Source organism: Sporacetigenium sp. TC11, assembly GCF_058146105.1.
Window position 1 is genome coordinate 1 of sequence record NZ_JBYVNY010000005.1, and the last position, 211,880, is coordinate 211,880.

Here is a 211,880-nt window from a genome sequence, read left to right on the forward strand (position 1 = left end):
CCAGAAAGACTATCTGGTTGATAGGTTCAAGGTGTAAGTTCAGTAATGGATTTAGCTTATGAATACTAATAGGTCGAGGACTTGACCATTAATATGCTGTTTAGTTTTGAAATTGCTAGCAATTTCATATAATGTGGTTACAATAGCAAAGAGGATACACCTGTTCCCATTCCGAACACAGAAGTTAAGCTCCTTAGCGCCGATGGTACTTGGTGGGAAGCTGCCTGGGAGAGTAGGACGTAGCCATTTAAAAAAGAAGCGTATATACGCTTCTTTTTTATTTTGCTTAAATTAATAAAAAAATTTAAAAATATATGTATATAAAAATAAAAATGGACAATAATATTATTAGAAAAACAAAATTAAATAATTTACTCAATCTCCCCCATTTAAAAAGACTTCTATCCCCCATAGAAGTCTTTTTACTTTTTTGAAATAATTATATATGTTTTTAAAAAACATAAAATGTGTATATTAAATATGATATAATATTTTTATACAGGAACTTATGTTCGCAAAGAGGTGAGGTTATGGATTTTAAAATAGAGTCAGAATATAGACCAACAGGAGATCAACCTGAGGCAATAGATACAATAGTAAATGCTATAAACAAACAAGAAAAATATATGACATTACTTGGAGTAACTGGATCAGGCAAAACCTTTACTATGGCTAATATAATAGAAAAGGTTAAAAAACCAACATTAATAATAGCACATAATAAAACTTTGGCTGCTCAACTATACAGTGAATTTAAGGAGTTTTTTCCTAATAATTCAGTTGAATATTTTGTAAGTTATTATGACTATTTCCAACCTGAAGCATATGTTGTCCAAACTGATACGTATATAGAAAAGGATGCTTCTATAAACGAAGAAATAGATAAATTAAGACACTCCGCTACAGCTGCAATACTTGAAGGCAGAGATACAATAATAATATCATCTGTATCATGTATATATGGTTTAGGGGATCCAAAGGACTACAAAGAACTTATGTTGTCTTTAAGACCAGGCATGATAAAAGATAGAGATGATATTATAAAACGATTAGTAGACATGCAGTATGAAAGAAATGATGTGAATTTTGTACGTGGTACATTTAGAGTTAGAGGCGATATATTAGAGGTATTTCCAGCGAACACAGATGAGAAAGCAATAAGAATGGAGTTCTTTGGTGATGAAATAGATAGAATAACAGAGATAAACTATGTAACAGGACAAATAGTAGGGACAAGAAATCATGTAGCAATATTTCCCGCGTCTCACTATGTAACTACAAAGGATAGAATAGAATCAGCTATAGAGAATATAGAAGTTGAGTTGCAAGAAAGAATGCAGTACTTTAAAGATGAAGATAAATTATTAGAAGCGCAAAGAATAGATCAAAGAACAAAGTATGATATAGAGATGTTAAAAGAAATAGGATTTTGTCAAGGAATAGAAAATTATTCAAGACATATAACTGGTAGAGAAGAAGGAGAAAAGCCATATACATTGATGGATTTCTTTCCAGATGATTTTCTAATAATAGTAGATGAATCCCATGTTACTATTCCCCAGATAAGAGGTATGTATGCAGGAGATAGATCAAGAAAGGGATCGCTTATAGAAAATGGATTTAGATTGCCTTCTGCATATGATAATAGACCATTAAATTTCGGAGAATTTGAAAGTAATATAAATCAAATACTATTTGTAACTGCAACTCCAGGACCTTACGAAATAGAAAAATCAACTTCTATTGCACAACAAATAATACGACCTACTGGTCTTATAGATCCTGTAGTTGAAGTAAGACCTATATTAAATCAAATAGATGATTTATTAAATGAAATAAATATTAGGACTCAAAAAAATGAAAGGGTCTTAATAACTACTTTAACGAAAAAAATGTCAGAGGATTTAACTGATTATCTAAAGGATGCAGGTGTAAAAGTTAATTATCTACACTCAGATATAAAGACTTTAGAGAGAGTAGAAATAATAAGGGATCTAAGGCTTGGAAAATTTGATGTTTTAGTTGGTATAAACTTGCTTAGAGAAGGACTTGATATACCTGAGGTTTCGTTGGTAGCAATATTAGATGCAGACAAAGAAGGTTTTTTACGTTCAGAAACATCTCTCATACAAACTACAGGTAGAGCTGCTAGAAATGAAAATGGAAAAGTTATAATGTATGCAGATAAAATAACTAATTCTATGAAAAGAGCAATAGATGAAACTAATAGAAGAAGAGAAATACAAATGCGCTACAATGAAGAGCATGGAATAACACCTAAAACTATTAAGAAGACTATAAGAGATGCAATAGAAGCAACTAAAGTTGCCGATGAAGAAACTCAATACGGAATAAAAGATAAAGATAGTATGAATATAGAAGAAATAAAACAATCCATAGTAAATCTAAGTGCAGAAATGATAGAATGTGCTCAGAATCTTCAATTTGAAAGAGCAGCACAGCTTAGAGACAAGATAAGAGAATTAGAAGAAAGGATTGAGGAATAATGGATGAAAAAATAATAATAAGAGGGGCTAAAGAGCATAATTTAAAAAATGTTAGCTTAGAACTTCCTAGAAATAAGTTTATAGTATTTACTGGATTATCTGGTTCAGGAAAGTCATCTCTTGCATTTGACACTATATATGCGGAAGGACAAAGAAGATATGTAGAAAGTTTATCTTCATATGCAAGACAATTTTTAGGCCAGATGGAAAAACCTAATGTTGAATATATAGAAGGATTATCTCCTGCTATATCTATAGATCAAAAAACTACATCAAAAAATCCTAGATCTACTGTTGGAACGGTTACAGAAATATACGATTACTTAAGATTATTATTTGCTAGAGTAGGAGAGGTACATTGCTCTGTATGTGGGAATAAAATAAGTCAAATGATGGTACAAGAAATAGTAGATAAAATAATGGAACTTCCTGATAGAACTAAGCTTCAAATATTATCTCCAATAGTTAGGGGACAAAAAGGAACTCATAAAAAAACTATAGAACATATAAAAAAGGAAGGGTTTGTAAGATTAAGAGTAGATGGAGAAGATTTTGAAGTTACAGATGAAATAGATTTAAATAAAAATCAAAAACATAATATAGAAGTTGTAGTAGATAGAATAATAGTAAAGGAAGGAATAGAAGGAAGATTATCGGATTCAATAGAAACCGCTATTAAGCTATCAGATGGACTTGTAATAGGCAAAATAATAGATGGTGAAGAACTATTATACTCAACTAAGTTCGCTTGTCCTGAACATGGAATAGGAATAGAAGAGTTATCGCCAAGGATGTTCTCGTTTAATAACCCTTTTGGTGCATGTCCTACTTGTAATGGACTTGGAGATAGTAAAGAGGTAGATTCATCACTGATTATACCTAATCCGGAATTATCCATAAGACAAGGGGCAATAGCACCTTGGTCATCGGTAGGTTCGTCAGGTAGTGAAGAAACTTATTATTATAAGATGGTAGAAAATCTTGCCAACAAGTTTGGAGCATCCCTAGATGTACCATTTAAAGATTTACCAAAGGATTTTGTAGATGAACTGCTATATGGAAGAAATAATACAATTTTAGAATTTGTATTTGATTCTAGATATGGAGGACATAGACAATACAAAGCGCCATATGAAGGGGTAATACCTAATTTGGAAAGGCGATATAAAGAAACTAATTCAGAGCAAATGAGGGGCAAAATAGAAGAGTTTATGGCTGAAAACCCGTGTCATGAGTGCAAAGGGGCTAGACTTAAAAAGGAGGTTCTTTCAGTATTAGTTTCTAATAAAAATATAATGGAAATTACTGATTTGTCTATAAGTGATCTTATAGATTTTCTTGATAATATAAATTTAACCGAAAAGCAGAGATTTATTGCAAATGAAATATTAAAAGAAATAAAGTCTAGATCTTCTTTTTTGAGAGATGTGGGGCTAAATTACTTGAATTTATCTAGAAAAGCTGGAACTTTATCTGGTGGAGAAGCTCAGCGTATAAGACTTGCTACACAAATAGGTTCAGCATTAGTAGGAGTTTTATATGTTTTAGATGAGCCAAGCATAGGACTTCATCAAAAGGATAATGAAAGGCTTATAAAATCACTTAGACATTTAACAGAGATTGGGAATACACTAATAGTTGTTGAGCATGACGAAGATACTATGTTTGCATGTGATCAGATAGTGGATATAGGACCAGGACCTGGTATTTATGGGGGGAACATAGTAGCACAAGGAACTGTAGATGAAATAATGGAAAATCCAAATTCTATAACAGGTAAATATTTAAGTGGAGTTAATAAAATAGAAATACCTGAGAAGACTAGAGAAGGAAATGGAAATTATTTAGAAATAATAGGAGCCAATGAAAATAACTTAAAAAATATAGATGTAAAAATACCTTTAGGAGTATTTACATCTATAACTGGAGTATCAGGATCTGGAAAAAGCACATTAATAAATGATATATTATACAAAGGTATATCTACAAAAATAAATAGGTTAAGAGATAAACCAGGAAAGCACAAAGAAATAAATGGAATAGAAAATATAGATAAAATTATTAATATAGATCAATCCCCTATAGGAAGAACTCCCCGTTCAAACCCAGCTACTTACACAGGTGTATTTGATTTAATTAGAGATTTATTTGCATCTACTAATGAATCGAAAGCTAGAGGATATAGTAAAGGAAGATTTAGTTTTAATGTAAAGGGTGGAAGATGTGAAGCTTGTAAAGGTGATGGAATACTTAAAATAGAAATGCACTTCTTACCTGATGTATATGTACCTTGCGAAGTATGTAAAGGAGAGAGATATAATAGAGAAACTCTTCAAGTTAAATACAAAGGAAAAACTATATCAGATGTTTTAAATATGAATGTTGAAGAAGCATTGGAGTTTTTTGAAAATATACCATCTATAAAAAGAAAGTTAGAAACACTTATGGATGTAGGGTTGTCTTATATAACATTAGGTCAACCGTCGACACAGTTATCTGGAGGAGAAGCTCAAAGAATAAAACTTGCAACTGAATTAAGTAAAAGACCTACAGGGAAAACATTATATATATTAGATGAACCTACTACAGGGCTTCATATGGCAGATGTAGATAAGCTTATAGAGGTATTGCAAAGACTTGCTGATTCTGGAAATAGTATAGTAGTTATAGAACACAACTTAGATGTTTTAAAAACTTGTGATCATATAATAGACTTAGGACCAGATGGTGGAGATAAAGGCGGAACTATAGTAGCTACTGGAACACCTAGAGAGGTTTCTAAAGTAGAAAATTCTCATACTGGAAGTTTCTTAAAAAAATATTTCGAATAAAAAAAGGGTACTGAAATCAGTACCCTTTTTACTATATAGTTGATGAACTAGATAATTGTTTTTCATACCCTTCTAATTCTGAATCAGAGCCATATATAAAGTGGCCAGGTCTTATTTCTAACCACTTAGGTTTTTCTGTTTCATAGTTATGTATAGATGGATCGTATTTAATACGTTTTCTATGTCTTTCATGCTCAGGATCAGGAAGTGGTATAGCTGATAGTAATGATTTAGTATATGGATGTAGTGGGTTAGAGTATAATTCCTCAGAAGTAGTTAATTCAACTAACTTACCGTGATGCATAACACCTATACGATCACTTATATACTTAACCATTGATAAATCATGTGCTATAAATAAATATGTTAGACCCTTTTCTCTTTGAAGTTTTCTTAATAAATTAACAACTTGTGCTTGTATAGAAACATCTAGAGCTGATATAGGCTCATCTGCTATTATAAACTCTGGCTCTATAGCTAGTGCTCTTGCTATACCTATACGTTGTCTTTGGCCACCTGAAAATTCATGGGGATATCTACTAGCATGTTGTTCATTAAGGCCAACAGTTTGAAGTAACTCATATACCTTTTGCATTCTATCTTGCTTTGAAGAAGATAAACCGTGAATATCTAAGCCTTCAGCTATTATATCAGCAACGGTCATACGAGGGTTTAAAGAAGCATATGGATCTTGAAAAATCATTTGCATATTTTTATTTAGGAACTTCCTATCTTCTCTAGATAATTTTTTAGATATACATTTACCTCTATAATTAATTTCTCCTTCAGTAGGATCGTATAGACGTATTATAGTTCTTCCAGTAGTTGATTTACCAGAACCTGATTCACCAACTAATCCAAATGTTTCACCAGCATATATATCAAAAGTTACACCATCAACTGCTTTAACAGTAGTTTTTTTATCTACTTCAAAGTATTGTTTTAAGTTTTTAACTTCTAAAACTTTCTCTCTATTCATTATTAGCCACCTTCTTTCTACCAACATTAATAGGTCTTTCCAATTTTGGTGCCATTGGATGTAATAACCAAGTAGCAGCATAATGAGTGTCACTTACTTTAAACATTGGCGGCTCAGCTAGAAAATCTATTTTTAGAGCTTGTAAGTTACGAAGTGAAAATGCATCACCCTGTGGAGGGTGCATTAAATCTGGTGGAGTACCAGGTATATTATATAAGTCATTTTCGCCTATATCTAAGCTAGGCATAGATCCAAGTAAACCCCAAGTATATGGGTGTTTAGGATTATAAAATATATCATCAGAGGTACCTATTTCTATTACTTTACCAGCATACATAACTGCAACTCTATCAGCCATATTTGCAACAACGCCCAAATCATGTGTTATAAATATAACTGAAACTCCAGTTTTAGTCTGAATATCCTTTATAAGTTCTAATATTTGAGCTTGTATAGTAACATCAAGAGCAGTAGTTGGTTCATCAGCTATTAATATCTTAGGGTTACAAGCAAGAGCTATAGCTATAACTATACGTTGGCGCATACCACCTGAGAATTGATGTGGATACTGTTTGAATCTTTGTTCGGGAAATTCAATACCAACAAGGTCTATAAGTTCAATAGCTTTTTTCTTAGCTTCCTCTTTGCTAGTGCCTTGATGTTTTATTATACCTTCCATTATTTGTTTACCTATATTCATAGTTGGATTTAAAGAAGTCATAGGATCTTGGAATATCATTGCTATATCCCTTCCTCTAACTCGTTGCATATCCCCCTCAGGCAATTTGGTAAGGTCTTTTCCATCAAATAGTATTTCTCCATCTTTTATATATCCATTAGAAGCAAGTATTCCCATTATAGTTTTAGATGCAACAGATTTACCAGAACCAGATTCACCTACTATAGCTAATGTTTCACCTTTATATAAATCAAAAGTAACTCCTCTTACAGCTTGAACCTCACCGCCGTGAGTTTTGAAGTTAACACATAAGTTTTTTACTTGTAGTAATTTTTCCAATATTTTCATCCCCCTTCTCACTATTGATTACGCATTTTAGGGTCAACAGCATCTCTTAATCCATCTGCTACTAAGTTAAAACTTAACATTAACAAACACACGATAGATGAAGGTATGAACATCATATAAGGATTAGTTTGTAATGTTTTAAATCCATCGCTTATTAATGAACCAAGTGAAGCATATGGAGGTTGTAAACCTAACCCTATAAAACTTAAGAATGCCTCATAGAATATAGCGGTTGGTAAAGTAAACATCATCATAACTACAACAGGTGCAACAACGTTAGGAACTAAGTGTTTTCTAATAAGTTGAGAATCTGAAGCACCTAGTGTTCTAGAAGCTAATACAAATTCTTGGTTTTTCAACTTTAGAATTTGACCACGAACGACCCTTGACATTCCTATCCAGCCTGTTACAACCATAGCTAGTGATAATGATAGTATACCAGGTTTGAAAACCATTATAAACAATGTAACAACAACTAGACTTGGGATACCAACTAAAACTTCTACGATACGTTGCATTATAATATCTACTTTTCCACCGTAGTATGCTGATATACCACCATAAGTAACCCCAACTAAAACATCACACACTGCTGCTAATACAGCTATGTATAATGAAATTCTAGCACCGGTCCATACACGTGTCCATAAATCACGGCCTAGTTCATCTGTACCAAACCAATAAGCAGTATCAACACCTTTTTCTTTATATACATCAACGCCATCTGAGTTTTTACCATCAAATATACCAAGAGGAGCAAGTAATGTCATTTTAGGCGGCATTTTTGCATGATACAAATTTTGCTGATCGTATTTGTATGGTGAGAACATAGGAGCAAATATTGTGAAAACAACTAACAAACATACTATAGATAAACCGACTATTGCTCCTTTATTCTTAAATAATCTTATTCTAGCGTCTTGCCAAAATGTTAAACTCGGCCTAGTTATTATTTCATGTTGAGCTGCATCTGCAGGATCTAATAAAAATAAATCGTCATTTAGTTCAATTTCTTTATCATCTATAATTATTTTATCAACCGCCATTATGCTTTCCCTCCTGCTAAACGTATTCTTGGATCGATTAATCCGTAAAGTATGTCAACAATTAATATAACACCTATGTAGAAAGCACTATAGAATATAGCAACTCCAGATATAACAAATAAGTCATTAGTTGTTATAGCAGTTACCAATAAGTCCCCTAATCCTGGAACAGCAAAGACTTTTTCAACAACTAGAGAACCTGTAAGTAAACCAACTACTAAAGGACCTAATACAGTAATAACAGGTATCAATGCATTTCTAAGTCCATGTTTTATTATAATACTTCTTCTGTTTAAGCCTTTAGCTCTTGCAGTAATTATATAATCTGAGCCCATAACTTCTATAAGTTCTGTTCTTGTAAAACGAGCAACTGTAGCTAATGTGAAAAGTGATAAAGCTATAGTTGGAAGTACAGTCCATATATATCTAAAGTCAGAACCAAATGGAACGCCCCAAGTAACAGGAAATAAACCGGTGCCTCTAGCCACAAATAATTGCAAAATGGCGGCAAATACGAATGCAGGAACAGATACTCCTATTACTGATAAAACTGTAGCACAATAATCCCAAATTGTATTACGGTTAAGAGCAGCTACTATACCGAGTATAAGACCTAAAAATGTACCTAAACATATTGCTTGAACACCTAGCATTGATGATGGAGCTATACGAGTTGCTATTATGTCTTCAACTTTTTTATTATCCCATTTAAAAGATGTTCCTAAATCTCCACTGAATACCCCTATTAAATACTTACCGTATTGGACTGGAAGAGGAGCATCTAGTCCATATTGCTTTTCAATAAGTTCAATTTGAGTAGGACTTAGCTTTTCATCATTAAATGGAGATCCCGGTAAAAGCCTTACTAGAAAAAAAGTAAACGAGATGACAACTATTAAGGTCAAAAACATGTAAATAAGACGATTTAATATATAGCGAGTCATCGCTACACCCCCTTGAATAATTTTTTGTTTTAAATATTTACATATTTATAAAAATTCTGAATATTAAATTCAGAATAGTCTAAACACTTATATATATGCATGTACACATATAAAAAATACAATTTTATATCTAAATTTTTTAATATGTATAAACATAAAAAGGTATCTAAATTTTTATATAGTATTATTATATATAATTATACTTATTATAAATGTAACACTAGATATACAAATACCTGATGACAATAAAGATTTTGTATTAGAAAACTCAATTTTTTTATTTAAATAATCTTCTAGCTTAATATCGCCTTCTCCTTCTAATAATATTTTGTTTTTGTGTGAATTTTGAAATGATTTATTAAAAGAGTATAGCGTTAAGTTAAAAAAACCCTTTTCACCAACGTATAATAAAATTCCAACTCCTAGATACAGCATACCGATAGTAAATGAAGAATTAATAAATGCAAATTTTTCAAAACCGTTCACTGCATAGTATAAAAAACTAATTATTAAATTGAATAATATAAAACCTAACGATTTTTTCAACATATTCACTCCTTAGTAATCATATATTTATTTTAAGTTTAGAAATATAATATCATATATTCCGAACTTTATAAATATTTGAAATATAAAAAAATGTTAAAATATTGAAAAAATGTAATGCTTTTTCTAATTTAATCTAGTATAATTACTTTAAACAAAATTAAATTTAATTTTTAGGGGGGTAAACACATGGTTTTAAGAAAGAAATTAGCAATGATATTAGCAGCTTCAGCAATAAGTGCTACTGCACTAGTGGGATGTACTAGTACAGGAGGAACTACTGGAGGTGGAGAAGGAGATCCATATGCAGTATTAGCAAACCAAAATGCTAGAAAAGCTATAGCTATGGCTATAGACAAAACACAATTAGTTGATGTTATACTAAATGATGGTTCTGTTCCAGTTAATTATTTCACTCCATCAAAGTTAGCTATTAATGATGAAGGAAAAGACTACAGAGATGTAGCAGGGGACATGGGAATAGCCTACAATGCAGACGAAGCTAAAAAAGCTTGGGAAGCAGCTAAAAAAGAAGTTGGATTTGATACAGTTAAAATAGAATTCCTATCTTATGATACAGAAACAAGTAAGAAAACAAGCGAATACATACAATCTCAATTAGAAACTAATTTACCTGGAATAGATGTTGAAATAAAACAACAACCATTTAAACAAAAACTAGACTTAGAAACTAAAGGTCAATTTAATATGTCATATGCTGGATGGGGTGCTGACTATCCAGACCCATTAACATTCTTAGAGACATTTGTAACAGATGCACAATATGCTGCTAAAGTTGATTATAGTAATGCTGATTTTGATAAATTAGTAAAAGAAGCTAAAGAAGCTGCAACTGTTGATGCAAGTTGGGCTAAGTATGCAGAAGCTGAAAAGATGTTCTTGGATGAGGCATTCTTAATTCCAATATTCCAAAGAGGGGATTCTGTAGTTCAAAGAGATTATGTTCATGATATAGTAGAACACTCTTATGGAGCTGATTTTAGTTATAAGTGGGCTTACTTAGATGGCAAAAAAGAATTAAACATAACTGATACTTCTGATATACCATCAATGGACGTAAGTAAGTCTACAGATGCAGTTTCATTTAACGTTATAAACAACACTATGGAAGGTTTAACTAGAATTCAAAAGGATGGAACATTAGGGCAAGGTATGGCTGAAAAATGGGAAGCTTCTAAAGATGGTAAGACATGGACGTTCCATATAAGAGATGGTGCTAAATGGTCTAATGGAGATACTGTAAGTGCTAAAGACTTTGAATATTCATGGAAGAGAACTCTAGACCCAGCTACAACTTCTGAGTATGCTTATGTAATGTATGATATAGTAGGCGCTAGTGATTATAATACAGGAAAAACTAAAGATGCTAGTGCTGTAGGAGTTAAAGCACTAGATGATAATACATTACAAGTAACTTTAAATAGACCTGTTAACTATTTTGATAAATTAATGGCGTTCCAAGTATTCTATCCTCAAAATGAAAAAGTTGTTAAAGCACAAGGAGACAAATACGGTACTACAATAGATTCAGTAGTATACAATGGGCCATTCACTTTAACAAGTTGGAAGTTAGAAGACAGCAACACTATGACTAAAAATCCAAATTATTGGGATGCAAGTGCTGTTAAGTTAGAAAAAATAAACACTAAGATAGTTAAAGATGTAAATGCTGTAGTAAACTTATATGAATCTAAAGAAATAGATAGAATAAATAGATTATCTTCTGAACACGTAGATAAGTATAAAGATTCTAAAGAGTTCCATACTAAGGGAATGGCATCAACATATTTCTTATTAGTAAAAAATGGAGAAAAGAAATAATTTAAATATAAAAGCTGATGAGGAAACTCATCAGCTTTTTTAGCTTGTTATAGATAAAAACAATGTAGATATAAAATAAATTGTAAATAGCAATCCTAGACAAGCAGAAATATTTTTCAACTTCTCCGAGACGACCGGACTGTCACCATTGGACATGGCAAAAATCACACTCCTTAAAATTATTAATTAATATAATTATACCACATATTCACCTATTATTTTTAAAAGAATATACAAAACATATATAAAGATGGGTATAATTTATTATATAGTTTAATTATAGAGGTGAAAAATGTTTGATATACAAGAACAACTAAAAAAGCTTCCAGATAATCCTGGAGTTTATTTGATGAAAGATAAATATAATAATATTATATATGTTGGTAAGGCTGTATCGTTAAAAAATAGGGTTAGACAGTATTTTCAATCTTCTAAGAACCATTCTTCTAAAGTAAAATCTATGGTAAAAAATATATATAGTTTTGAATATATAATGACAGATTCTGAAATAGAAGCCCTTATATTAGAATGCAACCTTATAAAACAATATAAACCAAAGTACAATGTACTGCTAAGAGATGATAAAACATATCCATATATAAAGGTAAGTGTTAATGAGGAATTTCCAAGAGTACTAAAAGTTAGAAGAATACAAAAGGATAAAGCTAAGTATTTTGGACCGTACACAAATATAACAGCAGTTAATGACACTTTAGAAATAATAAGAAATACATATCCTATAAGAAGTTGTGGTATAGATATAAGTAAAGCTATAGAAAAAAATCAAAGGCCTTGTTTAAACTACCATATAAAGAAGTGTGTTGGACCTTGTACTGGAAATGTATCTAAAGAAGAGTATAATAAAATGATAGATGAAATACTTTTATTTTTATCAGGAAAAGAAGAAAAACTCATGGAGTATTTAAAGGAAAAGATGGCTGAATCATCAAAACAATTTAATTTTGAAGATGCAGCTCAGTATAGAGATAAGATAAAAAGTTTAGAAGATATGATAGAAAAACAAAAAGTTGTATCAACTACTAGTGATTTAGACCAAGATGTTATAGCTATGGCAAGGGCACATGATGAGGCTTGTGTTCAAGTATTTTTTATAAGAGGTGGAAAGATAGTAGGAAGAGAAAATTACATACTAGAAGGTGTAATGGATATTGAAAGATCATCTATATTTGCATCATTTATAAAACAATTTTATTCAGCACAAGATTTTATACCTAAAGAATTATTAATAGAAGATGAAGTAGAGGACCAAATTGTAATAGAGAAATGGTTAGAATCTAAAAAAGGTCAGAAGGTAAGCATAAAAATACCTCAAAAAGGTGATAAAAAAGAATTAATAGAGATGGTTAGAAAAAATGCCATTGAGTATTTAGAGAAGTTTTCTCATATAAACAAAGTAAAATATGAAAAAACTACTGGGGTACTTAATGAACTGAAAGATTTATTGAATCTTAATGAGGCTCCAAAAAGAATAGAGGCTTATGATATATCCAATATACAAGGGGTTGATTCAATTGGGTCTATGGTTATATTTACTAATGGAAAGAAAGATAAAAAAGAATATAGGCGATTTAAGATAAAAACGGTTATAGGACCTAATGATTATGCATCTATGGCAGAAATAGTTGAAAGAAGACTAAAGTATGGAAATCTACCGGATATTATTTTATTAGACGGTGGGATTGGGCAAGTTGGTGCCGTAGAAAAAGTACTTAGTAGTTATAGTGTCGATATACCTCTATGGGGAATGTATAAAGACGACAAACATCGAACCAAAGGACTTATTTCCCGGGAAAAAGAGATAGAACTCGATAAAAGTTCTAATATATATAAATTTGTCGCAAGTGTTCAAGAAGAAGTTCATAATTTTGCTATAACTTATCATAGAAGTTTAAGGACAAAACATATAACTAAATCAGCATTAGATGATATACAAGGTATAGGTGAAAAAAGAAAAAAAGCATTGCTAAGTTATTTTAAAAGTATAGAAAACATAAAGAAAGCAGATATAGAGGAATTAAAAAATGTAGAAGGAATGAATAAGGCATCAGCAGAAAGTGTATACAATTTCTTTAGAAAGGAAATATAAGTATGTTAGAACATGGAAAAAGAGTATCTATTAAAGATATTGTAAGAGATTTGAAATTAGATGTTATATATATGCCAGAAGATAAAGAATATTATGTATATTCTCAGGATATAAATAGGCCAGGCCTTCAATATGCAGGGTATTTTGAGTATTTTGCTTATGATAGAATTCAGATAGTTGGTAAAAGTGAATACACTTATTTTCAGTATATAGATGATAAAACTAGAGAAGAAAGATTAGATAAGGTATTTTCCTATGAAATACCTGCGGTGATAGTTACACGAGGGTTAGAAGCCAATGAAGATGCTATAAAAATGGCAAAAAAACATAAAAGAGTTATATTATCTACAAAAAGTAATACAACAAGATTTATAAATAGATTATCAAACTATCTTGATGCATTTTTGGCACCAGCCATAACTGTTCATGGTGTTTTAGTAGATATATATGGAATAGGTGTTTTAATTAAAGGTGAAAGTAGTATAGGTAAATCAGAGACTGCACTGGAACTTGTGCAAAGAGGTCATAGATTGGTAGCTGATGATGCTGTAGAAATAAAAAAAATTGATGATACTGTAGTAGTTGGACAAGCACCTGAACTTATAAGACACTTTATGGAAATAAGGGGCATAGGTATAATTGATATAAGAAGTTTGTATGGTGTTGGAGCAATAAAAAATACTAAGAAAATAGATATGATAGTATATCTTGAAAGCTGGGATGAAGGTAATTATTACGATAGATTAGGATTAGATAAAGAATATGAAGAAATAATGGGTATACCTATTGAAAAGTTAGTTGTACCAGTTAAGCCAGGAAGAAATACAGCTATGATACTAGAAGTTGCATCTATGAACTTTAGGCAACGTGGGATGGGATATGATGCTGCTTTAGAATTTACAGAAAAGCTTGCAAAACGTATAGAAAGTCAAAAGAAATAAGGTACTCTCAAATGAGAGTACCTTATTTTTATATTTTAACTTTTTCTCTTTTAAAGTAATGAGTATGAAGAAGTTCGTGTGACTTTTCTCCATATGGTTCTCCTAAGAATTCTTCGTATATCTTCTTAATATCTGGATTCTCATGTGATTTACGTATTTCTTTGCCAGCATCTATTTTATATAATGCAGCAGCACGTTCTTTTACTATATCATAATTCCCGTTATGATAAGGTTGACCTCCACCAGCTATACATCCGCCAGGACAAGCCATTATCTCTATTACATGATATTTAGATTTCCCGTTTTGAACATCTTCAAGAATTTTTCTAGCATTTCCTAAGCTACTAGCAACAGCTACATTTACATCCATGCCGTTGATATTTATACTAGCTTCTTTTATACCATCTATACCTCTTAAATCTTCAAAGTCAACTTTTTCTAGAGTTTCTCCAGTTAACCATTCGTAAGCTGTACGAAGAGCAGCTTCTAAAACTCCTCCAGTAGCCCCAAATATAGTACCAGCACCAGTAGATTGACCTAGTGGATGATCAAAATCGTCTTCTTCTAGATTCGATAAATCAATACCGGCTTCTTTTAACATTTTAGCAAGCTCTCTTGTAGTTAAAACAACATCAACATCACTTACACCCTCATTAGAAAGTTCAGGTCTAGCAGCTTCATATTTTTTAGCAACACATGGCATTATAGATACCACTGTCATATCTTTTGGCTCTAATCCCATTTTAGGAGCTAAATAAGCTTTGGCTACAGCACCAAACATTTCTTGTGGCGACTTACAAGTAGAAGGTATATCTAATAAATCTGGGAATTGATGTTCAAAGAACTTAACCCATGCAGGACAACAACTTGTAAGTATAGGTAAAGATTCATTTTCCTTTATTCTGTGAATAAGTTCTGAAGCTTCTTCCATAATAGTTAAATCTGCAGCAAAGTTAGTATCAAATACCATATTAAATCCAAGTTTTCTTAAAGCTGTTACCATTTTACCAGTAGCTATAGAACCAGGCTCCATGCCAAATTCTTCACCAAGAGCAACTCTAACGGCTGGTGCAACTTGAACTACAACTGTCTTATTTTTGTTATCTAAAAGATCCCAAACTTTAGATATATTATTAACTTCTGTTAATGCACCAGTAGGGCATACAGCTATACATTGTCCACAGAATGTACAGTATGTTTCATGCATAGGAAGATTGAAGAATGTACCTACAACAGTATTAAATCCACGGTCAACACCAGATAGAGCTCCTACTGTTTGAACATCATTACACATAGTTTCACATCTTCTACATAATATACATTTATCCATATCTTTTATTATTGATTTACTTGATTTATCTAATCCAAAGTTAGTTCTTTCACCTTTGTATCTTATTTGTCTTATACCTAAATCAGCAGATATACTTTGAAGTTCACATCCACCATTTTTATCACATACTAGGCAATCTTGAGGATGGTTAGATAATAATAATTCAACTACAGTTCTACGAGCTTTTATAGCTTTTAAAGAATCTGTTTTTACGTCCATACCTTCTGATACATAAGTAGCACAAGCAGGAACTAAACCTCTTTTAGTTTCAACCATACATACACGGCATGAAGCACATTGATTTACCATTTTTATATCACATAAATCAAAATGACATAGTGTAGGTACTTTTATATTTAAAGATTTAGCTATATCAAGTATAGTTTGACCTTTTTCTCCTTGAACTTGTTGCCCATTTATTGTTAGATTAACTAAACTCATTGTCATGACCTCCTGATTAAATTATTTCTTTATTATAGCGCCAAACTTACAACTATCTATACAAGCGCCACACTTTAAGCATTTATCTATATCTACTTCATGTTGTTCTTTAACTTTTCCGTTGATAGCGCTTGCTGGACATATTCTAGAACACTTAGTACATCCTATGCACTTATCAGTTATATAGAAGTTTAGTAGTGCTTGACATTTACCAGATGGACATGTCTTATCTATAACGTGAGCTTTATATTCATCCATAAAATACTCAAGAGTACTTAATACTGGGTTAGGAGCACATTTACCTAATCCACATAAAGAAGTAGTTTTTATAGTTGAGGCTAAATTATATAAATCATCTAAATCCTTTTCAGTTCCTTTTCCTTCTGTTATCTTAGTTAACATTTCATGTAGACGTTTATTTCCTATACGGCAAGGAGTACATTTACCACAAGATTCTTCAACTGTAAATTCTAAGAAGAATTTAGCTATATCAACCATACAATCAGAGTCATCAAGAACTAGCATACCACCAGAACCCATCATAGAACCTATAGAACTTAATGAATCAAAGTCAATAGCTATATCTAAGTGCTTAGAAGGTATACATCCACCTGATGGACCTCCAGTTTGAACGGCTTTAAACTTTCTATTATCAGGTATTCCTCCACCTATTTCATAAACTATCTCTCTTAATGTAGTACCCATAGGAACTTCAACAAGACCTACGTTATTTATCTTTCCGCCAAGTGCGAAAACCTTAGTTCCTGATGATTTTTCTGTACCCATTTCTTTGTACCATTGGCCACCATTATTTATTATTATAGGTATATTAGCAAGTGTTTCTACGTTATTTAAGCAAGTTGGTTTTTCCCATAATCCCTTTTTAGAAGAAGAATGCATCTTCATTCTAGGCTCTCCACGTTTTCCTTCTATAGAGTGCATTAAAGCAGTACCTTCTCCACATACGAATGCTCCAGCACCATATTTAAGCTCTATATCAAAATTAAAGTCTGTTCCTAATATATTTTTTCCTAATAAACCTAATTCTCTAGCTTGGTTTATTGCAACTTCTAATCTATGGATTGCAAGTGGATATTCTGCACGAATATATATATATCCAGTATCTGCTCCTATTGAATATCCGCATATAGCCATAGCTTCTAATACACTGTGTGGATCACCTTCAAGGATAGATCTATCCATAAACGCACCTGGGTCACCTTCATCAGCGTTACATATTACATATTTTTCATCGTTTTGAGCTACTTTTGTAGATTCCCATTTAATACCTGTTGGGAAACCTGCGCCACCTCTACCTCTTAAGCCAGATAATTTCATTTCGCTTATTACATCATCTTCACTTAATGAAGATAGACATTTTCCTAAAGCTATATATCCTTCATTTGCTATATATTCATTTATATCTTCAGGGTTTATATAACCACAGTTTCTTAAAGCTATACGACTTTGTTTTTTGTAAAATGACATATCGTGATGTCTATGAACTTTTTGTTTTATAGAAGGTTCTTCAAATAATAATCTATCTATATGATTTCCATTAATTATATGTTCTTTAACTATTTCTTCTGCATCATTTGGAGAAACCTTTACATAAAAGACATCATCGGGATGAATTTTAACTATAGGTCCTTCAGCGCAGAATCCAAAACATCCTGTCAATGATACGAAAACGTTATCCTCAAGGCCAGCATTTTTTATATGAGTATTTAAATTTTCTATTAATTTTTCACTTTGAGATGATTGACATCCTGTACCACCACATACTAGTATGCTTCTTTTTGTTATTTCGCCGCTAAAAGACTCATTTCTTAGGTCTAACATAGGCTTTACTATATCTCTTAAAGATAATAATTCACTTATTGATTGTATTTTAGCCATACTTAATGTCCCCCTTAAGTTATTTTTAAGCTTCTGCAGAAGCAGCTTCTAATTCCGCTGGAATCTGTTTGTATTCTTCTAATATACCTGCAACATCTTCAGGTTTTACATGACCATAAACTTTTTCATTTATTACAACAACTGGTGCTAGACCGCATGCACCTACACATCTTAAACCATCTAAACTAAATCCAAGATCTTTTGTTGTCTGCCCTGATTTTATACCTAAGTGTTTTTCAAACTCAGCTAATATTTTATCAGCACCCTTTACAAAGCATACTGTACCTAAACAAACATTAATTTTATATTTTCCTTTTGGCTCCGTTGTGAAGTATGAGTAGAAACTAACAACACCATAAACATGAGCTGGAGATATATTCAACTTCTCTGATACATATAGTTGAACTTCTTTTGGAAGATATCCAAATATCCCTTGGGCCTTATGAAGAACTTGTATTAAAGCACCTTCCTTAGTAGAAAGAGAGCTTATAAATTCTCCTAAATCGTTAAATTTTTGACTATTTTTTGCATAAAAGTTGCACATTTAATTTGTCCTCCTCGTTTAACAAAAGTCTTATGCAAAGCATATTATTTCAGAATATGGTTATAAATTAACAATTATGTTAACATATTATTAAAACAATTCTAAAAACTTTGCAAATCTTTCCTTACAAAAACATTATAATATAATTATCAAATTAATAAAAGACTTTTTAGTAGTTAAAATTGCAAAAAAACTTTAAATTCTTAATTAAGCGACAAAAAAATACTAAAAATGAAAAGAGAATTGGTAAGACCACTTTAAAAAATATGTCAAACTATTGACAAGCTCGTAGAAAACGATAAAGCATTATGAAAAATTGTAATATAATTAACGAAAACAAAATAGTTTATTTATTAAATAAAGGTAAAGAGAAAAGTTCAAACAAGAGGTTATAAAAATATTTATATTTCTAAAAAGCTATAAAATATAATATCAAAACCTTTAATAGGGGAGTAGATATAATAGTGATTGTATTTACTCCCGCTAAATATGTTTAAATTATTTTTTTACTATAGCTCCAAACTTACAATTGTCCATACAAGCACCACATTTTAAACATTTATCAATATCTACTTCATGTTTTTCCTTTACTTTTCCGTTTATAGCATTAGCAGGACATACTCTAGAACATTTAGTACATCCTATACACTTATCCGTTATATAGAAGTTTAGAAGTGCTTGACATTTACCAGTTGGGCATTTTTTATCTATAACATGAGCCCTATATTCATCCATAAAATACTCAAGTGTACTTAATACTGGGTTAGGAGCGCATTTGCCTAGCCCACATAAAGAAGTATCTTTTATAGTTTGTGCTAAATTGTGTAAATCATCTAAATCTTTTTCAGTGCCTTGACCTTCTGTTATTTTAGTTAATATTTCATGTAAACGTTTATTTCCTATACGGCAAGGAGTACATTTACCACAAGATTCTTCAACTGTAAATTCTAAAAAGAATTTAGAAATATTAACCATACAATCAGAATCATCAAGAACTAACATACCACCAGAACCCATCATAGAACCTATAGCACTTAATGATCCAAAATCAATAGGAGTATCTAAGTGCTTAGTAGGAATACATCCACCAGATGGACCGCCAGTTTGTACAGCTTTAAAATTTCTATTATTAGGTATTCCTCCACCTATTTCATATACTATTTCTCTTAATGTAGTACCCATAGGAACTTCGACAAGACCTACGTTGTGCACCTTGCCACCAAGGGCAAAAACTTTAGTACCTGATGAATTTTCTGTACCCATCTCTTTATACCATTGGCCACCATTATTTATTATTATTGGGATGCTGGCGAAAGTCTCCACATTATTTAAACAAGTCGGTTTTTCCCATAATCCTCTTTCAGTAGGGAAGACTATGTTCATTTTAGGTTCTCCACGTTTTCCTTCAATAGAATGAACTAAAGCAGTACCTTCTCCACATACAAATGCTCCAGCACCATATTTAAGTTCTATGTCAAAATTAAAATCTGTTCCTAATATATTTTTTCCTAACAAACCTAATTCCCTAGCTTGGTTTATTGCAACTTCTAATCTATGTATTGCAAGTGGATATTCTGCACGTATGTATATATATCCAGTATCTGCTCCTATTGAATATCCACATATAGCCATGGCTTCTAGTACGCTATGAGGATCTCCCTCAAGTATAGATCTATCCATAAATGCCCCTGGATCACCTTCATCAGCATTACATATTACATATTTTTGATTATTTTTGGATATCTTTGCAGCTTCCCATTTAACACCTGTAGGGAAACCTGCTCCACCTCTGCCTCTTAATGCAGATAGTTTTATTTCATTAATAACATCGTCTTCGTTTAACGAAGTTAGACATTTTCCTAGAGCTAAATATCCTTCACTTGCTATATATTCATTTATATCTTCAGGATTTATATGACCACAATTCCTTAAAGCTATACGATTTTGTTTTTTATAAAATGACATATCGTGATGTCTATGTACTTTTTGTTTTATAGAAGGCTCTTCAAAAAGTAATCTATCTATATGATTTCCGTTGATTATATGTTCTTTAATTATTTCTTCTGTATCATCTATAGAAACCCTTACATAAAATACATCATCAGGATGAACTTTAACTATAGGTCCTTCAGCACAGAACCCAAAGCATCCTGTTAATGATACACGAACATCGTCTTCGAGACCTGCATTTTTTATATGAGCATTTAAATTTTCTATTATTTTTTCACTTTGAGATGATTGGCAACCCGTACCCCCACATACTAATATATCCCTTTTTCTTGTTTCACCGCTAAAACATTCTTTTCTTAATTCTAATGAAGGCTTTACTTTATCTCTTAAAGATAATAACTCATTTATTGAATTTATTTTAGTCATACTGATATCCCCCCTCTCTAAATAATTTTTAAGCTTCTACAATAGCAGCTTCTAATTCTGCTTGAACTTTTTTATATTCTTCTAATATTCCTACAACCTCTTCAGGCTTTACATGTCCATAAACTTTATCATTTATGACAACAACTGGAGCTAAACCGCATGCACCTACACACCTTAATCCATCTAAACTAAATTTAAAATCTTTTGTTGTCTGACCAGATTTTATGCCCAATTGTTTTTCAAACTCAGCTAATATTTTATCAGAACCTTTTACGAAACATACCGTACCTAAACAAACATTAATTTTATACTCGCCTTTTGGTTCCGTTGTGAAATATGAGTAGAAACTAACAACCCCATAAACCTTAGCGGGAGATAAATTTAACTTCTCTGATACATATAATTGAACTTCTTTTGGTAAATATCCAAATATCCCTTGAGCCTTATGAAGAACTTGTATCAAAGCTCCTTCTTTGTTAGCAATAGAGTTTATAAATCCCTCTAACTCACTAAACTTTTGATTGTTTCTCTCGTGAAAGCTACACATTTATTTATTCCCCCTTATTTAAAAATAAATAATTTCCAAAACTCCTAAATACCTTAGTTAATATATTATAATATAATTAATAGATTATTAGAATAATTTTTAATAATCAGAATTAGTTAAATATTAGTCAATTTATAATACATTAATAAAAATAAAATATTAATAAGTTGTAGTATTTAGAATTTATTGTCGGATTATTAACAAAGTTGTATAATGAAAAAGAGACTCATATCGATAGGAGGAAACATAATGAAAAACTATCTAATATTAACAGGTTCAACTAGTCATATGTTAAAAGGGGATAAGATTTTAAAAGATAATGATATAAATACATCTTTAGTTCCAGCACCTTCAGAGTATGGAACTGTATGTGCAATAGCTATAAAAGTAAATGAAGATAATTTAGAAAAGACAAAGAAGCTTTTACTAGATAACAATATAGTAATATCTGGAATTTATGAAGATAAAACAGAAAAGATAAGCGGTTTAGTAGAAAGATTAAAAAATAAAGTTATAAGGGAAGAGTTTTTAAATATACTTCAAAAAATTGAAGTTGGAGAAGAACTTAATTATGAAGATATAGTAATGTTGTTAAAAACAGATAGAGAAGCAGAGGTACAAGCGCTCTATAAAGCAGCTAATGAGATGACAAAAAAGATAATAGGAGATGTAGTAGATATAAGAGCAGCAATAGAATTCTCTAATCACTGTATAAAAAATTGTAAGTATTGTGGTGTTAGAAGGGAACTCCCAGAACTTGAAAGATATAGAATGGATGAAGAGGAAATAATGAAAGTAGTTCATGAATTAAAAGCTATGGGGCATCATACAGTAATACTTCAATCTGGAGAAGACACATGGTGGACAAAAGAGAAAATGGGAGATATTATAACTAGAATAAAAAGTGAAACAGGAATGAAAATAACTTTAAGCCTAGGAGAAAGAACAAAGGATGAATATGAATATTTTAAAAAATTAGGAGCAAATAATTATTTACTAAAAATAGAAACTACTAATAGAGAAATATTTAAACATGTACATCCAGATGATGACTATGATCATAGAGTTGAATGCTCTAAAATTTTAAAAGAATTAGGATATCTAAATGGGTCTGGGTGTATTATAGGCCTTCCTGGACAAAGAGAAGAGGATATAGCAAGGGATATACTTTACTTTAAAGAAATGGGTATAAATATGATAGGAATAGGACCATTCTTGCCGGCAAAGGGGACACCACTTGAAAAGTATCCAGCCGGAAGTCCAGAGCTTACATTAAAGGCTGTTGCTGTTACTAGACTTGTTTGTAAGAGGGTATTTATACCAGCTACAACTGCCCTTGCAAGTGTGGATCTTAAATATCAAGCAAAGGCTTTAATGTCTGGAGCAAATACTTTAATGCTTGTAAACACTCCAGCTAAATATAGAGAAAACTACCAAATATACAGTGATAAAAATATGATAGATTTAAAAGCGGCATATGATTCTATAATTGAAGCTAATAAGAAGTTTCCTTCTTTTTTAAAAATTGACTGGGAGGTATTTAAAGATGATAGAAACGCCTAAAGGTAATAGACTTCACATAGGAATATTTGGAAGAAGAAATGCAGGTAAGTCAAGCTTAATAAATGCATTGACTAATCAAGATATAGCTCTAGTATCAAATGTAGCAGGTACAACAACTGATCCTGTTTATAAAGCAATGGAAATTTTGCCAATAGGGCCAGTAATGATAGTTGACACAGCAGGATTAGACGATGAAGGAGATTTAGGAGAACTTAGAATAAAAAAGACATTACAAGTACTAAACAAAATAGATGTAGCTTTAATAGTAATAGATTCAAATGAAGGAATTAGTGAAGCTGATATAGAAATATTAAACAATATAAAAAGCAAAAATATTCCCACAATCGGAGTGCTAAATAAAACAGATATATCTGGTATTGACGAAAATGTATTTAATCATATAAAAAAAGAGCTTGGCATAGAAATTATAAAGGTAAGTTCTAAAACTAGAAATGGTATAGATGAATTAAAAGAAGCTATTATAAAAAATACACCACAAAACTATGAAAAAAAATATATAGTAGGAGATTTGATAAATAAGTACGATTATGTAGTTTTAGTAACGCCAATAGACAAAGCGGCTCCAAAAGGAAGGCTTATACTTCCACAACAACAAACTGTAAGAGATATTATAGATAATGGAGCAATATCTATAGTAACTAGAGAGACTGAGCTTAAAGAAACTCTAGAAAACTTAGGTAAAAAGCCATCTTTAGTAATAACAGATTCTCAAGCATTTAAAGTTGTAGACAAAATAGTTCCAGATGATATACCTTTAACATCTTTTTCTATATTGTTTGCTAGATACAAAGCTGATTTAAAAGAACTAGTACTTGGAATCAATAAAATAGAACATTTAAAAGATAATGATAGGGTACTTATATGTGAGGGATGTACTCATCATAGACAAGAAGGGGATATAGGTAAAGACAAAATACCTAAGTGGATAGAGGAAATAGCAAATGCTAAATTAGATTTTGAGTGGTCTTCTGGAGTAGCATATCCATCAATTGATGAGATAGATAAATATAGCCTTATAGTGCATTGTGGAGGCTGCATGTTAAACCCTAAGGAAATGCAATTTAGGGTTGAACAGGCTAAACAAAATAATATTCCTATAGTAAATTATGGAGTACTTATAGGCCATGTAACAGGGGTGTTAGACAGAGCCTTACAGCCATTTCCAGATATAAGAAAATCATATAGGAATATAAAATAACAAAATCGGGGGGATGCCTAGTGGTAACCATTAGGGTTAATGGGGAAGAATATAGTGTACCTAAAAACTACACTATTTTAGAGGCTTGTAAAAGTATAGGAGTAGATATACCTAACTTTTGCCATGATGAAAGATTAGTTCCACATGGGTCATGTAGGATATGTGTAGTGGAGATAAAGGGAAAAAAATCTCTAGAAACTGCATGTGGAACAAAAGTAAGAGATGGTATGGAAGTATATACAGCGAGCAGAAAAGTAAGAATGGCAAGAAGAGAAATATTAGAACTTATAATAGCAGATCATGCACTTGAATGTACAACTTGTGGTAAAACAGGGTCGTGTAAATTACAGGATTATTCTCAAGAATATTTATATTCTATAGACAAGAATAAATATAGAAATAATAATAAAAGCCTTCCAATAGACGAGAGTAATCCTTTTTATATATACGATCCTAACAAGTGTATAATGTGCAAAAAGTGTGTAAGGGTATGTGAAGAACTTCAACAAACATATGCTATAGACTGTGTTAATAGGGGATATGAAACTATAGTAAGACCTTTCTTTGAAGAACCACTAAATGAATCAAGATGTGTATCTTGCGGTAATTGTGTATCAGTATGTCCAGTAGGCGCTTTGGTTCCAAAAAATGAAATGTTTTGGGAAACAGAAAAAGTAAGAACTACTTGTTCATATTGTGGAGTGGGTTGCCAATTAGATTTAAGGGTGAAAAATAATAAAGTAGTTGGTGCAGAACCAGCTAATGGAGCATCAAATAATAGTTTGCTTTGCGTAAAGGGTAAATTTGGTTATAAATTTATAAACCATAAAGATAGATTAAAGAGCCCACTGATAAAGAAAAATGGTGTATTTGAGGAAGTAAGTTGGGATGAAGCATACGAATACATAGTAGAAAATTATAAAAGAATAAATAACGAATTTGGATCAAATTCATTTGCAGGATTAACATCTGCTAGATGTACTAACGAAGAAAATTATTTATTTCAAAAAATGATGAGAGCAGTGATGAAAACTAATAATGTAGATCATTGTGCTCGACTCTGACACTCATCTACAGTTGCAGGGCTTGCAACTACACTAGGTAGTGGTGCTATGACTAATAGTATAGAAGAAATAGAGAATATGAATACAATATTTGTAACAGGATCAAATACAACAGAAAATCATCCTATAATAGGAGCTAGAATAAAACAGGCAGTAAGTAAGGGTGCAAAACTTATAGTAGCAGACCCAAGGAGAATAGAACTTGCTAAGTATGCAGATGTGTTCTTACAAATAAAACCTGGATCAAATATAGCTTTACTTAATGCTATGATGAATGTAATAATAAGTGAAAATCTTCAAGATATAAATTATATAAAAGAAAGAACTGAGAATTACGAAGGATTAGTAGAAATAGTTAAGGATTATACTCCAGAAAAATGTTCAGGAATTTGTGGCGTAGATGCAGAGGATATAAGAAAAGCAGCTAGATTATATGCTAAAGCTGATAATGCAGGTATATTTTATGCCATGGGTATAACTCAACATAGAACTGGTACACAAGGAGTTATGAGTGTATCAAACTTAGCTCTACTTTGCGGTAATATAGGAAAGGAAAGCTCTGGCGTTAATCCACTAAGGGGTCAAAATAATGTCCAAGGGGCATGTGACATGGGTGGACTTCCTAATGTTTTAACTGGATACCAAAATGTAACTGATGAAAATGTCATAGAAAAGTTTGAAAAAGCTTGGAAATCTGAACTTTCAAGGGATGCTGGTCTTACCTTACCTGAAATTATGAACTCTATAGAAGAAGATAAAGTTAAATTCTTATATATAATGGGGGAAAACCCTATGATATCAGACCCAGATTTAAATCATATAGAAAAAGCTTTAAAACATTTAGACTTCTTAGTTGTTCAGGATATATTCTTAACAGAAACGGCAGAATATGCAAACGTAGTATTGCCTGCATCTTCTTTTGCTGAAAAAGACGGTACATTTACAAATACTGAAAGAAGAGTTCAAAGAGTTAGAAAGGCAATAAAGCCAGTAGGAAATTCAAAACCGGACTGGATAATAATTATGGAACTTATGAACAAATTAGGATATGAGAAAAATTATTCTAATCCAAGAGAAATAATGGAGGAAATAGCATCACTTACTCCTCAATATGGAGGGATAAACTATGATAGGCTAGAAGAAGGTAGTCTACAATGGCCATGCCCAACATCAGATCATTTAGGAACTAAGTATTTACACAAAGACAATTTTGCAAAGGGAAAAGCTACATTTGTTCCATCTGATTATATAAGAAGTTATGAAGAAACAAATGAAGAGTACCCATATGTATTAATAAATGGTAGAATACTATACCACTATCATTCAAGAACTATGACAGGAAAAGTAGATGGATTAAATGAAAAAGCTCCTAGCTCTTATATAGAAATTAATCCTATTACAGCAAAAAAACTAGGAATATTAGATAATGAAAAATTAAAGATATCTTCTAGAAGAGGGGAAATAATTACCACTGCTAAAATAACGGATATAATAGAAGAAGACATATTCTTTATGCCATTCCATTTTGCAGATGGAGCTGCAAACTATTTAACTAATACTGCTTTAGATAGTATAAGTAAAATACCAGATTTAAAGGTATGTGCAATAAATGTTCAAAAGGTTTCTGAAAGTGAAGAAGCTATACAAGAGGTAGCAATGGAAGGGATATAGCGAACCCAGGAGGAAATTATGTTTAGGGTAGGAATAATAACATCAAGTGACAAGGGATCTGTAGGAGAACGAGAAGATAAAAGCGGAGAGTTAATAAAAGATATAGTAACACATAACGGATATGAAGTTATTAGATATATAGTATTACCAGATGAAAAAGAAGAACTAGAAAAAGAAATGATTTATATGTCAGACGAACTTTGTGTAGATTTAATATTAACTACAGGTGGAACAGGATTTTCAAAAAGAGATGTAACACCTGAAGCTACACTAAACGTAGTTAATAGATTAGCGCCAGGTATATCTGAGGCTATGAGATACTATAGTCTTACTATAACTAAAAGAGCTATGTTATCTAGAGGAGTAAGTGGAATAAGAAATAATACACTTATAGTAAACATGCCAGGTAGTCCAAAAGCTGTAAAAGAATCACTAGAATATATAATAGATAGCTTGCATCATGGACTAGAAATACTAACTGGTAAAGCTAGTGACTGTGCTAGAAAGTAGATGATACTATGGAGTTATTTGGATCTGCAGTTATATTAGCAGGTGGAAAAAGTACAAGAATGAGATTTGATAAGCAGCTATTATGTATAGATGAAAAAAGAATAATATATAATATAGCTGATAAATTAAAATATGAATTTGAAGACATAATTATAGTAAGTAATAATCCAGAGTATTATAGAGAAAGTAATTACAAAGTTGTAAGTGATGAAATAAAACAATGTGGACCTCTTGGGGGAATCCACGTAGGATTAAAAAATAGTATTAGTAAGTATGTATATTTTATTGCATGTGATATGCCTAATGTAGATTTAAGCTACATTAGGCATATTAAAAATAAAATAAATAATTTAGAAATAGATGCTTGTTTAACTCATATAAATGAAAGAATAGAACCTTTTCACGGATTTTATAATAAAAATATGTATGATGATATAAAATTTCATATATATAAAAATAATAGAAAATCTATATTGGGGTTCTTGGAGCTAAATAATAAGAGGTTAGTTTATATTAATGATGATGAATTTTATAAAAATAGATTCGATGAATCTATTTTTATAAATTTAAACACTCCAAAGGATTTAGATAATTATATAAAGGAAATGAAAATAGTATGAACGTAACTAAAAAATACAATATAAATAAATACAGTGAAGATGAGTTAAATGAAAAAGAAGATTTAGTAATAGTAGAATATCCGTTTACTATATTTTTAAATGAAAGTGAATTTATAACTCTTTTATGCTCTCCAAAATCATTAGAACATTTAGCTGTGGGATTTCTGCATTCAGAAGGTATTTTAAAATCTGTAGATGATATAGAAAATATAAAAATAGACAAAGATAAAGGTCATGGATATATTGAAACTAAAAATAAAAACTTATTATCTCAGAAATTATATGGAAAAAGAACTATTACAACTGGGTGTGGAAAGGGAAGTATATTTTATAACATAATAGATGGAATAAAGTGTAACAAAGTAGAAACTAAAATAAATATAAATCATAGTGACATATTAAACTTAATGAAATCATTTAATAAAAAATCAGAATTATTTTTAGACACAGGTGGAGTTCATAGTGTAGGATTGTGTAATAATAATGAAATATTGTTTTTTGAAGAGGATATAGGAAGGCACAATGCACTAGATAAAATTATAGGAAAATGCCTTTATGAAAATATATCTATAAAAGATAAATTAATTATTACAAGTGGAAGAATAACGTCAGAAGTAATTTTAAAATGTGCCAAAATAGGTATTCCACATATAATATCTAGATCAGCTCCAACTAATTTAGCAATAGATATAGCGAAAGACCTTAATATAGGTTTAATAGGATTTGCTAGAGGAAATAAAATGAATATATATTTTTAAAGTCCTACATAAATGTAGGACTTTTGTATTTTTTGTAGAATACAAAATATAAAGTACATTGTATTAAGGGGTGTTTTGATGAAAAAATTAAATTTATTATCGCTTTTAGTTATTTTGATACTTTCTCTAGTCGGATGTACTAGTACTAACACTACAGAAGAATCGGAGGAAACAAAAGAATCTAAACCACAAAGTATTATATTATCTACTACTACAAGTACGCAAGACAGTGGTCTTTTGGATTATTTACTTCCTAAGTTTACAGAGGAAACTAGTATAGAAGTTAAAACAGTAGCGGTTGGAACTGGAAAAGCTATAGAAATGGGTGAAAATGGGGAAGCAGATGTGCTTTTAGTACATGATAGTAAATCTGAAGAAGAGTTTGTAAAGGAAGGATTTGCTAAAGAAAGACATGATGTTATGTATAACGATTTTGTCTTAGTAGGGCCAAAGGACGATAAATTAAAATTAAAAGAGGTATCAGGGGATGAAAAAATAAAACAAGGATTAAATTCTATATACGAAAATAAAGATATTTTTGTGTCTAGAGGAGATGACTCAGGTACTCACAAAAAAGAATTAAGATTATGGGAATCAGCAAGTTTAAAGCCAGAAGGGGATTGGTATATATCAGCAGGTTCTGGAATGGGAGAAGTACTTAAAATGGCAAGTGAAAAACAAGGATATACGTTATCTGATAGAGCAACATATTTAGCTATGAAAGATAGTTTAGATTTAGATATAGTTATTGAAAAAGATACAAACCTAAATAATCAATATGGAGTTATGGTTGTTAACCCAGAAAAATTTGAAAATTTAAATTCTGAAGGGGCTAAAAAGTTTGAAGAGTGGATACTAAGTGAAGAAATACAAAAGCTTATTGGTGAATTTGGTAAGGATAAATACGGAGAATCTCTATTTATACCAAATGCAAAATAATAGGAGGAAGTAATGAATTATATAATAGAAGGTATTAAGGAAAGCATAAATATGTTACTAAATTTTGATAAAGAATTATATTCAATAATATTTTTATCTTTAAAAGTATCATGTCTAGCTACATTTATATCTTCTGTTTTTTTTATTCCCATAGGAATATATTTAGGAATAACAGAATTTAAATTCAAAAAAATATTTTCAAGACTTTTATATACTTCTATGAGTATACCATCTGTAATAGTAGGATTAGTAATAGCCATAACTTTCACTAGAAATGGACCTTTGGGATTTTTGGATATTATGTATACATATGAAGCTATGATAATAGCACAATTTATATTAGTTTCTCCATTAATATTAGGACTTACATATAATTTAGCAAAATCAAGGGGAAGCGAAATAGAAAAACTAGGTATAACACTAGGTGCAAATAAATTACAAATTATAGTGCTTATTATAAAAGAATTAAAAAATGATATATTTATAAATATTATAACTGCATTTTCAAGGGCAATATCTGAAGTTGGAGCTGTTATGGTAGTTGGAGGAAACATAAAAGGATACACAAGGGTTATGACAACGTCAATTGCTATGTTTAATTCAATGGGGGACTATTCAATGGCTATAGCCTTAGGTATAGTATTACTTTTTATATCTTTTATAGTGAATATTATAACTTATACAAATTATGTGGAGGATTAAAGTGGATATTGAAATAAAAAATCTAAAAAAGTATTATAAAGATAAGCTTATTTTAGATATACCTAGCTTAAATATAGATTGTAATAAAATAACAGGAATAGTTGGAGAAAATGGAGCAGGAAAAACCACTTTATTAAATATAATAGCTGGAATTGATAAAGATTATGAAGGAGAAATTTTATATAGTGGTCAGGCTCTAAACAAGAATATACAAAAGGAAATAACTTTGATATTTCAAAAGCCTAGGCTTTTAAATAGATCAGTATATAAGACTATAGCTTACCCACTAGAAATAAGAAATATAAAGAGAAATGAACAAGAAAGTAAAATAAAAGATATTTTAAATAGATTAGATATATACAATTTAAAAGATATGAATGCAAGTAAGTTATCAGGTGGAGAACAACAAAAGGTATCTATTGCTAGGGCAATGGTGTTCAAACCAAAAATACTTATGCTGGATGAGCCAACTTCTAACATTGATTCTAACAGCATAAATATTATAGAAAGGGAACTATTAGATTATCGCAAAAGAGAAAAAGCTACAGTTATTATTATAACCCATAACAAAGAACAAGCTGAAAGCTTATGTGATAATATAATAACTCTTAATAAAATTTAATATCAGGGGGAATTTTTATGTTTGGGTATATGGGGAAAGTTTTAAGAATTAATTTAAGTACTAAAGAGTGTAAATTTGAGGCACTAAATGAAAAAAGTGCCTATGACTACATAGGATGCAGGGGATTAGGGGTAAAGACATATATTGATGAAGTAGACCCTAATGTAGAGCCTCTAAGTGAAGAAAATAAGGTAATAATTGCTACAGGGCCATTAACAGGAACTACTGCTCCAACTGGTGGAAGATATATGGTAGTAACTAAATCTCCACTTACAAATGCAATAGGCATAGCAAACTCAGGAGGGTTTTGGGGAACTCAATTAAAAAGAGCTGGCGTAGACATGATGATAGTTGAAGGAAAATCAGAAAGTCCAGTTTATATAGTTATTGAAGATGAAAAAGTAGAAATAAAAGACGCATCTCATATATGGGGAAATGTTGTATCTAAAGCTACTGAAACTTTAAAGGCTGAAACATCTGATAAACATAAAGTATTATGTATAGGACCAGCAGGAGAAAATTTATCTCCTATGGCTGCTGTAATGAATGATGTTGAAAGAGCGGCAGGAAGAGGAGGCCTTGGAGCAGTTTTAGGATCTAAAAATCTAAAGGCAATAGTTGCTCGTGGAACTAAAACTGTTGAAATAGCACATAAAGAAAAATTCAAAGAAGTAGTAAAGGAAAAATCAAATAAACTTAGAAATGACCCCGTTGGAGGAAGTGGACTTCCTACTTATGGAACAGCAGTACTTGTAAATATAATAAATGAAAATGGAATGCACCCAGTAAAGAATTTCCAAGGTTCATATACAGATCCAGATGTTATAGAACCAATAAGCGGTGAATCTCTTACAAAGGATCATTTAACTAGAAATACCCATTGTGCAGCATGTCCTATAGGTTGTGGGAGAGAAGTTAAGTTAAGAGATGGAAAAGTAGTAGGTGGCCCAGAGTATGAAACTATATGGTCATTTGGTGCTGATTGTAATATGTTTGATATGAATTATGTAAATGAAGCTAACATGCTTTGTAATGAATATGGACTTGATACAATATCAGCAGGAGCTACAATAGCTGCAGCAATGGAGTTATATGAAAAAGGATATATATCTAATGATGATATAAAAAATGATGATGCTACATTGAACTGGGGAGATGGTGAATCTATAGTAAAATGGGTAGAAAAAATGGGAAGAAAAGAAGGATTTGGAGATAAACTAGCAGAAGGTTCTCATAGATTATGTGAAAAGTACTCTTACCCAGAAGCATCTATGACAGTAAAAAAACAAGAAATAGCTGCTTATGACCCAAGGGGAGCTAAAGGGATAGGACTAAATTATGCTACTAATAACCGTGGAGGATGCCATATAAAAGGATATATGATAAATCCTGAAATACTAGGTTATCCAGAAAAATTAGATAGATTTTCAAGTGATTTAGAAAAGGTTAAAGCTACTATAGGCATACAAAACTTCACAGCGGTAATTGATGCCCTTGGACTATGTGTGTTCACGACATTTGGATTAAAAGATGTTCAAGATTATGTAGATTTATATAATTCATGTTGTGGAACTGACCATACAGAAGAAAGCATAATGAAAGCTGGAGACAGAATTTGGAATCTAGAAAAATTATATAATTTAAATTCTGGTTTTACTAAATCTGATGATAGTCTTCCAAAGAGATTATTAGAAGATCCGGTATCCGAAGGTCCATCAAAAGGAGAAGTGCATCCATTATCAGAAATGCTTGATGTATATTATAAAGAAAGAGGATGGAATGAAGATGGAGTTATTACATTAGAAAAATTAAAAGAGTTAGGGTTAGAAGAATATAGATTAGAAGAAATAACTTCTCAAGGCTAAAATAAAGAGGTATACAAATGAACAAAAAAATAGAGATAAGATTGTTCGCTACACTAAGAGAAGGTAGAATCCGTAGATCTTATATTGACGCTAAAGATATTAGAGAAATTTTAGATATACTAAATATAAAAGAGGAAGAAATAGCTATGTTGCTATTAAATGGAAGAGATGCAACATTAGATACTCAAATAAACGATGGAGATATTTTATCTATTTTTCCTCCTGTAGGAGGCGGTTAAATGGACTTTGAAAGATATTCTAAAAATATGAAAACTTTTTCCATTGAAGAATTAAAAAATTTATTTGAAAAGAAAGTTTGTGTTTTAGGATGTGGAGGATTAGGTGGATATGTAATCCAAATACTATCTAGATTTGGTATAGGATATTTAACTATTGTAGATGGAGATAGCTTTGCTATCTCCAATCTAAATAGGCAGGTATTTTCTGATGTTAATTCAATAGGAATTAATAAAGTAACAAAAACAAAAAATGATTTACAAATAATAAATCCAGAAATAAAAGTAAGCCCAATACATTCTATGTTAAACATAGATAATGCTTATGAAATACTGTGTGGTCATGATATAGTAATAGACTGTTTAGATAATATAGAAACGCGGATGTTAGTTCAAGAAGTATGTGAAAATTTAAATGTACCTTTTGTACATGGAGCGATAGCAAGTTTTTATGGACAAGTTACTACTGTTTTTCCAGGTGACAAAACATTAAATAAAATATATAAACATGGAAATGTAGGTGTAGAAAAAGAACTAGGAAACCCATCATTTATACCACCATGTATAGCTTCGATACAGGCTTGTGAAGCTATAAAACTTTTAAATAATAAGGGAGATTTACTGAGAAATAAGGTTTTGTACATAGATCTCTTAAATAATGAATTTGAGACAATAAGTTTTTAAAGGAGGATAGTAAATGAATTTTTTAAATGTATTATCCGTAGATGAAGTAAAAGAATTAATAAAAAAGAATTTTAGAAATATGAAAATAGAATCTGAAAAGATTAATATAATAGATTCTTTGGGTAAAGTATTGAGCTCAGATATAATATCAGAATGTAATGTACCTGATTTTGATAGATCAACTGTAGATGGATATGCAATAAGAAATAGTGATAGCCATGGTTGTAGTGATTCTATGCCTTCATTTTTGAACTTAGTAGGAGAAGTTGAGATGGGGTGTATAGCTAAAGAAAGTATATCATCTGGAAATGCTATTTATGTTCCTACAGGAGGTATGATGCCTGAAGGGGCTGATGCTGTTATAATGATAGAATATGTAGAAAAGCTAGACGAAAATACAATAGCTATACACAAGCCTGTATCCATAGGAGAAAACATTGTTTACAAAGGTGACGATATAAAAAATGGACAGATAGTATTAAATAAAGGGAAAAAAGTAGCTTACCAAGATATTGGAGTACTTGCAGCATTAGGTATTAAAGAGGTAGATGTTTATAAAGGCATAAAATTTTATATTATATCTACAGGAGATGAAATCATAGATATAGGTGAAGAATTAAAATTTGGGAAAATAAGGGATATAAATGGATATGCAATTCATGGACTTATAAGTAAGTTAGGTGGAACCGTCGTTAACAAAGTAATAGTTAAAGACGACTATAATTTATTGAGAGAAGAAGTGAAAAATGGTATAGAAGATAGTGATATAATATTAATTTCGGGGGGAAGTTCTGTAGGGGTTAGAGACTTTACTCATGATGTTATAAATTCCTTTGATGGACAAGGGATATTAGTACATGGAGTGGCACTAAAACCAGGTAAACCAACTATATTAGGAGAGTGTTGTAATAAACCAGTTTTTGGACTTCCAGGACATCCAGTTTCAGCTTTATTAGTTTTTAAAATATTTGTAGAATACCTTGTAAGTGAATTATTAAATATAAAAGATAATAATTATAGCATTAATGCTATTATAGATAGCAATCTGCATTCATCTCCAGGAAAACAAACATATCAAATGGTAAGTATAGAAGAAAGAGATGAAAAATACTATGCTATACCTAACTTTGGGAAATCATCTATGATAACGTTATTATCTAAGTCATGTGGATATGTAATTTTGGATGGAGATAATGAAGGACTATATAAAGGACAAGAGGTAAAAGTACATTTGTTTTAGGGGGAGAATAGATGAAAAAAGAAGATAGAAATATATATATATCAAACATAGATATAGATGAAGCTAAAGAACTTTATTTCTCTAAATTTAAATCTACCAAAATTGAATATGAAGAAATAAGCGTATATGACTCCTTAGATAGAGTTACATATAGCGCTGTATATGCAAATATATCATCTCCTCACTATAATAGTGCAGCAATGGACGGAATAGCGATTTTAGCACAAAATACATATGGAGCGAGCGAAATAAACCCAAAAGTTCTTACTAAAAATAAAGACTTTGTGTATGTAAACACAGGAAATGTTATAAAAGATATATATAATGCCGTTATAATGATAGAAGATGTTATAGAATTTGATGAGAATAGTATTAAAATATTATCTCCTGCATATCCATGGCAACATATAAGGCCTATAGGAGAGGATATAGTAGTTGGAGAGATGATAATACCATCTAGACATAAAGTTCGTCCTATGGATATAGGGGCATTAATTGCTGGTGGAATAAACAAAGTAATGGTATATAAAAAACCTAGTGTAGCTATTATACCTACAGGATCTGAAATAGTAGAGAGTGTGGAAGAACTAAAAGAAGGAAAAATAATAGATTCAAACTCAAGAGTTTTTGAAAACTTAGTTTTTAAATATGGAGGTATACCTAATAGATATTCTCCTCAAGAAGACAATTACCATAACTTAAAAAAACTTATAGAGGAAGCTTCTAAAAATAATGATATAGTAATAACAAATGCAGGTACATCAGCTGGAAGTGAAGATTATGTAGTTAAAATAATAAGAGAAATAGGCGAAGTAATAGTGCATGGAGTTGCATTAAAGCCAGGTAAACCAACTATACTAGGCATAATTAATGAAAAACCAATTATAGGTATACCAGGTTATCCTGTATCATCTTATATAGCATTTGAAGAGTTTGCTAAGCCTTTAATTTATAAGTATATTGGGTTAGAAAAAGAAAATGAAGAAATTTACGATGCTATATTATCAAAAAGATTAGTATCGTCACTTAAAAATAAAGAGATAGTAAGGGTAAACTTAGGTTATGTAAATAATAAGCTAATAGCAACTCCTTTAACTAGAGGGGCGGGGGTTACGATGAGTTTAGTTAAGGCAGATGGATTTTTAGAAATACCTAGGAAAAGTGAAGGTATAGATGCAGGAAGTAAAGTAGATGTTAGGATTATAAAATCTCTTGAAGAAATAAAAAGCTCATTAGTGTCAATAGGAAGTCATGATATAATAATGGATTTAATAGGGGATATGCTTAATTTGTCATCGGGACATGTTGGAAGTATGGGCGGAATAATGGCAATGAAGAGAAAAGAAGCTCATATAGCTCCAATACATTTATTAGACGAAAATACTGGAGAATACAATATAAGTTATATAAAAAAATATTTTAATAATGAAGATATGGCTTTAATAAAAGGTGTAAAGCGTCTTCAAGGATTTATAGTTCAAAGTGGAAATCCTAAGAATATAAATAATTTTGCAGATTTATCTAGAAAGGATTTATCGTATATAAACAGACAAAGAGGAGCTGGGACGAGAATTCTCCTAGATTATAATATAAAAAAATTAAACATAGATACAAATAGTGTAAATGGATATGAAAGAGAAATGAATACTCATATGGCTGTGGCTGTTAGTGTTAAAAGTGGATCTGCAGATACAGGATTAGGAGTTTTATCAGCTGCAAAAGCTATGGATTTAGATTTTGTACCAGTAGGATATGAAAGTTATGATTTTTTAGTATACAAAGAGAATTTAGAAGATGTTAAAATAAAAAAGTTCATATCTATATTAAAAAGTGATGAGTTTAAAGAAAAAATTAATGAACTTGGAGGATATGAACTAGACAACATAGGTGATGTTATTTATATAGGAGGATAAGATGGAATTAACTCATTTTAATGAACATGGAAAAGCTAAAATGGTAGATGTAAGTGAAAAAAATGATACTAAAAGAACTGCTATAGCTAAAGGAAGCATAGAGATGAATCCTGAAACTATAGAGGTAATAAAACAAGGAAAAATAAAAAAAGGGGATGTATTGTCTGTTGCTCAAGTAGGTGGAATAATGGGTGCAAAAAAAACATGGGATTTAATACCTATGTGCCACAATATATTTTTAAGCGGAGCAGATATAAATTTTAATGTACTAGAAGACGAAATAGAAATAGAAGCCACAGTTTCTACCATAGGAAAAACAGGAGTAGAAATGGAAGCGTTAACTGCTGTATCAATGGCTGCCCTTACTATATATGATATGTGTAAGGCTATAGATAAAGATATGGTTATAAATAATATAAGACTTGTAAAAAAAGTCGGGGGAAAAAGCGGAGAGTATGTAAGAAATGAATAAATTAGGAAAGGTATTATCAATAAATATAAGTGAAGAAAAAGGAATAAAAAAGTCCATAGAAAATGGCATTTTTAAACAAGATTATGGACTTCTAGGGGATAAACATTGCGGAAACCATAATAGGCAAGTTAGTTTATTAAGTATTGAAAGTATAAATAAAATAAAATCTCTCGGAGTAGAAGGATTATGTACTAGTAAATTTACAGAAAATATAACTACGCAAGATATTGTTTTATATGATTTGCATGTTGGATCTAAAATTAAAATAGGAGAAACTATTCAAGAGATTACTCAAATAGGTAAGGAATGTTACTCTCAATGTGAGATAAAAGCCAAATTAGATTGTGTTATGCCTAAAGAGGTAATATTCACAAAGGTAGTATTAGGTGGAAAAATAAGGTGTAATGACAAAATAGAAGTAATTGAATATATTAATGAATAAAGTGCTAGAAAGTTTCTAGCACTTTTTAATATCCAAAATATAAACTTGAGCAAGGTACTTGTATTTCAAGGTCATTGGCGACCTGAGTGTCGCGAATTTTACAATATAGGTGATAGTAATCTACCTATAGATTCTTTGATTTTTATAGATGTAGATCTTTCTGCATAAATTTGTTTTGTTAATTCCATAGAGTTTTTTATATCATTTTCAAATATATGTTTTTGTTTTAGTGCTATATCATTTGAATACATAAATGCATTTATCTCGAAATTTAGTGCAAAGCTACGTATATCCATATTTGCTGTTCCTATAGAACATAATAAGTCATCTATTACTATAGTTTTACAGTGTAGAAAAGAGTTCTTATCGTAAGTATAGACTTTGACTCCAAAATCTAAAAGTTCTCCTGCATAATAATAAGATGCCCAATAAACAAGAGGATGATCTGGCTTGCCTGGAATCATTATTCGTACATCTACTCCAGAAAGTGATGCTATTTTTAAAGAATCTAATAGGCTTGAATCTAAAATAAGATATGGAGATTGAATATATATATAATCTTTTGCCTTTTGTATCATTTTTAAATAGCCGTATTTTATTTCATCATATTCAAGTGAATCAGGTCCACTTGAAACTATTTGAATATCTACATCACCATTTTCACTATGGTCATTATATATATATTTTGTAAAGTCTATGTCCTCCTTAGAGGCATATCTCCAATCCATTATAAACCTAAGGTTTAGGCTATTTACAGCATTTCCTTGTATTTTTATGTGAGTATCTCTCCAATAGCCAAATTTAAGATTTTTTCCTAGGTATTCATCTCCTACATTAAATCCTCCAACAAAGCCAGTCTTTCCATCTATTACAACTGTTTTTCTATGATCTCTATAGTTTATGTTTAAGTTAAATATTTTTAAGAATGAAGGAAAAAATCCTTCGATTTTTCCTCCGTATCGTTTATATTTATTAAAGGATTTCATAGATAGTTTGCTACTTCCAACACTGTCATACAAAAGCCTAACTTCTACACCTTCTTTTAATTTATCAGTTAAGGCATTTATTATTTCTTTTCCTATAGTATCATCCTTAAATATATAAAATTGTATGTTTATAAACTTCTTCGCCTTTTTTATTTCTTGTAACAATTCATTAAAAAATTCACTTCCATCGGTATATATAGAAACTTTATTGTTTTTTGTATATAAAAATTTATTTAGTTTTAAAAACATAGATATAATGTCTTTATTAGTAGCTGTATGATTATCTAAATTGTAATCCTTATTTAACAAGATTTCTGTTTCAAATATGTATTTATCAAGTGCGTTATCTTCTTTGCTTTTTAATCTAAACATTTTATCTTTGCCTAAATATCTTCCAAATAAAAGATATAATATAAATCCTAAAGGAGGGAGAATTATTAAAACTAAAATCCAACCTAATGTTGAATACAAGCTTCTTCTTTCTCTGAAAACCAAATTAAGTACAACTAAAAAATTGATTATATATATAGTTGTTACTAAAATATTGTAGTTAGTTAGATATGACAATATAAATCCTCCTTGTTTAATATATCTTAATAATAAATAAATTAAATCATAATATAAAGTTTAGATAGAGTCAATATAAATAAAAAAAGTCCCTATTGGGACTTTTTATTATGCAGCGGTTTTATTTTCTACAATTGTTTCTGATTTTTCTATATACATAAAATAATATATAGCTCCAACGAATACTGCGCCACCTACTATGTTACCTAAAGTAACTGGTATTAAGTTATTAGCAAATATTGAAGATAGATTTAGGTTTGCTAAGTCAGCTGCCGTTTTATGAGAAGCTTCTATCCACGTATGATTAGACTTAGCAAAGAACCCCGCAAATAAATAACCCATATTTGCAATACTATGCTCAAATCCTAAAACTATGAATAAACATACTCCAGGAAAAATTGATGTTATTTTACCTGCCATATCTTTTGCACCGTAAGACATCCATACAGCGACACAAACTAACCAGTTACATAATATACCTGAAACGAAGGCAGGAATCCAAGCTAAGTGAACTTTACCTACAGCAGTTTTTATAACAACTCCACCATATACTCCATTACTCCAATCAAATACGCCAGTTAAACTTACCATCCAAGCAACTAATGCAGCACCTAATAAGTTACCAATCCAAACTAAAGCCCAGTTTTTAAAAGTTTTAGACCATGTAACTTTTTTGTTTAAAGCAGCCATTGCTATAAGAATATTTCCGGTGAATAAATCTGCACCAGCAACCAAAACAAGCATAAGACCTGCAGGGAATAAAAGGCCAGCTACAAGTTTACCAAGCCCATAAGTTTCAGGGTTTCCTAATAGATTGTGAGCAGCACCCATAGATCCTAAAGCTGCAAAAGCTATATAAGCCCCTGCTAAAAAGGCCGAAGCAAGTACTTTTTTTGTAGGGGTATTAGCTTTCTTTATACCTGCATCTATTGTGTACTGAGCTATTTCTGATGGAATAAGCATTTTTTTATCAGACATAAAAAACCTCCTTGAATTTACTAAGATGATATTGATAAATTTTTATAATTTCAAATCCTTAAATATTATACAATAAACTAATATTCTTGTATACAATGAACAAAAATTTAAATTAAAAAATATAACATAAAAAATTTTTTTTATATGTTTAGCTATGATAACTTTTTAACGTTTATGATATATTTAAATTAAGGGAATTTTTACCAAAAGGAGGGGTATTATGGAGAAGAGATTTTTAACACCTGTGGAGGTGGCAGAGGCTACTATAAGTAGTGGCGTTAAAAAAGCTAAATTAACCTCGCTGCATATGGTTTTATTAGGTATTTTAGCAGGTATGTTTATAGCTTTTGGAGGTTTTGGGAATGTACTAGTTACTCAAACACTATCTAACTTAGATGTAGGAGTAGCTAAGCTTTTAGGAGGTGCTGTATTTCCCATAGGATTAATGCTTGTCGTTGTTTGTGGGGCAGAATTATTTACAGGTAATAACCTTATGACATTAGCTTTATTAGATAAGAAAATAAATTTTTCACAAATGATGAAAAATTGGACATTAGTATATTTAGCTAACTTTATAGGATCTATGATAATAGTATTGTTAGTATATTATGGAGATATGCTAACTGGAACTGCAGCCCAAAAAGCTATAGCAGTTGCCAAATCTAAAGTAGAATTAAGTACCAGTGTTGCTTTTTTAAGGGGGATAATGTGCAATATAATTGTCGTATTAGCTGTATGGATGGCCACTGCATCTCAGGATATTGTATCCAAAATATTTGCATGCTGGTTTCCAATAATGTTATTTGTTTTATCGGGATTCGAGCATAGTGTTGCAAATATGTTCTTCTTACCTATAGCTATGTATATGGGGGCTGATATATCTTGGTATCAAGCGTGGTCCAACATCTTACCAGTCACAATAGGTAATATAGTAGGAGGAGGAATAATAGTTCCACTTATTTACTATGTATGTTATATATTCCCTAATAGACAACCAAAAGCTAAAGAAAAGTTAGCAGAAGTATTAAGAAAATAAATATTAAAAGGGCTTATATTAAGCCCTTTTAATATTTATTTTTATTTATAGAAATATAGGTATATACTTAAATATTGTTATTTTTTTTTGTATACATTATTATAATAGATATATACAATATTATAGTAGGCAAAATTAATTGTTATAAAGTAGGAGGAAATATAATGGATAAAAAATATATATATGAAAAGTTAATTCAGATATTAGATAAGGAAGATATATTAGTCGATGAACCTATGAAGAATCATACTTCTTTTAAAGTTGGAGGTTCTGCCGATATACTAGTTAAACCTAAAACAGAAGATCAAATAAAGAAAATAATATCTTTAGTTAAAGATGAGAAAGTTCCGTTCTTCTTGATGGGTAATGGTTCAAATTTACTTGTTAAAGATAATGGAATAAGAGGTATAGTAATAAAGATATCAGAAAATTTTAGCGAATTTAAAATAGAAGGAAATATAGTTGAGGCACAATCGGGAATACTATTATCAATAGTTGCTAAGAGTATACTTAGAAGTTCATTAGCTGGATTTGAATTTGCAAGTGGGATACCTGGAACTTTAGGTGGAGCATTAGCTATGAATGCAGGAGCCTATGGTGGAGAAATGAAGGATATAGTTAAATCTGTAAGAGTTATAGATATGGATGGAAATATATTTGAATTTGAAAATGAGGAAATGAAATTTGGATATAGAAGAAGTATAATTACGGACAAAAACTATATTGCGCTTTCTGCAAAATTAGAATTAAAACCAGGTAGTTATGAAGAAATAAGAGATAAAATGAATGAATTAACTCAAAAGAGAACAACAAAACAACCACTTAGTATGCCAAGTGCTGGAAGTACATTTAAAAGGCCAACAGGACACTTTGCTGGCAAGCTTATAGAAGATTGTGGTTTAAGAGGTCTTACTTTAAGAGGAGCTCAGGTATCTGAAAAGCATTGTGGATTTGTTGTAAGTTTAGGAGAAACTACTGCTAAAGATGTATTAAACTTAATATATGTTATAAAAAGCACTGTGTATGCTAAGTTTGGTGTGATGTTGGAGGAGGAAGTCAAAATCGTAGGAGAGGATTAATAATGAAAATTATAGCCGATTATCACACACATACAGTATATAGTCATGGAACTGGAACTATAGAGCAAAATATAGAAGTTGCTATGCTAAAGGGGTTAAAGACACTAGGTGTATCTGATCATAGTTATAGACATTTTTCTTATGGTGTAAAATATGAAAACATACCAAAAATGAGAGAAGAAATAGATAGGTTACAAGAAAAGTATAAGGAAATAAAAATACTTTTGGGTTTAGAAGCAAATATACTAGATAACAAAGGAAGTATAGATGTAGATGACAAAATATTAAAATTAGTAGATTATGTTATGGCCGGATATCACTTTGGATCTATTCCTAATAAAAAGGTAAAGGGTATATTTAATCACGCTTTTAATTTTGTAGGTTTAGATATGTTCACCAAAGATTACAATACAGAGGCTACTATTAATGCAATGAAAAATAATGATATATTTATAGTGACTCATCCAGGAGATAAAGGGGCTGTTTATATAGAAGAAGTAGCCAAAGCAGCAAAGAAGACTAATACTCACTTAGAGATAAACTCTCATCATGGGTATTTAACTAAAGAACAGCTAATTCTTATAAAGGATACTGGAGTTAAATTTATGATAGGTTCAGATGCTCATAGACCTGAAGATGTTGGGAGATTTGATGATGCAATAAAAAGAGTAAAAGATACAAAAGTAGACTTAAGATTGATAAGCAATGTAGAGGAATAACCGAAAGGGTGATAATAAATGAAATTTGTTATAGTAACGGGGTTATCTGGTTCGGGGAAAAGTGAGGCAATGAAGTCTTTAGAAGATATGGGATTTTATTGTGTAGATAATTTACCTCCAACTCTTATAACTAAATTTGCAGAGCTATGCTATCAATCTAATGGAACTGTAGATAAAGTAGCTTTAGGCATAGATATAAGAGGGAGAAAGTTTTTTGAAAAACTCCATGAAAGTTTGAGTTTTTTAAAAAAAGAAGGATATAGTTATGAAATATTATTTTTAGACTGTGCAGACCAAGTATTAGTTAAGAGATATAAAATGACGCGTAGAAGCCATCCTTTGTCACATAACATGGATATACTAGACGGAATAAAGCAAGAAAGAGAAATAATGAAACGATTAAAGAAAGATGCGGATTATATAATAGACACTACTAATATGAAGCCAAAAGATCTAAAGGATGAATTAAGTAATTTATATTTAGTAGGAGAAAATAACCCTAAGCTTACTATATCTGTATTATCATTTGGATTTAAACATGGAATACCTATAGATGCTGACTTAGTATTTGATGTTAGATTCTTACCTAATCCTTATTATATAGTAGAATTAAAAGAAAAGACAGGTGAGGACGAGGAAGTAAGGACCTATGTAATGAATTCTAAGGTGAGTATAGAGTTTTATAACAAATTAAAGGATATGGTAGATTTTTTAATACCTCAATATATAGAAGAAGGTAAAAACCATCTCGTTATATCTATAGGATGTACCGGAGGAAGGCATAGATCGGTTACTATAGCTAATTTATTATATGACTATCTTAAAGAAAGTGGATATAGAGTTCTAAAAAAACATAGAGATTACACATTAAAGTAAGATAGGTGGAGAAAATAATGCCAATTATTTTATATATAGCAGCTGTACTGGGGTGGGTTGCAATAATAATAGCTATATATTTATTATATAAAGTTAAAAAAGAAAGAGAAAATATAGAAGATATTAGTATAATGACAAAAGAACAAAAAGGACCTAAGGTAGTAGTTATAGGGGGCGGAACGGGCCAATCTATTTTTTTAAGAGGATTAAAACTATTTACTCAAAATATAACTGCTATTGTTACTGTTGCAGATGATGGAGGTGGTTCAGGTGTACTAAGAGAAGATCTTGGTATGCTTCCTCCTGGTGACATAAGAAACTGTTTACTTGCTTTAGCAAATATAGAACCCACTATGCAAGAGATTATGCAATATAGATTTACAGAAGGTAATTTAAAAGGTCAAAGCTTTGGAAACTTATTTTTAGCAGCTATGAACGGGATATATGGGAATTTTGAAACTGCAGTATATAAAATGTCTGAGATATTTGCAATAACCGGTAGAGTTTTACCAGTTACATTACAAAATGTGGATTTAATTGCAAAACTCAATAATGGAAATGTTATTAAGGGTGAATCAGCTATACCCATTCAATCTAAAAAACAACATAGCCCTATAGACAAAGTATATTTAGACCCTAAGGATGTAAAGCCTTTAGATGAGGTTATAAATGTGATACAAGATGCAGATATAATAGTTATAGGTCCGGGAAGTTTGTATACTAGTATAATGCCAAATTTATTAGTAAAAGGAGTTGTAGAAGCTATAAAAAACACAAATGCTCCAAAAGTTTATATAGCGAATATAATGACTCAACCTGGAGAAACTGATGAATACAATGTATATAAACATATAGAAGCTATAACAAAACACGTAGGGGAAAATATAATAGATATAATAATATCTAACAATGAAATATTAAGTGAAGATATACTTAAAAATTATAGACAGGACGGAGCAAGGCAAGTGCTTTTAGATGCCGAGCAAATGGAAAAGTTGTATGATATGGGAATTATGACAATAGAAACTAGCTTAGTTGAGGTAAAAAAGAATTATGTTAGACATGATGCTCAGCAGATCTCTAAGATAGTTATAGATTTGGCACTAAGTTATGCTTCTGATGATAATATAAAGTAAAAAAGGATTTTAGTACTTTTTGTAGAAATCCTTATTATTATGCTATGTTTTTAAGGAGTGAACATCTATGAGAGAAGAAGTTAGTGCCGGAGGAGTAGTACTGTTTGGTAATGCAATATTGTTACTCAAAAAGTATAATGGGGATTGGGTACTTCCAAAAGGAAAAGTAGAAGATGGCGAAGATAGACCAGATGCGGCCCTTAGGGAAGTTCTTGAGGAAACAGGAGTTAAAGCGGATATAATTAAATATCTAGGAGAAATTCATTATACCTTTAAAGAAAACTGGGATGAAAGTAGATCAGTTCATAAAACTGTCTATTGGTATTTAATGAAAGCAAGACATATGGATACTATTCCCCAAAAAGAAGAAGGATTTATAGATGCTAAATTTATACACCTAGATAGGGTAGTAGACTTAGCTAGATATGATGATGAAAAGGAAATTATAAAGGTAGCCCTTGAAGAAGTAAAAAGAAGAATTAAAAAGGGCCAATAATGTATAGGTGATATAAATGTCATTTTCAGCAAAAACAAAAAATGAGTTATCAAGATTGATATCTCCAAAAAAATGTTGTAATATAGCGGAGTTATCTGCCATTGTAAAATTAAGTGGAAGTTTACAACTTGCAGGAAATAAAAAAATAAATTTAAAGATAACAACCGAACACAACTCTATTGCTAGAAAAATATTTAAGCTATTAAAATTAAATTTTGGTATTAATACCAAAATATCTGTGAATAAGAATAAAACATTAAAGAAAAGTACTAGTTATGTACTCTTAGTAACTAGTGATATGGGGGCTATAAATTTATTAAAAGACTTAGGAATACTATGTAGTGAAGAAGATTTTTATACTATAAATACTGTTCCTGCTAATTTAATAAAAGATGAAAATTGTGCAAGGTCTTTTATAAGAGGAGCATTTTTGGGTGGAGGATCTATAAGTGATCCAGAAAAAAATTACCATTTAGAAATTGTAGCTAGTAATGAAGAATTTGCAGAATCCCTTAAAGAACTTATTAATTCGTTAGGGTTTAATTCTAAAATTGTAATTAGAAAAAACAACTATGTTGTTTATTTAAAAGAAAGTGAACAAATTTCAGATTTCCTGAGTATAATAGGTGCACACAATGCTCTTTTAAGTCTTCAAAATGTAAAAATAGTTAAAGAAATGAGAAACAATGTGAATAGAATTGTAAATTGTGAAACTGCTAATTTATCTAAAACAGTAAGTGCAGCAGTAAGACAAATAGACAATATAAAGTATATAAGAGATACAAAAGGGCTTGATTATATACCTAGAAATTTGAGGGAAATAGCTAACTTAAGAATAGAATATGAAGATTTGACTTTAAAAGAATTAGGAGAAATGTTAAATCCTCCTGTAGGAAAATCAGGTGTAAATCATAGACTTAGAAAAATAGAACAGATAGCAGAAGACCTAAGAGAAAAAAATGAATATAAATAAAATTAGGAGACTTGTATAGTCTCCTCTTTTAATATCCAACTTATAAACTTGAGCAAGTTTCCCACTTTTCAAGGTCGGTGGTGACATTAAGCACGAGAATTTTTCATTGTTCAGTTTTTGTGATAAAATATGTTTATATTTAAAATAAAAGGTAGGTGATAAGGATGAGTAAGAATTTTGTTCATCTGCATGTTCACACTGAGTACAGTTTATTGGATGGATTCTCCAGAATAGATAAGCTAGTCAAAAGAACTAAAGAACTTGGAATGAAATCAATAGCTATAACAGACCATGGTTGTATGTTTGGCGTTGTAGAATTTTATAAAAAGGCTAAGAAAGAAGGAATAAAGCCTATTATAGGATGTGAGGTATATACAGCTCCTAGGACACTAAAGGATAAAGATCCTAGTTTTGATAAATATCAAGGACATCTAGTATTATTGGCTAAAGACATTACTGGTTATCAAAATTTAATAAAGTTAGTTTCTACATCTTATGTAGAGGGGTTTTATTATAAACCTAGGGTAGATATAGAAGAGTTAAAAAAATATAGTGAAGGTATAATAGCGCTATCAGCTTGCTTAGCTGGTGATGTTCAACAGGCTATATTAAATAAAAATTATGAAAAGGCAAAAAAACTAGTATTAAATTATAGTGAAATATTTGGCCAAGATAATTTCTATCTTGAACTACAAGACCATAATATAAAAGAACAAAGAGAAGTAAATTCCGCATTATTAAAGCTATCTAAAGAGACTAATATACCATTAATTGCAACTAATGATATTCATTATGTTGATAAAAATGATGCAAAGATACATGATGTTCTTATGTGTATTCAAATGGGTAAAACAGTAGACGATCCAAATAGAATGAGATTTCAAAGTGAAGAATTTTATCTTAAGTCACCTGAAGAGATGTATGAACTGTTTCCTTATGCACAAGAGGCCCTAGAAAATACAGCTAAAATAGCAGATAGGTGCAATGTCGATTTTGACTTTGACACTATACATCTTCCAAAGTATGAAGTACCAAATGGGTACACACCAAATTCTTATTTAAGAGAATTATGCTATAGTGGATTAAAACAAAGATATAATAATTTATCAAAAGAGATAATTGAAAGACTAGATTATGAACTAGATATTATAGAGAAGATGGGATATATTGAGTATTTCCTTATAGTTTGGGATTTTATAAATTTTTCAAAAGAAAATAACATAATGGTAGGCCCTGGTAGAGGTAGTGCAGCAGGTTCTATAGTAGCATATACTCTTAATATAACAGATATAGATCCAATAAAATATTCATTGCTCTTTGAGCGTTTTTTAAATCCAGAGAGAGTATCAATGCCCGATATAGATATAGATTTTTGTTATGAGAGAAGAGAAGAAGTTATAGACTATGTAAAAAGAAAGTACGGAGATGACCATGTTGCACAAATAATAACATTTGGAACTATGGGAGCAAAGGCAGCTATAAGAGATGTAGGAAGAGTACTAGATATAAGCTATGCTCATGTAGATAAAATAGCTAAAGAAATACCTTTTGCAATAGGAATGACTATAGACAAGGCCCTTGAAATAAATAAAGATCTAAAGAAAATGTACGACGAAGATCCAGTAACTAAAGAAATAATAGACATATCTAGAGGCGTAGAAGGCATGCCAAGGCATGCATCAACTCACGCAGCGGGAGTAGTTATAGCAAAGGAGCCTGTAGACAGCTACGTCCCTTTATATAAGCATCAGGATGCTATAACAACGCAATTTACAATGACAACTCTTGAAGAATTAGGTCTGTTAAAAATGGACTTTTTAGGCCTTAGAACTCTTACAGTTGTAAGAGATGCCCTAGATTTAGTATATAAAAACCATGGAATTAAAATAGATTTTTCAAAAATGGAATATGATGACCCTAAGGTATATGAATTATTTAGTTCAGGAAATACCCTTGGAATATTTCAATTTGAAAGTGCTGGTATGAGAGCTTTTATGAAGCAATTAAAGCCTGATAGTTTTGAAGATATAGTAGCTGGCAATTCTTTATTTAGACCAGGTCCTATGGACTCTATACCTATGTATGTTAGGAATAAAAATAATCATGATGAAGTGACATATATTCATCCAAAACTAAAGCCTATACTAGAGGTCACCTATGGATGTTTAGTATACCAAGAACAGGTAATGCAAGTTGTGAGGGACTTAGGTGGCTACACTTATGGTAGAAGTGATTTAGTTAGACGTGCTATGGGTAAAAAGAAAATGGATGTAATGGAACAGGAAAGAAAGTATTTTATACATGGTAAGTTAGATGATAATGGAGATATAGAAATTCCAGGATGTATAAGAAATGGAATACCAGAAGATGCAGCAAATAAAATCTATGATGATATGATAGATTTCGCGAAATATGCTTTTAACAAATCACATTCTGCTGCATATGGTGTTTTAGCATATCAAACAGGGTACTTAAAAGCATATTATCCTGTAGAGTTTATGGCTGCTCTAATAACTAGTATAATGGGTAATAATGATAAAGTAGTAGAGTATATAAGAGAATGTAATTTACTAGGAATACAAGTATTAAAACCCGATATAAATAAAAGCTACTCCACATTTTCAGTTGAAAATGAAAATATAAGATTTGGACTATCTGCAATTAAAAACGTGGGAGTAAATGTAATAAATCATATAGCTGAAGAAAGAAAAGTCAACGGCGAATTTAAGGATTTCATAGACTTCTGCAAGAGAATAGAATCAAAGGATTTAAATAAACGTGTAATAGAAAGTTTGATAAAGTGTGGAGCATTTGATTCGATAAGTCCTAATAGAGCTCAACTTATAGCTGGGTATGAAAGTTTAATAGAAAGTATAATAAATGATAGAAAGAAAAATATACAAGGACAGGTATCTTTATTTGATACTATGGATATAGGGCTATCAAATGAAAGTACTATATATAGTTTGCCTAGGGTTTCTGAGTTTAATGAAAAAGAAAAGTTAAGTTTAGAAAAAGAAGTTCTAGGGTTATATGTAAGCGGTCATCCATTATCTCAATTTGAATATGAATTGAATTTAAATACAACAATAAGTAATAATATACTAAATGAATTAAAAGATGATAATGAAGAATATTTAAAACTAGATGAAAAAGAAATAATAATAGGTGGAATGATCGTAAATAAAACTATAAAAACAACAAGAAAAAACGATATAATGGCATTTATAGAATTAGAGGATCTATATGGGAGTATAGAAATAATGGTATTTCCTCAAATACTTCAAAAATATAATAATATATTGAAAGAAGATAATATAGTTTATGTAAAAGGAAAACTAAGTATAAAAGAAGAAGAAAATGCAAAAATTATAGCTAGACAATTTTCTGAAATAAAAAAAATAGATAACAAGTCTTTATATATAAGGATAGATAGTATGAGTAATAAGGATGCATTAAATAAGATAAAAGACTTGATGAACAGAAATATTGGAGATAGCGAGGTATATATTTTTGCACAAGATATAAAAAAGACATTTAAGTCTGAAGAATATATGGCAGAAATAAATGATGATCTAATATATCAACTAAAAAATATAATTGGAGAAGAAAATATAAAAGTTAAAATATAAAAAATTAAAAATCTATGATATAATAACAAAAAATGGAAAATATGTTGTTGTTTAATTTTTTTACAATTAATGGGATAAAAAAACAATATAGGGACTTAAGAGGTCCCTATATTGTAGTTATAAAGTAGATTAGGAGGTTATAACTATGAAGACAATAGCGATATTAACTAGTGGGGGAGATGCACCAGGTATGAATGCTGCCATAAGGGCAGTTGTAAGAACAGCTATATATTATGGTTGTAAGGTATACGGAATAAATAGAGGATACAAAGGACTTATAGAAGCTGATTTAAAAGAAATGAGTTTGTCTTCTGTAGGAGATATAATACATAGAGGTGGAACAATACTTAAATCTTCGAGATGTGAAGAATTTAAGACTGAAGAAGGAAGAAAAATAGCTGTAGAAGTTTTAAAAAAATATGATATAGATTGTCTTGTAGTAATAGGTGGAGATGGCTCATTTATGGGGGCCCAAGCACTAAGTAAAATGGGATTTCCAGCTATAGGATTACCTGGAACAATAGACAATGATCTAGCTTATACTGATTATACTATAGGTTTTGATACAGCTATAAATACTGTTTTAGATGCTATAGGAAAAATAAGAGATACGTCATCATCACATGAAAGAGTTAATATAGTTGAAGTTATGGGAAGACATTGTGGAGATATAGCTTTATACGCAGGACTTGCAGGTGGTGCAGAGACAGTTATAGTTCCTGAAGTCACATATAACATAGACGAATTGTGTGATAGATTAGACACAACTAAAAAAAGGGGAAAGAGACACAGCATAATAGTATTAGCTGAAGGGGTAGGAAGTGCTCAAGAACTTGGGAAAGAAATAATAAACAAAACAAAGGCTGATTTAAGAGTAACTGTATTAGGGCATGTTCAAAGGGGTGGAAGTCCATCTGCATTTGATAGAATATTAGCAAGTAAACTAGGAGCTAGAGCAGTGGAATTACTATTAGAAGGAAAGACTGCTAAAGTTGTAGGTATAAGGGATAATAAAATTATAGATATGGATATAAATGAAGCTTTATCAATGAAAAAAGATTTTGATGCTGATGTTTATAAACTAGTTAAAATCTTATCTATATAATAAATCACCTATGTATAGGAGGCGTAAATTATGATAAATAGTATGAAAAAAACGAAGATAGTATGCACACTGGGACCTGCAAGTGAAAATGAAGAGGTTCTAAGAGAACTTGTAAAAAATGGACTAAATGTATGTAGATTCAATTTTTCTCATGGAACCCATGAAGAACAAAAAAGTAGATTAGATATAGCTAAAAAGGTAAGGGAAGAACTAAATAAGCCAATAGCTTTATTATTAGATACAAAAGGCCCTGAAATAAGAACAGGAAACTTTGCAGATCCAGAAGTTTTATTAGAAGAGGGGCAAAAATTCATTATAACTATGAGAGATGTTGTAGGAACTAAGGAAATATGCACTGTAAGTTATAAAGGATTAGCTGGGGATGTTAAACCTGGAGATAGAATATTAATAGATGACGGTTTAGTTGGATTAAGAGTAGATGAAGTAAATACTGATGATATATCATGTACAGTTGAAAATTCGGGTATAGTCAAAAATCATAAAGGGGTAAACGTTCCTGGAGTAAAAATAAACTTACCTGCCTTAACTTCTAAGGATATAGGTGATATAGAATTCGGAATAAGAGAAGGCATGGATTATATAGCAGCTTCTTTCGTAAGAAAAGCAACAGATGTTTTGGCAATAAGAGAAGTTCTAGAAAAACATAATGCTACAGATATACAAATAATATCTAAAATAGAAAATCAAGAAGGTGTTGAAAATATAGATGAAATACTAAAAGTTTCTGACGGTATAATGGTTGCAAGAGGAGACTTAGGTGTTGAGATACCTACAGAAGAAATACCTATAGTTCAAAAGATGATAATAAAAAAATGTAATGAATTAGGAAAACCAGTTATAACAGCTACTCAAATGCTTGATTCTATGATAAGAAATCCAAGACCTACAAGAGCAGAAGTAACAGATGTTGCAAACTCTATATACGATGGAACAGATGCAATAATGTTATCAGGTGAAACTGCAGCAGGCAAATATCCAATAGAGGCTGTTAAGACTATGGCTAAAATAGCTAAAAGAACAGAAGAAACTTTAAATTATAATGAGTTGTTAAAGGATAAAAAAATAACAGAAATAACTGTTACTGATGCAATAAGCCATGCAACATGTACTACTGCAGTAGATTTAAGCGCAACTGCTATAGTGACAGCTACATCATCTGGACATACTGCAAGGATGGTATCTAAGTTTAGACCTAAATGCGCTATAATTGCTACTACAGATGATGAGAAAGTTATGAGAATACTTGCATTGTCTTGGGGAGTGTATCCAGTTAAATCAGCTCAAGCTGGGAATACAGATGAAGTTATAGATAACTCAATAAAGGCAGCTAAAGAAGCTGGATTCATAAAAAATGGAGAACTAGTTGTTATAACTGCAGGAGTTCCAGTTGGGGTAACAGGAACCACTAACTTAATAAAAGTACATGTAATAAGTGAAGAAATAACAAAAGGGATAGGTGTAGGAAATGGAACTGTAGAAGGAAGAGTCCATCTTATAACTAAACCAGGCACAACATTAGATTTCGAAGAAGGAGATATATTAGTAACTACAATGACTGATTCTGATATGAACCCATATATAGAAAAATCAGGAGCTATAATAACTGAAGAAGGTGGTATGACATCACATGCCGCAATAGTAGGCTTAAACATGAACAAACCGGTTATATTATCAGCTAAGAATATAACTAAATTGGTTAAAAATGGAGATGTTATAACAGTAGATGCTGCAAGAGGAGTAGTATATAAAGGCTCAACTAGAGTTTTATAAAAATATAATAATAAAAAGGGCAGGGCTTGTAAATGTTGATATTACAAGTCTTGTCCTTTTTTAGATTTTTGATTAAATATTAACAATTTACAGAAAAAAGAATTGAGAAAAATTAAACAATTCAAAAAAAATTAAAAAGAATGCATAAAAGGACATTAATGCTAGTATTATTAATTAAAATATAAAAAGGGGGGAACATTATATGTCTGAATCAAGAGAAAACTGGGGGTCCAAGATAGGCTTAATATTAGCTATGGCAGGTAATGCTGTAGGATTAGGTAACTTCTGGAGATTCCCGTACCAAGCCGCATCTAACGGCGGTGGAGCATTTATGATACCTTATTTCTTCGCACTTTTAGTAATAGGTATCCCAGTAATGTTAATAGAATGGAATATAGGTCGTTTTGGAGGAAAGTTTGGTCATGGAACAGTAGGACCTATGATCTATGTTCAAAGTAGAAACTCTATAGCTCCTAGGAAAGCATTAATGATTGGAGCATTATGTGGATCCATAGCTTTTGCAGTGTCATTATTAGTAAACTCATATTACAATCATATAATAGGATGGACATTGGGATATAGCTTCTTATCATTAACCGGAGGTTATATGGATAAGGCTGTTTCAACAACCGATATATTCTTAAAATATATACAAGATCCAACATCTTTAATATTCTGGTTTGTAGCTTTAGTTTCTTTAGGATTTGCAGTAACAAGAGGTATACAAAAAGGTATAGAAGCATGGGCTAAAATGATGATGCCTACATTATATGTATTTGGTATAGTATTAGCAATAAGAGCACTTACAATAGGATCTCCTGTAAACCCAGATTGGAGTTCTATAGGAGGACTTGGATATATATGGAATCCTGATTTTTCAGCATTAAACTGGAAAGCAGCACTTGCAGCAGCAGGTCAAATATTCTTTACATTATCTTTAGGTATGGGTATAGTATGTAACTATGCATCTTACTTAAAGCCAGATGAAGATATAATAGTATCTTCAATAGCTATGATATCATTAAATGAATTTGCTGAAGTTATACTTGGTGGTACAGCTGTTATACCTATAGCTTATGCATTCTTAGGTCAAGATGGTGTAGCTGGTGGAGTAGGTCTTTCATTTATGGCATTACCTAACGTATTTAGAACTATGGGTGGAGGACAAATATTTGGAGCTATGTGGTTCTTATTATTATTCTTCGCTGGATTTACATCTGCTATAGCAATGTATAACTACTTAGTTGCTATATTAGAAGAAGATATGGGAGTAAGCAGAAAGAAAGCATCTTTAATAGTATTTGCAGGATATATAGCAGTTGGTCTTCCTGTTGGTATAGAACCAATAGTAACACAAAGTGGTACTTTAGCATATTTCTCAGAAGTTGACTGGATGGTAGGAACATACTTGCTAATAGTTTTAGGTTTACTTGAAACTATAATAGTAGGATGGATAGTAGGCGGTAGTGCATTAGAAGAAATGAACAAAGGTGGATTGTGGAAAGTTCCAAAATGGTACTTTAAATTATTCCATCAATTCTTAACTCCTGTTACATTAATAGTGTTCCTTACATTCTCTACAATAGATTTTGCAAAAGCTGGATACTTTACACTAAGTCCTTCATATGTAGAAGCTCAATTTGTACCTTGGGTAAATGGAGCAAGGGCAGTAATATTAGCTGTGTTAATAATAGGATTTGTTCAAGCATATAAATCTATAAAACAAAAATATAGAAAAGAAATAGACGAAAATAAGGTTACAACAGTTTAATTCAAAGGGGGAATTAGCGTGACTGGTGCTGGATGGGTATTCTTAGGCGTAATTTGGACCGCTATAGTTATAACTATATTTGTAAGTTTGAAAAAGATAGTAGGAAATAAATAAAATAAAAAGCCCTCATCTTTAAGATGAGGGTTTTAATACATAAGATACAAGCATATAATGTATAAATGAAAACAATGGGGGGATAAAAATGAAGTGTAATACACTTATATCAAGTATAAAGCAAGTAAGAAATGAAATAAAGAATATATCATGTTTAAAAGAAAGTAAGAAAGAAAAATACATAGCTACTTTGGAAAACTTACAGGATAAATATGAAAAATTAGAAGTACCTGATAATCTTAAAGATGAATACAATGCTTTATATAATAAGGGTAATGAATTGTTAAAGGAGCTTAGAAATAACAATAATAAAAAAATAAGTGATAATATAGAAGCATATATAAGGTATTTGAAAGCTGCTATACATGATTTTGAAGGTACTTCTAATTATTTACGTAAGTATATCTCATCTTTTGTACTAGCATCAATGCTATTTTTAGCTTTAACACCTCAATACTATGGATATATGCTTCCAGTTTTATTTTTTCTTCCTATATATTTAGGATTAAAAGGTGTTAAAAACAGATCTATAACAGGATTTTATATGAGTATGTCTGTTGTTCCAGTGGCACTTATGACAGCTTTTATGTGGATAAATAATGGGATAAATGTCTTAAAAGATTATAATGGAGCATTAAGAGCCGTAACTGATGATGGAGTATCAGGCACATTAGCTCAAGTTTTGGTTTATGGAGCTCCTTTACTAGGAGTAGTTTTATTAATTTTCGCACTAGCACAACTATATAGAGGGTATAAATGTAAGGATTTATTTGTATAATAATAAAATATGGATAAAATATATTAAAAATGGGAGGTTTATACCTCTCATTTTTTTGACTAAAAAACTTTATTTTGATAAAATAATTTGATATGAATTAAATTAAATACAAAGGAGATTTCCCTATGTTAATAGATAATAAAGAGTATATAGTTGATATAGTAGATGTAGGACAAGGTGGAGTTGGAATAGGAAAGTACAATGGTTTTACTGTATTTGTAGAAGGTGGATTAATAGATGATAAACTTAAGGTTAGAATAATTAACTCTAAAAAGAAATATTCTGTTGGAGAAATAGTAGAAATAATTAATAAATCACCGTATAGAGTTGATAGAAATTGTGATGAATCTCTAAAAGAGTGCGGAGGTTGTCAAATACAAGAGCTAGATTATAAAAAACAATTGGATATAAAAACTAATGAAGTAAAACAAACTATATCTAGAATAGGTAAACTAGAAGATGTTGTTATACATGAAACAATTGGAATGGATGTTCCTTTTAGATATAGAAACAAGGCTCAATTTCCTATAGGAAAGAAAAATGGCGAAACTGTATTAGGATTTTATAAAAAGAAAAGTCATGAAATAATACCTTCTAACAAGTGTGTTATACAACATGATCTAAACGATAAAATACTTCAAATAGTAAAAACATACATAGATAATTATAAAATAAGTGTGTATGATGAAAGCAAACATACTGGACTTGTAAGACATCTAGTAACTAAAATAGGATTTAAAACAGGAGAGGTAATGGTTGTATTAGTTATAAATGGAAACCAACTACCTAATACACAAGAATTAGTACATGTATTAAAAGAAAGTGTTCCAGGATTTAAAACGCTGGTATTAAATATAAACAAAGAAAAAACTAATGCTATACTTGGAAAAACAAATAAGACTATATATGGAGATGGAAGAATAAATGACTATATAGGAGAATTATTATTTGAAATATCCCCTTTATCATTTTTTCAAGTCAATCCTATTCAAACAGAAATTTTATACAATAAGGCTTTAGAATATGCAAATCTAAAAGAAAATGATGTTGTATTTGATATATACTGCGGAATAGGTACAATATCTTTATTTTTAGCCCAAAAGGCAAATAAAGTATATGGAATAGAAATAGTTGAAGATGCTATAAAAGATGCTAAAAGAAATGCAGATTTAAATAATCTTCATAACACAGAATTTTATGCAGGAAAAGCAGAGGAAGTAGTTCCAAGATTGTATAAGAAAGGAAAGAAAGCCAATGTTGTAGTTGTAGACCCTCCAAGAAAAGGGTGCGATGAAAGAGTTTTAGACACAATAGTTTCTATGGAACCAGATAGAGTGGTATACGTTTCATGTAATCCATCTACATTGGCAAGGGATTTAAATTACTTAAATCAAAAGGGATATAAGTGTGTTGAAATACAACCAGTAGATATGTTCCCTCATACTATGCATGTTGAGTGTGTTGCGCTGATAGAGAAGAAATAGTTTGATTTTGGGATTTAAATGATTATATTAGCAAAAGTTAAATTTAGTGAAGAGGAATGATTTATAAAATATGAAATCCTTAATTATATATTGTTCTGACTATAAGAATAACACTGAAAAAATTGCACGGATATTTGCTGAGAAAATCGATTCTGACTTAATAAACATAAGGAATGTTAGTGATATTGACATAGAAAATTATAATTTGATTGGATTAGGTTCTGGAGTGTATAGGGAGAGCCTTTCACCAAAGCTGTTTAAACTGGTTGATAAATTGAATTTAAGTGGTAAAAATGTTTTTGTCTTTTCAACTAGTGGAGTTGGCATGAAGTTTTATAACAATAAGCTAATTAAGTTTTTGGTGTCAAAGGGAGCGATAAATAAGGGTAGTTTTGCATGTAAGGGTAGCTTTGTAGCACGAGAATTTAGTAACAATAAGATTTTTGATATTATGGGTAAATTATCACAGGGGCATCCAGATGATAAGGATTTTAAAGAAGCAAAAAGGTTTATTGGTAGGGTAGTGGATTCACTTTAAATTTATGGAGCTTATAGACAAAATAGGTTAAAATTTAGTTGTATTTTGTAATCCCTCAGACAATTGGTTGAGGGATTTTTATTTTTTATAAACTTTTATAATTTTAAAGATAATTGTCTTGAGTGTAAATATTATCACATAAGATTAAATATAGAATTATTTATTTAAGAATCATTAATATCTAAACTGATGAAATATTAATTCTAAATTTTGTTTTAAAAAATAGGGGTGGGTGCTATGAAAAATGAAACAGAAAATCAATTAGAAAAGCCTACGGAAGAACCTATAGAAGAATCCATGGAAAAACCTATTGAAGAGGTATTAGAAAAAACTATCGAAAAATATATAGAAACCCTACCAGAAGAAGTGGCAAAAGAATCTACAGAGGAGTTAGCTGAAGAATTTATAAACGATACAATAGATGAGCCCGTAGAAAGGCAGATAAAAAATTATAGGAAAATAGCTATAAGTGTAGGGATATCTATTTGCACCTTACTTATTATTTATTTTGGAATGGCTATGTATTTTATGAATCACTTTAATTTTAACACTAAAATTAATAATATTAGTGTATCAGGAAAATCTGTAGCGGATGCAAAAGAAGCAATGGCATATAACCTTCAGGACTATACATTAAATCTAAAAGAGCGAGGAGGTAAGATTGAACAAATAAAAGCTACTGATATAGGTTTAAAGTATAGCTTAGATGAAGAATTCGTTAAGGAATTTAAAGATAAACAAAATCCTTTTAACTGGATTTTAGAGTGTTTTAATAAAGAGAAATCTAAAATGACAGTAGGATTTTCATATAATGAAGAGCTATTAAAAAAACAAATAACTGATCTATCTTTTTTAGATGAGAATAATGTAATTGAACCTAAGAATCCTAGTTTTAAATATTCAGATAACATCTATACAATTGTAGACGAAGATCCTGGAAATAAGGTAGATAAAGACATTATATATTCACATATAGTAGAATCAATACTTAAGGGAAAAACTGAAATAGATCTAGAATTAGAAGGTTGCTACATAAAGCCTCAATATGATTCAAAGTCAAAAAAGACTATAGAAGTTAGGGATACCCTTAATAAATATGTATCTTCAAAAGTTACATATACTTTTGAAAATAGTAAAGAGATTTTAGATGGTTCTGTAATAAATAAGTGGCTAAAAGTAAATGAAAAATTTGAAGCTACAGTTGATGAAGAAAAGGTAGAAGATTATATGGATACACTCTCTAAAAATTATAGTACAGTTGGAAAGACAAGAGATTTTGTAACATCGTCAGGAAAAACCATAAAAATTAGTGGTGGAGATTATGGATGGAATATTGATAAAACTAAAGAAACACAAAATTTAATCTCAGCAATAAAAGAAGGAAAAAATATAACAAAAGAACCAGAATATAATCAAACAGCATTTTCTAGTGGTAAAAATGATATTGGAAATACCTACGTAGAAATAGATATAACGAACCAACATATATGGTTTTACAAAAAAGGATCTTTAATAGTACAAGGAGATATCGTTACAGGTAATGTGAAAAATAATAATGCAACACCTAAAGGAATTTATAGATTAAAATATAAAGCGAGCAATGTTGTACTTAGGGGCAGAGATTATGCTGCTCCGGTTACCTTTTGGATGCCATTTAATGGAGGTATAGGAATTCATGATGCTAGCTGGAGAAGTGTATTTGGAGGAGATATCTATAAGACAAATGGTTCTCATGGTTGTATAAATTCACCATACAATGTAGCAAAGGCAATATTTTATAATGTTGATGTGAATACTCCTGTAGTTTGTTATTAGAAAACAGTTGTAGAATAAATAACTTAGACTAGTTTTAAGAAATTGCTTAAAACTAGTTTTTTTATATTATGTAAAATCTAAATAAAGAAATAGGTTAAAAAATAAATACAATAGATCCATGTTAAAGATTAATGTAATAGTATATATGATAAAATTATAAATATATTATTTAGTTATAGAAATAGAAAAGTAAGGAGGTAATAGAGGACTTATGATTCAATTGCAACATTTAATATTCTTTGAAAAAATTGCTGAGAAAAGTAGTATGAATAAGGCAGCTGAAGAATTATATATTAGTCAACCTAACTTGAGTAAGGCGATTCAAAATCTGGAGAAAGAATTGAAAATTAAGATATTTGAACGAACGAACAAAGGGGTAAAGTTGACAGAAGATGGTTATAAATTATACAAATATACAAAAACAATCCGTAAACAGGTGGATATGATTCAAGGTATTGCGTTAAAAGAAATTCCTAATACAATAAGTGTATCTGCCTATCCATGTCCTATATTATATAAAGTTTTAGGTGAATTCTACAATATGAATAAGGATCACTATATAGAGGTGACGTTAAAGGAAGAAAGGATACAAAATATTATTGAAAGTGTGGCAAATCTTCAATCTGATATTGGAATAATAGAGATTAATAATGTTCAAAAAAAAGAAGTTAGGCATATATTAGAATCGAAAAATTTAGAATATCATGAGTTTGCAAATGATACTTGGTATGCACTCGTTGGAAAAAGTAGTCATTTTTATAATAAAGAAATAATAGAAATGTCTCAGCTTGTTGATTGTACTATTATGCGTTCTCCAGATGATTATTTTTCCAACTTATCTTATTTATTCGAAGTAGATGGGGTACACTTCACCGAATTTGAAAAAACAATGTTTGTAAATGACTATTTAACTAGATTAAGACTTCTGAACATGACAAATATGGTATGTATAGAAACTTCATGGGATAAAGAGCTTGAAAGAGAGTTTGGTGTTAGAGCTATACCTATTGCTAATTGCAATATACAAATAAGCATGGGTTGGATTAAACGAAAAAAGGAAAACCTTTCTGAGAAAGTGTTAGATTTTATTGAGATATTAGAGAAATTATTTCAATAAATATAGTAGTTATAATTAATAGTAATAACTGAAATATAAATATAATATCTTATTCAGACAAATAAAAAAGTGTTACTATTACCTTATCGATAAGAAAAAATTCAACAAAAAATGATAATATGTTGAAAAAATTATTAAGGGGGTAATAATAAATGGCTATAAAATATGTTCCAGAACCATTTAGAATCAAAATGGTAGAAACTATAAAGGTTCTTTCTAGAGAAGAAAGAGAAGAAGCACTTAAAAGAGCAAAGTACAATATGTTTTATTTAGCAGGAGAAGAATGTTATATTGACCTTTTAACAGATAGCGGGACTAATGCTATGAGCCAAGAACAATGGGCAGGGGTAATGAGAGGCGACGAAGCTTATGCAGGATCAAGTAGTTATTACAAACTGATTGACGCAGGTAAAGACATTTTTGGATATGAATATATTCAACCTGTACATCAAGGGCGTGCTGCTGAAAAGATACTTTTCCCGATTTTATTAAAGGAAGGGAAATATTCTATTTCTAATATGCATTTTGATACAACGAGAGCACATGTAGAATTATCAGGGGCTAGAGCAATAGATTGTACTATAGAGGAAGCATCAGACCCATCTTTAAGAGTACCTTTTAAAGGGAATATGGATATAGAAAAGTTAGAAAAGCTTATTCTTCAATATGGTGCTGAAAATATTGGTGTTATTGTTATTACAATTACGAATAACTCTGCTGGTGGACAACCTGTTTCTTTATCAAACGTAAGAGAAACGGCTGCTATCTGTAAAAAATATGGTATACACTTTAATATAGATGCTGCTAGATATGCAGAGAACGCTTTCTTTGTTAAACAACGTGAGGAAGAATGCAAGAATATGTCTATAAAAGAAATTATTAAGACTATGTTTAGTTACGCAGATACTTTTACAATGAGTGCTAAAAAAGATACAATTGTTAATATGGGTGGATTACTTGGTGTTAAAGCAAATACAGAGTTATTCCAACAAATTAAAGGTAGAACTATTTCATATGAAGGATTTATTTCATATGGTGGTTTATCAGGACGTGACCTTGAAGCTTTAGCAATTGGTTTGTATGAAGGTTTAGATGAGAATTATTTAAGATATAGAATAGGACAAATGGAATATCTTGCAGCACGTTTAGATGATGCGGGGATTTCATATCAAGCGCCTGTAGGTGGACATGGGGTGTTCGTAGATGCAAAGGCAATGTTCCCTCATATTCCATATTACGAATTCCCAGGACAAGCTCTAGCAATTGAACTGTATAGAGAAGCAGGAATACGTACATGTGATATAGGTTCTTATATGTTAGGAAACGATCCTGATACTAAGGAACAACTAAAGGCTGATTTTGAATTTACAAGACTTGCAATACCACGTCGTGTATATACTCAAGCACATATTGACCTTATGGCTGATGCTTTGATATCAATAAAAGAAAGAGCTACATCTGTTAAAGGTTACAAGATTACATGGGAGCCACCTATTCTTCGTCACTTCCAAGCATATCTAGAGCCAATTGAAGAGATATAAACTAATGAATATAGAAATACTTATTCTGCATTTTAAATAGGTAGTCCGTTTTGGGCTACCTATTTATTTCGCTTTTAGTAATTTATATAATTATCCATTTTCATGATATTCTATTATGCTTAAATGCTTTTTTCTTAGCAAGTAATTTTAGTTTTGATAAGTATTACTGTGAAACTTAGATATAGTGGTTTAAGTTGTTGAAGTTAGAAGAAAAATTTATCAGTTATATATTGTAAATTATAGTATTTAATAATTCTATTTTCACACATAATATATTTAATAACATACTAGAAGAGGTGAATACATAATGAAAGATTACTTTGATAACTTAGATGTTATTGAGAAAAATCTTAAATATTTAACTGAAAAACACGGTGAAATCTATGAGTCATATGAAAAGTTTGGGAAATTAGTACATGAAAAGGGCGGTCCACTAGATGAAAAAACACGCTGGCTTATTAAAATAGCATTATCTACAGATTGCCAGTATGAATATGCATTAAGAACTCATATTCTAAAGGCTTTAAAGGCTGGATGTACAAAAGAAGAAATAGAACATGTAATGCTTCTTGTAGCACCAACATGTGGATTCCCAAAGATGATGCAAGGACTACTTATACTAAGACATATTCTAGAACAGGAAATATAAATAGCTACAAACTAAATTCCCTCAATGAGGGAATTTTTGTTTTTGGAGTTAGAATAAATACCTAATATAATAATTTAAGTTTATTGAAATTACATACTTATATTGATAAAATAAAAGGAAACGTCAATATACAAAGGAGCAAATACAATGAACTTAAATTCAAATGAAAATATTTATAAAGATTTATTAAATATATTAGAAAATGGACAAAAAGCTGTTATGATTACAACTTCAATTTATAATACTGAAAAAAACGATTACTTGAGAAATGAAATATTACTCACGGAAGAAGAATTAACTAAAAATTCTAAAAGCCTAGAATCAGATTTACATAAAAAAGCTTTAGATGTTCTTGAAACAGGAAAACTACAATTTATAAATGACCAGGATAAAGGGACTATTATAATTGAACCTTATTTTCCAGAACCTAAATTAATTGTTTTAGGAGGAGGACATATTTCAAAACCTCTAGTGGAATTTGCATCAAAGGTTGGATTTTCTGTAACTGTTATAGATGACAGGCTTTCATTTGCAAACTCAAATAGATTTCCAGAGGCAGAAAAAGTAATTTGCGAAAGCTTTGAAAAGTGCTTTGAAATGCTTAACCTAAATAAGTCTTCTTTTGTTGTTATTGTAACTAGAGGTCATAGACATGATATGTTGTGTCTGAAACAAACACTTAAGTATGATACCGGTTATGTTGGTATGATAGGCTCAAAGAGACGTATTAAAATTACTAGAGAACAATTATTAAGCGAAGGATATTCAAAAGACCAATTAGACAATATTAATGCTCCTATAGGTTTGGATATTAATGCAGTTTCACCTGAAGAAATAGCTATATCAATATTAGCAGAGCTTATTAGCTATAAGAGAAGTAAAAAGGTGAATTATTTAGAATTTGAGAGTTCAATAATAGATGAATTATCAAAAGATATTAATGAGCCGAGAGCAATGGCCACTATAGTTTCAACTAAAGGATCAGTACCAAGAAGAGCAGGGGCAAAAATGATTGTTTACCCTGATGGTAGAATTATGGGAAGTATAGGCGGGGGATGTAGTGAAGGAGAGGTAATAAATACAGCTAGAGATATTATAAGAAATGGTGGATATAAAATCCAAAAAGTTGATATGACAGGTACTGTTGCGGAAGAAGAAGGGATGGTATGTGGAGGTATAATGGAGGTATTTATAGAAAAAATATAACAATATTTGGAAGAGTGGTTAAACCACTCTTATTTAACGAATATAAAGTCGAAATTCATTGATTAAAGTCGGAAAATTGTATATAATTTCTTTGTATAGAGATGGCCAAAGAACCATCTTAATTTAGAAATTATATATATAATGAAAGTGAGGATGTTCTCGTGAATCAAGGAAATCAAATTAAGGAGTGGTCTAACCCTACTCCAGCAGGATTAGTTGCCTTAGCAGTAGCATGTTTCTGTTTCTTTGCTTTATTATCAGGCAAAGTAACACATGATGCATTGCCGTTATTAGGTATTTGGTTATTAGGAGGATTTGTAGTACAACTTGTAGTTGCTCTAATTGACCTAAAGGGTGGAAATACAACAGGTGGGAATACATTTTTATTTTTCAGTGCCTTCTTTATGTTAGTAGGTGGTCTTGAAATGATTACGAAGTTCCTAATGGCTACAAATAATATTGCACTTGATGCTCGTATTGATGGATGGGCATGGTTAGTATTGACAATTGTAGTAATGTTATGGACACCAGCGTTTTTAAAAACACCGCTTGTATTAAGTTTAATAGTATTTGCATTAGATATATCACTTCCATTCATTACTTTAATGGATTTAGGTATCTTATCAAAGGATTTTGCAGTAATACCAGCTTGGGGGTTATTGATAGCAGGTATATTCGGAATATATTTATCTGCAGCTATGGTCGTTAACACAGCGTTTGGTAGAGAAGTATATCCTATGCCTGGCCCTATTATAAAGGATAAGAAACAAGCAGAAATGGCTAAAAATTCTGTAGCGTAATAACAGATTCACATAAAAATAAATAATTTAAATATAAAATACAGCAGGTGTATACCTGCTGTATTTTATATTTAAATTATTTATGAGTTATCTAGTCTAAAGATAAGCTTGTACCACATATAAAAAAGTATATTAGTGGAAACGGTATTAATGATATAATAAGTCACATAAGCAAATAAAGGCAGGGGTGAAATATGGTATATATAACATTAGATGACATATATAGTAATGCTTCAAAGGAAGTTACTATAAGCAAAGGCAGAAAGTACTGTAGTGAAGGAAGAGTCAAAATAAAAGATTTTGGTGAAAAAGCTAATATAGTCAAGGCTATTGTTTCAGGTAATTATGACTATGATGTAGAAATTGAGTTTGATAAAAATGGTAAGTTTGACTTTGCAGCCTGTGAGTGCCCTGCTTATAACGATAAAAGTGGTAATTGTAAACATATAGTAGCTACAATGTTTAAGATTTTTGAAATGGGGAGATCCCAAAAAGCTGAAAAATTAAAAGAAGAGCATATTGCTAAGAATATATTAGAATTTTTCACATACAAAAAAAGTGAAGATAAGGTATTGGTTAATGTTGAATATGATTATGAATATAATTACGGAAGTAATGGATTTTTAAGGGAAACCTATTTAAATTTAAAAGTAGGAGAACATAAATTATATACAGTTAAAAATACAAAAAAGTTTATAGAAAGTATTATAAATAATGAACAGCTATATTTTGGGAAAGATTTTACTTTTGATCCGAGTACACATTATTTTAGCGATGAAGATAAGAATATTATAGATTTATTACAAGAGGTCTATGATATTGAAAATTCCTTAGATGAAATGTCATTTTCTCTTAGAAATCCAAGCCTTTTCAAAGGGAAAAAGGTATATCTTTCTCAAGCAATAATAAAAAGATTTTTTGATTTAGCAAAAAGAACGAAAGTTAATATTGTAATTAATGAAAATAAATATAATGATATAGAAATAGTAGAAGAAGATATAGATATTAAGTTTATACTAGCTGAAGAAAATAGTGATTTTAAGTTAGAAATAAATACAGAAAATAAAATAATACCTCTTGTAGAAGATGGTGGTTATATTTTTTCAAATAATAAAATTCATAAAATATCATCTACTCAAAGCCAGAATCTAAAACCATTTATTGAATCAATAGGTATTAAAAATAATAATTCCATTAGAATACCTCAAAAACATAAAGAAAAATTTATTTCTTATGTTTATCCAGCAATCAAAAAAATAGGAAAAATAAGTCTTAACAAGGAAGTAGAAGACACTATATATGACCCTGGATTAAAAACAAATATATTTTTAGATAAAATAGATGAGGGAATTGCTGCTAATGTAGAGTTTGTATATGGAGATATAATAATAAATCCTTTCAAAAGGGAATATAAAAACGAAAGAAATGATAATAAAATAATTTTAAGAGATATAGAAAATGAAAATGAAATACTTTCACATTTTGAAATTTCTGAGTTTAAAGTAGGTAGTGAATATATATATTTAGACGATGATGATAATATATTTGATTTTATATACGATAAACTGGATTTATTAAACAATATTTGTAATATATTTTATTCCGATGATTTTAAAACATTAAAAATTAATAAAACATATTCAATTTCAGGAGGGGTTAGATTAAAACCTGATAATAATTTTTTAGAGTTTAAATTTTCAATAGAAGGGATAACTGATGAAGAATTAAAAAATGTATTTAAATCAATTAAGGAAAAGAAAAAATATTATAAGCTAAAGAATGGATCATTTTTTTCTATTGAAAATGATGAATTAAACAAATTACAAAAACTCGCTGATTACTTAGAAATAGATGATATGTCAAAGGAAGAAATTGCAATACCTAAATATAAAGCTTTATATATTGATGAGTATTTAAAAGAGAGTAATATTAAATCTATAAAGAGAGATCTTATGTTTAAGGAATTAGTTCAGAATATAAGAGAACCTGAAGATATTGAATATAATATTCCTGTAGATATAGATAAGATTTTGAGAAACTATCAAAAACTTGGTTTTAAGTGGTTGAAGACTCTTAATAACTATGGATTTGGGGGTATCTTGGCAGATGATATGGGGCTTGGTAAGACAATTCAAGTTTTATCATTCTTACTTTCAGAGAAAAACGAAAAGGGAAGACAGCCATCACTTATAATTACTCCAACATCACTTGTGTATAATTGGTTATCAGAAATTGAAAAGTTTACTCCAGACTTAAAGGCTCTCATTATTTCTGGGAATAAAGAAGAAAGAGAATCTTTAATAAATAATATAAGTGAATATGATATTGTGATTACATCGTATCCACTTATTAGAAGAGATATAAATTTATATAATTATTTTAATTTTAGATTTTGCATATTAGATGAAGCTCAGCATATAAAAAATCCATCATCTAATAACGCAAAGAGTGTTAAGGAAATAAAAGCAGAAAACTATTTTGCCCTTACTGGAACTCCTGTTGAAAATTCTTTAACAGAATTATGGTCAATTTTTGATTTCATAATGCCAGGATTACTTTCTTCTCATAGTAAATTTACTAAAAGATTTGAAAAACCAATAGTTAAAGATAAAGATAAAGAGTCGTTAGATGAATTAAGAAGGTATATAAAACCATTCATTCTTAGAAGATTGAAAAAGGATGTTTTAAATGAACTTCCAGAAAAAATAGAAAGTGAAATAATATCCCAACTTACTGATGAACAAAAGAAAATTTATTTAGCGTATTTAAACAAGATAAAAGGTGAAATCAAAGAAGAAATAAATACTAATGGAATTGAAAAAAGCCATATCAAAATCCTTGCAGGGCTAACTAGGCTAAGACAAATTTGCTGTCATCCATCTATGTTTATTGAAAATTATGAAGGGGAAAGTGGCAAGTTACTGTTATTAGAAGAACTTATAAAAGAGAATATAGATGGTGGGCATAGAATTTTAATATTTTCCCAGTTTACGTCTATGTTAAGTATTATAAAAGATATGTTATTAGAAAATAATATTGATTATAAATATTTGGATGGTTCAACTAATATTAGCGATAGGGGTCGTCTAGTTAAAGAATTTAACGAAGGTGAAGGAGCTGTATTTTTAATTTCTTTAAAGGCAGGGGGAACTGGTCTTAATTTAACAGGAGCTGATACTGTTATACATTTTGATCCTTGGTGGAATCCTGCTGTAGAAGAACAAGCTTCTGATAGGGCATATAGAATAGGACAAAAAAATACTGTTCATGTAATGAAATTAATAACCAAAGATACGATAGAAGAAAAGATTTATGCATTACAACAAAGAAAAAAGAAATTAATAGACTCTATAATTAAGCCAGGAGAAACTATAATTTCTAAACTAAGTGAAGAAGAAATAAAGTATATTTTTGATTTATAATAAAATTTAAAAAGGTTATATTCTTCAAATTTGAAGAATATAACCTTTTACATTAAGGAAATTATAATTTCCATCATATAAACTTGAGCAACGGATCTGTTCCTTAAGATCGTTGGCGAAATGAGCGCTGCGATTTTTAGTAATTTCTTTTTAACATTGTATTTATAATATCTAGAAGTATTTCTTTTGCTTCGCAATCTGGAAGCTTATTTAATTGGTTAAAAGCCTTTTGAGTATATAAGTTAGCTAAATTTCTAGATTTTTCTATTCCACCATGTTCCTTTGTAAGATCTAATATCCTGTGTATATCATTATCAGTAATATCATCTTTATATATCAAGTTTCTTAATTCTCCGCTTATATCTTTTTGAAGAGCATAAATTAAAGGAAGAGTATAAACACCTTCTTTTAAGTCACCTTTGATACTTTTTCCTAAAAGTTTTTCATCGCCAGTATAGTCTAGAATATCATCTATAATTTGAAATGCCATACCTACATTGTAGCCTATTTTACCTAGAGCTTTAGTTTGCTTTTCCGAACAGTTACTTTCACTAGCTCCTATATATAGACTCAATGCAAATAAAGCTGCTGTTTTACCAGAGATAACCTTTAGGTATCTTTTAATTGATATGCTTTGAGAACGTCTTAGATAGTATTGTCTAAGTTCACCAACACATATATGTGTAATAGCATTAGATATATTTTTCATATTTTCTGCTGTATATTCATTAGAGAGCATAGAAAAACACTTGCAAAATAAAAAGTCTCCCATAAATACTGCATAGTCCTTACCATACTTAGACTGAATAGTTTCATTTCCTCTTCTTAAAGGAGAGTCATCTACAATATCATCGTGAACTAATGTAGCCATATGAAGAAGTTCAATTACGGCAGCTAGTGGATATAGTTTATCCTTATCATACTGACCGAATCTTCCGCCTAATAAAAGAAAAGCAGGGCGAAGAAGCTTTCCTCCAGACTCAATTAGCTCTACAAGGGGCTTTTCAATATACTTTTCACTAGACCTCACATTTTCTTTCATTATTTTTTTTACATCTTCTAATTCTGTTTTGATTATTGGATACTTAGTCCAAAAGTTATTCATGAAATCACCCTTACTGTATGATTTTTAAAACAAAAGCCCTTTCGAAACAAAATAGCTTCGAAAGGACATATATTTCTAATCTACATATAAATATGTTTTCCTAGCAAAACCTGTTTTACTCCACCATTTTTTTATAAAAGGTAGAACATAATAGTCAAGTCCAAGTACACTTCCTGACCAACCTATTAAGGCAACAGCACTAAACATAAACCATAACATTTCAGTTGGAGCCATACCTGAAGACCAGATCATTATACCCATTAATATTGATACAATTGCAGCTAAAGGAGTAAATAATCCAGCTATTAATAAAAGACCTACTACTATTTCAGCACAAACCATACCAGTTTGGAAAACTTGAGCTAATCCAGTAAATCCTCCATCTGGTGTATAGAAGAACATATCCATAGACCATTTTACCATATTTGCTATAAAATCTGGAACTGGTAATGCTTGGACTGCAGCTACTGCAGTTTCTGCTGTAGATTCTGCTGCTGCAGATGCACCTGAAGTAGCTGCTGCAGGTGAAGCTGGTATTAAGAATATATTACTTGGATCTTCTAATATCTTTGGAAGTTTAGCTAACCCTTCTGTAAGCCACTTATATCCAACGAAAAGTCTAAGTGGAACAAGCCAGAAAACAGGAGCAGCTTTTGAGAAAAGACCGCCAACGCAACTTCTATTATCTTTAACATGGAAAAACTCAAGCATAATATAAGACCAACATTTATTAAATCCAGCTACTTGGAAGAAATAAACTAAGTTGATAAAGTGCTTAACAAACATAGCTAAGAATCCAGATAATTCGAAGAACTTACCAGGAGTTCCAAGATGAGCTACTCCGTATTTTCCACCTACACATACCATAGCTCCATGGAATGCGGGCTTATAAGATTTCTTTTGTCCGCCAGTAATGTCTGTAGCAAGGTTATGTGCAATTAATCCAGATGAATGTTCAGCATTTTCTACCATCTGAGGTACAGGTCTTTCTTCTCCCTCTGGAATATAGAATATATTATCTCCAACAACATATACATTTTCATAATCTAATGATTGCAATTTATCATTTGTAACAATTCTTTTTCTTCCTTCTTGTTTTAACTCAGTATTTCCAACTGTATCAGATCCTTCTACACCTGCTGCCCAAATTACTGTATGAGTAGGTATATTACGGCCACCCTTTAATATGGCATAATCTTTTCCTATTTCTGAAGTAGGAGAGCTTGTTATTATTTCAACACCTAATTTTTCTAACCTTTTAACTGTTTTGTTAATAAGATTGTCTGGGAAAATAGGTAAAATTTTAGGCGCTCCATCCACTGCATAAAGTTTTACTTCATTTTTATCAATGTGGAAATCTGCACATAAGCGATCCTTGTATTCGCCTAATTCTCCAACCATTTCTATTCCTGTAAAACCAGATCCAACTACTACAAATGTAAGTAGAGCTTTTCTTTTTTCTGCATCTGGCTCAACCATTGCTTTTCTAAACATATTAAGAATATGTTCTTTTAAATTAACTGCATCTTCATAAGACCATAATGGGAAACTATTTTCTTCAGCACCAGGAACTCCCCAGTAAGTAGGTTTTGAACCTGTTCCAATTACAAGATGATCATATTTATAAGAATTTTTCGCAGATTTTAAAACTTGATTCTTAAAGTCCATGTTAGTTATTTCATCTAATACAACGTTTACCTTTCTTCCAGCAAACACCTTTTTTAAGTCAATTCTAATAGAATCTTCTGATACTCTTCCCGCAGAAACCTCGTGAAGTTCTGTTAACATTGTATGATAAGAATTCTTATCAATAAGTGTAATTTCAACAGAGCTATCATTTTTGAATTTTTTAGCAAGCTTTTTAGCAGTTAAAATACCACCATATCCAGCTCCTAAGACAACAATTCTTTTCTTGTTATCCATTTATAAATCCCCCTTTCAATTAATAAGTAATAACTTAAAATTCAACGAATTTTTACTTATTTTTCATAAATACTTCATATTTCTACTTATAACATTTACTATTATATCATCAGAATCTAGATATATCAACACATTATAGGTTATACATTGACTAAATAAAAATTTATCAATGTATAAAATATATTAATATCTAAAAAGTGACATTTTTTCCGGGAAAAAATTATCAAAATGAAAATTTACTTAATAAAAAGTATTCACAATATGGTGTTTATATATGGTATATTGTTAAAAAAATATTATTATATTTCATTAGTTTAGTTATTTTAAACAAAATTTAGTAAATAATGCAAGTTTATGACAAGATATTTTTAATTGTTTTATTTGTAAAGTATGTTTAGAAATGTTATTTTAACTCGAAAAAAACGTTTTTTGTTTGTATATTGACGACTAAAATTACCTATGATATATTAATATATAGTAAAATTGGTAAAGAAATATTACTGTTTTTCAATAGTTTAACTATTTTGAAAATTGAATTAAAGGGAGGAAATTTTTATGAAAATGAAAAAATTATTATCTTTAGGAGCTGCATTTATGGTAGCTGGATCTTTAATGGTAGGATGTACTAGCACTAAGGAAGAGCCAAAGGAAGAAGCAACAGAAACAACTACTACAGAGCAAACAACAGAAGAGACTACAGAAGCTACAGAAGCTACATATAAAGCAGAAAGCGAAGCTGATGAGCGTGGATATAAAGGTGTAGTAGAAATAACTTATAAAGATGGAAAAATATCAGAAGTAGTATACAATGAAATAGGTAAAGATGGAAAGACTAAAAAAGAAGATGAAGCATACAATACTGAAATGGAAAAGGTATCTAAAATAAGTGCAAAAGATGCACAAATACAATTAGAAAAAGCTTTAGTAGAAACTCAAGATATTGAAAAAGTAGATACAGTTTCTGGTGCTACAGGTACTTCAGAATTATTCAAAACACTTGCTAAAGAAGCTATAGCACAAAAAAAATAAGTTAATATAAAAAGTAAATTTACATGGCTTTAGAGATCTTTCTCTAAAGCCATTATTACTTATATAAAGTAACAATAGATATATGGTATAATAATTCTGGTTATTTTATTTATAAAAATATCTTAGAAAAGTGAGGCAGAATTATGCAAAAGATTAGAAGACAATTGAGCATTTTGCTTGTTTTTATGTTAGTAATTTTGGGAATTTCTGGTTGTGCTAAAAAAGAAGAAGCATCAGGGCCATCAGAGCCTATTGCAAAAACAGATTATTTACTTGGGACTGTAGTTACTATTACAATTTATGACCCAGTTTCTGAAGAAGTATTAGATAAAGCATTTGATAGAATAAAAGAAATTGAAAATAAAATGAGTCTTAATATAGAAAATAGTGAAGTAAATAAGATTAATGAAAAAGCAGGAGAGGACTATGTTAAGGTTTCAGATGAAACTTTTAATGTTATAGAAAGAGGAAAGTATTACTCAAAGATTTCAGATGAAAATTTTGATATTACAGTTGGGCCTTTAGTTCAATTATGGGGTATTGGAAGTGACGATGCTAAACTTCCGTCTAAAGAAGAAATTGAATCAGCAAAATCTTTAATAAATCATGATAATATTTTATTAAATAAATCAGAAAAAAAGATAATGTTAAAAGAAAAGGGTATGAAAATTGATCTTGGAGGAATAGCGAAAGGTTATAGCGCAGATTCTGTTGCTGAAGTTCTAAAAGAAAACAATGTAGAACATGCTATTATAAACTTAGGTGGTAATATACTTACTATGGGAAGTAAGCCAACTGGAGAACAATGGAAAATAGGTATTCAAAATCCAGACGTTGAAAGAGGAGAATATATAGGCATCGTGGGAGTAGAAGATAAGACTGTTGTAACTTCTGGTATATATGAAAGGTTTTTTGAGCAAGATGGCAAAAAATATCATCACATTTTAAGTCCTTTTACAGGTTATCCTATTGAAAATTCTATATCAGGGGTTTCTATTATTACAACAAAATCTATAGATGCTGACGGTTTATCTACTTCTTTATTTGCACTTGGAGTTGAAGAAGGCTTAAAAAAGGCAGAGCAACTTGAAGATGTAGAAGTTGTTTTTGTTACTAAGGATGATAAAGTATATATAACTTCTGGACTAAAAGATAATTTTGTGTTAACAGATAATAACTTTACATTAGCAAATTAAAACTGAATTTTGCATATAATATTATTAATAAAAGCTTGGAGAAAATTTTCTTCAAGCTTTTATTTTAAGTAAGTATATATTAAGGGGTAAATATAACTATGAAAAAATTGTGGTGGAAAGAATGTGTTGTTTATGAAATATATCCAAGGAGCTTTATGGATTCAAATGGAGATGGAATTGGCGATTTAAAGGGGATTCTATCTAAGTTAGATTATTTAAAAGAATTAGGAATAGATGTTATATGGATTTGTCCAATATACAAATCTCCAAATGATGATAATGGATATGACATTAGCGATTACCAAGATATTATGAATGAATTTGGTACAATGGATGACTTTGATAATCTTCTAACAGAGATTCACAATCATAACATGAAGCTAATAATAGACCTAGTTATAAATCACACAAGTGATGACCATCCATGGTTCGTTGAATCTAGTTCCTCAAGAGATAATTCAAAAAGAGATTGGTATATATGGCGTGATGGAAAAGGTGGAGAAGAACCTAATAATTGGGAGAGTATTTTTGGAGGTTCAGCTTGGGAATATGACGAGAAAACGAATCAATATTTCTTACATTTATTTTCAAAGAAACAACCAGATTTAAACTGGGAAAATGGGGATATGCGTCATGCTATATACGAAATGATTAATTGGTGGCTAGACAAGGGTGTTGATGGATTTCGTGTTGATGCTATAAGTCATATAAATAAGGAAAAAGATTTAAAAGATATGCCAAATCCACAAGGATTAAAATATGTGCCTTCATTTGATAAGCATATGAATGTAAAAGGAATTCATAAGTACCTTAAAGATATAAAAGAAAATACCTTTTCTAAGTATGACATAATGACTGTCGGAGAAGCAAATGGAGTCAAAATAGAAGATATAGATCTTTGGGTTGGAGAAAAACAAGGCAAATTTAACATGGTATTTCAATTTGAGCATCTAAATTTATGGGATAAAAAAAGTGATAAAGAGCTAGAGCTTGTAGAGTTGAAAAAAATACTAACAAAATGGCAAAAAGGATTAGAAGATAAAGGTTGGAATGCATTATATATTGAAAATCATGATATTACACGTGCAGTATCTACTTTGGGGGATGATAAGAAATATTGGCGTGAAAGTGCAACATCTCTAGCTGTCATGTACTTTTTAATGCAAGGAACACCATTTATATATCAAGGGCAAGAACTGGGTATGACTAATGTTAAATTCAAAACTATTGAAGAGTATAACGATGTAAGAACTAGAAATATGTATGAAATCAAAAAAGAAAAAGGAATTTCAAATGAAGATATAATGAAAGAGGTATGGGAAACTTCTAGAGATAATTCTCGTACTCCTATGCAGTGGGATGAATCACAAAATTCAGGATTTACAACTGGTAAGCCGTGGATAGGAGTGAACCCGAACTATAAAAAAATAAATGTCTTAAATCAAAAAAAGGATTCAAATTCTATACTTAATTTTTATAAAAAGATGATTTCTATTAAAAAAGAAAATAATGTATTTACTTACGGAGTATACAATTTAATTCTAGAAGATGATAAACAAATTTATGCGTATATTCGTACACTAAATTACGAAAAAGTTATTATTATATGTAATTTAACAGATAAGGAAGCTAATTATAAATACGACGATATAGAATTATCATATGATAAGTTAATGTTATCAAACTATAATGTTGGGTTACATGATAACATAACTAATTTTGTGTTAAAACCATATGAAGCTAGAGTTTATAAATTTATATAAAAAGCTTATAGGCATAGCCTATAAGCTTTACTTTTTATCTTTGAAATTTATTTATATCTGCAAGAAAAGTATATATGAGTTAATGAGATTTAAAATAGGTTATTCGCTAGGGAACGATCTATTTGTTAGTATTATATTATTCTTTTTCGGAGTTTAATACACTATGGTTCCTACCATAAACTAGATAAATTACAAATCCTATAGCTATCCAAATAAGGAATGCTATTTTAGTAAATGCAGGTAATTGAGTCATTAAGAATAAACAAAATGCTACGCCAAGTAATGGTACTAATGGAACTAATGGAACTTTAAATGGTCTTTCAAGTTCTGGTCTTCTTTTTCTAAGAATTATAACAGAAATACAAACTATAACAAAAGCTGCAAGTGTTCCCATATTTACCAATTCAGCGACTTTGCCTATAGGGAAGAAACCAGCTACTAAAGAACAAGCTATCATGACTAATATTGTGCTTTTTACTGGAGTACCAGTTTTTGCACTAACATCACTAAATACTTTAGGTAATAATCCATCTCTTGATAAAGAGAAGAATAAACGAGTTGAGCCATAAGTCATAACTAATAATACTGAAGTTATACCTGCAACAGCACCTACAGAAACTAATGCAGAACCCCAATTTATACCTACTGAAGCAAGAGCATAAGCAACTGGAGCGGCATTATCTCTAAAGTCTAGATAAGGAACCATACCAGTTAATATAGCTGAAACGGCTATATATAAAACTGTACATATTAATAATGAACCAACTATACCTTTTGGAAGATCTTTTTGCGGATTTTTAACTTCTTCAGCTGCTGTAGCAACAGCATCAAATCCTATAAATGCAAAGAATACTATGGCAGCACCTGAAAATACACCGCCCCAGCCATACGGCATAAATGGAGTCCAGTTGTCAGGTTTAACGTGAGATACACCAAGAGCTATAAAAAGAAGAACAACTATTATCTTTACTGCAACTAGTATATTATTTAGTTTAGCGCTCTCCTTAGCACCAGCTAGAAGAAGGCATGATATTAAAATGATTATTAACATAGCAGGTAAATTAACTATACCCCCGCTTCCTGGAGCGGAAGCAAATGCTGCAGGTATATTAATACCTACTGCAGAAAGAAGATTAACTATATACCCTGACCATCCTATTGCAACTGCTGAAACAGCTATACAGTATTCAAGTATTAAGTCCCAACCTATCAACCATGCCCATATTTCTCCTAAACCAACATAACCAAATGTGTATGCACTTCCTGAAATAGGAATCATAGCTGAAAGTTCAGCATAACATAGAGCTGCAAATGTACATGCAAGACCTGAAAGTATGAACGAAAGAACAAGTGCTGGACCAGCATAGTCTGCAGCTGCAACTCCTGTAAGTACAAATATACCTGTACCTATGATAGCACCAACGCCAAGCATTGTAAGTTCAAGAGCTCCTAGAGTCTTTTTGAGACCTCTTTCGCCATTACGTTGAGCTAGAAGACGTTCGACAGGCATTTTTCTGAAAAAACTACTTTGCATTAAAACTCCTCCTTAAATTTTATTTATACAAAGTATATTTGCTGATTCATTAAAATAGAATGATTTATTGTTAATTATTTGTTAAAGATTTCGAATATTCAATCTTATGAATGATTAATAATAAGGATTTTAAATATTTAAATACTTATGTTAAATTATTGATATAGTAAAAAGAAGAAAGTATAATAATAACAAAAATTCATATATAGAAAGGTCAATTAATTTTATGAATTCTAAATTTAGAATATGGACACAAGAAGATATAAGATTAGAAATGTTAAAATTCTCTAAGATAGCAAACCTAAACTACAAAAATTGGAATATAGATATTATTCCTATTAGAATAAGCAAAAAAATGACTAGAGGTTTAGGTCTGTTTAAATTTTCTAAAAAACTTATAGACAATAAGATAGTATTTACTCCAGTGGAATTTGTATTTTCAGATAGATTGTTAAATGGTACATGCAAAGAGGATACTGTGAGAAATATTATAGGTCACGAATTTGCGCATTTTTATTGTACTATTATAGACCAAAAAAACAATGGTCATAACGATAGATTTAAAAGGGTGTGTTCTAACCTTGGCATATCCTCCAAGTTTTGGGGTGCATGTTCTGTTATAGATGAGTTAAGTAATTACGATAAAAAGGAGTATCATATACTTTGTAGGAACTGTGATAAATTAGTAGCAGTCGCACAAAGAAAAAGCAGAGTAGATAATTTGATTAAAAATAGTATAAGTGCTTGCTGTAAGTCAAAGTTAAAGTATAAAGATGGATATATAAGTACTAGATCAAAGTAATAAATTTCACAATGATATTATAAAAATATGTATGTATATCTATAAAATGTACAAACTTGTAATATATAAATCTTGTATGTTTGAGGGTGAAAATATGGATAAGACAGGATTAATATTACAAGGTGGAGGCATGAGAGGTATATACACATCTGGAGTAATAGATTATTTTATAGAAAAAGATTTATATTTTCCTTATGTAATAGGAGTGTCAGCAGGAGCCTGTAATGGAAGTGCATATATAGCTAGACAAAAGGAATATGGTAAAAACTCTATATTAAGCTTTGTAGACAGGCCTAATTTTTTAAGCTTCAGAAATTTAATTAAAACTAAAAATATATTTGATATGGATTTTATATTTGATGAAATGCCAAGAAAGCATAATGTGTTAGATGTAGATACGCTTATGAATGCTAATGAGAGGTTTATAGCAGTTGCTACAGATTGCTATACAGGGAAGCCTATATATTTAGAAAAACATAATTGTAGTGATATACAAAAAGTTCTTAGAGCATCTAGCAGCGTCCCTGTAGTATCTAACAAAGTAATAGTAAATGATATGCATTTACTCGATGGAGGAGTATCAGATCCAATACCAGTAAGAAAATCTATAGGAGATGGAAATGAAAAAAATATAGTAGTTATGACTGAGAATCTAAAATATATGAAAAAGGCGAAAGTAGATCGTATATTAAAATGGGTTGCTTCAAATATGTATAATGATCATAAAGAAATGCTTGATATATTGCTTAATTATCATGATTTTTACAACAAAATAATAGATGAAGTAAAGGATTTTAAAGATCAAGGAAAAGCATTTATAATAGAGCCATCTAAAGATATTAAAATAGATATGTTTGGGAAAAATAAAAATACGTTGAGAGCGTTATATGAAATAGGTTATGAAGATGCAAAAAGTAATTACGAAGATATGATAAGCTACATATATAAAAATTAGTGTATACTAGCCTGAATAATTTTAAAAAATTTAGGAGACTATATATACAAATGAATGTATAGATTATAAATCATTATATAAAAACTACATGTAGTATTAATCTATTTTACATTCATTTAAAATAGATTAAGTCCTCTAACTAAAATTAGAGGACTTTTGATTTTTTTGGGTAAATAAAATAATACAAATAAAAAATATATTGGAGATGGGATATATGAAAGTTTTATTTACCTATGATTATGGAAAAGAAAAAATGAATAAGATAAGGGATCTTGGTTATGAAGTTATATATCAAGATGAAAGAAGTATAAGTAATAACTTAGAAAATCAGGATATAGAGGTATTAGCTTGCTACAATCCGTTTAATACTTTAGATATAAATGAAATGAAAAATCTAAAGCTTATACAATTGTCTAGTATAGGAATTGATCAGGTGCCTATTAAATATGTGCAAGATAATGATATTATACTTTGTAACAACAAAGGTGGTTACAGTATACCTATAGGTGAATGGATAGTAATGAATATACTACAGATATATAAAAATAGCATAAACCTTTACAATAACCAAAAAAATAAAAAGTGGAAAGTAGATACATCTATATTAGAGATATATGGAAAGAACATAGGATTTATTGGAACAGGGACATTAGCTTCTGAAGCTGCTAAAAGACTCCAAGGATTTGAAACAAAAATATATGGAGTTAATACAAATGGAAGAGATACAAAATACTTTGATAAATGTTTTCCAATGGAAAAATTAGATGATATATTAAAGATTTGTGATGTAATTGTAATAACAATTCCATCTACGGAGTCTACTAAATATTTAATAAATGACGAAAAATTAAAACTTATGAAAAATGGATCTGCTTTAATAAATGTAGCAAGAGGTAATATATTGAATGAAATGGATCTTATAAACAATATAAGTAAGTTTAGAGGAGTTGCACTTGATGTGTTTGAGGAAGAACCTTTATCTGAAAATAGTCCTTTATGGGATTTAGATAACGTTATAATAACACCACATAATTCATGGATATCTGAATCTAGAAATGAAAGAAGATTTAACCTAATATATGAAAATTTAAGAAGATATATAAATAATGAAGCTTTAATAAATACTATAAATTTTAAAAAAGGATATTAATAAAGAGGTGCAAAATGCACCTCTTTATTATATTCAATGTAAATAAAATTATAAAAACTGCAAAATATAGACAAAGGCCCTTAATATGACTTAAAATTAAGTGTGAATAAATGGAAGATAGTATATAAGAGGTGATGATATGGATATAAAAAAAAGAATAGATGAATTAATAAATTTAATAAATTATCATAATCACAAGTATTATACAGAAGATAGTCCTGAAATATCAGACTATGAATATGATAAATTTATAAAAGAACTTATTAAATTAGAAGAAGAAAATCCCCAATATAAAAGTGTGGATTCTCCTTCACAAAGAGTTGGAGGCAAACCCCTTAGCAAATTTGATCAAGTAGTACATAAGATACCAATGCTTAGTTTATCAAATGCATACTCAGAAAATGATTTAAGAGAGTTTGATAGAAAAGTAAGAGAAATATCTAACGTTAATATAGAGTATGTAGTTGAATTTAAAATAGACGGATTGTCTGTAGGTCTTACATATGAAGATGGTAAGTTTGTACAAGGTGCGACTAGAGGGGATGGAGTTTTAGGAGAAGATGTGACTCAAAACCTAAAAACAATAAGAACTATACCATTAAAACTAAGTGAAAAAGATACACTAGGTGTTAGAGGTGAAGTTTATATACCTAGAAAAGAATTTGAAAAATTAAATGAAAAACAAGAAGAGCAGGGGCTATCTTTATTTGCAAATCCTAGAAATGCAGCAGCAGGATCTCTTAGACAGTTAGATTCTAAGATAACAGCACAAAGGCCTTTAAATATATTTATTTTTAATTTAGAGCATATAGAAAATAAAGAATTTAAAACTCATAGTGAAAGTTTAGAATATCTTACAAATTTAGGATTTACAGTAAGTCCAAATTATGAAGTTTGCAAATCTATTAATGAAGTTATAGACTATATAAAATATTGGTCAGAGAATAGACAAAACTTAGATTTTGATATAGATGGAATGGTTATAAAAGTAAACAATCTATATCAACGAGAAGAAATGGGATATACAGCAAAAAGTCCAAGATGGGCAATAGCTTATAAATTCCCAGCTGAGAGAAAAGAAACTAAGGTAAGAGATATAATAGTGGAAGTTGGGAGAACTGGAACTATAACACCTACAGCTATCCTCGATCCAGTAAGGCTTGCCGGTTCTACAGTAAGTAGGGCAACACTTCACAACGAAGATTATGTAAGAGAAAAGGATATAAAGATAGGAGATACTGTCATAGTTCAAAAAGCTGGAGATATAATACCTCAAGTTGTTGAAGTTGTATTTGAGAAACGTACAGGAGAGGAAAGTAAATTTAAAATGCCTGAAGTTTGTCCTGTATGCGGTGAACCTACTATGAGGGTAGAAGGAGAAGCAGCCCTCAAATGCATAAACATATTATGTCCTGCACAAATAAGAAGAGGTATAATTCATTTTGTTTCTAGAGATGCAATGAATATAGAAGGATTAGGTGAATCTATAGTTACTTTATTGTTAAATCAAAATATTATAAAAGATGTAGCAGATTTATATTACATTAAAAAGGATCAACTTATAGATCTTGAAAGAATGGGAGAAAAGTCTGCTCAGAATCTTATAAGTTCAATAGAAAAGTCTAAACAAAATGATCTTTCAAGACTTATAAATGGACTAGGGATTAAATTCATAGGATCAAAAGGAGCTAAGATACTAGCTAATAGTTTTAAAGATATAGATAATATATCGAAGGTTACTGTAGATGATTTAATTCATTTAGATGAATTTGGAAAAACCATGGCAGAGAGTGTAGTTGAATTCTTTAAGGAAGAAAAAAACTTAAATATAATACAAAAGCTTAAAGATGTAGGGGTAAATACCAAAAGCTTAAAAGTAGAAGATGATGATTTAATAAAAGTATTTGAAGGTATGAAAATAGTAATTACAGGAACACTCCCTACTCTTAAGAGAAATGATGCAAAAGATATAATTGAAAAGTTAGGGGCAAAGGCAACTTCAAGTGTGAGTAAATCAACAACATTTGTACTTGCAGGAGAAGATGCTGGTTCAAAACTGGAAAAAGCAAATGACTTAGGTATAAAATTAGTAGATGAAGAACAATTTATTGAACTTACTAAAATGAATTCTAAAAGTGAAATAGAAGAGGCATTGTCTAAAATGTAGTATGTACAATTTACTATTTATTACAAAAATTGTATAATCTTATTTATAATGTTTAATATTAAAGTTATGAATTAAATTGAAAGGAGTGAAATTATGATAGATAAAGAAACTATAAAGCATATAGCTTATCTTTCTAGATTAGAAGTTAAAGAAGATGAAATGGATACAATATCCAGAAAGATAGGAGATATATTAAGTTATGTAGACAAGTTACAAAGTGTAAATACTGAGAATATAGGTATAACATATAATACAATAAACCTAACTAATTCATTAAGAGATGATGAAATTAAAGATTCTCTAGACAGAGAAAAAGTTCTTCAAAATGCACCGGAAAAAGAAATGGGATGTTTTAAGGTTCCTAAGGTTTTAGAATAAGATTTTGAAAGGAGTGAAAATATGAACTTATATGATTTAACACTTAAAGAGATAAGTAATAAGTTATCTAAAAAAGAAATAACTTCAGTAGAGCTTACTAATGAGATATTAACTAGAATAAATGAGGTAGAGCCAAAAGTAGATTCTTTTTTAACTATAACATCAGAATTAGCACTAAAGCAGGCTAAAGCTATAGATGAAAAAAGAGCTAACGGAGAAAAACTATCTCCATTAGCAGGAGTTCCAATGGCTATTAAGGATAATATATGTACAGATGGATTTAAAACAACTTGTGCATCTAAAATGTTAGAAAACTTTGTGCCTCCATACAATGCAACTGTAGTGGATAAGTTATTTAATAACGGAGCTATTATGGTTGGAAAAACAAATATGGATGAATTTGCTATGGGTTCATCTACTGAATCATCTGCATTTAAGAAAACTAAGAATCCATGGGATATTGAGAGAATTCCAGGAGGGTCTTCAGGAGGATCTGCAGCAGCTGTAGCAGCAGGTCAAGCTTATTATTCATTAGGTTCAGATACAGGTGGATCTGTTAAGCAACCTGCAGCAATGTGTGGATTAGTAGGGCTTAGACCTACATACGGCAGAATATCTAGATATGGGCTTATAGCTTTTGGTTCATCACTAGATCAGGTAGGGATATTTAGTAAAAGTGCTATTGACTGTGCGTTAGTTTTAAATGAAATAGCTGGGAAAGATGAAATGGATGGAACAAGTGCTCACGTAGAAGTTAATAATTATGCTAAGAATTTAAATAAAAGTATAAAGAATTTAAGAATAGGTATCCCAAAGGAATACTTTGGAGAAGGTATAGATTCTGATGTTAAAAATGCAGTATTAAATGGAGTAGAAGTTTTAAAGTCTTTAGGTGCTAAGATTAAGGAAGTATCATTACCTCATACTGAATATGCAATAGCAACTTATTATGTTGTTGCACCTAGTGAAGCAAGTTCAAACTTATCTAGATTTGATAGTATAAGATATGGATATAGATCATCAGAGTATGATTCTTTAGAGGAGTTATACATAAAAAGTAGAAGTGAAGGATTTGGGGAAGAAGTTAAGAGAAGGATAATGTTAGGTACATATGCATTAAGTGCTGGTTATTATGATGCTTATTATAAAAAATCACTACAAGTAAGAACTTTAATAAAACACGATTTTGTTAAGGCATTTAATGAAGTTGATATTATAATAGCTCCAACTGCTCCTAATGTAGCGTTCAAACTAGGAGAAAAAACGGATGATCCAATGGCTATGTACATGGAAGATGCTTGTACTATACCTTCTTGTCTTGCAGGACTTCCAGGATTATCTATACCTTGTGGATTTAAAAATGGACTGCCAATAGGTATGCAGTTAATAGGAAATTATTTTGATGAAAATACATTATTAAATGTAGCTCATATATTTGAATCTGCTACAGATTTTAGTAAGAAAAGGGCTAGTTTATAGTTGGAGGTGAAGATATGAATAATAAAACTCTTATAGGTCTTGAAATACATGCAGAATTACTTACTAATACAAAGATATTTTGCGGATGTAAAAATGAATTTGGAGCTGATGTAAATACACATTGCTGTCCAATATGTTTAGGTCTTCCAGGATCTTTACCTGTACTAAATGAAAAGGTATTAGAGTACGGAATAAAAGCAGGACTAGCATTTAATTGTGAAATAGCTAAACATACAAAGATGGATAGAAAAAACTATTTTTATCCTGATTTAACTAAGGGATATCAAATATCTCAATACGATATACCATTATGCTCTGATGGTTATATAGAAATAGAAAAAGAAGATGGAAGTTCAAAAAAAATAAGAATAAGAAGAATACATATTGAAGAAGATACAGGTAAATCTCTACACGATACTACTGGAGATACATTACTTGATTTTAATAGAAGCGGAGTTCCGCTAATAGAAATAGTTTCAGAACCAGATATGAATTCTCCCGAAGAAGCATATTTATTCTTAGAAAAATTGAAGGAAACATTGTTATTTACAGAAATATCTGATGTTAAAATGGAACAAGGTTCTCTTAGATGTGATGTAAATATAAATATAGTAAGAGAAGATGGAGTTAAGTCTAATATAGTAGAACTTAAAAATCTGAACTCGTTCAGAGGTGCTCAAAAAGCTGCGGAGTTTGAAGAAATAAGACATAAGGAGCTTCTTGAAAAGGGAGAAAACTCTCTAAGAGAGACTAGAAGATGGGATGATATGAATAATAAAACTATATCTATGAGAAGTAAAGAATCTGTACAAGATTACAGATATTTTCCAGAGCCAGACGTTGTAGATATAGTTATAGACCAAGAATTTATAGATTATGTAAAAGAAAATATGCCAGAATTGCCACAACAAAAGAGAGAACGATTCATAAAAGCATATAACTTACCAAAATACGATGCAAATATATTAGTATCAAACAAAGAAATAGCAGATTATTTTGAAAATGTTGTTGACTTATTTAATGATCCTAAAATGATAAGTAACTGGATAATGACTGAGTTACTAAGAAGAATAAACGATGAAGGAATAACTATAGATGAAATTAAATTCTCTATAGATGACTTTGCAAATCTTCTAAAAACAATATCTGAAGGTAAGATAAATAATAATGCAGGTAAAAAAGTATTTAGGGAAATGTTCGAAACTGGCAAAAAACCAGAGGATATAATAAAAGAACAAGGCTTAGTCCAAATCCAAGATGAAGGAGCTATAAAATCTATAGTTGAAGAGGTTGTTAGAGGTAACATGCAATCTGTAGAAGATTATAGAAATGGCAAAGATAGAGCTATAGGTTTCTTAGTTGGACAGGTTATGAAAGCCAGTAAAGGTAAAGCTAATCCTCAAATGGCTAATAAATTAGTAATAGAATGTATAAATAATATGCAATAATTTTAAGTAAAATAAGACTGTTGATTATATCGACAGTCTTATTTGTATATAAAATGTGTAACTTGGAGGCAATTATGCAAGTAGGTAAATTAACAATAGATCAATTAAAAGAATTAGTATTTTCTAATATTAAAAATGAGAGAAAGGAAGTTATAGTAAATCCTGATGTTGGAGCTGATTGTGCTGTAATAGATTTTGATAACGAAATATGTGTTATGAGTACAGATCCTATAACGGGAACATCTGAAGAAATAGGAAAACTTGCTGTACATATAACTTGTAATGATATAGCTACAACAGGAGTAGAACCATTAGGCATAATGATAACAATAATGGCGCCAGAAGGAACTACAGAACAAGAAATAAGCAAAATTATGAAGGATATATCTAATGAAGCAAGAAAATTAAATGTAGATATAATAGGAGGACATACTGAAATAACTACAGCTGTAAATAGAATAATAATTTCTACAACAGGAATAGGTAAAGCTCCTAAAAATAAATTGAATAATATGGAAAAAGCACAACAGGGGGATTTAATAGTACTGACCAAGGGGGCAGGAATAGAAGGCACAGGGATAATATGTTTTGAAAAAGAAAATGAATTAAAAAATATATATGGAGAAGAATTAATAAAAGAGGGAAAAGCCTTATTAAATAATATAAGTGTAGTTAAAGAAGGGATAATAGCAGGAAAAGTAGGTACGACATTTATGCATGATGTAACTGAAGGCGGTATATTAGGGGCTATATGGGAAATATGCCATCTTAAAAATCTGGGATGTGAGATACACGCAGAAAAGATAAATATACATAATAGTACTGAAATTATATGTAATCACTACGATATAGATCCTTTAAGATTAATATCTAGCGGGTCCATGATTATAGGAGTTAAAAAGGAAAAACTAAGTATACTAGAAGAGTCATTTAGAAAAGAGAAAATTGAATACTCTGTAATAGGTGAGTTAACTAATGGTAATTCAAAAGTATTAATTAATAAATTTGGAACACATGAAATAGAGCCTCCTGAAAGTGATGAACTTTACAAAGTTATATAGTTAGTATAATATTACATATGGTATCATTTGGAATATATTTATATGAGAGGATTGATTGCATGACTAGAGTTGATGGAAGAAAAAGTAATCAAATAAGAGATATAAAAATAACTAGAAATTATACAAAATATGCAGAAGGTTCTGTTTTAATAGAAATGGGAGAAACTAAAGTTATATGTACAGCATCAATAGAAGAGAAGGTACCTCCATTTCTTAGAAATAGTGGAACAGGGTGGATAAGTGCGGAATATTCCATGCTTCCAAGGTCTACTCATCAAAGGAAGATAAGAGAGGCAGCTAGAGGAAAAATAGATGGAAGAACTCAAGAGATACAAAGACTTATAGGAAGAGCTATGAGATCTGTTATAGAGTTAAATAAATTAGGAGAAAGAACTATATGGGTAGACTGTGATGTTATACAAGCTGATGGAGGTACAAGAACGGCTTCTATAACAGGAGCATTTGTAGCCGTAGTAGATGCATTACATAAACTGTATGAATCAAAGAACATATCAATGATTCCTATAAGAAGTTTTGTATCGGCTATAAGTGTTGGTATAGTTAATGGAGAATATTTGTTAGATTTATGTTATGAGGAAGATTCAAAAGCTCAGGTAGATATGAATGTTATAATGACAGACAAAGGAGAATTCGTTGAACTTCAAGGAACTGGAGAAGAATTTCCTTTTACAAGAAATGATTTGAATAAATTATTAGAACTAGGTGAGCTAGGAAACAAAGAATTATTAAATTCCCAAAGAAAAGCATTAGGAGAAGTAGCGGATTTAATATTAGGACCTATTTCTACAAATCAAGTTGTTATAGCTACATCTAATAAACATAAGCTAGATGAAATATCAGATATACTTAAGGACTTTAAATATGAAATCCATTCCATGAAAGATGTAAATTTAGAAGGAATGGAAATAGTAGAAGATGGAAAAACATTTGAAGAAAATGCTCTTAAAAAAGCCAGAGAAGTATCAAAAGTTACAGGAATGATATCAATAGCAGATGATTCTGGGTTAGAAGTAGATTCAATAGGTAAAAAACCAGGGGTTTACTCAGCTAGATTTGCAGGTGAAAATGCAAGTGATGAAGACAATAGAAAAAAGTTATTAAAAATATTAGGAAATAAGCCTATGAGTCAAAGAACAGCTAGATTCGTATCAGCAATAGCAGTTGTAATGCCTAATGGAAATGAGTTTGTAGTTAGAGGAACTTGTGAAGGCAAAATAGGATTTGAAGAAAAGGGAAGTAATGGATTTGGATATGATTCTTTATTTATAGTAGATAAATACAATAAGACTTTTGGAGAATTGCCATCAAGTGTTAAAAATTCTATGAGCCATAGAGCAAATTCTCTCCAAAAAATGAAAGAAGAATTTGTAAAAAGGACTAGATAATAATGAAAATTGCAGTTTTAAGTGATACACATAAAAGTACTGAATATATAGATATGGCTATAGAACATTGTAGAGATTGCGATCTCATAATTCATGCGGGTGACAATTTTTTGGATTCAAAATATATACATAAAATGACTAAAGTTGGTGTAATAGGGGTAAAAGGAAATTGTGATCTTGAAAATGTAGAAGATGAAATTTTACTCGAATTAGAAGGATATAATATATTTGTATGTCATGGTCACAATTATAACGTAAACAATGGCTTAATGGATTTAGAAAATAAGGCTAAACACATAGGAGCAGATATAGTTATATTTGGACATACTCATGTTCCAACAAACCTAACAAAAGACGGTATATTATTTTTGAATCCAGGAAGCACCTCATTGCCAAGAGAAGTAGACTATAGAAGCTTTCTTATATTAATCATAGAAAAGAATAATATAAGTATAGAGGACATAAAATTATAGATTATTACACAGGAGAAGCATTTATGGAATACATATTGGGATACTTGTTTATATTTTTAGCTAAATGTGCGGATATAACATTGGCTACAATAAGAACTCTTTTTGTAGTAAGAGGTAAAAAAACACTTTCATTTTTTATTGGAATAGTAGAAATACTTATATATTTATTTGCAATAAATAAGGTATTAAGCAATATGGATAACTTTGGAAACGTATTATCTTATGCTTTAGGGTTTGCAACTGGTAATGTTTTGGGTATAATGGTTGAATCTAGAATTGCTATAGGTCTTCTAACGGCTCAAATATTTACAAGTAAAGATGTAGAGGATTTTTCAGATTATTTAAGGAAACACGAATTTGGAGTTACTGTTGTAGAAGGAAGAGGAAAAGAAGGCACAAAACATATACTTCAGGTAGTTTTAGACAGAAAAACTCTAAATAAATTTGAAAAATGTATAAATTCTTACGATCCTTTGTGCTTTGTAACCATATCGGATGTAAAAACTGTTAAAGGTGGATATTTCTTAAGAAATAAGATGAGATAGTAGTTACTTGTAAATAAAAAAAGTTATATGTTATAATAAGATAGTTAAATTTTAGAAATGTAAATAAATTTTATTACATAAAAAGAAAACTTAGGAGGAATAAATTAATGAAGGCAGAATTTATAAAAAGAGAAAATAATGATGTTACTTTGAAAATAGCTGTAGACAATGGTCAGTTTGAAGAAGCTGTTAATAAGGCTTATAACAAAGAAAAGGGAAAGTACAATATTCCTGGATTTAGAAAAGGTAAGGCTCCAAGAAAGATAATAGAAGCTCAATACGGTAAGGGAGTATTTTATAATGATGCTATAGATATGGTATTTCCAGAAGTATATCCAGCGGCATTAAAAGAGTTAAATATAGAGCCTGTAGATAGACCTGAGTTAGACATAGAAGAATTAAGCGAAGATAATGGATTAGTTATGGTTGTTAAAGTAGCTGTTAAACCAGAAGTTAAATTGGGTAACTATAAAGGTATAGAAGTATCAAAAGTTGAGTATAATGTAACTGATGAAGATATAAATGCAAAATTAGAAGAAATGATAAATAGAAACTCAAGATTAGTAACTGTTGAAGGAAGACCTGTTCAAGAAGGAGATACAGCTGTTATAGATTTCAAAGGATTTGTTGATGGTGAAGCTTTCGAAGGTGGAGAAGGAAATAACTACAGCTTATCAATAGGTTCAGGAACTTTTATACCTGGATTTGAAGAACAATTAGTAGGTGTTAACGTTGGTGATGAAGTAGACGTAAATGTTACATTCCCAGAAGAATATCATGCACCAAACTTAGCAGGAAAGTTAGCTGTATTTAAAGTAAATGTTAATGATATAAAAGTAAAAGAATTACCAGAATTAAATGATGAATTTGCTAAAGATGTAAGTGAATTTGAAACATTAGAAGAACTAAAGGCAGATGTTAAAAAGAATTTAGAAGAAAACAATTCTAAAAAGGCAGAAGGCGAATTAAGAAACAGAGTTGTTGATAAGGTAGCTGAAACTGTTGAAATAGATGTGCCAGAAGCAATGGTACAAACTCAAATAGATAATATGTTAATGGAACTTGATTATCAATTACAAATGCAAGGGTTAAACTTACAACAATTATTACAAATGAGTGGCAAAACTGTAGAAGAACTAAAAACTGAAAGAAGACCAGAAGCAGAAAAATTAGTTAAGAGCTCTTTAATATTAGAAGCTATAGCTAAAGCTGAAAATATTGAAGTATCAGATGAAGATTTAGAGAAAGAAATAGAAGAAATGGGTAAAATGTATAACATGGAAGTAGAACAATTAAAATCTTCTTTAAGAGATGCAGATATAGAAGATATCAAAGGACAATTAGCTATAAGAAAAACTATAGACTTAATAGTTAATAGTGCTAATATAGCTTAATTATATTACAGTAGCCTAATTAGGCTACTGTAAATTATATACAGAATAAATTTATACAATAAAGAGGGGGTATAATCCATGGCTTTAGTACCTGTAGTTGTAGAACAAACAGGAAGAGGAGAAAGATCATACGATATATATTCTAGATTATTAAAAGATAGAATAATATTTTTAGGTGATGAAGTTAATGATACTACTGCAGGATTAGTAGTAGCACAACTTTTATTCCTAGAAGCAGAAGATCCAGATAAAGATATATACTTATATATAAACTCACCAGGCGGAAGTATAACTGCTGGTATGGCTATATATGATACTATGCAATACATAAAACCTGATGTATCTACTATGTGTATAGGTATGGCTGCATCTATGGGAGCCTTTTTACTAGCTTCAGGAGCAAAAGGGAAGAGATTTGCACTTCCGAATAGTGAAATAATGATACACCAACCACTAGGTGGAACTAAAGGTCAAGCAACAGACATACAGATACATGCAAAGAGAATATTAAAAATGAAAGAAACATTAAATAAAATATTATCAGAGAGAACAGGTCAACCATTAGAAAAAATAGAAATGGATACAGAACGCGACAACTTTATGGGTTCATATGAAGCCAAAGAGTATGGGTTAATAGATGAAGTTATTACTAAAAGGCTTTAGCTAAGAGAGGTGTTAAGAGTGTCAAAAAATGATGATAAGAGACATTTAAAGTGTTCTTTCTGTGGTAAAAATCAAGATCAGGTTAGAAGATTAATTGCAGGTCCAAATGTTTACATATGTGATGAATGTGTTGAATTATGTGATGAAATAATACAAGAAGAAACTGAAGATAACTTTGAAGAAAATAGTGGATCACTTCCAACACCAGCCGAGATAGTGCAAACACTAGATGATTATGTCATAGGACAAGAAAGAGCAAAAAAATCTTTAGCTGTTGCTGTTTATAACCATTACAAAAGGATATATGGAAAAGCTAAAGGTAGTAGCAAAAACAAAGAAGTCGAAATACAAAAGAGCAATATATTACTAATGGGTCCTACAGGATCAGGTAAAACATTACTTGCTCAAACGTTAGCGAGAACATTAAATGTACCATTTGCTATGGCTGATGCTACATCTTTAACTGAAGCGGGATACGTTGGAGAAGATGTTGAAAATATATTACTTAAGCTTGTCCAAGCAGCAGATTTTGATATTGAAAAAGCTGAAAAGGGAATAATATACATAGATGAAATAGATAAAATATCTAGAAAATCTGAAAATCCTTCTATAACAAGAGATGTAAGTGGTGAAGGTGTTCAACAAGCATTATTAAAAATTCTAGAAGGTACAGTTGCTAATGTTCCTCCTCAAGGTGGAAGAAAACATCCTCATCAGGAATTCTTAAAAATAGATACTACTAATATATTATTTATAGTTGGTGGTGCCTTTGATGGTATCGACAAAATTGTAAAGAAAAGAACTGATGAAAAAACATTAGGATTTGGGGCTAAAATAGAAAGCAAAAAAGAAATGGATTTAGGAAAGATATATGCTAAGGTGCAACCTGAAGATCTACTAAAGTTCGGTATAATACCTGAATTTATAGGAAGAATACCTGTTATAGCTACCCTAGATTTATTAGATGAAAAAGCATTGGTTCAAATACTTAAAGAACCTAAAAATGCATTAGTTAAGCAATTCGAGAAGCTATTAGAGATGGATAGTGTAGAATTAGAGTTTGAAGAAGAAGCACTAAAATCTATAGCTAAACAGGCTATACAAAGAAGTACCGGCGCAAGGGGACTTAGAAGTATAGTTGAAAAGGTTATGCTAGAAGTAATGTATGAAGTTCCATCTAGAGAAGACATTAAGAAAGTAATAATAACCAAAGAATCTATCGAAAATGAAAAAGAACCAATACTTATTTTAAAAGATCAAGAAGAAAGTGCTTAATATAAATATAAAAAGGAGCTTTGAAAGCTCCTTTTTTAAATTGTATTTATAAGTATTCCTATTACCCCAAATACAAACACTATGGATATAGAATTTAGTTTTTTTGTATAGAGCAAGATAAATGATATTATAAGGGCTAATATAGAATATAAATCCCATGATATATCACCTAATGCCAAATATCCAGCACCCAGTATGAAGCCCAAAGTTATAGGTCTTAAAATCTTTAGTAGTTTGGTAACATAAGGATTATCCTTAAATTTCACTAATACGTTAGATATAAGAGACAAACCTACAAGAGAAAATATAACAACTCCTAGAGTTGCAACTGCAGAGCCTAATATTCCTCCTATCTTATAACCTACAAATGTAGCGCTATTTATAGCTATAGGACCTGGTGTAGATTGAGATAGTGCTAATAAATCTAAGAATTCATTAGTTGTTATCCAGTTATATTTATGGATAAACTCCTGTTGTATAAATGGAAGCATTGCATATCCGCCTCCAAAGCTAAACATACCTATTTTTAAAAATACCATAAATAAAATTAATATTTTATACATAAGCTTAAAATTCCTCCAGCCAATATTAAATATATTGGACTTAAACCTAATATTCCAACTAATAAAAATGATATTGATAAAAGAGTTATATTAAGTTTAGTTTTTTTCAAGTTTTTAAACATGTTAAAAAAGGTATATAATAAAAGAGATACAACAACAGGACGAACTCCATAAAAAAAGGAATCCAATATTTTTGATTTTTTATTATGAAAATACAAGTAAGATAGTATTAGGACTATTAAAAATGAGGGCAATATTGATCCAAGTAAACATATTATACTTCCTCGAAGCTTATAAAGTTTATAACCTAGGAGCACAGATATATTTACAGCCAAGGCACCTGGATAACTTTGAGCTATAGAAAGGAAATCTAGAAACTCATCTTGAGATATAAGTTCTTGTTTATGTACAAGCTCATCTTCGATAAGTGGAACCATGGCGTATCCTCCGCCAAATGTAAAGGTACCTATTTTTAAAAAAGTTAAAAATAAATTTAGCATAAAAACCACCTACAAACGTGAATTTAAAGTATACAAGTATTAATATTATACCATAATAACAAAGAAGATATGATATATAATGCGATACAGAAGAATTAATTGTTATTGAAAATTATGCTATGTAAATATATAATAGTAAAATATGTTAGTGTAATTTCCAAAACATGTAAAATATCTAGCATTTTTTTAAGGAGTGATATTAGTGGATAAAAACTATACTGTTATAGAACATGAATTACCACTTATACCTCTTAGAGGTTTAGCGGTGTTTCCATATATGATTTTGAATTTTGATGTAGGAAGAGAAATGTCTATAAAAGCTTTAGATGAAGCAATGCTTAATGAGCAAATAATATTTTTAACGTCTCAAAAAGAAGCAGAAATAGACGAGCCAACTACAGAAGACTTTTATCATGTGGGAACAATATGTAAAGTTAAGCAAATGGTTAAGCTACCGGGAGATACTGTAAGGGTATTAGTAGAAGGAATATCTAGAGCGAGAATAAAAACTATAATTCAAGAGGATCCTTATTTTAAAGCATCATTAGAAGAAATTGTTTATGATGAAGATATAAAGAAAGATCCAGAAGTAGAAGCTCTTATGAGGAATGTATTTGATTCATTCGAAGAATACATAAATATTGGGAATAGAGTATCTCCAGAGATATTAATATCTCTAGCTGATATAGAAGAACCAAATAGATTTGTAGATACTATTGCTTCGAATATGTTTTTAAAATCATCTCAAAAACAAGAATTATTAGAAGAATTCAATCCCAAAAATATATTAGAGACTGTTTATAAGATTCTTCTAGAGGAAATAGATATACTTAAAATAGAAAAAAAGATAACTCTAAGAGTTAAAAAACAGATGAACAAAATACAAAAAGAATATTATCTTAGAGAGCAATTAAAAGCCATTCAAAGGGAATTAGGCGAAGAAGAAGATGTAGGTTCAGAAGCTGAAGAATACAGAGAAAAACTAAAAAAACTCAAATTATCTAAAGAAGTTAAAGAAAAGATATCTAAAGAAATAGATAAGTTTTCTAAAATGTCTCCTATGTCTCCTGATTCATCTGTGAGTAGAAATTATTTAGATTCTATATTCTCATTGCCATGGAGCAAAGAAACTAAAGATAAAGTAGATATTAAAGAAGCAAAGAATATACTAGATGAAGACCATTATGGATTAGAAAAAGTAAAAGAGAGAATATTAGAATACTTGGCTATAAGACAACTTTCTAATTCAATGAAAGGTCCTATATTATGTTTAGTAGGTCCTCCAGGTGTTGGTAAAACATCTATAGCAAAATCTATATCTAGGGCACTAAATAAAAATTTTGTAAGAATATCATTAGGTGGAGTTAGAGATGAAGCTGAAATAAGAGGGCATAGAAGAACATATGTCGGAGCTATACCTGGAAGAATAATAAATGGTATAAAAGAAGCTAAATCAAAAAATCCGGTATTTTTATTAGACGAAATAGACAAAATGGCATCAGATTATAAAGGAGATCCAGCTTCAGCTATGCTTGAAGTATTGGACCCAGAACAAAACAAGGATTTTGTAGATCATTACTTAGAACTTCCTTTTGATTTATCTAAGGTACTATTTATTACTACAGCTAACAGTTTAAGTACTATACCTAGACCGTTACTTGATAGAATGGAAATTATAAATGTATCAGGCTATACAGAAGAAGAAAAGGTTAAAATAACTAAGAAATATTTACTTCCAAAACAAATAAAAGAACATTCATTAAAAGAAAATTTCTTAAAAATAAATGAGGAAACTATTAAACATGTAGTAACTCACTATACTAGAGAATCTGGAGTTAGAAACTTAGAAAGAACTATAGCTAAAGTATGTAGAAAAGTTGCTAAAAAGTTAGTTGAAAATCCAGAATTAAAACAAACAGTAATAACGAAGAAAAACTTAGAAAATTATATAGGTAAAATTAAGTTTAGATATCAATTAGCAGGCCAGAAACCAGAAATAGGTACTGTAACTGGACTTGCATGGACTTCTGTTGGAGGAGAAACATTGACTGTTGAAGTTAATGTACTAAAAGGTAAGGGTCAAATAGTATTAACAGGTAAACTTGGAGACGTTATGAAAGAATCAGCTCAAGCAGGTATATCTTATATAAGATCACGAGCAGATCAATTTAACATAAATCCTGATTTTTATAAAGAAATGGATATACACATACATCTCCCTGAAGGAGCTGTTCCAAAAGATGGGCCTTCGGCAGGTATATCTATGTCTACAGCTGTAATATCAGCTTTATCTAAGATGCCTGTATATAGTAATGTTGCTATGACTGGAGAAATAACATTAAGAGGAAGAGTTTTACCTGTTGGAGGAATAAAAGAAAAGGTATTAGCTGCTCATAGAGCTGGAATAACTAAGATATTATTACCAAAAGAAAATGAAGCTGACTTAGATGAGATACCTGTAAATGTTAAAAAACAAGTAAAATTTGTATTAGTTGAACACATGGATGAGGTTTTAGAACATGCATTAGTAAGGAACGGTGAAAAAAATGAAGATTAGAAGTTCAGAGATAGTAATGAGTGCAGTAAGTAGAAGTCAATATCCAGACGAGGATCTTCCAGAGGTAGCTTTTGTTGGAAGATCTAATGTTGGGAAATCATCTACTATAAATACACTATTAAATAGAAGAAATTTTGCTAGAGTAAGTGGAACACCAGGAAAGACCAGAACCATAAATTTTTATTTAATTAATGAAGAATTTTTCTTTGTCGATCTTCCTGGATATGGGTATGCCAAAATATCAAAAACTGAAAAGGCTAAATGGGGCGGAATAATGGAGGAATACCTAAAAGGTAGACCTGAATTATGTAGTATATTTTTATTAGTAGATATAAGACATGAGCCTTCAGATGAAGATAAAATGATGTATGACTGGATAAAACATTTTGGATGTGATTGTGTAGTAATTGCTACTAAATCTGATAAAATATCTAGAGGTCAATATCAAAAGCATTTTAGCATAATAAGAAAGAAGCTAGGCCTTAAAGATGAAAAAATATTACCGATATCAGCTCTTAAAAAAACCGGGGTAGAAGAAGTATGGGAAGAAATAATAAATAAATATCAACATAGGGGTTATGAAATTACTGTTGATTAAATTATAAAAATTACATAGATGGGGTGATTATTATGATGGATAACAGAGTAACGACACTTGCTAATAACTTAATAAATTATTCTGTTAGTTTAAAGCCAGGAGAAAAAATACTAATAGATGCATTTGGTTTAGAGTTACCTATAGTAACTGAACTTGTAAAAGAAGTTCACAAGGCAGGAGCAATACCATTTGTATCTATAAAAAATGATAGTGTTAGAAGAGCTTTACTCATGGGAGCTAGTGAAGAACAGATAAAGTTAATGGCTAAGTATGAGTTAGAAAGAATGAAAGACATGGATGCTTATATATCTGTAAGAGCTGGTGAAAACACTAATGAATTATCAGATGTCCCATCCGATAAAATGAAATTATTTATGGAAAAGTTTATGCAGCCAGTTCATTTCCAGGAAAGAGTAACTAATACTAAGTGGTGTGTTATGCGATGGCCAAATGCATCTATGGCACAACTGTCTGGAACTTCTATAGAAGCTTTTGAAGACTTCTATTTCAACGTTTGTAATTTAGATTATTCTAAAATGAGTAAAGCTATGGATAGCTTAATAAAATTAATGAATAAGACAGATAGAGTTAGAATAGTAGGTCAAGGAACTGATTTAAATTTTTCAATAAAAGATATACCGTCTGTTAAATGTGATGGACAAATGAATATACCAGACGGAGAAGTTTACACAGCTCCAGTTAAAAATTCTGTAAATGGAATATTATCATATAATGCTCCAAGTCCTTATAACGGATTTGTATTTGAAAATATAGTTTTAGAATTTAAAGATGGAAAGATAGTAAATGCTACTTCTAATGATAGTGAAAGAATAAATAAGATATTTGACACAGATGAAGGGGCTAGATTTATAGGTGAATTCGCTATAGGAGTTAATCCTTATATAGAAAAGCCAATGAAGGATACATTATTTGATGAGAAGATAAAAGGAAGTTTCCACTTTACTCCTGGAAATAGCTATTCAGATGCTGATAATGGAAATAGATCTTCTATACATTGGGATTTAGTATGTATACAAACCTCTGAATTTGGTGGAGGAGAAATATACTTTGATGATGTATTAATAAGAAAAGATGGTTTATTTGTTATACCAGAATTAGAGTGTTTAAATCCAGAAAATTTAAAGTAATATAGAGAATGAAGACCTTAGGGAAAAATCCTAAGGTCTTCATTTTTTGCTATATTTTAGATTTAATATTATGTTTATATAAGGAAATTTAAATATTCCGAAAAATTAAATCGCTATTGCAGATTATAAAATTACATGGTAAGATAAAAAATGTCGAAAAAAGGAAGATTTTTATAAAAACGTATTAGTAAATATGCCTTATACGTGCAATTATAATTGTAATAATAACTAGGAGGAAAACGGTAAATGAGCACAAAGACAAGTACACAAACTCAAGGGTTACAAAAAACATTAGGATTTGCTGCTGCTTTATCTACAGTTGTAGGTATGGTTATAGGTTCTGGAGTATTCTTCAAACCTTATGCTATGTACAATGCAACAGGAGGAGCACCAGGATTAGCAATATGGGCTTGGGTAATAGGTGGTATTATAACAATAGCTGGGGGTCTTACTGCAGCTGAAGTATCTGCAGCTATACCAAAAACTGGCGGTATGATGGTTTATTTAAAAGAAATATACGGAGAAAAGTGGGGATTCTTAACAGGTTGGATGCAAACAACTTTATACTTACCTGGGACAGCAGCTGCGTTAGCAGTTATATTTGGTACTCAAGCAGCTGTATTATTAGGATTTGGGGCAGATAATGTAGTAGCAAAAACAAGTATAGGTATAGCTACAATATTATTCTTATTCTTTGTAAACACAGTTAGTTCAAAAATGGGCGGTATAGTACAAACAGTAGCTACTGCAGGTAAATTAATACCTCTTGCATTAATAATAATATTTGGATTTATTAAAGGCGATGGTAACGCTATAATGTCTCCTATGATAGGGGAAAGCGTAACTATGGGAACAGCCTTAGGACAAGTTTTAATAGCTACACTATTTGCTTATGATGGATGGATAAGCGTTGGTGCTATAGCTGGCGAAATGAAAAACCCTGGTAAAGACTTACCAAGAGCTATAGTTGGTGGTTTATCATTAGTTATGGCAGTATACTTACTTATAAACTTAGCTTATTTATGGGTTATGCCAGCTAATGAGTTAATGATGACAGAAACTCCAGCTGCAGCTGTTGCTACAGTAATATTTGGACCAGTTGGTGGTAAATTAATAACTGTAGGTATATTAATATCAGTATTTGGTGCGTTAAATGGATATGGATTAACTGCATCGAGAATACCTTATGCCTTAGCTACTGAAGGAATGTTGCCAGGAAGCAATTGGTTATCGAAATTAAACAAAAACGGAACTCCAGCTAATGCTACTTGGTTAATAGCTATATTAGCTTCAATATATGCCTTATCAGGAAAATTTGACTTATTAGCGGATTTAACAATATTTGTAGTATGGGTATTCTACATAATGACTTTCGTTGGTGTTATGAAGTTAAGAAAAGACCAGCCAAACTTAGTAAGGCCATACAAAGTACCATTATATCCAATAGTTCCATTAATAGCTATAATAGGTGGATCATATGTAGTTATAAATACATTGATGACTCAACCTGTAAATGCTATAGCAGGATTAGTTATAACATTCTTAGGATTACCTATATATTCATATATGAAAAAGAAAAATGCTTAATATGTAAATTAAGAGCTTTGGTGCAAACCAAGGCTCTTTTTGTTTTTATATAATTAAAATAATAATCACAAAAAAAAAGCAGATTAATATTATATTATTAGGTAAAAACTTTGTATAGGCAGTATATAAATTTCAGAAGGGGTGTTTTTTATGGCAGGCAAAATTAAAAGGGTATTCCCAGGTGGAAATACTACAAAAGGATTTTATTCATTTTATGACTATATGATAGAATTGGATGCTAATAGAATCTTTGTTCTAAAAGGTGGACCGGGCGTGGGAAAATCTTCTATGATGAAAAGAATAGGTCATGCTTTAGTAAATATGGGTTATGATGTTGAATTTCATCATTGTTCATCAGACGAAAATTCAATAGATGGAATAGTAGTTCCGAAGTTAAAAATAGCTATGGTAGATGGTACAGCTCCTCATATAGTAGATCCTAAAAACCCTGGTGCTGTAGATGAAATAATAAATTTAGGTGAGTCTTGGGATATAGATAAAATGGAAGCAAATAGACAGAAAATATTAGATTGTAATAAAGAAGTTGGTAGATTATTTGCTAGAGCATATAAATATCTAACAGCTTGTGATCCTATAGTTATAAGTATAGAAGAAAAGTACAAGACTTCTATGGACTTTGGAAGTATTAATACTTTAACTATAAATTTAGCAGAAGAAATATTTAAGGATATAAAACCTTCAGGAAGTGTTTCTAAAGAAAGACACTTATTTGGAAGTGCATTAACTCCTGTTGGACATGTAGAACACACTGATACTATACTACAGGATATAAAGAATGTTTATTTTGTTGATGGTGAACTAGGGACAGGAAAAACAACATTAATGACAAAAATATATAATAAAGCATTAGAATTAGGATTAAATGTTGAGATATACCATACTCCATTCCTACCTCCAAATAAAATAGAGACTATAGTAATAGAAGAAATAGGAGTAGCTATAACGACTAGTAAATTATTTAAAGAAAAGAACTATAAAAGCATAGATTTAAATCAATATATATGTAAAGACAAAATAGAAAAGTATTTAGATGAAATAGAATATGATAAGAAAGTATTAGATGAATTGCTAAGTTACGGATTATTTAATATTAAAAGAGCTAAAGCACAACATGATATATTAGAAACATACTATGTACCAAATATGAATTTTGATAAAAATGAAAAAATAAAAAATACCATATTAAACAGAATATTAAGTTACGCAAATAAGTAATAATATTAAGGAACCTTAAAAAGGTTCCTTTTTTCTTTTAAGAAGTATAAAAATAATATATAATTTGAAGTAAATATGTTTTTATACTTAGTAATAAATCTTATAATACAAAAACGTAATATTGAGGAGAAATATTGTATGAAAAAAGGATACATGTTAATAATATCAATTAGCGCGGTTTTAGGGATAACAATGGGCATAATGAGTAAAAGCGCACATAAAAATAATAACTCATTAGTATATACAGATACTGTATTAAACAATGAGTTAGATTCTAAAGAGCAAGAAATTTCTAAGCTATCTAAACAAAAAGAAAAGCTAGAAAAGCAGCTAAAAAATCTTCAAGAAAAACATATAGATAAAAAAGATCAGCATCGTATAAACGATATTAAATCTACTTTATCTTATGGAGATACTACTGGAGAAGGAATAATAATAAATATAGATTCTTCAGCAGAAGAAGAGATAAATTTAGCTAACTTAATAGAATCGAAAAATATACTAGTAGATTTGGTAAATGAATTAAGAATAAATGGAGGTGAGGTAATATCTATAAATAATCAAACATTAAATCAGTATTCAGATATAGTATTAGCTGGAAATCATATAAATATAAATGCTACCCCTATAGCTCCTCCATATGAAATAAAGGTTATAGGAAATAAAGATATGTTATCTAAAAACATATCTAAAGATAATAGTTTTATAAAAAATTTAAATAAAGAATACAGACTATATATTAATATATCAGAAAGTTCATCTATCAACTTACCCAAAATACCAATAGAAAAGGAGTTTAAATATATAAAGAGTGAGTAATGTATATGAGTTTATATATGATGATAAAATTCCACTCTTAGTATCTGAGAATTTAGCTAAAAAGCACAATGCTATTCCAATAGATATAAAAGATGGAAGCTTAATTGTAGCAATTGAGTCTGAAAGTATATATGCTTTAGAAGATTTCAAATTGGCTACAAATATGAATATAAAATTCAAAAAGTATAATAAGGATATAATATCAGAAGCGATAGATTATTATTATAAAAATTACATTAAGCAAGATGATAATATTTCACACACAATTGAAATTTTAGATAATATTTTAAGACAAGCTATTATAGAAAAGGCTAGTGATGTACATATAGAGCCGCAAGAACAAAATGTAACCATAAGAATAAGAGTGGATGGTTATTTAAAAGAAATACTAACCTACTCACACGATATTTATAATCAATTAATAACTAGGATAAAGATATTGGGAAAAATGGATATAGCTGAAAAAAGACTACCTCAGGACGGACGAGTGGATATAGATATAGATGATAATATAGTGGATTTGAGAATATCTACTATACCTACTGTATTAGGTGAAAAACTAGTAATAAGGGTATTGGATAGAAGAAATTTTTTAAAAGATAAGATAGATCTAGGGTTTACAAAATATGATTTATCATTATTAGATAAGATAATAAAAAAGCCCAACGGAATAATTTTAGTTACAGGGCCTACTGGTAGTGGAAAAACTACTACACTATATTCCATTCTAAAGGATTTAAGTAATCTAGATAAAAATATCGTAACTATAGAAGATCCTGTTGAATATAAGTTAAAAGGCATAAACCAAATTCAAGTAAATACTAAAATAGGACTTACTTTTGCAGGTGGTCTAAGATCCATATTAAGACAGGATCCAGATATAATAATGATAGGAGAGATAAGAGACTCAGAAACTGCAAAAATAGCTATAAGAGCGGCTATAACAGGGCACCTAGTTATAAGTACTATGCATACTAATGATGCCATATCTGCAATAAATAGATTAATAGATATGGATATACCTCCATATCTATTAGGAGCGTCTTTAGTAGGGGTTATAGCTCAAAGATTGGTTAGAAAAGCATGTGCTATGTGTTGCGAGGAGTATGATATATCAAACGAAGAAAAAAAAATATTAGATATAAAAGAAGATATTAAACTTATAAGAACTAGAAAATGTAAAAGTTGTGATAATAAAGGTTATAGAGGAAGAACCGCTATATACGAAATGGTAAATATAAATGCTGAAATAAGGGATATGATACTAAAGTCAAGCAGTAGCAACGAAATTAAAAATGAATCTATTAAATATGGAATGATGACATTAAAGGAAAGTTGCAAAAATCTAGTTATTAATAAAAAAACTACAGTTGAAGAGTTTATGGCTATATCCTATATTGATGATTAAAGGAGGAGTAAATGCCAGTATATAAATATATCGCTTTTGATAATTGTGGTAAAAAGATAAAAGGAAGATATGAAGGCAAAGGACAAAATGATCTTTTAGATTTCGTATCTAATAATAATTACTATCTTCTAGATATAAAAGACAATACAAAGGATAAAGAATATTTATTTTCAAAGCCTAGAAGTAAAGACTTGCATATATTTTGCAAACAGCTAAGTATATTATTAAGTTCAGGATGCACACTATCTAATTCACTTCACATAATACAAAATCAAGTTAATAATAAACTGAAATGTGTCGTATCATCTATTCAAAAAGAACTCCAACAGGGCAATTCATTATCACAATCTATGCAAAAGCAAAATTTATTTTCAAACTTCTTAATAAATATGGTAGTAGCTGGAGAAGCTAGCGGAAATCTAGACTATATAATGGATAAGCTAAGTATTTATTATGAAAAAGAAAATAAGCTAAAAAGCAAGATAGGGACCTCTCTAGTTTATCCATTAATATTAAGTTTAGTTTCTTTAAATGTAACCTTATTTTTAATTGTATATGTAATACCTAATTTTATTACTATATTTAATCAAAATAATATAAAACCCCCATTTATAACAAAAATGCTACTGAACATGTCATATATTATAAAAGAACAATGGTATGTTATATGGATTTTACCTGTTCTTCTTACTATCTTATTGTATATTTATATAAATAAGAATCATAAGTGTAAGTATTTTATTGATAATTTAATTTTGAAAACTCCGTATATAAATAAACTAGTAAATCTTATTATAACTTGTAAGTTTAGTAGGTCGTTTTATATATTAATATCTAGCGGAGTACAGGTTGTAGATGCAATGGATATTTCAGCAAAAACAATAGAAAACAAAGTTATTCAGGACAGGCTATATAAATCTAAAGAGAATATAAAATTAGGAAATAGCTTATATCAATCACTGACCATGTGTAATGTATTTCCAAATATGTTTATATCTATGATAAACATAGGAGAAGAAAGCGGAAAATTAGATAACATATTAAGTAGTATTTCGGATTTTTATGAAATGGAGTTAGAAAGCAAGTTAAATAAAATAGTGAGTCTTGTAGAGCCTATAATAATACTTATTATGGGTCTAGTTATAGGAGGTATAGTTATATCTATAATGTTACCTATGTTTGAAGTTATGACTACATTTAAATAAAAGGAGAGTATAATATGAAAATTAAAAACAGAAAAGTAAAAAGAGGATTTACCTTAATAGAACTAGTTATGGTAGTGGGTATATTAGGAATTTTATCTAGTATAGCTTTAGTTAAATTCACTGATGTACAAGGCAATGCCAAAGTAAATGCCGATTATGTAGCGGCAAGCAATATAGCAAATGCGGCTAAATTGGCTAAAGAAGCAGGTGTTACAACTATAACTTTAGAAACGTTAAAAGATAAAGGTTATCTAGAGGGAATTGTAAAACCACAAAGCGTAACAGGAGAATCCTTCGTTTTGACAGTAGAGGGACAAACTATAACTGTAAAAGTAGGAACAACTCAATTTTATCCAAAACCAGTGAGTGAATAGGAGGATAAGGTGTTTACAAAAAGAGCCATAATTCTCGATATAGATGATGAGTATATAAGATTAACTACATCAAAAATAAAAAAAGGAAATATAGAAGTATTAAGCGCAGAAGACATAAAAATAAAAAATATAAAATCAATAGGAACTTCTATAAAAGAATACTTAAATTCAAACAAAATAAAAATTAAAAATATAGCTTGTACTACTCAAAATGAAAATATAATATTTAGAAACATAGAAATTCCATATATAAAAAAAGAAAGTGATATAATAGATGTTCTTAAATTTCAATTAGGTCAGTATATGCCAATAAATCTAGAAAAATATATACTTCAGTATAAAATACAAAGTATAACAGATTATGGTGCTGGCAAAAATATGAATTTAAATGTAGTATTATTTCCAAAGAATATATCATTATTTTATAAAACTCTAATAAAAGACATAGGGTTAAAGCCATGTCTTTTAGATACAGGATCAAATAGTATAAACAAGCTATATATAAGCAATTTCTTAAATATAATAAAGGGGCAATCGTTTATGACCCTAGAGATTAGAAATAATTATGTATGCTTAAATATATTTGTTGAAGATATATTGAAAATAAATACAATCCTAGTAAGAGATTATAATGTTGTAGAAAAAATAATAGAGATACATAAATATAGTAACTATGAAATTGAAAAAATATATACATATGGAGAAAATGATAATTTTATTAGGTCAGAATTAAGTAAAAGCTTTGAAATAGAAAATATAGAGCTTAACAATGTCGTATATAACAAAGAAATAAATATAAATAGATATATAAATAATATAGGATTGATGTTGAATATATGAAGAATTATAGAGAATTTAATTTTTTTAAAGAAAAAAGCTATAAAAAAAATACAGAAAATATAATACATATAAGTATAGTTATTATTGTTGTTATATACATAGGTGCTACTTATATAAACAACTATATTTTATATAATAAATATAAAACAATTGCGAGATCTCCTGAAGTTAATATGACGAATAATCTAAAATCTAAGATATCATATAATCAAATTAAAGAGATATACTATCAAAATAATCTTGTGAAAATAGATGAAGTATATTCAGATGAAAATTATATATATATAAAAGGTAATTCAAATAATTTAAATCTAATATCGCAATATTCTAAAAAACTAGAAAGCTCAAACTTATTTAAAATTGTTTTTATAGAGAATATAAAGGCAATACAGCCTCAAAACATAAATCAATTTGAATTGAAATGTACTTTAAAGGAAGAAACGATATGAATTTAAACAAAAGAGAAAAAATATTAATAAATATATTTATAAATCTTTTTATAATTTTTACCTATCATATCTATATGTATAATCCAAAAGTTAATGAGATAAAAAATTTAAAAAGTATAAAAGAACAAGAAGAATACAACAAATCAATAGAAACAACAAATCAAAATGAAAAAGCAATGTTAAAAAATTTAAATCAAGAAAGTATAATAAATATAATTTCAGATACATTTCCAAAATATACCAAAACCACCTCTGTAAAATTTAAAGAAGCAGAACATGCTGAAAAATATAAATTTGTAAATATAGAAATACAAGTAGTAGGTAGTATTAATGATATATTAAAAAGCATACAAAAAATAGATAATTCTAGAATTAGTATATATATAGAATCTATTATGTTAGACAGTACTAAAGAGTATGGAATATGTACCCTTAATTTAAGGATCTATAGTTTATAAAACTATAGAGGAATTCTCATTTGTGTATAGAAAGTAAATATTAAAGCATGATTTATTAGGGGTTGATATTGATGGAAGATGATAATGTTTTGGTATTAAACAATTTTATAACCGAAATGGAGTTAGATTATCTATATTGTGGAAATAAGAGATACATTAAATTTTGTAAAAAGCTATATTCTGTAGATATTGATAAATGGAGTAAGTATTTCTGGAAATTATATTTAACTGATGTTTTTGAAGAAAAGATAAAAGAACAACTATATAATATCGAAGATATAAATAATATATCTAAAGAAATAGTAGAAAATCTCCAAGAAGAAAGACAAAGGATAGTAACATATGGATACATACAAGGATACGTATTTGGATATACAAACTTTTGTTTAAATAGTGAATTTAGTAAAACCTGCGAGGCTGTACTAAAAGATAAAAATAAAAAGAAAATACATATAAGTGACATTATGAGAAGTAGGCATATAAAAGGATACCAAGTATATATGGATGAAGAGATAAATAATAAGAATCATCAAGAATATATAAAAGATGTAATAAAAGATTATTGTGATAAACAAATATATGCAGTATTAAATGATTTGTTAAGTAACAACTTGGATATAGTTTATAAAACTGTACAAGACATCTTAATAAAAGATTGCATACAAAAAAATAAAGATGGAATATGGGATGGTATAATATTTAAAGTTACTAGTAAAATATGGAAGAATAATGAAATAATTGTCTAAATATAGTATAATTATCCAATAAGTGATATAATTAATAGTTGCATTTTTAATTTAGTAATAAGGGAGTGAAAGTTACAATGACAGGGAGAAATGATTTATGTTCGTGTGGTAGTGGCAAAAAATATAAGAAATGCTGCTTAAATAAAGATATGATAGTTGAAAGAGCAAATAGAAAGATTGGGCTTTCACAACATGATTATGTTGATTTGTATTCGAAGCTATATGAATATTCAAGACAAAGCAAATTTCATAATGAATATTTAAAAGCTAAGGAAATGTTTTATATACTAGATGATGAACAATTAAACAAAAAATTTGATAAGTTTTTTAATACATATTATATTCAAGACCATATAATGGAAGATAATAGAGTTATAACTGCAGCTTTTTATGAAGAAAATAAACATAATTTGAATAAAATAGAAATAAATATACTAAAAAACTTATTTGAATCTTATGTTAGTTTGTATGAAATATCAGAAATACAAGATGGAAAGGTCTTTTTAAATGATATTTTATTAAAAGATAAGGTTTGCGTTGAAGATATTAGTTTATTACAAGATTTAAAACTAGGGGATATAGTAATAGCTAGAATAGTAAATGTAAATGGAGTAAGTATACTAATAGATACTACCGTAAGTATTTCACAAACAATAAAAAATGTTATATGTAATGATATAGAATATTTCTATAATCAATATATAGATGTTTATAAAAATATGAAAACATTCTTATTATATCATACGCACATTTTATACAAGTATATTCAACAATTATTAGAGCCTAAGGTTGGAGAATGTTTAAAAACAAAAAAATCAGAGGTTGCAGTTACACAAGAAGTGGATAGTCAAGATGTAGAAAATATATGCAAGATAAATGAATTATTACATAGTAATGTAGAAAAAGAATATTTAGAAGTAGCTATTAATACATGGAAAAAATTTAAGAACATAAATCAAAATATAAAAGGGTCTGAAGGCGGTTGGGCTTCTGCAGTTGAGTATTTTGTAAAGAAAGAAAAAGGAGAAAATATAACTCAAAGTCAAATAGCACAAAAATATAATATAAGTCCAGGCACACTAGGAAAAAGATATAAAGATTTAAAGTCTATAATTTAATGGTTTAATATATGAAGTAATGTACACAATAGTAAATGTATAAAAAATATAGAAAGAGGGATAGCAATGAATTTAAGCTTAGGAAAAGAAATAGCAGTTTCTACTACTTATATAAAATCAAATCCTGCAGTACCTATCTATAATGGTGTAGAATCACCAGAAAATTTATATGCAGTAATATACCACATAGAAATAGGATACAATGAAAAACAAGATGAAAAAATAAAACAATACATAATAATAGACTATAAAAATTATGAACTATCGGAAGTTGAAAAACAGAACTTAGTGGATGTAGCTAAAACGTATTGTGAATCTAAAAATATAGATATAGACAGAGATGGAGAAATAGTTTTACTTGATAATGAGGAAGCCGAAAGCTTTTTAGAAAAAGTATTCAATAATATGAAGGTAATAAGAGGACTTATAACTAAGAGAGACTAGGAGTTGAGATAATGAGGTTTATAGGTTTGGAAGAAATAAACCCGTATAATGACTTGTATGAGTACAAAATATTTAAATATGATGATAAAATAGAATTAGGGGACAAGGATAGCTTTGTTTGCGATCTTAGATTAATAGCTTTAAATATAGAAGAAGCATATATAGAAAAGAACATTTCTAATTCAAAAGCTATAGTAACTATAAGTAATTTAAATGAAGATATAGATATAAGTAAAGATGAACTGAATAATGGGCTAGTATATTTTATATTAGAAGAGCTACCATTGCTAGATATTAATCAAGACAATATAGATATAGAGTTTATTAAAAGCTAGGTTATTAAGCCTAGCTTTTGTTGTTAAATTATTATAAATGTAGAAAGGATGTTATTTGTGATAAGAATATCAAATATAAAATTAAGTATAGATCAAAATAAGTCATTACTTAAAAAAAGTATATTGACTAAACTAAGGATAAGTGAAAAAGAACTAATAGAATATCATATATACAAAGAATCAATAGATGCGCGAAAGAAAGGCAAGATAGACTTTGTTTATACTATAGATGTTGAGGTTATAAATGAAAAATCAATACTTAAAAAGCTAAAGGATAGAGATATATCAATAACTCCTGATTTTAAATACAAAGATGTTAATATGGGAGATAAAAAACTTAAAAATAGACCTGTAGTAATAGGTAGTGGACCAGCTGGGTTATTTGCATCATTGTTACTAGCTCAAAGGGGCTATAATCCATTAATGTTAGAAAGAGGCTTGGATGTAGAGACTAGAACTGAAGATATTAATGAGTTTTGGAATAATAGGGTTTTTAAAAAAAATTCAAATGTTCAATTTGGTGAAGGTGGGGCAGGAACATTTTCAGATGGAAAATTAACTACGAGAACAAAAGATTTGAGAGGTGGAAAAGTACTAGAAGAGTTTGTAAATTTTGGGGCACCAGATGAAATACTTTATTCACATAAACCACATGTGGGAACAGATATATTAAAAAACGTAGTTAAAAATATAAGAAATGAAATTATAAGACTTGGTGGAGAAGTAAGATTTAACTCTAAAGTTACAGATATTATTATAGAGAACAGTTCAGTAAAGGGTATTATTATAAATGAAAATGAAATAATAGAATCGGATACTGTAATACTAGCTATAGGCCATAGTGCTAGAGATACATATGAAATGTTGTATAGGAAGAATGTAAAGATTATACAAAAGCCTTTTGCTATAGGCGCTAGAATAGAGCATCCTCAAATACTTATAAACGAATCTCAATATAAAGAATTTTATAATCATCCAAGATTAGGCGCTGCAGATTATAGACTTATACATCAAGCATCTAATGAAAGAACAGCATATACATTCTGTATGTGTCCTGGAGGAAGTGTTATAGCCTCTGCTTCAGATGAATTTGAAGTAGTAACTAATGGAATGAGTGAACATGCAAGAGATAAAGAAAATGCTAATAGTGCATTTTTAGTAAATATATCACCAGAAGATTTTGAAAGTAATCACCCTCTTGCAGGAATTCATTTTCAACAAAAATATGAGAGACTTGCATTTGAATTAGGTGGAAAAAATTATAATGCACCAGTACAGTTAGTAGGAGATTTTTTAAAGAATAAAGTATCTAGTAGTATAGGAAGTGTAAACCCATCTTATAACCCAGGATATACACTTACAGACTTAAGAGAATGTCTACCAGAATTTGTTGTCCAAGCCATGAAAGAAGGATTGGTAAATTTAGATAAAAAACTTCAGGGATTTGCTTTACATGATGCTGTATTGACTGGAGTTGAAACAAGATCATCTGCACCAGTTAGAATAGTGAGAGATGAAAGCACTTTACAATCTATAAACATAAAAAATCTATATCCTAGTGGAGAAGGAGCAGGATATGCTGGAGGAATAGTTACTGCAGCAGTTGATGGTATAAAATGTGCAGAAAAAATAATAGAAAAATATAGTATATAAAATTAAATATGTATAAAAAATTAACCATTATTTAACTTAATTAACAAATTTAACATGGATTTAACAATTCCCATTTGGTTTTTTGATACAATAATCTTGACAACAAATTTAGACAAATTTCTAAGATTTAAAGGAGGGAATTATAAGTGGAAATAGCATTAGGTATAATAGGCGGATTGGGTCTTTTCTTATATGGTATGCATTTAATGGGAGAAGGTCTACAAAAATCTGCAGGATCAAGACTTAAGAGAATAATAGAGCTTTTAACTAGCAATCGTATAATGGGTGTTCTTGTAGGAACATTAGTTACGGCAGTTATACAAAGTAGTAGTGCAACTACAGTTATGGTAGTTGGATTCGTTAATGCTGGAATAATGAATTTATCTCAAGCTATAGGCGTTATAATGGGTGCGAACATAGGTACTACTATGACAGCTCAACTTGTGTCATTTGACTTAGTGGGGTTAGCACCTGCAGCCTTAGGTATTGGTATAGTTATGTTCTTATTTTCATCTAAGCAGAAAACAAAACATATAGCTGAAATATTTATAGGATTTGGTATATTGTTTACTGGTATGGAATTTATGAAAGATGCGGTAAAACCTTTAGCACAGTATCAAGGATTTACTGATGCTTTAGTAGGATTTGGACAAAATCCTGTATTAGGAGTATTAGTAGGGTTTGGTATGACAGCTATAATACAAAGTTCAAGTGCGTCAATGGGTATGTTAATAGCTTTAGCAGCAGAAGGATTAATACCATTATCATCAGCATTACCGATATTATATGGTGATAATATAGGTACTTGTGTTACATCTTTATTGTCAAGTATAGGAGCTAGTAAAAACGCTAAAAGAGCAGCTATAATGCACTTATCATTTAACGTTATAGGTACAATAATATTCATGTTATTCTTAAATGGACCGATATCAATTATAGTTACGAAGTTAGATCCTAATGATACAGCTAGACAATTAGCAAATGCACATACACTGTTTAATTTAATAAATGTTATAATACAACTTCCGTTTGCAGGATTATTAGTTAAATTAGCTATTAAAATTATGCCTGTAAAAGAAGAAGAAGGTGAGTATAAACCTACTAAATATTTAGATGAGAGAATGTTAGAAACGCCTGAAATAGCACTAGGAAATACAGTAAAAGAAGTTTTAAGAATGGGTAAAAAAGCAAAAGAATCACTAGAAACTTCTATGAATGGTTTATTTGAAAAATCAACGGATAAAGTTAATAAGACCTTTGAAATAGAGAAGTTAGTAAATCAATTACAAAAAGATCTATTAAATTACTTATTAAAACTATCTAAAACTCCTTTATCTGAGAATGCTAGAGAAATTGCTGATGAATTGTTTAATACAGTTAATGATATAGAAAGAATAGGAGATCATGCAGAAAATATAGCTGAATTAGCACAAGTAGCTATAGAAAAAGATATTAATTTATCTGAAGAAGGTATTGAAGAGCTTAAAGATCTTTATAATAAAGTTTTGTCAACATATAAATATTCTCTAGAATCTATGAAAAATGGAGATGTAGATTTAGCATATAGAGTTATAAAAATGGAAGAGCAAGTTGATTTAATGGAAAAATCATGTAGAACTAACCATATGTACAGATTAAATAATAATCTATGCAGTGTAGATAGTGGAGTTATATTCTTAGATTTAATAAGCAATTTAGAAAGAGTATCTGACCACGCAGTAAATATAGCTCAACAAGTTATAAAAGCTGGTACTTTAATAAAAAAATAATATTAATTGTAATAAAAGAGTTCTATATTATTAAGAATAATATAGAACTCTTTTTTATTATAAAGAAATTTATAAAACCTGTATTATATGGAGGATATTATATGAATAAATTAGATAGAGAATTTTATTTAGATGATATAGAAATAATTGCAAAAGACTTACTAGGAAAATATATAGTTAGAGAATACGATAACAAAAAAATAATATGCAAAATTGTAGAAACAGAAGCATATAAGGCACAAGGAGACAAAGCAGCCCATTGTAATAACAATAAACTAACAGAAAGAACAAAAATAATATTTGAAGAGGGAGGGCATGCATATATTTACTTAATATATGGAATGTATTATTGTTTTAATGTTGTAGGAGGACCAAAGGGAGGTGGTGGGGCTGTTTTGATAAGGGCAACAGAACCTATAGAAGGAATAGAATATATGATGTTTAATAGATTTAATGAAATAAATAATAAAAAAATGAAGGATTTAACTAATGGACCGGGAAAATTATGTATTGCAATGAATATAAATAAAAATCTATATGGAGAAGATTTATGTACTAGTGGTAGCATATATATAATAGAAGGAGACAATATAGAAGAAAAGGATATTGTTTATTCAAAGAGAATAAATATAGATTATGCAGAAGAAGCCAAAGATTTTTTATGGAGATATTATGTTAGGGGGAATAAGTATGTATCAAAAAAATAAATTTAAATTAGCATTATGTCAAACTTTAACTAAAGATAATAAAAAATATAATGTTGATAAAGCTATAGAATTTATTAAAAAGGCAAGCGAAAATAATTCAGATATAGTATGCCTAGGGGAGATGTTTAATACACCATATAGAACATCTTTATTTAATAAGAATGCTGAAGAAGAAGAAAATAGTTATACATTACAAAGAATATCAGAAGCTGCTAAGGAAAATAAAGTGTACATAGTTGCGGGGTCTATATGTGAAAAGAAAGATGATAAATATTATAATACATCTTATGTTTTTAATAGAGAAGGAAATATAATAGGAAAACATAAAAAAATTCATCTATATGATGTTGATATTAAAGATAAAATAAAAATAAAAGAATCAGATATAATATCACGTGGAAGTGATATAACAGTAATTGATACAGAATTTTGTAAAATAGGTCTTGCAATATGCTATGATATGAGATTTCCAGAGATATTTAGAATGATGGTAGACAAAGGAGCTAATTTAATAATAGTTCCTGCAGCATTTAACACAGTTACAGGAAGCTCTCACTGGAATACACTTATAAAATCAAGATCTATAGACAATCAAGTATATGTAGCTGCAGTAAGTCCAGCTAGAAATTACAACGAAGAATATATAATATATGGTCATAGTAAAGTTTGTGATCCGTATGGAAAGACATTAGGAGAGCTAGATGAAAAAGAAGGTATTATGTACTGCGATATTGATTTGGACTACTTAAATAAAATTAGAGATGAGCTTCCAATATTAAAACATAGAAGAGATGATATATATAGTGTAGTAAAATTAGTTAATAATTAAAACTATATTGAAGAAAGATTAATGAATTTGATATAATTCAAAGTATAAAAGGTAAATTTTACAAGTGGGGGAAGGTAAATAAATGAATAAAATAAATTTTGATTATTCTAAGGCTATAAAATTTTTTGGACAACATGAGGTAGATTATATGGAGCCGTTTGTTAAAGTTGCTCATGAAATGCTACACAAAAAAACAGGTCCAGGAAATGATTTTTTAGGTTGGCTTGAACTACCTTATAATTACGATAAAGAAGAGTTTGAAAGAATAAAACAATCGGCAAAAAAAATACAAAGTGATTCTGATGTTTTATTGGTAATAGGTATAGGAGGTTCTTACTTAGGATCAAGAGCTGCTATAGAAATGATGGGACATTCCCTAAGAAATAATCTATCTAAGGAAGATAGAAAGGGTCCTGAGGTATACTTTGTGGGTAATAATATAAGTTCAACCTATATAATGGATATAATGGACGTTATAAAAGATAAGGATATATCTATAAATGTTATATCTAAATCAGGTACTACTACAGAACCAGCTATAGCATTTAGAATATTTAAAGAATACATAGAAAAAAAATACGGAAAAGAAGAAGCAGGAAAGAGGATATACGCTACAACTGATTCCAGTAAAGGTGCCCTAAGAAAGCTAGCAGAGTCTGAAGAATATGAAACATTTGTTATATCCGATGATATTGGAGGCCGTTACTCAGTATTAACTGCGGTGGGTTTATTGCCTATAGCTGCCGCTGGATTTAACATAGATAAAATTATGAAAGGTGCTCAGGATGCACATGATGATTTTAAAATCGATAATTTAAAGGAGAATAACTGTTATCAATATGCAGTAGTTAGAAATATACTTCATAGAAAGGGAAGAAATATAGAATTACTAGTTAACTATGAGCCACATTTACACTTCATAGGTGAATGGTGGAAGCAACTATATGGAGAAAGCGATGGAAAGGATAATAAGGGGATATATCCAGCATCAGTAGATTTTTCAACAGATCTACATTCAATGGGACAATATATTCAAGAAGGTAGAAGGGACTTATTTGAAACAGTACTAAATGTTGAGGCTTCAAGAAAAAAAATAACCATACAAGAAGAAGATCAGGATTTGGATGGATTAAACTACTTAGTTGGTAAAACTGTAGATTTTGTAAATCAAAAGGCTTTCGAAGGAACATTACTTGCACATACTGACGGTAATGTACCTAATTTAATACTAAATATACCAAAACTTGATGAGTATAACTTTGGATATTTAGTATACTTCTTTGAAAAGGCATGCGCAATAGGAGGATATATTTTAGGAGTAAACCCATTTGATCAACCAGGTGTAGAAGCTTACAAAAAAAATATGTTTGCATTACTAGGTAAACCTGGGTATGAAAAAGAAAAGGAAGAATTAGAAAAAAGATTAAATGTATAATTAAATTTAGAGAGATATTTATATATCTCTCTTTTTGTATAACTTTCATATTAGCTACATATTATCTTCATATTGTAAAATTAAAATATAATTAAGATTACATAATTGAATAAGAAGGGAATGGGTAAAATTGTTTAGAGGTATAGCTAAAACACTTATAACAGCTATATTAGGAGCTTTAATAGGAAGTGCAATTACTTTATATGCTGCACCTATAGTAATAAATGATGAGGAAACTAATACAAACGAAAATCAACAAAAAATAGTAGTGCAGGGAGATGGAAAATCTGAAAATATATATCGTGCTGTAACAGAAAAATCTATGCCTTCGGTTGTGGGTATAACTACTGTAACGATAGATAGGAGTAATATATTTTCACTACCACAGGAATTACAAGGTGTCGGAACAGGAGTTATAGTTAATTCTGATGGATATATTCTTACTAATTCACATGTTGTATCAGATGGTGAAGCTGTAGATGTGGGAGTATTGTTTAACGATGGAAGTACTTTACAAGGAAAGGTACTGTGGAACGACCCTCAAATGGACTTGGCACTTGTAAAGGTAAATAAAACTGGCTTATCTGTAGCAGATTTAGGAGATAGTGATACAGTTCAAATTGGAGATATAGCAGTTGCCATAGGAAACCCTCTTGGGCTTGAATTTCAAAGAAGTGTTACTCAAGGTATAATAAGTGGATTAGATAGAAGTATACAAACTGAAAATGCATCTATGACTGGACTTATGCAAACTGATGCTAGTATAAATCCAGGTAATAGTGGAGGACCCCTGCTAAATTCAAATGGCGAGGTTATAGGTATAAATACAGCAAAAGCAGCTCAAGGAGAAGGTCTTGGATTTTCCATACCTATAAATACTGCTAAGCCTATAATAGATCAAATAATAAAAAATGGTGATTTTGAAAAGGTTATGTTGGGAATAAAAGGTGTAGATGTTCAAAACTATGAAGCTGCAACAGGAGAAAAACTGCAAAGTGATGAGGGTGTTTATGTAGTAGAAGTAGTAAGTAATAGTCCTGCTAATAAATCAGGAATTAAAGCTGGAGATATAATAAAAGAAATCGATGATGATAATATAAGTTCTATGAATGATTTAAATAAAGTATTATACAAATATTCACTTGGAGATAAGGTTAGAATTACTGTAAATAGAAGTGGAAATATAGAAACTTTAAATACCACATTTAATAAATAATAAAAAAGAGATAGCCTAGGCTATCTCTTTTTCTATGCTTCTTTTTTGTTTAATTCTTGTATATTCGTTTCTGGTTGTGTGCTGCAGCTATTTTCATGAGGACAACCAGAGCAACTTGAACAACCTGAAGATTTTGAGGAGAACTTTTTATATAGTATTGTAAATGCTATCGCTAGTATTCCAGCTGTAACAGCTAATTCTACAAATTTAGAAGCTTGAAATGATCCTGTAAATATACTTCCCATAGTATAGACAACGAATGATATTATCCACGCCAATACAAGTTGATATATAAATGATGTAAACATCATTTTATTTCCGTATTCTTTTTTCAAAGTAGCTAAAACAGAGATACATGGAGTGTATAATGAAACAAACACTATAAATGTATAAGCTGTTAATGCTGTAAATTGCTGAGGTAAAACTGTAGTTAAATCTCCGTAGATAACACCCATGCTACCAACAACAACTTCTTTAGCAACTAGACCTGTAAGTAAGGATACTGCTGCTTGCCATGTACCAAATCCAAGAGGTGCAAATATAGGTGCAATTACAGAGCCTATAATAGATAAGAAGCTATTGTTTATATCTGTTGTATATCCAGAGAAGTTAAAAAATGAAACTAACCATATAACAATAGACATAGCAAATATTACTGTACCTGCTTTTACTAAAAATCCTTTAGATTTTTCCCATGTATGTTTTATTATACTTTTAGGCTGAGGCATTTTATATTCTGGAAGTTCCAGTATAAATGGTTCTTCTTGTTTATTAAAGTAAGTGTTTTTTAGTACTAAACCAACTAATATAGCAATCACTATACCTAATACATATAGTGATAAAACTACCCAAGATTCTTTTCCAGGGAAGAATATTGAAGCAAATAATGCATAAACAGTTAAACGAGCATTACATGACATAAGTGGAGCTAAAAGAGCTGTAAGTTTTCTATCTTTTTCACTTTCTAAAGTTCTTGCAGCCATTATTGCTGGAGTAGAACAACCAAACCCCATTACAAGAGGGATGAAAGCTTTACCAGATAAGCCTATTTTTCTCATTACGCTATCCATTAAAAATGCCGATCTAGCCATGTATCCACTATCTTCCAATAAAGATATACCTAAGAATAATGCAAATACTAGAGGGAAGAATACTATAACAGATCCAACTCCACCTAATATACCATCAACTATTAACGATGTAAACCAAGGGCTAGATCCACTTAAAAGATTAGAAGCTGCTGGCATTAAAACATCTGCTACAAATACATCTAACATATCAGCTATTGGCTGACCGAACCATTTAAATGTAAATTCAAACACTAACCATAATAATCCTAAGAATATAGGGTAAGCAAGTAATGGATTTAAAACTATTTTATCTATTTTTTCGCTTATACTTTCTTTTTCACCAAAGTCTTGCTTAGTACATTTTGAAACCAGTTTTTCAAGATATTTATAAGTTTGTTCTTCGTTGTCAAAATCTTTTTTTACTGGAATTTTATTGAAGTTGTTTGACTTTATTGTATTTACTATATTATCTACACCTTCATTTTTTCTAGCAACCATAGGGATAACAGTTACCCCAAGTTCATTAGCTAACTTATTATAGTCTATATGTATACCTTTAGATTCAGCAACGTCAATCATATTAAGTACTAATATTACAGGCTTATTAAATTGAACTAATTGAGTTGTTAAATATAAATTTCTAACTAAATTTGATGCATCTACTATATCAACTATAACGTCTACATCTCCACTTTCTAAGAAATTTTTAGAAACCTTTTCTTCGTTAGAAAACGTATCCATTGCATATATACCAGGTAAATCAACTACCTTTATATCATTAGTTGCAAATCCTTCTTTTTTCTCTATTGTAACTCCTGGCCAGTTCCCAACATATTGTTTAGAACCAGTAAGAGCATTAAAAACTGTAGTTTTCCCTACGTTAGGATTACCAAGTAGTGCTACTGTAGTCATAGGACGTATCCTCCTTCTTTATTTTAAAAATATATTTTTGGCATCATTTTTTCTTATAGCTAAATCAAATCCTCTTAATCTTATTATTATAGGATCTCCAAATGGTGCAACTTTTGTTACTTGAACTTCTGTTTCTTCAACACATCCTAATGCAAGTAATCTTTTAGCTAATCTTTCATTACCTTTTATAGAATTAATAGTACCGCTTTGGCCTATTTTCAAATCGTAAACAGTCATCATTAATACCTCCTAATGAATTTCATTCTCAATTACAATATAACATTAATTACCTTTCAAGTCAATATTTAATATATAAAAAATGAATAAATATAAAAAGATGACAGAAAACATCCTATCATCTTTTTATATTTATTCATTTGGAAACGATCTCATAAGTACTTTTATAGATATGTATACGAGTCCTGTAACTGCGAATATTCCACTCATTCCATAAATCATTAATTTTAAACCTTCATATATAGCCATATAATCACATCCTTTGAAATAATTTAACCTAATAATGCTAAGATTAATCCGCCAGCTATAACTGAAGCTATTTGACCAGAAACATTAGCGCTTATAGAATACATAAGTATAAAATTTTGTGGATCTTCCTTTTGAGCAAGTTTCTGAATTGTTCTAGCCGACATAGGGAATGCTGATATACCTGCTGCTCCAACCATAGGATTTATTTTCTCTTTTCTAAACATATTTATAATTTTAACGAATAAAACTCCACCAATAGTATCAAATACAAAGGCTATAAGGCCCATACTTATTATTAAAAACGTACTAAGAGATATAAATTGTTCCGCTTTCATAGTAGATGCTATTGCTAGCCCTAGTAATATTGTAACTACGTTTACAAGTTCATTTTGAGCTGACTTTGATAATCTTTCTACAACTCCAGACTCTCTCATTAAGTTACCAAACATTAAAAATCCTATTAATGGTATAGATACAGGAGCTATAAGACCGGCAATTATAGTAACTACTACTGGAAAGAATATTTTGGTTTTTTTAGAGACTTTGTTAGCCTTATAAGGCATCTTTATCATTCTTTCTTGTTTAGTTGTAACTAATTTAATAGCAAATGGCTGTATAATAGGAACTAAAGCCATATAAGAATAGGCTGCAACAGATATAGGTCCTAAGAGTTTTGGAGCAAGTTGACTAGATACAAATATAGAAGTAGGCCCATCAGCGGCGCCAATTATTCCTATAGATGCAGCTTCATTTATACTAAAACCAAATATAAGAGCAATTATTATAGTAAAAAATATACCAAATTGAGCTGCAGCACCGAGAAATATCATAGACGGATTTTCGAGTAATGGCCCGAAATCTATCATTGCTCCTATGCCTATAAATATAAGTAAAGGAAATAATTCAGTGGCTATTCCACTGGCAAACAAGAAATCCAATATACCTTCCATTTCAGTACCGTTTATCATTTGATTTATAGCACCAGATAGGGGAAGGTTGACCATTATAGCACCAAATCCCATAGGGAGAAGAAGAGTAGGTTCAAAATCTTTGGCTATAGCTAAGTATACTAAAAGACCTCCTATAATTATCATAATTACCTGTTTAATAGTTATACTCATAATACCTTGAACCAAAATATCCATAAAAATACCTCCTTTGACAACTTGTATAGGTTATTATATTTATAAATAGTAGGAAAAATAACAAAAAAGAACTAAGATTATAGGATAAAATTAAAATACTACGTAAGATATTATTAATATGCCCACGAATTAAAATACTAATGAAATTAGTTTCATTAATGCAAAAAATGTATTATAATGTAGATATAATATATTTGAAAGGAGTAGGATTATGAGCACTAAAAAGTTAACTCATATGAGTTTGCTTATAGCATATAGTTTAGTTTTGTATATAATAGAAAGTTATATACCAAATCCTTTAATAGCTTTATTCCCAGGAGCTAAACTAGGCCTTACAAATATTATTACATTAGTATCACTATCTTTATTAGGATTTAAAGATACTTTTATAATAATCACTATTAGAGTTATATTGTCATCTATGTTTTCGGGACCTATATCAGCTTTATTATTTAGTATATCTGGCGCCTATTTAAGTTTATTAGGTATGAGCCTTTGTCTTAAAATAAAGAACTTTTCCGTTGTAGGAGTAAGTATTGTAGGAGCAGTATTCCATAATATAGGGCAACTTTTAGTGGCATCTTTAATAATTGAAAGTGGACTTATTTTTACTTACCTGCCTTATATGCTTATAGCATCTATACCAACTGGAATTTTCGTTGGAATGGTATCGAAATTTACTTTAAATAATTTATCTAAGATACAACAAAAGGTTTATTGACATATTATAATAGGGTTTGATAAAATATTATAGAATTAATTAAACAGTAATAAACTAAAACATTTAATGGTGGTTAACATGATAAAAGCTGATTTAGATAAAATAAAAGAGGAAATAGAATCGCTAAGAGAAGAAATCAATAGATATATACAATATCCAGATATATTTAAAGAAGAACTAGTTGAAACAAGCCAAAAAATAGATGTATTAATAAATGAATACTTACAATTTTCAAGAGAATAAAGCCTGCAAAGGCTTTTTTTTATTTTTAAACTGCATACTATTAAAACATATAGTCAATAATCTTGAGTAGCAATAAATATGTACTTAAAAGGTGAAGTGTATGTTACTATATAGTTTATTTAAATCAATAATAATAATTATTGGGGCTTACATCATATTAAGAGTTATAAGATATATAACTTCTGGAATATTTGACATAACTAAATTCGATAGACAGTATGAAAGGACATTGAGCAGTATAATAATATCCTTTTCTTACTATGTCATATTCATTGTAGCTGTTACCCTGATTTTAAAGGAATTTAAGATAGTAGATTTTAATAAATTTGAAACCTTGGTAACTGGAGCTGGTATAGTAGGGTTAATAGCAGGTTTGGCGGTTCAAAGTTTTCTAAAAGATATATTAAATGGTTTTTTTATTCTGTTTGAGAAACAGATGAAGGTTGGAGATTTTGTAACAATAAATGAAGAGTTTAGAGGAACGGTAGAAGAAATAGGACTAAGGAGTCTTAGTATAAGAGATTGGGATTCAAGAAGAATAACTATACCAAATGGAAATATAGCATCATTAAGAAATTACAGTAGAAAAAAAATGAGAGCAGTAGTTCATGTGAGGGTCTCTTATGAAGAAAATCCGCTTTATATTATAGAGATACTAGAAGAAGTATGTATGATATTAAATGAAAGTTACAAACAATTTTTAATTAAAAACATGATGAATGAACCATCAGAACCCTTTAGTGTATATGGGGTAACTGATATAGTTGATGTTCCCGTAGGAGTACAATATACTATAACTGGTTCAATAGAACCATTTAAGTATTTTGAAGCATTAAAAGATGCTAGACTACAAATATTATTAACTCTTAGAGAAAAAGGAATAAAAGTTGCATACCCAACAAATGTAAACATATTATACAATGGATATGGTGATTATGTACAAGAAAAGAGCTGTGATTAACAGCTCTTTTTACTCATTTCCATAGCTTTCTTGGTACATGATTGCATAGCTGAAATTATGCTAGCTCTGAAACTATTTTTTTCAAGTTCATATACCGCTTCAATAGTAGTTCCGCCTGGAGAACAGACTTTATCCTTTAGTGATCCTGGATGTTCTCCAGTTTCTAATACTGTTTTAGCTGCACCTAAAACAGCTTGAGATGCAAATTTATAAGCTTGACTTCTAGGCATACCTTGAAGAACGGCACCATCGGCTAAAGCTTCTATAAGTATATATACATAAGCTGGTGAAGAGCCGCTTATTGCAGGGATAATATCCATTAGGTTTTCATCTATAATTTCTGCTTTTCCAAAAGACTCGAATATGCTTAATATTATATTTTTTTCTTCATAATTCACATTGGAATTAAAGCTTATAGCTGACATTCCCTCTTTTACTAAACATGGGGTATTTGGCATAGTTCTAACTACTTTAATATCCCTTACCAAATGTTTTTCTATAAATTCTATAGTAATACCAGCAGCTATACTTACAATAACTACATCTTGTTTTACGTAATCTCTTATTTCAGATATTACATCTTTATATTTATTTGGTTTTACAGCTAAAAATAATATATCTGAAAAATTAGCTACATCTATGTTATTATTAGTTGTAAGAATATTGTATTGTTTTTTTACATGTTCAAGTTTATTGTTAGTTGGGTTACTTACCATTATATTTGTATTATCAACTAGATTAGATGATAAAATCCCGCCTATTATAGCTTGTGCCATATTTCCGCATCCTATGAAACCTATTTTTTTGTTCATATATATACCTCCTATTGTACTAACCTAATTATATTAATATAAATGATATACATATTCAATACAAAACTAATTAATATGCATTTTTTTATAGATACGCAAATATTATAAATAAAAGTGGATCAAGGAGGGATATTATGGATACAAAAGAAATGGCATTAAGACTGCTAGTTGCACTTTTAATAGGAGGCATGACTGGAATAGAAAGAGAAAGATCTCACCAATTTGCTGGATTTAGAACACATATATTAGTAGCTGTGGGATCTTGTATATCCTCTATAACATCTATACTACTATTTACTGAATTCAGTTATAAATATAATATAGATCCAGCTAGATTGTCTGCACAAGTGTTGTCAGGAATAGGATTTTTAGGAGCAGGGGCGATACTAAAAACATCTAACGGGATAAGAGGCCTTACAACGGCGGCTGGTATATGGACTACAGCTTGTATAGGTATAGCTGTAGGTTTTGGATATTACGAGTTAAGTATATTAGCATGGTTATTTGTAATGACAACTTTATATATACTAAAATATATAGATAGAAAATTATTTAAAAGAAAACTAACCACATTTACTGTAAAAGCCTATAGCAGTGCTATAGTACCTAAAATATTTGAAGTATTAGAGGAAAATAGTATAATAGTTAAAAATATGAATATAACTGAATGTGAAGATAATAGGCGAAGTATAAATTTTACAATATTACATGACAGGAGAATAGTATTAAATGAACTAATAAAAGAATTAGATGATGTAAAAAATATAATTAGTATAGACTATTTAGAGTAAAATATTATAAAATATTGAATTAACACGTTATTAAAAAATTAAGATTGAGGTGTATAAATTGAGCAAAAGAATAAGGTTAGTAACAGATAGTTCTTGTGATTTACCTAAGCACCTATTACAAGAAAATAATATACATGTAGTTCCACTAAACGTTTTGTTTGATGACGAAAGCTTTGTGTCTGGAGTTGAAATAGATAATCAAACTTTTTATTCAAAGATGAAAAATAGCACAGCTCTTCCTAAAACATCTAGTCCATCTCCAGATAGGTTTTTAGAAAAATTTGATTGTGAAGAAGAAGAAATTTTAGTAATATGCCTATCTTCAAAATTATCTAGTACGTATAATAATGCATTAATTGCTAAAAATATGTATTTAGAAGGCAATTCTTCTAAAAAGATAGAAATAATAGATACCTTAACTGGATCACTGGGAATAGGTATATCAGTTTTAAAGGCAGCAGAACTAATAAATGAAGGAAAAACCTTAGAAGAGATAGTAAGTATAATTGAAAAAGAAAAAGAAAATATAAGTGTATATGTAGCATTAGATACATTAGAAAATGCAGTAAAAGGTGGAAGAATCCATGCTTTTGCAGGGAAAATAATAAACGCCTTAAACTTAAAAATAATAGTTAAGGTAGAAGAAGGATTAGTAAAAACACATGATAAAGCTAGGGGAGAGGTTAAAAGCATAAAAAAGCTAGTGGAAATCATGGAGGAACATGTAACTGATATACCTAACAAAATAATAGGGATAGCTCATGGTAATTGTGAGGAAAAGGCTTTAAAACTTAAACGTATGATAGAAGACAAATATAATTTTAAAAGTATATTGATGAGTGAAATAGGTCCTATAATAGGAACTTATGCAGCTGAAGGGGCTCTTCTTATAAGTTTTGATTAACCCTATCAAAAGGAGACGATAATATGGGAATAGAGAGAAAAAATATAGAAGAAAAATATAAATGGAACATAGATAATATATATCCAAATAAAGAAAAGATAGATTCTGATATAAATAAAGTTAAAGAGATAATGAAAGAAATACAGAAATATAGAGGCAAGTTATCAGAGAGTAAAGATAATTTGTACAATGCACTAAATTTATCTGAGAAAGCCTCAAGAATAGTACAAAATCTATACGTATATACGCATATGAAACAACATGAAGATACTAGAATAAATGCAAACCAAGGAGTGGCTACCAAAACTGATATGTTAGCTACTGAGCTATCTACATCTGTATCTTATATGGTTCCAGAAATAATATCTATGGATGAAAATAAACTAAACGAATATCTAAAGGATGAAAAACTTAAATTTTACCAAAAGTCTATAGATGATATATTAAGAGAAAAGCCGCATACTTTATCTGAAAAAGAAGAAGAGTTATTAGCGGCAACTGGAGATATAGCATCTGTTCCAGATAAAGTATTTGAAATGTTTTCTTTTGCAGATATGAAGTTTCCAGAAATAAAAGACGAAAATGGAGATACTGTAAGAATTAGTCATCAAAATTTTACTAAAATGCTTCAAAGCAAAGATAGAAGAGTTAGAAAAGAAGCCTTTGAAAACGTATATGAAACTTATGAATCATTTAAAAACACCTTTGCATCTACATTGTATGGTGGTATAAAAAAAGAGATATTTTATTCCAAAGCTAGAAAATATGAGTCTGCACTTCAAGCATCTTTATTTAAAGACGACATAAGTATATCTGTATATACCAACTTAATAGATGCAGTATCTGAAAGTTTAGATACATTTAATAAATATCTAAACTTAAAAAAAGAGTTTCTTGGTTTAGATGAGTTTCATATGTATGATTTATACGTTCCTTTAGTTACGCAGTTAGATATGAAAATACCTTATGAAAAAGCTCAAGAGATAATACTAAATGCTCTGAAACCTTTAGGAGAAGATTATATAAATGTTTTAAAAAGGGCCTTTTCTGAACGTTGGATAGATGTATATGAAAATGAAGGTAAACAAGGTGGAGCTTATTCATGGGGAAGCTACGATTCAGTACCCTATATACTGATGAGTTATAAAGATGATTTAAATTCATTATTTACATTAGTTCATGAACTAGGTCATTCTCTTCATAGCTATTACTCAAAAAATAATCAGCCTTATTTATATTCAGGATATAAGATATTTGTTGCAGAAGTGGCTTCTACTTTAAATGAGTTGTTACTTATGAACTATATGCTTGAAAATTCAAAATCACAAGAAGAGCGATTTTATCTATTGAATTACTACTTAGAACAGTTTAGAACAACAGTGTATAGACAAACTATGTTTGCTGAATTTGAAAAAATAACTCATGAAAAAGCAGAAGGTGGAGAACCTTTAACATCAGATGAATTTTACGATATATATTATAATTTAAATAAAAAATACTATGGAGATAGTATGGAAGTAGATAAACAAATAGGTTTAGAATGGGCTAGAGTCCCTCATTTTTATAATAATTTTTATGTTTATAAATATGCTACGGGATTTTCAGCAGCTAGTGCTTTAAGCAGTCAGATACTAAATGAAGGAAAACCGGCAGTAGATAGATATATCGAGTTTTTAAAAAGTGGGGGGTCTGATTATCCACTTAATCAACTTAAAAAAGCTGGGGTAGATATGGAGAAAAAAGAATCCATAGAAAGTGCCCTAGAAGTATTTAAAAACCTAGTTAATGAATTAGAAAATGAAAAAAATTCAAAATCATAATTAATTATAAAATTAAACTCATGGATGTACTTCCATGAGTTTTTTATGTGCATTTTTTATATATAGTATTACCGTCTACAGATGATATAATTTCATATTGCCTTCCAGGTATAAATTGTTGATTAAAAGATTCTACATTACTAAGGATATATATAGTGTATATTCTACCTTGTTTTAGGGTAATTCTCGTACTGGGTGTAGGTCCTTCTGTCCCTGATGAAGAAGCTGTTACTCTATACTCTCCGGAAGGTATAGTGCTATATTCAGTAATTTGACCAGAAGATAATAATCTATTTATTGTGTTTCCATTTGAAGATACATTAACAGTTAATGCGTCCGAAGACAAATTAATAAGCCTAGCTTTGGTTTCGTCAGGAAATACTTTTTGATTAGCATCATCTATAATAGTTACTAATTTTATATTAGGCAAAGTTCCTATAACAGCTAAAGTTACAACCTGGCCTTCAGGTATTTCTGCTCCTATTAATGCTAGTGTAGGAACTTTTTTTTGTTGAGCTACATAAACCTTTACAGTATTTCTTCCTTTTGGAATAGTCATATAACCACCAAATTTTTCATAGGGTAAATCATCTGCTATTACTAAATTATTTATTAATACATCAATTGTAACAGCACTTGATAATGCATTAAGTGCTCTAACAACGGAAAAATTAGGAGTTAAACAAGGAACTCCTACTTCCTCTAGAACTGCATTTACTCTACTCGACACTGAGCTTCACCTCCACTAGTAAAACTAAGTTAAATAATCCTATCATATTATATGAATAAAGGAAATTCATTGTTAATGTATTATATTACATTTTTTTATGCTTATTTTTTACATTTTATTAACAATTTTTACATATACCTAACTTCACCTTAACCTGTCCTTAACATACAAGCTGTATTCTAATAGTGTAGCAAACAAGAAAACAAAATAAAAAATTAAGAATATATGGAGGGAAATTAATTATGTCTTTAAAGAAAAACATAAGTAAATTAGTTTCATTAGGTTTAGTTGGGGTTTTATCAGCAGGAATATTGGTAGGGTGTGGAAGTTCTAACCAAGGAGGAAATACTTCAGATTTAAAAGGAACAATAATGATAGATGGATCAAGTACAGTGTTCCCTATATCTGAAGGTGTTGCAGAAGAATTTGGAAAACAAAATCAAGGAGTTAACGTAACAGTAGGAACATCTGGTACTGGTGGAGGTTTTGAAAAGTTCTTAAAAGGGGAAATTGACATAGCTGATGCATCAAGAGGAATAAAAGATGAAGAAAAAGCGGAAGCTGAAAAAGCTGGAATAAAATATAAAGAAATAGAAGTTGCATATGATGGTATAACAATAGCTATAAATCCACAAAATACTTGGGCAAAAGATATAACTACAGATGAATTAAAGAAAATATGGGAGCCAAACAGTACAGTTAAAATGTGGAGTGATGTAAGACCTGAGTGGCCAAAGGAAGAAATAAAATTATATGGACCAGGTAGTGAATCAGGAACATTTGAGTATTTCACTGAGGAAATAAACGGTGAAAAAGCAGCTATAAGAACTGATTATACAGCAAGTGAAGACGATAACGTATTAGTTACAGGTGTTGCTGGTGATAAAAACGCTATGGGATTCTTTGGATATTCTTACTACTATGAAAACCAAGACAAGTTAGCTGCTGTATCAGTAAATGGAATTGCTCCATCTCACGATACTATACAAAATAAAACTTATGCTCCATTATCTAGACCATTATATATATATATAAGTGAAAAAGCATTATTAGAAAAACCAGAAGTTAAAGCTTATGTGGAGTTTTATTTAGGTGAAGTAGGAAAAGAAATAGCATCTCAAGTTGGATACGTTGCTTTACCAGATTCTGAATATGAAAATCAATTAAAAGAAATTCAAGAAATGAAATAATCCAAATAATATTTTAGAAAAGACTGCATATTAGCAGTCTTTTCATATAAGATAGGTGAAAAAATTATGGGTAATAATATACTTATAATTGAAGATGAAAACAATATAGTTGACATTTTAAAAACTAACTTACAAGATACTGGGTATATAGTTGAGGCTAGTAATGATGGGCTAGATGGTTTTATTAAGTTGAGAGAACTAAAACCTTCTTTAGTTATTTTAGATTGGAGCTTACCTAGTGTAGAAGGGATAAGTATACTAAAACAAGTTAAAAAAGATAAAGACTTTAAGACTATACCTATAATAATGTTAAGTGATAAAAATCTAGAAGAATATAAAATAGAAGCTTTAAATTGTGGAGCGGATGATTATATAACAAAACCTTTCAATATAAAAGAAGTTATTTCAAGGGTAAATTCTGTATTAAGAGGATATGCCAAAAAACAAATTAATAGCAAGTATTTAGATGAGTTCCAATTTAGTTTAGATGCTTATGAAATATATAAAAATGGGATAAGAATAGATGTAACAATAAAGCAATTTGAAATATTAAGATTATTACTAGAAAATAGAGGGAAAATTATATCTAGAAAATATTTGTTAGATAAAATATGGGGAAATGATAGTACTATAGAATCTAGGACGGTGGATGTCCATATAAGACATCTAAGAAAAAAGTTGAAAAATAATATTAGCTCAGCTAATTATATAAAAACAATAAGAGGTTCGGGATATAAAATAGAATAATATATTAAATTATTTAAAAACTGCCATTAGGCAGTTTTTTTAGTATCTAAATATATTACTATGTATAAATTATAGATTTACAGTGAAAAATAAATTGGAAATTATATAATAAGGAGATGGAATATACTATGCTAAAAAAACATATAAAAAAAGTATTAACTTTATCTTTAGTAACTGTTATGTCAGTAGGAATAATGACGGGGTGTGGCAATAGAAACGAGCAGGGTGTTCCAACAGAGTCTAAACTAAGTGGAAATGTAGTAATGGACGGATCAAGCACTGTATTTCCTATATCAGAAGCTGTAGGAGAGGAGTTTAACAAAATAAATCCTGGAGTCAATATAACAATAGGAACATCAGGAACAGGTGGAGGAATGGAAAAACTCTTAAGAGGTGAAATAGATATAGCTAATGCATCAAGAGCTATAAAAGATGAAGAAAAAGCGACAGCAGAAAAAAATGGTGTAAATTATAAAGAACTAACTATAGCCTATGATGGAATAACAGTTGTTGTCAATCCACAAAATGATTGGGCTAAAGATATAACTGTGGAAGAATTAAAGATGATATGGGAACCGAACAGTAAAGTTAAAAAATGGAGTGACGTAAGATCAGAATGGCCTAATAAAGAAATAAAACTATATGGCCCAGGTAGTGAATCGGGGACATTTGAATACTTTACAGAAACTATAGTTGGAGAAGCTGGAGATATAAGAACAGACTATACAGCAAGTGAAGATGATAACGTATTGGTACAAGGTGTAGCTGGAGACAAAAACTCCATGGGATTCTTTGGATATGCATATTACTTTGAAAATCAAGATAAACTAAAAGAAGTTTCTATAGATGGTGTAGTACCAACTCAAGAAACAATACAAGATGGAACTTATAAACCGTTATCAAGACCACTATTCTTATATGTAAATGAAAAATCTATGAATGATAAACCTGAAGTTAAATCTTTCATTGAATTTTACTTAGGAGAAGGAAGAGCTATAGTTCCAGAAGTAGGTTATGTAGCTATACCAGATGCTGACTATGACAATCAGTTAAAAGAAATACAAGATATAAAATAATAATATTTAAGTTAAGATGTTGATAAATTAATTATCAACATCTTTTTATATTGTGCGAAAAATATATTAAAATATAAAAATATATGGTATTATATGTTGGTAATTTATTCAATTATATTTAGAGAGGTGTGACAGAATATAGTATGAGGCTTAAGAAGAATATAACAAAATTATCAATAATATCTTTATTAATAATTTTATTAAGTGGCTTAACTGTTGGATGTTCAAGCAGTAATGATAAATCTATATTTATAGATGGATCAAGTACGGTATTTCCAATAACTGAAGCTATAGGAGAAGAATACTCAAAAGCAAATAGAGGAGTTAAAATAACTATAGGAGCTGGGGGTACAGGGGCAGGTATAGAAAAATTAATAAAAGGTGAAGTTGATATAGCCAATGCATCAAGGCATATAAAAGATGAAGAATTAGTAAAAGCCAATGAAGCTAAGATGAATATTAAAGAACTAATCATAGCTAATGATGGAATAACTATAGCTGTAAATAAACAAAATAACTGGTGTACTGATATAACTCCTGAAGAGTTAAAAATGATATGGGAACCAAATAGCAAAGTTAAAAATTGGAGTGATGTAAGACCTGAATGGCCAAAGGAAGAAATAAAATTATATGGACCAGGTAGCGAATCTGGAACATTTGAATATTTTACAGATGAAATAGTAGGAGAAGCTGGAGCTATAAGAACAGACTATACGGCAAGTGAAGATGATAATGTCTTGGTAACTGGTGTACAAGGAGATAAGTATTCAATAGGATTCTTCGGATTTGCTTATTACTACGAAAATACTGATAAGTTAAAATCTGTTAAAGTAAATGGCATAGAGCCTACCCAAGAAACTATACAAAATGGAGAATACACTCCTTTATCGAGGTCTCTATACTTATATGTTAATACAGACAATATGAATAATAAGCCTTTGATGAAAGGTTTTATTGAGTATTACTTAGATAAGGGTAGAAAGATAGTTCCAACCACAGGTTATGTTGCACTACCAGATGAAGAATATAATAAACAATTAAAAGAAATGCAATCTATAAAATAACAGAGGATACCTTGAGGTATCCTTTTTTATTTGTAAGGTTTTAAAGTTTATAGAGTATATTACAAAAGAAAAACGACAAACTAATTTATAGAGTGGATATAAGCAAGTTAACGTATACTTAACAAAATTAACATATATCTAACGCATACTTAACAAAGAATAAATATAGAAGTGTTAATCTAACAATGTAGAATAAATAAGAAAAACAATGGAAAAGATCAGGAGGAAATAGAATGAAAAAGACTAAAGAAAAAATAATTAAATATATTCTTGCAACTTTTGGAAGCATATCTATATTTGTTACGATAGGTATATTCTTAATCTTAATATATGAAAGTTTAGAGTTTTTTAAACAAGTTCCTATTACTGAATTTTTATTCTCTAAACAATGGACTCCATTATTAAATCCGAAACACTACGGTATAGCATCTTTACTTTCGGGTACATTTTTAATTGTAGTATTTTCATCGCTTATATCTATACCAATAGGTCTTTTAAGTTCAATATATTTAAGCGAATATGCAGATAAAAGAGTTAGAAAAGTTATAAAGCCTATATTAGAAATATTGGCAGGTATACCATCTATAGTATATGGGTTCTTTGCTTTAACAACTATAACTCCCATTTTACAAAATATATTCCCTCAAACTAGCATATACAATGCTTTAAGTGCTGCTATAGCAGTTGGAGTAATGACTCTCCCAATGGTGGCATCTTTAAGTGAAGATTCAATGCAAGCAGTTCCAAATAGTTTAAGAGAAGCTGCATATGCACTAGGACTTACTAAACAAGAGACTGTAAGAGGGGTAGTTCTACCTGCAGCTATATCAGGTATAATATCGTCATTTATATTAGCTATATCAAGAGCTATAGGTGAAACAATGATAGTTGCGTTAGCAGCTGGGTCTAATCCAAAACTTACTTTAAATCCTCTTGAAAGTATACAGACAATGACAGGATTTATAGCTCAAGTAAGTCAAGGTGATATAGCTCAAGGAAGCTTAGAATCTCAAACGTTATATGTAGTTGGACTAGTATTATTCTTGTTAACTCTATCTATGAATATATTGGCAAGATATATAACTAATAAAATGAGGGAGGAATATTAATAATGAACAATTCAAATATAAAAGTACGTAAGCGTAATGATAATATATTTCACGGCATATTAATACTCTCTATACTGTTTTCATTAAGTATATTAGTTGTATTGTTTGGTGAAGTTATCGTTGATGGAATTTCTTATTTAACGCCAGAATTTTTCTTTAATTATACATCGAGAATACCATCACAGGCAGGCGTTGCTGCAGCCTTTGCTGGATCTGTATGGGTTATATTAATTACAATAGCAATTGCATTCCCACTAGGAGTTGGAACGGCACTATATTTGGAAGAATATGCACCAAAAAATAAAATAACATCTTTAATTCAGGTAAATATAAACAATTTATCAGGTATACCTTCAGTTGTATATGGTATATTTGGATTAACATTATTCGTAAGATTACTTGGATTAGGAAGAAGCATAATGGCCGGGTCACTAACAATGGCACTTTTAATATTGCCTTTAATAATAGTATCTTCCCAAGAATCGCTAAAGACAGTTCCAAGGGAACTAAAAGAAGCTTCTTATGGACTAGGTGTTAGCAAATGGGATACTATAACTGGAGTTATAATTCCTTACTCTATGCCAGGAATACTTACAGGAACGATACTTGCTATATCAAGGGCATTAGGAGAAGCTGCACCATTATTACTTGTAGGTGGAGCTGCAGCTATATGGTTCTCACCTTCATCTCCACTTGACCAATTTACAACACTACCGTTGCAAATATATTCTTGGGCTGGAAAACCACAAGCGGAATTCCAAAATGTTGCTTCAGCAGGGATACTATTATTACTTGGGTTATTAATACTTACAAATTTAACAGCAATATTATTAAGAAATAAATACCAAGACAGAATAAAACGCTAAGGAGGACAAAATTATGTCTAATACTAAGATAAAAGTAGATAATCTGGATTTTTATTATGGAGATTTTAAGGCACTAAAAAACATAAATATAGATATAGAAAAAAATAAGGTAACTGCATTTATAGGTCCATCGGGATGTGGAAAGTCAACATTTATAAGAACATTAAATAGAATGAATGATTTAATAGAGGGAACTAAAGTAGATGGAGACATACTATTAGACGGAAAAAATATATATTCTCCTAATATTGAAGTAGAAGAATTAAGAAAAAGGGTAGGTATGGTATTTCAAAAACCAAATCCATTTCCAAAGTCTATATATGAAAATATAGTATATGCACCGAAAAGACATGGGATAAATGATAAAAAGGCACTAGATGAAATAGTAGAAAAGAGTTTAAAAGGAGCAGCACTTTGGGATGAAGTTAAAGACAGATTAGATAAGTCTGCATGGGCTTTATCAGGAGGTCAGCAACAAAGACTATGCATAGCTAGAACTATAGCAATGCAGCCAGAAGTAATACTAATGGATGAGCCTACATCAGCATTAGACCCAATAGCAACTGCGAAAATAGAAGAACTAGTAGAAAACTTGAAAAAGGATTTTACTATAGTTATTGTTACTCATTCAATGCAACAAGCAGCTAGAATATCAGATAATACAGCATTCTTCTTGATGGGAGAGATAATAGAGCTTGATGAAACTAAAAAAATATTTACTGCTCCAAAAGATAAGAGAACTGAAGATTATATAACAGGAAGATTCGGCTAAGATATAGAATAATAATAAAAACTATATGATAGGGGTGCAATTTAGTGGAACAAAAAAATATAGATTTAAATATAGAGACACTAAAAAACTATACAGTTAAAATGATGGAAAAATGTGAAGAATTAGTTATAAAGTCTGTAGAGGCTATGGTAGCTAAGGATTTAGATGCATCTAGAGAAGTTATAAACCAAGATGATGAAATAGATTCACTAAGAGATTATATAAGAGAAAGAAGTATAGAACTTATAGCTCTAAGACAGCCAATGGCTAGAGATCTAAGAACTGTATATGCTTTAGGGACAATAGCTTTAGAACTAGAGAGAATAGGAGATTATGCTGTAAATATAGCTATGGAAACTATAAAAATAGGAAACGAAGAACATGTTGAGCCACTTATAGATATTCCAAAGATGAGTAATATATGCGCGGATATGTTAAGAAGGCTTAAGGATGCATTAATACTAGGGGATGACAAATTAGCATACAAAATAGCTTTAGAAGATGACATAGTAGATAATTTATACAATGATGTTTATATAGATGCGTTAGCTGCTATGCACAGAGATAGTAGAAATATTAATCAAGGGGTTAAGTTATTATTTGCAGGAAGGTATTTAGAAAGGATTGGAGATCACATAACTAATATATGCGAAAGTATAATATATACTGTAAGTGGAGAAATGATAGAATTTGATTAAACTGGTAGAAATACCAGTTTTTTTTATTACTTATCGTTAATTAAGTATTTAAGTATTGTTAAATAATTGTTAAAAGGAAAACATTTTTCGCTATAAATATTGAAAAAAAATACATAAGGTGTATAATAAAGGTAAGAATTATTCCAAAACAAAACAAAATTTAAACGAGGGGGAATAAAACTATGTCAAATAATACACAAACAATTATGGAAAACGTTTTACAAACAGTTATAAAGAGAAATCCTGGGGAAGTTGAGTTTCACCAAGCTGTAGAAGAAGTTCTACATTCATTAAAGCCAGTTATGGAAATGCATCCTGAGTATGTTAATGCTGGTATATTAGAAAGAATAGTTGAACCAGAAAGACAAATAATGTTTAGAGTACCTTGGGTAGATGATCAAGGTAACATTCAAGTTAATAGAGGATTTAGAGTTCAATTTAACAGTGCTATAGGACCATACAAAGGTGGTTTAAGATTCCATCCATCTGTATACTTAGGTATAGTAAAGTTCTTAGGATTTGAACAAATATTCAAAAACTCATTAACAGGACTTCCTATAGGTGGAGGTAAAGGTGGATCTGACTTTAATCCAAAGGGAAAATCAGATGCTGAAATAATGAGATTCTGTCAAAGCTTTATGACTGAGTTATACAGACATATAGGTCAAGATATAGACGTTCCAGCTGGAGATATAGGTGTTGGTGGAAGAGAAATAGGATATATGTATGGTCAGTTCAAGAGAGTAAGAAATGCTTATGAAGCTGGAGTTTTAACAGGTAAAGGATTAACATATGGTGGTTCTTTAGCTAGAACAGAAGCTACAGGATTTGGTGTAGTTTACTTTGTAGATGAAATGTTAAAAGCTCATGGACATAACTTACAAGGAAAACAAATAGTTGTTTCTGGTTCAGGAAACGTTGCTATATATGCTACTAAAAAAGCTCAAGAATTAGGAGCAACAGTTATAGCTGTTTGTGATTCTGCTGGATATGTTATAGACAGAGATGGTATAGATGTAGATTTATTAAAGCAAATAAAAGAAGTTGAAAGAAAAAGAATATCTGAGTATGCTAACAGAAAACCAAATGCTGAATATCATGAAGGACAAAGAGGTATATGGACTGTTAAATGTGATATAGTATTACCATGTGCTACTCAAAATGATATAACTATAGAAGAAGCTAAGCAATTAGTTGAAATGGGAATAATAGCTGTTGGTGAAGGTGCTAACATGCCATGTACTAATGAAGCTGTACAATATTTCTTAGACAAGGGAATATTAGTAGCTCCAGCTAAAGCTGCTAATGCTGGTGGAGTTGCTACTTCAGCACTTGAAATGTCTCAAAATAGTATGAGATTATCTTGGACATTTGAAGAAGTTGACGCTAAGTTACATAATATAATGATTAATATATTCAAAAACTCTAAAGATGCTGCTGATAAATACGGTGTTCCAGGAAACTATGTTGCTGGTGCTAACATAGCTGGATTCCTAAAAGTAGCTGATGCTATGATGGCTCAAGGAATAGTATAAGATAAGTTTAAAGTCAGGTTTTATAACCTGGCTTTTTTATTTTTTGTTAACAATTAACATATAGATATCATAATATGTATTAGATATAATTTGTACAATTTATATCTAATATATTATTGACATCAGGGGGTAAAATAATGCAATACAATTACTATCAATACTGTGAACAAATGGCTAATAGACACTACCCAAAGGTATATCATGTTTTAATGCCGCATGTAGTATATGTTTGTGATGGATATGATACACGTGAAGATATGTATCCATTTCCTAGTGATGAAAGAATAGAAGAAATGACTGATATGATAGTGGATAGATATGAAAGAGATAATAACAGATCAATTGAAGAAGAAGAAGAATTAAATAGACAATTTGGACGTAGATTTATTAGAGATTTAGCTTTAATACTTCTTTTACAAAGACTTCTTAGAAGAAGAAGAAGAAGATTTGGTCATGGATTTGGAGGCTTTGGAGGCCCTGGAGGACTTGGAGGCTTTGGAGGCTTTGGAGGCTTTGGATTTTAAGGGTACTGAGATCAAATAGTAAAATAGCCGTTGATAAATTATCTACGGCTATTTTAAATTAGTTTTGTAACAAAATATTTCTTAGAATCATAAAATAACATAGGACTACAAGAGAGGAGGCATGGACATGTATAATTATTATGACTATTGCAAGGCTGTATCTGAAAACTACTATCCCAAAATATATACTATATTAACTGAGCATATAATAAAAATTTGTGAAGAATGCGATAAAAATAAATATATGCATCCATTTCCTACACAAGATAAATTCAAAGAATTGGTAGATAATGTGCATGAATCATATACAAGAGAGTATTACCGTAAATTTACTGAAGGAGAAAATACAAATGGTTATTATAGATATTATGAAGATTATTTACTTAAGGATATTATAAAAATACTTCTAGTTGAAGAAATCTTAAAAAGAAGAAAAAAATATAAAAATTATCCATATTTTTATTAATATACAAGCCTTTTTATAAGGCTTTTTTTAATTACAAGGATATTGTAATTTATCTAGTATGTGGGTAAGTTATAATATCCAACTGCTAAACTTGAGCAAGGTATAATTTTTTAAGGTCGTTGGCGATATAAGAATAGCAAATTTTTTATATTTAAGGCGAAGTAAATTTTTTATTGTGTAATAAGTTTTTGAAATTAATGGTATTATAATATGGAAAATATAAGTAGGGGGCGTTATGGTTTGAAGTTGAAAAAAATAGGTATGAGGACTATTAAAACAGGAATTGGAGTGTTTATAACTGCTCTAATTGGAAGTATAGGCTTACTGCAGGAACCATTATATGCAGCTATAGCATGTGTAGTAACTATGCAAAATACAGTAAAGGGCTCATTAAAAGCAGGGACGAATAGAATAAAGGGAACTGTTGTAGGAGCTATAATTGGATACTTATTTGCATTAGTACATCCTGGAGATCCTATATTAACTGGTGCGGGGATAATAGCCTTAATTTACATCTGTAATATACTCAATATAAAACAATCCGTTTCTATAGCATCTGTAGTATTTTGTTCTATATTATTAGGAGTTGGTAATAACGATGTCTTATTATATTCTATTAATAGAACTATAGATACGGCAGCAGGGATAGTAATAGCTTTAGTTGTAAATTATTTTATAATAAGACCTAACTATTTAAAAGATGTAATGAATGAATTAAAAATAATAGAAAAAAAAGCTATGGAATTAATAAAGGAAAAAATAATATACGATAAAGATATTGATATAGATAATTTTAATGAAGAAATAGTAAAATTAGAATCGACCTATCAACGATTTATAGATGAACTTGAATATAGAAATGAGGATATAGAAATTGAAAAACTAAAAAAAACATTAGATGTGTGCAAGGAAATATATTTTCATTTGCAATCTATAACTCTCTTAAATGACAAGTGTTATCTTAGTAATAAAAATCACGAAGGACTAAAAAAACTATATAAAAAAATTGAATTAAGAAGAGATATTGATGATGAAAAAAGCCCCGTATTTAATTATCATTTAGGTATGATAATTAAGGAAATAGTTATACTTCATAATGTAAATGAACTAATGGAATAAAATAGAAGTTTTAGAGAATAATAAATAGATATAAATCTTATGAAAGGAAAATAAATATGCATATAAGATTAGGATATGTAGCTATTGCTTTAAAACTTCCTAAAGTTACATCATCAAGTACAGTTACTTATTCAAGATATTCAAAAATAATGTCTGAAGAAGATAAGTTAAAAAAGTTAAAAGAAGTGACACTATCTAACTTAAACGATTTACAAAAAATATTGGAATACAATATAAAAAATAATATACATTTTTATAGAATAACATCTAATTTAATACCTCTTGCAACTCATCCTGATGTAAATTGGGATTACAGAAAGTATTTTAAAAAAGATTTTGAATACATAGGAAAAATAATAAGAAAAAATAATATGAGAGTAGATACCCATCCAGATCAATTTAATGTGATAAACAGTATAAATGAAAAAGTAGTACAAGATACTATAAGAAATTTGCATTTTCATATAGACTTATTTGAGGATATAAATTATGAAGAAGGAAAGATGGTTATACATATAGGTGGAGGTCAAGGAGGCAAACAAGAATCTATAAATAGGTTTATAAATAATTTTAATATGTTTCCCCAAAATATAAAAGAAAAACTAATACTTGAAAATGATGATAAATTATTTACAGCAAAAGAAGTATTAGATATATGTAAAAAGTTAGGCTGCCCTATGGTACTAGATGTTCATCATCATGTATGTAATAATAATGGTGAAATTTTAGAAGACTTAATAGAAGATATATTTAATACTTGGAATAACGATATATTACCTCCTAAGATACATTTTTCTAGCCCTAAAGATGGTGAAAGAGATAGAAGACATTCAGATTATATAAATCCTCATGATTTTATAAGTTTTATTGAAATTACAAAGTCTCTGAATAGAGATTATGATGTTATGATAGAAGCTAAGCAAAAAGATGAGTCTTTATATAAATTAGTAGAAGATTTAAAGGAATTTAAAAAGGAGTGGAAGTGGATTGATGAGTCCACAATAGAAATATAGTATAAAATTTATAACATTACTAGTGTAATTCGTGCACATAGGAGGAATTTGTATGTCTCAAATAATAGATAATGGATTAGAAAAATATAAAATGAGAATATTTAACCATATTATCAAACTACTTTGGGAAGATAAGATAGAAGAAATAGACAAATTGCCAGATAAAATACTAGGAGAAGATATAAAAGATGAAAATGAGAGAGCTATATTAAAAAACTTTATAAAGATAGTTATGGGACTAGACCCTATAAATAATTTACATGAAGATGAAAGTTTAAAGGAATTAGCGAAAAAAGCTACATTATTAAATGAAATATCAGACCCCATAATAACAGTTATAACTGATGCTTGTAAAAATTGTTCAGAGTTGTCTATAACTGAAGATGGAATTGAAAGATGTAATGTAAGAGATAAACATATGCAATGTAATGAAAATAATAACTGTAGTGGTTGTGGAGACTGTATGAGTAATTGTAATTTGGGGGCCATATCAGACAAGATAGAGTTTGTTCCTATTATAAACATGTTAAAAGATAAAACAGTACCTGTATATGCTATTGTAGCACCTGCATATATAGGTCAATTTGGAAAAGATGCTACACCTGGAAAAATAAGATCTGCATTTAAAAATATGGGATTTACAGATATGATTGAAGTAGCACTAGCTGCAGATATACTATCTGCTAAGGAATCCTATGAATACCATCATCATATGAAAACTAGTGAAGGAAAATATTTTATAACTAGTTGCTGCTGCCCTGTATGGGTAAGTATGATACAAAAGAACTACACACAGATAGTAGAAAACGTGTCGCCTTCAGTTTCACCAATGATAGCATGTGGAAGAGCTATAAAAGTAATAGACTCTAATGCCAAGGTTGTATTTATAGGGCCTTGTACAGCTAAAAAGAAAGAAATTACCCTTGATGATGTAAAAGGTGCAGTTGATTTTGTTTTAACATTTAAAGAAGTAGAAGAGATATTTAATGCATTAGAAATAGACGTAAAAAGCATGGAAGAAGATAATAGAGTAGAAGCTTCCTTTTCTGGAAGAACTTACGCGAGAGTTGGTGGAGTAAGTAAGGCAATAGAAATATCAGTAAAAAGTATAGATAATGATATACCATTTAAAGCGATAGCATTTAATGGTGCAAAAGAATGCAAGGAAGGCTTGGAAAAACTAATAAGTGGAGAAGTAGATGCTACATTTATAGAAGGCATGGGATGTATAGGTGGATGCGTAGGTGGTCCTAGAAGAAATATAAGCGTAGAAGAGGGAACTAAGAATGTAGATGAATACTCTAATGAAACCTCTATGAAAACTCCATTTGATAATATAAATGTAGCTCAATTTTTAACATCGTTAGGAATAAAGAAAATAGAATCATTAGATTCTTATAATAAAAAAGAAGAAACATCGGACATATTTAGAAGGAAATTCATATAAATAAATAATAACAAACTATAAAAAGCTAGATAAACTTATCTAGCTTTTTATAGTTTAATAAGATTACTTACAAAACTGTAACTTGTCGATTATTGATGAAAATGGTAAGCTAATACTGTATTATGAAATATATTCAGGGGGATTATCGGTAATGAATAAAAAAATAAAATTAATAGGAGTTTTTCTTTTGATTTTTTGGGGGTTATTTTATACAGCAAAGAATTATTCTTTATCATACGATAATTATAATATAAACGATAGACAATTAGCTAACAATACATTGACAAAGTTAATAAAGGCATCTATAGATAATAATGAAAAAGGTCCAAAACCTAGACCTGAAAAGATAGTATATCTTACAATTGACGATGGCCCTTCGAAATATACAGATGAAATAATAAAAATATTAAAAAATAACGATGCTCAAGCTACATTTTTTATGATAGATGGGAATATGAAAAGTTATCCAGAACAAGTAAAAGATATAGTAGATAATGGACATACTCCGGCATTTCACAGTGTCACTCATGACATTCATAAATTATATAAAAATCCAAATCACACTGTAGAAGAGTTTGATATATGTAAGGAAACACTATATAATATAACAGGAATCAATAGTAGTATCATGAGACTCCCTTATGGAAGCAAACCATATATGCCAACTGATTCATATAAGGCGCTATTAAAATCAAAGTATAAAATATGGGACTGGAATTTAGATACTGAAGATTGGAAAAATAGTTCTCAGAAGATAATAAATAACGTAGAAATTTATTCAAAGGGAAAAGATGAAATAGTTTTATTGATGCATGAAAAAGATCAAACAGTACAAGCGTTAGATAAGATAATAAATTACTATAAAAATAATGGTTATGTATTTATGAAAATAAATGAAAAAGAAATTCCTAAAAATTATTGGTTAAATAGTTTTGAAAATAATTAATATTGACAATAATTAGAAGGATATATATAATTATATAAATAAATATATTTAAAAGCTATGAAAAAGAGGAGTATGTAAATACAACTTACAGAGAGGAAGACCCTAGGTTGGAAGGTTTTCTAAGCGATGATTTACAGAAGGTAGCTTTGGAGCTTCTAAGTTGAAGTAACAGTAGGCTTAGACGGCGAGAGTCGTTATATCTATAAAGAGCCAGTTTTTCTGGAATTAAGGTGGTACCGCGAGTTTTTCGTCCTTACAAGTGCGAAAGGCTCTTTTTTATTGCAAAAAACTATTAAATAGGAGGTTTAATATGGAAAAAACTAACTTACCTAAAACCTATGACCCTAAGGATTTTGAAAAGAGATTATATAATGAGTGGTTGGAACAAGATTTATTTAAGGCGAATGTAAATAAAGATAAGAAGCCGTTTACTATAATGCTTCCCCCACCAAATATAACGGGTCAACTACATATGGGTCATGCGCTAGATCATACTTTACAGGATATTCTTATAAGATGGAAGCGCATGGAAGGATATGAAACATTATGGCAACCGGGAACAGACCATGCAAGTATAGCTACAGAAGTTAAAGTGGTTGAAAGAATAAGAGAACAAGAAGGTAAGTCTAAGTATGAATTAGGAAGAGAAGAATTTCTAAATAGAGCCTGGGACTGGAGAAATGAATTTGGTAGAAAAATAGTAGACCAAATGAAGCAATTAGGTGATTCTTGTGATTGGTCAAAAGAGAGATTTACTATGGACGAAGGATGTAATGAAGCAGTTACTGAATTCTTTGTAAAGTTGTATAAAGAGGGGCATATATATAGAGGGAATAGAATAATAAACTGGTGTCCAGATTGTAAAACAACTTTGTCAGATGCAGAGGTTGAGCACGAGGAGCATGAAGGTAATTTTTATCATGTAAAATACCCTATACAAGATAGTGATGAATATATAGAAGTAGCTACAACAAGACCTGAGACAATGTTAGGTGATGTTGCTATAGCGGTTAATCCGAATGACGAAAGATATCAAAAGTTAATAGGAAAAAATGCTATACTACCATTAGTTGGAAGAGAATTAGAGATAGTTGCAGACGATTATGTTGATATGGAGTTTGGTACTGGTGCAGTTAAAATAACACCTGCACATGACCCTAATGACTTTGAAATAGCTCAAAGACACTTCTTACCAAAAATAAACGTTATGAACGAAAATGGAACGATGAACGAAAAAGCTGGTAAGTACAAAGATATGGATAGATATGATTGTAGAAAACAATTAGTGGAAGATTTAAAAGAACACGGATATTTATTAAACATAAAAGATCATAATCATAATGTTGGAGAATGTTATAGATGCCATACGGTAATAGAGCCTAGATTATCAAAACAATGGTTCGTTAAAATGGACGAGTTAGCAAAACCAGCAATAGATGTTGTTAAGTCAGAAAAGGTTAAATTTGTACCAGAAAGATTTGAAAAAACATATCTACATTGGTTAGAGAATATAAGAGATTGGTGTATATCTAGACAGTTATGGTGGGGACATCAAATACCAGCATATTATTGTCAAGATTGCGAAGAAATAGTTGTATCAACAGAAAGACCAGATAAATGTCCTAAATGTAACAGCAATGCATTTAAACAAGATGAAGACGTATTAGACACTTGGTTTAGTTCTGCATTATGGCCGTTTTCAACTTTAGGGTGGCCAAATAAAACTCCAGAACTTGACTATTTTTATCCAACAAACGTATTAGTTACTGGATACGATATTATATTCTTCTGGGTAGTTAGAATGGTATTTGCCGGAAAGTTCTGTATGGATGAAATACCATTTGAGCATGTTTTAATACATGGTTTAGTTAGAGATTCAGAAGGAAGAAAGATGAGTAAATCATTAGGAAATGGTATAGATCCATTAGAAATAATAGAAGCTTATGGAGCGGATGCACTAAGATTTACATTAGCTACAGGAAACTCTCCAGGGAATGATATGAGATTCCATATGGAAAGGGTGGAATCAGCTAGAAATTTCGCAAATAAGCTTTGGAATGCATCTAGATTTGTATTTATGAATATAGATGAAGAAATAATAAAAAATGTAAATAGAGAAAGTGTATCTAATAACTTAACTTTAGCTGATAAGTGGATAATATCAAGGGTTAATAATGTTGTAAAAGAAGCAACAGAAAATATGGAAAAATTCGAACTTGGTATGGCCCTTCAAAAAGTATATGATTTTACTTGGTCTGAATACTGTGATTGGTATATAGAAATGGTAAAACCTAGACTATATCAAGATGATGTAGAAGCTAAAAAGACTGCATTATACACATTAACATATGTACTTGAAAAGATACTAAAACTACTTCATCCACATATGCCTTTTATAACAGAAGAAATATACAGCCATCTTCCAACAGTACAAGGAAGTATAGTTATATCTTCTTGGCCAACATATACAGAAAATGATAATATGATCAAAGAAGAATCTATGATGGAATTGTTAATGGAAGGAATAAGAAATATAAGAAATATAAGAGCAGAAATGAATGTTCCGCCTTCAAAAAAGGCAAGAGTTATAATTGTTCCAACAGCTGAGAAATTAGAAACTATAGAACAAGGTAGAGATTATTTTGTAACTTTAGCTTCTGCTTCAAGTGTTGAAATATTAAGTGATGATTCTAATATACCTTCTGATGCAGTAAGTACTGTTATAGAAGGTGTTAATATATATATACCACTTGATGAATTAGTTGATTTTGCTAAGGAAATCGAAAGATTAGAAAAAGAAAGAGTTAAGTTAGAAGGAGAATTAAAAAGAGTTACTGGAAAGCTTTCAAACGAAGGGTTCTTAGTTAAGGCTCCTGATAAATTAATAGAAGAAGAAAAAGCAAAAAAAGAAAAATATGAAGAAATGATGAATTCAGTATTAGAAAGATTAGATAACTTAAAATCTAAGCTAAAATAGTGTATAATTAAAGTGGATATATGGCATAGCTGTATATTCACTTTTTTCAATCATAAGGATAAATGGGGGAGATTTTAAGATGACGTACGAAGATGCACTAAGGTATATAGAGGAAACCCACAAATTTGGGGTAAGATTAGGTCTTGGTAATATATCAAAGCTTTTGGAAGTTTTGGGAAATCCTCAAGATAATTTAAATATAATACACGTTGCAGGAACTAACGGAAAAGGTTCAACCTGTTCATTTATAACAAAGATATTACAAACTGCAGGATATAGTGTTGGTTTGTATACATCACCCTATCTTGAAACATTTACAGAAAGAATAAGAGTGAATGGAGATAATATTCCAGAAGAAGAAGTAGCGTCTATAATTACTTTAATAAAAGATAAAATAGATGAAATGGTAAGTGAAGGATATAGTTATCCTACTGAATTTGAAATAGTTACAGCTATGGCTTTTTATTATTATTACAAACAAAATGTAGATTATGTTGTTTTGGAAGTTGGAATGGGAGGGAGATATGATGCTACTAATATTATAAATAAATCTTTAGTAAGCGTTATAACACCTGTTAGTTTAGACCATATAGATGTGCTTGGAGATACAATAGGAAAAATAGCTTATGAAAAAGCTGGAATAATAAAGGAAAATGGTTTAGTAGTTATACATCCACAGGAAGTAGAAGCTCAGAATGTTATAAAGGATGTATGCAATGATAAAAATGCAGAGTACATAATAGCAGACACTGGAAGTGTAGAAATTGTAAAATCTACAATTGAATCTCAAATATTTAACTGTAAGGTATTAGATAAAGAATATAATAATGTGAAGATATGCTTAATAGGAGAACACCAAATAAACAATTCTGTAGTGGCATTAAATGTTATAGGTTTATTAGAAGATAGATATAATTTAAATATATCTGATGAAGATATATTTAAGGGGTTAAGCGAAACTAGATGGCCTGGAAGAATAGAAAAATTACAAGATGATCCTATATTTATAATAGATGGTGCTCATAATGAAGATGGAGCTAACTCTTTAGGTAAATCTATAGATAAGCACTTTGAAGATAAAGATATAACCTTAATAATAGGTATGTTAAAAGATAAGGATGTAGATTCTGTGTTACAAATACTTATGCCTAGATGTAATAAGATTATAATTACTACGCCTGATAATCCAAGAGCTTTAAATCCTGAAGAATTAAAAGAAAAAATAGAAAAGTATAATAAAGAAGTTATAGCGTTAGATAGTATTGAAAAGGCTGTAGATTATGCATTAAAAAATTCACATAAAGATGAAGTTATAATAAGTGCAGGATCTTTATATATGATAGGCGCAGTTAGAAGTATTATAAAAAATAAATAATATATAGGGTGGATATTATCCACCTTTTTTTACATTTAAGGAATTAAACAAGCTCAGTATCTAATATATTAGTATAGTACATATAGTTTAACATATTGAGAGGGAGGATGGAAAGTTGAGAATATTTGTTTCTAATTATACATCTAAAAGTATAAGTGTAATAAATTATGAAAAGCTAGAAGTTGAGAAAGAAGTATTCTTAGATGAAAATATTTATCCGCACCATTTCTGCATAAATCCTAAGGATAAATTATTCTATATTCCGAGTTCGTTTAATGGAATTTTATACATACTAGATATAGATCAACATAAAATAGTAGATAGTGTATCGATAGGAGGAAATCTAAGTCAGATAGCTTTATGTAATAATGAAATATTTATATCTAATGAGGATTCTAACAGTATTTACATAGTTGATAAAGATAACTTACTTCCTATAGGGGTAATTTGTGTTGATAATATGCCTCATGGTTTTGCATTTGATAAAGGTACAAATAGATTATTTGTACCTTGTAATAATTCTATATTATCAATAGATGTAGTGAATAAAGTTGTAGATAATAAAGTTAGTTTTAACTTTAAACCATGGCATATAAAAATAGATGAATTAAATGATTTAATATATGCATCTACACTAGATGGAAAAATAGTAGTGTTAGATAAAATAAATTTAAATGTAAAAAAAATAATAGATAAATTTAGATTTCCAGTAGAGATATGCTTAAATAATAATAAAGGTGAAATTTATGTAACAGATTTATTAGATAAAGATATAAAAGTAATAGATTGTGACACCTATAATATAAAATATGAAATTGGAATAAGTGGAAATCCTCAAGGACTTGAGATATCTAAAGATAAGAAATATATATTTGTATCGGATACGCTAGAAAATGATATAAAGGTATTTGAAACTGAAAGTTATGATTTTGTAAAAAGTATTAAAGTGGGAAAAGAGCCTACAACAATAATATGTATGTAAGCTCTTAGTCGGCACTAATTAAAAGTTGTATTATATCTGCATATAGATGTGAAGCGTTGTTCTTCCAGTTATCGCATATAAGCTTAGCTTGTTTATTAGAAGAAACATTTAAATTTAAGTCTATAAGATTTGTTTGATTTTCAATAACTTTTAGACTTACTATGAATTCGTTATCACTTACTTTAATAAAATCTGATTTAACTTGAGTATCATTTAGAATTTGATCTTTGTTTTGTATTGTATATATATCTATTTTATCTTTTATATCCTGAGGTATTCTTCCTAAGAAATATTCTAGAGCTTGAATACCTTTAGTTGTTAGAGAATATAATTCTTTATTAGACTCATTATAAATTTGTACAAAATTGGATTCTATAAGTTGAGATAAAAATTCTTGAAGAGAAAAGTAATTCATAAGTTCTGTTTCCATTATAAGTTGGGTTATTTGAGAATTAGTTAAATCCATTTTAATTTTATCTAATATGTATAAAATTAAAAGCTTATTGGAAGCTAATTCTTCAGATGAATTTTCAAACATACTATCATCCTCTCTAAAATGTATCTATGTATATATTAAACTATAATTTGTAAAATTAAAAGTGGGTTTTTATGTATTTTTATGCACATAAAAAGGCTACCCTTAGGGCAGCCTTTCTTTTTGCGATAATCCATAGATGTCTATTTACTATTTCCCAGACATTTGTCTTTCAGCCATTTCAACTAACTTTTTAGTCATATATCCACCTACATAACCGTTTTGTCTAGCTGTTAAGTTACCTTTATCTACTTGTTCATAATTAGATAAACCTAATTCATTAGCTATTTCTAACTTCATTTGATTTAATGCAGCTTTAGCTTCTGGAACAACTTTTTGGTTTCTGTTTGCCATAGTAAACGCCTCCTTAGTAGATGTCTTTTTTTATTAACAACATCTTGTGATGTTGTTAATATTAATATAACCTCATTATAACTATCTATACATAAAAATTTTAGGAAATTTAAGGAAAGTATTGAAAAATTATTTCTATTGATGTTAATAAACATATATAATATAATTTATGTTTAACCTTTGGCTATAAAGGAGAAGTGATATTATGAACAAAAGTATTGAATTAAAAGAATATATATTAAATCTAGGGGCTGCTAAAGTTGGGTTTGCAAATATAGATAAGTTTTTGCCTGATTATCTATCTCATTTAAAGAGTGGTATAAGTATAGCTATAAGATTGTCTGATGAGACAATTAGTCATATAAAAAATGAGCCTACCCATACTTATTATCATCATTATAGAACCGTAAATACGTTTATAGATCAAATAACTTTGCAAATAACTATGAAGATTCAACAAATGGGATATTTAGCCATAGCCATTCCTTCATCTCAATCTATAAATGACAAGAAAGAAGAAAGAGAATATAAAGCCCTTTTGTCCCATAAAATGGTAGCTACCTTATCCGGGGTAGGTTATATAGGAAAAAGTGCATTACTTGTAACTGAAGAATTTGGCCCTAGGGTTAGACTAGGAACTATATTAACGAATATGCCGCTAGAATATGACAATCCTATTTCTGAATCTAAATGTGGAGAATGTAATATATGTACAAAGTTATGTCCTGCATTTGCAATTAAAGGTGTTAATTGGGATAATAGTAAAACTAGAGAAGATATATATGATCCTAAAGCATGTTCTTCTCATATGAATAATCACTATTATCATATAGGCAGAGGATCTGTTTGTGGTATATGTATAAAAAATTGTCCTAAAGGAAAAAATATATTAAAAAGGTAATGTAAGGCTTCCTATAAAAGGAAGCCTTTATATATATTTATTTGACTTTTCTAGTAAATTTTAACTTTTTATCTTTTCTTATACCTTCGTGTATATTATGTGCTTCTCTCCAATAACTTCTTGTATCTAGCTTTATAGTAACTCTCCCTGTTTCCATTCGCTTTCCATTTACGTTGTCATAACTACTTCTTATAATTGACATATAAATCACCTCCTAATATTAATCTGCCCATTTAAAAATTTTAATTTTGTAGTAATTTTTTGAAATAATTTTAAATAGATTTTTAATGTGGATTTATTTTTGTAATAAATTATGAGTAGGGGGTTGAAGATGAAATCTTTTATTTATAGGGCTAAAGGAATAATTTTGAGCTTACTGTTATTATGTATATCATTAACGATACTAGTTTTTTGCTTTTTTGGAGTAAAAAATATAATGAATACAGTTACATATAAAAAGACTCCCATATATATAATAGAAATAGCTAATAAAAAATAGTAAACTGCCGATAAAATTTATCGGCAGTTTTTTATATGATTAACTATGATATAATTTTATTAAATAAAGACTATTTGGAAAGAATGGTGACTAATCTTGTTGCTTTTGAAAGAGCCAGGAAATAATGAAAATACTTACTATGGATAAATAAAATAGGACAAGATTTTGAATTATAGGAGGGAGAAAATGTTATTTCTAACTAATGAAAAAATCGTTAAAGATATAATGTCTACGCGATATATAACAATAAACAAAGATGAAAATATAGATGATGCAATAGAAAAAATGCTTAAAAATAACCTAAGAGAAGTATTTGTAGTAAATGAATATAATAAGCTGATAGGTTTATTATCAATGACAGATATATCTAAATATAAAAAACATGGAAATAAAGAAAAAAATTTAATTAAGGATATTATGATAAGTGAAGTAATATCTATAGATAAATTTGCCAATTTAATGGAATGTAGAAATATAATGATGGAACACAAAATAGGTATTCTTCCCATCTTAGAAAATGATGAAGTCATAGGTGTCATAAGACAAGAGCATATAAGAGACTATTTTTATATGGGACTAGAGCGAACTAGTAAGGCGCTTAATAATATAATAAAAAGTATGAAAGAAGGAGTTTCTGTTATTGACAGCGATGGAGTAGTTATATTTTGGGATGAGGTAATGGAAAAAATGTACGATATAAACTCATCTGAAATAGTTGGAAAGTCTATGTATGAATTTTTTGGTAATGCTATATCTCTTAAGGCGCTTAAAACCAAAGAACCTGTAAGTGATGTATTTCAATCCCCAAGAAAAGATGTAGATAGTTTAGTTTGCGCTAGTCCTATATTTATAGATGGGGAGTTATTAGGTGCGGTTTGTACTGAGTTAGATGTAACTGAGGTTACAAAATTATCAAATGAATTGGAGAAAGCTAATAATACTTTAAAATTTTTAGAGAATGAAATGAAAAAAATATCAAATAATAGCTTTAGTAATATTTTAGGTAAAAGTCAAGGCTTAAAAAGATCTATAGAAATAGCTCAACAAGTATCAAAGACTGGTAGTAGTATATTTATATATGGTGAAAGTGGAACAGGAAAAGAAGTTTTTGCACGTGCTATACATGATTATAGTGAGAGATGCGGATTATTTATAGCTGTAAACTGTAGTGCAATACCTAATGAACTATTTGAAAGTGAGTTTTTTGGATATGAACCAGGTTCTTTTACTGGAGCTAATAAAAAGGGAAAAATGGGTATGTTTGAACTTGCCAGTGAAGGAACTGTATTTTTAGATGAAGTAGCAGATTTACCTCTGCACATGCAAGCTAAATTATTGAGAGTTCTTCAAGAAAAAGAAGTAAGACGAATTGGCGGAGAAAAAAGTATACCAATTAATGTAAGAATAATATCAGCTACAAATAAGGACTTACAAGAACTGGTAAACGATGAACAATTTAGAGAAGATTTATATTACAGATTGAACGTTGTGGAAATAGATCTTCCTCCTTTAAGAGAAAGAAAAGAAGATATAGGAATATTGATTCATAATTTTTTAAAAGAAATATGTAAACAAAATAATAAACCTATTTTAAAAATAGATAATAAAGTTTTAGATATATTGGAAAACTATAAATGGAAGGGAAATATAAGAGAACTGAGAAATACCATAGAACATCTGGTGGTATTATGTACAAAAGATATTATAACAAAAGAAATTATACCAAGTTATATACTAAAAAGTATAAAAGATGTAAGTTCTAAGCAAGAATATCCACTAGATCTAAATAAGGCAATAGAGCAATTGGAAACAGATAGAATAAAAAAAGCTTTAGAAATTTCACAAGGAAATAAAGCTAAGGCATCTAAACTTTTGAATATTCCTAGAAGTACACTATACTACAAAATGGAACTGTATAAAATTGAGCGACAAAAAACTGACATGTGTTTAAAAACTGACGCGATGAATAATTATCAAAAATAAAAAAGGGACAATTGCAAATTACAAGTTTCGACATAAAAGTAACAAAGTTTACATTGTATACAAAAATAAAAGTGTCAATAATCTGACATAACTAGAAAAAATATAAAATAAAATGAATTTATATTTATAAAAATAGACATACTCTATACTAGTGATTCCAATTATTCAAAAAAACATTTATAAAAAAATAACAAAAATTATTAAGTTGGCATGAAAGTTGCTATATTATATAGTGTAAACTAAAGTGATAGGAGGTGAACTGAGTGAAAATATCAATACAACTAAAACAACATGTTGGAGCACCTTGTTCTCCTATAGTTAGCCAAGGTGATAGTGTTAAAAAAGGTCAACTTATAGCACAACCTCAAGGCTTAGGAGCAAATATACATTCAAGTGTATATGGAAAAGTAGTAAATATAGACGAAAGTGCAATAACTATAGAAGCTGATGAAAGTCAGCCTGATGAATATGTAAAGATAAAAGAAACAGAAAATTATCTAGACGCAATAAAAGAAGCTGGTATTGTAGGTGCTGGTGGAGCTGGATTTCCAACACATATAAAATTAAAAGTAGATTTAAAAGGTGGATGCATAATAGCAAATGCAGCTGAATGTGAGCCTGTTTTAAATCACAATGTAGTAGTAATGGAAGAAAACCCTGAAATAATAGTAAGGGGATTAAAATATATGATGGAAATAACAAATGCTTCTAAAGCTTATATAGCTATAAAGCCTAAGTATAAAAAAGCAATAATAGCACTAGGAAAAGCTTCCAAAAACGAAAGCAACATAGAAATAAAATACTTACCAGATATGTATCCTGCTGGAGATGAAAGAGTTATCATAAGAGAATTGTTAGGAATAACATTGCAACCAGGACAACTTCCTCTTGAAGCAAATTCTGTTGTATCTAACGTTGAAACTATAAAAAACATAGTTGAAGCTATAGAAGATAGAAAACCTGTTATAACAAAAGATATAACAATAGGTGGAAGAGTTAAGGGTGCAGAAAATCATGGTAAGATATTTAAAAATGTACCAATAGGTATGTCTATTAAACACTATATAGATGAATGTGGCGGTTATGTTGAGCCACATGGAGAGATAGTTTTAGGAGGACCTTTCACTGGAAGACATGGTGAAGAAGAAAGCCCTATAACTAAAACTCTTGGTGGAATATTAGTAGCTATGCCATTCCCAAATGAAATAAGAAAAGTAGGTATTATTGCCTGTGAGTGTGGAGCTGAAGAACCAAGATTAAGGGAAATAGCACATGCTATGGGTGCAGAAGTAGTATCAGAAACAAAATGTAAGAGAATGGTAGAAGTAAATGGGAGATATAGATGCGATCAGCCGGGAATATGTCCTGGTCAAGCAGAAAAATGTCTCAAGTTAAAAAGTGAGGGAGCTCAGGCAGTAATTATGGGTGGTTGTGAGGACTGAACAAACACAGTCATGAATGTGGCCCCTAGGTTAGGGATGCCTGTATATCACAGCACAGACCATGTGTTAAGAGCTGCCGGACATAAATTATATAGAAGAAAAAAATAGCACAAGGAGGTAAATCATATGTCAATAACTGCAGAAACAGCTAAGGCTCATGCTCAAGATCCAGCGGTGTCTTGCTGTAGATTTGAAGCTGGAATAGTAATAGATGCATCTAATCTAGAAGATCCAGCTATATTCCCAGATTTAGAGGATTCTGGGCTATTACAAATACCTGAAAATGGCTTAAAAATAGGTCAAGTTTTAGGTGCTAAGTTAGTAAAAACTATAGACGCTTTAACTCCTTTTACTGCTGAATATTTAGATGCAGTACAAGGAACTGAAGAAGTTAAGGAAGAAGTAAAAGTAGATAATGGTGATATGGTAGAAATGGTAAATTCAGTAACTCCTGTAGCACCAGTAGCATCAGTGGCATCATTTGGAGGTCAAACTATAAAAATACATATAGGTGAAGGAAGAGATATAAACTTAGAAATACCTTTATCTATAGCTCCAGCTATGGGTATGGCTCCAGCTCAAGGAACTGTTGCTAATACTGTAGCTACTCCAGCAGAAGTTGCAAATGAAGTTAAAGTAGAAAACGAAATAGCTAAGCCAATAAGAAACTTAGTTAAAAAACATTTCAAAATAGAAAAAGTAGAATTTGGTCCACAAACAAAGATAGAAGGAACTACATTATATATAAGAACTCCTGAAGAAATATGCAAAGAAGCTGTTGATTCAGAAGAATTAGTAGTAAGTATGAAAGTAGAAATAATAACTCCAGATAAATACAACACTTATAGTGAAACTATAATGGATGTTCAACCTATAGCTACTAAAGAAGTAGGAGAATTAGGAGAAGGAACAACAAGAGTAGTAGATGGTGTTATAGTTATGGTAACAGGTACAGATGAAAATGGAGTTCAAATAGGTGAATTCGGTTCATCTGAAGGTGAATTAGATACAAATATAATGTGGGGAAGACCAGGTGCTCCTGACAAAGGCGATATATTCATAAAAACTGAAGTAATAATAAAAGCTGGTACTAACATGGAAAGACCAGGTCCACTAGCTGCTCACAAAGCTTCAGACTATATAACTCAAGAAATAAGAGAAGCTTTAAAGCAAGCTGAAGAATCTTTAGTAGTAAACACTGAAGAAATAGTACAATACAGAAGACCAGGTAAGAAGAGAGTTGTTGTAGTAAAAGAAATAATGGGTCAAGGTGCAATGCATGACAACTTAATATTACCAGTTGAACCTGTAGGTACATTAGGAGCTAAACCAAACGTTGACTTAGGAAACGTTCCAGTAGTATTATCTCCACTTGAAGTATTAGATGGTGGTATACATGCATTAACATGTATAGGACCTGCTTCTAAAGAAAACTCTAGACATTACTATAGAGAGCCACTAGTAATAGAAGCTATGAATGATCCTGAAATAGATTTAGTAGGAGTAATATTTGTTGGATCACCTCAAGTTAACTCTGAAAAATTCTATGTATCTAAGAGATTAGGTATGATGATAGAAGCTATGGGTGTTGATGGTGCTATAGTTACTACAGAAGGATTTGGTAATAACCATATAGATTTCGCTTCTCATATAGAACAAATAGGAAAGAGACATATAGCTGTTGTTGGTATGAGTTTCTCAGCTGTTCAAGGTGCTCTAGTTGTTGGTAATGAGTTTATGAAGTATATGGTTGACAACAACAAGTCTAAATATGGTATAGAAAATGAAGTATTATCAAATAACACTTTATGTAAAGAAGATGCTATAAGAGCATTAGCTATGGTTAAATCTGTTATGGCTGGAGAAGAAGTTAAGCCTGCAGAAAGAAAATGGAATAGCAATGTTAAGTTAAACAACGTAGAGTTAATAGAAAAAGCAACTGGTTCAAAAATAGAATTAGTTGAAAATGAACAAGTATTACCAATGAGTAAAAAGAGAAAAGAAATATACGAAAAAGACAATAAATAATAAGTTAAGGGAAATCAGGTGATACCTTATGGACAGATTGAGATATATATCAACTGAAAGAATGTATGAAGGCGTTATAGTTGAAATCAACGATGGTGGAGTAACTATAGACCTTAAAGGTAGACTTGGACAATTCAAGATGCCTAAGAGAATGCTTATAACTGATTATGAATTAAAGCTTGGTCAAGAAGTTGGATTTGTAATGAGTTATCCTGAGGTTTTAGGACCTGAACCAAATAAGAAATACGCTGATATAATAGAAGAAAACAATAGACGCAAACAAGAAAATAATAAATAATACAGGAAGGAGATGTAAACATGAGCCTTACATCAATAAAAGGACTTCAATCAGAAATATTTGTTCCAATAACACCTCCACCGGTATGGACTCCTGTGACTAAAGAATTGAAAGATATGAAAATAGCTTTAGCTACAGCTGCTGGTGTTCACATGAAAAGCGATAAAAGATTTAACTTAGCAGGAGATTTCTCATATAGAGAAATACCAGGGGATGCTCCGGTATCTGAAATGATGGTATCTCATGGTGGGTATGACAATGGGGATGTTAACAAAGATATAAACTGTATGTTCCCTATAGACAGATTAAGAGAGTTAGCTCAGGCAGGATTTATAAAAGAAGTTGCTCCAATGCACTTTGGTTTCATGGGTGGTGGAGGAGACCAAGATAAGTTTACTAACGAAACTGGTCCAGAAATAGCTAGAAAATTAAAAGAAGAAGGCGTAGACGCTTGTGTCTTAACTGCTGGCTGAGGTACTTGCCATAGATCTGCCGTGATCGTGCAGAGAGCGATAGAGGAAGCTGGTATACCTACAATAATAGTAGCAGCTTTACCTCCAGTAGTTAGACAAAATGGTACTCCTAGAGCAGTTGCTCCATTAGTACCAATGGGTGCAAATGCTGGTGAACCAAACAATATAGAAATGCAAACAAATATATTAAGAGATACATTAAAACAATTAATAGCTATACCGTCTGCTGGAAAAATAGTTCCATTACCATATGAGTATGTAGCAAACGTATAATAAAATAATAAACCCTTCTTTCGGTTAGAGAGAAGGGTTTTAAAAAAATAGGTGATTATATGGAAGATAAAATATTAAGAAGACTGGTTATAAAGTCCTTTCATATAGATAAGGTAGAATTAGGAAGTAAATTCAATATAGAAAAAGGTATATTAAGCATTGACAGTAAATTAACAAACAACATTATAAAAAATGAAGATCTTGTTGAGGATATCAAAGTCAATATAATAAAGCCTGGAGATTATAATAGAGAAATAAATACTATAATGGATATAATTCCTGTATCTACAAAAGTTTTAGGTGATTTGGGCGAAGGTATAACTCATACATTAACTGGAGTTTATGTAATGTTGACAGGAGCTGACACCGAGGGCAAGCAAATGCACGAATTTGGGTCATCAGAAGGACTATTAAGTGAACAAATGGTATTTGGAAGAGCTGGTACTCCGACTAAAAATGACTATATAATACACTTTGACGTAACTTTAAAAGGTGGATTGCCATATGATAGAAAATTACCATTAGCAGCTTTTAGAACTTGTGATAAATTTATCCAAAATATAAGAGAGTTATTAAAAGAAAAAGATGGAAGAGAAGCAAGTGAGTCTCATGAATTTCATGATAAGATAAGATCTAATTCTAAAAAGGTAGTTATAGTAAAGCAAATAGCAGGTCAAGGTGCTATGTATGATAATCAATTATTCTCTAGTGAGCCAAGTGGACTTTCTGGAGGGATATCAATAATAGATATAGGAAATGTTCCAATGATAATATCTCCTAATGAATACAGAGATGGCGCACTAAGAGCTATGACTTAAGGTGGTGATATAATGGGTATAGGACCATCGACAAAGGAAACTTCCCTGCATCATTTTAGAGACCCATTGCTTGATATAGTAAGTAATGATACTGATATAGATTTAATGGGAATAATAGTAGTAGGCACTCCTCAAGATAATAAAGAAAAGTATTTTGTAGGCCAAAGAACAGCGGCATGGCTTGAGGCTATGAGAGCTGATGGAGTTATAATATCTACAGATGGATGGGGTAACTCCCATGTAGACTACGCAAATACAATAGAAGAAATAGGAAAAAGAGGGATACCCGTAGTGGGACTTAGTTTTGTGGGAACTCAAGCTAAGTTTGTTGTAACTAATAAATATATGGATACAATAGTAGATTTTAATAAATCTACAAAAGGTATAGAAACAGAAGTTGTTGGAGAAAACAATATTGTAGAAATTGATGCAAGAAAAGCTCTAGCTTTTCTTAAACTAAAAATGAGAAATCAAAAATAAGGGGGTTATTTAAATGTTTATTACAAATAGTATACATGCTGTAGACTCTCATACTATGGGAGAACCTACTAGAATAATTATAGGCGGAATACCTAATATACCAGGAAAAACAATGGCAGAAAAGAAACAATACTTAGTAGATAACTTAGATCACATAAGAACTGCTACAATGTTAGAACCAAGAGGACATAATGATATGTTTGGTTCTATAATAACTCAACCATGTAATGATGAAGCTGATTTCGGTATAATATTCATGGATGGTGGAGGATACCTAAACATGTGTGGCCATGGTTCTATAGGAGCTGTTACAGTTGCCATAGAAACAGGGATGGTTACATCTGTAGAGCCATATACAGATGTAGTTATGGATACTCCTGCAGGTATAGTTAGAGCTAAAGCTAAAGTTGAAAATGGAAAAGTAAGAGAAGTTTCAATAGTAAACGTTCCTGCTTTTTTATATAAAAAAGATGTTCAAATAGAAATGCCTGAAATAGGTACAGTTACTTTTGATATATCTTTTGGTGGAAGTTTCTTTGCTATTGTTGATGCAAAACAATTAGGAATAAAAGTTGAACCAAAAAATGCTCAAAAATTAACTGAAATAGGTCTAAAAATGAGAGATGTAATAAATGAAACTATAGAAATAGAACATCCAACATTAAGTCATATAAAAACTGTTGATTTAGTAGAAATATACGATGACCCTACTCATCCAGAAGCTAACTACAAAAATGTAGTTATATTTGGTCAAGGACAGGTTGATAGATCTCCTTGTGGAACTGGAACAAGTGCAAAACTTGCAACTCTACATGCTAAAGGACATCTAAAAGAAGGCGAGTTATTTGTATACGAAAGTATATTAGGAACTTTATTTAAAGGAAGAATAGTTGGCAAAGATAAAATAGCTAATTATGATGCTATAATACCAGAAATAACTGGAGCTGCTTATATAACTGGATTTAATCATTTTGTTATAGATCCACAAGATCCTGTTAAATATGGTTTTATATTAAAATAATAAAACTTTATGCAACTAAATTTCAAAAATATTTAGTTGCATAAAATAAGATTAAATAATCAGAAATTTCCTAAAAATAACATTGTAGTTTGGTGTCAAAAAATGTATAATATTGATAATAAATAAACAAAAAATTAGTAATAAGTTATTATGTATACACATAATAATTGTTAAATAAAAAACTATCATAATAGGGGGTAAAAACATGATTACAGGTATTTTAGGCGTTTTAGGTATCTTAACTATTTGGTTTGCATTTGTATTTATTAAAGATTATATGGCTAACAAAAACAATTTAGAAGAAAATTCATTTGGAAAAGCAGTACTTATAGGTTTTGGAACAGACTTTTTCGATACATTAGGAATAGGATCTTTTGCACCTACAACAGCACTTTTAAAGTTCACTAAACAAACTGCTGATAAATTTATACCAGGAACATTAAACGTTTCTCATACAATACCAGTTGTAATGGAAGCATTTATATTTATAACAGTTATATCAGTTGAACCTGTAACATTAATAAGTTTACTTGCAGCAGCAGTAATAGGAGCATGGATAGGTGCAGGTATAGTATCTCACTTACCAGAAAAGAAAATACAAGTAACTATGGGTATAGCATTAGCTGCAACTGCAATTCTAATGTTATTAGGTCAATTAGGATTAATGCCTGGTGGTGGAGATGCAATAGGACTATCAGGAATGAAATTAGTTATGGGTGTAGTTGGTAACTTCATATTAGGTGCACTTATGACAGCAGGTATAGGATTATATGCTCCATGTATGGCTCTTATATACTTCTTAGGTATGTCACCAGACGTTGCATTCCCAATAATGATGGGTTCATGTGCATTCTTAATGCCAGTTGCTGGAGTTAGATTCGTAAAAGAAGCATCTTATGATAGAAAAACTTCTATGGGAATAACTATAGGCGGTATAATAGGTGTTATAATAGCAGCTTACCTTGTAAAATCTTTACCAATAGATGTATTAAAGTGGATAGTTATAGCTGTTATAGCTTATACTTCTGTAACAATGTTAAGATCAGCATCTAAAAATAAAGAAGAAATAAATTAATAATAATAAAAGCTCATTGAATTATCAATGAGCTTTTATTATTTGCATATTTTAAGAATAAATCTCGTCCCATAATAATATATTTATGATATAGAAACAAAAATAAAAAACATAAGAAATACTAATTATGGGGGGAGAAATAAGGATGATAACACTAAAAGAAGATACTAATGTTGTAAGTTTAAGAGGAGAACTAAATGGAGAATTACAATTTAGCCACGAAATATTCGGTGAAAAATTTTATACTACACAAATAAAAATAGATAGATTAAGTGAGTCTTGTGATACATTGCCTATAACTATATCAGAACGATTAATAGGGGAAGTAAATGTAGAAGATGCTAAGGTAGTTGATATAACAGGACAACTAAGATCTTATAATAAAAATATAGATGGAAGAAATAAATTGGTACTAACTATATTTGCCAGAGAACTAGTATGTGCAAATGAGGAATCTAAAGACCCTAATAATATATTCTTAGACGGATACATATGCAAAGACCCTATATATAGAAAAACTCCACTGGGAAGAGAAATAACAGATTTATTAGTAGCAATAAATAGACCTTATAATAAATCTGACTATATACCATCTATCGTTTGGGGAAGAAATGCCAAATTTGCTAAAAGTTTAAAAATTGGAGATAGAATTCAAATGTGGGGTAGGGTACAAAGTAGAGGATATGAAAAAAAATTAGAAAATGGAGAAGTTGAAAAGAAAGTAGCTTATGAAGTTTCAATATCAAAGATAAAAAAGTTATCTGAAAATAATGTTAAATAAGAATATATTTAATTATACAATTTAAAGTAAGTGTATTGAATAATATAGTCCAATTTATTATAATTGATTTCATGATAATAGATACTAAAGAAAAGGAGTAAACATTGATAAATCATGAAAAGTGCTGTCTATGAAAATTTTGATGTAAACAACAACTTATACTCTACTGAAGAGAGTAAAGATATAGTAGAGTTTTTTAGCGCTATAAATTATAATATTGGAGATAAGGTACTTCTTATAGGAGATATAGGTAGTTTTGGACAAAAGCTTAGAATGTCAGGATTAGACGTTATTATATTAGATAACACACATTATCATGATGTATGTCACTCTTTGGTATTTAATCAAAATTGTAATTCGATAAAAGGTTGTTTAGAATACTTACCTTTTGGAGAAAATTATTTTGATAAGATAATAATATTAAACTACTTTAATCATATAAATGACATTAATAGAGCATTAAAAGAATTATATAGAGCATTAAAAACACACGGAGAAGTTATAATAGAAGAAGAAAACATGAAGAGTTTATATGTAAAGTTAAGAGCTCTTAAACATAGAGTTTTTGGGGATAATATAAAGTATTATTATCCAAATCAAATATTACAGATATTTAATAATAGAAATTTTGTAGGGAATTTAAAAGAAATAAAAAATGAAAGATATATTTATAGAGGTACGAAAAATATTTAGATTAAATAAAGACTAGGACTAATCCTAGTCTTTTAATAATATATTCATTAAATAGGCAAAATATAAGGGGTAGAAACTTATGAGCATACATTACGAATGGGTCTTGTTAGTTGTATTTTTAATAATACTTATGTCAATACAATACACTTTAAATAAAATATATGTTGTATTAAAAGATATCAAGAATATAATGTCTAATATTAAAATTAGGGAATGATAAAAATGATAAATTTAGATACTATAAAGGTAGATATACAAAATATTGCAGAAGCTATATCATCAGTTTTAGATATTGATGTAACTATAGTAGATAACAATCTTACTAGAATCGCAGGAACAGGGGAATATTTATATTATATAGGAAAAAAGGTGGATAATAACTCAGCATTTGAGGAATCCTTAACAAAACAAAGAGAGTTTATAATTGAAAATCCAAAGACCAACAAAATATGTAACTTGTGTTATGGGAAACAGAATTGTAGAGAAGTGGCAGAGGTGTGTTGTCCGATAATATGTGATGGTATATCATATGGTGTAATAGGCCTTATTGCATTTAGTAAAGAACAAGGTATTTATATAAAAAATAATAGAAAAAATCTTATGGATTTTCTAAACAAAATGGCAGACCTAATATCGAGTAAGTTAAAAGAACAAAATAAAAGTGAAGAATTAAGTATAGAAAAAAAGAAACTCGAAACTTTATTAAATAATATGGACAAGGCTGTAGTATCTACAGATATATATGGTAATGTAGATAAGTATAACGAAAAATTTAAAAATATGTTTAAAATAAAATCTAATGAAGAAATCAAAAATATACTTAATTTACTATTTTTTATAAAGATATCGGATATGAATATAAATAATAAACATAAAAGTGATAGTTTTGTATATACACTAAAAAACTATGTGTTAAAAGGGGTATATAATATAAATTCCATAATAGTGAATGACGAATTAAAAGGATATGTATTTGATTTTATAGACAAGAATGCAGCAATAAATAATTTTAATCAAATAAACAGAAACTATAAAATAAGCTTTGATAATATAATAGGAATTAGTTATTGTATGGAAAAAGTAAAGAAAGAGGCGTTAATAGCTTCACACTCTATGTCTACTGTTCTTATAACTGGAGAAAGTGGTACAGGTAAGGAGTTATTCGCTAGAGCAATTCACAATAGCAGTGCAAGGTCAAATGAACCATTTATAGCAGTTAATTGTGCGGCTATACCGGACAACCTATTAGAAAGTGAACTATTCGGATATGAAGAAGGTGCATTTACAGGAGCTAGAAAAGGTGGTAAGTTAGGAAAATTTGAAATTGCTAATAAGGGAACTATACTTTTAGATGAAATAGGAGATATGAGTCTACATCTTCAAGCTAAGTTACTTAGAGTACTGCAGGAACGGGAGTTAAATAAGCTAGGTGCAAAAGATAATACATATATAGATGTTAGAATTATTGCAGCTACAAATAAAAATCTTGAGGATATGATCCAAAAAGGCCAATTTAGAGAGGATTTATATTATAGATTAAATGTTATACCTATAAATATACCTAGTTTAAGAGAGAGAAAAGAAGATATATCCTTATTGGTTAAAGATATGATAAGTATTTACTCAAGTAAACTAAATAAGAGAGTATATGATATAGAAGATAAAGCTTTAGAAAGTATAATGAATTATTCTTGGCCTGGGAATATAAGAGAATTGCAAAATATTATAGAATATAGTGTTAATATGTCTATAGATGAAATAATAAAATATGAAAATATACCAAATAAGATAAAAGACAGTACTAGTAAGTTTGAAAATATAAATAATGAAGATATAATGCCTATATATGAGTTAGAAAGAATAGAAATAGTGAAGGCTCTAAATAAATATAAAGATTATAAAAAGGATAAAGAAAGGGCAGCGCAGGCTCTAGGTTTATCAAAAGCTACTTTATATAGGAAATTAAAGGAATATAAAATAGTCTCAAAATGATATGATTATCTCATTTTGAGACTATTTTATTTACATTTGATACAAAACTAATATATTTTTACTTAACAAAGGGTGAAACCCTTCGTATAACTATAATTGAAAACTGGCATAGTTTTTGCTTAATAATTAAACAGTTTAAATTATTAGGAGGTATGTTATATGGAGAAGACATTTACAAAAAATGAAATATACTTAATAAATTTATTAAAGTCAGAGGTAAAGCCAGCTTTAGGATGTACTGAACCTGTAGCGGTAGCCCTTGCTTGTGCTAAGGCGAGAGAATTATTAAATGAAGAAATAATAGATTGTAATATTTTAGTTAGCCCTAATGTATATAAAAATGGTATGTGTGTTGGTATACCAGGAACAGATAAGTTAGGACTTAAAATAGCTGCAGCAATGGGAATTATAGGTGGAGATTCGGAGTATGGATTAAGTGTATTAGAATGTCTAGATGAAGGGCAGATCAAAATATCAGAAGAATATATAAATAAAAGTACAATAAAAATATCACCGGCAGATACCAAAGAAAAAGTTTATATAGACGTAACATTAAAAGGAAATAATAACATAGTTAATACTATAATAAGAGATAAGCATGATAATTTTGTATATATATCTAAGAACAATGAAATTTTATTGAATAGGGATGTTGTTATTAAAGATGCTTGCTTAACTAGCGAAGATGAAAATTTATTAGAAAAAATGAGCATAAGAGAATTAATCCAAGAAATAGAAAACATGGAATTGGAAGATATAGAATTTTTAATAGAAGGCATAGAAATGAATGAAAAAATAGCAAATTGTGCACTAGATAAGAAGATAGGTATAGGTGTGGGTTACGGAATAAAAAAATCAATAGAAGATGGATTATTAGGAGATGACCTTATAAATAGTGCTATGATGTTGACTGCTGCTGCATCGGACGCAAGAATGGCGGGGATCAAAATGCCTGTTATGAGCTCTAATGGAAGTGGTAACCATGGTATAACGGCTATAGTACCAATAATAGCTTATAATAAAAAATACCCTCAAAATAAAGGAAGAATAGCTAAATCACTTGCAATAAGCCATTTGATTACTGCTTATATAAAAAACTATACAGGTAGATTATCTGCTGTTTGTGGTTGTGGAGTTGCAGCATCAACGGGAGCGGCTGCGGCGATAACTTGGTTAATGAAGGGAAACTATGAACAAATAGAAGGTTCAATAGAGAATATGATAGCCAATTTAAGTGGTATGATATGTGATGGAGCTAAATCTGGATGTGCATTAAAACTTGCATCGGCAGCATCAGCAGCCGTACAAAGTGCCGTAACAGCTAAATATAATTGTATAGTTCCGCCTTTAAATGGAATCGTTGGGAATAGAGTTGAAGACAGTATAATAAATTTAGGAAGAGTAAGTTCTCAAGGTATGGCTATAACTGATGAAATAATTATAAATGTAATGGATGATATGAATAAAATTATATAGTTATTATAATATAGTGCAATATAGGTCCTCTTAATGGGAATAATATATATTGTACTATTTATTTTTCTTGGATCTACATAAGCAAAATATATTGCAAAAAGTGACATTTTTATATAAAATATGAGTTAATATAATTAAACTGACGGAGGTAATACCTATGGATATAGAAACGAGAAAATGGGAAGTTTTATGTTCTGAAGAGGATATAGCAGCTAGATTAAAAGAACTTGGAAAACAACTATCACAGGAATATAAAGATAAAAACTTAATGGTTATATCTTTACTAAAGGGAAGTTTTATATTTACAGCTGACTTAGTAAGAAATATGGATATACCTGTTAAAATTGGATTTATGACCACTTCAAGCTATGGTCATGGAGAGCAAACATCGGGGCAAGTTAGTATGTTATCTGATATAACAGATGATATTCAAGGTTATGATGTATTAGTTGTAGATGATATAACAGACTCAGGGTTAACTATGAAATTTGTTATGGATCACTTAAAAACTAAAAACCCATCAAGTGTAAAATGTTGTGTATTATTAGACAAACCGAGTAGAAGAAAAGCTGACTTAGTTCCAGATTACTGTGGATTTACAATAGAAGATAAGTTTGTAGTTGGATATGGGCTAAATTATGGGGATTACTATAGAAACATACCATACGTTTTTGTTGTAACAGATGAAGAAAGATAAACAAATAAAAAATGATGGCATTTTAATGCCATCATTTTTAAATTAAGGAAATTTTAATTTCCAACATATTAACTTGAGCAACAGACCTTTTTTCAAGGGCGTTGGCGACATGAGTAAAGCGAATTTTTTTATTTGTTTTCATCTGGATCTATAGATCTTAGTCCTTGCATTAATTTAGTTTTGTCAGCAGTTTTTTCATCTTTCATTTTTATAATTTTAGCAGGAGATCCTGCAACTACAGCTCCAGAAGGAACATCTTTTGTTACAATAGATCCGGCTGCAACGACAGATCCTTCTCCAACTTTAACTCCTTCTAATATAACAGCATTAGCTCCTATTAAAACATTATCTTCTATTATAACTGGAGTAGCAGAAGGAGGTTCAAGAACGCCTGCAACAACAGATCCTGCTCCAACATGTACGTTTTTACCTATTATACCTCTAGCACCTACTACCGCATTCATATCTATCATAGCGCCTTCACCTATTTCAGCACCTATATTTATTACAGCTCCCATCATAATAACTGCATTGTTTCCTATAGATACCATATCTCTTATTATAGCTCCAGGTTCTATTCTAGCATGTTCGTTTAAGTAGTTATATAAAGGGATGGCAGAATTTCTTCTGTCGTATTCAATATGAATATCAGTTATATTTGAATTATTTTCTTCTAATATTTCTTTTATTTTTCCAAAATCTCCTATTAATATATAGGATTCATTTGATCCAAATATTTTTATATCATCTTTATTACTAAAACTTAATTTACCGTTTACATAGACAGTAACAGGGGTTTTTTTCTTTGCTTCTTTTATAAATTTTGCTATTTCATATGAATCATTTAAGTTTATCATTTGTTTAAAACCTCCAGTATTATTCGCTTATCATACTATTCATATTGTAGTAACCAGGTTCTTTAGTTACTATATATTTAGCTGCTTTAATAGATCCTTGAGCAAATATTTCTTTAGATTGAGCTTTGTGGCTTATCTCTATAACTTCGTTATTTCCAGCAAATACAACATCATGATCTCCAACGATAGTGCCACCTCTAACTGCATGTATTCCTAATTCGTTTTCTTTTCGTTTTGCATCTCTTCCGTATCTACCGTAGTTATATTCTATTTTTGGCAAAGATTCTTTTATAGAATTTGCTATCATTAAAGCAGTTCCACTAGGAGCATCTACTTTTTTATTATGATGTTTTTCGATTATTTCTATATCGAATCCATCTAAGGCCTTAGCTGCATCTTTAACCAATTTTAATAATACATTAACTCCTAAAGACATATTAGAAGAATGAAATATTGGTATAGATTTAGATGCTTCTCTTATTTTTTCTAATTCTTCTTCGTTATATCCTGTTGTAGCAATTACTAATGAACTTTTCGTTTTTATAGCATATTGTAGGACTGAATTTAAAGAAGATGGATGAGAAAAATCTATTATAACATCGCATTTTTCTTCAACTTCTAAGATGTCTTTGTATAACTTATAGCCAACTTCTTCATGTTCATGTTTAGAAATACCGCAAATAAGCTCTAAACCAGGGTCTTCTTTAATACAGTTTGTTAAAACAATTCCCATTTTACCTAATGAACCATTAACTATAACCTTTAACATAGTATTTCCTCCTATGACAGTCTAAATCCATAGTTTGATAACTCTTTTTTTAGTATTTCTAAATTGCTAGGAGTCATTTCAACAAGAGGAAGTCTTAATTCTCCCATTTCAAAACCTAATAAGTTCATAGCTGTTTTTACAGGGATAGGATTTACTTCTATAAATAAAGAATCTATTAAAGGTTTCATATCTAATTGTAGTTTTCTAGAGCCTTCTAAGTCTCCTTGGAAAAACTTATCCACTAAGTCATGAGTATCCTTAGGACAAATATTAGCGACAACAGATATAACTCCGTGGCCTCCAAGTGATAATAATGGCAATATCATGTCGTCATTTCCTGAATATATAGCAAAATCTTTTGGAACTAATCTTGCCATTTCAGCTACTTGAGCAATGTCTCCACTAGCTTCTTTAACAGCTACTATGTTCTTGATTTTAGATAGTTCTAATAAAGTAGAAGGTTTTATATTAACACCAGTTCTTCCAGGAACATTATATGCTATTATAGGTATATTTACACTTTCAGCTATAGCTTTAAAATGTGCTATAACTCCAGGTTGAGTAGTTTTGTTATAGTATGGAGTTATAATAAGTAACCCATCTGCTCCAAATTTTTCTGCTTCTTTACTTAAATGTATAGAGTGAGCTGTATTATTAGAACCTGTACCAGCTATAACAGGAATTCTTTTATTTACTTTATCTATAACAAATTTAATAGTAGCTAACTGTTCGTCATCACTCATAGTAGATGCTTCACCAGTAGTTCCACAGACTATTAATGCATCTGTGTTGTTTTCTATATGATATTCTACAATATCTCCTAATTTATCAAAATTAATTTTACCATCTTTAAAAGGTGTAACTAAAGCAACTCCAGAACCTTTAAATAACATTTAAAATCACCCTCCCAAAATATTTTTAATTTATACTAAATCATATTTCATAAGTAATTCTGCTATTTGAACTGCATTAGTAGCAGCCCCTTTTCTTATATTGTCAGCTACTACCCACATATTTATACCGTTATCAACACTGAAATCTCTTCTTATTCTTCCAACAAAAACATCGTCATTTCCACTAGAAGTTATAGCCATAGGGTATTCATTTTTAGAAGGATTATCTACAACTACAACACCAGGTGAATTTTCAAGTAATTTTGTTATATCTTTTAGTTCAAATTCCTTTTCAAATTCAACATTAATAGACTCGCTGTGACTATTTAAAACAGGAACTCTAGCTGTAGTAGCTGTTACTTTTAAGTTATAATCCTTTAATATTTTCATAGTCTCATTTATCATCTTTATCTCTTCTTTGGTATAACCATTTTCTGTAAATACATCTATGTGAGGTAAACAATTATAAGCTATTTGATGAGCATAGAATGTGTTTTGATTTCCTTTAATACCTTCTTCTAAATCTTTAGTGCCTTTCATACCTGAACCTGAAACAGCTTGGTAAGTTGAATACACAATTCTTTTTATAGTGTAAGCATCATGAAGTGGTTTCAAAGGAACAACAGCTTGAATAGTAGAACAATTAGGATTTGCTATTATACCATTATGATTTTTAACCTCTTCAGCATTAACTTCAGGAACTACTAATGGAACGTTAGGATCCATTCTCCAAGCACTAGAATTGTCCACAACAATAACACCTTTAGATGAGGCTATAGGTGCAAATTTAGTACTAATATCTCCACCAGCTGAAAATAAGGCTATTTGGATATCTCTGTCAAATGAAGTTTCTGAAAGTTCTTCAACTACATAGCTTTGTCCTTTAAAGTTAACAATAGATCCAGCTGATTTTTTAGAAGAAAATAAATAAAGATTATCTATAGGGAAATCTCTCTCTTCTAAAATTTTAAGAAAAGTTCTTCCTACCATACCTGTAGCACCAACTATCGCTACATTAATTCTTCTCATGAAAAGTCCTCCTTTTAAAATAAAAGTATATGAATACCACAATTATGATATATTCTATTTATATGAAATATATGATTATAGTATACAAAGTAAAAAATATATTTAAAATAGTATAACAAAGTAATATAATATGGTAAATACTACAGTTGACAAAAGAGGAGGACTTTTAATGATAAAAAATAATAGTATATTATATCTAAAAGACAAAGTTATAAATCACCGTAAAAAATTAAATTCAATAGCTGAAATAGGCCAAGAAGAATATAACACATCAAGCTATATAAAAAATTATTTAGAGTCTATAAATGTTACATATGAAACATATTTACAAACAGCAATAGTAGGAAAGATAAAAGGAAGAGTAGGAAATAAAACAATAGCTTTTAGGGCTGATATAGATGGTCTTAGTGCTGATGATGGCAAAGTTGTTCACATATGTGGCCATGATGGGCATATGAGCGTATTATTAGGGCTTATAGAATATATAAATGACAATAAAGAAAAATTAAATGATAACATAGTATTTATATTTCAACCAGCTGAGGAAGGTCCTGGGGGAGCTTTGCCACTTATAAATGAAGGTATATTTGAAACATATAATATAGATGAAATATACGGTCTGCATATATATCCCGAATTAAATGAAGGATATATAGGTATTAGGCCAAAATATTTTTTAGCTCAGACTGGGGAAGTTGATATAGATATAATAGGTAAAAGTGGTCATGGTGCTATGCCTCAAAATGGTATAGACTCTATAGTAATAGCTTCAAATTTCATAAGTAGTCTACAGACTATAGTATCAAGAAATATAGGCCCTATAGATAATGCAGTAGTTACTTTAGGTAAAATGTCTGGTGGCGTAAGAAGAAATGTTATAGCAGAGCATGTAAGACTTGAGGGCACTATAAGGGCATTTAAACCAGAAATTTATAGCAAAATAAAAGAAAGAATAAATAATATAGCTAAAGGCTATGAACTTGGATATGATTGCAAGATAAAAATAAATATAAAAGATGATTATCCTGCTGTAAATAACGATGAGAATTTATATGCAGAATTTGTAGATGCTGTTGGAAAAGAAAACATAGTAACATTAGATCCTCTTATGATATCTGAAGATTTTTCTTATTATCAAAATATAGTTCCAGGTTTATTTTTTATGTTAGGATCTAGAAATGAAGAAAAGGGATATGTAAATGGGCTTCACAATATAAATTTCAATTTTGATGAAAATATCTTATTAAATGGAATAGATACATATGTTACTTTATTAAAATATAAAAACTGTATATATTAAATATTTGTATTTTAACTAACCCCTTGGTGTATAAAATTTTGATACATGACAACAATACAAAAAAGAAGGGGTGGTAGTATATGAAAGATATAAATCTAAAAGAAGTAGATATAAATAAACCTAGACAAAAAAAGGAAAAAAAGAAAAAAATATTGACAGATAATGATATAATGAAATATGAGATAGCTAGTGAGCTAGGCCTTTTGGATAAAGTAAGTGAACTTGGTTGGGGCGGGCTTACAGCTAAGGAAGCAGGAAAAATAGGCGGAGTACTTACTTCTCGAAAAAAACAAAAGAAAAAAATAATGGAGGCACAAAATAAACAAGATGGATCAGTATAAAGAATTTGCATTTGTATACGATGAACTAATGAATGAAGTAGATTATGAATCTTGGGTAAATTATATAGAAAAAATAATAAAAAATGAAAATATAAGAGTGAAAAATATATTGGAATTAGCATGTGGAACTGGAAATATTACTATACCCTTAGCTAAGAAGGGATATGATATTGCTGGTATAGATATATCCGAAGAGATGTTAATGATAGCTAGGGAAAAAAGTCAAAAAGAAGGCATAGAGTTAGTTCTATTAAATCAAGATATAGCTGATTTAGATTTTGATTTATATGATTTAGACTGTGTGTTATGTGCATGTGATGGATTTAATTATATATTAGAAGATGGTGACCTTAAAAATATATTTGATAAAATATATAAATTGCTAAAAGAAAAAGGCATATTTATATTTGATATAAGTTCGTATTATAAACTATCATCTATACTTGGCGATAATGTATACGGTGAAAACAGAGATGATATAGCTTATTTATGGCAAAATTATTTTGATGAAGACGATGATATCGTGCAAATGGACTTAGCTTTTTTTAAAAAAGATTGTGACAGTGAAAAGTTTACTAGATTTGAAGAAACTCATTATCAACGAGCTTATAGAAATGAAGATATATTTAATATGTTAAATAATTCTGGTTTCTCAAATATAAAGCTGTATAAAGATTTCACATTTGAGAAAGCTAATGGTGAAGAAGAAAGAGTATTCTTTGTATGTATAAAATAACTACAAAATAGCCCTGACTAGCGTCAGGGTTTTTAAAATATAAGGATATTATAACTTATATGGTCTTTGGATAAGTTATAATATCCAACTGATAAACTTGAGCAACGCACCTGATTTTCAAGGTCGTTGGCGACATGAGGGAAGCGAATTTTTAATGTTAAAATAGGAGGTATTAGTATGAAGGATTACATAATAAGAGCTACGGCTTCAAATGGCCAAGTGAGAGCATTTATTGGTACTACAACAAATATGGTTGAATTAGGTAGAAAATTTCATAACACAACTCCAGTTGCTAGTGCAGCTCTTGGAAGAACATTAACAGCAACATCTATTATGGGGCTTATGATGAAAAATGATAATGATAAATTAACTATAATAATAAAAGGTGGAGGCCCTATAGGAAGTATAGTTACAACATCTGATTCAAATGGAATAGTAAAGGGATATGTAACAAATCCGGATGTCGATGTCCCACTAAAATATGCAGGGAAACTAGATGTAGGAGCAGCGGTAGGTAACAAGGGTAGTATAAAAGTTATAAAAGATTTAGGACTTAGAGAACCATATAACGGTTCATATCCTCTTGTAAATGGGGAAATAGCTGAAGATTTTACATCGTATTTTACATTTTCAGAACAAACTCCATCAGCAGTAGCTCTGGGAGTTTTAGTAGATGTAGATACAACTATAAAAGCTGCAGGTGGATTTATAGTTCAATTAATGCCAGATGCAACAGAAGAAGTTATAAGTAAACTTGAAGAAAATATAGGTAAAATAGATGCAATATCTAAACTTATAGAAGCTGGGAAGACTCCGGAAGATATACTAAACTTAGTTTTAGAAGATTTAAAGCCAGAAATATTACAAAAACATGAAGTAACATTTGAATGTGATTGTAATAAAGAAAGATTTGAAAAGGCTTTAATTACTATAGGTAAAAAAAATATGCAAGAAATAATAGAAGAAGATAAACAAGCTGAAATAGGATGTCATTTCTGTAACTTTAAATATCAGTTCAATGAAGACGACTTAAAAAAAATAATAGAAAAGATGTAAGGGGGAAGAAAAATGGAAAAATCTCTAAGATTAGAAATAGAAACTTACGATAGAGTAGGTATGGCACTAGATATATTAAAAGAAGTTGCCAAATTAGATACAAATATAGCATCTGTAGAGGTTTTTCCAAGTAAGGTCTATATTAAAACTGAAAAGATAATAAAAAGTAAAGTAGATATACTAAAACGTAATATATCTACTTTACCAGAGGTAATAGACTTGAAAGAGTGTAGACTTATGCCTTCTGAAGAAAACGAAAGAAGGATATTTGCGGTTATAAATTCAGTGGACCAAGGTATAGTATCTATAAATAAAAATAAAGAAATAGAAATATTTAATAGCTATTGTGAAAAAATATTTAATTCTAAAAAACAAGATGTTTTAGGTAAAAAAATAGATGAAGTACTAGATATAAAAGATGATGCCCCTATATTGAACTTAATAAAAAGTGGAGAAGAATACGATAATATAAAAATGAATACTACTTCCTATAAAAATAAACAATATATAACTACGGGAAGAAGTATAAAAGATGATGAAGGAAACATACTTGGGGCAGTAGCATCGCTAAGAGATATTAACGAAGTAAGAGAAATGGTAGATGTTATATATGCTAAAGATGAAGATACATTTAAAGATGTAATAGGGAATAGTAAGGAATTACAAAATGTAAAAGACATTATCAAAATGATATCAAAAGGCAATTCGACTGTACTGCTTAGAGGGGAAAGTGGAACTGGAAAAGAAGTTTTTGCAAAATCAATACATAATTTAAGCGATAGAAAAGATAAAAAAATGGTAACTATAAATTGTGCTGCTCTACCTGAAAATTTAATAGAAAGTGAGCTTTTTGGATATGAAGAAGGAAGTTTTACTGGAGCTATTAAAGGTGGAAAGTTAGGATTATTTAAAGAGGCTAACGGTGGAACCATATTTCTAGATGAAATAGGGGAGCTTTCTATGGTACTGCAAGCTAAACTTTTGAGGGTTATACAAGAAGGAAAAGTTAGGAAGATAGGTAGTAGTAAAGAAGAAGATGTAGATGTTAGAATAATAACTGCAACTAATAGAAATTTGGAGAATATGATAAAAAATGAAAAATTTAGAGAAGATTTATATTATAGATTGAATGTAATTCCTATATATATTCCTCCACTTAGAGAAAGAAAAGAAGATATACCTCTTTTAGTTAAATTTTTTATAGATAAATTAAATAAAAGAATAAACAAAGATATAATAGGATTTGATAATGAATTTATAAATGAATTAATGAACTATGAATGGCCCGGAAACGTAAGAGAACTTGAAAATGTTACAGAAAGATCTATGAATTTGTGCAATGGAAAATTGCTAAATATAAATAACTTAATGTTAAATTTTATACAAAATAAAGCTATTGATATTAAAGAATACGAAGAACCTATTATTGATTTGAGAAAAGCTGTTGAAAAATTAGAGAAAAACACTATAAATAAAGCCTTATCTACAAATAAATCTATAAGAAGAGCAGCTAAAGACTTAGGAATATCTCATACAGCTCTTTTAAATAAAATAAAAAAATATAACATATAGTGGAAATTAAAATGACCACTGGAAACTATTGTTTCCGGAAAACGTTTGCAAAGTGGTAACTTAAATTACCGCTTTTTTATTTGCGTTTAAATTGCAATTAAGTAGAAAGTTATAAATTAAATTTATAACAAGTAAATTCATTGAAAAATGAGAGTTGTAAAATTATTATTTTAAATATTAAAAATTTGGCATATAATTTGCTCTAAATAATTATGTGATTAATTAAGTTGTAATCATTAAAGTATAGACAACATAATAATAGGAGGAGATTATATGAATAATTTAGAAAAAAAGGGATTTGGAACAAAAACAATACATGCAGGACATCATAAAGATCCAGTATCAGGAGCTTTAACTACTCCTATATTCGCAACATCTACTTTCGTATTCGATAGTGCTGAGCAAGGTGGAAGAAGATTTGCATTAGAAGAAGGCGGTTACATATACTCAAGATTAGGAAATCCAACGTTAACTCAAGTAGAAGAAAAATTAGCTGCACTAGAAGGAGCAGAAGCTTGTATGGCTATGGCATCTGGTATGGGAGCTATATCTTCAGCTTTATGGACAGCTTTAAAAGCAGGAGATCATGTAGTAGCAGATGAAACATTATATGGATGTACTTATGCATTACTTAGCCATGGTTTAACAAGATTTGGAGTAGAAGTGAGCTTTGTAGATGCAACTGATCCAGAAAATGTTAGAAAAGCAATGAAAGAAAATACAAGAGTAGTTTACTTAGAAACTCCAGCTAATCCTAATTTAAAAATAGTTGATATAAAAACTATATCTGATATAGCTCATGAAAAAGAAGATTGTTTAGTAATGGTTGACAATACATTCTGTACTCCATTTATACAAAGACCTATAGAATTAGGCGCTGACGTTGTTGTTCACTCTGCAACTAAGTATTTAAACGGACATGGGGATGTTATAGCAGGTTTCGTTGTAGGTAATGTAGAATTTATGACTCAAGTTAGATTATTTGGTGTTAAAGATATGACTGGTGCAGTACTTAGCCCATTTGATGCTTATTTAATAATGAGAGGTATGAAAACTTTAGAAATAAGAATGGAAAGACACTGTAAGAATGCTATGGAAGTAGCTAAATTCTTAGAGACTCATCCTGCGGTTGAAAAAATGTACTATCCAGGTCTTGAAAGTCATCCACAGTATGAATTAGCTAAAAAACAAATGTCTCTTCCAGGAGGTATGATATCTTTTGAAGTAATAGGTGGAGTAGAAGCTGGTAAAGAATTATTAAATGGATTAAACTTATGTACATTAGCAGTTAGCTTAGGTGACTGTGAAACATTAATACAACATCCAGCATCAATGACTCACTCTCCATATACTAGAGAAGAAAGATTAGCGGCTGGTATAGAAGATGGTTTAATAAGATTATCTGTAGGTTTAGAAAATGCAGATGATATAATAGCTGACTTAAAAGAAGGTTTAGATAAAGTTAATGAGAAATACGCTACAGTAACAGCTTAATAAAAATAAAAAAGCCTGTGATTTAATCACAGGCTTTTTTATTTTGCTTTAAATTAAGTATATAAGGGTGGTTTTTGATATAATTAATATATAGTATAAAAAATAAAGGGGAAGCTGATATGAATTTAAATCAAAATTTACAGTTAACTCAGACTCAAAAACTTGCTATTACAACTGAGCTAAAGCAATCATTATCGATATTAAATATGAATGTAATTGAGTTAGAAGAAGAAATAAAAAGAGAAGCTGAAGAAAATCCTATTATTGAAATAGATAAATCAAATGAAATTGATTGGGAAAAATATATAAAGAACATGGATAATAGTTATAATTACGATAACCCTTCTTACAATAATGAAAATGAAGATTATAATTTAGAAAATATGGTAAGACATTACGATTCTTTATACGACCATCTAAAATTCCAAATTGGGCTTTATAAGTTAAATAATGGAGAAAGAGAAGTGTGTGAATATATAATAGATAGTATAGATGAAAATGGTTATCTTAAATTAGATACAGATGAAATTGCAAAGCAACTTAATGTAGAGGAAGATTTGGTAAGAAAAAGTATTAATACTGTTCAACAATTAGAGCCAAGTGGAGTTGGAGCGAGAAATCTAAGAGAGTGTCTGTTAATACAATTAGAAAATATGAATATAAAAGATGAATTACTAGAAAGTATAATAAAAAATGACTTAGAGTTTTTAGCTTTAAAAAAGTATAAGGAAATAAGCAAAAAATATAAAATATCATTAGATCAATGTGTGCAATTAGCTCACAAAATTCAAAAGCTAGAACCTAAACCAGGGTTAAAGTATTCATATATAAAAAATTCGTATATAGTTCCGGATATTATAGTAGAAAAAATAGATAATGAATATGTAGTTTATACAAATGAAAAAGATACCTATAATATAAAGATAAATAATTTTTATAAGGAAGTATTGAAGAATTCTCAAAAAGATAATGAAGCTAAGGAATTTATAAAAGACAAATTAAATTCAGCTCTAAATTTAATTAAGAATATAGAAAATAGAAAAAGTACAATATTAAAAATATCTAAAGAACTATTGAATCAACAAAAAGATTTTTTTGAAAAAGGTCCTAAATATTTAAGACCTCTTATTTTGAAAGACATAGCTGAAAATATAGGATACCATGAATCTACTATAAGTAGAGGGGTAAATGGAAAATATATATTAACGCCTTATGGTTTATTTGAACTTAAATATTTTTTTAGCAGCGGATTATATAATAAAGATGAGGGAACAGCTTCTACAAGCATAAAAAAGTTTATCGAGGAGATAATAAAAGGGGAAAATAAAAAAAGACCTTATAGTGATGATAAAATATCTTATATATTAGAGCAAAAGGGTCTTAAAATAGCTAGAAGAACAATCGCTAAATATAGAGAAGAACTAAATATACCATCATCGAGTAAACGAAAAGAATATTAAGGTGTAATTAATAGACAAGTAGTATGAAACAATTTAAAAAATATCATAATTAGTGTATAATTAATGCACTAATTAGTATATAATTATAATGAGAAAAGTGCAAAGGGATAACGTTTTCGAATTATAATTATAAAATATTACCAAAAAAGTATTGAAAATAGTGGAATATTCATATAAAATAAAGTTAAGGCGCGGGACTTAAAATGAACATAGGGTCATTTAAAGTCCCAAAACTTTTAGTTTATGGGGACAATAAGTGGACATATGGTCATTTAGGATACTGAGGAGAAAGATATGGAAAATCTTATAAAGATTCAACAGAAACTAATTCCACAAGTATTAGAAATAATGGAAAAAAGATACTGTATACTTAGGCAGATATCTTTAAGTGAACCTATAGGTAGAAGATCATTATCTAATATATTAGGAATGAGTGAAAGAATAATAAGGTCAGAAACAGAGTTTTTAAAAAACCAAGGTTTAATAAATGTAGATGGATCTGGAATGGTAATAACTAATGAAGGATTAATCTTACTTGATAGCTTAAAAGATACTATGAATAATATAACAGGTATATCTAAGCTACAAGAAAAAATAAAAGAAAAACTTAAAGTTAAAAAGGTAATAGTAGTTCCTGGTAATTATGATGAAAATGAAACATTATTAAAAGATATAGCCAAATGTGCTTGTGAGTATTTTTTAGATATACTTAGTGATAAAGATATAGTAGCTATAACTGGTGGAACTACAATGTTAAAATTTGCTCAAAACTTAAAATTAGATAAAAGATATCCCAATGTTAGAATAGTTCCTGCTAGAGGTAGCGTCGGTAAAGAAATTGAAACGCAATCTAACAATATAGTAGCTAGTATAGGTAAAAAGTTAAATTCTCATTATAGTCTATTGCATATTCCTGACATTTTAGGAAAAGAAGCAATGGAAACTTTATATGAAGAACCAGAAATAAAAAATACATTAGGTTATATTAAAAATACAAATATATTGGTTTTCGGAATTGGTAAAGCTGATGAAATGGCACATAGAAGAAAACTATCTCAAGATAAAATAGATGAAATAATATCTAAAGAAGCAGTTGGAGAAGCTTTTGGTTACTACTTCAACAAAGATGGAGACATAGTTCATGAAATAAATACAGTAGGAATAGATTTAGAAACATTTAAGTCAATAAAAGAAACAATAGCAGTATTTGCTGGAAGTAATAAAGCAGAAGCTGCCATAGCAATATCAAAACTAAAGTCAGATATGGTATTAATTACAGATGAAAGCACATGTTATAAAATATTAGATATTTTGGAAAAATAATTACTATGTTTGCAATTAAATTAAATTTAATTTACATATAGGAGGGTATTAAGATGATTAAAGTAGCTATAAATGGTTTTGGAAGAATAGGAAGACTAGCATTAAGAGTAATGATGGAAAACCCAGAATTCGAAGTTGTTGCAGTAAATAATTCAAAAGATGCTATGACTTTAGCGCATTTATTTAAATACGATTCAGCTCAAGGTCGTTTCAATGGAGAAATAGAAGTTAAAGGGGAAGATGTTTTTGTAGTAAATGGAAAGGAAATAAAAGTGATTTCTGAGAGAAATCCAGAAAACCTACCATGGGGGGAATTAGGAGTAGATGTAGTACTTGAGTGTACAGGAGTATTTACTTCGAAGGAAAAAGCAGAAGGACATATAAAAGCTGGGGCTAAAAAAGTTGTTATATCAGCTCCTGCAACTGGAGATTTAAAAACTGTTGTATTCAATGTAAATCACAAAATTTTAGATGGATCTGAAACAGTTGTATCAGCAGCTTCTTGTACAACTAACTGTTTAGCACCAATGGCTAAGGTTTTACAAGATAGCTTTGGTTTAGCAAAAGGATTTATGACTACTATACATGCTTATACAAATGATCAAAATACATTAGATGCAGCTCATGCAAAAGGTGATTTACGTCGTGCTAGAGCTGCAGCAGCTAATATAGTTCCTAACTCAACTGGAGCTGCTAAAGCTATAGGATTAGTTATACCTGAATTAAAAGGCAAATTAGATGGTGGAGCTCAAAGAGTTCCAGTAATAACAGGTTCTTTAACTGAATTAGTATGTACATTAGATAAGAAGGTTACTGTTGATGAAGTAAATGCAGCTATGAAGGCAGCTTCTAACGAATCATTTGGATATACTGAAGAGCCATTAGTATCATCTGATATAATAGGTGTTAGATATGGATCATTATTTGATGGAACTCAAACTAAAGTAATGGAAGTAAATGGAGAGCAATTAGTTAAAGTTGCTTCTTGGTATGATAATGAAATGTCATATACAGCTCAATTAATAAGAACTGTACAATACTTTGCAAATATTTCAAAATAAATTTGCCTAAAAGATAAGATTCTAAAAGGTCCGGGTTTGTAGTGTATACTACGGGCTCAGGGCCTTTTTTTAAAAATACAATACAAAGACTCAATTTGAAGGGAGACTATACAATGTCTACATACAACAAGAAAACTATAGAAGATATAGATGTAAAAGGAAAAAAGGTTTTAGTAAGATGTGATTTTAATGTACCTTTAAAAGATGGTGTTATAACTGATGAAAATAGATTAAATGGAGCACTACCTACTATAAATTATTTATTAAATAAAGGCGCTAAAGTTATATTATGTTCTCACTTAGGAAAACCAAAAGGCGAGCCTAAGCCAGAATTATCATTAGAACCAGTAGCTAAAAGACTATCAGAGATGTTAGATAAAGAAGTTGAATTTGCAGCTGATGATAATGTAGTTGGTGAAAATGCAAGAAATGCTGTTGAAAAAATGGAAAGCGGAGATTTAGTATTATTACAAAATACTAGATATAGAAAAGAAGAAACTAAAAATGAAAATAATTTTTCACAAGAATTAGCATCATTAGCAGAAGTATTTGTAAACGATGCTTTTGGAACTGCTCATAGAGCACATTGTTCAACAGTAGGTGTTTCAGAATATACTAAGGAAAATGTGTGTGGATATTTAATACAAAAAGAATTGAAATTCTTAGGAGAAGCTGTTCAAAGTCCAGTTAAACCATTTGTCGCTATATTAGGAGGAGCTAAAGTATCTGATAAGATAGCAGTTATAGAGAATTTATTAGATAAAGTTGATACATTAATAATAGGTGGAGGAATGGCTTATACATTCTTAAAAGCACAAGGATATGAAATAGGAACTTCATTACTTGAAGAAGATAAAATAGATTATGCTAAAGAAATGATAGATAAAGCTAAATCTAAAGGTGTTAATTTACTGTTACCATTAGATAACATAGTTGCTGATAAGTTTGCGGCAGATGCTGCTCCTGTAACTACAGATGATGCTAACATACCATCTGGATATATGGGACTTGATATAGGTCCAAAAACTACAAAAATCTATGTTGATTCTATAAAAGATGCTAAAACAGTAATATGGAACGGACCAATGGGGGTATTTGAATTCTCAAATTTTGCAAATGGTACTTTGGAGGTTGCAAAAACTATGGCGAGTGCAAATGCTACAACAATAGTAGGTGGTGGAGATAGCGCTGCTGCTGTTAATCAGTTAGGATTTGGAGATAAAATGACTCATGTATCTACTGGTGGAGGAGCATCTCTTGAGTTTTTAGAAGGAAAAGAACTTCCAGGAATAGCTACATTAGATAATAAATAATATTAAATTTGAAAGGAATGATATATATGAGACGTCCTATAATAGCTGGAAACTGGAAAATGCATAAGACTATAAAAGAAGCTGTAGAATTTGTGAATGAAGTGAAAGATAAAGTTAATAATACGGATGTGGAAGTAGTTATATGTGCACCATTTACTTTATTAAAAGACTTAAAGGATGCTACTAAAGATACTAATATAAAAATTGGCGCGCAAAATATGCACTTTGAAGAAAGTGGAGCATTTACTGGTGAAATATCTCCAATGATGTTAAAAGAATTAAATATGGACTATGTAGTAATAGGCCATTCAGAAAGAAGACAATATTTTAATGAAAGCAATGAAACTGTAAATAAAAAAATATTAAAAGCATTAGAACATGATATAAAACCTATATTATGTGTAGGTGAAACTTTAGAAGAAAGAGAATGTAATAAAACTAAAGAAGTTGTAAAACTTCAAACTGAAATGGCATTAAAAGATGTGTTAAGTCATAAGGTAGAAGATATAGTTATAGCTTATGAACCGATTTGGGCTATAGGAACAGGTAAAACTTCAAGTAGTCAAGATGCTAACGAAGTTATAGCTTATATAAGAGAAGTAGTAAGAGATTTATATAATGAAGAAATTTCAGAAGAAGTTAGAATACAATATGGTGGAAGTGTTAAACCGAGTAATGTATCTGAAATAATGAATGAAAGCGACATAGATGGAGCATTAGTTGGAGGAGCTAGTTTAGTAGCCGAAGACTATGTTGAACTTGTTAATTTCTAAGGAGTTGATATTTTGAAAAAACCAATAGCTCTGATTATAATGGATGGATATGGATGTAGCGACTTGACTCAAGGAAATGCCGTATCATCTGCTAAAGTTCCTAATTTAGAAAAAATAGTGAAATCATATCCAAATACACTAGTAAAAGCTAGTGGCTTTGATGTAGGGCTACCTGAAGGACAAATGGGGAACTCTGAAGTTGGGCATACTAATATAGGTGCAGGAAGAATAGTATATCAAGATTTAACTAGAATAACAAAGTCAATAAAAGACGGAGATTTCTTTAAAAATGAAATATTAGTAAAAGCTATGGATAATGCAAAAAATAAATCCCTTCATATAATGGGACTATTATCAGATGGCGGAGTTCATTCTCATATAGACCATCTAAAAGCATTAATAAAAATGGCTAAAGACAACGATTTAGCAAATGTTTATGTTCATGCTTTTACAGATGGAAGGGATACAGATCCTCAAAGCGCTATAAACTATGTACAAGAAATAGAAGAATATATGAAGGAAGTTGGAGTAGGAAAAATAGCTACTATCTCAGGTAGATATTACTCTATGGATAGAGATAAAAGATGGGAAAGAGTACAATTAGCCTATGATGCAATGATAAATGGCAAGGGCAATACTTCTATTAGTGCTATAGATGCAGTTAAGAAATCATATGATGAAGGTAAAAATGATGAATTTATACTTCCAACTGTGATAGTTGATAATGAAAAGCTTATAGGAACTATAAAAGAAGATGACTCTATAATATTTTTTAACTTTAGACCAGATAGAGCAAGACAGATAACAAGAGCTTTAGTTTGTGATGAGTTTGTAGGGTTTGAAAGACCTTGTATGAAAACTTTATTCATATGTATGACAGAATATGATATAACTATACCTAATGTAGAAATAGCTTATTGCCCTCAATCATTAAAAAATACATTAGGAGAATATCTAGCTAAAAATAATAAAACTCAGTTAAGAGTAGCAGAAACTGAAAAGTATGCACACGTAACATTTTTCTTCAATGGTGGATTAGAAGAGCCTAATAATGGGGAAGATAGAATGTTAATACCATCTCCTAAAGTCGAAACTTATGACCTTCAACCGGAGATGTCTGCATATGAATTAACTGATAAATTATTAGAAAAGATAGATGAAGATAAATATGATTTTATAGTTGTAAATTATGCAAACCCAGATATGGTAGGCCATACAGGTGTAATTAATGCGGCTATTAAAGCGGTAGAAACAGTTGATACATGTGTAGGAAAAGTAGTTGAAAAAATACTATCAAAAGGCGGTAATGCTATAATAACGTCTGACCATGGTAATGCTGAAGAGATGTTAGATATTGAAACTAACCGTGTAATAACTGCGCATTCAATTAACCCTGTTCCGTTTATTGTAGTAGGAGAAGATATAAAGAACATTAAGTTAAAAAATGATGGAAGATTATGCGATATGGCTCCTACAATACTAGACTTAATGGGGCTTGAAAAACCTGAAGAGATGAGTGGTCAGAGTTTAATTGTTAGATAAAAATATTTATATAAATTACATAAGATGGAAGGAGAAACAAATATGTCATTAATAGATTTAGTATATGCTAGAGAAGTTCTAGATTCAAGAGGAAATCCAACTGTAGAGGTTGAAGTTGTTTTAGAAAGTGGAGTTGTAGGAAGATCTATTGTACCATCGGGAGCATCAACAGGAGCATTTGAAGCTGTAGAATTAAGAGATGGAGATAAGACAAGATATTTAGGAAAAGGTGTTATCCAAGCAGTAAGTAATGTAAATGAAATAATAGCTCCAGAATTAGAAGGTATGGATGCCTTTGATCAACCTGGTATAGATGGTTTGATGTTAGAAATAGATGGAACTCCAAACAAAAGCAAATTAGGAGCTAATGCTATATTAGGTGTTTCTATGGCTGTAGCTAGAGCTGCTGCTGAAGAACTAGGATTACCTTTATTCCAATACATAGGTGGAGTTAATGCTAAACAATTACCAGTACCTATGATGAACATAATAAACGGTGGAGCTCATGCGGATAATAACGTTGATGTACAAGAATTCATGATATTACCAGTTGGAGCTACTTGCTTTAGAGAAGGCTTAAGAATGGGAGCTGAAGTATTCCATTCATTAAAATCAGTTTTAGCTTCTAAAGGATTGGCTTGTGGTGTAGGTGATGAAGGTGGATTTGCACCAAACCTACAATCAAATAGAGAAGCTTTAGAGTTAATAGTTGAAGCTATAACTAAAGCTGGATACACTCCAGGTGTAGATGTTATGTTAGGATTAGATGTCGCTGCTACTGAATTATATGACAAAACAAAAGGTAAGTATGTTTTAGCTGGTGAAGGAAAAGAGTTAACTCCAGCTGAAATGGTTGATTTTTATGCTGATTGGGTAGCTAACTTCCCTATAATAACTATAGAAGATGGTATGGATGAAGAAGATTGGGATGGATGGAAATTATTAACTGATAAGTTAGGTAATACTGTTCAATTAGTTGGTGATGATCTATTTGTTACTAATACAGAAAGATTAAGTAGAGGTATATGTAGTGGAGTTGCTAACTCAATATTAGTAAAAGTTAACCAAATAGGAACTATAACTGAGACTTTAGATGCTATAGAAATGGCTAAAAGAGCGGGTTATACTGCTGTAATATCTCATAGATCTGGTGAAACAGAAGATTCAACAATAGCTGATTTAGCCGTAGCTGTTAATGCTGGGCAAATAAAAACGGGTGCTCCATCAAGAACAGATAGAGTTGCTAAATACAACCAATTATTAAGAATAGAAGAAATGGTAGGAGACAGTGCTAGATACTGTGGATTACAATCTTTCTATAACTTAAAAAAATAATAATTTGTAGACAAAGCTTCCAGAAATAAATAATGCTGGAAGCTTTTGTATTTTGTGTAGTAAAATAGTCATTTTTTAAAAGAAAAAGGAGAAAGTTTTATTGGATTTATGTATTGAATATGATTTTTCTATATGTTAGACTAATTTATGTAAGAAACAACTGTGCAGGAGGATTACAAATGAATAACGTATTTATGGCCTTACAATTAATATTAACTGTAGTCTTAATAGTAAGTGTTTTACTTCAAGAAACTAAAGCTAGTGCAGGTTCATCTGCAATAATGGGAGGTAGTTCCCAAACAACAGCATACTTTAAGCCAAAAGGAAAAGAAGCAGTATTTTCAAAAATAACTAAAATATCAGCTATATTATATTTCATAAACGCTATAGTGTTAGTAGCTATTCAGTAATGACATAATCCCATCTAACTTTAAGTTGGGATTTTTTGATAAAATTTTTTAAATTCTAAAAATTTTTTATTTTCATTTTTTTATTTTTAAGTGTAGGGTTTAGGATATGAGGAATTTATATTCCTTCATATAAATATTAAAACTAAAGAGGGGGTAGTAGCAAATGAACTACATCTATTTCACACCGCTTGCTGGAATTGCGGCATTAGTGTTTGCCTATATACTAGCAAACAAAATAAATAAAGTTGATGTAGGAACAGACAGAATGAGAGAAATCTCAAATTATATTCAGGAAGGTGCCATGGCTTTTTTAATGAGAGAGTATAAAACTCTTGTAGTATTTATAACTGTATTATTTATTGTTTTAGGCCTTGGTATTAACTGGTTAACAGCTGTATGTTTCCTAATAGGAGCAGCGTTCTCAACACTTTCAGGATTCTTTGGAATGAAAGTTGCAACAAAAGCAAATGTAAGAACTGCAAATGCAGCTAGAGAAGGTGGAATGAACAAAGCATTAAGTGTAGCTTTCTCTGGTGGAGCAGTAATGGGTATGGTAGTAGTTGGATTAGGATTACTAGGCTGTGCTCAAATATTTTTAACTTTATTAGCGACAGGAGAAAATCCAGCTTCTGCAGCTAATATATTAACAGGATTTGGTCTTGGAGCATCAACACTTGCATTATTTGGACGTGTTGGTGGTGGTATTTATACAAAGGCTGCAGATGTTGGAGCAGATTTGGTAGGTAAAGTTGAAGCTGGTATACCTGAAGATGATCCAAGAAATCCAGCGGTAATAGCTGATAACGTTGGCGATAATGTTGGTGACGTTGCAGGTATGGGAGCTGACTTATTTGAATCATATGTAGGATCTATAATATCTGCTGTAACTTTAGGGATAGTAGCTTTTGGAATGAATGGAGCGATATTCCCGCTAGTATTATCTGGAGTTGGAATAATAGCTTCTATAATAGGTACATTCTTTGTTAAAGGTGATGAAAATTCAGATCCACATAAAGCGTTAAAAATGGGTACATATGTTGCTGGAATTATAACTATAGTTGTTGCTTTCTTCTTATCAAACCAATTAATGGGAGATTTAAGTGGATTCTGGGCTATTGTAATAGGATTAGTAGTAGGTATAGCTATAGGACAATTAACTGAAATATATACATCTGGAGATTATGCTTCAGTTAAAAAGATAGCTTCTCAATCTGAGACAGGACCAGCTACAAATATAATATCAGGACTTGCAGTAGGTATGATGTCTACTGGATGGCCTGTAATATTACTAGCATTTGGTATATTGTTTGCTTATGGAGTAGCAGGATTATATGGGATAGCATTAGCAGCAGTAGGTATGTTATCTACAACAGCTATGACAGTTGCAGTGGACGCTTATGGGCCGATAGCTGACAATGCTGGTGGTATAGCAGAAATGGCAGAACTTCCAAAAGAAGTAAGAGCTATAACAGATAAACTAGATTCAGTAGGAAATACTACTGCGGCTATAGGTAAAGGATTCGCTATAGGATCTGCAGCATTAACTGCATTAGCGTTATTTGCTTCTTATACTGCAGCTGTAGGGCTTGAGTCAATAGATTTAACTAAACCTACAGTTATATCTGGGATGTTAATAGGAGCTATGCTTCCATTCTTATTCTCGGCTTTAACAATGGAGGCTGTTGGAAAAGCAGCATTCCAAATGATAGAAGAAGTTAGAAGACAATTTAGAGAGATGCCTGGCATTATGGAAGGAAGAACTAAACCTGATTATGCTAGATGCGTTGATATATCTACTGCAGCTGCATTGAAAGAAATGATAATTCCGGGTATATTAGCAATAGTTTCTCCTGTTGCTGTTGGTTTACTTTTAGGAACAGAAGGATTAGGAGGACTATTAGCAGGTTCTCTTGTATCGGGTGTGTTACTTGCTATAATGATGGCAAATGCTGGTGGTGCATGGGATAATGCTAAAAAGTATATAGAAGGTGGTAAACATGGAGGTAAGGGCTCTGAGCCGCATAAGGCTGCTGTAGTTGGAGATACAGTAGGGGATCCATTTAAGGATACTTCTGGACCTTCTATAAACATATTAATAAAGCTTATGACTATAGTTTCTCTAGTATTTGCACCTGTATTCGTAAGATTTGGAGGATTAATATCTAGCTTTATGTAAAAATTAATAATTAAAATATTATTAAGACGGTTGGCGTTAATTTAATGCCGATTGTCTTATTTTTTATATTTAGAGTATTAACCATTATTTACCAAAAAAATATGTTAATATAGTATAATGTAATAAGTTAAAAATGGAGATTATAAAAATAACGGATATAATGAAATATAATAAACATATTATTAATTAATAGGTTTTATATAAAATAAATTTTTTAGGAGGACAATCTTATGGTACCGGGATTAAAAGAAAAGGTATTAGGGCTTATGGGAGAAGAAGGATATAATCCCCTAAAAAAAGAACAATTAGCCCTTATATTTGACATACACTCAACTGAGATGCCTATGTTCTATAACTTTTTAGATGAGTTATATCAAGATGGATATATATTTAAAACACAAAAAGGTAAATATGTACTTCCAAGTGAAGTAGGTTTATTTGTGGGGAAATTAACAACTCATCCAAAGGGATTTGGATTTGTAATATCTGATGAAGTTGGAGCTAAGGATTTATTTATACCTGCTGATGCTATGAATGGCGCTATGCATAATGATAGAGTTATGGCTAAAATAACTTTAATAGGAACTGAAAAAAAGCGTGCAGAAGGTGAAATAATTGAAATAATAGATAGAGCTATAAAAGAAGTAGTAGGTACCTATGAGTCTAGTTCAAATTTTGGATTTGTAGTTCCAGACAATAAAAGATTTAATAAGGATATATATATACCAAAAGCTTTATCTAATAAAGCAAAAGATGGTGATAAGGTAGTTTGTGAAATAACTCAATGGCCATCTCCTGGAAGAAATCCAGAAGGAAAGATAATAGAAATATTAGGGCAAAAAGGTGAACGTGGAGTTGATATACTATCTGTAATAAGACAACATGGATTACCTGAAGAATTCCCAAGAAAGGTACTAGATGAAGCTGAGGCAATACCAGAAGGTATACCTCAAGAAGAAATAAATAGAAGAGTTGACTTAAGAGATATGGTTATATTCACTATAGATGGTGAAGATGCCAAAGACTTAGATGATGCTATATCAATAGAAGTACTTGATAATAATAACTATAAATTAGGTGTCCATATAGCTGACGTTACTCATTATGTTAAAGAACATAACAAACTGGATAAAGAAGCTATAAAAAGAGGTACTTCAGTTTATTTAGTAGATAAAGTTGTACCAATGCTTCCTCCAAAACTTTCCAATGGAGTGTGTAGTTTAAATCCATTTGAAGATAAGTTAACATTATCAATATTTATGGAAATAAACAATAATGGAAAAGTAGTTAACTATGAAATAGTAGAAAGTGTAATAAATTCTAAAGCTAGAATGACTTATACTGAAGTTTCTAATATACTAGAAAATAAAGATGAAAAATTAATGAAGACCTTTGAAAGTCTAGTTGACCACTTTGAGAATTCAGAAAAATTAGCTAGAATATTAATGAAGAGAAGAGAAATTCGTGGAGCTATAGATTTTGATTTCCCAGAAGCAAAGATAATTTTAAACAAAGAAGGCGAAGTAGTAGATATAAAGAAATATGAAAGAAGAATATCAAATAAGATAATAGAAGAATTCATGCTTATAAGTAATGAAACTATAGCTGAACATTTCTTCTGGTTAAATATTCCTTTTGTTTATAGAATACATGAAACTCCAGGTTTAGAAAAGATGGAACAGTTGAGTAAGTTTATATCTACATTTGGATATCATATAAAGGGAAGTCTAGAAGAGGTTCAACCGAAAGTATTACAAGACATAATTCATAAGTTACATGGTAAGCCTGAAGCTAGAGCTATAAATACTATTATGCTAAGATCTTTAAAACAAGCTAAATATTCACCAGAATCTTTAGGGCACTTTGGATTGGCAGCTAAGTATTATAGCCACTTTACATCTCCTATAAGAAGATATCCAGATTTACAAATACACAGAATTATAAAGGAATTCTTAAATAACAAAATTACCCCAAAAAGACACGAAGCGCTTAAGGGTATAGTGGACTATGCATCAACTCAATCATCTACAAGAGAAAGAGCAGCAGATGAGGCTGAAAGAGACGTTCACGATATATTCAAAGCTAAGTATATGTCTAATAAGGTAGGTCAAGTTTATGAAGGAATTATATCTAGTGTTACATCATTTGGTATATTTGTTGAACTTGATAATACAGTAGAAGGATTAATAAGATTAGTAAATATGCATGATGACTATTATATATTTGATGATTCATCATATACTTTAATAGGTGAAAGAACTAAGAAGACGTATAAAATAGGAGATAAAGTTAAAATCAAAGTAGAAAAGGTAAATGTTGATTTTAAAGAGATAGATTTTGAATTAGTGGAAGAAGAAGAAGGCGAAGAATAATATTATTAATAATGAGTCAAGGTCCATTTGATTGGCCTTGACTTTTCGTTAGATATATGGTATATTTTTATACAATATAATGTTATTAGAAGGTGGATCTTATGGGTGAAGGTAAAAAAATACTAGCAACAAATAGAAAAGCAAGACATGAATACTTTATAGAAGAAGTATATGAAGTAGGGATAGAATTAAGAGGAACAGAAGTTAAGTCTATAAGACAAGGAAAGATAAATTTATCTGATGGATTTGCATCTGTAGACAATGGAGAAGTATTCTTAAAACAAGTTCACATAAGCCCATATGAACAAGGTAATATATTTAATGTAGATCCTTTAAGAGTTAGAAAATTACTACTTCACAGACATGAAATAAGAAAGCTAATAGGAGCTACAACTCTAAAAGGTTTTTCACTTATACCTTTAAGTATGTATTTTAAAAATGGAAAAGTTAAAGTTGAATTAGCTCTAGCAAAAGGTAAAAAATTATATGACAAACGTCATGATTTGGCCAAAAAAGATGCTGATAGACGTGTACAAAGAGAGTTGTCTGGTAAATACTAAAACTTAATATATAACATGGGGGCGTAAAGGTTTCGACGGGGGTTTGGAACTCGGGGCTGCGTGCCGTGTTACTCTGGGTCACGTAAAAACTGGAGAAAAAAAACAAACGCAAACGATAATTACGCATTAGCAGCTTAATATAGCTGCTCGTCCTCCTTACTCTTCCCGCGGAGTAAGCTAGGGCGTCATCTAGACGGGGAACTATCTTTAGGGTGCCTTGACTAAATGATGGAATAATTAAGGCTGGTTGATCACAAAGCCTGCTGCTAGGCGTTGTGTGATACGAGATTTTAAATGTAGTAGCTACGTATGTAGACGTTCCGGGGAAAAGACTTTCGGACAGGGGTTCGACTCCCCTCGCCTCCACCATTGAAATCCACGAAATACTCCTATATAATATATAGGGGTATTTTATTTATATAAATATAATCAAGATTTCTGGAGGGGGTTTATATTACGATAATATCAGAAATAGCAAATGATTGTATTTCTAGATGGGGAAGTGAAGATAAGAATACAATTAATTTAAGTAATAAAATAGGAAAGTTTATTTCCCAATTAGGAGAAGATAAAGAGAATGGAGAGATATTATTAAAGTTATTAAAAAGTTACAACTATTATTCTAGAGAACGAATAAATGAAATATTATCTTTTTTTTATATTAAAGTGACAAAAGAATTAGATTTACCAAAACAAACTACTATTTATTCTAGAATAGAAGATGATTCTAAAATAAATAGTTCTAATAACTTATTAGAAGAATTTAAAATAATTAACGATATTAGTAATAGTTATTCACATGATATATCAAGATTAGATTTAATTAATTTTGATAGTATTGATTATATTGTGTTTATAGACGATATAATAGGAAGTGGAAAAACAATTATTGACTTTTTTAAATCAAATAAAGATAAGCTAAAAAAAGTTATATCTATAGTGTTTTGTATTGAGTGTATGGAATATGGCAAAACAAATATAGAAAAATATTTAGAACAAGAACAAATTGAGTGCTTGATATTACCATATAAGTTAACTAAAAAAGCTTTTGATGGAAATACCAATTTTGAAAATTGTGATTTAGCAAGAGTGAGTTTATACAATTTTGAAGAAAAATTAAGTAGAGGAAATAAACAATTTATATTAGGATTTAGGGAGTCAGAAGCATTAGCTACATTCTATAGAAACACACCAAATAATACTATAAGCTGTTATTGGAATCCTTATCACCAATGGAGTCCTTTATTTCCTAGAGCATTAGATAAACCTGATTTTATGAAAAAAAGTAAAGGATTTAATAATAAAAACTCAAAATCAAATATATCCTATAATCTAGCTAAATTGTTAAATAGGCAAAAAGAGGAAAAGTAAATGAAGCAAAATTTTAAAGAACTTATATTCCTTATATATCTAAATACATATGAGGATTCATATCAATATTATGAATTAAAAGAATTGTTAGATTATAGCACGAGTCAATTAAAAGAATTCATATACAGGATGCAGGAAAATAATTTAATTGAAAAAGGTGAAAGTTTAAGATTATCAAAAAAAGGGTATAAAATTCTATTAGATTTAGGATTAGAAAATGTTGATATAAATGAATTACTAGAAGAAAAGCAAAGCTTTAAATTTTCTAAAAATAAAAAACTAGAATTTAATGATATATATATTCCAAAAAATTTTAAATTATAAAAAAGAACTAGAATTGAAAAACGAGTCGTTTTTCTTGAAGTAAGGTTGCTATGATACTTGCATGCAAAGAATTTTACAAAGAGCATAAAATTCTTTTGCATGTAACTACGTTACATAGGATACTAATTATATCTGGGTATATCTAATCAGTATCCTATGCAGATTAATGAGAGTATTAGTAGTTCTTTGTTAGAGGGGCATAAATTATGGACTTAAATAAACTAAAAGAATCCATGTTAGAGCAAGGATATGATAAAGCATATATAAATAATTGTGTTTCTTATGCAAGTAATTTAAAAAACCGAAATTTACCTATAATATTTGATATAAATCATTTATATAGACTAATTGGATTAGAGACAGAGGAATTTTATACAATATACCATTCTGTAAAGTATCAATATAATATTATAAATATACCTAAAAAATCAGGTGGAAATCGGGAACTTAATACACCTTCTGAAAATATGAAATTTATACAGCGATGGATACTCGATAATATACTATATAGGGTAGGCTGTAGCGATAATGTTACAGGGTTTATACCAAAAAAATCAATAGTTGATAATGCTAAGATGCATGTACAAAAGGAATGTGTTATAGGTATAGATTTGAAAGATTTTTTTCCAACAATACATTTTGGGAGAGTAAGAGGCTTATTTAAAAGCTTAGGGTATAGTAGTCATATGTCTACAGTTTTAGCTAATATTTGCACATATGAAGGTAAATTGCCACAAGGTGCCCCGACTAGTCCATATATAGCAAATTTAATATGTAATAAATTAGATTATAGGATTAAAAAACTTTGTGAAATAAGTTGTGCTGCGTATACTCGATATGCTGATGATATAACTATTTCTGGAGATAGGGGAATAGAAACTCTCATACCAATAGTTAATACAATAATTAGAGGTGAGGGATTTAATATAAATGAAAGCAAAGAAAGGGTATTATATAAATACCATTCACAAAAAGTAACTGGAATTGTAGTCAATGAAAAATTATCTCCACCTAAGAAACTTAATAAATATTTAAGAAAAAACATTTATTATATAAAAAAATATGGATTAAGAGAACATCTATTAAAAACAAATAATGAATTTCGATCTAATTATAGAGAACATCTATATGGAATTGCATATTTTATAAAAATGATAGATTTGGATAAAGGAATTATGTACTTGCAACAATTAGATGAAATAGATTGGGATATATGGTAATTTAGTAAAAATAGGAGAAATAAATGACAGTTAATAAATAATTTACAAAATACTAGAGCAGTTACAAAAAACTAATTAATAATGTTATATTATTAATTAGAAGAGCATGGTGTTGTATTCATACGTGTACCAGAATTTATAACAAAGCTATATACTCAAAAGGTATATAGCTTTTATATTTTACCAAAGATTTATTTAATCTAAGAAATTAAAGGGGAAATAAAATATGAACTTCAAGATTGATGCAGTATTTATAGAAGGATGGATATATGATTTTTTATTCGAACAATTCGAAATATACCCTGAAGAATATTTTAAGCAATATAATATGAGTTATGAAAAATTTAAAAATCAAGTTATTTTTGAAATTTATATACAAAAATATAGAATAGAAGAAAATAAAGAAAAACCATTAAAAATGGGAATTGAAAACCAGAGTATATCAACAGAGCAAAAAAGAAAACGAACTTTTGAAAAAGTAAGGGCTGAAAGAAAAGAAACATTTGATAGAATAAAGGAAAAGATAGGAATAGAATTACCCGAATTAATCATTGAAAAACGAACTAGTATAGACCAAAAGATAGAAGGATATAAACTTACTAATTTTCAACACTATCAACTAAGTGTAATGGAAGATTATGAACTATTAAAGAATATACAAAATAAAAAAATATATACTTCGAAAAATATATCAAATACAAAGTTTAAAGATTTATTTATGGAGTATGATAGTTTTTATAAAACATTAGAAGAAAATTGTGAAAATTATTTTGAAAGAACTATGCATGTATTCCTTTTAGAAAGTAGGTATTGTATAGAATTTATGTATAAAGTAACTCAATACATACTAGAAAACAAGTATAACTTAGCAGATGTTAGTAAGCTAGCACCTTTATTAACTATAAATTCTTTTATATCACCTCCTCAAGACAATACTTTTATACTATGTAGATATGATTACATTGATGTATTAAGAAAAAGTGTAGTTAAAGAAGAAATATATAATGAAATTTTAGAGTTATATTCATTAAAAAATTATATAAAAAAGAACTTTAAAATGTATATTCCTCTAATTACTTCATATAAAGATGAAGAACAATACTTTAAAAATAATTATAATATAGAGCAAATCATAAATATTAAAGAATGGAATGATGAGCGTATATCTGCATTTAAAAAAGTAGTATCAAACTTAGTCTAGTAAATCCTGATTTTTGTACTTAGCAGACTATATTAAATTATCTTAATATATAGTTAAGAAAACAAGTTGTTAAATTAATTATTTTGGGAGGTAATTTTATGATAGAATGCGATATTTGTGGTAGATATTTTCACTCTGACGAGATAAGTGAGTGTCCAAACGTGAACTGCACAATGGAAATTTGTGAAGGTTGTTATGAAAGTCACGTACCTCTATGTTTAAGCAGTGAGTTTATTGATTGTGACGAAGATGAATATGAGTACGAAGAATGGGAAGAAACAGATGTAATAAGTAATCCTCATACTAAGATATTTTAAAATACATTAGCAGGATTATATTTTTATAAAGATGCATTTGATGAAGATTCTAAATCAGTAATTGATGTTGCAAGAGAATATGATAAAATCGATGATTTAGGAGAAGGATTTATGAAGTCATTGAGTATTAAGGAACTTAAAGAAGAACTACAAAATCTAAAAATAGAATATGCATATATGGATGAAGATGGATTTGAAGCAGGTGTATGGAGGGTTTCTAGTATTTAAAAGTCTATAAAACAAGGGAGTGCAAAACGCGATCCCATTTTAACTTTAATTATTACCCCTAAGTACTCACACTACAGTAGTTAATATTTTTACATTACTAGAATTTAATAAAATATATTTTCATGGGTTAAGATGTATAAAATCATCTTTAAATTATACTTTCTTTATACAGATAACAAGGTAAATCACAAGTTCCTTCCCAAAAATCCCAGAGTGTGAAATTTATATTGAAATATAATCGTGGGTATCATTCCTGCGATTCGCCTCCACCATTGAAATCCACGAAAAACACATTGATATGATTGTCAATGTGTTTTTTATTTATATATATTTATATAACTTCTAATTAAATCTATTATTAAATCGAATAAATAACTTTTAAAGTATTTTAAGGCCGCGTAACCATTTTCTTCAATACAAATTACATCCAAAAAATAATAATTATGCTCAGCTTCAAAAAGTGAAGGACTTATATCCACTAACTCTGTATAATACATCAATTCAAATAGCTTTGTATCCATGTCGATTTCAGAATTAACTTTAGATTACATCTTCTCTAATTGATTTATATAATATTCCTAAAATACCTTCTGTTATGGATATAGCAGGAAATATGAATATGCATACCACTGTATTCTATAAAATTAAAAATAAGTTATTAGAAAAAGCTATTGAAATAGAATCTGTTTGTTATTAATAGCTAAATAAAAAGGTGAACCTAATCACCTTTTCTTTCTTTTAAATCTATACTATATGTACCGTCTCTGGTTTGCCTAGATTTAAGTTTGTCTATTGCTTTAGCTTTCTTCCAAAAGCCTCCATTATGTGAATCGATATCATGTGTTATAACATCTTTTACTTTAGGGTGCCTAAATATTAATTGCCCTTTAGACTTTTCATTAACCTCTACGTATTTTAGTTTCTTTGCTGCAGCTCTTATTTCTGCATTAGTGTAGTATTTATTCATTTCCTTACCTCCGGTAATGAGTTATTTGTGTTGCAAATACTCATTACTGAGGTGAAGTGGGCATATACACATTGAGACTGAAAAAAGTTTATTTAAAGGCTCATATTTTGCATAATAAAGAACAGATCTACCAAATAAATTTGACAAATCTGTTAATAGTGATTGAATTATTAAATTCGAAGTAATGATATAAGTGAAAATATGAAATCAATGTTCTTATAGAATTACATTAATAATTAGAAAAAAATAATGGATAATTGTAGATATATATATATAAAGAAATAGATAATATATATATAAAGAAAAATGCTACAGATATTATAAATATAAAAATGATAAATTTAAATTAGTCAGAAAAAGGAAAATTACTATCTCATGGAAATTGATATACAAGCTTAATATGCTTTCCATGTGTAACAAACTGATGAGTATCAATGTGTATGTAACTTGTGTACTTTTGTAATATAATTAATATATATAGTAGAGAAGATGATTTAATTTTGATTTAAAAAGTGCATTGTACGCTTTATTTGTAAAGATTTTATTGAATCGCTTGATGGAAAGCTTCTTTTTTATTGCATTAATGTATTAATATGAGATTAACTATTTTAGAGTATAATATTACTTAGGGGAGGTGTTATAATGGAAAATATAGTTTTACCATTTGAAAAGAGAGTAGTAAGCAAAGAAGAGATGTTAGAACATATCAACTATTATTCAGATAATGCTGAAAAGGCAATGAGATTACACTCTGATGGAGATGTAAAAGGGTCAAGAGTAATATTTAAAGACCTTAGAAAAAAACTTCAACAAGAGTATAAACATTATGATAAGGTTTCTGTTAGCAAATATATAAGACAAGATAAATTCTACAAAGCCTATGCAAATGGTATATTTCAAGCGTATGTAAAACAAATGAGACCTAATTCAAATGAAACATTACACTCAAATCTATATGATATAAGAGATTATATATCTAACTATGAAATGAGAATATTCTTTGATAATTAATAATTTATAGAAAGGGCTAATCAATGGGAGCATATAGTGAATTAAAAATAAATGATTATACACTACTTTATACTAAAAGTTATGTATATGACCTTTTTATGTCGGTATTTTCAGAAGGTGATAAAAGAGTTAGGTTTGAAGATTTAGATGACGAAAAAATAAAAAGAATAGAATATAGAGTGAATACTAATATTTACAAAGACCGACTTGATGTTATGGGATTTACTATAGAAAAAGCAGAAATAGATTTTAATAATATGATCGAAGAAATAAAAGATGATGAATATACTTTAGATTATTATTTAAATGAGGGTATTGATATAAACCATATTAGTTTTGAAAACTTTCGAGAAATGTTAAAAGTAATAATTAAAAAAAACTTGTGCTATTATAATTTTGAAGATCATAAAAGCGGCATTAATAATAAAGATCATATTAAGCTAATAGAATATATGCTTAATGATGATGAGTATCTTCTTGGAATTCCAAATAGTGATCCAAGATATGTTATTCAAATAATTTTAAGTTTATATAATAGCGATGATGATTACATAATTTATGATATTTCAGACTTGATAGATAGTGGTTATTTTGATGAAGATTATGAATTTTCAAACTGTGTAAGGAATAAAATAAGGGAAGAATACATAAGTAATGAAAAGATAATAGTTTTAACTGAAGGCAAAACAGATTCTAAAATACTAAGTAAGTCATTAGAAATATTATATCCACATCTATCTGGTTATTATTCGTTTTTAGATTTTGAAAGTACCAAATTGAAAGGTAGCACAGTGGAATTAGTACAAGCAGTAAAATCTTTTATATCATCAGGTATAGCGAATAAAACTATAGCTATATTTGATAACGATACAGCAGGTATAGAAGCAATGAAACAGTTAGAGTGTATAAATATTCCAGATAATATTAGGATATTAAGGTATCCAGATTTAGAATTAGCCAGACAATATCCAACAAAAGGACCTACGGGAGATGTAGTTATGGATATTAATGGAATGGCATGTAGTATTGAATTATATTTGGGCAAAAATGTATTGTTCAAAGATGGAAGATATATACCAATCCAATGGACTGGATATGTAGACAAGGCTCAGCAATATCAAGGAAAGATCTTAGACAAAGGTATCTGCTACAAGCTTTTTATGGAAAATATATCATCAAAAAAAATAAATCTTGAAAACTTTGATTTTAGTGGTGTAGATTCTATTTTAAAACATATATTTAAAGCTTTTAATTAAAATAAAAAAGAAATAGAGTATATATTTAATGGAATAAAATAGGATCTATATTTAAACACTTAGAGTTACTAAAGGTAGATGAATATTATGGATAAGCATAATTGTGGGTATGATTTTTGTGAATCGCCTCCACCATTGAAACTAACTAAAAGATGTTATCATAAGACTATGGTAATATCTTTTTTTTTGCTATATTAATATATATATAAATAATAAAATGGGGGATAATTATGAAATTTAGTGTATCAAAAGAGGTTTTTGAAAAATTAGATAATGTTTGTTTTGGTATTGTAGTAGCAAAGGGAATTGACAATACAACAGAAAATATTGAAGCTAAGAAAATGCTAATACAAAGAATAAAAGAATGTGAAAAAAAGTTTAAGGATACAAAGATTAAAGACTTAGAAGAAATATCATATTATAGAGATGCATTTAAAAAATTAGATATAAACCCAAATAAGTTTATGAGTTCAATAGAAGCTATGCTGACAAGAGTTTCAAAAGCCAAGGGATTACCAAGTATAAGTCCAATTGTAGATATAGGAAATACAGTTTCATTAAAGTATATAGTACCACTAGGAGCGCATGATATTGAAACTTTAAATGGGGACATTAATGTTAGACTTTCAAAGTGTGGAGATATTTTTATTCCTTTAGGATGTGAAGAGACAGAAATTTTAGAGGCTGGGGAACTAATTTATTCTGTAGAAGATAAGGTAAGAACAAGAAGATGGATTTGGAGACAAAGTGAACAAGGAAAAATAACTAATAAAAGTAAGGATATATTTTTCCCTATAGATGGATTTAGTGATAAAAACTATAATAGTGTCATTGAAGCAAGAGATGAACTGGCAAGTTTATTAAAAAAAATATTTTCTTGTGAGATAAAAGTTGGACTTGTTGATAAAAATAAAACTGAATTTGAAATAGATTAAGCCATAAATTAATTTTAGTAACCACCTTGACTACCATAAAGGTGGTTATTATACGTTAACCGATAAAATTTTTATTAACTTAGCAATTATTTTATTTAACATAGATTTTATTATAAAAATAATTATTTAGAAGAAATTATATCTCAAGTAAAAACAATGGTATTTAAAGGTATTAATATAAAATTATATAAATTTTTGTTATAATAAAATTAAACTAAAACATCATCTAAGGAGAATTTCAATATATGAAGTTTATAAAAGACAATATAATAATAATATTATTAATTCCAATAATAATTCTCAGTATATCACTTTATAAATTAGATAAAGAAGTAAAATTTACTTCAGTTAAAAGTCTAAAATACCATTTTTATTTTATTGGACAAAACTCAGTAGACCCTTTTTGGAATGAAATAAAAAAAGGGGCAGAAGATGCAGCTAAAGATTACAATGTGGCGGTTGAGTTTAAGTCTCCTAAGTTTACAAACAAGCAAGAAGAACTTATGTATCTAGATATAGCTACAACTTCTAATGTAGATGGGATTATAACACACGGTTATAATGATGATGAATTTACAAACTTAATAAATACAGCTTATAATAAAAAAATACCTGTAATAACTATAGATAATGATAGTGAAAATAGTGATAGAAAGTCTTTTATAGGGGCTAATAGTTATATGCTTGGATTAGAAGCGGGTAAGTTAATGACAAAGGCTACAGGTGGCAAGGCAAATATAGCTATAATTATAAATAATGATTATGATTCAACTAGTCATAATTTAAAAATAAATGGTTTTTTAAGTGCTATAAAGGGATATCCAAATATGAAATTAGAAAACGTTTATAGTTCTAAAATGGGAACATTAAGTGCTGAAGAAATAACTCAATCTATAATTACTGATAATAAAAATATAGATGCAATTTATACAACAACTTCAGTAGATACATTGGGAAGTGCACAACTAATAGTAGATTTTAATAAGGCAGGAAATATAAAATTAGTAGGGTATGGCGATACAGAAGAGATTTTAAGGTATATAGATAAAGGCATAGTATATGGTACTGTAGTAAGTGATGGATATAAAATGGGATATGAAAGTATAAAAGCTTTAAGTCAAATAAAAGAAAATAAATTAGTTTCTAGTAAAATAGATACTGGATTAAAGATAATAACGAAGGATAATTTATACAAAATAAATGAAGATAAAAACGACATTAAATAGAGGGCTAAATATATGAACAAAGAGGTATTTTATTTTAAAGGTATAAGAAAAAAGCTTATTTTATTTTTCTTGATAATGCTAACTTTATTTTCAGGGGCAGCTATTTATTCATATAAAAATGCAGTAAATAGCTCTAATAATTTAAATTCTATAGTTTCAGACTACGTATACCTTAATGATTTGAACAACGATATAGACTTGCTTGAAACACAAGTAGAAACATATCTTAGCACGAAGTCATCTGAATCATTATTAAATTATTATAAAACATACAATAGACTACAAGAAAATTCACTGAAAATATCAAATGAAGTTGTAATTGATACTAATAGACTTATGTTAAAAGATATTAGAAATATGATAAATAATTTGTTAGTTGAAAGTGATAAAGCGGTACAGGCAAAGCGTGGAAGAACTAGTAGTGAATATATTGCTCACTTTACAAGGGCGAAGGAAATAAATAACTATATAAAATTATATATAAATGACCTTTTAAATAATAAACTTCAAGATAGTTCAAATGAATATAACATTATATATAGTAAGATGCAATTTATGAATTTGCTAAATATATTTATTATACTGTTTTCGATAATTTTTAGCGCGATAGTAGCTGTTTATATCACATACCGTATAACAAAACCTATAATAGAACTTTCAAATGCAGCTAAGCGGGTATCGGATGGAGATTTTAATATAGATCCTGTAGTTATAAATACAAATGACGAAATAAGTATATTGGGAAAAGCTTTTAATAATATGATAAAAAGTATAAAAAGTTATATACAGGAGATAAAAGATCAGGCAACGGTTGAAAAAAGATTAAAAGAACAAGAGATGCAAAACTTTAAAATGAAAACTTTATTAAAGGATGCGGAATTAAAATCTCTTCAATCTCAGATAAATCCTCATTTTCTTTTTAATACATTAAATGTAGCATCACAACTTGCATTAATAGAAGATGCAGAGAAGACTTCAGAATTTATACAAAAATTTTCTGACTTATTTAGATACAACTTAAGAAAAATAGAGGAGCCTGTAACTATAAGAGATGAAATAGAAATTACAACAACTTATATGTATATACTAAAGACTAGATTTGGAGATAGAATAAAATTTATAAAAGAAATAGATGAATCAGTATTAGATATAGAAATTCCGTGTACTATAATTCAGCCTATAATAGAAAATGCATATATCCACGGATTAGAAGACCTTGAAAGAGACGGGATAATAAAATTAATTGTTAAGATTAAAGAAAACAATATTTTAATTCAGATAATAGATAATGGAACTGGAATGTGTGATGAACAAATAAAATCTATTCTTTATAATAATAAAAGTTCCAATGAAATTAAGAATCATGTTACCGGTATAGGTATGCAAAATGTAATAGATAGATTAAAGATATTTTACAATATAGATAATATAGAAGATATTGTATATATACAAAGTGAAATCGGAAGTGGAACTAATGTTACACTAAAAATACCTTGTCATAAGGGGGATGTTATTGATGTTAAAGCTCTTAATTGTTGATGACGAGTATCTATCTATAGAATCTATAAAGCTTATTATAGATAAATATACTGAAGATATAGAAATAGTAGGCACTGCAAAATCAGGAAGAGAAGCTATAGAAAAGGCTGTTCAGTTAAAGCCTGATGTTATATTTATGGATATAAAAATGCCGGGGATAAATGGAATAGAAGCAATTAAACAGATAAAATATATAAACAATAATACGAAATTTGTTATGATTACAGCCTATGAATATTTTGACTACGCCAAAGAGGCTATAAATCTAGGAGTACATGATTATATACTTAAACCCTTAACTAAAAGTAAAATAATAAAAACTTTGAGTGAATTAAATGAGGTAATAGCAAAAGAAAGAGAAAATATTAAACAAGAAATAATAATGAAAGAAAAAGTTAATAAAGTAATGCCTATAATGGAAAATCAATTCATTTATTCAAAAATTATAGATGAAGAAGAAACTGCTAATGTAGAATTTTATGAGGATGTACTTGGTATGAAATTAGGCCGAGGATATGTTCTAATGGCTTCTATGAGCGATAATGAAAGTATTAAAGTAGATAATGTAAAAAATAGTTTAAAAAGACAAGCATTTTATGAAACATTTACTTTAAGTTTGAAAAGTATAACTGACTGTGTAGTGAGCTTACCTCTTAATGATAGAATAATAGCATACCTACCTATAGATGAATTTATAGATAAGGATAGCCTTAAAGATTTATCTATTGCAATAGCAAATAAAATTAATCAAAAAATAAAAATGAATGTAAATATTAATTATAAATTGGGAATAGGAAGAATTTATAAAGTAGATAATTTATTAAAGTCTTATAATGAAGCTTATGTTGCAACATCAATTTCAAATGATAAAATAGTAACTCATTATGAAGATATATCCATATCTGTAAATAATTTAGAATTATACCCTAAAAATAAAGATGAAACTTTGGTACACAAAGCATTAATAGGTGATTTAAATGGAACATTAAATATTCTAGATGAAATATTTTATTGGTTTTCATTAAACTATCCTGATGATATAAATAAAATAAAAGCAAAGATGTTAGAATTGCTAATAGCAATAAAAAGAAATATAAATTCTGATATAAATGAAGGTGTAATATTTGAACAAATGTATATAACAAATATTATTGAATCTAACGATATAAATAATTTAAAAGCTACTGTTAAACATTATATGAAATCTATTGTGGCCCATGTTGAAAATTTTAAAAATAATAAGTTAAATGGGATTATTAGTGAAGCTATAAACTATATTACTAAAAATTACAACAAGGATATAAGCCTAGATGATGTGGCCAGAGAATTAAATATGAGCTATCATTATTTTAGTAAGTTTTTTAAAGATACAATGGGTAAAAACTTTGTTGATTACTTAACTGAATTAAGGATTGAAAAGTCAAAGGACCTTTTAAAAGATAATACCATAAGCATTAAAGCAATATGTTATGAAATAGGATACCATGATCCTAATTACTTTAGTAAGATATTTAGGAAAGTAACAGGAATGACACCTACTGAATACAGGACAAGTATAATATAATCTAAGAGGGTATAAATATGAATATAAAAAGTTATATTAAACTAGCAATAACTATTTGCCTTTTTATTGTACTTATAGTTTTATCTTATTTTACGATAAAAAATTATAGTCTATATAGTAGTATAAAAAAAGATAATAATGAGATTTCTAATATTGTAGATAATAGAGTGAAGGTTGGTTTTTCTCTTGGAACATTAAAAGAAGAACGCTGGATTAGAGATAAGGACATATTAATGGCAAAATTAACTGAACTTGGTGGAGAAGTTTTGATTCAAAATGCAAATAACAACGATGAAGACCAATTACAGCAGGTGAAATATCTTATAAGCGAGGGTATTGATGTACTTATAATTGTTCCTAATGATTTAGAAAAAGCTTCTAAAGCTGTTGAACTAGCAAAGAAAAATGGAATAAAGGTTATTTCATATGATAGGCTTATACTGAATTCAAATGTTGATTTGTATATATCATTTGATAATGAAAAAGTAGGAGAACTTATGGCTAGTTCCCTAGTAAATAGTGCTCCTAGAGGAAATTATCTTATAGTAAATGGAGCGAAATCTGATAACAATACAAAACTTATAAAAAACGGATACGACGAAGTACTAAGAAATAATAAAGATATAAGCATTATAGGAGAGAAATGGGCAGAAAATTGGATGACTGAATATGCATTTAATGTTACAGATGAATTTATTCAAGAAGGACGTAAAATAGATGCTATTATTGCTGGTGATGATGGTTTAGCAGGGGGAGCTATTAAGGCATTATCAGAACATAGATTAGCTGGTGAAGTTAAAGTAGTTGCTCAAGATGCAGATCTTGCTGCTTGCCAAAGGATAGTAGAAGGTACACAGCTTATGACTGTGTACAAACCAATAGAAAAGCTTGCTTCAGCAGCAGCTAATATGGCTATGGCTATGGCAAAAGAAGAAGATTTGCATATTAAAGATTCTATATATGATGGAAAATACTACGTCCCCTATTATGTAATTCAGCCCATAGCAGTAGATATAAATAATATGGATGAAACTATAATAAAAGATGGATTTCATATGAAAAATGAGGTTTATAGAAATAAATAAAACCTTAATATGTTGCAACGGTATTATACTGTTGTAATATATTAAGGTTTTTTGTGTATAGTAATTTTTTATATTAAAAAATTACTATACACTATATATCAATGAGATTTAAGATTAAAATTATTCAGATAATAAAAAAATACTACAGAACATAAGCGTATTTTATTAAGAATTAGTATAGTACAATTTAATTAAGGAAAACGATATTAGTAGGCAATAAATAAAAAATAGGAGGGATTTATAATGAAAAAGATTAAGATTTTATCATTAGTATGTTCTTTTTTATTAGTTCTAGGTCTGCTTTCTGGATGTACTAGCACTAGTGATAACTCATCTGATAGTGGAGAAAAGAAGATAAAGATTGGACTTTCTCTTCCGACTCAAAGAGAAGAAAGATGGGTTAAAGATAAAGAGAAGATGGAAGCTGTAGCTAAAGAACTAGGAGTAGAATTAATAGTTAAAGTTGCAGATGCTAACATGACAGAACAAATAACTCAAGTTGAATCATTATTAACAGAAGGAATAGATGTTTTAATATTAGCTCCACATGATGCTTCAGCTGCTGCAACATTAGTTGATAAAGCTAAGCAAGAAGGAGTACCTGTAATATCTTATGATAGATTAATAACTAATACAGATAAATTAGATTACTACTTATCATTTGATAACGAAAAAGTTGGAGAATTACAAGGTGAATTCATAACTAAACAAGTTGGAGAAGGTAATTACATATTAATGGCTGGAGCTCCTACAGATAACAATGCTAAATTATTCAAAGCAGGGGCAATGAAATACATACAACCTCTTATAGACTCTGGAAAAATAAAAGTTATAGCTGATCAAGCTGTTGAAAACTGGGTTCCAGAAAATGCTTTAAAAATAGTAGAAGCTGCATTATCTGCAAACAACAATAAAGTAGATGCAATACTTGCTCCAAATGATGGAACTGCTGGTGCTGCAATACAAGCATTAACTGCTCAAGGTTTAGCAGGAAAAGTGCCTATAACTGGTCAAGATGCTGAGAAAGCAGGAGCTAAGAGAATAATGGAAGGCACTCAATCAATGACAATATTCAAAGATACTAGAAAATTAGGTGAAGAAGCTATAAAAATGGCTATTGCTTTAGCTAATGGAGAAAAAATAGAAGCTAATGGTAAAGTAGATAACGGTAAGTTTGAAGTACCATCAGTATTATTAACTCCAGAAGTAGTTACTAAAGAAAACTTAGAAAAAGTATTAGTTGAAAGTGGATATATGAGTGCTGATGATTTAAAATAAAAAACTGTTTAAATTTTGAGGAATAACTTTAAAGTTATTCCTCAAGTTGTCTAACGGTGTTTTAGAAGGGGGTATCCTAGGTGAGTGAACACATATTAGAAATGAGCAACATAGTTAAAGAATTCCCTGGAGTTCGTGCTCTTGATAATGTAAATTTCAAGGTGAAAAAAGGAGAGATTCATGCTTTAGTTGGAGAAAATGGAGCAGGAAAATCTACATTAATGAAAGTTCTAAGTGGAGTATATCCAAATGGAACATACGAAGGACAAATAATAATAGATGGAAAAGAGCAAAAGTTTAGCAATACTAAAGATAGTGAAACAGTAGGCGTTGGAATAATATATCAAGAACTTACATTAGTTAAACAAATGAATATATGTGAAAATATATTTTTAGGAAATGAATTCTCAAAGAATGGAATTATCGATTGGGATAAAGCGATGCAAGAATCTATCAGACTTTTAAAAGAAGTTGGCTTAGATGATAAGCCTGACACAAAAGTAATAAATTTAGGAATAGGAAAGCAACAATTAATTGAGATAGCAAAAGCATTATCTAAAAATGTAAAAATACTAATATTAGATGAACCTACAGCGGCTCTTAATGAAGATGATAGTGACAATTTATTGAACATATTAAGGAAGTTAAAAGAAGAAGGGATAAGTTGCATATACATATCTCATAAACTTAAAGAAGTTAAGGAAATTGCAGATACTATAACTATTTTAAGAGATGGTCAAACAATAGACACTTATAAAAATGATGAAAGTGTTAATCAAGATAAGATAATAACTGGAATGGTTGGTAGAGAACTAACTCAATTATTCCCAAGAAAAGAACATAATCCTTCAGATGTAGTCTTAGAAGTTAAAAATTGGACTGTACACAACCCAGAACTTCCAGATAAAAAGGCTATAGACAATGTGAGCTTTGCTGCTAAAAAAGGTGAAATACTTGGGATAGCAGGCCTTATGGGAGCTGGAAGAACTGAACTTATGATGAGTTTATTTGGAGCATATGGAATTAACAAATCAGGACAGATATATATAGATGGAAATGAAGTAAATATAAAGGATCCAAAGGATTCAATAGAAAAGGGTCTTTGTTATTTATCAGAAGACCGTAAAAAAACAGGATTAGTATTAAATATGGATATAAAAGAAAATACAACACTTGCAAGTTTACAGAAAATATCAAGTGTTAAGGGTATAAACGAAAATGAAGAAATAAAAATAACAAATGAATATGTAAAAGCATTGAAGATAAAAACGCCTTCAATAGAACAAAAAGTAGGAAACTTAAGTGGTGGGAATCAACAAAAGGTTGTTATTGCAAAATGGTTAATGGCTGGGCCTAAAATTTTAGTTTTAGATGAGCCTACAAGGGGAATTGACGTAGGTGCAAAATATGAAATATACAACATAATGAATGATTTAGTAGATCAGGGTGTAAGCATTATAATGATTTCATCAGAGTTACCTGAAATACTAGGTATGAGTGATAGAATATTGGTTGTGCATGAAGGAAAGATAAATGCAGAACTTGATTATAAAGATGCAAATCAAGAAATTATAATGCACTATGCAACTGGAGGAAATCATTTAGCAACTACGAAGCATTAAAGGAGGGTAAAACATGACAACTAAAACTCAAACTAAAAGAAGTACATTAGATATAATAAAATCATCACTTAGAAGTAATATGAAGCAATATACAATGTTTATAGCATTAATTGGAATAATGTTAATATTTACTGCACTAAACGATAAATTCCTTACGCCTAGAAACTTATCTACATTATTCTTGCAAACTGCCCATATAGCAATACTAGCATGTGCCGTTGTTCTTGTTATAGTTGCAGGTCATATAGATTTATCTATAGGGGCTGTTGTTGGATTTACAGGAGCTGTTGCAGCTATACTTCAAGCTAAGATGGGATTGCCTGTACTGCCTACTATTATTATAACATTAGGAGTAGGAGCTTTAATTGGAATATGGCAAGGATTTTGGGTAGCTTATAAAGATGTACCTGCATTTATAGTAACACTTGCAGGAATGATGATATTCAATGGGTTGTTACTTGGAATAACAAATGGAGAAACTATAGCAACTAGTAGTGAGTTTAATTTAATGGGTCAGGGATATGTTCCTACTTTATTTATGGAAAATATGCCAAAAGATATGATACCTCATGACACAACTATTATTATAATGGCTATAGTTATAATTGCTTACTTAGTTAGTGAAATTAAAAAGAGGAAATCTAGAATAAATTATGGGTTTGAAGTACTTCCTACAAACTTATTTGTACTTAAAACAGGTTTAATTGTAGTGTTAATCGGAGTAGTATTCACAATAATGGCACTTTACTTAGGATTATCATATTCAATTTTAATATTAATGGCTGTTGGAGGATTATATTCTTATTTAACAACTAAAACTACATTTGGAAGACATGTATACGCTATTGGTGGAAATAAAGAAGCAGCCAAATTGTCTGGTATAGATATAAGAAAAAGAACTTTATGGATATTTATATCGTCTGGGATACTATGTGCACTAGGTGGAATTATATATACAGCCAGAGTAGGATCTGCAGCAGCTTCAGCAGGCCAAGGTATGGAATTGGATGTAATAGCAGCGGCTATAATAGGAGGAACATCAACATTAGGCGGAGAAGGAACTATAATAGGAGCTATAGTTGGGGCTCTTGTTATGTCTACATTAAATAACGGAATGTTACTTTTAGATGTTCCAACAACTCAAAGACTAGTAGTTAAGGGTTTAGTATTATTACTAGCTGTATGGGTTGATATATCATCTCGTAAGAAAAATGCATAATATATAATTAATAATAAAAATAAGAGAAGCAAAATTGCTTCTCTTATTTTTATTAGAATAATTAATGAAAATTATGCCCACCATAATACTAGAAATTAACTTACAGGTTACCTTTGGATAAGGGAGAAAATGCATATAAAATATTTGATGGTAAAAAAGAAGACTGTATAAAAGTAATATTAAAACCTTAATAAAAAAGAATCGTACATAAAAAGTACGATTCTTTTTGACTAATAATAAATACGAGGTGATTTTATGAGTATAATAGGGCACTATTTAATGCCTCATCCACCGATTGTTATTCCAGAGGTTGGAAGAGGAGAGGAAAAAAAGATAGAAAATACTTTTAATTCTTTTATGGATATAAGTAAAGAAATAAGTGAATTTAAACCAGAAACTATAGTAGTAATAACTCCTCATGGAATGTTATTTAGTGATGCTATATCTATTTCAAATGAAATTAATATTAAAGGAGATCTTAGAAAATTTGGGGTAAATAATGTTTCTATGGATGTAGAAATAGATTTAGAACTTACAGATATGATAATAGAACTATCAGAAGGAGAAGATATACCTGTTGTAGGATTAGATGCTCCTATGTTAAGAAAATATGGAAGAAACTATGAGTTAGATCATGGAACGATGGTTCCTCTTTATTTTATAAATAAAAATTACACTAGTTATAAAATAGTTCATATTACTTATGGAATGATTTCAGATATAGATTTATATAAGTTTGGAATGGTAATTAAAGAAGCTATTTTAAAGCTAAATAAAAAGTCAGTTATAATTGCTAGTGGAGATTTATCACATAAACTAAAAGAAGAAGGGCCGTATTCTTATTCCCCAGAGGGAGAAAAATTTGATAAAGAGTTAATTGCTTTATTACAAGAAGGAAATACAAAAGGTGTATTTGCTCTGGATAAATGTATGGTTGAAGAAGCAGGAGAATGTGGCCTTAGATCTATATATATACTTTTAGGATCTTTAAATGGAAAAAATGTAAAAGGAGAACTTTTATCTTATGAAGGGCCATTTGGAGTAGGTTATGGAGTTATGAAATTCAAGGGTGAAAATACAGACATAAACTTTTTAGAAGAAATTATAAAAGATAAAACTGAAAGACTAAATAATAGAATAAAAAATTCAAATCCATATGTTAAATTAGCAAGGGAAAATTTACATTATTACTATACTCATCAAAGACATATAATAATCCCTAATAATCTTCCTAAAGAAATAACTGATGAAAAACATGGAGTATTTGTTTCATTGAAGAAAAATGGGCAACTTAGAGGTTGTATAGGTACTATATATCCAACTACAAATTCTGTAGGGGAGGAAATTATTAAAAATACAATAGAAGCAGCTACAAGGGATTATAGATTTGATCCAGTAGAAGAACATGAATTAGTAGATTTAGATATTTCAGTAGATGTACTTACAGACCCAGAGTCTACTACAAAAGAGGAGTTGGATCCAAAACGATATGGAGTTATAGTAACCAAGGGTATGAGAAAAGGACTGCTTCTTCCAGATTTAGAGGGAGTTGATACTGTAGATTATCAACTACAAATAGCTTGTGAAAAGGCAGGAATAGACCAAAATGATGATTATAATATTGAAAAATTTGAAGTTATAAGATATAAAGAAGGTGTAATGTAGTATATGAGCGATTATAAAGTTATGTTTTGGGGAAATAAGGGCGATAAACTCCAATGTAGAGTCTGTCCCCATAATTGTATTTTAAAAGAAGATCAATATGGAGTGTGTAAAGTTAGAAAAAATAAAAATAGTGAGATAATAGCTATAAACTATGGAGAAGTAACATCAGCTTCTATTGATCCGATAGAAAAAAAGCCGTTGTATCATTTTAAACCTGGTACTAATATATTTTCTTTAGGTACATTTGGATGTAACATGACTTGTAGCTTTTGTCAAAATTATAGTATTTCTCAATATAAACCAGAGACACAATATATAAGTTTAGATAAACTTATAGAAACAATAGATTCAATGGAAAATAACATAGGAATTGCCTTTACTTATAATGAACCATTTATGTGGTATGAGTATATATATGAAGCTGCTAAAAAAATTAAAGAGCATAATAAAGAAATCTCAGTAGTTTTAGTAACCAATGGATATATAAATGAAGAACCATTAAAAAAAATATTACCTTATATAGATGCTATGAATATAGATCTTAAATCATTTAATGAAGATTACTATAATAAATTATGTGGTGCAAAGTTAGAACCAGTATTAAAAACTATGGAAATTGCCTCGAAGCATTGTCATGTTGAGATAACTACCTTAGTTGTAGAAGGAGAAAACGACTCTAGGCAAGAAATTGAGAATATATCAAAATTTATAGGAAATATAGATAAAAATATTCCACTTCATCTATCAAGATATTTTCCAACTTATAAAATGGAAAATCCGCCTACAGAGATAAATAAAATTATCCAAGGGAAAGACGTTGCTAAAAGGTATTTAAACTATGTTTATGTTGGAAATGTCTCTGGTTTTGATAATAATACCTATTGTCCTACTTGTAATGAATTATTAATAAATAGAGATGGATACAATGAAATATCATTAATTTCAAATAATATATGCCCTAGTTGCAATACAAAAATAAACATTATTTTGTAGTATTTTATTTTTATAAATTTTGCCCTATTATATATATAGGTATCATATAAATATAGTACTTATATTTTATACTATATAGGGGGAAGTTCATGAAAAGAAAAAGGATAGGAAACCTGAAAAAAAGAAAACGAAAAAAAAGCAAATATACTTTTAAAAATATAATTACCTGTATTGTTATATTAGGAGCCTTAGTTGCTGGGTTTAATATATCAATGTATGTGTATGATTTGTATTCGCATTTAAACTCAGATGATTTAGATGTAGCTTTTTATGTAGAAAATGCAGATACAGCAAGTATGAATAAACTCCAAGTTAATTGGCAGTACCTAGCAGCTATTGATGCTGTTAGATATGAAAAAGATTTTACAAAGGTAAATAAAAAGGGAACGTTAGACTTGGCTAATATGTTTATAGATAAAAATAATGATACAGATAAATATAAACTTAATAGCCTAGATTATGTATTAGATAAATTAAAATTTGAGTATAAGGATAAGAAACGAGTACATGAATATGTAGATGATTTAAAGTATGTATCATTATCAAAAGGAGTTCTAGGTAAGAACTCCGATAATAGTGATTTTATAGAAGAATTGTCAAATGAAGCTATAGAAAATTATTATAACTATGGAGTATTGCCTTCTATAACTGTAGGGCAAGCTATACTAGAATCAGGATGGGGTAAATCTAATTTAAGTTTAAAAGGTAATAATCTATTTGGTATAAAAGCAGATAAAAGATGGAGTGGAAGATTTGTTACAATGGATACTACTGAATATAATAATGAAAAAATTGTGGCAACTTTCAGAGCCTATGATAATAGAAAAGATTCTTTAGAAGACCATTCTAAATTTTTAACTGAAAATAAAAGATATGAAGAAAATGGATTATTCAATGTAACTCATTATACACAACAAGCTCAATCTTTAGAAGATGCTGGATATAGCACAAAAGAAAATGAAAGAGGAGAAAAGATATATGCAGATACACTTATATCTGTAATAAGAAATTATAATCTCCAACTTTTAGATTGGGAAGCACAAGCAAATATGAACTAAAAAGCTTACAAGGCTAATTGCCAATGTAAGCTTTTTTATTGAAAATATATTTAAAAAAGTGTTGACGTATATAAAGCAGCGTGGTATATTATTACTTGTCCTCGAGAAAAGGATAAAAAAGTTTAAAAAATAAGTTAATAAAATAAGTTGACAAAATAATTTACAAATGATAATATAATACTTGTCCTCGAAAAAGGGCAAAAGAAAATTGAACTTTGAAAATTAAACAGTAGGATAATTAAACACCATTTATTTAAAAGTAATGCCAAGTTTATCATGAGAGTTTGATCCTGGCTCAGGATGAACGCTGGCGGCGTGCCTAACACATGCAAG

At 29.7% G+C, this 211,880-nt stretch carries 184 protein-coding genes, 3 rRNA genes, 1 other RNA gene, 1 pseudogene and 1 other annotated feature; of the genes and pseudogenes, 158 read left to right on the forward strand and 31 right to left on the reverse strand.

Annotated elements, in window-relative coordinates:
* The 4 genes from ACUSRV_RS08940 to uvrA form a co-directional block, all read left to right on the forward strand.
* Positions 1-89, forward strand: a 23S ribosomal RNA gene (locus ACUSRV_RS08940); the annotation flags it as partial.
* 43 nt (positions 90-132) lie between these two features.
* A 5S ribosomal RNA gene (gene rrf / locus ACUSRV_RS08945) occupies positions 133-249 on the forward strand.
* Positions 250-530: 281 nt separating this feature from the next.
* Positions 531-2,507 carry an excinuclease ABC subunit UvrB gene (gene uvrB, locus ACUSRV_RS08950; RefSeq protein ID WP_490141602.1) on the forward strand — a complete coding sequence of 659 codons (1,977 nt, stop codon included), beginning with the start codon at positions 531-533 and terminating at the stop codon, positions 2,505-2,507.
* Positions 2,507-5,338, forward strand: coding sequence for an excinuclease ABC subunit UvrA (gene uvrA, locus ACUSRV_RS08955; RefSeq protein WP_490141603.1), 2,832 nt, complete (start codon positions 2,507-2,509; stop codon positions 5,336-5,338). Before uvrB ends, uvrA begins: the two co-directional genes overlap by 1 nt.
* Positions 5,339-5,369: 31 nt before the next feature.
* Here the strand turns inward: uvrA and ACUSRV_RS08960 are convergent, their stop codons facing one another.
* From ACUSRV_RS08960 to ACUSRV_RS08980, 5 genes are all read right to left on the reverse strand, one after another.
* On the reverse strand, positions 5,370-6,317 hold the full coding sequence (locus ACUSRV_RS08960; RefSeq protein ID WP_490141604.1) for an ABC transporter ATP-binding protein: 948 nt from the start codon (positions 6,315-6,317) through the stop codon (positions 5,370-5,372).
* Positions 6,310-7,335, reverse strand: a complete 1,026-nt coding sequence (locus ACUSRV_RS08965; RefSeq protein WP_490141605.1) for an ABC transporter ATP-binding protein — start codon at positions 7,333-7,335, stop codon at positions 6,310-6,312. The genes ACUSRV_RS08960 and ACUSRV_RS08965 overlap by 8 nt, the downstream gene beginning before the upstream one ends.
* Before the next feature lie 20 nt (positions 7,336-7,355).
* Positions 7,356-8,390 carry an oligopeptide ABC transporter permease gene (gene opp3C, locus ACUSRV_RS08970; protein WP_490141606.1) on the reverse strand — a complete coding sequence of 345 codons (1,035 nt, stop codon included), beginning with the start codon at positions 8,388-8,390 and terminating at the stop codon, positions 7,356-7,358.
* Positions 8,390-9,334 (reverse strand): ABC transporter permease, encoded by a 945-nt coding sequence (locus ACUSRV_RS08975; protein ID WP_490141607.1) that lies wholly within the window; start codon positions 9,332-9,334, stop codon positions 8,390-8,392. Before ACUSRV_RS08975 ends, opp3C begins: the two co-directional genes overlap by 1 nt.
* A 174-nt stretch (positions 9,335-9,508) precedes the next feature.
* Complete coding sequence (locus ACUSRV_RS08980; RefSeq protein ID WP_490141608.1) at positions 9,509-9,883, reverse strand: DUF3899 domain-containing protein; 375 nt, start codon at positions 9,881-9,883, stop codon at positions 9,509-9,511.
* Between the two features lie 186 nt (positions 9,884-10,069).
* Between ACUSRV_RS08980 and ACUSRV_RS08985 the strand changes: the two genes are divergently transcribed.
* From ACUSRV_RS08985 to hprK, 3 genes are all read left to right on the forward strand, one after another.
* The gene (locus tag ACUSRV_RS08985) at positions 10,070-11,722 is read left to right on the forward strand and encodes an ABC transporter substrate-binding protein (protein WP_490141609.1); all 1,653 of its coding nucleotides are present in this window, start codon (positions 10,070-10,072) and stop codon (positions 11,720-11,722) included.
* A gap of 292 nt (positions 11,723-12,014) precedes the next feature.
* Complete coding sequence (gene uvrC / locus ACUSRV_RS08990) at positions 12,015-13,829, forward strand: excinuclease ABC subunit UvrC (protein ID WP_490141610.1); 1,815 nt, start codon at positions 12,015-12,017, stop codon at positions 13,827-13,829.
* A gap of 2 nt (positions 13,830-13,831) precedes the next feature.
* Positions 13,832-14,770 (forward strand): HPr(Ser) kinase/phosphatase, encoded by a 939-nt coding sequence (gene hprK, locus ACUSRV_RS08995; RefSeq protein ID WP_490141611.1) that lies wholly within the window; start codon positions 13,832-13,834, stop codon positions 14,768-14,770.
* 28 nt (positions 14,771-14,798) lie between these two features.
* On the opposite strand, the gene ACUSRV_RS09000 is transcribed toward hprK, so the two are convergent.
* The 5 genes from ACUSRV_RS09000 to ACUSRV_RS09020 all read right to left on the reverse strand — a co-directional run bounded on the left by ACUSRV_RS09000 (position 14,799) and on the right by ACUSRV_RS09020 (position 21,907).
* Positions 14,799-16,541 carry an NADH-dependent [FeFe] hydrogenase, group A6 gene (locus tag ACUSRV_RS09000; RefSeq protein ID WP_490141612.1) on the reverse strand — a complete coding sequence of 581 codons (1,743 nt, stop codon included), beginning with the start codon at positions 16,539-16,541 and terminating at the stop codon, positions 14,799-14,801.
* A gap of 21 nt (positions 16,542-16,562) precedes the next feature.
* Complete coding sequence (locus tag ACUSRV_RS09005; RefSeq protein ID WP_490141613.1) at positions 16,563-18,440, reverse strand: NADH-ubiquinone oxidoreductase-F iron-sulfur binding region domain-containing protein; 1,878 nt, start codon at positions 18,438-18,440, stop codon at positions 16,563-16,565.
* A gap of 25 nt (positions 18,441-18,465) precedes the next feature.
* Entirely contained in the window at positions 18,466-18,984 is a 519-nt protein-coding gene (locus ACUSRV_RS09010; protein ID WP_490141614.1) for an NADH-quinone oxidoreductase subunit NuoE family protein, read from the reverse strand.
* A 498-nt stretch (positions 18,985-19,482) separates the two neighbouring features.
* Complete coding sequence (locus ACUSRV_RS09015) at positions 19,483-21,360, reverse strand: NADH-ubiquinone oxidoreductase-F iron-sulfur binding region domain-containing protein (RefSeq protein WP_490141615.1); 1,878 nt, start codon at positions 21,358-21,360, stop codon at positions 19,483-19,485.
* A 28-nt stretch (positions 21,361-21,388) separates the two neighbouring features.
* A complete protein-coding gene (locus tag ACUSRV_RS09020; protein ID WP_490141616.1) occupies positions 21,389-21,907 on the reverse strand; it encodes an NADH-quinone oxidoreductase subunit NuoE family protein in 519 nt (172 codons plus the stop codon).
* 249 nt (positions 21,908-22,156) lie between these two features.
* Here ACUSRV_RS09020 and hydE point away from each other — a divergent pair, with 249 nt between their 5' ends.
* From hydE to ACUSRV_RS09100, 16 genes are all read left to right on the forward strand, one after another.
* The gene (hydE, locus tag ACUSRV_RS09025) at positions 22,157-23,470 is read left to right on the forward strand and encodes a [FeFe] hydrogenase H-cluster radical SAM maturase HydE (RefSeq protein ID WP_490141617.1); all 1,314 of its coding nucleotides are present in this window, start codon (positions 22,157-22,159) and stop codon (positions 23,468-23,470) included.
* Complete coding sequence (gene hydF, locus ACUSRV_RS09030) at positions 23,454-24,689, forward strand: [FeFe] hydrogenase H-cluster maturation GTPase HydF (RefSeq protein ID WP_490141618.1); 1,236 nt, start codon at positions 23,454-23,456, stop codon at positions 24,687-24,689. Before hydE ends, hydF begins: the two co-directional genes overlap by 17 nt.
* Positions 24,690-24,709: 20 nt before the next feature.
* Entirely contained in the window at positions 24,710-27,424 is a 2,715-nt protein-coding gene (gene fdhF, locus ACUSRV_RS09035) for a formate dehydrogenase subunit alpha (RefSeq protein ID WP_490141783.1), read from the forward strand.
* 18 nt (positions 27,425-27,442) lie between these two features.
* The gene (locus tag ACUSRV_RS09040) at positions 27,443-27,934 is read left to right on the forward strand and encodes a MogA/MoaB family molybdenum cofactor biosynthesis protein (RefSeq protein ID WP_490141619.1); all 492 of its coding nucleotides are present in this window, start codon (positions 27,443-27,445) and stop codon (positions 27,932-27,934) included.
* An 8-nt stretch (positions 27,935-27,942) separates the two neighbouring features.
* On the forward strand, positions 27,943-28,554 hold the full coding sequence (mobA, locus tag ACUSRV_RS09045) for a molybdenum cofactor guanylyltransferase (protein WP_490141620.1): 612 nt from the start codon (positions 27,943-27,945) through the stop codon (positions 28,552-28,554).
* Positions 28,551-29,312 carry a formate dehydrogenase accessory sulfurtransferase FdhD gene (fdhD, locus tag ACUSRV_RS09050; protein WP_490141621.1) on the forward strand — a complete coding sequence of 254 codons (762 nt, stop codon included), beginning with the start codon at positions 28,551-28,553 and terminating at the stop codon, positions 29,310-29,312. The genes mobA and fdhD overlap by 4 nt, the downstream gene beginning before the upstream one ends.
* A 78-nt stretch (positions 29,313-29,390) precedes the next feature.
* Positions 29,391-30,251 carry an ABC transporter substrate-binding protein gene (locus ACUSRV_RS09055; RefSeq protein ID WP_490141622.1) on the forward strand — a complete coding sequence of 287 codons (861 nt, stop codon included), beginning with the start codon at positions 29,391-29,393 and terminating at the stop codon, positions 30,249-30,251.
* Between the two features lie 12 nt (positions 30,252-30,263).
* On the forward strand, positions 30,264-30,953 hold the full coding sequence (locus ACUSRV_RS09060; RefSeq protein WP_490141623.1) for an ABC transporter permease: 690 nt from the start codon (positions 30,264-30,266) through the stop codon (positions 30,951-30,953).
* Between the two features lies 1 nt (position 30,954).
* Positions 30,955-31,575, forward strand: a complete 621-nt coding sequence (locus tag ACUSRV_RS09065) for an ABC transporter ATP-binding protein (protein ID WP_490141624.1) — start codon at positions 30,955-30,957, stop codon at positions 31,573-31,575.
* Between the two features lie 17 nt (positions 31,576-31,592).
* Entirely contained in the window at positions 31,593-33,440 is a 1,848-nt protein-coding gene (locus ACUSRV_RS09070) for an aldehyde ferredoxin oxidoreductase family protein (protein WP_490141625.1), read from the forward strand.
* 17 nt (positions 33,441-33,457) lie between these two features.
* Positions 33,458-33,679 carry a MoaD/ThiS family protein gene (locus ACUSRV_RS09075; protein ID WP_490141626.1) on the forward strand — a complete coding sequence of 74 codons (222 nt, stop codon included), beginning with the start codon at positions 33,458-33,460 and terminating at the stop codon, positions 33,677-33,679.
* Positions 33,680-34,360 carry a HesA/MoeB/ThiF family protein gene (locus ACUSRV_RS09080; protein ID WP_490141627.1) on the forward strand — a complete coding sequence of 227 codons (681 nt, stop codon included), beginning with the start codon at positions 33,680-33,682 and terminating at the stop codon, positions 34,358-34,360. It abuts the gene before it with no gap.
* Positions 34,361-34,373: 13 nt separating this feature from the next.
* Positions 34,374-35,600 (forward strand): molybdopterin molybdotransferase MoeA, encoded by a 1,227-nt coding sequence (locus ACUSRV_RS09085; protein ID WP_490141628.1) that lies wholly within the window; start codon positions 34,374-34,376, stop codon positions 35,598-35,600.
* A gap of 11 nt (positions 35,601-35,611) precedes the next feature.
* On the forward strand, positions 35,612-37,513 hold the full coding sequence (locus ACUSRV_RS09090; protein ID WP_490141629.1) for a molybdopterin biosynthesis protein: 1,902 nt from the start codon (positions 35,612-35,614) through the stop codon (positions 37,511-37,513).
* A 1-nt stretch (position 37,514) separates the two neighbouring features.
* The gene (gene moaC, locus ACUSRV_RS09095) at positions 37,515-37,985 is read left to right on the forward strand and encodes a cyclic pyranopterin monophosphate synthase MoaC (protein WP_490141630.1); all 471 of its coding nucleotides are present in this window, start codon (positions 37,515-37,517) and stop codon (positions 37,983-37,985) included.
* Positions 37,978-38,427, forward strand: coding sequence for an MOSC domain-containing protein (locus ACUSRV_RS09100; protein WP_490141631.1), 450 nt, complete (start codon positions 37,978-37,980; stop codon positions 38,425-38,427). Before moaC ends, ACUSRV_RS09100 begins: the two co-directional genes overlap by 8 nt.
* A 98-nt stretch (positions 38,428-38,525) precedes the next feature.
* Here ACUSRV_RS09100 and cls read toward each other — a convergent pair whose 3' ends face one another.
* Positions 38,526-39,980: a cardiolipin synthase gene (cls, locus tag ACUSRV_RS09105; protein ID WP_490141632.1), complete on the reverse strand. Its 1,455-nt coding sequence runs from the start codon at positions 39,978-39,980 to the stop codon at positions 38,526-38,528.
* A gap of 108 nt (positions 39,981-40,088) precedes the next feature.
* Positions 40,089-40,958, reverse strand: a complete 870-nt coding sequence (locus ACUSRV_RS09110; RefSeq protein ID WP_490141633.1) for a formate/nitrite transporter family protein — start codon at positions 40,956-40,958, stop codon at positions 40,089-40,091.
* A gap of 220 nt (positions 40,959-41,178) precedes the next feature.
* Between ACUSRV_RS09110 and ACUSRV_RS09115 the strand changes: the two genes are divergently transcribed.
* From ACUSRV_RS09115 to ACUSRV_RS09215, 21 genes are all read left to right on the forward strand, one after another.
* Positions 41,179-41,994, forward strand: a complete 816-nt coding sequence (locus tag ACUSRV_RS09115; RefSeq protein ID WP_490141634.1) for a formate/nitrite transporter family protein — start codon at positions 41,179-41,181, stop codon at positions 41,992-41,994.
* 164 nt (positions 41,995-42,158) lie between these two features.
* Positions 42,159-43,073 (forward strand): UDP-N-acetylmuramate dehydrogenase, encoded by a 915-nt coding sequence (gene murB / locus ACUSRV_RS09120; RefSeq protein ID WP_490141635.1) that lies wholly within the window; start codon positions 42,159-42,161, stop codon positions 43,071-43,073.
* Positions 43,074-43,075: 2 nt separating this feature from the next.
* Positions 43,076-43,792 (forward strand): PHP domain-containing protein, encoded by a 717-nt coding sequence (locus tag ACUSRV_RS09125; RefSeq protein WP_490141636.1) that lies wholly within the window; start codon positions 43,076-43,078, stop codon positions 43,790-43,792.
* An 18-nt stretch (positions 43,793-43,810) separates the two neighbouring features.
* A complete protein-coding gene (rapZ, locus tag ACUSRV_RS09130; RefSeq protein ID WP_490141637.1) occupies positions 43,811-44,668 on the forward strand; it encodes an RNase adapter RapZ in 858 nt (285 codons plus the stop codon).
* A gap of 17 nt (positions 44,669-44,685) precedes the next feature.
* The gene (locus ACUSRV_RS09135; protein WP_490141638.1) at positions 44,686-45,804 is read left to right on the forward strand and encodes a gluconeogenesis factor YvcK family protein; all 1,119 of its coding nucleotides are present in this window, start codon (positions 44,686-44,688) and stop codon (positions 45,802-45,804) included.
* A 67-nt stretch (positions 45,805-45,871) separates the two neighbouring features.
* Positions 45,872-46,300, forward strand: coding sequence for an NUDIX hydrolase (locus ACUSRV_RS09140; RefSeq protein ID WP_490141639.1), 429 nt, complete (start codon positions 45,872-45,874; stop codon positions 46,298-46,300).
* Positions 46,301-46,316: 16 nt separating this feature from the next.
* The gene (gene whiA, locus ACUSRV_RS09145) at positions 46,317-47,273 is read left to right on the forward strand and encodes a DNA-binding protein WhiA (RefSeq protein ID WP_490141640.1); all 957 of its coding nucleotides are present in this window, start codon (positions 46,317-46,319) and stop codon (positions 47,271-47,273) included.
* Between the two features lie 164 nt (positions 47,274-47,437).
* On the forward strand, positions 47,438-50,905 hold the full coding sequence (locus ACUSRV_RS09150; protein ID WP_490141641.1) for a DNA polymerase III subunit alpha: 3,468 nt from the start codon (positions 47,438-47,440) through the stop codon (positions 50,903-50,905).
* Between the two features lie 145 nt (positions 50,906-51,050).
* The gene (pfkA, locus tag ACUSRV_RS09155) at positions 51,051-52,010 is read left to right on the forward strand and encodes a 6-phosphofructokinase (RefSeq protein ID WP_490141642.1); all 960 of its coding nucleotides are present in this window, start codon (positions 51,051-51,053) and stop codon (positions 52,008-52,010) included.
* 30 nt (positions 52,011-52,040) lie between these two features.
* Complete coding sequence (gene pyk, locus ACUSRV_RS09160; RefSeq protein WP_490141643.1) at positions 52,041-53,801, forward strand: pyruvate kinase; 1,761 nt, start codon at positions 52,041-52,043, stop codon at positions 53,799-53,801.
* Between the two features lie 202 nt (positions 53,802-54,003).
* On the forward strand, positions 54,004-55,572 hold the full coding sequence (locus tag ACUSRV_RS09165; protein WP_490141644.1) for a sodium:neurotransmitter symporter family protein: 1,569 nt from the start codon (positions 54,004-54,006) through the stop codon (positions 55,570-55,572).
* Between the two features lie 202 nt (positions 55,573-55,774).
* Complete coding sequence (locus ACUSRV_RS09170; protein ID WP_490141645.1) at positions 55,775-56,464, forward strand: hypothetical protein; 690 nt, start codon at positions 55,775-55,777, stop codon at positions 56,462-56,464.
* A 125-nt stretch (positions 56,465-56,589) separates the two neighbouring features.
* A complete protein-coding gene (gene rlmD / locus ACUSRV_RS09175) occupies positions 56,590-57,948 on the forward strand; it encodes a 23S rRNA (uracil(1939)-C(5))-methyltransferase RlmD (protein WP_490141646.1) in 1,359 nt (452 codons plus the stop codon).
* A gap of 70 nt (positions 57,949-58,018) precedes the next feature.
* Complete coding sequence (locus ACUSRV_RS09180; RefSeq protein WP_490141647.1) at positions 58,019-58,486, forward strand: flavodoxin family protein; 468 nt, start codon at positions 58,019-58,021, stop codon at positions 58,484-58,486.
* Positions 58,487-58,723: 237 nt separating this feature from the next.
* Positions 58,724-60,301, forward strand: a complete 1,578-nt coding sequence (locus tag ACUSRV_RS09185) for a L,D-transpeptidase family protein (RefSeq protein WP_490141648.1) — start codon at positions 58,724-58,726, stop codon at positions 60,299-60,301.
* A gap of 211 nt (positions 60,302-60,512) precedes the next feature.
* Positions 60,513-61,418 (forward strand): LysR family transcriptional regulator, encoded by a 906-nt coding sequence (locus tag ACUSRV_RS09190; protein ID WP_490141649.1) that lies wholly within the window; start codon positions 60,513-60,515, stop codon positions 61,416-61,418.
* Positions 61,419-61,570: 152 nt separating this feature from the next.
* A complete protein-coding gene (locus ACUSRV_RS09195; protein ID WP_490141650.1) occupies positions 61,571-62,959 on the forward strand; it encodes a tryptophanase in 1,389 nt (462 codons plus the stop codon).
* A gap of 307 nt (positions 62,960-63,266) precedes the next feature.
* Positions 63,267-63,608: a carboxymuconolactone decarboxylase family protein gene (locus tag ACUSRV_RS09200; RefSeq protein WP_490141651.1), complete on the forward strand. Its 342-nt coding sequence runs from the start codon at positions 63,267-63,269 to the stop codon at positions 63,606-63,608.
* A 147-nt stretch (positions 63,609-63,755) separates the two neighbouring features.
* The gene (locus tag ACUSRV_RS09205; RefSeq protein WP_490141652.1) at positions 63,756-64,814 is read left to right on the forward strand and encodes an XdhC family protein; all 1,059 of its coding nucleotides are present in this window, start codon (positions 63,756-63,758) and stop codon (positions 64,812-64,814) included.
* A 161-nt stretch (positions 64,815-64,975) separates the two neighbouring features.
* The gene (locus tag ACUSRV_RS09210; RefSeq protein WP_490141653.1) at positions 64,976-65,614 is read left to right on the forward strand and encodes an acetate uptake transporter family protein; all 639 of its coding nucleotides are present in this window, start codon (positions 64,976-64,978) and stop codon (positions 65,612-65,614) included.
* Between the two features lie 194 nt (positions 65,615-65,808).
* Positions 65,809-69,036, forward strand: coding sequence for an SNF2 helicase associated domain-containing protein (locus tag ACUSRV_RS09215; RefSeq protein ID WP_490141654.1), 3,228 nt, complete (start codon positions 65,809-65,811; stop codon positions 69,034-69,036).
* 136 nt (positions 69,037-69,172) lie between these two features.
* Here ACUSRV_RS09215 and ACUSRV_RS09220 read toward each other — a convergent pair whose 3' ends face one another.
* Positions 69,173-70,141: a polyprenyl synthetase family protein gene (locus ACUSRV_RS09220; RefSeq protein WP_490141655.1), complete on the reverse strand. Its 969-nt coding sequence runs from the start codon at positions 70,139-70,141 to the stop codon at positions 69,173-69,175.
* 75 nt (positions 70,142-70,216) lie between these two features.
* Positions 70,217-72,064: an FAD-dependent oxidoreductase gene (locus ACUSRV_RS09225; protein WP_490141656.1), complete on the reverse strand. Its 1,848-nt coding sequence runs from the start codon at positions 72,062-72,064 to the stop codon at positions 70,217-70,219.
* Positions 72,065-72,619: 555 nt separating this feature from the next.
* Here ACUSRV_RS09225 and ACUSRV_RS09230 point away from each other — a divergent pair.
* The 3 genes from ACUSRV_RS09230 (at position 72,620) to ACUSRV_RS09240 (ending at position 76,052) form a co-directional block, all read left to right on the forward strand.
* Entirely contained in the window at positions 72,620-73,093 is a 474-nt protein-coding gene (locus tag ACUSRV_RS09230) for an FMN-binding protein (protein WP_490141657.1), read from the forward strand.
* Positions 73,094-73,236: 143 nt separating this feature from the next.
* Positions 73,237-74,289, forward strand: coding sequence for an FAD:protein FMN transferase (locus ACUSRV_RS09235; protein WP_490141658.1), 1,053 nt, complete (start codon positions 73,237-73,239; stop codon positions 74,287-74,289).
* A gap of 98 nt (positions 74,290-74,387) precedes the next feature.
* A complete protein-coding gene (locus ACUSRV_RS09240) occupies positions 74,388-76,052 on the forward strand; it encodes a glycoside hydrolase family 13 protein (protein WP_490141659.1) in 1,665 nt (554 codons plus the stop codon).
* 136 nt (positions 76,053-76,188) lie between these two features.
* Here ACUSRV_RS09240 and bcaP read toward each other — a convergent pair whose 3' ends face one another.
* Complete coding sequence (bcaP, locus tag ACUSRV_RS09245; RefSeq protein WP_490141660.1) at positions 76,189-77,586, reverse strand: branched-chain amino acid transporter BcaP; 1,398 nt, start codon at positions 77,584-77,586, stop codon at positions 76,189-76,191.
* A gap of 226 nt (positions 77,587-77,812) precedes the next feature.
* Here bcaP and ACUSRV_RS09250 point away from each other — a divergent pair, with 226 nt between their 5' ends.
* From ACUSRV_RS09250 to clpX, 14 genes are all read left to right on the forward strand, one after another.
* On the forward strand, positions 77,813-78,388 hold the full coding sequence (locus ACUSRV_RS09250; protein WP_490141661.1) for a SprT-like domain-containing protein: 576 nt from the start codon (positions 77,813-77,815) through the stop codon (positions 78,386-78,388).
* A gap of 94 nt (positions 78,389-78,482) precedes the next feature.
* Entirely contained in the window at positions 78,483-79,343 is an 861-nt protein-coding gene (locus tag ACUSRV_RS09255) for a patatin-like phospholipase family protein (protein ID WP_490141662.1), read from the forward strand.
* Between the two features lie 214 nt (positions 79,344-79,557).
* The gene (locus ACUSRV_RS09260; RefSeq protein ID WP_490141663.1) at positions 79,558-80,493 is read left to right on the forward strand and encodes a phosphoglycerate dehydrogenase; all 936 of its coding nucleotides are present in this window, start codon (positions 79,558-79,560) and stop codon (positions 80,491-80,493) included.
* 139 nt (positions 80,494-80,632) lie between these two features.
* Positions 80,633-82,660 carry an NAD-dependent DNA ligase LigA gene (gene ligA / locus ACUSRV_RS09265; protein WP_490141664.1) on the forward strand — a complete coding sequence of 676 codons (2,028 nt, stop codon included), beginning with the start codon at positions 80,633-80,635 and terminating at the stop codon, positions 82,658-82,660.
* Positions 82,661-82,753: 93 nt separating this feature from the next.
* The gene (gene gatC, locus ACUSRV_RS09270) at positions 82,754-83,038 is read left to right on the forward strand and encodes an Asp-tRNA(Asn)/Glu-tRNA(Gln) amidotransferase subunit GatC (RefSeq protein ID WP_490141665.1); all 285 of its coding nucleotides are present in this window, start codon (positions 82,754-82,756) and stop codon (positions 83,036-83,038) included.
* Between the two features lie 21 nt (positions 83,039-83,059).
* Positions 83,060-84,517 carry an Asp-tRNA(Asn)/Glu-tRNA(Gln) amidotransferase subunit GatA gene (gene gatA, locus ACUSRV_RS09275; protein WP_490141666.1) on the forward strand — a complete coding sequence of 486 codons (1,458 nt, stop codon included), beginning with the start codon at positions 83,060-83,062 and terminating at the stop codon, positions 84,515-84,517.
* Positions 84,518-84,531: 14 nt separating this feature from the next.
* On the forward strand, positions 84,532-85,965 hold the full coding sequence (gene gatB / locus ACUSRV_RS09280; protein WP_490141667.1) for an Asp-tRNA(Asn)/Glu-tRNA(Gln) amidotransferase subunit GatB: 1,434 nt from the start codon (positions 84,532-84,534) through the stop codon (positions 85,963-85,965).
* Between the two features lie 74 nt (positions 85,966-86,039).
* Positions 86,040-87,026, forward strand: a complete 987-nt coding sequence (locus ACUSRV_RS09285) for an AIR synthase family protein (RefSeq protein ID WP_490141668.1) — start codon at positions 86,040-86,042, stop codon at positions 87,024-87,026.
* Positions 87,027-87,085: 59 nt separating this feature from the next.
* Positions 87,086-88,432 (forward strand): ribonuclease PH, encoded by a 1,347-nt coding sequence (rph, locus tag ACUSRV_RS09290; protein WP_490141669.1) that lies wholly within the window; start codon positions 87,086-87,088, stop codon positions 88,430-88,432.
* 2 nt (positions 88,433-88,434) lie between these two features.
* Positions 88,435-88,905, forward strand: a complete 471-nt coding sequence (locus ACUSRV_RS09295) for a metallophosphoesterase family protein (protein WP_490141670.1) — start codon at positions 88,435-88,437, stop codon at positions 88,903-88,905.
* Between the two features lie 23 nt (positions 88,906-88,928).
* Positions 88,929-89,450, forward strand: coding sequence for a DUF2179 domain-containing protein (locus tag ACUSRV_RS09300; protein WP_490141671.1), 522 nt, complete (start codon positions 88,929-88,931; stop codon positions 89,448-89,450).
* A 107-nt stretch (positions 89,451-89,557) separates the two neighbouring features.
* Positions 89,558-90,844 carry a trigger factor gene (gene tig, locus ACUSRV_RS09305; RefSeq protein WP_490141672.1) on the forward strand — a complete coding sequence of 429 codons (1,287 nt, stop codon included), beginning with the start codon at positions 89,558-89,560 and terminating at the stop codon, positions 90,842-90,844.
* Positions 90,845-90,922: 78 nt separating this feature from the next.
* Positions 90,923-91,507, forward strand: coding sequence for an ATP-dependent Clp endopeptidase proteolytic subunit ClpP (gene clpP / locus ACUSRV_RS09310; RefSeq protein ID WP_490141673.1), 585 nt, complete (start codon positions 90,923-90,925; stop codon positions 91,505-91,507).
* Between the two features lie 18 nt (positions 91,508-91,525).
* Positions 91,526-92,782 (forward strand): ATP-dependent Clp protease ATP-binding subunit ClpX, encoded by a 1,257-nt coding sequence (gene clpX, locus ACUSRV_RS09315; RefSeq protein WP_490141674.1) that lies wholly within the window; start codon positions 91,526-91,528, stop codon positions 92,780-92,782.
* Between the two features lie 35 nt (positions 92,783-92,817).
* Here the strand turns inward: clpX and ACUSRV_RS09320 are convergent, their stop codons facing one another.
* On the reverse strand, positions 92,818-93,345 hold the full coding sequence (locus tag ACUSRV_RS09320; RefSeq protein ID WP_490141675.1) for a chromate transporter: 528 nt from the start codon (positions 93,343-93,345) through the stop codon (positions 92,818-92,820).
* Complete coding sequence (locus tag ACUSRV_RS09325; RefSeq protein WP_490141676.1) at positions 93,330-93,845, reverse strand: chromate transporter; 516 nt, start codon at positions 93,843-93,845, stop codon at positions 93,330-93,332. Before ACUSRV_RS09325 ends, ACUSRV_RS09320 begins: the two co-directional genes overlap by 16 nt.
* Before the next feature lie 202 nt (positions 93,846-94,047).
* On the opposite strand from ACUSRV_RS09325, the gene lon reads away from it, so the two are divergent.
* The 22 genes from lon to htrA all read left to right on the forward strand — a co-directional run bounded on the left by lon (position 94,048) and on the right by htrA (position 116,776).
* Positions 94,048-96,402 carry an endopeptidase La gene (gene lon / locus ACUSRV_RS09330; RefSeq protein ID WP_490141677.1) on the forward strand — a complete coding sequence of 785 codons (2,355 nt, stop codon included), beginning with the start codon at positions 94,048-94,050 and terminating at the stop codon, positions 96,400-96,402.
* Positions 96,392-97,000 carry a ribosome biogenesis GTP-binding protein YihA/YsxC gene (yihA, locus tag ACUSRV_RS09335; RefSeq protein ID WP_490141678.1) on the forward strand — a complete coding sequence of 203 codons (609 nt, stop codon included), beginning with the start codon at positions 96,392-96,394 and terminating at the stop codon, positions 96,998-97,000. The genes lon and yihA overlap by 11 nt, the downstream gene beginning before the upstream one ends.
* Before the next feature lie 32 nt (positions 97,001-97,032).
* Positions 97,033-98,148 carry an aminopeptidase gene (locus ACUSRV_RS09340; protein ID WP_490141679.1) on the forward strand — a complete coding sequence of 372 codons (1,116 nt, stop codon included), beginning with the start codon at positions 97,033-97,035 and terminating at the stop codon, positions 98,146-98,148.
* Positions 98,149-98,394: 246 nt separating this feature from the next.
* Complete coding sequence (locus ACUSRV_RS09345) at positions 98,395-99,735, forward strand: APC family permease (protein ID WP_490141680.1); 1,341 nt, start codon at positions 98,395-98,397, stop codon at positions 99,733-99,735.
* Positions 99,736-99,885: 150 nt separating this feature from the next.
* The gene (locus tag ACUSRV_RS09350) at positions 99,886-100,971 is read left to right on the forward strand and encodes a PRK06851 family protein (RefSeq protein ID WP_490141681.1); all 1,086 of its coding nucleotides are present in this window, start codon (positions 99,886-99,888) and stop codon (positions 100,969-100,971) included.
* Positions 100,972-101,109: 138 nt separating this feature from the next.
* Positions 101,110-101,790, forward strand: coding sequence for a DUF881 domain-containing protein (locus ACUSRV_RS09355; RefSeq protein ID WP_490141682.1), 681 nt, complete (start codon positions 101,110-101,112; stop codon positions 101,788-101,790).
* Positions 101,783-103,198: a GspE/PulE family protein gene (locus ACUSRV_RS09360; protein WP_490141683.1), complete on the forward strand. Its 1,416-nt coding sequence runs from the start codon at positions 101,783-101,785 to the stop codon at positions 103,196-103,198. The genes ACUSRV_RS09355 and ACUSRV_RS09360 overlap by 8 nt, the downstream gene beginning before the upstream one ends.
* Before the next feature lie 11 nt (positions 103,199-103,209).
* Complete coding sequence (locus tag ACUSRV_RS09365; protein ID WP_490141684.1) at positions 103,210-104,403, forward strand: type II secretion system F family protein; 1,194 nt, start codon at positions 103,210-103,212, stop codon at positions 104,401-104,403.
* 14 nt (positions 104,404-104,417) lie between these two features.
* Entirely contained in the window at positions 104,418-104,777 is a 360-nt protein-coding gene (locus tag ACUSRV_RS09370) for a type IV pilin protein (RefSeq protein WP_490141685.1), read from the forward strand.
* A gap of 9 nt (positions 104,778-104,786) precedes the next feature.
* Complete coding sequence (locus tag ACUSRV_RS09375) at positions 104,787-105,617, forward strand: hypothetical protein (RefSeq protein ID WP_490141686.1); 831 nt, start codon at positions 104,787-104,789, stop codon at positions 105,615-105,617.
* Positions 105,614-106,066: a PilN domain-containing protein gene (locus tag ACUSRV_RS09380; RefSeq protein WP_490141687.1), complete on the forward strand. Its 453-nt coding sequence runs from the start codon at positions 105,614-105,616 to the stop codon at positions 106,064-106,066. Before ACUSRV_RS09375 ends, ACUSRV_RS09380 begins: the two co-directional genes overlap by 4 nt.
* Positions 106,063-106,524 carry a hypothetical protein gene (locus ACUSRV_RS09385; RefSeq protein ID WP_490141688.1) on the forward strand — a complete coding sequence of 154 codons (462 nt, stop codon included), beginning with the start codon at positions 106,063-106,065 and terminating at the stop codon, positions 106,522-106,524. Before ACUSRV_RS09380 ends, ACUSRV_RS09385 begins: the two co-directional genes overlap by 4 nt.
* 71 nt (positions 106,525-106,595) lie before the next feature.
* Entirely contained in the window at positions 106,596-107,270 is a 675-nt protein-coding gene (locus ACUSRV_RS09390) for a hypothetical protein (RefSeq protein ID WP_490141689.1), read from the forward strand.
* Between the two features lie 77 nt (positions 107,271-107,347).
* Positions 107,348-108,388, forward strand: coding sequence for a YecA family protein (locus ACUSRV_RS09395; protein WP_490141690.1), 1,041 nt, complete (start codon positions 107,348-107,350; stop codon positions 108,386-108,388).
* Between the two features lie 66 nt (positions 108,389-108,454).
* Positions 108,455-108,832 carry a hypothetical protein gene (locus ACUSRV_RS09400; protein ID WP_490141691.1) on the forward strand — a complete coding sequence of 126 codons (378 nt, stop codon included), beginning with the start codon at positions 108,455-108,457 and terminating at the stop codon, positions 108,830-108,832.
* Between the two features lie 11 nt (positions 108,833-108,843).
* Positions 108,844-109,167 (forward strand): hypothetical protein, encoded by a 324-nt coding sequence (locus ACUSRV_RS09405; RefSeq protein ID WP_490141692.1) that lies wholly within the window; start codon positions 108,844-108,846, stop codon positions 109,165-109,167.
* 57 nt (positions 109,168-109,224) lie between these two features.
* Positions 109,225-110,820 (forward strand): NAD(P)/FAD-dependent oxidoreductase, encoded by a 1,596-nt coding sequence (locus ACUSRV_RS09410; RefSeq protein WP_490141693.1) that lies wholly within the window; start codon positions 109,225-109,227, stop codon positions 110,818-110,820.
* A gap of 146 nt (positions 110,821-110,966) precedes the next feature.
* A complete protein-coding gene (locus ACUSRV_RS09415; RefSeq protein ID WP_490141694.1) occupies positions 110,967-112,589 on the forward strand; it encodes a Na/Pi cotransporter family protein in 1,623 nt (540 codons plus the stop codon).
* A 101-nt stretch (positions 112,590-112,690) separates the two neighbouring features.
* Positions 112,691-113,296 (forward strand): DNA-3-methyladenine glycosylase, encoded by a 606-nt coding sequence (locus ACUSRV_RS09420; RefSeq protein ID WP_490141695.1) that lies wholly within the window; start codon positions 112,691-112,693, stop codon positions 113,294-113,296.
* Positions 113,280-114,125, forward strand: a complete 846-nt coding sequence (locus ACUSRV_RS09425; RefSeq protein ID WP_490141696.1) for a carbon-nitrogen hydrolase family protein — start codon at positions 113,280-113,282, stop codon at positions 114,123-114,125. Before ACUSRV_RS09420 ends, ACUSRV_RS09425 begins: the two co-directional genes overlap by 17 nt.
* Positions 114,126-114,207: 82 nt before the next feature.
* Positions 114,208-115,560 carry a glucose-6-phosphate isomerase gene (locus ACUSRV_RS09430; protein ID WP_490141697.1) on the forward strand — a complete coding sequence of 451 codons (1,353 nt, stop codon included), beginning with the start codon at positions 114,208-114,210 and terminating at the stop codon, positions 115,558-115,560.
* A 130-nt stretch (positions 115,561-115,690) separates the two neighbouring features.
* Positions 115,691-116,776 carry a serine protease HtrA gene (gene htrA, locus ACUSRV_RS09435; RefSeq protein ID WP_490141698.1) on the forward strand — a complete coding sequence of 362 codons (1,086 nt, stop codon included), beginning with the start codon at positions 115,691-115,693 and terminating at the stop codon, positions 116,774-116,776.
* Between the two features lie 32 nt (positions 116,777-116,808).
* Here htrA and feoB read toward each other — a convergent pair whose 3' ends face one another.
* The 4 genes from feoB to ACUSRV_RS09455 form a co-directional block, all read right to left on the reverse strand.
* Positions 116,809-118,758, reverse strand: coding sequence for a ferrous iron transport protein B (gene feoB / locus ACUSRV_RS09440; protein ID WP_490141699.1), 1,950 nt, complete (start codon positions 118,756-118,758; stop codon positions 116,809-116,811).
* 18 nt (positions 118,759-118,776) lie between these two features.
* Positions 118,777-118,995, reverse strand: coding sequence for a FeoA family protein (locus ACUSRV_RS09445; protein WP_490141784.1), 219 nt, complete (start codon positions 118,993-118,995; stop codon positions 118,777-118,779).
* A 132-nt stretch (positions 118,996-119,127) separates the two neighbouring features.
* Positions 119,128-119,244: an OadG-related small transporter subunit gene (locus tag ACUSRV_RS09450; RefSeq protein ID WP_490141700.1), complete on the reverse strand. Its 117-nt coding sequence runs from the start codon at positions 119,242-119,244 to the stop codon at positions 119,128-119,130.
* Positions 119,245-119,267: 23 nt separating this feature from the next.
* The gene (locus ACUSRV_RS09455) at positions 119,268-120,389 is read right to left on the reverse strand and encodes a sodium ion-translocating decarboxylase subunit beta (protein WP_490141701.1); all 1,122 of its coding nucleotides are present in this window, start codon (positions 120,387-120,389) and stop codon (positions 119,268-119,270) included.
* A gap of 211 nt (positions 120,390-120,600) precedes the next feature.
* Between ACUSRV_RS09455 and ACUSRV_RS09460 the strand changes: the two genes are divergently transcribed.
* The 3 genes from ACUSRV_RS09460 to ACUSRV_RS09470 all read left to right on the forward strand — a co-directional run bounded on the left by ACUSRV_RS09460 (position 120,601) and on the right by ACUSRV_RS09470 (position 122,314).
* Positions 120,601-121,110, forward strand: coding sequence for a Gx transporter family protein (locus ACUSRV_RS09460; RefSeq protein WP_490141702.1), 510 nt, complete (start codon positions 120,601-120,603; stop codon positions 121,108-121,110).
* A gap of 78 nt (positions 121,111-121,188) precedes the next feature.
* A complete protein-coding gene (locus tag ACUSRV_RS09465) occupies positions 121,189-121,353 on the forward strand; it encodes an aspartyl-phosphate phosphatase Spo0E family protein (protein ID WP_490141703.1) in 165 nt (54 codons plus the stop codon).
* 100 nt (positions 121,354-121,453) lie between these two features.
* Positions 121,454-122,314, forward strand: a complete 861-nt coding sequence (locus tag ACUSRV_RS09470; protein ID WP_490141704.1) for a mechanosensitive ion channel family protein — start codon at positions 121,454-121,456, stop codon at positions 122,312-122,314.
* Here ACUSRV_RS09470 and proC read toward each other — a convergent pair.
* The gene (gene proC / locus ACUSRV_RS09475) at positions 122,311-123,126 is read right to left on the reverse strand and encodes a pyrroline-5-carboxylate reductase (RefSeq protein WP_490141705.1); all 816 of its coding nucleotides are present in this window, start codon (positions 123,124-123,126) and stop codon (positions 122,311-122,313) included. The two genes, ACUSRV_RS09470 and proC, sit on opposite strands and share 4 nt — an antisense overlap.
* Before the next feature lie 134 nt (positions 123,127-123,260).
* Here proC and ACUSRV_RS09480 point away from each other — a divergent pair, with 134 nt between their 5' ends.
* The 3 genes from ACUSRV_RS09480 to pepF are packed head-to-tail and all read left to right on the forward strand — an operon-like array spanning position 123,261 to position 126,641.
* Positions 123,261-123,917, forward strand: a complete 657-nt coding sequence (locus tag ACUSRV_RS09480; RefSeq protein ID WP_490141706.1) for an MgtC/SapB family protein — start codon at positions 123,261-123,263, stop codon at positions 123,915-123,917.
* A gap of 58 nt (positions 123,918-123,975) precedes the next feature.
* Positions 123,976-124,821 (forward strand): DegV family protein, encoded by an 846-nt coding sequence (locus ACUSRV_RS09485; RefSeq protein WP_490141707.1) that lies wholly within the window; start codon positions 123,976-123,978, stop codon positions 124,819-124,821.
* A 23-nt stretch (positions 124,822-124,844) separates the two neighbouring features.
* Positions 124,845-126,641 carry an oligoendopeptidase F gene (pepF, locus tag ACUSRV_RS09490; RefSeq protein ID WP_490141708.1) on the forward strand — a complete coding sequence of 599 codons (1,797 nt, stop codon included), beginning with the start codon at positions 124,845-124,847 and terminating at the stop codon, positions 126,639-126,641.
* Between the two features lie 43 nt (positions 126,642-126,684).
* Here the strand turns inward: pepF and ACUSRV_RS09495 are convergent, their stop codons facing one another.
* On the reverse strand, positions 126,685-127,371 hold the full coding sequence (locus tag ACUSRV_RS09495; RefSeq protein WP_490141709.1) for a DUF4397 domain-containing protein: 687 nt from the start codon (positions 127,369-127,371) through the stop codon (positions 126,685-126,687).
* 242 nt (positions 127,372-127,613) lie between these two features.
* Here ACUSRV_RS09495 and ACUSRV_RS09500 point away from each other — a divergent pair, with 242 nt between their 5' ends.
* The 18 genes from ACUSRV_RS09500 (at position 127,614) to ACUSRV_RS09585 (ending at position 147,277) form a co-directional block, all read left to right on the forward strand.
* Positions 127,614-128,561, forward strand: coding sequence for a PstS family phosphate ABC transporter substrate-binding protein (locus ACUSRV_RS09500; RefSeq protein WP_490141710.1), 948 nt, complete (start codon positions 127,614-127,616; stop codon positions 128,559-128,561).
* A gap of 66 nt (positions 128,562-128,627) precedes the next feature.
* The gene (locus tag ACUSRV_RS09505; RefSeq protein ID WP_490141711.1) at positions 128,628-129,308 is read left to right on the forward strand and encodes a response regulator; all 681 of its coding nucleotides are present in this window, start codon (positions 128,628-128,630) and stop codon (positions 129,306-129,308) included.
* A gap of 128 nt (positions 129,309-129,436) precedes the next feature.
* The gene (locus ACUSRV_RS09510; RefSeq protein WP_490141712.1) at positions 129,437-130,384 is read left to right on the forward strand and encodes a PstS family phosphate ABC transporter substrate-binding protein; all 948 of its coding nucleotides are present in this window, start codon (positions 129,437-129,439) and stop codon (positions 130,382-130,384) included.
* Positions 130,385-130,512: 128 nt separating this feature from the next.
* On the forward strand, positions 130,513-131,448 hold the full coding sequence (locus ACUSRV_RS09515; protein ID WP_490141713.1) for a PstS family phosphate ABC transporter substrate-binding protein: 936 nt from the start codon (positions 130,513-130,515) through the stop codon (positions 131,446-131,448).
* Between the two features lie 233 nt (positions 131,449-131,681).
* A complete protein-coding gene (gene pstC / locus ACUSRV_RS09520) occupies positions 131,682-132,557 on the forward strand; it encodes a phosphate ABC transporter permease subunit PstC (protein WP_490141714.1) in 876 nt (291 codons plus the stop codon).
* Between the two features lie 2 nt (positions 132,558-132,559).
* Positions 132,560-133,423, forward strand: coding sequence for a phosphate ABC transporter permease PstA (gene pstA, locus ACUSRV_RS09525; protein ID WP_490141715.1), 864 nt, complete (start codon positions 132,560-132,562; stop codon positions 133,421-133,423).
* A 13-nt stretch (positions 133,424-133,436) separates the two neighbouring features.
* Positions 133,437-134,195, forward strand: a complete 759-nt coding sequence (gene pstB, locus ACUSRV_RS09530; RefSeq protein ID WP_490141716.1) for a phosphate ABC transporter ATP-binding protein PstB — start codon at positions 133,437-133,439, stop codon at positions 134,193-134,195.
* A gap of 44 nt (positions 134,196-134,239) precedes the next feature.
* Positions 134,240-134,893, forward strand: coding sequence for a phosphate signaling complex protein PhoU (gene phoU, locus ACUSRV_RS09535; protein ID WP_490141717.1), 654 nt, complete (start codon positions 134,240-134,242; stop codon positions 134,891-134,893).
* A 182-nt stretch (positions 134,894-135,075) separates the two neighbouring features.
* Positions 135,076-136,428, forward strand: coding sequence for an NADP-specific glutamate dehydrogenase (gene gdhA, locus ACUSRV_RS09540; RefSeq protein ID WP_490141718.1), 1,353 nt, complete (start codon positions 135,076-135,078; stop codon positions 136,426-136,428).
* A gap of 137 nt (positions 136,429-136,565) precedes the next feature.
* Entirely contained in the window at positions 136,566-136,952 is a 387-nt protein-coding gene (locus ACUSRV_RS09545; RefSeq protein ID WP_490141719.1) for a hypothetical protein, read from the forward strand.
* A 127-nt stretch (positions 136,953-137,079) separates the two neighbouring features.
* Positions 137,080-137,418, forward strand: a complete 339-nt coding sequence (locus ACUSRV_RS09550; RefSeq protein ID WP_490141720.1) for a hypothetical protein — start codon at positions 137,080-137,082, stop codon at positions 137,416-137,418.
* 240 nt (positions 137,419-137,658) lie between these two features.
* On the forward strand, positions 137,659-138,537 hold the full coding sequence (locus ACUSRV_RS09555; RefSeq protein WP_490141721.1) for an FUSC family protein: 879 nt from the start codon (positions 137,659-137,661) through the stop codon (positions 138,535-138,537).
* Positions 138,538-138,593: 56 nt separating this feature from the next.
* Complete coding sequence (gene uvsE, locus ACUSRV_RS09560; RefSeq protein ID WP_490141722.1) at positions 138,594-139,550, forward strand: UV DNA damage repair endonuclease UvsE; 957 nt, start codon at positions 138,594-138,596, stop codon at positions 139,548-139,550.
* Positions 139,551-139,602: 52 nt separating this feature from the next.
* Positions 139,603-140,997: a [Fe-Fe] hydrogenase large subunit C-terminal domain-containing protein gene (locus ACUSRV_RS09565; RefSeq protein ID WP_490141723.1), complete on the forward strand. Its 1,395-nt coding sequence runs from the start codon at positions 139,603-139,605 to the stop codon at positions 140,995-140,997.
* A gap of 151 nt (positions 140,998-141,148) precedes the next feature.
* Complete coding sequence (locus tag ACUSRV_RS09570; protein ID WP_490141724.1) at positions 141,149-141,943, forward strand: polysaccharide deacetylase family protein; 795 nt, start codon at positions 141,149-141,151, stop codon at positions 141,941-141,943.
* Between the two features lie 48 nt (positions 141,944-141,991).
* Positions 141,992-142,201: a binding site (T-box leader), on the forward strand.
* A 52-nt stretch (positions 142,202-142,253) separates the two neighbouring features.
* On the forward strand, positions 142,254-144,920 hold the full coding sequence (locus ACUSRV_RS09575) for a valine--tRNA ligase (protein WP_490141725.1): 2,667 nt from the start codon (positions 142,254-142,256) through the stop codon (positions 144,918-144,920).
* Positions 144,921-144,999: 79 nt separating this feature from the next.
* Positions 145,000-146,295, forward strand: a complete 1,296-nt coding sequence (locus tag ACUSRV_RS09580; RefSeq protein WP_490141726.1) for a bifunctional folylpolyglutamate synthase/dihydrofolate synthase — start codon at positions 145,000-145,002, stop codon at positions 146,293-146,295.
* 115 nt (positions 146,296-146,410) lie between these two features.
* Positions 146,411-147,277 carry a YncE family protein gene (locus tag ACUSRV_RS09585; RefSeq protein ID WP_490141727.1) on the forward strand — a complete coding sequence of 289 codons (867 nt, stop codon included), beginning with the start codon at positions 146,411-146,413 and terminating at the stop codon, positions 147,275-147,277.
* A 4-nt stretch (positions 147,278-147,281) separates the two neighbouring features.
* On the opposite strand, the gene ACUSRV_RS09590 is transcribed toward ACUSRV_RS09585, so the two are convergent.
* Positions 147,282-147,815 carry a DUF4364 family protein gene (locus tag ACUSRV_RS09590; RefSeq protein ID WP_490141728.1) on the reverse strand — a complete coding sequence of 178 codons (534 nt, stop codon included), beginning with the start codon at positions 147,813-147,815 and terminating at the stop codon, positions 147,282-147,284.
* Between the two features lie 147 nt (positions 147,816-147,962).
* Positions 147,963-148,166 (reverse strand): alpha/beta-type small acid-soluble spore protein, encoded by a 204-nt coding sequence (locus ACUSRV_RS09595; RefSeq protein WP_490141729.1) that lies wholly within the window; start codon positions 148,164-148,166, stop codon positions 147,963-147,965.
* A 205-nt stretch (positions 148,167-148,371) separates the two neighbouring features.
* Between ACUSRV_RS09595 and ACUSRV_RS09600 the strand changes: the two genes are divergently transcribed.
* Positions 148,372-149,067 carry a 4Fe-4S double cluster binding domain-containing protein gene (locus tag ACUSRV_RS09600; RefSeq protein ID WP_490141730.1) on the forward strand — a complete coding sequence of 232 codons (696 nt, stop codon included), beginning with the start codon at positions 148,372-148,374 and terminating at the stop codon, positions 149,065-149,067.
* 37 nt (positions 149,068-149,104) lie between these two features.
* On the opposite strand, the gene ACUSRV_RS09605 is transcribed toward ACUSRV_RS09600, so the two are convergent.
* Positions 149,105-149,269 (reverse strand): hypothetical protein, encoded by a 165-nt coding sequence (locus ACUSRV_RS09605; protein ID WP_490141731.1) that lies wholly within the window; start codon positions 149,267-149,269, stop codon positions 149,105-149,107.
* Between the two features lie 483 nt (positions 149,270-149,752).
* On the opposite strand from ACUSRV_RS09605, the gene prdR reads away from it, so the two are divergent.
* From prdR to hpt, 13 genes and pseudogenes are all read left to right on the forward strand, one after another.
* Positions 149,753-151,549 carry a sigma-54 dependent transcriptional regulator PrdR gene (gene prdR, locus ACUSRV_RS09610; protein ID WP_490141732.1) on the forward strand — a complete coding sequence of 599 codons (1,797 nt, stop codon included), beginning with the start codon at positions 149,753-149,755 and terminating at the stop codon, positions 151,547-151,549.
* A 263-nt stretch (positions 151,550-151,812) separates the two neighbouring features.
* Positions 151,813-153,099, forward strand: a complete 1,287-nt coding sequence (gene prdC / locus ACUSRV_RS09615; protein WP_490141733.1) for a proline reductase-associated electron transfer protein PrdC — start codon at positions 151,813-151,815, stop codon at positions 153,097-153,099.
* 18 nt (positions 153,100-153,117) lie between these two features.
* A complete protein-coding gene (gene prdA, locus ACUSRV_RS09620; protein WP_490141734.1) occupies positions 153,118-155,019 on the forward strand; it encodes a D-proline reductase (dithiol) proprotein PrdA in 1,902 nt (633 codons plus the stop codon).
* A 28-nt stretch (positions 155,020-155,047) separates the two neighbouring features.
* Positions 155,048-155,317: a CBO2463/CBO2479 domain-containing protein gene (locus ACUSRV_RS09625; RefSeq protein ID WP_490141735.1), complete on the forward strand. Its 270-nt coding sequence runs from the start codon at positions 155,048-155,050 to the stop codon at positions 155,315-155,317.
* A 20-nt stretch (positions 155,318-155,337) separates the two neighbouring features.
* Entirely contained in the window at positions 155,338-156,063 is a 726-nt protein-coding gene (gene prdB, locus ACUSRV_RS09630) for a D-proline reductase (dithiol) protein PrdB (RefSeq protein WP_490141736.1), read from the forward strand.
* 59 nt (positions 156,064-156,122) lie between these two features.
* Positions 156,123-157,361 (forward strand): annotated as a pseudogene (gene prdD / locus ACUSRV_RS09635) (proline reductase cluster protein PrdD).
* Between the two features lie 13 nt (positions 157,362-157,374).
* Entirely contained in the window at positions 157,375-158,382 is a 1,008-nt protein-coding gene (locus ACUSRV_RS09640; RefSeq protein ID WP_490141737.1) for a proline racemase, read from the forward strand.
* Between the two features lie 205 nt (positions 158,383-158,587).
* A complete protein-coding gene (locus ACUSRV_RS09645) occupies positions 158,588-159,457 on the forward strand; it encodes a sulfite exporter TauE/SafE family protein (RefSeq protein WP_490141738.1) in 870 nt (289 codons plus the stop codon).
* A 145-nt stretch (positions 159,458-159,602) separates the two neighbouring features.
* Positions 159,603-160,238: a single-stranded DNA-binding protein gene (locus ACUSRV_RS09650; protein ID WP_490141739.1), complete on the forward strand. Its 636-nt coding sequence runs from the start codon at positions 159,603-159,605 to the stop codon at positions 160,236-160,238.
* A gap of 114 nt (positions 160,239-160,352) precedes the next feature.
* The gene (locus ACUSRV_RS09655) at positions 160,353-160,931 is read left to right on the forward strand and encodes a class I SAM-dependent methyltransferase (protein WP_490141740.1); all 579 of its coding nucleotides are present in this window, start codon (positions 160,353-160,355) and stop codon (positions 160,929-160,931) included.
* A gap of 213 nt (positions 160,932-161,144) precedes the next feature.
* On the forward strand, positions 161,145-162,923 hold the full coding sequence (locus ACUSRV_RS09660) for a sigma-54 interaction domain-containing protein (RefSeq protein WP_490141741.1): 1,779 nt from the start codon (positions 161,145-161,147) through the stop codon (positions 162,921-162,923).
* 159 nt (positions 162,924-163,082) lie between these two features.
* Positions 163,083-164,399, forward strand: coding sequence for an L-cysteine desulfidase family protein (locus ACUSRV_RS09665; RefSeq protein WP_490141742.1), 1,317 nt, complete (start codon positions 163,083-163,085; stop codon positions 164,397-164,399).
* Positions 164,400-164,556: 157 nt separating this feature from the next.
* Complete coding sequence (gene hpt, locus ACUSRV_RS09670) at positions 164,557-165,096, forward strand: hypoxanthine phosphoribosyltransferase (RefSeq protein WP_490141743.1); 540 nt, start codon at positions 164,557-164,559, stop codon at positions 165,094-165,096.
* 128 nt (positions 165,097-165,224) lie between these two features.
* On the opposite strand, the gene dapD is transcribed toward hpt, so the two are convergent.
* From dapD to ACUSRV_RS09690, 4 genes are read right to left on the reverse strand one after another with little or no spacing between them, the layout of a single operon-like run.
* Positions 165,225-165,953 (reverse strand): 2,3,4,5-tetrahydropyridine-2,6-dicarboxylate N-acetyltransferase, encoded by a 729-nt coding sequence (dapD, locus tag ACUSRV_RS09675; RefSeq protein ID WP_490141744.1) that lies wholly within the window; start codon positions 165,951-165,953, stop codon positions 165,225-165,227.
* A 19-nt stretch (positions 165,954-165,972) separates the two neighbouring features.
* Positions 165,973-166,722 carry a 4-hydroxy-tetrahydrodipicolinate reductase gene (dapB, locus tag ACUSRV_RS09680; RefSeq protein ID WP_490141745.1) on the reverse strand — a complete coding sequence of 250 codons (750 nt, stop codon included), beginning with the start codon at positions 166,720-166,722 and terminating at the stop codon, positions 165,973-165,975.
* Positions 166,723-166,733: 11 nt separating this feature from the next.
* Positions 166,734-167,615 (reverse strand): 4-hydroxy-tetrahydrodipicolinate synthase, encoded by an 882-nt coding sequence (gene dapA, locus ACUSRV_RS09685; protein WP_490141746.1) that lies wholly within the window; start codon positions 167,613-167,615, stop codon positions 166,734-166,736.
* A gap of 30 nt (positions 167,616-167,645) precedes the next feature.
* Positions 167,646-168,644 (reverse strand): aspartate-semialdehyde dehydrogenase, encoded by a 999-nt coding sequence (locus ACUSRV_RS09690; protein ID WP_490141747.1) that lies wholly within the window; start codon positions 168,642-168,644, stop codon positions 167,646-167,648.
* A 169-nt stretch (positions 168,645-168,813) separates the two neighbouring features.
* Here ACUSRV_RS09690 and ACUSRV_RS09695 point away from each other — a divergent pair, with 169 nt between their 5' ends.
* The 23 genes from ACUSRV_RS09695 (at position 168,814) to ACUSRV_RS09805 (ending at position 193,901) form a co-directional block, all read left to right on the forward strand.
* Positions 168,814-169,944 (forward strand): N-acetyldiaminopimelate deacetylase, encoded by a 1,131-nt coding sequence (locus ACUSRV_RS09695; RefSeq protein WP_490141748.1) that lies wholly within the window; start codon positions 168,814-168,816, stop codon positions 169,942-169,944.
* A gap of 80 nt (positions 169,945-170,024) precedes the next feature.
* Entirely contained in the window at positions 170,025-170,285 is a 261-nt protein-coding gene (locus tag ACUSRV_RS09700; protein ID WP_490141749.1) for an alpha/beta-type small acid-soluble spore protein, read from the forward strand.
* Positions 170,272-171,021 (forward strand): class I SAM-dependent DNA methyltransferase, encoded by a 750-nt coding sequence (locus ACUSRV_RS09705; RefSeq protein ID WP_490141750.1) that lies wholly within the window; start codon positions 170,272-170,274, stop codon positions 171,019-171,021. The genes ACUSRV_RS09700 and ACUSRV_RS09705 overlap by 14 nt, the downstream gene beginning before the upstream one ends.
* A gap of 177 nt (positions 171,022-171,198) precedes the next feature.
* Positions 171,199-172,077 carry an Hsp33 family molecular chaperone HslO gene (hslO, locus tag ACUSRV_RS09710; protein ID WP_490141751.1) on the forward strand — a complete coding sequence of 293 codons (879 nt, stop codon included), beginning with the start codon at positions 171,199-171,201 and terminating at the stop codon, positions 172,075-172,077.
* Positions 172,078-172,089: 12 nt separating this feature from the next.
* Positions 172,090-173,649, forward strand: coding sequence for a sigma 54-interacting transcriptional regulator (locus ACUSRV_RS09715; RefSeq protein ID WP_490141752.1), 1,560 nt, complete (start codon positions 172,090-172,092; stop codon positions 173,647-173,649).
* A 273-nt stretch (positions 173,650-173,922) separates the two neighbouring features.
* The gene (gene megL / locus ACUSRV_RS09720) at positions 173,923-175,143 is read left to right on the forward strand and encodes a methionine gamma-lyase (RefSeq protein ID WP_490141753.1); all 1,221 of its coding nucleotides are present in this window, start codon (positions 173,923-173,925) and stop codon (positions 175,141-175,143) included.
* 119 nt (positions 175,144-175,262) lie between these two features.
* A complete protein-coding gene (rpoN, locus tag ACUSRV_RS09725) occupies positions 175,263-176,603 on the forward strand; it encodes an RNA polymerase factor sigma-54 (RefSeq protein WP_490141754.1) in 1,341 nt (446 codons plus the stop codon).
* A 294-nt stretch (positions 176,604-176,897) separates the two neighbouring features.
* On the forward strand, positions 176,898-177,926 hold the full coding sequence (locus ACUSRV_RS09730; RefSeq protein WP_490141755.1) for a sugar-binding transcriptional regulator: 1,029 nt from the start codon (positions 176,898-176,900) through the stop codon (positions 177,924-177,926).
* A 53-nt stretch (positions 177,927-177,979) separates the two neighbouring features.
* Positions 177,980-178,987, forward strand: a complete 1,008-nt coding sequence (gap, locus tag ACUSRV_RS09735) for a type I glyceraldehyde-3-phosphate dehydrogenase (RefSeq protein WP_490141756.1) — start codon at positions 177,980-177,982, stop codon at positions 178,985-178,987.
* A 113-nt stretch (positions 178,988-179,100) separates the two neighbouring features.
* A complete protein-coding gene (locus ACUSRV_RS09740; RefSeq protein WP_490141757.1) occupies positions 179,101-180,300 on the forward strand; it encodes a phosphoglycerate kinase in 1,200 nt (399 codons plus the stop codon).
* Positions 180,301-180,326: 26 nt separating this feature from the next.
* Positions 180,327-181,073 (forward strand): triose-phosphate isomerase, encoded by a 747-nt coding sequence (gene tpiA / locus ACUSRV_RS09745; RefSeq protein WP_490141758.1) that lies wholly within the window; start codon positions 180,327-180,329, stop codon positions 181,071-181,073.
* A 12-nt stretch (positions 181,074-181,085) separates the two neighbouring features.
* Positions 181,086-182,615, forward strand: a complete 1,530-nt coding sequence (gene gpmI, locus ACUSRV_RS09750; protein ID WP_490141759.1) for a 2,3-bisphosphoglycerate-independent phosphoglycerate mutase — start codon at positions 181,086-181,088, stop codon at positions 182,613-182,615.
* 42 nt (positions 182,616-182,657) lie between these two features.
* On the forward strand, positions 182,658-183,950 hold the full coding sequence (gene eno / locus ACUSRV_RS09755; protein ID WP_490141760.1) for a phosphopyruvate hydratase: 1,293 nt from the start codon (positions 182,658-182,660) through the stop codon (positions 183,948-183,950).
* 179 nt (positions 183,951-184,129) lie between these two features.
* Complete coding sequence (secG, locus tag ACUSRV_RS09760) at positions 184,130-184,360, forward strand: preprotein translocase subunit SecG (protein ID WP_490141761.1); 231 nt, start codon at positions 184,130-184,132, stop codon at positions 184,358-184,360.
* Between the two features lie 163 nt (positions 184,361-184,523).
* Complete coding sequence (locus tag ACUSRV_RS09765) at positions 184,524-186,536, forward strand: sodium-translocating pyrophosphatase (protein ID WP_490141762.1); 2,013 nt, start codon at positions 184,524-184,526, stop codon at positions 186,534-186,536.
* Between the two features lie 230 nt (positions 186,537-186,766).
* A complete protein-coding gene (gene rnr, locus ACUSRV_RS09770) occupies positions 186,767-188,908 on the forward strand; it encodes a ribonuclease R (RefSeq protein WP_490141763.1) in 2,142 nt (713 codons plus the stop codon).
* A 101-nt stretch (positions 188,909-189,009) separates the two neighbouring features.
* Positions 189,010-189,468, forward strand: coding sequence for an SsrA-binding protein SmpB (gene smpB / locus ACUSRV_RS09775; RefSeq protein ID WP_490141764.1), 459 nt, complete (start codon positions 189,010-189,012; stop codon positions 189,466-189,468).
* A 17-nt stretch (positions 189,469-189,485) separates the two neighbouring features.
* Positions 189,486-189,837, forward strand: a transfer-messenger RNA (tmRNA) gene (gene ssrA, locus ACUSRV_RS09780).
* A 180-nt stretch (positions 189,838-190,017) separates the two neighbouring features.
* Positions 190,018-190,839, forward strand: coding sequence for a phosphoribosyltransferase-like protein (locus tag ACUSRV_RS09785; protein ID WP_490141785.1), 822 nt, complete (start codon positions 190,018-190,020; stop codon positions 190,837-190,839).
* On the forward strand, positions 190,840-191,163 hold the full coding sequence (locus ACUSRV_RS09790) for a hypothetical protein (protein WP_490141765.1): 324 nt from the start codon (positions 190,840-190,842) through the stop codon (positions 191,161-191,163).
* A 206-nt stretch (positions 191,164-191,369) separates the two neighbouring features.
* Positions 191,370-192,383: a retron St85 family RNA-directed DNA polymerase gene (locus ACUSRV_RS09795; RefSeq protein ID WP_490141766.1), complete on the forward strand. Its 1,014-nt coding sequence runs from the start codon at positions 191,370-191,372 to the stop codon at positions 192,381-192,383.
* Positions 192,384-192,609: 226 nt separating this feature from the next.
* Complete coding sequence (locus ACUSRV_RS09800; RefSeq protein WP_490141767.1) at positions 192,610-193,584, forward strand: hypothetical protein; 975 nt, start codon at positions 192,610-192,612, stop codon at positions 193,582-193,584.
* 98 nt (positions 193,585-193,682) lie between these two features.
* Positions 193,683-193,901, forward strand: a complete 219-nt coding sequence (locus ACUSRV_RS09805; protein WP_490141768.1) for a hypothetical protein — start codon at positions 193,683-193,685, stop codon at positions 193,899-193,901.
* 946 nt (positions 193,902-194,847) lie between these two features.
* Here the strand turns inward: ACUSRV_RS09805 and ACUSRV_RS09810 are convergent.
* Complete coding sequence (locus tag ACUSRV_RS09810; RefSeq protein ID WP_490141769.1) at positions 194,848-195,096, reverse strand: toxin C-terminal domain-containing protein; 249 nt, start codon at positions 195,094-195,096, stop codon at positions 194,848-194,850.
* Positions 195,097-195,738: 642 nt separating this feature from the next.
* Between ACUSRV_RS09810 and ACUSRV_RS09815 the strand changes: the two genes are divergently transcribed.
* The 14 genes from ACUSRV_RS09815 to ACUSRV_RS09880 all read left to right on the forward strand — a co-directional run.
* Entirely contained in the window at positions 195,739-196,107 is a 369-nt protein-coding gene (locus ACUSRV_RS09815) for a hypothetical protein (RefSeq protein WP_490141770.1), read from the forward strand.
* Between the two features lie 23 nt (positions 196,108-196,130).
* On the forward strand, positions 196,131-197,363 hold the full coding sequence (locus ACUSRV_RS09820) for a HEPN/Toprim-associated domain-containing protein (RefSeq protein WP_490141771.1): 1,233 nt from the start codon (positions 196,131-196,133) through the stop codon (positions 197,361-197,363).
* Positions 197,364-197,593: 230 nt separating this feature from the next.
* A complete protein-coding gene (locus tag ACUSRV_RS09825; RefSeq protein WP_490141772.1) occupies positions 197,594-198,298 on the forward strand; it encodes a B3/B4 domain-containing protein in 705 nt (234 codons plus the stop codon).
* 245 nt (positions 198,299-198,543) lie between these two features.
* Positions 198,544-199,524 (forward strand): substrate-binding domain-containing protein, encoded by a 981-nt coding sequence (locus ACUSRV_RS09830; RefSeq protein WP_490141773.1) that lies wholly within the window; start codon positions 198,544-198,546, stop codon positions 199,522-199,524.
* Positions 199,525-199,536: 12 nt separating this feature from the next.
* Positions 199,537-201,063 carry a sensor histidine kinase gene (locus tag ACUSRV_RS09835; protein WP_490141774.1) on the forward strand — a complete coding sequence of 509 codons (1,527 nt, stop codon included), beginning with the start codon at positions 199,537-199,539 and terminating at the stop codon, positions 201,061-201,063.
* The gene (locus tag ACUSRV_RS09840) at positions 201,041-202,627 is read left to right on the forward strand and encodes a response regulator transcription factor (RefSeq protein WP_490141775.1); all 1,587 of its coding nucleotides are present in this window, start codon (positions 201,041-201,043) and stop codon (positions 202,625-202,627) included. Before ACUSRV_RS09835 ends, ACUSRV_RS09840 begins: the two co-directional genes overlap by 23 nt.
* A 17-nt stretch (positions 202,628-202,644) precedes the next feature.
* The gene (locus ACUSRV_RS09845; RefSeq protein WP_490141776.1) at positions 202,645-203,712 is read left to right on the forward strand and encodes a sugar ABC transporter substrate-binding protein; all 1,068 of its coding nucleotides are present in this window, start codon (positions 202,645-202,647) and stop codon (positions 203,710-203,712) included.
* Positions 203,713-203,955: 243 nt separating this feature from the next.
* Positions 203,956-204,990: a sugar ABC transporter substrate-binding protein gene (locus tag ACUSRV_RS09850; protein ID WP_490141777.1), complete on the forward strand. Its 1,035-nt coding sequence runs from the start codon at positions 203,956-203,958 to the stop codon at positions 204,988-204,990.
* An 80-nt stretch (positions 204,991-205,070) separates the two neighbouring features.
* Positions 205,071-206,612, forward strand: a complete 1,542-nt coding sequence (locus ACUSRV_RS09855; RefSeq protein ID WP_490141778.1) for a xylose ABC transporter ATP-binding protein — start codon at positions 205,071-205,073, stop codon at positions 206,610-206,612.
* A 13-nt stretch (positions 206,613-206,625) separates the two neighbouring features.
* The gene (locus tag ACUSRV_RS09860) at positions 206,626-207,831 is read left to right on the forward strand and encodes a sugar ABC transporter permease (protein WP_490141779.1); all 1,206 of its coding nucleotides are present in this window, start codon (positions 206,626-206,628) and stop codon (positions 207,829-207,831) included.
* A gap of 255 nt (positions 207,832-208,086) precedes the next feature.
* On the forward strand, positions 208,087-209,496 hold the full coding sequence (amrA, locus tag ACUSRV_RS09865) for an AmmeMemoRadiSam system protein A (protein WP_490141780.1): 1,410 nt from the start codon (positions 208,087-208,089) through the stop codon (positions 209,494-209,496).
* A 3-nt stretch (positions 209,497-209,499) separates the two neighbouring features.
* Positions 209,500-210,489 carry an AmmeMemoRadiSam system radical SAM enzyme gene (amrS, locus tag ACUSRV_RS09870; protein WP_490141781.1) on the forward strand — a complete coding sequence of 330 codons (990 nt, stop codon included), beginning with the start codon at positions 209,500-209,502 and terminating at the stop codon, positions 210,487-210,489.
* Positions 210,490-210,578: 89 nt separating this feature from the next.
* Entirely contained in the window at positions 210,579-211,547 is a 969-nt protein-coding gene (locus ACUSRV_RS09875; RefSeq protein WP_490141782.1) for a glycoside hydrolase family 73 protein, read from the forward strand.
* A 272-nt stretch (positions 211,548-211,819) separates the two neighbouring features.
* Positions 211,820-211,880: ribosomal RNA gene (locus ACUSRV_RS09880) — 16S ribosomal RNA — on the forward strand; the annotation flags it as partial.

What these genes read in the sequence shown, in the direction of transcription:
- uvrB (WP_490141602.1), top strand. Translation starts at nt 531, where the DNA reads ATGGATTTTAAAATAGAGTCAGAATATAGACCAACAGGAGATCAACCT.
- uvrA (WP_490141603.1), top strand. Translation starts at nt 2,507, where the DNA reads ATGGATGAAAAAATAATAATAAGAGGGGCTAAAGAGCATAATTTAAAA.
- ACUSRV_RS08960 (WP_490141604.1), bottom strand. Translation starts at nt 6,317, where the DNA reads ATGAATAGAGAGAAAGTTTTAGAAGTTAAAAACTTAAAACAATACTTT.
- opp3C (WP_490141606.1), bottom strand. Translation starts at nt 8,390, where the DNA reads ATGGCGGTTGATAAAATAATTATAGATGATAAAGAAATTGAACTAAAT.
- ACUSRV_RS08975 (WP_490141607.1), bottom strand. Translation starts at nt 9,334, where the DNA reads ATGACTCGCTATATATTAAATCGTCTTATTTACATGTTTTTGACCTTA.
- ACUSRV_RS08980 (WP_490141608.1), bottom strand. Translation starts at nt 9,883, where the DNA reads ATGTTGAAAAAATCGTTAGGTTTTATATTATTCAATTTAATAATTAGT.
- ACUSRV_RS08985 (WP_490141609.1), top strand. Translation starts at nt 10,070, where the DNA reads ATGGTTTTAAGAAAGAAATTAGCAATGATATTAGCAGCTTCAGCAATA.
- uvrC (WP_490141610.1), top strand. Translation starts at nt 12,015, where the DNA reads ATGTTTGATATACAAGAACAACTAAAAAAGCTTCCAGATAATCCTGGA.
- hprK (WP_490141611.1), top strand. Translation starts at nt 13,832, where the DNA reads ATGTTAGAACATGGAAAAAGAGTATCTATTAAAGATATTGTAAGAGAT.
- ACUSRV_RS09000 (WP_490141612.1), bottom strand. Translation starts at nt 16,541, where the DNA reads ATGAGTTTAGTTAATCTAACAATAAATGGGCAACAAGTTCAAGGAGAA.
- ACUSRV_RS09005 (WP_490141613.1), bottom strand. Translation starts at nt 18,440, where the DNA reads ATGGCTAAAATACAATCAATAAGTGAATTATTATCTTTAAGAGATATA.
- ACUSRV_RS09010 (WP_490141614.1), bottom strand. Translation starts at nt 18,984, where the DNA reads ATGTGCAACTTTTATGCAAAAAATAGTCAAAAATTTAACGATTTAGGA.
- ACUSRV_RS09015 (WP_490141615.1), bottom strand. Translation starts at nt 21,360, where the DNA reads ATGACTAAAATAAATTCAATAAATGAGTTATTATCTTTAAGAGATAAA.
- ACUSRV_RS09020 (WP_490141616.1), bottom strand. Translation starts at nt 21,907, where the DNA reads ATGTGTAGCTTTCACGAGAGAAACAATCAAAAGTTTAGTGAGTTAGAG.
- hydE (WP_490141617.1), top strand. Translation starts at nt 22,157, where the DNA reads ATGAAAAACTATCTAATATTAACAGGTTCAACTAGTCATATGTTAAAA.
- hydF (WP_490141618.1), top strand. Translation starts at nt 23,454, where the DNA reads ATGATAGAAACGCCTAAAGGTAATAGACTTCACATAGGAATATTTGGA.
- ACUSRV_RS09040 (WP_490141619.1), top strand. Translation starts at nt 27,443, where the DNA reads ATGTTTAGGGTAGGAATAATAACATCAAGTGACAAGGGATCTGTAGGA.
- mobA (WP_490141620.1), top strand. Translation starts at nt 27,943, where the DNA reads ATGGAGTTATTTGGATCTGCAGTTATATTAGCAGGTGGAAAAAGTACA.
- fdhD (WP_490141621.1), top strand. Translation starts at nt 28,551, where the DNA reads ATGAACGTAACTAAAAAATACAATATAAATAAATACAGTGAAGATGAG.
- ACUSRV_RS09055 (WP_490141622.1), top strand. Translation starts at nt 29,391, where the DNA reads ATGAAAAAATTAAATTTATTATCGCTTTTAGTTATTTTGATACTTTCT.
- ACUSRV_RS09060 (WP_490141623.1), top strand. Translation starts at nt 30,264, where the DNA reads ATGAATTATATAATAGAAGGTATTAAGGAAAGCATAAATATGTTACTA.
- ACUSRV_RS09070 (WP_490141625.1), top strand. Translation starts at nt 31,593, where the DNA reads ATGTTTGGGTATATGGGGAAAGTTTTAAGAATTAATTTAAGTACTAAA.
- ACUSRV_RS09075 (WP_490141626.1), top strand. Translation starts at nt 33,458, where the DNA reads ATGAACAAAAAAATAGAGATAAGATTGTTCGCTACACTAAGAGAAGGT.
- ACUSRV_RS09080 (WP_490141627.1), top strand. Translation starts at nt 33,680, where the DNA reads ATGGACTTTGAAAGATATTCTAAAAATATGAAAACTTTTTCCATTGAA.
- ACUSRV_RS09085 (WP_490141628.1), top strand. Translation starts at nt 34,374, where the DNA reads ATGAATTTTTTAAATGTATTATCCGTAGATGAAGTAAAAGAATTAATA.
- ACUSRV_RS09090 (WP_490141629.1), top strand. Translation starts at nt 35,612, where the DNA reads ATGAAAAAAGAAGATAGAAATATATATATATCAAACATAGATATAGAT.
- moaC (WP_490141630.1), top strand. Translation starts at nt 37,515, where the DNA reads ATGGAATTAACTCATTTTAATGAACATGGAAAAGCTAAAATGGTAGAT.
- ACUSRV_RS09100 (WP_490141631.1), top strand. Translation starts at nt 37,978, where the DNA reads ATGAATAAATTAGGAAAGGTATTATCAATAAATATAAGTGAAGAAAAA.
- ACUSRV_RS09110 (WP_490141633.1), bottom strand. Translation starts at nt 40,958, where the DNA reads ATGTCTGATAAAAAAATGCTTATTCCATCAGAAATAGCTCAGTACACA.
- ACUSRV_RS09115 (WP_490141634.1), top strand. Translation starts at nt 41,179, where the DNA reads ATGGAGAAGAGATTTTTAACACCTGTGGAGGTGGCAGAGGCTACTATA.
- murB (WP_490141635.1), top strand. Translation starts at nt 42,159, where the DNA reads ATGGATAAAAAATATATATATGAAAAGTTAATTCAGATATTAGATAAG.
- ACUSRV_RS09125 (WP_490141636.1), top strand. Translation starts at nt 43,076, where the DNA reads ATGAAAATTATAGCCGATTATCACACACATACAGTATATAGTCATGGA.
- rapZ (WP_490141637.1), top strand. Translation starts at nt 43,811, where the DNA reads ATGAAATTTGTTATAGTAACGGGGTTATCTGGTTCGGGGAAAAGTGAG.
- ACUSRV_RS09135 (WP_490141638.1), top strand. Translation starts at nt 44,686, where the DNA reads ATGCCAATTATTTTATATATAGCAGCTGTACTGGGGTGGGTTGCAATA.
- ACUSRV_RS09140 (WP_490141639.1), top strand. Translation starts at nt 45,872, where the DNA reads ATGAGAGAAGAAGTTAGTGCCGGAGGAGTAGTACTGTTTGGTAATGCA.
- whiA (WP_490141640.1), top strand. Translation starts at nt 46,317, where the DNA reads ATGTCATTTTCAGCAAAAACAAAAAATGAGTTATCAAGATTGATATCT.
- ACUSRV_RS09150 (WP_490141641.1), top strand. Translation starts at nt 47,438, where the DNA reads ATGAGTAAGAATTTTGTTCATCTGCATGTTCACACTGAGTACAGTTTA.
- pfkA (WP_490141642.1), top strand. Translation starts at nt 51,051, where the DNA reads ATGAAGACAATAGCGATATTAACTAGTGGGGGAGATGCACCAGGTATG.
- pyk (WP_490141643.1), top strand. Translation starts at nt 52,041, where the DNA reads ATGATAAATAGTATGAAAAAAACGAAGATAGTATGCACACTGGGACCT.
- ACUSRV_RS09165 (WP_490141644.1), top strand. Translation starts at nt 54,004, where the DNA reads ATGTCTGAATCAAGAGAAAACTGGGGGTCCAAGATAGGCTTAATATTA.
- ACUSRV_RS09170 (WP_490141645.1), top strand. Translation starts at nt 55,775, where the DNA reads ATGAAGTGTAATACACTTATATCAAGTATAAAGCAAGTAAGAAATGAA.
- rlmD (WP_490141646.1), top strand. Translation starts at nt 56,590, where the DNA reads ATGTTAATAGATAATAAAGAGTATATAGTTGATATAGTAGATGTAGGA.
- ACUSRV_RS09180 (WP_490141647.1), top strand. Translation starts at nt 58,019, where the DNA reads ATGAAATCCTTAATTATATATTGTTCTGACTATAAGAATAACACTGAA.
- ACUSRV_RS09185 (WP_490141648.1), top strand. Translation starts at nt 58,724, where the DNA reads ATGAAAAATGAAACAGAAAATCAATTAGAAAAGCCTACGGAAGAACCT.
- ACUSRV_RS09190 (WP_490141649.1), top strand. Translation starts at nt 60,513, where the DNA reads ATGATTCAATTGCAACATTTAATATTCTTTGAAAAAATTGCTGAGAAA.
- ACUSRV_RS09195 (WP_490141650.1), top strand. Translation starts at nt 61,571, where the DNA reads ATGGCTATAAAATATGTTCCAGAACCATTTAGAATCAAAATGGTAGAA.
- ACUSRV_RS09200 (WP_490141651.1), top strand. Translation starts at nt 63,267, where the DNA reads ATGAAAGATTACTTTGATAACTTAGATGTTATTGAGAAAAATCTTAAA.
- ACUSRV_RS09205 (WP_490141652.1), top strand. Translation starts at nt 63,756, where the DNA reads ATGAACTTAAATTCAAATGAAAATATTTATAAAGATTTATTAAATATA.
- ACUSRV_RS09215 (WP_490141654.1), top strand. Translation starts at nt 65,809, where the DNA reads ATGGTATATATAACATTAGATGACATATATAGTAATGCTTCAAAGGAA.
- ACUSRV_RS09220 (WP_490141655.1), bottom strand. Translation starts at nt 70,141, where the DNA reads ATGAATAACTTTTGGACTAAGTATCCAATAATCAAAACAGAATTAGAA.
- ACUSRV_RS09225 (WP_490141656.1), bottom strand. Translation starts at nt 72,064, where the DNA reads ATGGATAACAAGAAAAGAATTGTTGTCTTAGGAGCTGGATATGGTGGT.
- ACUSRV_RS09230 (WP_490141657.1), top strand. Translation starts at nt 72,620, where the DNA reads ATGAAAATGAAAAAATTATTATCTTTAGGAGCTGCATTTATGGTAGCT.
- ACUSRV_RS09235 (WP_490141658.1), top strand. Translation starts at nt 73,237, where the DNA reads ATGCAAAAGATTAGAAGACAATTGAGCATTTTGCTTGTTTTTATGTTA.
- ACUSRV_RS09240 (WP_490141659.1), top strand. Translation starts at nt 74,388, where the DNA reads ATGAAAAAATTGTGGTGGAAAGAATGTGTTGTTTATGAAATATATCCA.
- bcaP (WP_490141660.1), bottom strand. Translation starts at nt 77,586, where the DNA reads ATGCAAAGTAGTTTTTTCAGAAAAATGCCTGTCGAACGTCTTCTAGCT.
- ACUSRV_RS09250 (WP_490141661.1), top strand. Translation starts at nt 77,813, where the DNA reads ATGAATTCTAAATTTAGAATATGGACACAAGAAGATATAAGATTAGAA.
- ACUSRV_RS09255 (WP_490141662.1), top strand. Translation starts at nt 78,483, where the DNA reads ATGGATAAGACAGGATTAATATTACAAGGTGGAGGCATGAGAGGTATA.
- ACUSRV_RS09260 (WP_490141663.1), top strand. Translation starts at nt 79,558, where the DNA reads ATGAAAGTTTTATTTACCTATGATTATGGAAAAGAAAAAATGAATAAG.
- ligA (WP_490141664.1), top strand. Translation starts at nt 80,633, where the DNA reads ATGGATATAAAAAAAAGAATAGATGAATTAATAAATTTAATAAATTAT.
- gatC (WP_490141665.1), top strand. Translation starts at nt 82,754, where the DNA reads ATGATAGATAAAGAAACTATAAAGCATATAGCTTATCTTTCTAGATTA.
- gatA (WP_490141666.1), top strand. Translation starts at nt 83,060, where the DNA reads ATGAACTTATATGATTTAACACTTAAAGAGATAAGTAATAAGTTATCT.
- gatB (WP_490141667.1), top strand. Translation starts at nt 84,532, where the DNA reads ATGAATAATAAAACTCTTATAGGTCTTGAAATACATGCAGAATTACTT.
- ACUSRV_RS09285 (WP_490141668.1), top strand. Translation starts at nt 86,040, where the DNA reads ATGCAAGTAGGTAAATTAACAATAGATCAATTAAAAGAATTAGTATTT.
- rph (WP_490141669.1), top strand. Translation starts at nt 87,086, where the DNA reads ATGACTAGAGTTGATGGAAGAAAAAGTAATCAAATAAGAGATATAAAA.
- ACUSRV_RS09295 (WP_490141670.1), top strand. Translation starts at nt 88,435, where the DNA reads ATGAAAATTGCAGTTTTAAGTGATACACATAAAAGTACTGAATATATA.
- ACUSRV_RS09300 (WP_490141671.1), top strand. Translation starts at nt 88,929, where the DNA reads ATGGAATACATATTGGGATACTTGTTTATATTTTTAGCTAAATGTGCG.
- tig (WP_490141672.1), top strand. Translation starts at nt 89,558, where the DNA reads ATGAAGGCAGAATTTATAAAAAGAGAAAATAATGATGTTACTTTGAAA.
- clpP (WP_490141673.1), top strand. Translation starts at nt 90,923, where the DNA reads ATGGCTTTAGTACCTGTAGTTGTAGAACAAACAGGAAGAGGAGAAAGA.
- ACUSRV_RS09320 (WP_490141675.1), bottom strand. Translation starts at nt 93,345, where the DNA reads ATGTATAAAATATTAATTTTATTTATGGTATTTTTAAAAATAGGTATG.
- ACUSRV_RS09325 (WP_490141676.1), bottom strand. Translation starts at nt 93,845, where the DNA reads ATGCTAAATTTATTTTTAACTTTTTTAAAAATAGGTACCTTTACATTT.
- yihA (WP_490141678.1), top strand. Translation starts at nt 96,392, where the DNA reads ATGAAGATTAGAAGTTCAGAGATAGTAATGAGTGCAGTAAGTAGAAGT.
- ACUSRV_RS09340 (WP_490141679.1), top strand. Translation starts at nt 97,033, where the DNA reads ATGATGGATAACAGAGTAACGACACTTGCTAATAACTTAATAAATTAT.
- ACUSRV_RS09345 (WP_490141680.1), top strand. Translation starts at nt 98,395, where the DNA reads ATGAGCACAAAGACAAGTACACAAACTCAAGGGTTACAAAAAACATTA.
- ACUSRV_RS09350 (WP_490141681.1), top strand. Translation starts at nt 99,886, where the DNA reads ATGGCAGGCAAAATTAAAAGGGTATTCCCAGGTGGAAATACTACAAAA.
- ACUSRV_RS09355 (WP_490141682.1), top strand. Translation starts at nt 101,110, where the DNA reads ATGAAAAAAGGATACATGTTAATAATATCAATTAGCGCGGTTTTAGGG.
- ACUSRV_RS09365 (WP_490141684.1), top strand. Translation starts at nt 103,210, where the DNA reads ATGCCAGTATATAAATATATCGCTTTTGATAATTGTGGTAAAAAGATA.
- ACUSRV_RS09370 (WP_490141685.1), top strand. Translation starts at nt 104,418, where the DNA reads ATGAAAATTAAAAACAGAAAAGTAAAAAGAGGATTTACCTTAATAGAA.
- ACUSRV_RS09380 (WP_490141687.1), top strand. Translation starts at nt 105,614, where the DNA reads ATGAAGAATTATAGAGAATTTAATTTTTTTAAAGAAAAAAGCTATAAA.
- ACUSRV_RS09385 (WP_490141688.1), top strand. Translation starts at nt 106,063, where the DNA reads ATGAATTTAAACAAAAGAGAAAAAATATTAATAAATATATTTATAAAT.
- ACUSRV_RS09390 (WP_490141689.1), top strand. Translation starts at nt 106,596, where the DNA reads ATGGAAGATGATAATGTTTTGGTATTAAACAATTTTATAACCGAAATG.
- ACUSRV_RS09395 (WP_490141690.1), top strand. Translation starts at nt 107,348, where the DNA reads ATGACAGGGAGAAATGATTTATGTTCGTGTGGTAGTGGCAAAAAATAT.
- ACUSRV_RS09400 (WP_490141691.1), top strand. Translation starts at nt 108,455, where the DNA reads ATGAATTTAAGCTTAGGAAAAGAAATAGCAGTTTCTACTACTTATATA.
- ACUSRV_RS09405 (WP_490141692.1), top strand. Translation starts at nt 108,844, where the DNA reads ATGAGGTTTATAGGTTTGGAAGAAATAAACCCGTATAATGACTTGTAT.
- ACUSRV_RS09420 (WP_490141695.1), top strand. Translation starts at nt 112,691, where the DNA reads ATGAATAAATTAGATAGAGAATTTTATTTAGATGATATAGAAATAATT.
- ACUSRV_RS09425 (WP_490141696.1), top strand. Translation starts at nt 113,280, where the DNA reads ATGTATCAAAAAAATAAATTTAAATTAGCATTATGTCAAACTTTAACT.
- ACUSRV_RS09430 (WP_490141697.1), top strand. Translation starts at nt 114,208, where the DNA reads ATGAATAAAATAAATTTTGATTATTCTAAGGCTATAAAATTTTTTGGA.
- feoB (WP_490141699.1), bottom strand. Translation starts at nt 118,758, where the DNA reads ATGACTACAGTAGCACTACTTGGTAATCCTAACGTAGGGAAAACTACA.
- ACUSRV_RS09445 (WP_490141784.1), bottom strand. Translation starts at nt 118,995, where the DNA reads ATGACTGTTTACGATTTGAAAATAGGCCAAAGCGGTACTATTAATTCT.
- ACUSRV_RS09450 (WP_490141700.1), bottom strand. Translation starts at nt 119,244, where the DNA reads ATGGCTATATATGAAGGTTTAAAATTAATGATTTATGGAATGAGTGGA.
- ACUSRV_RS09455 (WP_490141701.1), bottom strand. Translation starts at nt 120,389, where the DNA reads ATGGATATTTTGGTTCAAGGTATTATGAGTATAACTATTAAACAGGTA.
- ACUSRV_RS09460 (WP_490141702.1), top strand. Translation starts at nt 120,601, where the DNA reads ATGAGCACTAAAAAGTTAACTCATATGAGTTTGCTTATAGCATATAGT.
- ACUSRV_RS09465 (WP_490141703.1), top strand. Translation starts at nt 121,189, where the DNA reads ATGATAAAAGCTGATTTAGATAAAATAAAAGAGGAAATAGAATCGCTA.
- ACUSRV_RS09470 (WP_490141704.1), top strand. Translation starts at nt 121,454, where the DNA reads ATGTTACTATATAGTTTATTTAAATCAATAATAATAATTATTGGGGCT.
- proC (WP_490141705.1), bottom strand. Translation starts at nt 123,126, where the DNA reads ATGAACAAAAAAATAGGTTTCATAGGATGCGGAAATATGGCACAAGCT.
- ACUSRV_RS09480 (WP_490141706.1), top strand. Translation starts at nt 123,261, where the DNA reads ATGGATACAAAAGAAATGGCATTAAGACTGCTAGTTGCACTTTTAATA.
- pepF (WP_490141708.1), top strand. Translation starts at nt 124,845, where the DNA reads ATGGGAATAGAGAGAAAAAATATAGAAGAAAAATATAAATGGAACATA.
- ACUSRV_RS09500 (WP_490141710.1), top strand. Translation starts at nt 127,614, where the DNA reads ATGTCTTTAAAGAAAAACATAAGTAAATTAGTTTCATTAGGTTTAGTT.
- ACUSRV_RS09505 (WP_490141711.1), top strand. Translation starts at nt 128,628, where the DNA reads ATGGGTAATAATATACTTATAATTGAAGATGAAAACAATATAGTTGAC.
- ACUSRV_RS09510 (WP_490141712.1), top strand. Translation starts at nt 129,437, where the DNA reads ATGCTAAAAAAACATATAAAAAAAGTATTAACTTTATCTTTAGTAACT.
- pstC (WP_490141714.1), top strand. Translation starts at nt 131,682, where the DNA reads ATGAAAAAGACTAAAGAAAAAATAATTAAATATATTCTTGCAACTTTT.
- pstA (WP_490141715.1), top strand. Translation starts at nt 132,560, where the DNA reads ATGAACAATTCAAATATAAAAGTACGTAAGCGTAATGATAATATATTT.
- pstB (WP_490141716.1), top strand. Translation starts at nt 133,437, where the DNA reads ATGTCTAATACTAAGATAAAAGTAGATAATCTGGATTTTTATTATGGA.
- gdhA (WP_490141718.1), top strand. Translation starts at nt 135,076, where the DNA reads ATGTCAAATAATACACAAACAATTATGGAAAACGTTTTACAAACAGTT.
- ACUSRV_RS09545 (WP_490141719.1), top strand. Translation starts at nt 136,566, where the DNA reads ATGCAATACAATTACTATCAATACTGTGAACAAATGGCTAATAGACAC.
- ACUSRV_RS09550 (WP_490141720.1), top strand. Translation starts at nt 137,080, where the DNA reads ATGTATAATTATTATGACTATTGCAAGGCTGTATCTGAAAACTACTAT.
- uvsE (WP_490141722.1), top strand. Translation starts at nt 138,594, where the DNA reads ATGCATATAAGATTAGGATATGTAGCTATTGCTTTAAAACTTCCTAAA.
- ACUSRV_RS09565 (WP_490141723.1), top strand. Translation starts at nt 139,603, where the DNA reads ATGTCTCAAATAATAGATAATGGATTAGAAAAATATAAAATGAGAATA.
- ACUSRV_RS09570 (WP_490141724.1), top strand. Translation starts at nt 141,149, where the DNA reads ATGAATAAAAAAATAAAATTAATAGGAGTTTTTCTTTTGATTTTTTGG.
- ACUSRV_RS09575 (WP_490141725.1), top strand. Translation starts at nt 142,254, where the DNA reads ATGGAAAAAACTAACTTACCTAAAACCTATGACCCTAAGGATTTTGAA.
- ACUSRV_RS09580 (WP_490141726.1), top strand. Translation starts at nt 145,000, where the DNA reads ATGACGTACGAAGATGCACTAAGGTATATAGAGGAAACCCACAAATTT.
- ACUSRV_RS09590 (WP_490141728.1), bottom strand. Translation starts at nt 147,815, where the DNA reads ATGTTTGAAAATTCATCTGAAGAATTAGCTTCCAATAAGCTTTTAATT.
- ACUSRV_RS09595 (WP_490141729.1), bottom strand. Translation starts at nt 148,166, where the DNA reads ATGGCAAACAGAAACCAAAAAGTTGTTCCAGAAGCTAAAGCTGCATTA.
- ACUSRV_RS09600 (WP_490141730.1), top strand. Translation starts at nt 148,372, where the DNA reads ATGAACAAAAGTATTGAATTAAAAGAATATATATTAAATCTAGGGGCT.
- ACUSRV_RS09605 (WP_490141731.1), bottom strand. Translation starts at nt 149,269, where the DNA reads ATGTCAATTATAAGAAGTAGTTATGACAACGTAAATGGAAAGCGAATG.
- prdR (WP_490141732.1), top strand. Translation starts at nt 149,753, where the DNA reads ATGTTATTTCTAACTAATGAAAAAATCGTTAAAGATATAATGTCTACG.
- prdA (WP_490141734.1), top strand. Translation starts at nt 153,118, where the DNA reads ATGTCAATAACTGCAGAAACAGCTAAGGCTCATGCTCAAGATCCAGCG.
- ACUSRV_RS09625 (WP_490141735.1), top strand. Translation starts at nt 155,048, where the DNA reads ATGGACAGATTGAGATATATATCAACTGAAAGAATGTATGAAGGCGTT.
- ACUSRV_RS09640 (WP_490141737.1), top strand. Translation starts at nt 157,375, where the DNA reads ATGTTTATTACAAATAGTATACATGCTGTAGACTCTCATACTATGGGA.
- ACUSRV_RS09645 (WP_490141738.1), top strand. Translation starts at nt 158,588, where the DNA reads ATGATTACAGGTATTTTAGGCGTTTTAGGTATCTTAACTATTTGGTTT.
- ACUSRV_RS09650 (WP_490141739.1), top strand. Translation starts at nt 159,603, where the DNA reads ATGATAACACTAAAAGAAGATACTAATGTTGTAAGTTTAAGAGGAGAA.
- ACUSRV_RS09655 (WP_490141740.1), top strand. Translation starts at nt 160,353, where the DNA reads ATGAAAAGTGCTGTCTATGAAAATTTTGATGTAAACAACAACTTATAC.
- ACUSRV_RS09660 (WP_490141741.1), top strand. Translation starts at nt 161,145, where the DNA reads ATGATAAAAATGATAAATTTAGATACTATAAAGGTAGATATACAAAAT.
- ACUSRV_RS09665 (WP_490141742.1), top strand. Translation starts at nt 163,083, where the DNA reads ATGGAGAAGACATTTACAAAAAATGAAATATACTTAATAAATTTATTA.
- hpt (WP_490141743.1), top strand. Translation starts at nt 164,557, where the DNA reads ATGGATATAGAAACGAGAAAATGGGAAGTTTTATGTTCTGAAGAGGAT.
- dapD (WP_490141744.1), bottom strand. Translation starts at nt 165,953, where the DNA reads ATGATAAACTTAAATGATTCATATGAAATAGCAAAATTTATAAAAGAA.
- dapB (WP_490141745.1), bottom strand. Translation starts at nt 166,722, where the DNA reads ATGTTAAAGGTTATAGTTAATGGTTCATTAGGTAAAATGGGAATTGTT.
- dapA (WP_490141746.1), bottom strand. Translation starts at nt 167,615, where the DNA reads ATGTTATTTAAAGGTTCTGGAGTTGCTTTAGTTACACCTTTTAAAGAT.
- ACUSRV_RS09690 (WP_490141747.1), bottom strand. Translation starts at nt 168,644, where the DNA reads ATGAGAAGAATTAATGTAGCGATAGTTGGTGCTACAGGTATGGTAGGA.
- ACUSRV_RS09695 (WP_490141748.1), top strand. Translation starts at nt 168,814, where the DNA reads ATGATAAAAAATAATAGTATATTATATCTAAAAGACAAAGTTATAAAT.
- ACUSRV_RS09700 (WP_490141749.1), top strand. Translation starts at nt 170,025, where the DNA reads ATGAAAGATATAAATCTAAAAGAAGTAGATATAAATAAACCTAGACAA.
- ACUSRV_RS09705 (WP_490141750.1), top strand. Translation starts at nt 170,272, where the DNA reads ATGGATCAGTATAAAGAATTTGCATTTGTATACGATGAACTAATGAAT.
- hslO (WP_490141751.1), top strand. Translation starts at nt 171,199, where the DNA reads ATGAAGGATTACATAATAAGAGCTACGGCTTCAAATGGCCAAGTGAGA.
- ACUSRV_RS09715 (WP_490141752.1), top strand. Translation starts at nt 172,090, where the DNA reads ATGGAAAAATCTCTAAGATTAGAAATAGAAACTTACGATAGAGTAGGT.
- megL (WP_490141753.1), top strand. Translation starts at nt 173,923, where the DNA reads ATGAATAATTTAGAAAAAAAGGGATTTGGAACAAAAACAATACATGCA.
- rpoN (WP_490141754.1), top strand. Translation starts at nt 175,263, where the DNA reads ATGAATTTAAATCAAAATTTACAGTTAACTCAGACTCAAAAACTTGCT.
- ACUSRV_RS09730 (WP_490141755.1), top strand. Translation starts at nt 176,898, where the DNA reads ATGGAAAATCTTATAAAGATTCAACAGAAACTAATTCCACAAGTATTA.
- gap (WP_490141756.1), top strand. Translation starts at nt 177,980, where the DNA reads ATGATTAAAGTAGCTATAAATGGTTTTGGAAGAATAGGAAGACTAGCA.
- ACUSRV_RS09740 (WP_490141757.1), top strand. Translation starts at nt 179,101, where the DNA reads ATGTCTACATACAACAAGAAAACTATAGAAGATATAGATGTAAAAGGA.
- tpiA (WP_490141758.1), top strand. Translation starts at nt 180,327, where the DNA reads ATGAGACGTCCTATAATAGCTGGAAACTGGAAAATGCATAAGACTATA.
- eno (WP_490141760.1), top strand. Translation starts at nt 182,658, where the DNA reads ATGTCATTAATAGATTTAGTATATGCTAGAGAAGTTCTAGATTCAAGA.
- secG (WP_490141761.1), top strand. Translation starts at nt 184,130, where the DNA reads ATGAATAACGTATTTATGGCCTTACAATTAATATTAACTGTAGTCTTA.
- ACUSRV_RS09765 (WP_490141762.1), top strand. Translation starts at nt 184,524, where the DNA reads ATGAACTACATCTATTTCACACCGCTTGCTGGAATTGCGGCATTAGTG.
- rnr (WP_490141763.1), top strand. Translation starts at nt 186,767, where the DNA reads ATGGTACCGGGATTAAAAGAAAAGGTATTAGGGCTTATGGGAGAAGAA.
- smpB (WP_490141764.1), top strand. Translation starts at nt 189,010, where the DNA reads ATGGGTGAAGGTAAAAAAATACTAGCAACAAATAGAAAAGCAAGACAT.
- ACUSRV_RS09790 (WP_490141765.1), top strand. Translation starts at nt 190,840, where the DNA reads ATGAAGCAAAATTTTAAAGAACTTATATTCCTTATATATCTAAATACA.
- ACUSRV_RS09795 (WP_490141766.1), top strand. Translation starts at nt 191,370, where the DNA reads ATGGACTTAAATAAACTAAAAGAATCCATGTTAGAGCAAGGATATGAT.
- ACUSRV_RS09800 (WP_490141767.1), top strand. Translation starts at nt 192,610, where the DNA reads ATGAACTTCAAGATTGATGCAGTATTTATAGAAGGATGGATATATGAT.
- ACUSRV_RS09805 (WP_490141768.1), top strand. Translation starts at nt 193,683, where the DNA reads ATGATAGAATGCGATATTTGTGGTAGATATTTTCACTCTGACGAGATA.
- ACUSRV_RS09810 (WP_490141769.1), bottom strand. Translation starts at nt 195,096, where the DNA reads ATGAATAAATACTACACTAATGCAGAAATAAGAGCTGCAGCAAAGAAA.
- ACUSRV_RS09815 (WP_490141770.1), top strand. Translation starts at nt 195,739, where the DNA reads ATGGAAAATATAGTTTTACCATTTGAAAAGAGAGTAGTAAGCAAAGAA.
- ACUSRV_RS09820 (WP_490141771.1), top strand. Translation starts at nt 196,131, where the DNA reads ATGGGAGCATATAGTGAATTAAAAATAAATGATTATACACTACTTTAT.
- ACUSRV_RS09825 (WP_490141772.1), top strand. Translation starts at nt 197,594, where the DNA reads ATGAAATTTAGTGTATCAAAAGAGGTTTTTGAAAAATTAGATAATGTT.
- ACUSRV_RS09830 (WP_490141773.1), top strand. Translation starts at nt 198,544, where the DNA reads ATGAAGTTTATAAAAGACAATATAATAATAATATTATTAATTCCAATA.
- ACUSRV_RS09835 (WP_490141774.1), top strand. Translation starts at nt 199,537, where the DNA reads ATGAACAAAGAGGTATTTTATTTTAAAGGTATAAGAAAAAAGCTTATT.
- ACUSRV_RS09840 (WP_490141775.1), top strand. Translation starts at nt 201,041, where the DNA reads ATGTTAAAGCTCTTAATTGTTGATGACGAGTATCTATCTATAGAATCT.
- ACUSRV_RS09845 (WP_490141776.1), top strand. Translation starts at nt 202,645, where the DNA reads ATGAATATAAAAAGTTATATTAAACTAGCAATAACTATTTGCCTTTTT.
- ACUSRV_RS09850 (WP_490141777.1), top strand. Translation starts at nt 203,956, where the DNA reads ATGAAAAAGATTAAGATTTTATCATTAGTATGTTCTTTTTTATTAGTT.
- ACUSRV_RS09860 (WP_490141779.1), top strand. Translation starts at nt 206,626, where the DNA reads ATGACAACTAAAACTCAAACTAAAAGAAGTACATTAGATATAATAAAA.
- amrA (WP_490141780.1), top strand. Translation starts at nt 208,087, where the DNA reads ATGAGTATAATAGGGCACTATTTAATGCCTCATCCACCGATTGTTATT.
- amrS (WP_490141781.1), top strand. Translation starts at nt 209,500, where the DNA reads ATGAGCGATTATAAAGTTATGTTTTGGGGAAATAAGGGCGATAAACTC.
- ACUSRV_RS09875 (WP_490141782.1), top strand. Translation starts at nt 210,579, where the DNA reads ATGAAAAGAAAAAGGATAGGAAACCTGAAAAAAAGAAAACGAAAAAAA.